228 protein-coding genes, 1 tRNA gene and 2 pseudogenes are annotated in these 223,055 nt (G+C 33.0%); 97 read left to right on the top strand and 134 right to left on the bottom strand.

Features of this window, described 5'->3' with window-relative positions; translation table 11 throughout:
• Nucleotides 1-161 precede the first annotated feature (161 nt).
• Nucleotides 162-683: an SOUL family heme-binding protein gene (locus C4S29_RS10245; protein ID WP_103913997.1), complete on the bottom strand. Its 522-nt coding sequence runs from the start codon at nucleotides 681-683 to the stop codon at nucleotides 162-164.
• A gap of 265 nt (nucleotides 684-948) precedes the next feature.
• Between C4S29_RS10245 and C4S29_RS10250 the strand changes: the two genes are divergently transcribed.
• Nucleotides 949-1,500: a hypothetical protein gene (locus C4S29_RS10250; RefSeq protein ID WP_103913998.1), complete on the top strand. Its 552-nt coding sequence runs from the start codon at nucleotides 949-951 to the stop codon at nucleotides 1,498-1,500.
• Nucleotides 1,501-1,511: 11 nt separating this feature from the next.
• Here C4S29_RS10250 and C4S29_RS10255 read toward each other — a convergent pair whose 3' ends face one another.
• From C4S29_RS10255 to C4S29_RS10335, 17 genes are all read right to left on the bottom strand, one after another.
• The gene (locus C4S29_RS10255; RefSeq protein ID WP_146063306.1) at nucleotides 1,512-1,976 is read right to left on the bottom strand and encodes a hypothetical protein; all 465 of its coding nucleotides are present in this window, start codon (nucleotides 1,974-1,976) and stop codon (nucleotides 1,512-1,514) included.
• Between the two features lie 84 nt (nucleotides 1,977-2,060).
• Nucleotides 2,061-3,383 (bottom strand): formylglycine-generating enzyme family protein, encoded by a 1,323-nt coding sequence (locus tag C4S29_RS10260; protein WP_103914000.1) that lies wholly within the window; start codon nucleotides 3,381-3,383, stop codon nucleotides 2,061-2,063.
• A gap of 38 nt (nucleotides 3,384-3,421) precedes the next feature.
• Nucleotides 3,422-4,405, bottom strand: coding sequence for a hypothetical protein (locus C4S29_RS10265; protein WP_146063307.1), 984 nt, complete (start codon nucleotides 4,403-4,405; stop codon nucleotides 3,422-3,424).
• 147 nt (nucleotides 4,406-4,552) lie between these two features.
• The gene (locus tag C4S29_RS10270; RefSeq protein WP_103914002.1) at nucleotides 4,553-4,987 is read right to left on the bottom strand and encodes an NADPH-dependent FMN reductase family protein; all 435 of its coding nucleotides are present in this window, start codon (nucleotides 4,985-4,987) and stop codon (nucleotides 4,553-4,555) included.
• 16 nt (nucleotides 4,988-5,003) lie between these two features.
• Entirely contained in the window at nucleotides 5,004-5,687 is a 684-nt protein-coding gene (locus C4S29_RS10275; RefSeq protein ID WP_103914003.1) for a metalloprotease, read from the bottom strand.
• A 31-nt stretch (nucleotides 5,688-5,718) separates the two neighbouring features.
• Nucleotides 5,719-6,618: a hypothetical protein gene (locus C4S29_RS10280; protein WP_146063308.1), complete on the bottom strand. Its 900-nt coding sequence runs from the start codon at nucleotides 6,616-6,618 to the stop codon at nucleotides 5,719-5,721.
• Nucleotides 6,619-6,829: 211 nt separating this feature from the next.
• Entirely contained in the window at nucleotides 6,830-8,683 is a 1,854-nt protein-coding gene (locus tag C4S29_RS10285; RefSeq protein WP_103914005.1) for a tetratricopeptide repeat protein, read from the bottom strand.
• 307 nt (nucleotides 8,684-8,990) lie between these two features.
• The gene (locus C4S29_RS10290; protein ID WP_103914006.1) at nucleotides 8,991-11,513 is read right to left on the bottom strand and encodes a cation-translocating P-type ATPase; all 2,523 of its coding nucleotides are present in this window, start codon (nucleotides 11,511-11,513) and stop codon (nucleotides 8,991-8,993) included.
• A 26-nt stretch (nucleotides 11,514-11,539) separates the two neighbouring features.
• A complete protein-coding gene (locus tag C4S29_RS10295) occupies nucleotides 11,540-12,373 on the bottom strand; it encodes a universal stress protein (RefSeq protein ID WP_103914007.1) in 834 nt (277 codons plus the stop codon).
• A 104-nt stretch (nucleotides 12,374-12,477) separates the two neighbouring features.
• Nucleotides 12,478-12,816 carry a cupin domain-containing protein gene (locus tag C4S29_RS10300; RefSeq protein ID WP_103914008.1) on the bottom strand — a complete coding sequence of 113 codons (339 nt, stop codon included), beginning with the start codon at nucleotides 12,814-12,816 and terminating at the stop codon, nucleotides 12,478-12,480.
• Nucleotides 12,817-12,891: 75 nt separating this feature from the next.
• Nucleotides 12,892-13,452 carry a helix-turn-helix domain-containing protein gene (locus tag C4S29_RS10305; protein ID WP_221405532.1) on the bottom strand — a complete coding sequence of 187 codons (561 nt, stop codon included), beginning with the start codon at nucleotides 13,450-13,452 and terminating at the stop codon, nucleotides 12,892-12,894.
• Nucleotides 13,453-13,757: 305 nt separating this feature from the next.
• Nucleotides 13,758-14,072: an HPF/RaiA family ribosome-associated protein gene (locus C4S29_RS10310; RefSeq protein ID WP_103914010.1), complete on the bottom strand. Its 315-nt coding sequence runs from the start codon at nucleotides 14,070-14,072 to the stop codon at nucleotides 13,758-13,760.
• An 87-nt stretch (nucleotides 14,073-14,159) separates the two neighbouring features.
• On the bottom strand, nucleotides 14,160-14,378 hold the full coding sequence (locus tag C4S29_RS10315; protein ID WP_103914011.1) for a hypothetical protein: 219 nt from the start codon (nucleotides 14,376-14,378) through the stop codon (nucleotides 14,160-14,162).
• Nucleotides 14,379-14,890: 512 nt separating this feature from the next.
• Nucleotides 14,891-15,268 (bottom strand): hypothetical protein, encoded by a 378-nt coding sequence (locus tag C4S29_RS10320; protein ID WP_103914012.1) that lies wholly within the window; start codon nucleotides 15,266-15,268, stop codon nucleotides 14,891-14,893.
• 30 nt (nucleotides 15,269-15,298) lie between these two features.
• Nucleotides 15,299-16,282 (bottom strand): DUF389 domain-containing protein, encoded by a 984-nt coding sequence (locus C4S29_RS10325; protein WP_103914013.1) that lies wholly within the window; start codon nucleotides 16,280-16,282, stop codon nucleotides 15,299-15,301.
• A gap of 519 nt (nucleotides 16,283-16,801) precedes the next feature.
• On the bottom strand, nucleotides 16,802-18,118 hold the full coding sequence (locus C4S29_RS10330; protein WP_103914014.1) for a sensor histidine kinase: 1,317 nt from the start codon (nucleotides 18,116-18,118) through the stop codon (nucleotides 16,802-16,804).
• Entirely contained in the window at nucleotides 18,119-19,462 is a 1,344-nt protein-coding gene (locus C4S29_RS10335; protein ID WP_103914015.1) for a sigma-54-dependent transcriptional regulator, read from the bottom strand.
• Nucleotides 19,463-19,709: 247 nt separating this feature from the next.
• Here C4S29_RS10335 and C4S29_RS10340 point away from each other — a divergent pair, with 247 nt between their 5' ends.
• The 4 genes from C4S29_RS10340 to C4S29_RS10355 all read left to right on the top strand — a co-directional run bounded on the left by C4S29_RS10340 (nucleotide 19,710) and on the right by C4S29_RS10355 (nucleotide 25,603).
• Nucleotides 19,710-20,951 (top strand): efflux RND transporter periplasmic adaptor subunit, encoded by a 1,242-nt coding sequence (locus C4S29_RS10340; RefSeq protein ID WP_103914016.1) that lies wholly within the window; start codon nucleotides 19,710-19,712, stop codon nucleotides 20,949-20,951.
• Nucleotides 20,952-20,986: 35 nt separating this feature from the next.
• Nucleotides 20,987-21,709: an ABC transporter ATP-binding protein gene (locus C4S29_RS10345; protein ID WP_103914017.1), complete on the top strand. Its 723-nt coding sequence runs from the start codon at nucleotides 20,987-20,989 to the stop codon at nucleotides 21,707-21,709.
• A gap of 111 nt (nucleotides 21,710-21,820) precedes the next feature.
• A complete protein-coding gene (locus tag C4S29_RS10350; protein ID WP_103914018.1) occupies nucleotides 21,821-24,235 on the top strand; it encodes an ABC transporter permease in 2,415 nt (804 codons plus the stop codon).
• A 72-nt stretch (nucleotides 24,236-24,307) separates the two neighbouring features.
• Nucleotides 24,308-25,603, top strand: a complete 1,296-nt coding sequence (locus tag C4S29_RS10355; protein ID WP_103914019.1) for a TolC family protein — start codon at nucleotides 24,308-24,310, stop codon at nucleotides 25,601-25,603.
• A 330-nt stretch (nucleotides 25,604-25,933) separates the two neighbouring features.
• Here the strand turns inward: C4S29_RS10355 and C4S29_RS10360 are convergent, their stop codons facing one another.
• Entirely contained in the window at nucleotides 25,934-26,890 is a 957-nt protein-coding gene (locus C4S29_RS10360; RefSeq protein ID WP_103914020.1) for a Fic family protein, read from the bottom strand.
• Nucleotides 26,891-27,452: 562 nt separating this feature from the next.
• On the opposite strand from C4S29_RS10360, the pseudogene C4S29_RS10365 reads away from it, so the two are divergent.
• Nucleotides 27,453-27,761, top strand: a pseudogene (locus C4S29_RS10365) (transposase); the annotation flags it as partial.
• A gap of 255 nt (nucleotides 27,762-28,016) precedes the next feature.
• Here C4S29_RS10365 and C4S29_RS10370 read toward each other — a convergent pair.
• Genes C4S29_RS10370 through C4S29_RS10380 form a run of 3 tightly spaced genes read right to left on the bottom strand, consistent with a single transcriptional unit; the run spans nucleotide 28,017 to nucleotide 36,170 of the window.
• A complete protein-coding gene (locus tag C4S29_RS10370; protein WP_103914022.1) occupies nucleotides 28,017-31,307 on the bottom strand; it encodes a DUF6443 domain-containing protein in 3,291 nt (1,096 codons plus the stop codon).
• A 4-nt stretch (nucleotides 31,308-31,311) separates the two neighbouring features.
• Nucleotides 31,312-34,551 carry an RHS repeat domain-containing protein gene (locus tag C4S29_RS10375; protein ID WP_103914023.1) on the bottom strand — a complete coding sequence of 1,080 codons (3,240 nt, stop codon included), beginning with the start codon at nucleotides 34,549-34,551 and terminating at the stop codon, nucleotides 31,312-31,314.
• 2 nt (nucleotides 34,552-34,553) lie between these two features.
• Complete coding sequence (locus C4S29_RS10380) at nucleotides 34,554-36,170, bottom strand: T9SS type A sorting domain-containing protein (protein WP_103914220.1); 1,617 nt, start codon at nucleotides 36,168-36,170, stop codon at nucleotides 34,554-34,556.
• Between the two features lie 1,382 nt (nucleotides 36,171-37,552).
• Here C4S29_RS10380 and C4S29_RS10385 point away from each other — a divergent pair.
• Together C4S29_RS10385 and C4S29_RS10390 are read left to right on the top strand one after the other, a co-directional pair.
• Nucleotides 37,553-37,924 (top strand): annotated as a pseudogene (locus C4S29_RS10385) (ATP-binding protein); the annotation flags it as partial.
• A 256-nt stretch (nucleotides 37,925-38,180) separates the two neighbouring features.
• Nucleotides 38,181-38,498 (top strand): helix-turn-helix domain-containing protein, encoded by a 318-nt coding sequence (locus tag C4S29_RS10390; protein ID WP_103914025.1) that lies wholly within the window; start codon nucleotides 38,181-38,183, stop codon nucleotides 38,496-38,498.
• 686 nt (nucleotides 38,499-39,184) lie between these two features.
• Here C4S29_RS10390 and C4S29_RS10400 read toward each other — a convergent pair.
• Nucleotides 39,185-39,859: an XRE family transcriptional regulator gene (locus C4S29_RS10400; RefSeq protein ID WP_103914027.1), complete on the bottom strand. Its 675-nt coding sequence runs from the start codon at nucleotides 39,857-39,859 to the stop codon at nucleotides 39,185-39,187.
• 453 nt (nucleotides 39,860-40,312) lie between these two features.
• On the opposite strand from C4S29_RS10400, the gene C4S29_RS10410 reads away from it, so the two are divergent.
• The 23 genes from C4S29_RS10410 (at nucleotide 40,313) to C4S29_RS10510 (ending at nucleotide 52,002) form a co-directional block, all read left to right on the top strand.
• Nucleotides 40,313-42,382 carry a hypothetical protein gene (locus C4S29_RS10410; RefSeq protein WP_103914029.1) on the top strand — a complete coding sequence of 690 codons (2,070 nt, stop codon included), beginning with the start codon at nucleotides 40,313-40,315 and terminating at the stop codon, nucleotides 42,380-42,382.
• Between the two features lie 18 nt (nucleotides 42,383-42,400).
• A complete protein-coding gene (locus C4S29_RS10415) occupies nucleotides 42,401-42,604 on the top strand; it encodes a hypothetical protein (RefSeq protein ID WP_103914030.1) in 204 nt (67 codons plus the stop codon).
• A gap of 17 nt (nucleotides 42,605-42,621) precedes the next feature.
• Nucleotides 42,622-43,500 carry an ATP-binding protein gene (locus C4S29_RS10420; protein ID WP_103914031.1) on the top strand — a complete coding sequence of 293 codons (879 nt, stop codon included), beginning with the start codon at nucleotides 42,622-42,624 and terminating at the stop codon, nucleotides 43,498-43,500.
• 39 nt (nucleotides 43,501-43,539) lie between these two features.
• Nucleotides 43,540-44,130 carry an AAA family ATPase gene (locus C4S29_RS10425; RefSeq protein WP_146063309.1) on the top strand — a complete coding sequence of 197 codons (591 nt, stop codon included), beginning with the start codon at nucleotides 43,540-43,542 and terminating at the stop codon, nucleotides 44,128-44,130.
• 23 nt (nucleotides 44,131-44,153) lie between these two features.
• Nucleotides 44,154-44,546 (top strand): hypothetical protein, encoded by a 393-nt coding sequence (locus C4S29_RS10430; protein WP_103914033.1) that lies wholly within the window; start codon nucleotides 44,154-44,156, stop codon nucleotides 44,544-44,546.
• 6 nt (nucleotides 44,547-44,552) lie between these two features.
• Entirely contained in the window at nucleotides 44,553-44,792 is a 240-nt protein-coding gene (locus C4S29_RS10435) for a hypothetical protein (RefSeq protein ID WP_103914034.1), read from the top strand.
• A complete protein-coding gene (locus C4S29_RS14750; protein WP_159969845.1) occupies nucleotides 44,785-44,958 on the top strand; it encodes a hypothetical protein in 174 nt (57 codons plus the stop codon). The genes C4S29_RS10435 and C4S29_RS14750 overlap by 8 nt, the downstream gene beginning before the upstream one ends.
• Nucleotides 44,959-44,963: 5 nt before the next feature.
• Complete coding sequence (locus tag C4S29_RS10440) at nucleotides 44,964-45,263, top strand: hypothetical protein (protein WP_103914035.1); 300 nt, start codon at nucleotides 44,964-44,966, stop codon at nucleotides 45,261-45,263.
• Nucleotides 45,264-45,294: 31 nt separating this feature from the next.
• Nucleotides 45,295-45,555 (top strand): hypothetical protein, encoded by a 261-nt coding sequence (locus C4S29_RS10445; RefSeq protein WP_221405533.1) that lies wholly within the window; start codon nucleotides 45,295-45,297, stop codon nucleotides 45,553-45,555.
• A gap of 11 nt (nucleotides 45,556-45,566) precedes the next feature.
• Nucleotides 45,567-46,268 carry a DUF3164 family protein gene (locus tag C4S29_RS10450; RefSeq protein WP_103914037.1) on the top strand — a complete coding sequence of 234 codons (702 nt, stop codon included), beginning with the start codon at nucleotides 45,567-45,569 and terminating at the stop codon, nucleotides 46,266-46,268.
• A gap of 50 nt (nucleotides 46,269-46,318) precedes the next feature.
• The gene (locus C4S29_RS10455) at nucleotides 46,319-46,795 is read left to right on the top strand and encodes a hypothetical protein (protein ID WP_103914038.1); all 477 of its coding nucleotides are present in this window, start codon (nucleotides 46,319-46,321) and stop codon (nucleotides 46,793-46,795) included.
• An 11-nt stretch (nucleotides 46,796-46,806) separates the two neighbouring features.
• Nucleotides 46,807-47,010 (top strand): hypothetical protein, encoded by a 204-nt coding sequence (locus tag C4S29_RS10460; RefSeq protein WP_103914039.1) that lies wholly within the window; start codon nucleotides 46,807-46,809, stop codon nucleotides 47,008-47,010.
• A gap of 67 nt (nucleotides 47,011-47,077) precedes the next feature.
• On the top strand, nucleotides 47,078-47,506 hold the full coding sequence (locus C4S29_RS10465) for a hypothetical protein (RefSeq protein ID WP_103914040.1): 429 nt from the start codon (nucleotides 47,078-47,080) through the stop codon (nucleotides 47,504-47,506).
• 2 nt (nucleotides 47,507-47,508) lie between these two features.
• Nucleotides 47,509-48,087: a hypothetical protein gene (locus C4S29_RS10470; protein WP_103914041.1), complete on the top strand. Its 579-nt coding sequence runs from the start codon at nucleotides 47,509-47,511 to the stop codon at nucleotides 48,085-48,087.
• A 176-nt stretch (nucleotides 48,088-48,263) separates the two neighbouring features.
• On the top strand, nucleotides 48,264-48,455 hold the full coding sequence (locus tag C4S29_RS14685) for a hypothetical protein (RefSeq protein WP_146063310.1): 192 nt from the start codon (nucleotides 48,264-48,266) through the stop codon (nucleotides 48,453-48,455).
• The gene (locus C4S29_RS10475) at nucleotides 48,427-48,744 is read left to right on the top strand and encodes a hypothetical protein (protein WP_146063311.1); all 318 of its coding nucleotides are present in this window, start codon (nucleotides 48,427-48,429) and stop codon (nucleotides 48,742-48,744) included. Before C4S29_RS14685 ends, C4S29_RS10475 begins: the two co-directional genes overlap by 29 nt.
• A complete protein-coding gene (locus C4S29_RS10480; RefSeq protein ID WP_103914043.1) occupies nucleotides 48,741-49,157 on the top strand; it encodes a hypothetical protein in 417 nt (138 codons plus the stop codon). The genes C4S29_RS10475 and C4S29_RS10480 overlap by 4 nt, the downstream gene beginning before the upstream one ends.
• A complete protein-coding gene (locus C4S29_RS14850) occupies nucleotides 49,157-49,321 on the top strand; it encodes a hypothetical protein (protein WP_221405534.1) in 165 nt (54 codons plus the stop codon). Before C4S29_RS10480 ends, C4S29_RS14850 begins: the two co-directional genes overlap by 1 nt.
• The gene (locus C4S29_RS10485; protein WP_103914044.1) at nucleotides 49,311-49,559 is read left to right on the top strand and encodes a hypothetical protein; all 249 of its coding nucleotides are present in this window, start codon (nucleotides 49,311-49,313) and stop codon (nucleotides 49,557-49,559) included. The genes C4S29_RS14850 and C4S29_RS10485 overlap by 11 nt, the downstream gene beginning before the upstream one ends.
• 37 nt (nucleotides 49,560-49,596) lie before the next feature.
• Nucleotides 49,597-50,529, top strand: coding sequence for a hypothetical protein (locus C4S29_RS10490; RefSeq protein ID WP_103914045.1), 933 nt, complete (start codon nucleotides 49,597-49,599; stop codon nucleotides 50,527-50,529).
• A 519-nt stretch (nucleotides 50,530-51,048) separates the two neighbouring features.
• Entirely contained in the window at nucleotides 51,049-51,291 is a 243-nt protein-coding gene (locus C4S29_RS10500) for a hypothetical protein (RefSeq protein ID WP_103914047.1), read from the top strand.
• Nucleotides 51,292-51,726 (top strand): hypothetical protein, encoded by a 435-nt coding sequence (locus C4S29_RS10505; protein ID WP_103914048.1) that lies wholly within the window; start codon nucleotides 51,292-51,294, stop codon nucleotides 51,724-51,726. It abuts the gene before it with no gap.
• A gap of 48 nt (nucleotides 51,727-51,774) precedes the next feature.
• Nucleotides 51,775-52,002, top strand: a complete 228-nt coding sequence (locus C4S29_RS10510) for a hypothetical protein (RefSeq protein WP_103914049.1) — start codon at nucleotides 51,775-51,777, stop codon at nucleotides 52,000-52,002.
• Here the strand turns inward: C4S29_RS10510 and C4S29_RS10515 are convergent.
• Both C4S29_RS10515 and C4S29_RS10520 read right to left on the bottom strand, forming a co-directional pair.
• Nucleotides 51,971-52,426 (bottom strand): hypothetical protein, encoded by a 456-nt coding sequence (locus C4S29_RS10515; protein ID WP_103914050.1) that lies wholly within the window; start codon nucleotides 52,424-52,426, stop codon nucleotides 51,971-51,973. The two genes, C4S29_RS10510 and C4S29_RS10515, sit on opposite strands and share 32 nt — an antisense overlap.
• Nucleotides 52,426-52,980: a phage virion morphogenesis protein gene (locus tag C4S29_RS10520; protein WP_103914221.1), complete on the bottom strand. Its 555-nt coding sequence runs from the start codon at nucleotides 52,978-52,980 to the stop codon at nucleotides 52,426-52,428. Before C4S29_RS10520 ends, C4S29_RS10515 begins: the two co-directional genes overlap by 1 nt.
• 32 nt (nucleotides 52,981-53,012) lie before the next feature.
• Here C4S29_RS10520 and C4S29_RS10525 point away from each other — a divergent pair, with 32 nt between their 5' ends.
• Nucleotides 53,013-53,246, top strand: a complete 234-nt coding sequence (locus tag C4S29_RS10525) for a hypothetical protein (RefSeq protein ID WP_103914051.1) — start codon at nucleotides 53,013-53,015, stop codon at nucleotides 53,244-53,246.
• Here the strand turns inward: C4S29_RS10525 and C4S29_RS10530 are convergent.
• The 5 genes from C4S29_RS10530 to C4S29_RS10550 are packed head-to-tail and all read right to left on the bottom strand — an operon-like array spanning nucleotide 53,226 to nucleotide 58,661.
• On the bottom strand, nucleotides 53,226-54,767 hold the full coding sequence (locus C4S29_RS10530) for a phage head morphogenesis protein (RefSeq protein ID WP_103914052.1): 1,542 nt from the start codon (nucleotides 54,765-54,767) through the stop codon (nucleotides 53,226-53,228). The two genes, C4S29_RS10525 and C4S29_RS10530, sit on opposite strands and share 21 nt — an antisense overlap.
• 53 nt (nucleotides 54,768-54,820) lie before the next feature.
• Nucleotides 54,821-56,071: a phage portal protein family protein gene (locus tag C4S29_RS10535; RefSeq protein ID WP_103914053.1), complete on the bottom strand. Its 1,251-nt coding sequence runs from the start codon at nucleotides 56,069-56,071 to the stop codon at nucleotides 54,821-54,823.
• Between the two features lie 38 nt (nucleotides 56,072-56,109).
• Nucleotides 56,110-56,553 (bottom strand): phage protein Gp36 family protein, encoded by a 444-nt coding sequence (locus tag C4S29_RS10540; RefSeq protein WP_103914054.1) that lies wholly within the window; start codon nucleotides 56,551-56,553, stop codon nucleotides 56,110-56,112.
• A gap of 15 nt (nucleotides 56,554-56,568) precedes the next feature.
• Nucleotides 56,569-58,104 carry a hypothetical protein gene (locus C4S29_RS10545; protein WP_103914055.1) on the bottom strand — a complete coding sequence of 512 codons (1,536 nt, stop codon included), beginning with the start codon at nucleotides 58,102-58,104 and terminating at the stop codon, nucleotides 56,569-56,571.
• Nucleotides 58,104-58,661 (bottom strand): hypothetical protein, encoded by a 558-nt coding sequence (locus C4S29_RS10550; RefSeq protein WP_103914056.1) that lies wholly within the window; start codon nucleotides 58,659-58,661, stop codon nucleotides 58,104-58,106. The genes C4S29_RS10545 and C4S29_RS10550 overlap by 1 nt, the downstream gene beginning before the upstream one ends.
• Nucleotides 58,662-58,828: 167 nt before the next feature.
• On the opposite strand from C4S29_RS10550, the gene C4S29_RS10555 reads away from it, so the two are divergent.
• The 26 genes from C4S29_RS10555 (at nucleotide 58,829) to C4S29_RS10670 (ending at nucleotide 75,489) form a co-directional block, all read left to right on the top strand.
• Nucleotides 58,829-59,779: an HK97 family phage prohead protease gene (locus C4S29_RS10555; protein WP_103914057.1), complete on the top strand. Its 951-nt coding sequence runs from the start codon at nucleotides 58,829-58,831 to the stop codon at nucleotides 59,777-59,779.
• Nucleotides 59,780-59,874: 95 nt separating this feature from the next.
• Entirely contained in the window at nucleotides 59,875-60,789 is a 915-nt protein-coding gene (locus tag C4S29_RS10560; protein ID WP_103914058.1) for a hypothetical protein, read from the top strand.
• 58 nt (nucleotides 60,790-60,847) lie between these two features.
• Entirely contained in the window at nucleotides 60,848-61,132 is a 285-nt protein-coding gene (locus C4S29_RS10565; RefSeq protein ID WP_233740536.1) for a hypothetical protein, read from the top strand.
• 2 nt (nucleotides 61,133-61,134) lie between these two features.
• Nucleotides 61,135-61,446, top strand: coding sequence for a hypothetical protein (locus tag C4S29_RS10570; protein WP_103914060.1), 312 nt, complete (start codon nucleotides 61,135-61,137; stop codon nucleotides 61,444-61,446).
• A gap of 6 nt (nucleotides 61,447-61,452) precedes the next feature.
• Nucleotides 61,453-62,655 carry a DUF2586 family protein gene (locus tag C4S29_RS10575; protein WP_103914061.1) on the top strand — a complete coding sequence of 401 codons (1,203 nt, stop codon included), beginning with the start codon at nucleotides 61,453-61,455 and terminating at the stop codon, nucleotides 62,653-62,655.
• A gap of 8 nt (nucleotides 62,656-62,663) precedes the next feature.
• Nucleotides 62,664-63,080: a hypothetical protein gene (locus tag C4S29_RS10580; RefSeq protein ID WP_103914062.1), complete on the top strand. Its 417-nt coding sequence runs from the start codon at nucleotides 62,664-62,666 to the stop codon at nucleotides 63,078-63,080.
• 47 nt (nucleotides 63,081-63,127) lie between these two features.
• Entirely contained in the window at nucleotides 63,128-63,424 is a 297-nt protein-coding gene (locus C4S29_RS10585; RefSeq protein ID WP_103914063.1) for a hypothetical protein, read from the top strand.
• An 11-nt stretch (nucleotides 63,425-63,435) separates the two neighbouring features.
• Nucleotides 63,436-63,585 carry a hypothetical protein gene (locus tag C4S29_RS14835; protein WP_185116962.1) on the top strand — a complete coding sequence of 50 codons (150 nt, stop codon included), beginning with the start codon at nucleotides 63,436-63,438 and terminating at the stop codon, nucleotides 63,583-63,585.
• Entirely contained in the window at nucleotides 63,585-65,534 is a 1,950-nt protein-coding gene (locus tag C4S29_RS10590; protein WP_103914064.1) for a phage tail tape measure protein, read from the top strand. The genes C4S29_RS14835 and C4S29_RS10590 overlap by 1 nt, the downstream gene beginning before the upstream one ends.
• A complete protein-coding gene (locus C4S29_RS10595) occupies nucleotides 65,531-66,250 on the top strand; it encodes a DUF6046 domain-containing protein (protein ID WP_103914065.1) in 720 nt (239 codons plus the stop codon). The genes C4S29_RS10590 and C4S29_RS10595 overlap by 4 nt, the downstream gene beginning before the upstream one ends.
• Nucleotides 66,251-66,253: 3 nt before the next feature.
• Nucleotides 66,254-67,225, top strand: coding sequence for a hypothetical protein (locus C4S29_RS10600; protein ID WP_103914066.1), 972 nt, complete (start codon nucleotides 66,254-66,256; stop codon nucleotides 67,223-67,225).
• Nucleotides 67,222-67,725, top strand: coding sequence for a hypothetical protein (locus C4S29_RS10605; protein ID WP_103914067.1), 504 nt, complete (start codon nucleotides 67,222-67,224; stop codon nucleotides 67,723-67,725). The genes C4S29_RS10600 and C4S29_RS10605 overlap by 4 nt, the downstream gene beginning before the upstream one ends.
• Nucleotides 67,722-67,937 carry a hypothetical protein gene (locus C4S29_RS10610; RefSeq protein ID WP_103914068.1) on the top strand — a complete coding sequence of 72 codons (216 nt, stop codon included), beginning with the start codon at nucleotides 67,722-67,724 and terminating at the stop codon, nucleotides 67,935-67,937. The genes C4S29_RS10605 and C4S29_RS10610 overlap by 4 nt, the downstream gene beginning before the upstream one ends.
• On the top strand, nucleotides 67,934-68,275 hold the full coding sequence (locus C4S29_RS10615) for a hypothetical protein (RefSeq protein ID WP_103914069.1): 342 nt from the start codon (nucleotides 67,934-67,936) through the stop codon (nucleotides 68,273-68,275). Before C4S29_RS10610 ends, C4S29_RS10615 begins: the two co-directional genes overlap by 4 nt.
• Entirely contained in the window at nucleotides 68,259-68,552 is a 294-nt protein-coding gene (locus C4S29_RS10620) for a hypothetical protein (protein WP_103914070.1), read from the top strand. Before C4S29_RS10615 ends, C4S29_RS10620 begins: the two co-directional genes overlap by 17 nt.
• Entirely contained in the window at nucleotides 68,552-69,436 is an 885-nt protein-coding gene (locus C4S29_RS10625) for a nucleotidyltransferase (RefSeq protein WP_103914071.1), read from the top strand. Before C4S29_RS10620 ends, C4S29_RS10625 begins: the two co-directional genes overlap by 1 nt.
• A gap of 2 nt (nucleotides 69,437-69,438) precedes the next feature.
• Nucleotides 69,439-69,900: a hypothetical protein gene (locus tag C4S29_RS10630; RefSeq protein WP_103914072.1), complete on the top strand. Its 462-nt coding sequence runs from the start codon at nucleotides 69,439-69,441 to the stop codon at nucleotides 69,898-69,900.
• On the top strand, nucleotides 69,900-70,700 hold the full coding sequence (locus C4S29_RS10635) for a hypothetical protein (RefSeq protein ID WP_103914073.1): 801 nt from the start codon (nucleotides 69,900-69,902) through the stop codon (nucleotides 70,698-70,700). The genes C4S29_RS10630 and C4S29_RS10635 overlap by 1 nt, the downstream gene beginning before the upstream one ends.
• Nucleotides 70,701-70,874: 174 nt before the next feature.
• On the top strand, nucleotides 70,875-71,792 hold the full coding sequence (locus tag C4S29_RS10640) for a hypothetical protein (protein ID WP_146063312.1): 918 nt from the start codon (nucleotides 70,875-70,877) through the stop codon (nucleotides 71,790-71,792).
• Nucleotides 71,789-72,664 carry a hypothetical protein gene (locus C4S29_RS10645; RefSeq protein WP_103914075.1) on the top strand — a complete coding sequence of 292 codons (876 nt, stop codon included), beginning with the start codon at nucleotides 71,789-71,791 and terminating at the stop codon, nucleotides 72,662-72,664. Before C4S29_RS10640 ends, C4S29_RS10645 begins: the two co-directional genes overlap by 4 nt.
• Nucleotides 72,665-72,668: 4 nt before the next feature.
• Nucleotides 72,669-73,088, top strand: a complete 420-nt coding sequence (locus C4S29_RS10650; RefSeq protein ID WP_103914076.1) for a hypothetical protein — start codon at nucleotides 72,669-72,671, stop codon at nucleotides 73,086-73,088.
• A gap of 1 nt (nucleotide 73,089) precedes the next feature.
• Nucleotides 73,090-73,533: a hypothetical protein gene (locus C4S29_RS10655; RefSeq protein WP_103914077.1), complete on the top strand. Its 444-nt coding sequence runs from the start codon at nucleotides 73,090-73,092 to the stop codon at nucleotides 73,531-73,533.
• Nucleotide 73,534: 1 nt separating this feature from the next.
• On the top strand, nucleotides 73,535-73,813 hold the full coding sequence (locus C4S29_RS10660; RefSeq protein ID WP_103914078.1) for a hypothetical protein: 279 nt from the start codon (nucleotides 73,535-73,537) through the stop codon (nucleotides 73,811-73,813).
• Between the two features lie 179 nt (nucleotides 73,814-73,992).
• Entirely contained in the window at nucleotides 73,993-74,145 is a 153-nt protein-coding gene (locus tag C4S29_RS14755) for a hypothetical protein (RefSeq protein WP_159969847.1), read from the top strand.
• A gap of 1 nt (nucleotide 74,146) precedes the next feature.
• Nucleotides 74,147-74,692, top strand: a complete 546-nt coding sequence (locus tag C4S29_RS10665) for a C40 family peptidase (protein WP_103914079.1) — start codon at nucleotides 74,147-74,149, stop codon at nucleotides 74,690-74,692.
• Nucleotides 74,693-74,850: 158 nt separating this feature from the next.
• On the top strand, nucleotides 74,851-75,489 hold the full coding sequence (locus C4S29_RS10670; RefSeq protein ID WP_103914222.1) for a thymidylate synthase: 639 nt from the start codon (nucleotides 74,851-74,853) through the stop codon (nucleotides 75,487-75,489).
• Nucleotides 75,490-75,695: 206 nt separating this feature from the next.
• Here the strand turns inward: C4S29_RS10670 and C4S29_RS10675 are convergent, their stop codons facing one another.
• Both C4S29_RS10675 and mnmE read right to left on the bottom strand, forming a co-directional pair.
• The gene (locus C4S29_RS10675) at nucleotides 75,696-75,878 is read right to left on the bottom strand and encodes a hypothetical protein (protein WP_103914080.1); all 183 of its coding nucleotides are present in this window, start codon (nucleotides 75,876-75,878) and stop codon (nucleotides 75,696-75,698) included.
• A gap of 393 nt (nucleotides 75,879-76,271) precedes the next feature.
• Nucleotides 76,272-77,762, bottom strand: a complete 1,491-nt coding sequence (mnmE, locus tag C4S29_RS10680) for a tRNA uridine-5-carboxymethylaminomethyl(34) synthesis GTPase MnmE (RefSeq protein WP_103914081.1) — start codon at nucleotides 77,760-77,762, stop codon at nucleotides 76,272-76,274.
• A 216-nt stretch (nucleotides 77,763-77,978) separates the two neighbouring features.
• Here mnmE and C4S29_RS10685 point away from each other — a divergent pair, with 216 nt between their 5' ends.
• From C4S29_RS10685 to C4S29_RS10695, 4 genes are all read left to right on the top strand, one after another.
• Nucleotides 77,979-79,205 carry an AbiH family protein gene (locus tag C4S29_RS10685; RefSeq protein ID WP_103914082.1) on the top strand — a complete coding sequence of 409 codons (1,227 nt, stop codon included), beginning with the start codon at nucleotides 77,979-77,981 and terminating at the stop codon, nucleotides 79,203-79,205.
• A gap of 8 nt (nucleotides 79,206-79,213) precedes the next feature.
• Nucleotides 79,214-79,456 (top strand): alcohol dehydrogenase catalytic domain-containing protein, encoded by a 243-nt coding sequence (locus tag C4S29_RS14935; RefSeq protein ID WP_233740538.1) that lies wholly within the window; start codon nucleotides 79,214-79,216, stop codon nucleotides 79,454-79,456.
• Nucleotides 79,457-79,483: 27 nt separating this feature from the next.
• Nucleotides 79,484-80,188: an NAD(P)H-quinone oxidoreductase gene (locus tag C4S29_RS10690; protein WP_233740540.1), complete on the top strand. Its 705-nt coding sequence runs from the start codon at nucleotides 79,484-79,486 to the stop codon at nucleotides 80,186-80,188.
• Between the two features lie 365 nt (nucleotides 80,189-80,553).
• The gene (locus C4S29_RS10695) at nucleotides 80,554-81,153 is read left to right on the top strand and encodes a DUF4142 domain-containing protein (RefSeq protein ID WP_103914083.1); all 600 of its coding nucleotides are present in this window, start codon (nucleotides 80,554-80,556) and stop codon (nucleotides 81,151-81,153) included.
• A 68-nt stretch (nucleotides 81,154-81,221) separates the two neighbouring features.
• On the opposite strand, the gene C4S29_RS10700 is transcribed toward C4S29_RS10695, so the two are convergent.
• Genes C4S29_RS10700 through C4S29_RS10710 form a run of 3 tightly spaced genes read right to left on the bottom strand, consistent with a single transcriptional unit; the run spans nucleotide 81,222 to nucleotide 85,605 of the window.
• Complete coding sequence (locus C4S29_RS10700) at nucleotides 81,222-83,450, bottom strand: B12-binding domain-containing radical SAM protein (RefSeq protein WP_103914084.1); 2,229 nt, start codon at nucleotides 83,448-83,450, stop codon at nucleotides 81,222-81,224.
• Nucleotides 83,451-83,468: 18 nt separating this feature from the next.
• The gene (locus C4S29_RS10705) at nucleotides 83,469-84,323 is read right to left on the bottom strand and encodes a GLPGLI family protein (RefSeq protein WP_103914085.1); all 855 of its coding nucleotides are present in this window, start codon (nucleotides 84,321-84,323) and stop codon (nucleotides 83,469-83,471) included.
• A gap of 31 nt (nucleotides 84,324-84,354) precedes the next feature.
• On the bottom strand, nucleotides 84,355-85,605 hold the full coding sequence (locus tag C4S29_RS10710) for a dicarboxylate/amino acid:cation symporter (RefSeq protein ID WP_103914086.1): 1,251 nt from the start codon (nucleotides 85,603-85,605) through the stop codon (nucleotides 84,355-84,357).
• Between the two features lie 176 nt (nucleotides 85,606-85,781).
• Here C4S29_RS10710 and C4S29_RS10715 point away from each other — a divergent pair, with 176 nt between their 5' ends.
• Together C4S29_RS10715 and C4S29_RS10720 are read left to right on the top strand one after the other, a co-directional pair.
• The gene (locus tag C4S29_RS10715) at nucleotides 85,782-86,252 is read left to right on the top strand and encodes a BON domain-containing protein (protein ID WP_103914087.1); all 471 of its coding nucleotides are present in this window, start codon (nucleotides 85,782-85,784) and stop codon (nucleotides 86,250-86,252) included.
• A 6-nt stretch (nucleotides 86,253-86,258) separates the two neighbouring features.
• Nucleotides 86,259-86,678: an SH3 domain-containing protein gene (locus C4S29_RS10720; RefSeq protein ID WP_103914088.1), complete on the top strand. Its 420-nt coding sequence runs from the start codon at nucleotides 86,259-86,261 to the stop codon at nucleotides 86,676-86,678.
• Between the two features lie 76 nt (nucleotides 86,679-86,754).
• Here C4S29_RS10720 and C4S29_RS10725 read toward each other — a convergent pair whose 3' ends face one another.
• Both C4S29_RS10725 and C4S29_RS10730 read right to left on the bottom strand, forming a co-directional pair.
• Nucleotides 86,755-87,204 carry a GAF domain-containing protein gene (locus C4S29_RS10725; protein WP_103914089.1) on the bottom strand — a complete coding sequence of 150 codons (450 nt, stop codon included), beginning with the start codon at nucleotides 87,202-87,204 and terminating at the stop codon, nucleotides 86,755-86,757.
• Nucleotides 87,205-87,214: 10 nt separating this feature from the next.
• Nucleotides 87,215-88,642 (bottom strand): nicotinate-nucleotide adenylyltransferase, encoded by a 1,428-nt coding sequence (locus tag C4S29_RS10730; RefSeq protein ID WP_103914090.1) that lies wholly within the window; start codon nucleotides 88,640-88,642, stop codon nucleotides 87,215-87,217.
• A gap of 54 nt (nucleotides 88,643-88,696) precedes the next feature.
• On the opposite strand from C4S29_RS10730, the gene C4S29_RS10735 reads away from it, so the two are divergent.
• Entirely contained in the window at nucleotides 88,697-89,464 is a 768-nt protein-coding gene (locus tag C4S29_RS10735) for an MBL fold metallo-hydrolase (RefSeq protein WP_103914091.1), read from the top strand.
• 194 nt (nucleotides 89,465-89,658) lie between these two features.
• A tRNA-Leu gene (locus tag C4S29_RS10740) sits at nucleotides 89,659-89,740 on the top strand.
• 67 nt (nucleotides 89,741-89,807) lie between these two features.
• Here the strand turns inward: C4S29_RS10740 and C4S29_RS10745 are convergent.
• From C4S29_RS10745 to queG, 3 genes are read right to left on the bottom strand one after another with little or no spacing between them, the layout of a single operon-like run.
• Nucleotides 89,808-90,749, bottom strand: coding sequence for a hypothetical protein (locus C4S29_RS10745; RefSeq protein WP_103914092.1), 942 nt, complete (start codon nucleotides 90,747-90,749; stop codon nucleotides 89,808-89,810).
• Between the two features lie 43 nt (nucleotides 90,750-90,792).
• A complete protein-coding gene (locus tag C4S29_RS10750; protein WP_103914223.1) occupies nucleotides 90,793-91,470 on the bottom strand; it encodes a TIGR02117 family protein in 678 nt (225 codons plus the stop codon).
• Nucleotides 91,471-91,483: 13 nt separating this feature from the next.
• The gene (gene queG, locus C4S29_RS10755) at nucleotides 91,484-92,413 is read right to left on the bottom strand and encodes a tRNA epoxyqueuosine(34) reductase QueG (RefSeq protein WP_103914093.1); all 930 of its coding nucleotides are present in this window, start codon (nucleotides 92,411-92,413) and stop codon (nucleotides 91,484-91,486) included.
• A 78-nt stretch (nucleotides 92,414-92,491) separates the two neighbouring features.
• Here queG and C4S29_RS10760 point away from each other — a divergent pair, with 78 nt between their 5' ends.
• On the top strand, nucleotides 92,492-92,773 hold the full coding sequence (locus tag C4S29_RS10760) for a rhodanese-like domain-containing protein (RefSeq protein ID WP_103914094.1): 282 nt from the start codon (nucleotides 92,492-92,494) through the stop codon (nucleotides 92,771-92,773).
• Nucleotides 92,774-92,776: 3 nt separating this feature from the next.
• Here C4S29_RS10760 and C4S29_RS10765 read toward each other — a convergent pair whose 3' ends face one another.
• The 6 genes from C4S29_RS10765 to mutY all read right to left on the bottom strand — a co-directional run bounded on the left by C4S29_RS10765 (nucleotide 92,777) and on the right by mutY (nucleotide 99,992).
• Entirely contained in the window at nucleotides 92,777-93,724 is a 948-nt protein-coding gene (locus C4S29_RS10765; RefSeq protein WP_103914095.1) for an NAD(P)H-dependent flavin oxidoreductase, read from the bottom strand.
• 196 nt (nucleotides 93,725-93,920) lie between these two features.
• Entirely contained in the window at nucleotides 93,921-95,282 is a 1,362-nt protein-coding gene (locus C4S29_RS10775; protein WP_103914097.1) for a peptidylprolyl isomerase, read from the bottom strand.
• 66 nt (nucleotides 95,283-95,348) lie between these two features.
• On the bottom strand, nucleotides 95,349-97,178 hold the full coding sequence (locus C4S29_RS10780) for a peptidylprolyl isomerase (RefSeq protein WP_103914098.1): 1,830 nt from the start codon (nucleotides 97,176-97,178) through the stop codon (nucleotides 95,349-95,351).
• A gap of 13 nt (nucleotides 97,179-97,191) precedes the next feature.
• Nucleotides 97,192-98,112 (bottom strand): PfkB family carbohydrate kinase, encoded by a 921-nt coding sequence (locus C4S29_RS10785; RefSeq protein WP_103914099.1) that lies wholly within the window; start codon nucleotides 98,110-98,112, stop codon nucleotides 97,192-97,194.
• A gap of 90 nt (nucleotides 98,113-98,202) precedes the next feature.
• Nucleotides 98,203-98,760 carry a gliding motility lipoprotein GldD gene (gene gldD / locus C4S29_RS10790; protein ID WP_103914224.1) on the bottom strand — a complete coding sequence of 186 codons (558 nt, stop codon included), beginning with the start codon at nucleotides 98,758-98,760 and terminating at the stop codon, nucleotides 98,203-98,205.
• A 167-nt stretch (nucleotides 98,761-98,927) separates the two neighbouring features.
• Nucleotides 98,928-99,992 carry an A/G-specific adenine glycosylase gene (mutY, locus tag C4S29_RS10795; protein WP_103914100.1) on the bottom strand — a complete coding sequence of 355 codons (1,065 nt, stop codon included), beginning with the start codon at nucleotides 99,990-99,992 and terminating at the stop codon, nucleotides 98,928-98,930.
• 45 nt (nucleotides 99,993-100,037) lie between these two features.
• Here mutY and C4S29_RS10800 point away from each other — a divergent pair, with 45 nt between their 5' ends.
• The 3 genes from C4S29_RS10800 (at nucleotide 100,038) to C4S29_RS10810 (ending at nucleotide 102,754) form a co-directional block, all read left to right on the top strand.
• Nucleotides 100,038-100,328 carry an HU family DNA-binding protein gene (locus tag C4S29_RS10800; RefSeq protein ID WP_103914101.1) on the top strand — a complete coding sequence of 97 codons (291 nt, stop codon included), beginning with the start codon at nucleotides 100,038-100,040 and terminating at the stop codon, nucleotides 100,326-100,328.
• Between the two features lie 234 nt (nucleotides 100,329-100,562).
• Nucleotides 100,563-102,122 carry an Rne/Rng family ribonuclease gene (locus C4S29_RS10805; protein WP_103914102.1) on the top strand — a complete coding sequence of 520 codons (1,560 nt, stop codon included), beginning with the start codon at nucleotides 100,563-100,565 and terminating at the stop codon, nucleotides 102,120-102,122.
• A 191-nt stretch (nucleotides 102,123-102,313) separates the two neighbouring features.
• On the top strand, nucleotides 102,314-102,754 hold the full coding sequence (locus C4S29_RS10810) for a DinB family protein (RefSeq protein WP_103914103.1): 441 nt from the start codon (nucleotides 102,314-102,316) through the stop codon (nucleotides 102,752-102,754).
• 48 nt (nucleotides 102,755-102,802) lie between these two features.
• Here C4S29_RS10810 and clcA read toward each other — a convergent pair whose 3' ends face one another.
• The 5 genes from clcA to C4S29_RS10835 all read right to left on the bottom strand — a co-directional run bounded on the left by clcA (nucleotide 102,803) and on the right by C4S29_RS10835 (nucleotide 107,725).
• Nucleotides 102,803-104,212, bottom strand: a complete 1,410-nt coding sequence (gene clcA / locus C4S29_RS10815; RefSeq protein WP_103914104.1) for a H(+)/Cl(-) exchange transporter ClcA — start codon at nucleotides 104,210-104,212, stop codon at nucleotides 102,803-102,805.
• Nucleotides 104,213-104,394: 182 nt separating this feature from the next.
• Entirely contained in the window at nucleotides 104,395-106,167 is a 1,773-nt protein-coding gene (locus C4S29_RS10820; RefSeq protein ID WP_103914105.1) for an aminopeptidase P family protein, read from the bottom strand.
• A gap of 229 nt (nucleotides 106,168-106,396) precedes the next feature.
• Nucleotides 106,397-106,891, bottom strand: a complete 495-nt coding sequence (locus C4S29_RS10825) for an SRPBCC family protein (protein WP_103914106.1) — start codon at nucleotides 106,889-106,891, stop codon at nucleotides 106,397-106,399.
• A gap of 3 nt (nucleotides 106,892-106,894) precedes the next feature.
• Nucleotides 106,895-107,206, bottom strand: coding sequence for an ArsR/SmtB family transcription factor (locus tag C4S29_RS10830; RefSeq protein WP_103914225.1), 312 nt, complete (start codon nucleotides 107,204-107,206; stop codon nucleotides 106,895-106,897).
• A 204-nt stretch (nucleotides 107,207-107,410) separates the two neighbouring features.
• Entirely contained in the window at nucleotides 107,411-107,725 is a 315-nt protein-coding gene (locus tag C4S29_RS10835; protein WP_103914107.1) for an HPF/RaiA family ribosome-associated protein, read from the bottom strand.
• Nucleotides 107,726-108,005: 280 nt separating this feature from the next.
• On the opposite strand from C4S29_RS10835, the gene pruA reads away from it, so the two are divergent.
• Nucleotides 108,006-109,631 (top strand): L-glutamate gamma-semialdehyde dehydrogenase, encoded by a 1,626-nt coding sequence (gene pruA / locus C4S29_RS10840; RefSeq protein WP_103914108.1) that lies wholly within the window; start codon nucleotides 108,006-108,008, stop codon nucleotides 109,629-109,631.
• A 248-nt stretch (nucleotides 109,632-109,879) separates the two neighbouring features.
• Nucleotides 109,880-110,122 carry a YtxH domain-containing protein gene (locus tag C4S29_RS10845; protein ID WP_103914109.1) on the top strand — a complete coding sequence of 81 codons (243 nt, stop codon included), beginning with the start codon at nucleotides 109,880-109,882 and terminating at the stop codon, nucleotides 110,120-110,122.
• Nucleotides 110,123-110,518: 396 nt separating this feature from the next.
• Here C4S29_RS10845 and C4S29_RS10850 read toward each other — a convergent pair whose 3' ends face one another.
• The 5 genes from C4S29_RS10850 to C4S29_RS10870 all read right to left on the bottom strand — a co-directional run bounded on the left by C4S29_RS10850 (nucleotide 110,519) and on the right by C4S29_RS10870 (nucleotide 113,933).
• Nucleotides 110,519-110,935, bottom strand: a complete 417-nt coding sequence (locus tag C4S29_RS10850) for an EamA family transporter (RefSeq protein WP_103914110.1) — start codon at nucleotides 110,933-110,935, stop codon at nucleotides 110,519-110,521.
• A gap of 5 nt (nucleotides 110,936-110,940) precedes the next feature.
• Complete coding sequence (gene hisS, locus C4S29_RS10855; protein ID WP_103914111.1) at nucleotides 110,941-112,299, bottom strand: histidine--tRNA ligase; 1,359 nt, start codon at nucleotides 112,297-112,299, stop codon at nucleotides 110,941-110,943.
• A gap of 111 nt (nucleotides 112,300-112,410) precedes the next feature.
• The gene (locus C4S29_RS10860) at nucleotides 112,411-112,893 is read right to left on the bottom strand and encodes a GNAT family N-acetyltransferase (protein ID WP_103914112.1); all 483 of its coding nucleotides are present in this window, start codon (nucleotides 112,891-112,893) and stop codon (nucleotides 112,411-112,413) included.
• A gap of 113 nt (nucleotides 112,894-113,006) precedes the next feature.
• Nucleotides 113,007-113,495 carry an HRDC domain-containing protein gene (locus C4S29_RS10865; protein ID WP_103914113.1) on the bottom strand — a complete coding sequence of 163 codons (489 nt, stop codon included), beginning with the start codon at nucleotides 113,493-113,495 and terminating at the stop codon, nucleotides 113,007-113,009.
• Nucleotides 113,496-113,603: 108 nt separating this feature from the next.
• The gene (locus tag C4S29_RS10870; RefSeq protein ID WP_103914114.1) at nucleotides 113,604-113,933 is read right to left on the bottom strand and encodes a single-stranded DNA-binding protein; all 330 of its coding nucleotides are present in this window, start codon (nucleotides 113,931-113,933) and stop codon (nucleotides 113,604-113,606) included.
• Between the two features lie 325 nt (nucleotides 113,934-114,258).
• Between C4S29_RS10870 and C4S29_RS10875 the strand changes: the two genes are divergently transcribed.
• From C4S29_RS10875 to C4S29_RS10890, 4 genes are all read left to right on the top strand, one after another.
• Complete coding sequence (locus C4S29_RS10875; protein WP_103914115.1) at nucleotides 114,259-114,441, top strand: CPXCG motif-containing cysteine-rich protein; 183 nt, start codon at nucleotides 114,259-114,261, stop codon at nucleotides 114,439-114,441.
• A 95-nt stretch (nucleotides 114,442-114,536) separates the two neighbouring features.
• A complete protein-coding gene (locus C4S29_RS10880; protein ID WP_103914116.1) occupies nucleotides 114,537-114,878 on the top strand; it encodes a hypothetical protein in 342 nt (113 codons plus the stop codon).
• A gap of 178 nt (nucleotides 114,879-115,056) precedes the next feature.
• Nucleotides 115,057-115,893 (top strand): formyltetrahydrofolate deformylase, encoded by an 837-nt coding sequence (gene purU, locus C4S29_RS10885; protein ID WP_103914117.1) that lies wholly within the window; start codon nucleotides 115,057-115,059, stop codon nucleotides 115,891-115,893.
• Between the two features lie 156 nt (nucleotides 115,894-116,049).
• Nucleotides 116,050-119,892, top strand: coding sequence for a DUF7948 domain-containing protein (locus C4S29_RS10890; protein WP_103914118.1), 3,843 nt, complete (start codon nucleotides 116,050-116,052; stop codon nucleotides 119,890-119,892).
• A 266-nt stretch (nucleotides 119,893-120,158) separates the two neighbouring features.
• Here C4S29_RS10890 and C4S29_RS10895 read toward each other — a convergent pair whose 3' ends face one another.
• The 12 genes from C4S29_RS10895 to recQ all read right to left on the bottom strand — a co-directional run bounded on the left by C4S29_RS10895 (nucleotide 120,159) and on the right by recQ (nucleotide 131,972).
• Nucleotides 120,159-120,995 (bottom strand): CvfB family protein, encoded by an 837-nt coding sequence (locus C4S29_RS10895; protein WP_103914119.1) that lies wholly within the window; start codon nucleotides 120,993-120,995, stop codon nucleotides 120,159-120,161.
• A 269-nt stretch (nucleotides 120,996-121,264) separates the two neighbouring features.
• A complete protein-coding gene (htpG, locus tag C4S29_RS10900; protein ID WP_103914120.1) occupies nucleotides 121,265-123,160 on the bottom strand; it encodes a molecular chaperone HtpG in 1,896 nt (631 codons plus the stop codon).
• Nucleotides 123,161-123,537: 377 nt separating this feature from the next.
• Complete coding sequence (locus C4S29_RS10910; protein WP_103914122.1) at nucleotides 123,538-124,014, bottom strand: hypothetical protein; 477 nt, start codon at nucleotides 124,012-124,014, stop codon at nucleotides 123,538-123,540.
• Nucleotides 124,015-124,106: 92 nt separating this feature from the next.
• Nucleotides 124,107-124,358: a DUF2442 domain-containing protein gene (locus C4S29_RS10915; RefSeq protein ID WP_221405535.1), complete on the bottom strand. Its 252-nt coding sequence runs from the start codon at nucleotides 124,356-124,358 to the stop codon at nucleotides 124,107-124,109.
• Nucleotides 124,359-124,468: 110 nt separating this feature from the next.
• Nucleotides 124,469-124,594, bottom strand: coding sequence for a DUF4160 domain-containing protein (locus tag C4S29_RS14855; protein WP_317045077.1), 126 nt, complete (start codon nucleotides 124,592-124,594; stop codon nucleotides 124,469-124,471).
• Nucleotides 124,595-124,738: 144 nt separating this feature from the next.
• Nucleotides 124,739-125,728 (bottom strand): T9SS type A sorting domain-containing protein, encoded by a 990-nt coding sequence (locus tag C4S29_RS10925; protein ID WP_103914124.1) that lies wholly within the window; start codon nucleotides 125,726-125,728, stop codon nucleotides 124,739-124,741.
• Between the two features lie 202 nt (nucleotides 125,729-125,930).
• The gene (gene lpdA, locus C4S29_RS10930) at nucleotides 125,931-127,334 is read right to left on the bottom strand and encodes a dihydrolipoyl dehydrogenase (RefSeq protein WP_103914125.1); all 1,404 of its coding nucleotides are present in this window, start codon (nucleotides 127,332-127,334) and stop codon (nucleotides 125,931-125,933) included.
• Between the two features lie 94 nt (nucleotides 127,335-127,428).
• Nucleotides 127,429-128,055, bottom strand: a complete 627-nt coding sequence (locus C4S29_RS10935; RefSeq protein WP_103914126.1) for a hypothetical protein — start codon at nucleotides 128,053-128,055, stop codon at nucleotides 127,429-127,431.
• Entirely contained in the window at nucleotides 128,052-129,134 is a 1,083-nt protein-coding gene (locus tag C4S29_RS10940; protein ID WP_103914127.1) for a glycosyltransferase, read from the bottom strand. Before C4S29_RS10940 ends, C4S29_RS10935 begins: the two co-directional genes overlap by 4 nt.
• Before the next feature lie 68 nt (nucleotides 129,135-129,202).
• Complete coding sequence (locus C4S29_RS10945; protein WP_103914128.1) at nucleotides 129,203-129,526, bottom strand: hypothetical protein; 324 nt, start codon at nucleotides 129,524-129,526, stop codon at nucleotides 129,203-129,205.
• The gene (locus C4S29_RS10950; RefSeq protein ID WP_103914129.1) at nucleotides 129,511-129,756 is read right to left on the bottom strand and encodes a hypothetical protein; all 246 of its coding nucleotides are present in this window, start codon (nucleotides 129,754-129,756) and stop codon (nucleotides 129,511-129,513) included. The genes C4S29_RS10945 and C4S29_RS10950 overlap by 16 nt, the downstream gene beginning before the upstream one ends.
• Before the next feature lie 11 nt (nucleotides 129,757-129,767).
• Entirely contained in the window at nucleotides 129,768-131,972 is a 2,205-nt protein-coding gene (recQ, locus tag C4S29_RS10955; RefSeq protein WP_103914130.1) for a DNA helicase RecQ, read from the bottom strand.
• Nucleotides 131,973-132,067: 95 nt separating this feature from the next.
• On the opposite strand from recQ, the gene C4S29_RS10960 reads away from it, so the two are divergent.
• The 4 genes from C4S29_RS10960 to C4S29_RS10975 all read left to right on the top strand — a co-directional run bounded on the left by C4S29_RS10960 (nucleotide 132,068) and on the right by C4S29_RS10975 (nucleotide 136,213).
• Entirely contained in the window at nucleotides 132,068-133,027 is a 960-nt protein-coding gene (locus tag C4S29_RS10960) for a KpsF/GutQ family sugar-phosphate isomerase (protein WP_103914131.1), read from the top strand.
• A 128-nt stretch (nucleotides 133,028-133,155) separates the two neighbouring features.
• Nucleotides 133,156-133,992, top strand: coding sequence for a twin-arginine translocase subunit TatC (tatC, locus tag C4S29_RS10965; protein ID WP_394338668.1), 837 nt, complete (start codon nucleotides 133,156-133,158; stop codon nucleotides 133,990-133,992).
• An 11-nt stretch (nucleotides 133,993-134,003) separates the two neighbouring features.
• Nucleotides 134,004-135,620: a M1 family metallopeptidase gene (locus C4S29_RS10970; RefSeq protein ID WP_103914132.1), complete on the top strand. Its 1,617-nt coding sequence runs from the start codon at nucleotides 134,004-134,006 to the stop codon at nucleotides 135,618-135,620.
• Nucleotides 135,620-136,213, top strand: a complete 594-nt coding sequence (locus C4S29_RS10975; protein WP_103914133.1) for a sugar O-acetyltransferase — start codon at nucleotides 135,620-135,622, stop codon at nucleotides 136,211-136,213. Before C4S29_RS10970 ends, C4S29_RS10975 begins: the two co-directional genes overlap by 1 nt.
• A 46-nt stretch (nucleotides 136,214-136,259) precedes the next feature.
• On the opposite strand, the gene rpoN is transcribed toward C4S29_RS10975, so the two are convergent.
• The 11 genes from rpoN to C4S29_RS11030 all read right to left on the bottom strand — a co-directional run bounded on the left by rpoN (nucleotide 136,260) and on the right by C4S29_RS11030 (nucleotide 145,018).
• Nucleotides 136,260-137,732, bottom strand: coding sequence for an RNA polymerase factor sigma-54 (rpoN, locus tag C4S29_RS10980; RefSeq protein WP_103914134.1), 1,473 nt, complete (start codon nucleotides 137,730-137,732; stop codon nucleotides 136,260-136,262).
• Between the two features lie 36 nt (nucleotides 137,733-137,768).
• A complete protein-coding gene (locus C4S29_RS10985) occupies nucleotides 137,769-138,068 on the bottom strand; it encodes a type II toxin-antitoxin system RelE/ParE family toxin (RefSeq protein WP_103914135.1) in 300 nt (99 codons plus the stop codon).
• Nucleotides 138,056-138,280: a hypothetical protein gene (locus C4S29_RS10990; RefSeq protein WP_103914136.1), complete on the bottom strand. Its 225-nt coding sequence runs from the start codon at nucleotides 138,278-138,280 to the stop codon at nucleotides 138,056-138,058. The genes C4S29_RS10985 and C4S29_RS10990 overlap by 13 nt, the downstream gene beginning before the upstream one ends.
• Nucleotides 138,281-138,314: 34 nt before the next feature.
• Nucleotides 138,315-139,763, bottom strand: coding sequence for an asparagine--tRNA ligase (gene asnS / locus C4S29_RS10995; RefSeq protein ID WP_103914137.1), 1,449 nt, complete (start codon nucleotides 139,761-139,763; stop codon nucleotides 138,315-138,317).
• 183 nt (nucleotides 139,764-139,946) lie between these two features.
• Nucleotides 139,947-140,498, bottom strand: coding sequence for a hypothetical protein (locus tag C4S29_RS11000; protein ID WP_103914138.1), 552 nt, complete (start codon nucleotides 140,496-140,498; stop codon nucleotides 139,947-139,949).
• Between the two features lie 43 nt (nucleotides 140,499-140,541).
• Nucleotides 140,542-141,084: a ribosome maturation factor RimM gene (gene rimM, locus C4S29_RS11005; RefSeq protein WP_103914139.1), complete on the bottom strand. Its 543-nt coding sequence runs from the start codon at nucleotides 141,082-141,084 to the stop codon at nucleotides 140,542-140,544.
• 10 nt (nucleotides 141,085-141,094) lie between these two features.
• Nucleotides 141,095-141,715, bottom strand: a complete 621-nt coding sequence (locus C4S29_RS11010) for a 30S ribosomal protein S16 (RefSeq protein ID WP_103914140.1) — start codon at nucleotides 141,713-141,715, stop codon at nucleotides 141,095-141,097.
• 216 nt (nucleotides 141,716-141,931) lie between these two features.
• Nucleotides 141,932-143,068, bottom strand: coding sequence for an acyltransferase family protein (locus C4S29_RS11015; protein WP_103914141.1), 1,137 nt, complete (start codon nucleotides 143,066-143,068; stop codon nucleotides 141,932-141,934).
• 81 nt (nucleotides 143,069-143,149) lie between these two features.
• Entirely contained in the window at nucleotides 143,150-143,668 is a 519-nt protein-coding gene (locus tag C4S29_RS11020) for a nitroreductase family protein (protein WP_103914142.1), read from the bottom strand.
• 71 nt (nucleotides 143,669-143,739) lie between these two features.
• Complete coding sequence (locus C4S29_RS11025) at nucleotides 143,740-144,477, bottom strand: MIP family channel protein (RefSeq protein WP_103914143.1); 738 nt, start codon at nucleotides 144,475-144,477, stop codon at nucleotides 143,740-143,742.
• Between the two features lie 91 nt (nucleotides 144,478-144,568).
• Nucleotides 144,569-145,018 carry a hypothetical protein gene (locus tag C4S29_RS11030; RefSeq protein WP_103914144.1) on the bottom strand — a complete coding sequence of 150 codons (450 nt, stop codon included), beginning with the start codon at nucleotides 145,016-145,018 and terminating at the stop codon, nucleotides 144,569-144,571.
• 521 nt (nucleotides 145,019-145,539) lie between these two features.
• Between C4S29_RS11030 and C4S29_RS11035 the strand changes: the two genes are divergently transcribed.
• Entirely contained in the window at nucleotides 145,540-148,392 is a 2,853-nt protein-coding gene (locus C4S29_RS11035; protein ID WP_103914145.1) for an alpha-amylase family glycosyl hydrolase, read from the top strand.
• A gap of 72 nt (nucleotides 148,393-148,464) precedes the next feature.
• On the opposite strand, the gene ribB is transcribed toward C4S29_RS11035, so the two are convergent.
• The 3 genes from ribB to C4S29_RS11050 all read right to left on the bottom strand — a co-directional run bounded on the left by ribB (nucleotide 148,465) and on the right by C4S29_RS11050 (nucleotide 150,829).
• Entirely contained in the window at nucleotides 148,465-149,586 is a 1,122-nt protein-coding gene (gene ribB, locus C4S29_RS11040; protein WP_103914146.1) for a 3,4-dihydroxy-2-butanone-4-phosphate synthase, read from the bottom strand.
• 341 nt (nucleotides 149,587-149,927) lie between these two features.
• Nucleotides 149,928-150,335, bottom strand: coding sequence for a thiol-disulfide oxidoreductase DCC family protein (locus C4S29_RS11045; RefSeq protein WP_103914147.1), 408 nt, complete (start codon nucleotides 150,333-150,335; stop codon nucleotides 149,928-149,930).
• A gap of 5 nt (nucleotides 150,336-150,340) precedes the next feature.
• Nucleotides 150,341-150,829 carry a heme-binding domain-containing protein gene (locus tag C4S29_RS11050; protein ID WP_103914148.1) on the bottom strand — a complete coding sequence of 163 codons (489 nt, stop codon included), beginning with the start codon at nucleotides 150,827-150,829 and terminating at the stop codon, nucleotides 150,341-150,343.
• Between the two features lie 166 nt (nucleotides 150,830-150,995).
• Between C4S29_RS11050 and der the strand changes: the two genes are divergently transcribed.
• Together der and upp are read left to right on the top strand one after the other, a co-directional pair.
• Nucleotides 150,996-152,306: a ribosome biogenesis GTPase Der gene (gene der / locus C4S29_RS11055; protein WP_103914149.1), complete on the top strand. Its 1,311-nt coding sequence runs from the start codon at nucleotides 150,996-150,998 to the stop codon at nucleotides 152,304-152,306.
• Nucleotides 152,307-152,660: 354 nt separating this feature from the next.
• On the top strand, nucleotides 152,661-153,311 hold the full coding sequence (gene upp / locus C4S29_RS11060) for a uracil phosphoribosyltransferase (RefSeq protein ID WP_103914150.1): 651 nt from the start codon (nucleotides 152,661-152,663) through the stop codon (nucleotides 153,309-153,311).
• Nucleotides 153,312-153,477: 166 nt separating this feature from the next.
• Here upp and C4S29_RS11065 read toward each other — a convergent pair whose 3' ends face one another.
• Together C4S29_RS11065 and C4S29_RS11070 are read right to left on the bottom strand one after the other, a co-directional pair.
• Nucleotides 153,478-155,604 carry a helix-turn-helix domain-containing protein gene (locus C4S29_RS11065; protein WP_103914151.1) on the bottom strand — a complete coding sequence of 709 codons (2,127 nt, stop codon included), beginning with the start codon at nucleotides 155,602-155,604 and terminating at the stop codon, nucleotides 153,478-153,480.
• A gap of 129 nt (nucleotides 155,605-155,733) precedes the next feature.
• A complete protein-coding gene (locus C4S29_RS11070) occupies nucleotides 155,734-156,246 on the bottom strand; it encodes a gamma carbonic anhydrase family protein (RefSeq protein ID WP_103914152.1) in 513 nt (170 codons plus the stop codon).
• A 130-nt stretch (nucleotides 156,247-156,376) separates the two neighbouring features.
• Between C4S29_RS11070 and C4S29_RS11075 the strand changes: the two genes are divergently transcribed.
• The 4 genes from C4S29_RS11075 to C4S29_RS11090 all read left to right on the top strand — a co-directional run bounded on the left by C4S29_RS11075 (nucleotide 156,377) and on the right by C4S29_RS11090 (nucleotide 158,943).
• A complete protein-coding gene (locus C4S29_RS11075; RefSeq protein ID WP_103914153.1) occupies nucleotides 156,377-157,255 on the top strand; it encodes a NifU family protein in 879 nt (292 codons plus the stop codon).
• A gap of 34 nt (nucleotides 157,256-157,289) precedes the next feature.
• The gene (gene hemH / locus C4S29_RS11080; protein ID WP_103914154.1) at nucleotides 157,290-158,318 is read left to right on the top strand and encodes a ferrochelatase; all 1,029 of its coding nucleotides are present in this window, start codon (nucleotides 157,290-157,292) and stop codon (nucleotides 158,316-158,318) included.
• Nucleotides 158,319-158,434: 116 nt separating this feature from the next.
• Entirely contained in the window at nucleotides 158,435-158,656 is a 222-nt protein-coding gene (locus C4S29_RS11085; RefSeq protein ID WP_103914155.1) for a hypothetical protein, read from the top strand.
• 5 nt (nucleotides 158,657-158,661) lie between these two features.
• Nucleotides 158,662-158,943, top strand: coding sequence for a hypothetical protein (locus C4S29_RS11090; RefSeq protein ID WP_146063313.1), 282 nt, complete (start codon nucleotides 158,662-158,664; stop codon nucleotides 158,941-158,943).
• Between the two features lie 100 nt (nucleotides 158,944-159,043).
• Here the strand turns inward: C4S29_RS11090 and C4S29_RS11095 are convergent, their stop codons facing one another.
• Complete coding sequence (locus C4S29_RS11095; protein ID WP_103914157.1) at nucleotides 159,044-160,255, bottom strand: type IX secretion system plug protein; 1,212 nt, start codon at nucleotides 160,253-160,255, stop codon at nucleotides 159,044-159,046.
• A gap of 86 nt (nucleotides 160,256-160,341) precedes the next feature.
• On the opposite strand from C4S29_RS11095, the gene C4S29_RS11100 reads away from it, so the two are divergent.
• Nucleotides 160,342-160,980 carry an MBL fold metallo-hydrolase gene (locus C4S29_RS11100; protein WP_103914227.1) on the top strand — a complete coding sequence of 213 codons (639 nt, stop codon included), beginning with the start codon at nucleotides 160,342-160,344 and terminating at the stop codon, nucleotides 160,978-160,980.
• Between the two features lie 92 nt (nucleotides 160,981-161,072).
• Here C4S29_RS11100 and C4S29_RS11105 read toward each other — a convergent pair whose 3' ends face one another.
• On the bottom strand, nucleotides 161,073-161,633 hold the full coding sequence (locus C4S29_RS11105) for a thioredoxin family protein (RefSeq protein WP_103914158.1): 561 nt from the start codon (nucleotides 161,631-161,633) through the stop codon (nucleotides 161,073-161,075).
• Nucleotides 161,634-161,688: 55 nt separating this feature from the next.
• Complete coding sequence (gene miaA, locus C4S29_RS11110; RefSeq protein WP_103914159.1) at nucleotides 161,689-162,594, bottom strand: tRNA (adenosine(37)-N6)-dimethylallyltransferase MiaA; 906 nt, start codon at nucleotides 162,592-162,594, stop codon at nucleotides 161,689-161,691.
• Nucleotides 162,595-162,815: 221 nt separating this feature from the next.
• On the opposite strand from miaA, the gene C4S29_RS11115 reads away from it, so the two are divergent.
• From C4S29_RS11115 to C4S29_RS11145, 6 genes are all read left to right on the top strand, one after another.
• Nucleotides 162,816-164,444 carry an acyl-CoA carboxylase subunit beta gene (locus C4S29_RS11115; RefSeq protein WP_103914160.1) on the top strand — a complete coding sequence of 543 codons (1,629 nt, stop codon included), beginning with the start codon at nucleotides 162,816-162,818 and terminating at the stop codon, nucleotides 164,442-164,444.
• Between the two features lie 282 nt (nucleotides 164,445-164,726).
• Complete coding sequence (gene proC, locus C4S29_RS11120; RefSeq protein ID WP_103914161.1) at nucleotides 164,727-165,524, top strand: pyrroline-5-carboxylate reductase; 798 nt, start codon at nucleotides 164,727-164,729, stop codon at nucleotides 165,522-165,524.
• Nucleotides 165,525-165,708: 184 nt separating this feature from the next.
• The gene (locus tag C4S29_RS11125; RefSeq protein ID WP_146063314.1) at nucleotides 165,709-166,332 is read left to right on the top strand and encodes a hypothetical protein; all 624 of its coding nucleotides are present in this window, start codon (nucleotides 165,709-165,711) and stop codon (nucleotides 166,330-166,332) included.
• Between the two features lie 180 nt (nucleotides 166,333-166,512).
• Complete coding sequence (locus C4S29_RS11130; RefSeq protein WP_146063315.1) at nucleotides 166,513-166,896, top strand: hypothetical protein; 384 nt, start codon at nucleotides 166,513-166,515, stop codon at nucleotides 166,894-166,896.
• 191 nt (nucleotides 166,897-167,087) lie between these two features.
• Nucleotides 167,088-167,555 (top strand): hypothetical protein, encoded by a 468-nt coding sequence (locus tag C4S29_RS11140; protein WP_103914165.1) that lies wholly within the window; start codon nucleotides 167,088-167,090, stop codon nucleotides 167,553-167,555.
• Nucleotides 167,556-167,694: 139 nt separating this feature from the next.
• The gene (locus C4S29_RS11145; protein WP_103914166.1) at nucleotides 167,695-168,324 is read left to right on the top strand and encodes an NUDIX hydrolase; all 630 of its coding nucleotides are present in this window, start codon (nucleotides 167,695-167,697) and stop codon (nucleotides 168,322-168,324) included.
• 78 nt (nucleotides 168,325-168,402) lie between these two features.
• Here C4S29_RS11145 and C4S29_RS11150 read toward each other — a convergent pair whose 3' ends face one another.
• The 40 genes from C4S29_RS11150 to C4S29_RS11345 all read right to left on the bottom strand — a co-directional run bounded on the left by C4S29_RS11150 (nucleotide 168,403) and on the right by C4S29_RS11345 (nucleotide 212,740).
• Nucleotides 168,403-168,783, bottom strand: coding sequence for a septal ring lytic transglycosylase RlpA family protein (locus tag C4S29_RS11150; RefSeq protein WP_103914167.1), 381 nt, complete (start codon nucleotides 168,781-168,783; stop codon nucleotides 168,403-168,405).
• A gap of 309 nt (nucleotides 168,784-169,092) precedes the next feature.
• Complete coding sequence (gene rimO / locus C4S29_RS11155) at nucleotides 169,093-170,394, bottom strand: 30S ribosomal protein S12 methylthiotransferase RimO (RefSeq protein WP_103914168.1); 1,302 nt, start codon at nucleotides 170,392-170,394, stop codon at nucleotides 169,093-169,095.
• Nucleotides 170,395-170,536: 142 nt separating this feature from the next.
• Nucleotides 170,537-171,745, bottom strand: coding sequence for a cation:proton antiporter (locus C4S29_RS11160; RefSeq protein ID WP_103914169.1), 1,209 nt, complete (start codon nucleotides 171,743-171,745; stop codon nucleotides 170,537-170,539).
• 46 nt (nucleotides 171,746-171,791) lie between these two features.
• The gene (gene rfbC / locus C4S29_RS11165) at nucleotides 171,792-172,337 is read right to left on the bottom strand and encodes a dTDP-4-dehydrorhamnose 3,5-epimerase (RefSeq protein WP_103914170.1); all 546 of its coding nucleotides are present in this window, start codon (nucleotides 172,335-172,337) and stop codon (nucleotides 171,792-171,794) included.
• A gap of 49 nt (nucleotides 172,338-172,386) precedes the next feature.
• The gene (locus C4S29_RS11170) at nucleotides 172,387-173,538 is read right to left on the bottom strand and encodes an aminotransferase class I/II-fold pyridoxal phosphate-dependent enzyme (RefSeq protein ID WP_103914171.1); all 1,152 of its coding nucleotides are present in this window, start codon (nucleotides 173,536-173,538) and stop codon (nucleotides 172,387-172,389) included.
• A gap of 135 nt (nucleotides 173,539-173,673) precedes the next feature.
• Nucleotides 173,674-174,222, bottom strand: coding sequence for a sugar transferase (locus C4S29_RS11175; RefSeq protein ID WP_103914172.1), 549 nt, complete (start codon nucleotides 174,220-174,222; stop codon nucleotides 173,674-173,676).
• Complete coding sequence (locus tag C4S29_RS11180; RefSeq protein WP_103914173.1) at nucleotides 174,212-174,811, bottom strand: acetyltransferase; 600 nt, start codon at nucleotides 174,809-174,811, stop codon at nucleotides 174,212-174,214. Before C4S29_RS11180 ends, C4S29_RS11175 begins: the two co-directional genes overlap by 11 nt.
• A complete protein-coding gene (locus tag C4S29_RS11185) occupies nucleotides 174,808-175,416 on the bottom strand; it encodes a sugar transferase (RefSeq protein ID WP_103914174.1) in 609 nt (202 codons plus the stop codon). Before C4S29_RS11185 ends, C4S29_RS11180 begins: the two co-directional genes overlap by 4 nt.
• An 11-nt stretch (nucleotides 175,417-175,427) precedes the next feature.
• Entirely contained in the window at nucleotides 175,428-176,408 is a 981-nt protein-coding gene (locus C4S29_RS11190; protein WP_103914175.1) for an MraY family glycosyltransferase, read from the bottom strand.
• Nucleotides 176,405-177,298 carry an NAD-dependent epimerase/dehydratase family protein gene (locus C4S29_RS11195; RefSeq protein ID WP_103914176.1) on the bottom strand — a complete coding sequence of 298 codons (894 nt, stop codon included), beginning with the start codon at nucleotides 177,296-177,298 and terminating at the stop codon, nucleotides 176,405-176,407. Before C4S29_RS11195 ends, C4S29_RS11190 begins: the two co-directional genes overlap by 4 nt.
• A 6-nt stretch (nucleotides 177,299-177,304) precedes the next feature.
• Nucleotides 177,305-178,507 (bottom strand): glycosyltransferase family 4 protein, encoded by a 1,203-nt coding sequence (locus tag C4S29_RS11200; RefSeq protein ID WP_103914177.1) that lies wholly within the window; start codon nucleotides 178,505-178,507, stop codon nucleotides 177,305-177,307.
• Nucleotides 178,507-179,361 (bottom strand): dTDP-4-dehydrorhamnose reductase family protein, encoded by an 855-nt coding sequence (locus C4S29_RS11205; RefSeq protein ID WP_103914178.1) that lies wholly within the window; start codon nucleotides 179,359-179,361, stop codon nucleotides 178,507-178,509. The genes C4S29_RS11200 and C4S29_RS11205 overlap by 1 nt, the downstream gene beginning before the upstream one ends.
• Entirely contained in the window at nucleotides 179,361-180,482 is a 1,122-nt protein-coding gene (wecB, locus tag C4S29_RS11210) for a non-hydrolyzing UDP-N-acetylglucosamine 2-epimerase (protein WP_103914179.1), read from the bottom strand. Before wecB ends, C4S29_RS11205 begins: the two co-directional genes overlap by 1 nt.
• 139 nt (nucleotides 180,483-180,621) lie before the next feature.
• Nucleotides 180,622-181,656 (bottom strand): polysaccharide biosynthesis protein, encoded by a 1,035-nt coding sequence (locus tag C4S29_RS11215; RefSeq protein WP_103914180.1) that lies wholly within the window; start codon nucleotides 181,654-181,656, stop codon nucleotides 180,622-180,624.
• Nucleotides 181,657-181,840: 184 nt separating this feature from the next.
• Complete coding sequence (locus C4S29_RS11220) at nucleotides 181,841-182,845, bottom strand: glycosyltransferase (protein ID WP_103914181.1); 1,005 nt, start codon at nucleotides 182,843-182,845, stop codon at nucleotides 181,841-181,843.
• Nucleotides 182,846-182,909: 64 nt separating this feature from the next.
• Entirely contained in the window at nucleotides 182,910-185,114 is a 2,205-nt protein-coding gene (locus tag C4S29_RS11225) for a DUF4838 domain-containing protein (RefSeq protein ID WP_103914182.1), read from the bottom strand.
• 124 nt (nucleotides 185,115-185,238) lie between these two features.
• A complete protein-coding gene (locus tag C4S29_RS11230; RefSeq protein WP_103914183.1) occupies nucleotides 185,239-186,315 on the bottom strand; it encodes a hypothetical protein in 1,077 nt (358 codons plus the stop codon).
• A 6-nt stretch (nucleotides 186,316-186,321) separates the two neighbouring features.
• A complete protein-coding gene (locus tag C4S29_RS11235) occupies nucleotides 186,322-187,344 on the bottom strand; it encodes an EpsG family protein (RefSeq protein ID WP_159969849.1) in 1,023 nt (340 codons plus the stop codon).
• A 99-nt stretch (nucleotides 187,345-187,443) separates the two neighbouring features.
• Nucleotides 187,444-188,688 carry an MATE family efflux transporter gene (locus tag C4S29_RS11240; protein ID WP_103914185.1) on the bottom strand — a complete coding sequence of 415 codons (1,245 nt, stop codon included), beginning with the start codon at nucleotides 188,686-188,688 and terminating at the stop codon, nucleotides 187,444-187,446.
• Nucleotides 188,689-188,767: 79 nt separating this feature from the next.
• Nucleotides 188,768-189,901: a glycosyltransferase gene (locus C4S29_RS11245; protein ID WP_103914186.1), complete on the bottom strand. Its 1,134-nt coding sequence runs from the start codon at nucleotides 189,899-189,901 to the stop codon at nucleotides 188,768-188,770.
• A 51-nt stretch (nucleotides 189,902-189,952) separates the two neighbouring features.
• Nucleotides 189,953-190,969 carry a hypothetical protein gene (locus C4S29_RS11250; RefSeq protein WP_103914187.1) on the bottom strand — a complete coding sequence of 339 codons (1,017 nt, stop codon included), beginning with the start codon at nucleotides 190,967-190,969 and terminating at the stop codon, nucleotides 189,953-189,955.
• A complete protein-coding gene (locus C4S29_RS14995) occupies nucleotides 190,966-191,463 on the bottom strand; it encodes an acyltransferase (protein WP_103914188.1) in 498 nt (165 codons plus the stop codon). Before C4S29_RS14995 ends, C4S29_RS11250 begins: the two co-directional genes overlap by 4 nt.
• Nucleotides 191,460-192,743, bottom strand: a complete 1,284-nt coding sequence (locus tag C4S29_RS11260; RefSeq protein WP_103914189.1) for a lipopolysaccharide biosynthesis protein — start codon at nucleotides 192,741-192,743, stop codon at nucleotides 191,460-191,462. The genes C4S29_RS14995 and C4S29_RS11260 overlap by 4 nt, the downstream gene beginning before the upstream one ends.
• Nucleotides 192,743-194,053 carry an O-antigen ligase family protein gene (locus C4S29_RS11265; protein ID WP_103914190.1) on the bottom strand — a complete coding sequence of 437 codons (1,311 nt, stop codon included), beginning with the start codon at nucleotides 194,051-194,053 and terminating at the stop codon, nucleotides 192,743-192,745. Before C4S29_RS11265 ends, C4S29_RS11260 begins: the two co-directional genes overlap by 1 nt.
• 83 nt (nucleotides 194,054-194,136) lie before the next feature.
• Nucleotides 194,137-195,402, bottom strand: coding sequence for a sialidase family protein (locus C4S29_RS11270; RefSeq protein ID WP_159969851.1), 1,266 nt, complete (start codon nucleotides 195,400-195,402; stop codon nucleotides 194,137-194,139).
• A gap of 4 nt (nucleotides 195,403-195,406) precedes the next feature.
• The gene (locus C4S29_RS11275; protein ID WP_103914192.1) at nucleotides 195,407-195,832 is read right to left on the bottom strand and encodes a YhcH/YjgK/YiaL family protein; all 426 of its coding nucleotides are present in this window, start codon (nucleotides 195,830-195,832) and stop codon (nucleotides 195,407-195,409) included.
• Nucleotides 195,829-196,629: a cytidylyltransferase domain-containing protein gene (locus C4S29_RS11280; RefSeq protein WP_103914193.1), complete on the bottom strand. Its 801-nt coding sequence runs from the start codon at nucleotides 196,627-196,629 to the stop codon at nucleotides 195,829-195,831. Before C4S29_RS11280 ends, C4S29_RS11275 begins: the two co-directional genes overlap by 4 nt.
• Nucleotides 196,630-196,713: 84 nt before the next feature.
• Nucleotides 196,714-197,781: an N-acetylneuraminate synthase family protein gene (locus C4S29_RS11285; protein WP_103914194.1), complete on the bottom strand. Its 1,068-nt coding sequence runs from the start codon at nucleotides 197,779-197,781 to the stop codon at nucleotides 196,714-196,716.
• 3 nt (nucleotides 197,782-197,784) lie between these two features.
• A complete protein-coding gene (locus C4S29_RS11290; protein ID WP_103914195.1) occupies nucleotides 197,785-198,831 on the bottom strand; it encodes a nucleotidyltransferase family protein in 1,047 nt (348 codons plus the stop codon).
• The gene (gene neuC / locus C4S29_RS11295; protein WP_103914196.1) at nucleotides 198,828-199,928 is read right to left on the bottom strand and encodes a UDP-N-acetylglucosamine 2-epimerase; all 1,101 of its coding nucleotides are present in this window, start codon (nucleotides 199,926-199,928) and stop codon (nucleotides 198,828-198,830) included. The genes C4S29_RS11290 and neuC overlap by 4 nt, the downstream gene beginning before the upstream one ends.
• Nucleotides 199,925-200,950: an N-acetylneuraminate synthase gene (gene neuB, locus C4S29_RS11300; RefSeq protein ID WP_103914197.1), complete on the bottom strand. Its 1,026-nt coding sequence runs from the start codon at nucleotides 200,948-200,950 to the stop codon at nucleotides 199,925-199,927. Before neuB ends, neuC begins: the two co-directional genes overlap by 4 nt.
• Nucleotides 200,947-201,564, bottom strand: a complete 618-nt coding sequence (locus tag C4S29_RS11305; protein WP_103914198.1) for an acetyltransferase — start codon at nucleotides 201,562-201,564, stop codon at nucleotides 200,947-200,949. Before C4S29_RS11305 ends, neuB begins: the two co-directional genes overlap by 4 nt.
• Nucleotides 201,565-201,654: 90 nt before the next feature.
• A complete protein-coding gene (locus tag C4S29_RS11310; RefSeq protein WP_103914199.1) occupies nucleotides 201,655-202,800 on the bottom strand; it encodes a LegC family aminotransferase in 1,146 nt (381 codons plus the stop codon).
• Between the two features lie 2 nt (nucleotides 202,801-202,802).
• On the bottom strand, nucleotides 202,803-203,990 hold the full coding sequence (locus C4S29_RS11315; protein ID WP_185116963.1) for a UDP-N-acetylglucosamine 4,6-dehydratase: 1,188 nt from the start codon (nucleotides 203,988-203,990) through the stop codon (nucleotides 202,803-202,805).
• A 60-nt stretch (nucleotides 203,991-204,050) separates the two neighbouring features.
• Entirely contained in the window at nucleotides 204,051-205,217 is a 1,167-nt protein-coding gene (locus tag C4S29_RS11320) for a nucleotide sugar dehydrogenase (RefSeq protein WP_103914201.1), read from the bottom strand.
• A 67-nt stretch (nucleotides 205,218-205,284) separates the two neighbouring features.
• Entirely contained in the window at nucleotides 205,285-206,565 is a 1,281-nt protein-coding gene (locus C4S29_RS11325) for a nucleotide sugar dehydrogenase (protein ID WP_103914202.1), read from the bottom strand.
• A gap of 5 nt (nucleotides 206,566-206,570) precedes the next feature.
• The gene (locus C4S29_RS11330) at nucleotides 206,571-207,560 is read right to left on the bottom strand and encodes an SDR family oxidoreductase (RefSeq protein WP_103914203.1); all 990 of its coding nucleotides are present in this window, start codon (nucleotides 207,558-207,560) and stop codon (nucleotides 206,571-206,573) included.
• Nucleotides 207,561-207,566: 6 nt separating this feature from the next.
• Complete coding sequence (locus C4S29_RS11335) at nucleotides 207,567-209,930, bottom strand: GumC family protein (RefSeq protein WP_103914204.1); 2,364 nt, start codon at nucleotides 209,928-209,930, stop codon at nucleotides 207,567-207,569.
• Between the two features lie 24 nt (nucleotides 209,931-209,954).
• Entirely contained in the window at nucleotides 209,955-210,767 is an 813-nt protein-coding gene (locus C4S29_RS11340) for a polysaccharide biosynthesis/export family protein (protein ID WP_233740539.1), read from the bottom strand.
• Between the two features lie 44 nt (nucleotides 210,768-210,811).
• The gene (locus C4S29_RS11345) at nucleotides 210,812-212,740 is read right to left on the bottom strand and encodes a polysaccharide biosynthesis protein (RefSeq protein WP_103914205.1); all 1,929 of its coding nucleotides are present in this window, start codon (nucleotides 212,738-212,740) and stop codon (nucleotides 210,812-210,814) included.
• A gap of 333 nt (nucleotides 212,741-213,073) precedes the next feature.
• Here C4S29_RS11345 and secG point away from each other — a divergent pair, with 333 nt between their 5' ends.
• A complete protein-coding gene (secG, locus tag C4S29_RS11350; protein ID WP_103914206.1) occupies nucleotides 213,074-213,415 on the top strand; it encodes a preprotein translocase subunit SecG in 342 nt (113 codons plus the stop codon).
• 49 nt (nucleotides 213,416-213,464) lie between these two features.
• Here the strand turns inward: secG and C4S29_RS11355 are convergent, their stop codons facing one another.
• From C4S29_RS11355 to C4S29_RS11375, 5 genes are all read right to left on the bottom strand, one after another.
• Nucleotides 213,465-214,304 carry a glycosyltransferase family 2 protein gene (locus tag C4S29_RS11355; RefSeq protein WP_103914207.1) on the bottom strand — a complete coding sequence of 280 codons (840 nt, stop codon included), beginning with the start codon at nucleotides 214,302-214,304 and terminating at the stop codon, nucleotides 213,465-213,467.
• Entirely contained in the window at nucleotides 214,300-214,911 is a 612-nt protein-coding gene (gene recR / locus C4S29_RS11360; protein ID WP_103914208.1) for a recombination mediator RecR, read from the bottom strand. Before recR ends, C4S29_RS11355 begins: the two co-directional genes overlap by 5 nt.
• A gap of 139 nt (nucleotides 214,912-215,050) precedes the next feature.
• A complete protein-coding gene (locus C4S29_RS11365) occupies nucleotides 215,051-215,371 on the bottom strand; it encodes a hypothetical protein (RefSeq protein WP_146063316.1) in 321 nt (106 codons plus the stop codon).
• A gap of 23 nt (nucleotides 215,372-215,394) precedes the next feature.
• Nucleotides 215,395-217,254, bottom strand: coding sequence for a hypothetical protein (locus tag C4S29_RS11370; protein WP_103914210.1), 1,860 nt, complete (start codon nucleotides 217,252-217,254; stop codon nucleotides 215,395-215,397).
• 5 nt (nucleotides 217,255-217,259) lie between these two features.
• Nucleotides 217,260-217,748 (bottom strand): T9SS type A sorting domain-containing protein, encoded by a 489-nt coding sequence (locus C4S29_RS11375; RefSeq protein ID WP_103914211.1) that lies wholly within the window; start codon nucleotides 217,746-217,748, stop codon nucleotides 217,260-217,262.
• Between the two features lie 163 nt (nucleotides 217,749-217,911).
• On the opposite strand from C4S29_RS11375, the gene C4S29_RS11380 reads away from it, so the two are divergent.
• Both C4S29_RS11380 and C4S29_RS11385 read left to right on the top strand, forming a co-directional pair.
• Nucleotides 217,912-218,613, top strand: a complete 702-nt coding sequence (locus C4S29_RS11380) for a LytR/AlgR family response regulator transcription factor (RefSeq protein WP_103914212.1) — start codon at nucleotides 217,912-217,914, stop codon at nucleotides 218,611-218,613.
• Nucleotides 218,610-220,595: a tetratricopeptide repeat-containing sensor histidine kinase gene (locus C4S29_RS11385; protein ID WP_103914213.1), complete on the top strand. Its 1,986-nt coding sequence runs from the start codon at nucleotides 218,610-218,612 to the stop codon at nucleotides 220,593-220,595. The genes C4S29_RS11380 and C4S29_RS11385 overlap by 4 nt, the downstream gene beginning before the upstream one ends.
• Nucleotides 220,596-220,681: 86 nt before the next feature.
• On the opposite strand, the gene C4S29_RS11390 is transcribed toward C4S29_RS11385, so the two are convergent.
• Both C4S29_RS11390 and C4S29_RS11395 read right to left on the bottom strand, forming a co-directional pair.
• Complete coding sequence (locus C4S29_RS11390) at nucleotides 220,682-222,226, bottom strand: HEAT repeat domain-containing protein (RefSeq protein ID WP_103914214.1); 1,545 nt, start codon at nucleotides 222,224-222,226, stop codon at nucleotides 220,682-220,684.
• Nucleotides 222,227-222,286: 60 nt separating this feature from the next.
• A complete protein-coding gene (locus C4S29_RS11395; RefSeq protein ID WP_103914215.1) occupies nucleotides 222,287-222,793 on the bottom strand; it encodes a DUF4920 domain-containing protein in 507 nt (168 codons plus the stop codon).
• Between the last annotated feature and the right edge of the window lie 262 nt (nucleotides 222,794-223,055).

Genomic DNA, 223,055 nt, shown 5'->3' on the forward strand with positions numbered 1-223,055 from the left:
CTTTAATATTTCATTCTGAAGCAATTTTTTTAGTTAAAATTAGCAAAAACTGAGTTTATATTTTGGCTAAAGCACACACAGGATTTCAAAAAAAAATGGGCTAAAGCCCATTCCTATTGATATCTAAAATTGTTAAACAATCGAATTTAAACTTATAAAAATCATTGTTCCCAACGGACACTTACAATAATTTCATTTTTTCTATTCAAAAACTGATACGGTGCATTGTATGCCAAAAACCGAAAATTACCATAATATTCGATGTTATTTTGTTTTAAGGCATTTTCTAATTTCGTTGAATATTTTTTAATTTGAGCATCATTTGCGTAGCCACTAAACTGTATCGCTGCGACGAATTCTTCAGGGCTAGACTCAATTTTTATGTCTTTATTATTTGGCTTTGGCAGATTATCTTTGGAATATTCAGAAGGCATCACAAAACTCATTGAGGATTGGGAATTGTTGATATCCATGTGAACGGGCGTCGTCATTGCTATTTTTTTTTCTGACTGGTTTCCTCCAAATATAAACGAGGCCAATTTTCTAAAACCTGGCGAAGATAATTCTTTGTAAGATTTTGCATCCATAACAATTGTAGCCATCATTGCTGGCGGATAATGCCGAATTTCAAAATCTTTTTCTTTTTTAATGACTTTATAGTTTTGTGTTTCCGTTTTTGCCATGATAAAATAAATTTGAAAAATTAATATGATAACAATTATTAGTGAGATTGATATAAAAGCGATTTTCATTTGATAGGAATTTACAGGTAAATATGTTGGCAACTAACTTGCCAAACTTCTAAATTTGTAAAAAGCAATGAAAAGCGCAGAAATTTAAGTTTTTATATAGACAAACTCTCAATATGATAGAAGAATTTATTTATTTATTTGAAGTTTATAAATTAGAATTAAATGTAAATTGCAGTATAATTAATTATTTATTGTGATGAAACTATTAAAAATCAGTCTTGCACTTTTTATTGGCTTTTTGTTGACTTCTTGCATCGTTTCTACTGCGACAAAAATTGTCACGACGACTGCAAAAATTGGCTATTCAGCTGTGAAAGGAACTGTGAAAGGCGTCGGTTGGGCAGTGAAAAAAGCCGATGGCAAAATCAATGAAGACCGAATTGACGGAACTTGGAAAGTGGTGGGAGTTTATAATGGTACTTATGCACAATTTTCACAAGATTCTAATCCTGAAAATAACTTTAAAAGCAGTTGCAGCGAAGGTTTTGAAGTGATAGAATTCAAATCTAACCGTGAGAAATTTAAACCCATCCATTGCCAATCAGAAGATGAAGATTGGGTGAAATACAAATATAATTTTGGCAAAAACCCTTTAACAAAAGAGAAGGAAAATTACCTTAAAATCAATACCAGCAATTATATTTCCATTATTGATGTTACGAATAAAACCATGGTTTTAGAAGGAAATCTGATGCAATCTTATGCTTTTTCTGGCGGCAAACTCTATCTTTTTGAGAAAGTAGATTAAATTTTATTTAATTAAAAATAATTTCTGATTTTTTCAATTTTATCTTCCATAGACTTTTCAGGAAAACTGTAGGTCTTTTTTTTGATTATAAAATCTAAAAAAACTTCTTCTGCGCCATCTGGATGCGGTGTGTTATCACTATTATTTTTGTCGGGTGAGAAGGTTCGAATATTTTCCCAAAAATCTTTATCCATTTTTTTGCGAGTTGTTACCTCAGGATTTTCCCCTTTTTGATTTTTAAAAATTGCTTCGTTTGCTGTCAGTATATATTCCTGATAATATTGAAAATCTGGCGACAACGAGCCATTCGAAATACTGAGTTTTACGGTATCTGCTTGAAGCATTTTGTTATTCATTGACAGACTAAGCTGATTGGTGGAGGAATTGTTTTCATTGGATTCCCCTTTCTGAAAGTGACAGCTTGTGCTTATAAAAAGCGAAAACAATAAAACTGAAATTGAATGTACATTTTTCATATTAAATTTTTAATTTATCAATTTTTTAAACATAAAACTGTTTACTGGGAAAGTGCCACCCGAAAACCGATATCCTGGCTGTGTTTAGAGGGGTCGAAGCTGCTTCGAAAGGCAACACGGGCAGGCTATATACGAGCTAAACGCGCTGCCGCCACGCACAATACGGCGAACTCCGTTTGTTGCACCTCTAGGGTTGGTTTGTGCAGTGGCGCGATAAGAACCCGACCAATCGTTACACCATTCCCATACGTTGCCACTCATATCGTAAATGCCTAGTTCGTTTGGTTTATTTATTGCTACCGTAATTGTATTGTATCCTCCACTACCATCAATGTCAAACTCGCCGACTTCAACCAAATCATTACTGCCGCTGTATTCATAGCCTTTGCTTTTATTGCCTCCACGAGCTGCAAATTCCCATTCGGCTTCGGTGGGCAATCGGTAGTCGGCATCCATTTTTTCGGATAGCCAGTTGCAATAGGCTACAGCATCTTGCCAAGATACGTTTACAATCGGGTGGCTGTCATCCCAGCCCCAAGATGGTTCTTCGGGCATGCTGCGGCCTGTGGCGTTGCAAAACACTTTCCATTGGGCTACCGTGGTTTCGGTTTTGGCTATTTTAAAGGTTTTTAGCGTTACTTGGTGGGTGGGTTTCTCATGTTCGTCGCTATATTCGTCGCCATCTCCGTGTTCATCGCCCATAGTAAATGTGCCACCTTCTACGGTTACCATTTCGGGATAAGTGGCTTGTTGCAAATTGTTTTCTGCAACCGCTTCTTTTATTTGATAGCCTTCTACACGCATATTATCAAAAGCAGCCCGTTGACCTTTGCCCGAATACAAAGCAATTTGTTCACCTGTAATTGGTTCTGGAAGGGTTACTGTATTTACCAATTGATAATTGATGTAGAGAAAAGCTTTCTTGTTTTGTATCTTTATTTTTAATTTATTATCTACATTATTGCCTTTTAAAATATTTTTTGAAGCTGTGAATGGAATAATATATTTTACTGCATTATCTTTAAAATAGCCAAAAGCATAAGTGCCATCGGGTTGTATCACAAAACGATAAGAAATACCATCGGTTGCAAAATTTCCCAGTACGAAGCCAACGCCAATACCAGGACTATTTCCTTCTAACACATTTACGGTAAGTTCTACATTTAAATCATACCACTGGATTTTTTTGAAAGTTCTTATAACTGCCCATCCTCCTTTGCCTTGTTTATATTCAATAATATAGCGGCCGCTTTCTTTGTAGTAAAGCTCGTTTCCTGTGGGTACATTGGCCCATTTTATTTTGCTGCCATCAGAAAAATCATCGTAGAAATCTATTTTTGTTGTTTGTGCTTTTAAATTTAAACTAAAAGCAAAAAAGCAGAAGATAAATGTGATAAAATTTTTCATGTTGATTTGTTTTAAATTTTTACAGTATTTAATCTGTATTAATTAGGATACCAAGCTAGCATTTCGATTTTATAGCCTGCATCTTTTAAAAGTTCTACTAATTTTTTACCAAAGGCTTTATTGTCATTTAAGGAAATAAAAGTTGCAAATTCTGATGATAAATAGGGTTCACTTTTTTCCAGCAAGGTACCATCATTGCTAAAGTCTGTAGTTGTAGATGTGACATCGTCCTCACCAAAAGTATAGAAATGAACAGAATAGTCTTTACCGATTGACTTCAAATTTTTTAGTGCAACTTCTTGTTTTTGAATTGAATAAATGCCTTTCACTTTACAATCTGAATTTGAAGGATAACAATTATTTGGATATAATTCTTTTATCGCAAAACTTAAAATACCATTCTCATCTATTTTAAATTTTTGTGCTACACTTCTTTCTTTTTTCTTATCAGAAGCAATTTGCTTCTCTAATTCCGCATTTAAAAGATCTTCTATATCTTTATTTTTTTTCTTTTTATTTGCTTGATCTGCTATATAATCAAAAAGCGAATTGTCCCCCGTATCTTCAAAACCACCTTGCATTGTTGCAATAAAAGCATCACTATTTTTTAATTCATTAAGCCATTTTAAAATCTCTTTAGCATCTGTTTCATTTTTGAATGCACTAAATGCCAAGACTTTTTTTCCATTCTCATTTTGTTTGCTAATGCAAATAATTTGGTAATCTGTGGGAGATTGCTTAATGTAATCCCAGCTGTAAAAACCAACTAGTGATTTTGGATTGGTATCACTTTTAATCTTTTTTCTTAAATCTATTTTCAGGTTCGAACCTCCAATTTGCTTTAATATACCTTGATCGGATACCGATATTTTTGACGTCATATTTTTGCTACAACAAGCTATTTTTTTGTTGATTAAGTTTACTGTTTCTTTTAAGCCATTGTTACTTACATTTGTTTTTTGAGCAAATGACATTAGCAAACAAAGGTTGATAAAAACTAAGGTGGAATATATTTTTTTCATAAAAAGCTTGTTTTTTAGTTAATATTTTTTAGTTTATTTGAAAGGATATTGTTTTAGATTTTTTATAAATAATTTATAGTTTTTCTACTTTAAATTGATAATTCAAATATAATTAAGAATTATTTTGACCATAACTTAATTTCTTTATTATTCGAAGTCTTCATCTTTTAAAACTACTTTAATTAAGGTGTAGGGTTTGATATTTTTAATCATTAAATCATATACTTTTTTAATAGATTCATAGTCATTTGAAAGTTTTGTACCATTAAAAGTATTATATCCTGAGTTATCTGGAATTATGACATTAATGGTTTGTAACTCGGGGTTTTTTGCTTTTATGGCATCAATAAACAATTGCATTTTAGGGTTGTCTGGTAGCATTTTTTTGCCATCTGAGTTACACCAAAAAATGTCTCCTTTTATAATATTACTCACCACAACAGTTTTATGAAATGAATCAGTACCTGTGATATAGAAATAACCTTTATCTGTACAAGGTAATTGTGCTTTTGTTGTATTAAAATTCAAGCAAAAGATTATTAAAAATAAGACACTTGCTAGTTTTGTTATTTTTGTTTTCATGGGCTTTTATTTGTATTTAAAATTGTCTCACATATTGCACCGCAGCATTCATCAAAATAGGTAAAGACAAATTTTGACCACTAATATTATATTGTTGTGCTAATAAATAGCCTGCATTTAAGCAAGAAAACCGCTGTTGCGGTGTTCCATGGAAGTTCGGATTGTTAAAATCATAACTTCCTTTATTGAAAAAAGAGTTTGCAACTTCTTGTATATTTATACTCCCAATTGTATTGGCTCTGTGATATAAATAAGAACCTGCAATATAATCTGCAAACAATTCTTTATACTTCCCAGTAAGTCCTGTATGGTATTTAAAATCAATAATATGCCCAAATTCATGCGCCAAAATTATTGGTACCGAACTACAAGTTCCGGAAGGAGAGTTTAAACATTCATTTTGAACTAGAGAAAAACCAAGCATCACCGTTCCATCCGGAAAGTTTGGATTTGAAATTTCTGAAGTGGCATAAGCATTCGGCGCACCTTGATCCAACAAATAGAAAAAATTAGGATGTATATTAAAAATATTAACTAAAAGTTGATATTCTCGTTGGTTGATGGCATCAAATTGTTGATTTCCAGAACTGCTTCTAAGATTGATTGTTGGCAAAGTAGAATTACCAAAATAGCATCCTTGCGCTGAAACTTTAGTTGAGAAAATTAAACTTGCAACTAAAATAAAAAGTGTTTTTTTCATAATTAATATTTTTTAGGTTGGTCTAACTAATCTATTGTATTGGTGTAATTTTCTTTGTTTTAAAATTGTATTGTTCTGTTGGCTGGCTTTGACCTCTTTTTTGCAACTCATAAATACCTTTACCTTTATAGGTAACATTTTCTATCGTTTTATCATTGAGCAGATTCTCGCCTTCCAATGTCATAATATCAGCCCAAGGCTTCCCATTATTGCTTAAAGGTCCATAGTCATTCCCTGGAGAATTCCAAGTAAAACGCAGGCAAAAATTTCCATTCTCATCTATTTCATTTCCATAATTAAATCCCACAGCACTCATATCTTTAAGTTTTATATCTTTTAAAACTACAACCTGTCCATTTTCAGAATAAAAAACACGACCTGTTGGCTCTTTTACGGGAATTGTCTCATAATTTTTACCATTAAAAAATAGACCATCGCCTCTCCCATTATAATCTCTAAGCCCATCTATTTTCACCTTATGGTTTTTCGCCAATTCCAAAATTTCTTGATTTTGGGCTGATAATTTTATAGAATGGTTTTCATTGGCAGAAACTTTCGACTTAGGTGCCACCAAAACCACTTCATTTTCTTTTTTCTTTTTTAAATACTTTTCTTTAGCCTGTAAAGCTTCCTGTTGCTTTTGTTTAGCGCTTGCTTGTCTAGTTTTTTCACCAGCTTTCCAGGCAGTAATTTTTTGCTGGTCTTGTTTTTCTTTTTTATCTCGCTCTTCATTTTGTTTTTTAGCACAAATCGGACATGAGCGATCGATACAAGAAACAGAACCTTTTGGCCGGGTTTTACCTGTAATTTTCCAATATTCACAGTTTGGCGCACAAGTAACATGAGCGCCTTGTGCTTTTGCAGTGTTAAAACTTAGGCAAGTCATTATTAAAAATAAGACAGTTGATAATTGTGTGATTTTTGTTTTCATTGTATTTTATTTTTTAAGTGTGATGATGAAGTTTGATTAGATTCTTCATTTTAATTTTTCTAAAGAATCCAACAACAATTTCATAGCTATTTTAAACTGTTATCTCAAATTTCAAATATTTTTTCAAGACAGAAAAAAAAATGTCGTGAATGACATAAAATGTAACGTGAATGGTAAAAGATTTTTTTCAACCACCAGTATTGAAGGGCGTTTATTCGTTTTTGTAGCTTCTAGATTTTGGGACAATCGCATTGTTCGTCATAATAAATTCTTTCAAATTGCTTTGTTTTATAAAGTTTTTATTGACGATGTAAGACTTGTGGCAGCGCACAAAATTCGGCGGCAATTGTTCTGCAATTTCTTTGAGGCTTGTGCGCACTTGTTCCACTTTTTGGCTTCTCACAAGTTCTACATAATGATCATCTGAACGCATGTATAAAAGATCTTGCAAATAAACCTTGGTTTTATTTTTCAACTCAATATGCGCTAGGCTTGCTTTTTTCTTTACTTCTTCTAGTGTTTCACTTATTTCATCGTGTTTCGCTTCAATGCTTTGTTTTTCGAGTTGAAGTTGTTTTTTCTTTTGATCGACTTTTTTCCATCTTATAAAAGAATACATGGCAATGATAAAGACGATGAATAAAGCAATGGCAAAGAAAATTCTATTGTGGTTGTATTTAGATTTAAAACTTTCTGCGGCATTTATTTGCGAATCCTTTTTCTTCATTTCATAGTCGTGCGCGGTATTCATCACTTTGACGATTTCACTGCTTTGCAACAAAGAGTCTTGCAAAGCCACTTCGGCTTCTTTTTCTTCCAAAGCATTTTTAAGATCCCCTTTTAGTTTGTAGTGTTCTGATAATGCGTTGAGTAAGAATTTATTATTTTCCGTTTTTTCGTTTTCTGTGTTCTTTTTGGCTTTCAATAGATAATCTTCGGCTAAAGCATAGTTTTTTTCTTTATCGGCCAAAATCCCTAAATTGGTTTGTGTAGAAGCAATATCTAATTTGTTCTTTAATTTTAAACGTTTCTCTAAAGCGATTGTTAAATACTTTTTAGCCTCAACAAAATTATTTTGTAGCAAATAAAACTCTCCCAAATTATGATAAGTTCTGGCAATATTATTTTCATCTTTTATGGCTTCAAAGAGTTTAATAGTTCCTTTTCTGTACCAAACTATCGAATCTTTTTTTGCCGTTAAATCATACAAAGTTGCCAAATTATCATAAGCAATGCCCATGCTATATTTGTTGTTATATCGCGACGCGAGCGCCAAAGACTTTTTAGCATAAGTAATGGCTTTGTCATACTGATTTGCTTTTTTAAACAAGACACTTAAATTGTTGTAAGACTGCAAAATACCTTTGGTATTGTTCAGCGATTCATTAATTTTTAAACCAGCAAAATAACTCTTTGCTGCATCTTCTAAACGTACAAGTTCACTCAAGGTATTGCCTTTGTTCATGTGGATGAGCGCTTCTAGGTTTTTATTTTTACCCACTTGGCCTAGTGCTTCATCTAAAACTTCTAATGATTTGCTAAACTGCCCGTTTACGCGGTACAAAATCCCAAGCGCATTATTCACGTTGGCTAATTCTTGTGGAAAATGCTCGTTGACGGCGATTTTTTTTGCTAAAATTGTTTTTTGTATCGCCTCTTCTACTCTGCCCATCGTCTTTAAGTTTCGCCCCATATTTTTATAAGTGCGAATTTTGCCCAAAGCATAATTATTTTTGATGGACAAAGCCAAGGCTTTTTCGTCTAATTTGTTGGCTTCTTCATACTGATTGTCTCTGGAATATATGCCGGAAAGTTGATTTAATATATCAACTTGCAACTGGCTATCATTGGCTTTTTCGGCAAAAGCAAGCGCATCTAAAGCATCTTTTTTAGGCGCATTGATTTCTATGGCGGGGTAAGACTTGCTTCTTTTTACCAGAAGTTTTGCTTTTTCTAAAGGCGTAGTCGCATTTTCAAAAACTTTAGTAAGGCTATCGGTTGCCTGCTTTTGTGAGAAAACAGTGGCAGTTTGAATTAAAAAAAACAGCAGTAGAATTTTTTTCATCTTAAAGATTTGAACTGCTTAAAAATAACTAAAAAAGTTTAATAATTATTTATTTAATAAAAAAATAACAAATAATTAAAACTATCCATACTTTAGAACGTATTTTGGGATAAAAAAGCGAAAATATTTTTTTTAAAATTATTAAAAATTATAGATAAATACCAGTTTTTAAGCCACGTTGATTGTGCTTTTTTAGAACGATTGAATCTGCCGACTTTTGCCTTAAAAATCTTGGGGTTTTATTGATTTTAAATTATTTTTTATTAACGAGATTATTGCATTTTGCAGTGCTGATTTCTGAAATCAATCACAATAAATTCGAATATTTTTTATGATTTTTTGCCCGTTTAATCCACTTTACAAATTCAAACCAAACCACGGATACAAAACCAGTGAAAACCGCAATAATTAATTGGGAAAACGCTAAAGTTTCAAACCCAAAAAATACTGTTATTGGTTTTACAAAAAGCATCAATGCGACAATGAAAACGGTAATTAAAATAATAAGCAAAACTAGATTATTTTTATATTTCAACGTTGTAAAAATTGAATAATAAAATGAACGATTAATTAGCGTGAGGAAAATATTAGCGGTGATTAAAACCGTAAAAACCATCGTTCTGGTAAGTGCTTCATCATAGTCATTTTGCACAGCATATTGGTAGATTAGTAATGTTCCGGCAGTAATAAGCAAACCTTGCAGAATACTTGTAGATAATTCCTTCCAGTTAAAAAAAGTACTGGACAACGCCTTTGGTTTCTGCTGCATCGTGTTTTTTTCCATCGGTTCATTTTCATAAATAATAGAGCAGGTTGGCCCCATAATGATTTCTAAAAAAATAATATGAATGGGCGAAAATATATTAGGATAAACCCAACCCAAAGCCAAAGGAATAAAAACCGTAAGAATAATAGGAATATGAATGGAAATAATATACTGAATGGCTTTCTTCAGATTGGTGTAAATTTTTCTGCCCATTGCGACTGCATCTACCATTTTAGACAAATCATCTTCTAGCAAAATTAATGATGCGGCTTGTTTGGCGATTTCAGTTCCTTTTTTACCCATTGCAATACCGATATGTGCGGCTTTGAGAGCAGGGCCATCATTTACGCCATCGCCAGTCATCGCAACGATTTGATTGTTGGCTTTTAAAGCATTGATGATTTTTAGTTTGGCTTCAGGAAACATTCTTGTAAAAATAGTATTTTTCATTACACTAATTTTCAAGTCGTTATCGTTAAGTTTCATTAACTCATCGCCAGTAATTGAGTTTTCGTAGTCTTTAAAATGTATTTGTCTGGCAATGGCTTCTGTGGTTTCAGAATTGTCTCCAGTAATGATTTTTACGGCAATACCTGCATCGTAAAAATCTTGCAAAACATTTTGGATATTCTTTTTCGGAGGATCGTAAAATGCCACAATCCCTTTAAAATGAAACGAAAATTCTTGCTGTTTTTCAGGGAAATTATTGCCTTCAAAATCTGAAATCCCCACAGCCAAGACGCGAAAACCGTCTTTTGCCAAAAGATTTATCGCTTTAGCAATTTGCAGTTTTTCAGTTTCTGTGAGTTTAGAAACAGTAATCAAAGCTTCTGGTGCGCCTTTGGCAGCAATCACTCTTTTTCCCAAATTATTTTCAAAAATATGCGTCATCATCGGTGGCTTTCCACCTAAAGGATATTCGTGAACAAGTTGGTAATTTGGTCGATCGTCTTTTGCAACACTATTTTGATAAGTTTGATGCAAAGCTATTTCCATTGGATCAAAAGGAATGGGTTCGCTTGCCCACATTGCCGCGGTGAGAAAGTCTTTTTCATCATCTGAAGATACTTCGGCAACATCAAATATTTTATTGGAAGACAGTAAAAACAGTTTTGCCACAGTCATTTTATTTTCTGTGAGCGTTCCAGTTTTGTCTGTGCAAATTACGGTGGCGCTTCCCAAGGTTTCAACGGTTTTCATTTGTTTCACCACGATCCCAAGTTTCATTAATCGCCACGCTCCCAGAGCCATAAATGTGGTAAATGCAACAGGAATTTCCTCTGGCAAAATACTCATTGCTAATGTAAGCGACTGCAAAAGGCTTTGCAATATTTCTTTAGAATTCCAATAATTAATGCCCCAAACAATGATAAAAACTACGGCACCAGTAATTGCCATTTTCTTCACAAAATTGGCAATCTGGTTTTCTAAAGGCGTTTTTTCTTCCTGAATACTTTCTAAACTGCTCCCGATTTTCCCCAATTTGGTTTCGTTGCCGATGGCAGTAATTGTAGCGACTGCCAAACCACTGGCAACCGTGGTACCGCTGTAAATAAAATGGTCTTCTTTAGTTTTATCTTTAAATAAAGAAAACGATTCACCCGTTAAAATAGATTCATTGACGGAAAAATCATTAGAATGGATGATGCTTCCGTCTGCCGTAATTAGTGTTCCCTCTTCCACCATCAGACTATCGCCAAGCACTAATTCTTCACTTTTAATTTCTATTACTTTACCATTTCGGATCACTTTGCACGTGGGCTGTGAAAGATTTTTTAGTTTTTCTAGCGCATTTCTGCTTCGGGAATATTGATAGAGAGAAATGGAAGTTTGGAAAACAATGGCAAAAGATAAAAAAATACCATCTCCTGTATTTCCGCTAATAAAATAAATAGAAGCCGCTACCAATAGCAAAATAAGCATCGGATCTTTTAAAATACGAATAACAGTATCAAAGAAAGAATTTTCTTTTTTGTAATTTAATTGATTTTTTCCAAACTTTTCCCTTGCCTTAATGACCTCATCATTTGATAAACCCTGGATGTCGAAATTTTGAATGGGCATTGTGGTATTCTTGTAAAAGTTTTCTTTTATGATTTTCTGAAAACCACCAAGGGAACTTTGGTATGAAATGAATATTCAGCAGCATTGCCCGCATAAAAAATATTTTCAAACCAATTTCTGTTTTGTTGCGTAAACATTACCAATATTGAGGGTTTTGCTTTTTTAACCGCTAATCTTATTGCTTCAATCAAATTATGATCTTGTTTTCTCTCACCAACATGCAGAGTTAAAGGGTAATCTGTTGTGTTCTGGATTTTCGTTTCTAATTTTTTTACGTCTTCTTGATTCAATTCTAGAGACGTAAAATTTAGCAATTCTATAGAAGCTTGTAATGGTTTTGCAAATGCGACAACTTTACCGATTTCATTTTCATAATCTTCGAGATCTGAAGCATATAAAATACTGCTTATTTCAGTTGCTTGATAATCGTGTGGCACTACAATAACGGGAACTTTAGATTGATTGATAAGGTTAGAAGTGATGGTGCCTAAAATTTTATTTAAAATGCCCGCTCCTCTTGCGCTGATGCAGATATAATTAAAGTTGTGGTTCTCTGCAAATTCTAAGACGCTGGATTCTGGCAAGGGACTTAATTCTACCGCGTACTGAACGTGTTTGGGTTTCAGATGAATAGCCTCATATATGTTTTCAACAAATTGTATCAATTTGGCATGCACTATTCTTTTTTGCTCATCTTGATATTCATTTTCGCTTAAAACATCCCATGCGGAGGGAATTTGCAGATGGTGAACGTTAAGAAAAGTCAATAAATAGTCATTTTGGGCAGCGAGTTGAATCGCAAACCGCAATCCGGATTTTGAATGATCCGAAAAATCTGTGGTAACGAGAATTTTTTCCATTTTATTAGAATTTGTATTGATTAATTGTGATATTTTCCAGAATTAAATAAAGGATAAATCATCTGTTTCTTATTATGGAAGTTTATCAAATCTAAAATTTAATATTAATCATAACCACTTTTTATAACGGTTAATATCATTTTGAATCTCTCATTGGCTTTTATAATGTTGGGCTTATGAGCAGGAATAATAATCGATTCACCAGTTTTTAAAACAAAAGTTGTTCCATCAATCACAAGTTCTGCTTTTCCTTCTATAATTTGCGCAAAAGTATCAAAAGGGGAAATCTTTTCGGTAAGTCCTTCCCCACTATCAAAAGAAATTACGCTAATATTGCCGGTAGATTTTTTTAAAATAGTTTTAATCACTACAGAATTGGGAATATATTCTATAATTTCTACGCTGATGTAGGTTTTTGCTTTTTCAAGTTCTGTAGTACTCATAATTGTTTAAGTGAAATAAAATTAAAAGATGTTTACTTCTAATTTTAATTTGATGGCGTGAAGAGTCATTTAAAATTAAATATCTTCAAGATTTTGTTTTCTTTTTTTTCCCAGTTGTTTATAGAAAGAAGGGCAAAGACCAGTTACTTTTTTAAATTGATTAGACAAATGCGCCACACTACTATAATTCAGTTTATAGGCGATTTGTGTAAGATTTAGTTCATCATAAAGCAGTAATTCTTTAGCCTTTTCTATTTTATGATTAATGATAAAATGTTGAATAGTAATGCCTTGCACTTCGGAAAATGTATTGGCGAGATAGGTATAATCATAGGCCAATTTTTCACTGATGTAATCGGAGTAGTTTTGTTTCGGGAGTTCATCTAAATAATGCACCATTTCTATGATGACATTTTTTATCTTTTCAATTAAGATGCTTTTTTTATCATCTAGCAACTGTAATCCTGATTTTAATAAAATTTCTGATAGCTGTATGCGTTGCTGCTCATTGATTTCTTCTAGCGTTTCTACCTGTCCTAATTCTATGCTCAAATATTTTATATTTAAACTATCCAAAGCGTCTTTTACTACCATTTTGCAACGCAGACTTACCATATATTTGATGTATAATTTCATAATTTCTATTAGATATTTGCATCATTTGATGGGTATTTAGAATCGTAAACGACTAACAAGGTAGTATTTTCTTGAGCGAAAATTAGAATAATAATTTCCTCATTACTCTCAAAGGTAGGTGTTTTTTAATGATATCTTGCACGATTCAGGTTTCTTTGTCTATTTTTATGTAATACCTTAATAATAAGACAAATAGAAGATAATAAATCCTTCTAAAACCTCCCTTTTTGAAACTTCTTTTTTATCAATAATAATTTGAAAAAAATTTTCGAAGCATTTTTAAACCAAAACTTTTCTCCTAAAGTTTAATGGCTACTGAGTTTACCCAAAATAGTTTGCAAAGCATTTTTCAGTTTCGCAATCGCTCCAGAAACCGCCTCCTCCAGTGTATCTGCTTGGTTGGAAACGGCAATTGGCTGCATCCCTTCTAGCCGTGCTTCTAAAAGACATTTGTGATCGTTAGAACCATCTTTTTTTCCATTTTCGTCAGAAATATGAACTTCTATTCTGGTAATTTGAGATTGAAACCGTTCTAATCCTTTTCTAATTTGGTCAGAAAAAAATTCTGCATTTCTTTCATTTCCATCAATGGTTTTATCGGTGTTGTATTGAATTTTCATTTTTTTATATTTTTAATGTTATACTTTAGCTTTTAAGTCACTTTCCTATGGTAGTAAAAATCAACTTTTACCTCCAGTTACGATTTCTCAAGCATTTTCGGCACTGTGTGTTTTGGAATATTCTTTTAAGATTTCAACTAAAGAATCATGGTATTCTTTCAAATTTTTTTTATTGATTGTTTTTTTATCAGTTCTTGAGAAATTTTCGGGCATTTCAGAAATATATTTTGATAATTCTGGAAATTGTTTCTGAATTTTCATAGTAACCTTCATTATTTCTTCTTCCCATTCATCCGTTGTTTTCATATTGATTGTATTTTAAATCTATAAAAATTAAAAGAAAATATTTTTAATATGTTTTTGTAAATCAGAATCTTATAATTAAAATTAACTTATTTCACCATTATAAATTTACAATCATTTTCTGGCATATATTTACAAATAGAAAAGATAGACTTACACCAATCACACCTATGCAATAATTGAACCCTTTAACGAAGCCAAAAGTTAAAAATGTGTGATATATGTAACATTTGTTTAGAAAAAAGTAACAGAAATAAACTAGAAATCGCAATCTTTGTAACATAAAGTATAAAAAAATACTGATTGTCGAATTTTACGAAAACGTAACGAAAATGTTTATGATCAACACAAATGATGAGAAAAAACCATGAACTTACTTCGCATTCAGTATAAAATCTCTAGAAAATAGCAAAATTATTTTCGAAAGATTTTAAAAAAATAGGTTACATCTGTAGCCTATTTTTATTTAATATAAAGAGTTTTTAGTATTGAAATTTATTGCTGTTTTATATAGATTATTTTTCAAAATGACCTCTTACAAAGGCTACCTGTTGGTTCTCTGTCATTTTATCTCCCGCTTCGATGTCAATTTTTATATCTTTAAAATGTAAATCTTCATTTAGAAAATTATGCAGTTCTGTTTTTGCATTTGTAGGCCCAAATAAAAGCACGTGATTGTATTCTAAAATCTCATCAGCAATTTTTTTATAAAATTCTTCGTGCATTTGCTGCCTTTTGTTGTGCATTGTTTTTTCACTATCTACCAAAGCGACTTCTTTGGTTTCAAAAGTGAATTCTGAATTTATAGAATGACTTTTTTTCTTAGCATTTAAGTCGATCAAATTGGCAATAGAATGATCCATCCAGATGCCTAAGTTTTTTGTTGTTTCCATTTTTTTTATTTTAAAATTTTAATTTCTGTTTTATCTTTCATCGAAAGATTTTTTAATAAAGACCTGAAAACCTGTCTCGGCCTCAAGTTTTTTAATGAATATGTGCTTTCTGTTGTCTTTTGGGAAAGGAACTACCGTGATAATGATGCCTTTGCCTTCTATCATAATTTCTTTAATTATTGGCGCATCTTTTTCCTGATTAAAAACTGATTTTGCTTTTTGATACATTAAACTTTGAAATTGATTACCATAATTAAACTTTTTATAATTTAAAGCCAGTGGAAGGATGATTCCGGAACCAACAATCACAATAATCAAAGTTCCCACATAAAAAAATTTTGTATTTTTTTTGTGATTTATACCCATAATAAAAAATACCAAAAGCGCTGAAAAAGTAATCCCAAAAAAATTGGTAGTAAAAAGCAAAAAACTTCCTGCTGCCAATATGTAGTAGCCTTGCTCAAGCATCATTCCGCAAGTACAAATCGGCGGAACTAAAGCCACAGCAATTGCAACACCAGACAAAACCGTAGAAAACTCACTGCGGTAATAGCCATACGCACCTGCTGCGCCAGCCAAAACAGAAATGCCAAGATCGCGAAAATCTGGCGATGTTCTAATGAGCATTTGCTGACTCGGCAGCATATCTGGAAGCGTTAAACCAATGATGTAGGAAATGAGCAAAGAGCCAAATGTTCCCAAAATAATAATGCCCAACATTCTGAAAGACTGTATTCTCCAGTTTAATGCAATTGCACCACCAAAAGCAATAATTGGTTGTCCTAAAGGTGCAATAATCATCGCGCCAATAATGGTTGCAGAGGAATCTTCAGATAGCCCTAAACACCCAATACTTACGCTTAAAAATAGCATCAAAGCGAATGAAACCTGCCAATTCTTTTTATAATGAAAAAAAAGACTGTTAAAAACAGAAGTTCTATCACTAACCGGAATATCTTGTGAAAAGAAATTCTTTTCTATATAAACATCTTTTTCGTTAGGATCGGTTTGCACAATAACTTATTTAATGATTTTACTCGTATCTAAAATAACTTCCTCTAACGTTCGAAAGATTTCCGCATTTAGCAAGCTTTAAAGCGTTTTTAAATTCTACTTTTAAGTAAATATGCATATATTTTCTTGATCGTTTCCTTTTTCGATTTTCTTCTGTAATTATGATTATAATTTAATAGAATTATTGCAGAGAAGGGAATTTGGAGAATTTTTTGAAGATCTATATTATTTCATTTGTAAGGAATTTAAACGAAGTTGAATTGCCACAATATTGTAAAGTTACATCTAATTGTATTTCAATTACTTACAAATAAATCTCAAAAACTTACACCTATCACACCTATATATTTTTTATAGAAAGAAAAACGATTTCTCAATTAATTATTAATACAATTCCTAGTGTTTGCAAATTTGAAGAAAGAAAGAACTTCAAAAAAGAGTTTAAAATTCAAAATTTTTAAATTTTAAAATGAGATTAAAACTGTTGTTGTTTTAAGATAATTATTGAAAATAACATTTTTACTTCATAAACCACATTTCAAAACGGCTTCCATTTTCTAGAGGTTTGTAATTAAGATAGCCTTTATGCGCTTCCATAATACTTTTACTTAGCGTTAATCCAATTCCGGAACCACTGATTCTTGTGGTAAAAAAGGGAAGAAAAATCTTATCTTTAATCTCCTTTTGAACGCCAATTCCACTATCTTCAATACTTAAAACAATGCGGTTATTTAGATTTTTCACTTCTGTTTTAAGGATTTTTTCTTGGGTATCGGCTACTGCATAAATTGCATTCAAATATAAATTGATAATACACCGTTCAATCATCTTTTTATCAGCAAAAACGGTATGATCTTCTGCGGAAAAAGTAACGGTAATTCCATTTTTCTCAAATTCCTGTTTTAGGAAATTAATCGCAGATTCAACGATGTTTTTTAATGAAATCGTTTCAAAAACTGGCTTTGGCAATTCCGCAACTTGCCGATAATCATCCACAAAATTAAGTAATTGCTTTGATTTTGAATTTATAATCATCAAACTTTCCTTCATTTCCTGCTGGTCTTCGCTGCTCACAACTTCCTGATTGGCAATATATTCTAAATTTTGAATCAAACTATTTACTGGTGTTAAAGTATTTAGAAGTTCGTGAGAAATTACTTTCATCAAATTATTCCAGGCAAGTTTTTCTTTTTGCTCAATGATTTTTTGCACAGATTCTAAACTGATAATGCAAAAGCGATTTTTAATATTCTCTACCTTTTTTGTCCTTAAAGAAAAAGATTGCTTTGCATTTTCATTGATTGAAATATCAAAAAAATCTTGTGAATTTTCATAATTCGTTTGCTGAATAATTTTAAAGAAATCTGGCGTTTTAGTTTCATATAAATTCCAAGAATTATATTTCGGAATTTGAAGGGTTTCCAAAAAATTTGGATTCACGTAAAAAACTTTCCAGTCCTTATTTTTTTTGATTAAAATCATCATTCCAATTTCCAGTTCATTGAGGATTTCTTCATACAGTAATTTGTAGGAAGACAATGAAAGATGCTCTTCTTTGCTTTGATAATAGAGTTTAACTGCATTATCAATTAAACTATTTTGTTCGGTTTTGGGGAAAAGGGAAAAGTCTTTTTTCTGAATGGAAAGTAATATTTTATCGCTTTTCTGTAGCGCTGAAATTGCAGAAAAATGAGCAGAAAAGATGCAAAAAATTCCTAATAAAGAAAACAAACCGAAATTGATCCATTTGCCTTCAGAAAAAAATCCAAAGGCCAAAATCCCGCAAAAAATTGCAAGAAGAATAAATAGGAACCAAATATAATTTCCAATTTTCATTTACAATTCAAATTTTTCCAATCTTCTGTAAAGTGCTGCTCTAGATAAACCCAGTTCTTCTGCCGCGAGAGAAATATTGCCTTTGTGTTTTTTCAATGCTTTTTTAACGAAAACCTCTTCCATTTTTTCAATATTTAGACTCATGTTTTGTTGGTCTATCTCTTCATCGTGAGGCATCAATAATTTCAACTGGTTTTCACTGGCAAGAATCACGCTTCTTTCTATGCAATGATCGAGTTCCCGAATATTTCCTGGCCAAGAATAAGAAATCAGTTGTTGGCTGAGGTTTTCATTAAGTTCCAATTCTGGTTTATGGTATTTTTGGGTGTATTTGGCTAAAAAATATTTGGCTAAAGTTGGAATATCTTCTACGCGGTTTCTTAAATTTGGAATTTCAATTTCCACCGTATTAATTCTATAATAAAGGTCTTTGCGAAATCTATTTTCTTCAACTGCTTTCTGAAGGTTTTCATTGGTAGCGAAAATAAATCTTACATCTAATAATCGTTCTTTGGTTTCCCCAAGGCGGGATAATTTTCGATTTTGAATTAAACTCAATAACTTAGTCTGAAGATGAAGTGGAAGATTCCCAATTTCATCTAAAAATACAGTTCCATTTTCGGCATTTTCAATTTTTCCGGCGTAATCTTGTTGTGCATCTGTAAAAGCGCCTTTTTTGTATCCAAACAATTCTGCCTCAAATAAATTCTCCGAAAGACTTCCCAAATCAATATGGACAAACGGTTGATTTTTTCTTTCCGACAATTCATGAATATATTCTGCCAAAACAAATTTTCCCGTGCCATTTTCCCCTAATAATAAAACATTGGCATCAGTTGGCGCCACTTTTTTTATTAAATTCATCACTTCTTTCATTGCTGGCGATTGGGTTTCTAACTGGTACTGATTTTTTTTAGCCGTAATATTTTCCCACTGTTTCAGTTTTTTGTTTTTCCGGGAAATATCCACCGCAAGATTTACAGACGCATACAATTTTTCATTATCCCAAGGTTTCAGAATAAAATCTGAGGCACCATTTTTCAATGCTTCAACAGCCAGTTCTACTTCGCCGTAAGCAGTCATCAAGATAATCGGAAGTTGTGGTTCAAGGATTTTGATTTCATTCATCCAATAGATTCCGTCTTGTCCGCTTTCAAAACCTTTTCGGAAATTCATATCTAAGAGAATTGCGTCAACTTGATTTTCTGCTAAAAACTTTAGAATATTTTTTGGCTGATTGAGACAACTCACTTGCGAAAAAAACTTTTTAAGCCAAACTCTCGCTGAAAACAAAATATCTTCATCATCATCTACAATTAAAACGTGGGCTTCTTTTTTTCTCATTTTTAATATTTAAAATTTTATCTCCCAAAATTGAAAGTCATTTAGTCTTTTTGAATGACGAAAATAATCGTTTTTGATATTTCTGGATTTCTCAAATTGTTCGATTTCGTACAAAAACTGTCCGAAAATGAACAATTTTAAATTTTATAAATTTATTTTTACGCACGTTTTCAAACAGTTACAAAGGTATAAATTCGTGGCACTTGTATTGTGTATTGTTCTGTAATTAAATTAGTTATCGTAAAATATGGATACGAAAATAGTAAAAAAGAAATCGAAATTCAAATTAGTTTTAATAGTTGTTATTTCAGTATTTGCAGCAGTAACTTTTGGTTGGTATTTCCTTAATCAAAAAAAGACTTACAATGTAAAATTAGAAGACATAAGCATTGATCAAGTGACGAAAGGAACATTTGAAGATATGTTGATGGTGACGGCGCAAACACAATCTCTAAATTCTTCTATGGTAAATGTTGTGGAAGGCGGCGCGGTAAAAGAAATTTTTGCAGAAGACGGACAAATGGTTCAAAAAGGTCAACCTATTGCGAGAGTTTATAATCCTAATACTGAATTTAATTATCTGAATCAGGAAACCGGAATTATGCAGCAAATCAGCCAAATGAGAAATTCACTTTTAGAATTAAAGAATCAGGAATTTAATCAGGATAAAGAATTATTACAGGCTCAAAATGATTATAACACGGCTTTGCAGGCTTTTAATCTTCAGAAAAGATTATACGAAGCAGAAATCGGAAAAAAAACAGATTATGATATGAGTTTGCAAAATCTCAATTATCAAAAACAAAGAAAACAAATTGTAGAAAAAGGTGCAAAAAGCGAGAAGGCATCTAGAGATTCCCAATTTTCTGCCATTAATACTTCTATTAAGCAAATGGAGAAAAGTTTGAGTATTTTACGTTCCAATAAAAATAATTTTCTCATTATGGCACCAGTTTCTGGGAGATTATCATCTTTCAACATTTCCTTAGGACAAAATCTCACAAGCGGAGAAAGTATCGGGAAAGTAGATTTAATGGACGGTTATAAACTAATTGCAAAAGTAGATGAATATTATATCAACAAACTGCAGGTTGGCATAAAAGGCAGTTTGGAAAGTAATTCTAAACAATTTGAAGTCATTATTTCAAAAATATTACCAGAAGTAAAAGAGGGACAATTTTCTATAGAATTAACTTTCACCGATGCAAAACCAGAGAATTTAAAAATCGGAATGACTTTCGGAGTGAAATTAAAACTTTCTGCCGACACGCAAAGCATGATGATTCCTAAAGGCAATTTCTACAAAGACACGAACGGAAAATGGATTTTTGTAGTAAAAGGTAATAAGGCAGAAAAACGAGACATCACACTAGGAAGAGAAAATCCATTGTTTTACGAAGTTGTTTCTGGTTTGAAACAAGGCGAAAAAATTATTACTTCTGATTATTCAGAAATCAAGAAATATGAAATTCTTGATATTAAAAAATAAACATTAACAAATATTGCATATCTAAAAAAACAAAAATGATAACAATCACAAATCTCTCAAAAGTTTATAAAACAGAAGACGTACAAACCAATGCGCTCAATGAAGTAAGCTTAAACATCAAAAAAGGCGACTTTGTCGCAATAATGGGACCTTCAGGCTGTGGAAAATCTACTTTTCTTAATATTTTAGGATTATTAGACAGCGCCACTTCAGGTTCATACAAGTTCGAAGAAACGGAAACAATAGGTCTTAATGAAAGAAAAAAATCAGACATCAGAAAGAAAAATATTGGCTTTATTTTCCAGAACTTTAACCTAATTGATGAGCTGACAGTTTTTGAAAACATAGAATTACCATTGATTTATAACGGTATTGCATCTTCCGAAAGAAAGCAAAGAGTTGAAGAAATTATGGAGAAAATTAACATTGCACATCGCGCAAAGCATTATCCACAGCAACTTTCTGGCGGGCAGCAACAAAGAGCAGCTGTTGCGAGAGCCTTGGTTACAAGACCAAAATTAATCCTTGCCGATGAACCTACGGGAAATCTTGACAGCACCAACGGAAATGAAGTAATGAATCTTTTGGCAGAACTTCACCGCGAAGGTTCCACAATTGTAATGGTTACGCACTCTTCTTATGACGCCGGCTACGCATCTAAAATTGTAACAATGAAAGATGGGGAAATATTTTCGGAAACGCATTCTGAGCAAAGAAAAGACATTTTCGAAAAAGCAGATTCTAAGAATTTTGAATAATTAAATTCAGTAAAAGAACATTCATTCAGTTATTTTATTTGTTCTCAGAGATTTGGATGATTTCTTTTCTCTGAGGTTTTTAAATCATTGATCAATCATAAATTAATTATTATGTTAAAAAATTGGCTAAAAATCGCCTTTATTAATTATAAGAAAAACTGGCTTTCAACCTTTATTAATCTTTTTGGATTAACCATAGGACTAACCGGTTTTATGCTCATTCTTATGCATTGGAATGACGAAGAATCCTATGAAAAATGGAATCCGAAGAAAGATAATATTTACGCTTTCCAGACCCAGAACAAAGCGGAAAATACTTATGGAAACAATATTTCTTACCCGATGGCGGAACGTGCTGCAAAGGTAATTCCAGAAATTAAAGATTATGTTTTGTTCAACGGTTATGGATTAGGTTTCAAAATGACCACGAAAAACAAAACTTTTTATCAACAAAAAGGGATGTCTGCTTCAGAAAGCTTTTTCAACTTCTTTCCTTTCAAGTTAGTTTCTGGAAGTTATAAAAACGCATTGAAGGGTGAAAAGGTAATTGCTCTTTCTACAAACGCTGCCATAAATCTTTTCGGAAAAACCAATGTAGCCGGTGAAAGCATCAAAATTGACGACAAAGATTTTATTGTAACAGCAGTTTATGAATTGCCAAAAGAAAACAGCCAGATAAAACCCGAATTTGTTATCACACCTTTTGAACAGATGAAAAATGATAAGGAGCAATGGGGAAATTTTAATTACGGATGCTTTTTTATGCTAAAACCAGGAACAGATCTTTCGACTTTGCAGCAAAAATTTTATAATGATATTTTTCTTTACAGAGCAAAAAAAGAAGCACATGGAAGTGGTGTAACTCCACAAAAATATTTGGAATTGTACGGCCCAACTGGCAGTTTATTTACCCCAATTGATCAAATAAAACTTCACGCCAAGGCATCTTGGTTCGGCGTTGGAGATTTTAAAACGATAATGATTCTTTTCGCACTTTCAGTTTTGATTGTTATTTTGTCTGCCATTAATTTTATTAATCTAAAAACAGCACAATCTTCCCAGCGTGCGAAAGAAATTGGGGTAAGAAAAGCGATTGGAAGCAAAAAATCAAATCTTGTACTTCAGTTTTTATTAGAAACTTTTGTGATTTGTTTTGCATCATATCTACTTTCTTTGGCTTTGACCGAACTTCTTTTGCCTAGTTTTAATAAATTCTTTGGAAAGGAAATACAAATGAATGACTGGCATATTTACTTTTATTCATTTTCGATGGTAATAATGGTAACCTTAATCTCAGGATTGATTCCCGCAACGTATCTATCCAACTTCAAAGCGATAGAAACTTTGAAGGGAAATTTCGCCAGAAGCAAACATGGAATCTGGCTTAGAAACGGGATTCTAACCTTACAATTGATCATTTCTTCCTTCTTTATAATCGGTGGACTAATCGTTAATCAGCAAGTAAAATATATGATGAACAAAGACCTCGGCTACAATGGAAAACAAGTTTTACTAATTAATTTCAGTGAAAATAGTAAAAAGCCTTGGTTAAAATATGAACGACTCAAAAATGAGATAAGAAAAATACAAGGTGTTGCAGATGTTTCCTACGGAGAAGCGGTGCCTGGAAGCGGCAGATACAGCAATTCTAATATGGATTTTATGGACAAAAGTATCTTCGCTCAACACGGCTCTATGGATTATAATTACCTTCAATTTATGGATGTTAAGTTGAAAAAAGGACGGTGGCTAAACCCAAATCTTGCTTCAGACACAATCAATAATGTATTGGTAAACGAGGCTTTTGTGAATAAATTTGGATGGACTGATGATCAAGCTTTTAAAAACGATTTCCGACCGGGATTTGACAATAAACCCTATCATATTGTAGGTATCGTAAAAAATTTCAATATTTTAAATCCACGTGATGCAGTAGAACCTATTGTGTTTTTTCACTACAGAGAAACCGATTGGAAACGCTTTAATGTATATAATATTCAAATAAAAATAAAACCCGATGATATAGACGGAACGGTGAAAAGACTGAAAACTTACTGGCAGAATAATGTAGAACCAGGTTATCCTTTTGATTATTATTTTATTGATAAAAAATTTGCAGAAAGTTTTGTTAAATATCAAAAACAGCAGACCTTATTTACAATCCTGAATGCCATGGTTTTAATTGTAGCGTTGCTCGGACTTTTTGCCCTGTCTTCTTTAATGATTGAGCAGAAACTGAAAGATGTTGCCATCAGAAAAACTTTGGGCGCATCAGACAAAACATTGATTTTTGGCTTGACGAAACAATTTCTCTGGATTACCTTAATCGCAGTTGTTATCAGTATTCCTATCAGTTATTATCTGATGAATGAATGGCTGAAGGATTTTGCATACAGAATAGATATGCCGGTTTGGCCTTTTGTATTAAGCCTTTTCAGTTTACTTCTTTTAACATTTTTAGTGGTAAGCATTAAAGCCTTTCAAGCCACAAAAGTAAATATGGTAAAATATCTAAAATATGAATAATTCTGTTTTTCGCAATTGTTTATAATCTGATAAAAAATTAATTAAGCCAAAAATAGCCAATTACAACTAACTATGAAAAATCTATTTTTTATATTGTTTATCAACCTTCTTTCGGCGCAGCAAAGTTGGACACTGAAGCAATGTTTGGATTATGCCTCTACTCATCATCCATTAATAATGCAAGCGACGGTAAATATTCAGAAAAACGACCGTCAGATTTCTGCGGCAAAAGGAATGCTTTTGCCGTCTGTGGAAGCTGGCGTGAATCATAATTATAGTTTCGGATCTTCCATTGACCAAACCACCAATCAAAGAGGCGCTCTTAATACCCAATTTGATCAGGTTTATGCGCAAGCCAATTGGGAAATTGTGAACTGGCGGAATTTCCTCAATATTTCCTTGTCTAAAATAAATAAGGAAAGTTCAACTTTTAAATTAAAACAGGCACAAAATGAAGTTAAATTAAAGGTAATTGAGACTTTTTTTAATTATCAAAATAGCAAGAGTTGGCTAGATGTTTTGCAAACGCAACTCTCTGGGATTGAAAATCAAATTAAACAAACTGAAAAAGAAGTTGAAATAGGAAATCGGCCAAAAAGCGATGTTTATGACATCAAAGCCAATCTTGGGACTTTGCAAGAACAATGGGTTTCTGCAAAAAATGCGCGCGACATTTCTAAAATAAATCTGCTAAATGCTATAGCCATTACAAAAGACACTTTAGAATTTCAAATGCCTGAGGAAAATCTCGCAGATTCAGATTTTAATAATCCGGAATTTATAAAGAATCTTATTGAAAAAAATCCGGCATACAAAACAAGTTTAGCAGAATTAAAAGCAAATGAAAAAAATATCAGTATCGCCAAATCTGCCTATTTACCAACACTTTTTGGTTCCTACACCATTTCAAGTTTCTACAGCAAAACTTTAGGCAAACCAGCAGATCAATTTTCTGAACAGTTCAAAAGAAACAAAAGCCAGCAAGTTGGTTTTGGTTTAAACATTCCCATTTTTAATAAATTTCAGGTTAAAAATAATGTGGAAATTGCCAAACTAAACGTCATTAATTCTAATTATGAGCAGCAAATTATCGTCAATGATTTAACGAAAACTTTCAATTCTATCAAAACGCAGTATCAAAATGCCGAAGAAAAATACAATTTACTGCAAGGGAATTTTGAAAATCAGAAATTATCTTTTGAAAAGTCTGAAGAAAAATACAAGGAAGGATTGATGGATGCCTACACTTTTTTTGTGGTCAGAAATAATTTTCTGCAAGCCAATTATAATTTAATTTTAAGTAAAAACGATGTGATGCTGCAAAATGAATTATTAAAAATTTTAAATACTGATTTAGAGCCTGTTTAAATTTATAATTTATTTTTACCATTAAGGAATTAAGCCATTTTCGCTTAAAAAACTTAATAAAAATCAATTTATTGATTGCTTAATCAGAATAAACTTAACTCACTGAAATTCTTAATGTTAAATTTAAGAATAAACAGAGTTTATTTTAATTTAGAAAATTAAGAAAAGGCTATAAAAAATTTATTGAATGAAATTTAAACAGGCTCTAAATCTTTCTCTTTTTGACGGAAAAGTAGGCTAAATTAGAAATAAATGAATACTGGAAAAATTGGTGCCAGTTCATATTTCGAGCAAATTTAAAGTGTGCAAAATTGTTGCAAAAAATGAAATTTATTTAAATAGATATTCTGTTAATCTTAAATTTCCAAATTTGGTTAAAAAGTCTTGTTCAACCGCCCATTTTAAATCTCTACTTGCTGTTGGTGCAGATATATTTTTAAAACTTTGCAAATAATCTTTTCTACTAAATTTATTCTTGCCTATTTTGGCTGCAAATAAGCGTATTCTATCTTCTGTATGAAGTGTTACTGATTGCGATTGTAAATGTTCGTCCAATGACGCTGAAATGATTTCCAACATAAACTCAATAAAAGGTGTTGAGTTTCCTTTTTTGTCGGACTCGGATAACTTATTGTAATAATCGCTTTGTTTTTTCTTTATTAATGATTCAACAGGTAAATATTCAAAAACGGGATATTGTTGCATTAGAATTAATGTTTGCCACAACCTGCCCATTCTTCCATTTCCGTCTAAAAATGGGTGGATAAATTCAAATTCATAATGAAACACACAACTTTTGATTAGGATTAAATCTTTGTCTTTTTTTAGATACTCAAAAAGTTCTTTCATTAATCCGTTTACCATTGTTCCGCTTGGTGAAATGTGTTCTACTTTTGAACCTTTTACAATTCCAACATTGGTAGTCCTTAATTTTCCTGCGTTGTCAATCAATCCATTCATCAAAATTGCGTGTGCTTTTTCTAAATCCTTTAATTGGAAAGGATTGAATGTATTAAGTTGTTCATATACTTTTATAGCATTTTGAACTTCTAGAATATCTTTTTGAGGTGCTAAAACTCTTTTGTTTTCTAATAAAGCCGTGATTTGTTCTTCGGTCAATGTATTGCCCTCAATTTCTAAAGAGGATTGAATGGTTTTGATTCGGTTTTTCTTCCGTAATTCGGTAGCGGGTTTATATAAATGAGTAGCGTTAATTTCTCCTATCTTTTCTGAAATAGAAGCAACTAATGCTACAATTTTTTCTGTAATGATATAAGGTGGTTTCACTTATGATAGTATCATTTGATATTATCAAAGGTATGAAAAAATTTCACTTCCCGATACAGAATCTAAAGAAGCTTCTATTAATAGTGGTTTACGATAATCAAGGTGTACAAAAGTGGTACAGATATTTAATATTTTTATATTCGAATAAATTCTGTTTTTATTTTTTTAATGAATGTATATTTATCTTAAAATAATTTATACGTCGAATGAAGTTTAGGAAAATCCTGAATTAAAAAAGATACCAAACTTTTCTTTGACAAAATAAACCAGCATCGAATACAGAATAACCAAAATTATTCTTGTGGAAAAGCGTGTGTTTAAATAAAAAAATAGGAGTTAAAACCCTGACGTTTTTAGATTTCTGAATATTTTGTTTTTATGTAAAATAATTTTCCGAAAAAAATCAAAATTTTTAACCAAAAATAAGCAATTCGAATTTTCGAACTGCTTTTCAAAGAAATTATAGTTATTTGTAATGCCTATTAATATTGCGTTTAATGAAAAATTAGAAAAGAATTTTAAAATTATTGGCTATTAGACGGAGCCAGGCTTTAGTGCTTTTAGTAACTGGCGAAAATTTGCGTGTTATTCTGGGATTGCGCCTTTTGAATATTCATCGGGTTCTTCCATAAGAGGAAAAACAAAAGTGAGCCATTTTGCGGATAAAAAAATGAAATCTCTTTTGCATTTAGTGGTGCTGAATGCTATAAAATACGATGCTGAAATAAAAGACTACTACAACAGAAAAAAAGCGGAAGGAAAGCATACGCTTTTGGTATTCAACAACATAAAATGCAAAATTGTAAGTCGCGCATTTGCTGTAATCAATAGAAATACGCCGTTTGTGAATACCTACAAATTTGCATCCTAAATTTTAACAGTTTTTATTTGTTTTTTGTCATAGAATGCGAGGTCGATATCCGAGACATCGGAGTTTATTTCAATAATTCTCTTACAATTAATACAATACCAAGAATTATAAATCCTATTGCTGATCCGTAACCCTTAAACAGGACGTTACTGCGATAAGACGATTTAGTTAATTCCATTTTTGAAGTAGACCAAATAAAATATATTCCTATTAAAATTGCCCCAATCCCATACAATATATTTAACATAGTTTTAATTATCTAGGTTCAATTTCTTTTTTTTTATTTTCAACTTTTTCCGCTCCTTTATCAACAACACGATTAGCCACTTCCTTTGTGACCATTTTACTAACATCACTAATTTTTTTTATTTTATCAATCTTATTTCCAATTTTACCTTGAACTTGCTCTTTTGCTAATTCTACTGCCGCATCTTTCACTTTTCCTTTCGTGATTAGAGATGCTGATTTTGCATAAGTTGCAGTGGTACTCATCTTATCTCCATAATTATACAGTTCGACACTCTCACTAACTAACGGCGGGTCTTCGGTTACCACTCCCACAGCACCACCTAAAATAGCAGCACCTTTAACATAAGTACTAGTATCTGATAAAAAATCAGCAACTTTTCCTGCCGCTTTACCCACACTTTTTATTGCGCTTTTAGCAGATGCTTTTAAATAAGGAACGAAACTATTAGCATAACTATTAAGTGATACCGGATAAGTGTAACTAAGTTCCAAACCTTCCAACTCTCTACCCAGTCCCATTTTATTTTCTTGGAAAGCATAAGTGGAATTATAAGGATATTTCTCTGCCAAAGGATCTACATTAAAAAAACGCCCGACATCCGGCATATAGTTACGCCACTTAAAACTGTAGAAGCCAGTCTCTTGTAACTCCTGTCCTTGGTACTTGTAGTTGTAAGCTGCATTTGCAGTTGTTGTGCTGGAACTTGCTTGTTTTAATCCAAACGGATAATAGTCACTTCTGTCTAAAATATCTGGAACGCCTGTGCTAGAGTTTTTGGTATAACTCAATCTTACATTTCCTAAATGATCTACATAATTGTAAATATAAGCATTTTTTGTAAAATCATAATAACCCTCAGCAGTAGGGATAAATTGTAAGACAGCCGCTGCTGTTCCATTCGTTACATACTGGAATCCGTCCAGATAATCTGTCGTTGTTGAGTAATATATTTTCTTAACTTTTGTTCCATCTGCTCTGTAAGTATAATACATTGGTGGACCATACCGAGATACAATATTCGGTAGATTTAAGAAATTATAAGCAATTCCTGAAACTTGTGAATTTATACTTGAAGTTAAATTTCCATTAGCATCGTATTTTAAATTTGCGCCATAATAAGAACCACCACTATATCCTAGGTAATTACCCGTACCATCAATAATTGAAGTGGCTTGGTTTCCGGCATAAGTATAAGAAAGCTGGTCTATGTGTTGTGCAGTTGTACTTCCTTGTGCAGGTAGAGAAAAACGATCCAGCGACATAATATTTCCATTTTTATCATAAGTAAGGCTTTCATTAAAATAATTTTTCTCAGGTACAACTGTATTTGGCTCCAAGTATTTACCAGATAATAATCTGTTAAGTTTATCGTAGTCATAATTGTATCTTTTAAGTGTCCCTTCAGAACTAGTTATCCAATCTATTTGTGAGATATTTCCATTATATTTTGCCGTGGGCTTTATTGGATTAGTAGAGGATATTGGTAGCGGATTTTGATAATTAATTCTGTAAGCAAATAAGTCACTGCCGAGATTACTAGGATCATTAATCCCTGTCATCCAGCCGCGGATATTGTAGGAATAGTCTTCCTTTTGCAATGGACTTCCCAATACATTTCCCACATTTTTATAGGCGAGTTGACCTAGTTCATTATAATGATTGTCAGTAAGAAGTTCTTCAGGTTGCGTATTTACCTGGTGATAATGTTTTTCTAAAACGTTATTAAAAGCATTGTACACAAAGCGCTCTCTAATCTGAACTTCTGCACTTGAAGAGAGTCTTTTTTGAAAAGTATAGGTTTTCTGAGCGATGCCCGCAAAATCTAGTAATGATTCTGTTTTAGTATATCCACCTAAATGGTTGATACTATAGGTTGCAAATGCTCTACCTTTGGTATCATAAAAACTATAATTTTTTGTCCAATCATCATCTTCTATATCTTTCACAAAACTGGCAAGCGGCAAAGATTTTGTGCTTCTGCCGTCTGTTGTGTAGGTGGCAGTGAGAAGTTGAGGAGAAGTTTGTGCTAAAATATTATCAAAAGTTGGTGTTCCTGCGGGATAAGTGTCATAATAATTAACTGAAAGCACTTTACTTAAATTAGTAGGATAATTAACATTGGTATAATTAACTGTAAGACCATTCATAACAAATCCAGTTGGACTTAGGGTTTCATTATTTTTTGATAATGTTGCATCTGTTTGATTATCAAAAATACTTTGAATGTAACTTCTAGTAATCGGCATATAAGTGGTTATTCCTGTGTAAACCACTCTTCCAAACTGGTCATATTTTGTAACCAGCCACTGAGCGCCAACACCCATATTTGAATCCTGGGTCATTACCAAACGATCCTGCTTGTCATAAACCATTCGCTCCCAACCTTTGCCTGGAAGTTTTTTTTCTACCAGGCGATTTTTGCCATCATAGTGATATTGATAACAAAGCGAATCTAAATATGCGTTGGGATTTGCGACTGCCATTGGTGGAATAACAAATGCCAACTGATTAAATTCATTATAAACATAATAAGTATCTACTGGACTTGGGTTTATACCATCATACTTTCTTACTAAAAGTGTTTGTCCCTCGCCATTTTTAAATTCTATGGAAATATTTCCATCTTCATCAGCTACAGTATTTTTGTATAGCGTGGCAGCAGCGTAAAAGCCCGCGTTTACTAAGGTAGAACTGGTAGCGCCTGAATTCCAGGTTGTAGTGGTAGTAAATTTTATAACATCAGTTGCAGAATTTGCTTCGTATAAAAAACTTACGGGTTTCGTTTGCCAAGCACTTCCCGGATCGATTTGCTGTTGGATCCTGTCTAAAGGTGAGGCTTCTAACACTTTATGCGAAAATGGATTTGTATCCGAGTAGGCAGTTGCGGCTGCACCTTCTACACCAGTTTGGATGCCACCACTTTTAGAACTCATCGGTGCAGGAAAGTAAGAATCGACTTGTCTACCAAAACTATCATAAGGAATAGTGGTCACAAAATCTTGACCCGTGGCAGTTGCTTTTATGCCAATACTTTGTTTTGGACGACCTAAGCCATCAAAATAACCCACACTTTGTACCTGTTTTGTACTTGTGTTACTGGTTTTCGTAGAGTCTAAATAGGTTCTACTATAAACGTAGTTTTCTGTACTTGAAATCCCCGAGGGTGGTGCGGTGGTATTTTGCGCCGAAAAACTTACAAACGCAACAAAGCCTAATAAAATTAAAATCCTCACCCCAGCCCTCTCCAAAGGAGAGGGAGTTTGAGCCGTATTTTTTTTGAAATTTAGTTTTTTCATTTCGTTAGGGTTTGTAATTGTATTTGTATTCTTTTAAAATATTGCCGTTTACATCTTTTACAGATTGCAATCTATTGGCAGCGTCATATTTATAGATCTCTCTAATACCAGAAGGCGGGGTAATACTCGTTACGCCAATTAAGGGATCATAAGTATAGGTGGAAATCTGGTAATTCGCCATTGCAGAATTTTTTCGGAAATTGTCTAAGGCAGAAATTAAATCAGATTCCTTTGTCGGATCTGCCGCATCTAAATCCGAAGCGGTTATTAATTGTGTTGCCAAACTGGAAACCTGAGCATAAGTCGCACCTTCTATTTTTGCAATGGGTTGGGTTTGGTTGTAACCCCAAATAATTGCTACAGGTATGCCTGCTTTGGTGGTGTATTGCAGGAGGTTGCCCTTGGCGTCGTATTGGTCATAGGTGACTTCGGTGGTGGGAGTGCTGCTACTTCCAGGTATTTGTAGGCTATAAGAAATTGCAGACATCGGTAAAGGCAAACCATTAGTTTTGGTACTGGCTTCTGTTTGAGAGATTGGGTATTTGGTTTCTACACTCGAGACTCCTACATTATTTTTAGTTACTGTTGTTTGCAAAGGTATCCCTACCATATTTTTACCGATTAAATACTGATTGCCTTTCTCTTGGGCGTATTGGTAATCTGATTGTAAAATTGTACCGTCTGGGAAAGTTCTTTTTTGTGACGTTTGTTGATAATGTGCTAGATTATTGTAAAAATATTCTGTTGTAGTAATTAAGGGGCTTCCATTTAAGTAGTCTGTAGTGGTCTCGCGTTGAAGAAATTTATTGAATGAATTAATATTATATTGCATTACTTCTACATTGTACAATGGATCATAAGAACCTACACCGTTTACCACCATGTGAGTAGGATCTAAACCACCTGTAAGACGAGCATAGTAATCATGGGCAACAATTGAATAAAAAGGCTTTTCTAATGTACTTCTTTCTGAATAGTCGTATTCAATTCGTTTTAAAACACTTTTATTTTGATCGATGATTTCAGTTTTAGATTCTTGGCCGTTTAAATCGGAATCGTAAGAATAAATTTTATAGTCATTCGCTTGAAACCCTGATATGATGGAGTTCGGATGATCCGCTTGCTGTCTAAAATAATGAACTTCACCACCTTTTTGATAGTTTGCACCACCTTCACTTATTGATACTTTATCAAATACAAAACTGTTTTGAGGATTGATTAAAATTTTCTGTTCCCCTGAATTAATGTTCATTGAAGTTCCTACAAATTTAAAACCATAGCCATACCCGTCAGGACCCATTAATTCTGCCTTATATGAAATAAAATCTAAGGGATATAAATAGTTAAAACCTTCATAATAATAATACTGTTCGCCTAGAAGCGCACCTCCAAAATCGTATTTTTTAGAAGATAAAAGTCGCGAGCCCACACTTCCTGTTTTCGTTTGTGTCGTAGAGTATTGTATATTAAATTTATCGGGAACTAAATATCCAAATGCAACACTTGTATTAACACAAAACAAGCCAGGTGAAGGTTCTAATGAAAATGTATAATTACCAGCTGATAAATTTACCTTGATTGGGCTGTCATTATCAGGTAATACTATTACCTGATTGTATGTCCCATCTTCTTTTGTAATCCTTACCTTTGTTCGATAATGATCTGGAAATCCTCCACCACAAGAGGATAAACTTGATTTATTATATAAATTAAACACAATATCAGAAGAAAAAGTTTTAGAAAAGGGACCATTTATGATTGTTTGCACGCCCTCAGAATCGGTAATAGCGTCAAGGTCTTCATCCCAATATAAAATATGCTGAGGATCATAATTAATACTTGAGATAACTGCCGAAGTATTTTCGTTATTACCTTCATATTCTAACAAACTATATCCTTTTGTAGGGTAAATTATTTTATTTAATAGTCCAATTTTGTTAAAATTTACATCAGAACTTCTATCTGCTAAAGAATTTATCAACAATCCAGTTGTAGGGTAAAGTAATGCAACAGATCTTGGAATTAAATTAGAATTAGAAACACCATTAAAGTAACCATATAAGTCTTGAGAATTGGAAAGTCTCAACGGGAAAGCCTCCGGATTTATGTAAGAAAAGGTATAATTTTGGTTTTTAGTAGTATTATTAATTTTAGTCAAAAAAGTTCTATTGTTTGCAGTGGTGAGATATTCAGTCGAATAATTATCAAGAATGGAGTTGCCTTGTTTTTTTACGATACTTTTAAGCCTTTTTGGACTATTTGCAATTGTGTCATAAGTGAATTTTAAAGAGATTCCATCGGGTATCGTGATTTCACTTATCGCTTTTCCATGAATATATAATCTATTTTCAAATGGTTCAGATAAATATGGATTTGGAGGGTAATTACTTATTCCCGAAGTGAATCCATGAATCAACAGCAAATCATAGGGCAAGTTTAAATTTTGTGATATGCTTGCTGTATATTCATAATCATTATTTTCATAGGTAAAATTAATTGGTTTCCCCGCTGTGGGAATAATTTCGGATAAATACCACGCGGAAGTATTTGTTGAGGGCGTTGATCCACCTGTGCTTTTTAAAAATAACGAGGTTTCGACATCTTTAAACAAATATATATTTCCCTGTTCATCGGTTATTTTGAAACAAACACCAATTCCTGGCTCATCTAATCGCTCTATTTTTAAATTAGTTTGTGAAAACTCGTGAATGTTTTTATTATTATCAAAAATAAATTTACCTGATCTCCCATTAAAACTAAAATTGTAAATATCTGGCTCACTATCAACACCAGAATCAGTGATATCTTGAAGATATTGAAAAGCATTGACATTCCCTTGATCTAATTCTGCTTTTATATTCATTTCGGGAAAGTGTGAGGTAGTTGTTTCCTCATCTGGCAAATCTTTAACAGTTCTTGTAATTACACCACCACCAATCAGTTGCCATCCTAATCCAAGCGCCCCACCTAATTCATCAACTTGCAAACCGTTAGAAGAATAACTCGCACTATATTGAACACTAACTCCATTTGATGAAATACCAGATAAAGGAATACTTACGTTTGGAGCCCCGGTGGAAAGCCCCAGTGGAACTTCACCATATGTACCTAAATTGTATGCCTCTTGTGATGGGGGGCTTGTTATCTGTGAGATTTTATCGTAAGTGTAACTTGTAGTTTGTCCAAATATTGTAAATAACCCAAATATAGTTGTGGTTAACGAAAGAAAGTGTTTATTTCTCATTTCTATTTCTTAATCAATTTATCGTTCACGGTTTTAGTTTCAGTTTTGGCGGTAACCACGTAAATGCCCTGTGGTAGATTAGACGTATTTATTTTTGTTACCGTGTTTTTGGTTTTTAATGATTGCACCATTCTACCAGATGTATCGTACAATGCTATTTCGGCTTCTTTAAAATCTAAACCAATTTCTACATAGCAGTATTCACTCACTGGATTTGGGTAGATTTTTATGTCCTGTTTTTCAACCAGATCTTCAATCTGTTTGTCGCCCAGTTTCACAATTTTCCAGTTTTCTTGTCCCAATTCCTCAGCACTTGTTCCAGCTAAAACGTAAGTGCCGTCTCTGTTTAGTAAAGCATCCACCAAACGCTCTTCTTTTTGCTTGGATTTACCTTCAATGTATTTGCGCCAAACTTCATTCCCGTCCAAATCACAGTAAAGCATCCAAAAAGTTTCATCGTTTTTCTCTACTTTTTCTTCCGCTTGCGTGTAACCGCCAATTAAAAAGCCTTTGGTTTTATTTCCTGTTCCATCAGAGATACCGTTCATACTCATTAGGATATCCCGGTTTTTAAAGTTGTAAGATTTTTGCCAAAGTTCATCGCCATTTTCCCTTAGGGCGATCATCCATAAATCGGTACCTTCTTTTAAACCCGCTGTTTTATTTCCAGAACTTTTAGAACGGCTTTCACCACCAATGATATAACCCGTGCTCGTATTAATTAATGTTTTAATGTGGTCATCTTCTGTGCCCCCATAATTCTTTTCCCATTGCACATTTCCATTTTTATCTAATTTTACAATCCAGTAATCGCCCTGTCCGTAATTATCAGTCTGTTTGGCTATTCTTTTTAGTGGTGTTGTAATTGCTTTTGCATTTTCACTTTTAGGTACATCAATTGGTTTTTCAGTAAGTCCACTTCTGCTGTAAATACCGATTAAACAACCACCATCTTTAGTGGGAATCATTTTCTGTACTTCATCTAAACCTTTACCACCAAGAATAATTTCATTTGTAAGTTTCCCGCTTTGGTCCATCTTAATAATTAAAGCGTCTTTAGACCCGAATCCGTCTTTAGAATTGCTTACATTTCCTGCTACGAAATAACCCAAATCTGTAGTTTGCACAGCAGAAACGGCTTCTTCATTGTATGGGGTACCGATGGTTTTTTGCCATTCTTGCGTTCCGTTTTCGTCCACCTTAATCAACCAAATATCCGAACCGCCAAAAGAGTCTTCTGTTTTATCTAAACCTTTTGATGACCAAGATGTTCCAGCCAGAAGAAAACCACCTTCTTGTGTGGAAACACTTGCACTCAGGTAATCGTGTTTATTTCCAGCGAAGTATTTTTCCCAAAGAGGTTGTCCCTGTTGGTTTAGTTTTATCAAGTGGTAATCATAGCCGTTGTTTTGTGAAGCGCCACCAGCAGAACCTACAGAAGATAGTTTGGAAGCCTGTATTGAGCTTCCTGAGACTAAATATTGACCATCAATAGTGAGGGAAATGGGCGCGAGAAAATCTTGCGTAGAAGATTTGATGTTTTTCTGCCACAGCACATCTTGTGCTTGCAAGCCTAAAGTACCGATGAAAATAAAAAGGCAGTAGTAAAGTTTTTGCATAAGCAGATTTTTGTTTATTAATGGGATGAAATATTCTTTAAATAACACATGCGGAAAATATTCAAATTGAAAAAACTAATCGTTATTTTAACCATTTTTGGAACTTTTAAAAATAGCTTAAGGTTACTAAAGCACGTTAAATTATTAAAATTATAGCATGCCTCATTGCCTAAATCTATATCTCCATTCTTTTCTCATTCACTTTTACGGCATCCCTGAACGCTTGAGCTATTGTCTAGTACAATTTGTATCTGCTTTTCAGCAAAAATAAATCAATCCATCTAAGCAACACTGACTGTTGTGAAGATGTACAAGTATCGCATACACCATCACCTCTAATAGGATTTAAACCTCCTTCTAAACCATTACCTCCTCCATTAATAGTTTTCAATTCACTTCCATACTTTTTTTTAAATTTTTCAAAATAAAAATAAATGTATGTCCATTTTCAATCATAATGCTAATTATGAACGCAAAGATTTTTTTTTCGCTGCCTAAATCGAATTTTTAAGTCCGCAAAGGCGTTTCAATTAGCAAAAGTCGCAAACCAAAAAAAACTTATGATATTACCGACATACATATAAAAATAATAAATATTTCCTACTCTTAGCTTTTCGTAAACCGCTATTGTTAAAACAAATTTGAGGTAAATACCATTTAAATCAAAAGAAAGTATGTCGAAATTGATAAATCTTGGAATATTAAAAATTTTAAACGCGTGGTAATCTATCTGACTACGATTTAGAGCATACTATCATAATAAAGTCTCAATTTTTTTTAAATTACCTGACTAATTTTTATGGAAAAATTTATTTAAAATTGTTCCGTTTAATAATTTATTTTGATAATTTCATTCTCATTTGAAAGTTTTTATTCTTGTGTATATATTAATAATTTGTAATGAGCGCAACTGATTAATTTCCTAAAACTCAATTTTGCATTGTTGCTTTGGGAATATATAGTTTCCAAAATATATTCTTAGTTTAAAGTTATTAATATAAAATAATTTCACGCAGCTATAGTGCAATCCAATTCTTGCTTATGGGAAAAACTGAGATCACACATAAAATAATAACCAGGAAACCAATTAACGGTAATTTTTTATTCACGAGTATATTGCCTGCCATTGACTCAGGAAGATGTATGATTTCAGGTAAAATTTAATCTGAAGCAAGTAGTTAGTTCATCTTTTAGACTTAAATCTTATATACCCGATGGCGCGGATTTGCAATCCGTGATAAGTTCTAAACATTCTACTTGGCTTTAAAAATTATTGATTTCAAGTTTCATATTTTTTAGATTGTATTCATTATTTAAAAATAAGAAAAACATTCAAACTTCTTACAAGTTTTACGAGCACGGATTGCAAATCCGCGCTATCGGGTTTTAAGGTAAGCTATTTTAATACTTCGAAACTTTTTGCGAAGCTAAAAATGGCAAAAGCGGATGGTTCTTATCTTCGAGAACTGGCGAAATTACAACGGCAAGATGTGATTATTTTGGACGATTTTGGGCTTCAAGCATTGGATAGTACGAATAGAATTACGCTTTTGGAACTCATAGAAGACCGTCATAACAATGGTTCCATCATCGTCACTTCTCAAATCCCCGTTCAGGGTTGGTATGATATTATTGGCGAAAAAACCATTGCTGATGCTATTTTAGACCGCCTTATCCATCAATCTCATCGTTTTGAACTCAGTGGTGAATCGATGCGAAAAAAAAGACCAACAACCAAAGCAGAAATTGTATAAATTTGAATATTAATTAACACATGAAAAACATCGTTTTTTATCCCAAAAATTAGGTGGTCAATTTGCTCCGAAATTGGGTGGTCAATTTAAACCGAAACTAGGTGCTCAATTTAAATCGAAATTGGGTGGTCAATATGACCGAAGTTTGCAGCTTATTTAAGAAATGATAGTTATTTGTAACGCCTATTAATATTGCGTTTAATGAAAAATTAGAAAAGAATTTTAAAATTATTGGCTATTAGACGGAGCCGACAGATTGGCTTTTGCTCGTAAGCAGAAAAAAATAAAACAAAGTGATCTCGGAAAGACCATTGGAGCTTCCGGTGATATTATTGGTAAGTATGAACGTGGGGAAAATGTACCGTCGATCGACGTGGCCACTAAAATTGCGGATGCTCTTGGCGTAACCCTGGATTATCTCGTAAAAGACGGACAATACGAGCAAATCGACAACAATACTCTGAAAAAATTAAAAGCAATACAGGAACTCGACAATGAGACCAAGAACCACATTTTTGCAACCATAGACGCTTTTATTAAAGCCAGCAAACTTAAAAATATTGCAGCACTTTAAAACACAAAAAACCAACTCCTTAAAGTTGGTTTTTTCTTTATCCTTTACAATTTTTTACATTAGAAAATATTAGAAGATATATAATAATACTTATTATGAAACTGTAAGTTTCATATTTACCTTTTTCAAATTCTTTAAATTTATGCCCCCCTAAACTAAATGTTAAAGAAAGAATATAAACAAAAAAGCCAAAAAAGCCAATGTTTATAGTACTTTCAGACGTTTTTACATCATCAGAGAGGGTAAACCGAAATGTAAATATATCACCGTTTTGTACCATTATCTTACAATTTTTAAAGCCGGTTTAAACTGTTATTAAAGCATTTTTAAAATAACAGCTTATATGAGGCTATATTTGACACTATAAAGTCCTGAAACGCCTGTTTTGGGACTTTTTTCGTTTAAAAATATTGCTTTTTATTTTGATTATTATTTTCATTTGTCAAAAAAGTAAAAGGAAGTAAATTCCTATTGGATTAACACTTGGATTAACACTTGGATTAACAAAGTGTAGTAAAATTTTAGGCTTAATTCAATACTATTTGTTAAAATCACACCGAAAACAGCATAAAAAGCAGTTTAAATACGCCTTAATTACAATTAAAATTTTAAATAAATAATAGTTAAATTATTATATTTCAATGTTTTAGACATTAATTAATTATTTTATATAAATAAAAGATGTGTTACTCTAATCTAACTGAGCCTACAACTAATGCAATATTGCGTATATCCGACATAGGAACCTCGAAATCATCATATTCTGAATTGTCTGATTTGCAAATGACATTTTCTTTGATGTTTGATTTTTTAAGTCTTTTCATGATGACGCCCTGACTAATAGTGTCTAAAACATATATTTTATTCCACTGCACAAAAAGTAAATCATCTACCATGCGACAAGCGACCACATCACCACTACTGTATTTTGGGTACATGGATGATCCCCGGACATTGATCATGAAATCAACCTTAATATTGTAGAAAAGTGGTACATCGTATCGCTCTTCGATCTGCGCAAAATCAACACCATCAACATTGCTTCCTCCTGCACCTGCAAAAGCATCTAAAGGCAACAGAGGTATGCTTTTAGTTCCATAACTAGATATACTTTCAGCCACTATACCGGGATTATCTACTTTTTCGTCATACGATTCGCTGTAGAATTTGTTATGTATTAAAGAATCTACAGAAATATTGAAAATAGATGATATTTCCATGGTTTGATTCAAAGTAGGCATTACTTTACCACGTTCAATTTTTGAATATTGGCTTGGATCCATACTTATCTTTTCCGCCAGTTCCTTCTGGCTAATATTGCGCGCTTCACGCACTTCTCGAATTCGACGTCCTATTTCCATGACACAGGTATTTTTTAAATAAAAGGAAAATATTTCCTTTATTATTTTTTTAAATGGAATTATATTCCTTTCTTTGCTTCATAATTGAAACAAAAAAGACAATGGACAAACCTACAAAAAAAAGACAATCCTACAATACGGAAATACTTACTGCGGTTTCTGAGGAGTATGGAGTCACTACACAGTTTGTGCGACAATGTATCAGAAAAGAGAAACATAGTTTAACCGCTGATACGATCAGAGCAAAATATCATGAATTGTGTGGACCTTCAAAGAAAGCTTTAGAACAATATAAAATTAAACCAGTATGAGATTCTTTTATTCATTCAAAAAATCAAATTTTATCCCTTTATACGGGAATAATATTGAAATCAGAACTTATCATCAAATTTTGTCGGGACTTATAAAATGGACTAGTACAAAAAATGTTTCATCTGAAATAACAGTTTAATTATGCCGCATTTCTGGAATAATACAAATTCTGTGGCGGTATTTCCTCACGAACTGATTCCTGACTACTGGAAAAATCAGGCTTGTTTGTCTGTTGAATTAAGCAGAAATAAAAACAATTCTTTTGGAGTTAAGCCACTGCAGCGAGGTGGCGGTAAAAGAAAAAAATTAATTATTGATTTTGACACTTTACCAACTCATATTCAGGAAGATCTTGGAGATCCACGCAAACTAGATCATAACCTTTTGTATTTCTACAAAACGGATTCTGTTGCGGTAAGTTTCTATACAAAATTTACACGCCCGGATGGATCACATCTTAATCCAGATGAACAACAGCGTTACGTTACCAATGCAAGCGTTTTGATCAGTATTTTGAAACTTCGCGCAAAGCACCAGGCGGAACGCATTAAAATGGGAATGACTTTGAAAGGTCTTAATAATTTCCTTTGTGATGAAAGCAATTCCTTTAATCCGGTTCTGCTTAAAAAGTTTTCTTATTCTCACAATTTACCGACGCATCCAACCCGATTTAAAGAAGCTTTAAACCAGTTTGAAACTGAGTTTAAATACAATGATCAGGATTGGCCATTTAATTTTCTATCCGTTGTAAAAGATGTTGAAGGTAAAAGAAAACAAAATGCCAGAATAGTGGATGACCTCACAGAATGTATTTTAAACAGTCTTTTTGCCAATATACCACACAAACCTACAGCAACTGAAATTTACCGCGCTTACGAAGCCTTTTTAAACGGTTATTCTGAGGTTTACAATGAAGGAACCGGCGAAGTTTACAATCCAAAAGATTTTCCAAAACTTTCGGAAAGCACCGTTTCACTTTATTTGGCGAAATGGGAAAACAAAGCAGCCACGCACAAACTACGTTCCGGTGACCGTCAGAAATATATGGGACAGTACAAACCATTCCACCAGTTAGAACGTCCAAAATTTGCGGGATCTCTCATTTCAATTGATGACAGAAACCCACCTTTCAAAGATTTAGACGGAAATCGTGTGTGGTTCTACAACTGTTTAGATGTTGCTTCCGGGTGTATTACTGCATTTGTTTACGGCAAAACCAAGGATGGAATCATTACTGATTTTTACCGCCAACTGATTAGAAATTACACACAATGGGGCATTAATTTACCTGACGGTTTGGAAGCGGAAAGTTCACTTAATAGCAGTTTTGTCAATACTTTTTTACAGGAAGGCTATATGTTCCAGAATGTTAGGATTGAAGCCAATAATGCACGTGGAAAAAGAATTGAACGTGACAATGGAATTTTGAGATATAACATTGAAAAAAAGCGCACCGGATGGTTAGCCAGACCTCATGCCAAATCAGAATCAAACCAATCCGGAAATTCTAAAGTTCCAATGATCCCTTTTGAAAATATTGTAGAAGGTGCCATTGAAGATATTTTCGAGTTAAACAATTCCCAGCACATGAGTGACAACACAAAAACGCGGTGGGAATACTTTTTAGAAATGCAACACCCGGAATTAAAACCAACCAATTGGCAGGCAATTTTGCCACATCTTGGTTACCCTCAAAAATCATCCTGCAACACCGGTTATATAAAACTGCAGGGAAAAGCCAGAGCCATTGCGCAAAACGGCAAAATCTGCTTAGGTGAAAAATTGATCAACGTAATGAAAGCCATAGAAGGAAAAGAAATCGACATCTTTTGGCTGGATGATAACGAAGGAAATGTGCTTAAAGCACTCGCTTATTACCAAGGCAGATTTATTTGTGAAGTCCAGGAAATGCCACGGTATAACAGAGCAGTTATTGAGCGCACCGATGCTGATGAAGCCGCACGGGAATTACAAAGCAGTTACGTTGCAACCGTGGACGGATTTATCAGAAGTCAGGAAAAATCATTAATGAAAATCAATGTATTCCAGCATCCAAAACCGGCACCGGAAAACGGATTTTTTATTCCGGGAATGAAGCGAAATAAATTCACACCAACGGATCCCGAAACCGTGGAAACCATAGATACAGATGATGAAGAAAAAATGGCATCAGTTCCCTCAGTAAGTTGGCAAAATGCCTTTATGAAATAACAATTTAAAAATTTAAAAATGCAAGAAAAAGAAGTGATTACTCTATTACAAGAACTACTTGAAGTAAGTAAAAATTTTGAATATAAGACGAGAAATGCTTTTCAAAAATTAGATAGTGTTCCAAAATCAGAACTAAAAAAAATGAAAGATAACAATCCTAAAATCAGTCAAATATTAGATGAATTTGAACTTGTCTACAGTAGGATTCAAAAGGAAATTTAAAAATTAAAATAACAACAATGGAATTATCATTAGAATATAAGCAGCAAGTAAAACAGGTCCTTTTAGAACGCCGCCCCAATTTTGGCGGTACAGATGCGCAATTTGCAAAGATATATGGCATCAACGGTTCTGTATTTAGCAGATTAAACAAAGGCGAAATTGAAGGTCTTATTTCACCCTCACAATGGTTACAGATCGGTCGCGAACTGGATATTAACCCCAAGAAAAGCAACTGGAAAGTAGTTCGTACAAAAGTGTACACGGAAATTGAAAGCAGTATTGTTTTCTGCCAAAATTTCAGCCGGTCAATGGTTTTAGTTGATGCTTGCGGGATCGGGAAATCTTTTTCTGCTAAAAATATTGTGAAGTCAATGAAAAACGCCTTTTACATTGACTGCTCACAGGCTAAATCTAAACAGTTATTCATTAGATATTTTGCTAAAACTTTGGGAATTGACAACAAAGGAAAATATGTTGATGTAAAGGAAAATTTAAAGTATTACATCAATCAGCTTGACAGTCCTGTGTTTGTACTGGATGAAGTTGGTGACTTGGAATATACCGGATTTTTAGAGTTAAAAGAATTGTGGAATTCGGCAGACGGTACCTGCGGTTGGTTAATGATGGGTGCGGACGGCTTAAGAAGTAAGATCCAAAAAGGCATTAATAATAAAAAAGTTGGTTTTGCTGAGATATTCAGCCGCTTTTCAGATGAATTTATTCAGTTGACACCAAACGGTGTAGATGATAAAAAGGCTTTTTACAACGAACTTTTAACTCAGGTTGCAACGGCAAACCATACCGGATCAAAACCTGTGAATGAATTAGTAAAAATCTGCCTTAGTAAAGAAGCTACTTTGCGCCATTTGGAAACCTTGATCAAAATTTCAGCATAAATGAGGACCTACACAGTCAGCAATATTCTGAACCGCAAAATGAAGATCCTGGAACTTACCGGCATTTGGTTACAAGTTTTCGGAGAGCCTGAACGGACTGGAAAAGTTTGGATTATTTACGGCGAAGAAAAGCAGGGTAAAACGTGGTTTGCCATGTTGCTTGCACAATTTCTTAGTACAATGGAAGCGGTGCTTTATATCTCAGCTGAGGAAGGTTTAGGATTGACATTTCAGGATGTAATTAAGAGAGCGAAGTTCGATCCAAAAAATAAAAAATTTAAGGCTTACGGCTATGTACCACTCGCAGAACTGAAAGCCACATTAAAAAAAAGATACGCACCGAAACTGGTGATCATTGATAACGTCACTTTTTATTCAGATGAACTAAAAAACGGCGGACTGCAGGAATTATTAAAAGAAAACCCCGATAAACTTTTCATTTTCCTGGCGCATGAAGAACGTGGCGAACCTTACACAGCCACAGCAAAGATGATCAAACGATTAGCGGACAGAATTGTAAGAGTGCAGGGATTAGTTGCAACAGTTGGAGGCAGAACCACCGGCGGACAGTTCCTGATCGATGAAGCAAAAGCGATGATCCTTCACGGATCTGATATAAAAAATAATTAAAACAATTTAAAAATTCACAACAAATGGAAATATTACACGACAACCCACGAAACCCAAACCGCCTGCTGATAATGCGCGCACTGGTTTACAATGATTGGGGCTATGATAACCTTATCCATCAATTTTTTGTTACCTGGTGCGAAGCAATGGCGCTCAAATTCTACCATAAAGACCGCGATCTGATCGCCAATGAAATGCTTTTTAACTATTACCAAAAGCAATGGCAGATCCTGGTAGAAAAAAGAATGATGAATGAGTATGGCGGTTATTTAAAACAAAATATTACTCAGGCAGAAAATACCTATTACAAAATTCTGCATGAGTACGCGATGGAATTGGAAAATTATTATCCGGCTTCACTGATCACAAAAGTACCGGCAAAAGCAAAACCTAAATATCAATTTAACCTCAATTAAAATCTTATGAAAGAAGAATTAATCGAAGAAATGAAACAATTTCTTAAAAAAATGAGTGACGCAAAAATCGCAGCAATATTTTTAGCCGCAAATGGTGAAAATTATATCACCTGCCATAATTGTAGTGTCGAAGGACAGGCGCAATTACTGGTCAATCATATTGACAGCACTCCAGAAATGCAAGAAGCATTTACAAATGAGTTGGAACTCGTTACGAAGCGTGAACAAATGCAGGAAAATGGATAACGAAATGTTTCCACCCACAGAAAATGAACTGGATGAAATGATCATTACAGTTCAGCAGAAAATGGAAACTGCAGCAACGCAGTTAGAGTACGATCAGCTTTATGACGAACTGCATGAACTGAGAGAGAAAAGAAGACAATTAATTATTAAAAATAATACAATTTAAAAATTATGAACACTAAAAAAGTCCTTAAAAAATTAAACAAAATCGGATGTTTTAAAAAAATAGAAATCGTGGTTGATCAAGAAATAAGTGCCACTTTTAAGTATGAAATAAATGATATTATCATTCGAAAAATTAGCGAAAAATTTCCTTCCAGTAAATATAATTATTCGATTAAAAAAAATGAAAATGATCTGATATTAAATATTAAAGACATACTTGGACCATTTTCACCTTTACGCGCTTGGTTTCATGATCCATTATTTATTTCAGGCCATTTTAGTTCCAGAGCAGGAAGAAAATTTTAAAAATAAATCAAACTTTATAACAATGAAAAAAATGGGAGTAATAGGCGCAATGGCGTCAATGTTAATTACAAATGCATTTGTTGCCGGTGGAAGTGTTGTGACCGGTGCACCATCTACAAAACCAAATAAACCAAATGCAAAAAACAAACCCTCAAAAGCCAGATGGCGAACCGCAGAACCATCCAGATATTTTGGCAGACGCAGTAAAATAGTTACTGCAGAAACGCCAAAAGGTCCGCAAAAAATGAAGCTGAAAAATGCTTTAAAAAAAGATTTTGAATTCACTTTTTAATTAAAATAACAATGTCAGAAACAATTTCACTATCAGATTTAACACCGGCGCAAAGAGCGCAATTGGTACAGGAAGAAAAAGAACGCGTAAAAAACGAAAAGGACAAACGAGCTAAAGATCTAATTGCCCTGGATGAATTGGCCGCGGAAACATTGCCGGGATCTATGGCAATCCTTCGTGAAGCATCAGAAAATTTGGAAAAAGCAAAAGCGCAGGTTTTCAATCATTTTGAAAGTTACCTAAAAATGAAAATCGCCACGATTGGCGTGAAAAGCAACCAACAGACCCACACCATCACAGTTGGGACTGAAAGCATAAAATTAGGTTACAGGATAACTGATGGCTACGGTGAAAACGCTTCTTACGGAATTGCAATGGTTCATAAATTTTTATCAACCTTGGGAAAAGATGAAAATTCTAAAAAGTTGCTTGGTTCCCTTATGAGACTTTTACAGCGAAACGGCAAAGGTGATCTTGACAGTAAAAAAGTTTTGGAATTACGCCAGATCGCAGACAAAGATTATCCGGGAACGGACTTCCAGAAAGGTGTAGAAATCATTCAGGAAGAATACAAACCGAAACTATCAAAATGGTTTATTGAGGCTTACTACACCGATAAAACAGGCGTAGAACAAAGTTTACCGCTATCAATGACCAGTGTAGATCTGCCGAAAGATATAGACCTTACTTTTTTACTTCCAAACGAAGATTAATCATTATTGGTAACGACATCTGCGTCGTTACCATCTTTAAAAAATTTGAAATGAGCACAATCACAGCACCGCAAACCGAAGGTTCGGCGATTCCGTCAAAAACATCAATATCAAAGAGCCAAATTCAGCAACTACAAACCATCTGCAGCGGAAAATTCAGAAGCAGGGAGGAACGTTTAGAAGCGCTTTCAGAAATGACAGGCGTGGAACTTACTTCCATCAAAGAATTAAACCGTTTACAGGCCGATGAACTGATCTATTTCTTTAACACAGGTAAAATTATAGATCATTCAGCGTGGGCGCTTTTTGACCGCAATAACACGCAGCACAAAACAATCTTATCACTTTGCCATCAACTTGGATGGGTGCAGGAAGAAAAACCACAGTTTGTAGATCTGCACCGTTTGGGTGGTTGGCTTAAATCAGACAAAAGCCCTGTTAAAATGCCGTTGAAAGAAATGGAACGGCCGCAATTATCAAAAATTATTTCTGCACTGCAGATCATCATTAAAAAAAGTTACAAATAAAAATCAAAATTATGTCAAACACTTCAAGCACAAGTTCCGGAATCGGATTTTTCGGACTTCTTACAATCGTTTTTATCGTTTTAAAACTCACAAAATTTATTGCCTGGTCTTGGTATTATGTTTTAATGCCGGTTTGGATACCCTTTGCAATTGGGATTGGTTTCCTTTTTATCGCCGGTTTACTCGGTCTATTTCAACATTTCAGAAAAAAATAATTATCCTAAACGGTTTTTTGGAGCGGTTCGATTCTGCTCCTGGGAACAAAAAAATTAAATCAAAAGTATGAGAATTTACGTAGCAAGTTCGTGGAGAAACGAACGCCAACCTCAAGTTGTACAGTTTTTAAGAGAAAATGGACATGAAGTCTATGATTTTAAAAATCCAGAACCCTATACAGGTTTTTCGTGGTCGGAAATAGATCCGAACTGGCAAAATTGGACAAATCAAGAATATTTTGACGCCTTAAATCATCCAAGAGCAGTTGAAGGTTTTAACAGTGACTTCAATGCAATGAAATGGGCGAATGCATGTGTTTTGGTAATGCCGTGTGGTAGATCAGCCCACACTGAAGCAGGATGGATGCAGGGACAATTCAAACAGACAATCGTTTTAATTGAACAAACAGCAGAACCGGAATTAATGTATAAAATATTTGAATTGGTTACTGATAGTTTAGAGCAGGTTCAAGAATATTTATCTATGACAGAATAAAAATGAAATTCACAGCCGAACAATTAACTTTCATAAAGGCAAAATTTAACTCTTTGACTTCCAGAGAAATGTTTGATCATTTATTGGTGAATTTCTCTTTTGATAAATGCTATACAAGTTTTAGAACCGAATGCTACGCAAATGGATTCTATAAATGCGAAATGCGCAGATGGTCTGCAGAAGAAAAGAAATTTCTCCTGGATAATTACCAGACTATGGGCAATGTCGCAATTGCTGAAAAACTTACTAAAAAAGGTAGGATTTTCACTAAAAAGCAGGTCCAAAAACAAGTCAGACTTTTAAAATTAAAGCGTTCACCGGAAAACCTGCAGTTTATTTTGGATCAGAATAAATTAAGCGGAATTTATTCTAAAGCAAATTACAAAAGATGGGAACGAATGAAAAACCCGGCTTCGATTATCAATGAAATTGCAGTCGAAGATCCTGCAAAAGAAATTTTGATCACAGTGATCATAAATGATAAAATCAGACTTAAAGTAAAACCCGGAACTGATGTGGAAAAATTGAAATCAGAATATATTTCGGCCATAGAAAATAATTGGGAAGCGGGTCTTCAATAATCATTAAAAATTTAAAAATGGAAATCTACACAATCGTTTATAACGTCCTAATGGGCCTCATTTTAATTGTTGCTGCAGTCTTTATGGTCAAATGCCTTCGGTGGAAGTTTTATGACATTTTCACTGCGTTTGCAATCACATTTGTAGCGGTTTTACTCGCTTTAATATACCTGTAGATGACCGACGAAGTTTTCATACTGCATATAAAGGCACTGTATAAGAACTACTACCAAAATGGGCGTTCTGTCGGTATGCAAGTGCGCCGCCTGGTGCGGCAGTTCCGGCAGGATGTGCAGCAGGAAAACTTTAACCCAAAACGAAAAAAAAGAAAAATTATCAATGAAAATCTCAATAAAGATAGATCCTGAAACGCTGTTTCTGCTGCACAAAATCTCAAATGAGCAATGCCAAATCATTGCCAATAATATCGGCAGAAAAAGCGCTAAAAGCATGAGAATAGAACTTTTTACGCTGCTTACGCAAAGGTGTTTTTCCTACCAATTAAACCCGAACGGTAAAAAACTGCAGGTCACTTTAAAATATCATTTGGCGGCTTTGCTTTATGATCTCGCAACAGAAAACAATCAATTTTCTGGAATTTATGAGAAAAATAAAATAGAGATTTTCAAAAACGAGTTACACCAAAAATTACAATGAGAAAATTTATTGCAAAACATCAAATTACCGGTCTTAAAATCACGTTTCAATTTGATTTAAACGAGGTTTTAAGAATTATGGAAGTGGACGGCGACTGGACGCCGGAACAGGTGAAAAAGATACTCGCAAAAGTACCCACAGGAACCACTGAAATGCTGGAAGCCATAAAGTACCAGAAAAAAGAAAGCGCGTGGATCTTCTCTGAAATATCAGACATCAGTTTTGCAGCATTTCACAAGCGATACCCAAGAAAAGTGGGTTTAAAGGAAATTACTGAAAAGGCCTACAACAAACTTTCAGAAGCGGATAAAATGGAAGCGATCCTTTACATCGCAGAACTAATAAAACTAAAAAACGACGGGACGGCTTTTCCTTATCCCGCGACTTATTTAAACAAAAAATACTGGAAATAATGAGAATAAAATTATTTAGCGGCTTAAATATTACCGCTATCGAAGATTGTGTAAATACTTGGATCAGCGAGAACGAGGATGGTTTTAAAATCTTGGAAATTGATTTTAAAACGAGTGGACAACAGGTTGTTGTGATGATAAAATATTTAGAGAATGATAATTAATGGCCACGAATACACCAAAGAAGAAATATTTGAAGCCCTGAAAATGAAAGGCTTTACTTTATTACCGTTTATTTATCAGGATCAGGAAGCGGCATTTATGGGTGGTGTAGATTTTTTTGAAGTTACCACCAAATGCGCCGTGAAAGGATATGATCTACCTGCATTAAAAAATACTTGGGACAAAGTTGCCTTGAAAGAATTTGAAAAAACAAATACAACAAAACCGCCACTAATTTAGTGAGCGGTTTTTTTATTATATTTGAAAAAAAAATTATATGTCAAAACTTTACAAATTAAGAGCATTTAAAATCACATGTAATAGTATTACCGATTCTGAGCCGGTTATAGTTGACGACTTTATTTCAGTGATGCAGAATAGTATAGCCCAAGATAGAAGAATGCCACTTAATTCTACAGACGAAAACGGAGAAGAAGATTTAATGTGTGAGTTTAATATAATTCAAGAGAGGCAAATTAATGGTTCTATGATGAGAATTGCACCAAGTGATAATTCTGTTAATTTGCCAGATGAAGTTTTTGAACACGAGAAAATACTTATAAAAGATTTGGAGAAATTAAATGTAAATACAAACAATATATATAAAAGTCATTTTTATCTAGCATTTAATAATAACTATTTAGTGACAACATTAAACCTCACAACTAATATCAAACGTTTGCAGACCTACTTAAATTGGTTGTTGAGAAATGTACGTGGAGCCAAATTATATGAACTTACACCAATGATAAGTGCAGAAAAAGACTTGAAAGGATATGAAATTAAAAAAATTAAAATAGCCGACACGGTAATAAATCCATATTCGGGAGAGGAGCATCAGGAAGAAACAAATTTTTTGAGAAGAGTTAAAAATATTCCACAACAGTTAGTTGAAAGTTTATTTAAAGATACAAGCACGCTACATGAAGCTTTTGATGAAAATATGATTTCTGCCGAACTATTAATAAAATTTTCTAAACCAAGAAAAATGAAAAGAGATGATTATCAGAGAATTTTGGGAGCTACAATGAAACCAATATCGGATTTTGATAGTCTTGTTGTTTATCCAGAAAATGGAGCACCTATTAAAGGAGAAGATATATTTAACATTAAGCAGGTAAATGTTGAAACTATAGAAAATGGTAAAATTTCGGAAGAAAACCTATACCAAGAAATGGAAAAGTTTTTGATAGAGTTACAAAATGATTAAAAAATATAGAGATATTTTTTTGCTAATTATTGTGTTCGCAATTGCGATCACAATAAACGTCAATATTAGTGCGGTTTTTATTAATACAGTATATACGGTCGTGGGCATCATGTTTTCGATTGGACTTGGCGTTATTGTTACATTTAATTTACAAGGGGTAAGAAATAAGAATATTATTGTATTTTTCAGAAATAATCTTTTAAAGCTTAGAAATTCGTACATAAAGTATTTCGTGATAACAACAGTTTTATTTTTAGTTGATAACTTTTTTCGAGAAAGTAAAAATAATATTAAAGAAATACAATTTAAAAACATTAGTTTAAACTTTGATATTTCAGTTTTTGTAAGTTTAATTATGTTTTTTTGTATTTTATATTTTATATATAATTTTATTCTATTACAGAAATTGAATGATGATATTTATGACGAATTAAATAAATAATTGCTCTAAACCAAATTTTACAAAACTGTTACTACTTAAATGAACTATTTTCTGTTACATTTGATAAAAATAAAAAAATGATAGATGTTATTTTCCAAGTTCCACAATTGAATTATTCTACTGATGGTATACCAATGCCTTTTGTCCCTTCCATTGGAGATCAAATATTTTTCCCCGACTTTATTAATGAAGAAGTTCAAGAATCTTTATTCCTTACCGATAATCAGATTGATCTTGACACTCTTACAGTCGCGGGCGTTGCTTGGATGAGAACAATAGAAGCAACTGTTTACGTAATGGTAACTCTAACAAACGAATAAATGAGAAAACTATTACTTATTTTCCTGCTGATCTCAGGACTTGTTTTCGGACAGCAAAAAACGCTTTATAAAGCGATTTCTTACAATAACCTTGTTGAACTGTATAATCAGAAACTAAAGGTTGAAAATGAAGATTTAAACGGCAATATTGACCGCTGTAAGTTTATCATTGCTGATGCAAAAACCAAAAAAGACTATAATACTGAAATGGTGTTTGATCAGTTTTTAATCGGTCTGCAGGAAGCCAATGCAGCTGCAGATAAAAATGCCAATTTTTTAACGGTTTACAAAGATCCAACTTCCTACAATTTTTATGATTCCAAAAATAATTTTGTTGGCCGGATCTACAAAGAAAAATTAGATGAACAGATCGCTATAAATGGCGATAAAACAGAAACTTACGTAAGTAATTATTTTTATTTATCCCAGCAATAATTTGGCAGAATGGAATATACTTCCATATATTTGTGATTACTAATCACTATGGCCAAACTTTTACAGAGAAATACTTTATTGCGTTATAGACTGATCCGGGACATTTATGTCGTAAACAAGACAGATGATATTCCGGACACGAAGGTTTTGAAAAACTACATTTATCCTAAATATCCCATTTCTCGCGGCACATTAAATACTATTCTTTCCACACCAATTGACAGGCTTTTAGCGGAAATGGAAACTAACAATTGTGAAGACCAAAAGAATAAATAACGCGTATTTCCTGCACGCCGTCATCACGACGCACAGAACTTAAAGCTGTTCTGATCATTTTACCACTTCCCAATATTGGACTGAATCCCTGTAAATTTTCATGTGATTTTTTAATAATTTTCCAAATACTTCTTGATTTTTGCTTTTGAAGTATCGGTGCATTAAAACTACTGTTTGTGAGTTTTAGATCTGCAAAAGTTATTTCAAAAGCCATCGCGGCTTCTTGTCTGTTTATTGGTTTAGCCATAACGTCAGTTCCTAAATTACTGAAAGCTCCTGAACTTATCATAATTAAAGCACACGGCCATTGAACCGGACATTCATTCCCAAAGAGATCCAATTGACCCCAATTTTCGTCTACGTGTTTTAAGTCATTTACTTTTGTAGCTAATTCATTTTGTATAGCATCTATAATTTCGTCCATTATTTTTGTTTTAATTGATTTAGAATAATATCATTTAGATCTTTCAGATGGTTGTTAACAACGCCTGAGATCACCTCAGTAACGCGCGGATGTTTACCGATCACACGCCTGGAAGGAATTTTAATTTTTTTGCCGATCGGCATTAAAGCCAGCGCTTTAAATTGTTGCGCTTCTAAACTTAATGCTACATTTTTTTTAGTTTTGGCGGCGGCTTTTGTTTTGATGCTGTAAGAAATACCGCCGGTTGCCTGATAATACATCGCCCAAAAATAACGCTTCATTTTTGCTGTTACTGTGATTTCACCACCTTCATTGTGAATCGAAGCATAAGGCATTGAATTGGTAAAAGCGATTTTTTCACCAATAATTTTTGCATCATAACCGCGGCGCAAATTGTTGGTGCGCGCCATCATGGATCCTTTCCGATTTATGAGTGATGTTTTTGGCCACGCTTGGTCAAAAAACGCCTTTCGCTCAAAGTTTCTGTCAAACTCATCTTTGAGCTCAGTTTTTACATCTTTTATGATGTTTTGATGAAATTGTTGTAAATTCATTGTCAATTTAATAAAATTCGTACATTTGTTAAATGGAAAATAGTTCCACATATCAAGATTTGGATCTGCAAAAAGTCTCTATGTATGACATAGCCGAAGTTTTGGCAGATAAACCTGCTCTTTTAATTAGTCCGGATGAAGACCTTTCAGACGAACAGATTAGAATTTTAGGACTTTTTTCGTATGCAGAATATTACCAAATTAAAGAACTGCAGGAAAAAATTGCAGAACTTTACAAAAAAGAATTACTTTCGATCCAGTCGTAATTTCTCATTTGCCTTCAGTAATTCAGCAAAAGTTTCATTATCATATTTTTTGGCATAATTTATTAAAGCCTCTACATTTTTGCCTTTAATATCATATTTGCTATTTTCTGTTACTGCAGAAACTAATCCTTTCATCTGCTCACTATATTTATCTTCTACTAAAGTCGTTTTTACAGATTTTAAGACCTTTTTAGGGTCCGCTTCTGACCATTTTATTAAGAGGTCATAGTTTACAACCATTTTGTTATAACCGGTGTTATCGCGGGAATTCGTGAGTTCGGTATTTTCTAATTTGCCACCTAATTTTTTCATGAATTCCGGAAGTGTTTTCCTGGCCACAAATTCATTTGCCAGTTCCATTGTTTTGGTCTGGTCTTTTGTGGAAAACAAATTGCCCGGTTTATTTGCATTATGCCATAATTCGTGATGAAGTGTTGAAAGTGCGCGTTCCTGCTCAAACGTGGTTTCTTTTCCGGCTTTAATATTATTGATTCCTAAAATTGAAAGTTCTGATATTTCAGGTTTTAAAGCAATCATTCCATTCATATCAGTAAAACCGTTAACACTTTTCGCCCGGGTAATTTTAATTTCTTTAAATCCTCGCGCAAAAAATTCTGGATTTTCAGATGCAAAATTTTCAAAGTGGCTGCTTAGATCTTTAACGTTTGCCAAAGGTTTGCCTTCAATAATGTTTTTAACATCATCTGCACCCTTCAATTTATTGTACGGATGTTTTGGCGGAAAAACTTTTTGTTCAGCACCAGGATTAAATCTAAAAATTGCGGATCTATTTTTTCCGTCGGGTCCTAATTTTGTTGTAGCACGGTCACCGGCTTCATTGGCTTTTATGGAATCAGAAAGTTCGTATTTTGTCTTTAAAACTTCAACTGCTAAACATCTGCAGCGCCATCCATTTGGCGGATAATAAGACAGCCAAAAAGAATCGTTAATGTCAAGTGTAATATTTTGCAGCGCGGCATGATCTGCACGCACCCGGTCATCATTGGCAGTTCTATATTGCAGGTTATATCTTCCTTCCGGATCTATTGCCGCCCAATTTCCTGCACTTTGAGAACTAGAAACGGCAAATTGATATTCCGCTTCCAGATAATTCTGATTATAATTTTTATTTATTTTGTTGAAATCATTTGCAAAAGCATCAAAACCACGAATTTTGCCATCTTCCATTAAAAAAGTGGACGCTTCCAGAAGTTGAGCATGCGTTTTTAAACCGGAAAAAATGAAGGTATCATTTTGTAGTTTTGCCAGCATTTCCGGTGGGATTTCATTGTCTGTGATCGCAGAACTTAAAATCTTATTAGTTTCTGAAATTAGTTTTTTATATGGTTTATCGTTAAGATCTTCCGGGCTATAACTTCCTTTTTCGTGAAGATGTTTAAATGCGTTTTCAGCGGCTTTTAAAACTCCTTTAAATTCCGGTTGTTTGGATGATGCGGAAAGATTTATTTTTTCAGATCTGCAGTTTTCACAGTCGCATTCATAAAGAGAATTTAACCGCAAATGCAGTCCGCCGAAATACAGTTTCGGGCTGACTGGTGTTTTTCCATCAGCCCCTAGACGAAAAAATAATCTGCAGCATTTAATTTTGTTCCAGGAACTGGTGAAGTGTTTTGTTTTACACCGGTTACTTCAATTCCAAATTTTTCTTTTACCCATTCAGGATCTACTTCAAAATAATCTAATGCTTTCGCGGTTCGGTCCCAAAGTGTCTGAAGATCTTCTGAAATTTCAAAGCTGAAAACGTAATCTGGTGGTACAATTCCAATTCTGGCTAATGCAGGCATAACCTTAGAATTCATGTACATTTCTACCATTGCCATATCTGCCAAAACCAATTTTGAAAGTAATTTTTGTGACGTGACTTCTTTGCCGTTACTGCCGTTTTTGGTGTCCTGTCCTACAACTGCACCGGAAATTAGCAAAGTGTTTTGATTATCACAAAAACTCATTAAATTGTTATAAACATCACCGTTGGTATTTACACCTTTTGCCCACTCAAATTCTTCTGTGGTATCAATGATGAACCACGCGGCGGAACCCATATCCTGCATCATTTTTTTTCCACGTGCAACCGCGGCTGGATCCTGTGCATCCGTTTTGTAAACACGCGGCGGAATGCCATAGATTTCACATAATTCAGAATAGCATGATTGAGCAAACTTTTTGAATAAAGCGTGTGGAATGGCTTTATTTAAAAGTCCTTTTTCGCCGGGTTTTCCAAACTCTAAAATCCATGTTCCATATTCCGGAAGTTCGCGAAAATTAACGCCTTTATCTTCGTTATAATCAAAAAGCATCACTCCTTTTTTCGCTAAAACATTTTGGCGCGGAATCAGATCTACTTTTAATTGTGGTTCGTTCAATCCGTCCTGTTTCCAATCAATTTCAACTAAAGAATGACCGTAAAATCTTGAATTAATTATCTGTGTGATCAGATCATTAAAAAGTTCAGAATTTTGTAAACTATCCGTCAATTCCTCATCAATATCGCCTCCTTTTTTCCGTAAATTAAAAGAAGCTCCAAGTGAATCTTGAATTCTATTTTCCAATTGTGAACTGATCAGTGCATCATCAAGAATAGTATCAATTAAATTATAAAGTAGATAAACTGTGGGACTGTCTGCATTGTTAAAACCATTTCTCGCAGTGACCATTTTTGCAATATCCTGACGGGTCTGCGTTACGGTTTTTTCTACTAATTGAGGGTAAAGTTTAGATCCTACACTTGACGTTGCAGATTTAGCCGGTGTTTTGGCGGCTAACTGTGATCTGTTGTTTTTTGCTTTATTGGTTAATCTGGACATAGTTTATTTTTTGACGGTAAAGAATATTTTTTTCATAATTATTCGTGGTTAAATTTTTCACGGCTTCCATAAATAAATGGATCAGTTCCTGTCGATGCATCTGTGTCTGCTGTTTCCGGAAGTGTGCTTAATTTTATATCACCGCGTGCAAATTGCTTTAACCAGGTGATTGCCCGGTCATATCTTTCTTTTGCGGTTTCGTAGATAATATCCGCATTACATAACTCTATAATGTAGAATTTTGCGAGCGTCACAGCCATGCGAACTAATAAGGCATTTCGGTTTGTTCCGGTGTCGGTCAAAATTAATTCGACGTCATATTTTGTACGTCCGTCGCTCCATTCCGGTGCTGTGATATAACTTCTTAATTCCTCCTCAGCGGCTGCCATTGCCTGTGCTGTGATGTCATCATTTCCTTCTGTGATCTGATCAATTTGATAATTGTAGATTGTGCTACCTAAATCTTTCTTGCTTAAAAACATAGTTTGTATTTTTTATTAATATCTGCGACTTTCGATCTGTCCGGTTGCATAGCCTAAATCTTCTTTCACAACTCTTGTATCAATCATCATTTTACCCCCTTCCACGGCATCAGGTCCATCCATTTCTTTAGAATCTTTAGAAACTCCAAGCCACTGATCTTCCATTTCTACCATGTGCGGATTTTCTTTTTCCTCTTCATTGAAAATGATATTTCCGTCGTTGTTATCATCAGCCATGTTTTCCAATCTCTCGAATTTGTCCGCTTTTTTACGTTTATCTTCACGAAGTGGAAGTTTTATTCCGTGTTCTTTTCTGTACTTTTCTAAAAGTGGTTTTACTACCTGTTGAAAATGTGGATCCTGAAGACTATTATTTTCGATGAACATTTTTTTTGCATCGATTCCATTTTTATCCAGGTAATTGTAAGCCTGTCCAATCCAGTTTACCATTTCTGAATTTGTGGCTTTTGCCAACCAGACTTTATAAATAAAATACCGTCCCTGGTATAAACCGATAATGATCACAGATTTTGAGGAACTGTTTTTGTCTTTATTATTTGATGGTGAAGGGTCTACATAGACTACAATTTTTTCACATTTTTTAATTGGCGGACATTTCCCATAATTAAAGATTGTGAAAGTGTCACCTTCTGCAACCGGATTATTGTAATATTCTTTTTGCTGTGCTTTTTTAGAAACTTTCCGCTGACCTTTGGAATTGTAAAACATTGCATAGATCATCGCCTTGGTATTTTTTAACCAGGTTGGATTTCCTTTTTTATCCGTGAGATTAATAATATCCCAGAAATCTGCTAAAGCACCTAAAATCGTAATCGTGCAATATTTGTGGATAATGTTTCCGTTCACCATTACCAGTAACGGGACTGAAACCGACCGCGTTGGAATTACAGCCTCCTGAATCCAGTCGGTGTCTGCTTTTACGCGGTCTTTATTTCGGCATTTTTCGTCTGTATCAAAATCATCGATAATAATTCCGTCCGGACGTGCTGCATCATTCCGTGTTCCACGCGGTGACTGTCCTGCACCCAAAGCGCGAAATGAAAAGCCAAATTTTGTAGTGAATTCGTGATCTTCCCATTTACCAACCTGACGCTGCACGCCATAATCATTGATGATCCGGTTGTTAGATTCCAGAATATTTTTATACGGTAATAGCAGACGTTTCGCATTGTCTTCTGTATTTGAGATCATTAACCAAACTTTCTTTTTTTTGGTAAATGATAAATACAGCGCTTCCATCATAGTTCTGGCAGATTTTGCCAGTTCACGGGACCAGGAACGAACTTCCAACCATTCCGGATTATTGATAATGCGTTTTGTTGCTGCAATATGAAAAGGTGCAGGCTTCGCGGTGTAATAAGAAGGAAAATAATAAGCAAACCATTTTTCAGGATCCGCCTCTAAAGCCTCAATTCTTTTTCGCTTTGCGATTTGGCTTTCGTGCAGATCCACAGGTGTACTTTTCGCAATGTTGGTGCGAAAGGATTCCCAGTTTTCCAGGTGCTTTTTATCCGTTGTCTTTTTCGCCATTATTGAAGTTGTTGGCGGATGAACATGTCAAAATACTCAGCAATTTTTTGGGCAAATGGAAAATCAATATCACTTACATATTCACAGAATTCCATTCCTACATTTACAGAATCACCGATACTGGTTTCACCTTCTAATTTATTTATAGAACTGGTTATACCTTGGATTGTAGCGGAATCTTTGGTGTTTGCAAAATTTCCAATCTTAATAGGGAAATCTTCTTTGTCATATTTTATAAACTCAACTGATTCGGAACCATCAGCATTCTTTACTTTGATTGGCTTTAAATAATGCGCCGGAATATCATAAACAACCGGTCTATTTTTTATCTCATCATTTGTCCGCTCTAAAATTTCATACAGGTTATTTATCTGGGCAGATTTAGTGGTCATTAAAGATTTCTTTAATTTTTTCCATTCACCATCATTTTCACCAATCCATTTGATCAATGTTTTTTCTGTGACACCGACTTTTTCTGCAATTTCTTTTTGAGTGGAATTTTTCTCTGTAAAGAGAAATTTTGCATACTCTTTTTGCTCCGTTTTTTTAAGGCACATGCTGTTAGTTTATAGCAAAATTGCCATAATGTGAGGCTCATAAAAAAAAAGTGTTTAGTTTCTGAACATAGTTGTACAGGTTCTTTACACAGTTGTTCAAGTTCTGCACAACTATTTTATTCTGTGAAAATTCCTGCTGATGTTTGTGCTTTAAATCGGCAAAACAGATGTCAAAACATAAATTTATACTTAACGATGAAACAAAAGTTAACCAGTTCGGATTCCGGGTTTTAAACCTTGGGTTGGATTTGACGCGTTTCCGTGCTAATCCGGTTATATTAGATTATCACATGGAAGGTAATTGGGCGGTAATTGGTCGTTGGGAAAATATACAGATTGAAGGACATTTATTAACCGCTGATGCAGTTTTTGACATTGAAGACGATAATGGAAAATTTATAGCAGGAAAAGTAGAGCGCGGATTTTTACGCGGCTGTAGCTTAGGTCTTAATCCTTTTTCGATGAATAATTTTCAAATCGCGCCGGATGATGTTTACGACCTCGTAAAGTCGGAAGTTCTTGAAGCTTCTATAGTTCCTATTCCAAACAATGCAAACGCTGTAAAACTTTATGCTGCAACAGATGATAGCATAAAAGAATTGCAGGAAAGTGAAATTTCACAAATTCTTTTGACCGCTTCAGACATTTCAAATTTTAATTTAAATAACTCCATGAAAAAAATTACACTCAATTTATCCGCAGTTGCCGCACTTGGTTTGCCGGGTAACACTTTAGAACATGATGAGAATCTTGTAAATGAGAAAATCATTAATCTAAAATCAGAATTAGATGCATCAAATCTGAAAATCAAAGGTTTTGAAGATCTTGAAAAAGATAAAAAAGCCAAACTATCTGCAGATACTGTAAAAGCGGACATCGCCGCCGGTAAAATTGATGCCACGAAAGAAGCTGATTACATTAAGCTTCACGCAGAATTCCCAAGTCTTTACAAAACAACTGTGACGGATGCTCCCGCAAAAGTGAATTTAGCGGCAAGAGTGAACGCGCCTGCACTTACTGATGTTAAAAACCTGGATGATTTCCAAAAACTGGATTTGTCCGCTCAATTAGAATTTAAAAACGGAAATCCGGATTTATACCAAGCTCTTTTCAAATAACATTTTTTACTCTTTTTAAATTTTTCCAACCTTCTTTTTTGTGAAGGAGGTTGGTTTTTCAGAAAACAACTAATAACCATAAAAACCACAAAATAATGCCAGCAAATTTTCCAGAAGTATGGAGTTCACGCGTAATTCAACTATTGACCACACAGGATGTGGCGCCTTGGTTGGATGGAATTCCTGAACTTGACGTAGAAGTCACAGTTATGGGCGATGGATCCGCCAGTGAAGCGAATTTAATTCACTTACCAATCGAAACTTTTCAGCCAGAAGTGTTGTTAAATAACACCACTTATCCCATTGCTGTACAGGATTTCACAGATACTGAAGTGATCATAAAACTGGATAAGTACCAGACTTTGGCCACATCATTAACTGATGATCAAATCATCGGTGCATCTTATGCCAGGATTGATTCCGCAACGAGAGGACACCGTGTACAGATCAATTCTTTAAAGTATAAAAAAGCAATTCACGCACAGGCTCCTGCCGGTGATGATGCGAAAACACCAGTTATCAAAATGGTCTTCACTGGTGATGAAACCGGAAGCGAAAAAGCAAACATTCTCTTTGAAGCAATGGTTGCTTTAAAAGGTAGATATGATGACATGGAAGCACCTGTAGAAGGTAGAAGATTAGTGTTATCTACAGATCACGAAAATATTTTGTTATTAGACAGAAACCGTTTCGGAAACCTTTTGGCTAATATCAATACTGGTACGGTGGCACCTAAAATCGCAGGATTTGAGATCTTTTCTAATGTAGCAAATCCAAAGTATTCAGCTACAGGGGTTAAAAATGCATTTGGAGCGATTGGCGTTCCCGGAACTGATTTGGTTGCTTCCGTCGCTTTTCACAAAGATAATGTGGCGAAGAAAACCGGAATGACTAAACAGTATTTTTCCAAAGCGTCAGACGCTCCAACTACACAAACTAACCTTTTAAATTACCGTCATTATTTCATCGCAATGCCAGCGAAAAATGAAATGATCGGCGCAATCATATAATTCATGTGTTGTGAATTTTGAGGTAATACTAACGGCTTGTGTAGGTGTCTTCACATCATTGTTTACTTGGTTTGCGGCCAGACGGAAAAACCTCGCAGACGTACAAGGCGGTGAACTCGATAACGTTGAAAAAGCCGTGAAGTTTTACCGCGAACAACTTGAAGATATAGCAATTAGATGGAAAGCTGCAACTGATGAAGCCAATACAATGAACGGATTGTACAGGCAGGCCATCAAGGATCTTAATTCTATGGAAATAAAATTTAATCAGTTAGCAGACGAAAACCGTGCTCTCATTGAAGAGTTAAAAAAATATAAACAATTAAACGGAAAAATTAATTAATAATGGACAATACTTTTAAAGCACACCCTGACTTATCAGAATATTTTGAAACTTCTGACGGTGAAAAATTCTACAAAGAAGATCTGGCCAAAAACCATGTTAGAACTTTTGCATTGAAAGATGCAGCGATCAAAACAGTTTTGAGACCAGAAGAAACTGAGGAAAAACTAACAGCAGCGGAAATAATCGCTTTAGTTACTGAAATGGATTTGGACACAGCAACTAAACACTTGGACACAGAAAACCTGTTGCCTAAACCAAGAAAATCTGTTGTTGAATCTTTAACAGCACGTATTACAGAACTTCAAAACTAGTAACTGATGAAACCAAATATCAAAATAGGATTTAATAATGGCGTGATCGGCGCGGTTACGCCATTAGAAACCGGTTGTTTTGGTTTTGTGGCTTCTGCAGTATCAGTTGTTGACGGTTTCCAATTAGGGACTGCTTATCAGTTGAAATCTATGAAGGACGTCGCAGATCTGAAAATAACTGATACAATCGATAATCACAGATTATTTAAGGCCCTTTCAGAATTTTACAGCGAAGCCGGGGACGGTTCAGAAGTGTGGATTTATGGAATGGCTAAAACCTTAATAGTTTCAGATTGGTTTACGCCAGTTGATGGTTTAGCACCAGTAGAAAATTTACTGAATTCAGCAAAAGGAAAGATCCGCGGTTTATTTACCGTGAATGATTCCAGTGTTGCACCTGTAATTACCGCCGGAATGGACGCCGACGTTTTAATCGCTGCAGGAAAAGCGCAAACACTTTTTGAAAATTACACCGCTAAAAAATACGCGCCGTTTTTTACCATTTTGGAAGGTTATTCTTTCTCAGGTGAAAAGGTAGCATTAACGGATCTGGACACAGTCAATTACAATTCTGTAGGAATCGTTATTGGCGATACGGAAACCACTTCCGGTGTTACTTCCAGTAAGGGTGCCGCAATAGGTGTAATTGCAGGAAGATTGGCGAAATATCCAGCGGTTGTAAATGCAGGAAAAGTAAATAACGGTGCGTTAAAAGCCTCTCAACTATTTATAGGTGACGCGGTTGTCGAAAATTACGATACGGAAGCATTGTATGACAAAGGTTTTATCACTTTCACATCGCACCAGGGACGCGCCGGTTATTTCGTAATGGATGATCCTTTAGCATGTGCAAAAGATGATGATTATCATTATTTAACACATCGTAGAACCATCAATGAGGCTTTCAGATTTTCTTACGATTCTCTTTTAGATTTCCTTTTAGATGAAGTTCCTACCAACGCAGACGGAACCTTGATCGCTACTTATGCGAAAACTGTTGAAAGTGCTGTAGAACGAAAAATAGCAACCAATATGGGTGGTGTTTTAAGCCGTGATCCTGAAAATCCAAATGACACCGGTGTAAAATGTTTTGTAGATCCAACACAGAATATTGTGACAAATTCTAAAATGGAAGTCGCCGTGAAGATCCGACCATTTGGCTACAACCGTTGGATTGATGTTTTACTGGGTTTTGAACTAAATAACTAAAATAAACTATGGCACTTATTAACGATAGAGAATACGAATGGGCGGATTTAACGCTGATTTTAGGCGGAAGAGACATCACCAGATTTAGAGGTTTAAAATACTCTGAAAAAATAGAGAGAGAAGCAATCTACGCAAAAGGCAGAAAGCCAGTATCAATTCAATCAGGAAATATTGGATATGAGGGTGAAATTGTAATGCTACAATCAGAATATGAAGCATTAGTCAAAGCATGTAATGGTTCTGTCTTAGGAGCTTGTCTTGATGGATTGGGATGTTATGGTGATCCTTCTAAGGGTGATGCAATGACAACCGACAGAATAGAATCTTTGCGATTTACAGAGGCTGCAAAAGAATTTAAGCAAGGCGATAAATTCCAAGAAATTACTTTGCCTTTCATCGCACTCGATATTAAAAATCAAATATAAAAATCAAAAAGGCAATTTCGGTTGCCTTTTTTAACAAAATCACAACAATGTCAAAAGAAATTACACAAAAACAAATCGACGCCTGGAAGGCAGAACACGGTGACATATTCATGATCAAAATTGAAGATAAAAAAGCCTATCTAAAAAAACCAAACCGAAAAACTTTGAGTTACGCCGCAATGGCCGGTCAAAAAGATAATATGGCTTTTAATGAGATCATTTTAAAAGATTGTTGGTTAGGCGGTGATGAAGAAATTAAAACTGATGACGGTTTATTTCTTTCTGCATCTGCCAAATTACCCGAACTGATCCAAATTAAAGAAGCGGAACTGGTAAAGCTATAGAACAGGCGGAAGTGGATCCCAAAACGGATTGGTTTCGCGTTCAAAATGCTCAACTAATTTATTACTTCCATATACCAGATCCAAGCCTGTTAAGTGACGAAGAATGGGCAGCAAGAGTTGCCGAACTAAAACACCTAAGAAAGATTGAAAACGGCCAATAATGACTAACGATTTACTTTATAATATAATTGTGCAAATGCAGGGACAAAATAAAGTCCTTGCATCTGTCAATAATATTCAGAAATCAACTACTTCAATGGTTTCGCAGATTAATAAGAAGTTAGGGGCAATTAGACTAAACGCAATTATTGAACAGATTAGCCGTGTGTCTGATGGAATTAGTAGTCTTAATGCGCCGGGCATGTCACTTTCAACATCTATGCATGATCTGCAAGCCATTACCGGTGTTGCAGGTGATAAATTAAAAGAAATTGAAGGTTATGCCCGGACCGCAGCTAAAACATTTGGAGGTTCTGCAGCGCAGGGTGTAGAATCTTACAAACTGATATTAAGCCAACTTTCGCCGGAAATCGCAAAAGTACCAACGGCTTTAAAAAGCATGGGCGACACTGTTAATTATACCTCAAAATTGATGGGCGGAGATACCAACGCAGCAACCGAGGTTTTAACTACCGCAATGAATCAGTACGGTATTTCTTTGCAGGATCCTACAAAAGCATCCCAAATAATGGCGGCCATGATGAACGTGATGGCAGCATCAGCAAAAGAAGGATCTGCAGAATTCCCACAAATAAAATCTGCTTTAGAAAATGCCGGAATGGCAGCAAAAAGCGCAAATGTATCATTTGAGGAAACAAATTCTGCAATTCAGATTTTAGATAAATCCGGAAAAAAAGGTGCTGAGGGTGGCGTTGCTTTAAGAAATGTATTGGCAACCTTGGGACAAGGTAGATTTTTACCTAAAACTGTACAGACAGAGTTTAAAAAACTAGGCATAAATATCAGTGATTTGAATAATCCTGGGAAAACTTTATCACAAAGATTAAGTCTGTTAAAGCCATTATTAAAAGATTCTGCTTTGATGTCCGCCATGTTCGGAAAAGAAAATGCAAATGCCGCCATGGCATTAATTGGGCAAACTGGTGAAATGGACCGTTTGACAACTGCAGTAAAAGGAACAAATAGCGCATACGAGCAGGCGGCAATTGTAATGGAAGGTCCTGCAGAAAAAAATGCTAGGCTTAAAGCGCAATTGGATGACTTTAAAATCTCACTATTCAATGCTACAAATGGCTGGATGGGTTACGCTTCTGTAGTTGCTGATGCGGCAAAGGATATGGCCAATCTTTCACCTCTTTTTGATGTAATAGGTAAAGGTTTCATGTTTATTACCAATACCCAAAAAATGGCCACTTTATGGACTAATATTGTTACCGGTGCTCAATGGCTTTGGAATGAGTCAATGATGGCTTTCCCTGGATTATGGATAGTGGCAGGTATTGCCGCGTTGGTTGCAATTGTCATGGTTTGCTGGAACAAATTTGAGGGCTTCAGAAAAGTCATTTTCAAAGGTTGGGAAGCATTAAAACTATTTGGCAAAGTAATTAAAGATTATGTGATCAACAGATTTACCGAAATGTTATCAGGTATAACCGGAATTGGTTCTGCCTTAGTTTCATTTTTTAAAGGAGATTGGCAAAAAGCGTGGGACACCGGAAAAAAAGCAATGTTTGATTTAAGCGGAATTGGTTCTACAGGTAAAGCAATATCGCAGGTTGGAAACGGATGGAAAGGTGCAATGGCTGCAGGAACAGCGGCTTCTGATGCTTACACAAAAGCGCATGGAAAAACTAAAGATGCAACCAATGTGAATAGTGGAATTGCTACGCCGGTTGGAATTCCAGGTTCCGATGGTGCAGGTTCCGGTGGCGGTGGGAATGCTGCAGAAACTAAAGCAAAAGGTAAAAAAACGACTGAAAGTATTGCAACGGGCGGTACAAAACATAATTACGTGACATTAAATTTTAAAGATCTGATCGGTATTCAAAATTATGCGGGATCCAAAGGATCTGCAATTGATAAAGTTGGATCTGAGATTTTAGATGAAATTTTACGTGCAACCGCATCAGCAGTAACAGCAGGATCATGAAGTTAACAAACGAAAACGCACTGATCGCTTCACTATTGGGAAGTAAAGTTGTTGAACAGATCCCAAGATTTGCAGCGGTGCAAAATGAGATCTCAAAACATGTTTTACCACCTGTGAGATTTTTACCGATTCTTAATCAACCTGTAAATGTTCATTATCCAAGTTATGAGGTTCAAAATAATGAGGATCAGTTGTGGCGAAATGATCAGACGATCTCAGAAGATAATCAGTTTTTCCCATTTTCATTCAGAAGTTCAAAGGATGAAAATTGGTATTTATTGCCTTGGGAACCGATGTTAAATATTGAAGGTGCAAACATTATTGTAAAGAGAAATATTGCAAAAGCAGGAAAAAATCTAATTGGATCCATAAAGGAAAGATGGTCAACAGATGATTACCAAATCACTATTACTGGTGCTTTTTATGGTGATAAAATGCTTGGGAAATCCTCACAAACCTATCCACGCTACGAAATGGAACGTTTGAGAGATTACCTTTTAACTGCAGAAGCAATTGAGGTTCTTTGTGAGCCATTGCAAATTTTAAATATTAATAAAATCGTGATTGAATCGGTTTCGTTTCCTTTCACAAAGGGTGAAAACGTTCAGGCATACGAAATAAAGGCTTTGTCAGATTTCCCATATAATCTGATCTATAAACGAAAAAAGGGAATTTTAGACGTTGGAATACCTATTGGCGGACAACCTGAGAGATAAATTATGTATCAATTAAACTGGGACATCAGCTTTAGAAATAAAGAAGGCATTTATAACCTGGGAATTTTAGCAGAATGCCAGATAGAAAAATCTGTAAAAAACCTCGCAGATTTTGCGACAATTATTTTACCTGAAGCCGATATGAATAAAGTTTTGCGCGTTCAGGATTTTATAAAATCGGGTGATGAAGTTAAAATAAGATTGGGTTATGACAGTGATTTAAGTTTAGAATTTGAGGGTTTCGTAAAAGAAATAATTACAGAAGATAGTTCTTTAAAAATTTCGTGTGAAGATGGCTTATTTCTCTTCCGGAAAGGAATTCCGAATAAAGAATTTAAGCCTGCCACGGTGAAGCAAATTGCGCAGTATGTTGTTCAAAATATTAATCCAGGCTATAAAGTAGTTACAGATTACGATTTAGTTTATGACAAATTCACAATTTACCAGGCTACTGGTTTTGATGTTTTGGCAAAACTGCAGGAAGAAACAGGTGCAGATATTTATTTTGATATGAAAAATAAAGCATTGCACATCCATCCCGCTTATTTAAGAAAATCGGGTGAAGCTGATTACAGTTTTCAGCATAACATAGAAACGAGTTCTTTGGAATATAAATCTGCTGAGTTCCGAAAAGTAGAGGTAACAGTTGAAAGTGTTGGATTAGACGGCAAAACAATCAGTAAAACAGTTGGCCAGACCGGTGGTGAAAAAATCACTAAAAAAGTGGGACGGCTATCATCAAATGCAGTTAAAATAATTGCAGACACGGAATATAAAAATAGAATGGCGCCAGGATATGAAGGCACTTTTGATGCCTGGCTAATTCCATACGTCGAACCAAGTTTCACGATCGGGATATACGATGATGATTATCTGTATAAAGACGGAAGATATTACACTGAAAGTGTAGTTACTAATTTTAGTGAAAGTGGCGGAAAACGCACTGTAACACCGGCAATAAAACTGAGTAAATGAAAGATAAGATTGCACAACTGAAAGAAAATATCCGGGGAATTGTGGCGGCCAATCCAAATTTACCGATTGATGGAATAGTGACAAAAATTGAAGGTGATACCTGCAGCGTAAAATTAGCTGATGGTTTTGAAATTTCAGATATAAGATTGAAGGCAACAGCAGATGGCGAAAATAATTTTTTGATAATTCCAAAAATTAATTCGCGCGTTTTAATGCTTAGCGCGGACGGAACCATAGGGAATTTAACAATGATAAAATGTGATGTGGCGGAAAAGATCATTTTTAATGAAAATGGATTAAATGTAGAAATTGATAGTACTGAAGGGAAAATAAAAGTTGAAAACGATGAAACCAGTTTTACTGATTTATTTCAGCAATTGGTAGATCTTCTAAAAACATTAAAAGTCTTCACACCAGTTGGACCAAGTGGTATTCCTTTACCGGATTCCATTTTAAAGATAGAAAAATTTGAAACCGATTTTAAAACAATTTTAAAATGAGTTTAGCCACAAAAAAAGCAGCAGCAAAAACTGCGCTTGTGACAATTTTAGAAGAAATGATGACGCGTGAAGAAACTTCCATAGAAGAATTTTCAGAACGTATAATTGATGTTTTGGAAGTTTGGTTAAAAGAAGCATCAATACAGTATATAAGTGGATTAATAGCACCAAATGGAGCTGTAACCGGAACTTTTGAAGGAAAATTAGAATGAAAAGTAAAGCAACTGGCATACAGTATAAGGACAGTTTAGATGGTAAAAATTACGATCTGAAAATTAATATTGTCAAGGATCAGTATGGAAGAATAATCAGCGGTTTGGTGATCGGCGAAACTTTAGAGCAAAATATGGCTTCTATCCTTATTGCAGAACCGGGCGATTTTAAGTCCAATCTTTTACTGGGTGTTGGATTGCGTTCATCACTATTAGATGAAGATCTTTTAAAGTACAGACATGCTATAAAACAACAATTTGCACTGGATGGCCTAAACGTTAATCATTTGGAATTATATAACCTTCAAAATTTTTCTATCGATGCAGAATACGAATAAAGTACAGCAGGGACAAAGTTTCATCGATATGGTTTGCCAGTTGACCGGAAGTTTTGAAGATATTTTGGCAATGGCCATTTTAAATAACAAAAGTATTACAGAAGTGGTGGCAATTGGTGAAGAAATCGCCGGAACAGGAATCAGAGATATTGACACTGTAACCCAATTTAGCAAAAAGCAACCTGCAACAGCAGACTTGGAAAATATAGAAGATCCGGAAGAAAACCTTGAAGGTATTTCTTATTGGATCATTAATAAAAATTTTATAGTTCAATAATGGCACGACAAATTTCAGAAATAAAAAAAAGCATCACTGACCTATTTATGATCAATGAAAATTTAGTGCAATGGTACGGTTTAGATCAAGCCAGATCTTTTGACGAACAATTTTCCACAGTTTCCTTTGAAAACATTTTAATTGATTTTTTTGCCCGCGTTTTTTATGTTTTTGAACTGCTTTTCGATAATCACAAAGCCGAAGTTTCAGACATTATCCTGCAGCAAAAACCTCATTCTTTAACTTGGTACCGAAATAAGGCGCTGGCTTTTCAGTATGGCTTTGATTTGTACGATGACACTGATGTTTTCATTAATGAAGGTTATACTGACGAACAAATTGCGGCTTCAAAAATTATAAAATATTCTGCAGTAACCGAAGCGGTTAACGAAAGCAGATTGATCATAAAAATTGCAACAGAAGACAGCAATGGTGATCTCGCACCAATTTCAGAGGCCGAAAAAGAAAGTTTTGATGCTTATATTGATGAAGCGCGTGACGCTGGCGTAGTGGTTACAATCATCAATTATCTGCCAGATATTTTAAGATTAACGCTTAAAATTTATTACGATCCTTTGGTTTTAAGTTCTAGCGGTGTTGCGATAACCGGCGCAAATGGTGGTAAAAAACCGGTTGAAATTGCGCTTAAGGAATTTATGCGGGAACTTCCTTTTAACGGTGAATTGATCCTTGCATCTTTAATCGATAAACTTCAAAAAACCGAAGGTGTAAAAATTCCACATTTGATAAATGCCGCGTCATCTTGGATTGATTCCGCTGGAATTACTTACGCCACTTTTGAAAACATTGCCGTAAAAAAAATACCGGTTTCCGGCTATTTCCAAATTGAGAATTTTAACAATATTGAATATATAGCAAATTAATTATGTGGTTTAACGTCAACTGGAAACGGCTTTCAATTTTATTGCTTCCGACTTTTTTAAGATCGGATGTGATGAAAGCGTGGATTGAGCTTTTGGTTTCGCCGGTTGGTGACGTCCACTATTGGTGGTTGCAGTACCGGAAACAAAATATCTACAACCTGGCGCATAACTCGCAAAAATGCTATTTAAGAGGCGCTCTCAATGACCGGTTTGATAATGAATTAAGACGCATCCGGATTGACAATGGAAATTCTTTTAAAAGACAATATATCTACACCGATGCCGAACAAAAAACAAAATTTTTAGGCACGATGTATTTGTACGATGACAGCGATTATGAAGACACAGGTGTCGATTTTATTGTTGTGGTGCCGGTTGGACTTCAATATAGCATTTATGAAATGAAATCCTTGATAGATTTCTACAGATTAGCAAGCAAAAGATACAAAATAACAACAGAATAATGGATAAAATAGATTACAACCAGGCGGGCGGTTTTCCGCTATCTACGCAGATTTTAGACGCCGCACAGCAAGCCTATAAAAATTTTAATACATTCGGTAATCTTGCAGGCGAACTCGCAATTATTGATGGTTGTAACAATGCCAGCGGCGGAACGGTGACCAACGGTTTTGTTTCAATTTACGGCGAACTGCTTCCATTTTTAGGAACAACTATTACAGATAACGTAGTGATTGTAGAAGTTCCGGACGCGCGCGGTTTTGAAAGCGGTGATATTAAAGCCGTGATCTATACACGTTACGCCACATTTGGTGATGCAACGGTATCTTATCCCTGGGAAGATTTCAGACGTCCGTTAACTTTATTTGCCTTGGAAGATCGTTTGATCCAGTTAGAAAAAGCAGTACCGATTGGTTTAGTTGCGGTTTGGGGAAAACCTGCAGAAGAAATTCCAGAAGGTTGGGAAATTCATATTCCATTCCAGGGAACCGTGCCAGTCGGTAGAAAAACCGGTGACACAAATTTTGGTGCTGCGTTGGGAACGCAAATCGGAACGGCGCAGGTGACTTTAACACAAAACCAATTACCGAAAACAGAAGGTACTTTTCAAACTATTGCCGGAAATTCTGATACACCAACCGGAATAACTACCTATACTGATAATTCTTCAGCAACGATTGCTGGCAGTACTTCTGCATTTGGGCATCGCCATGTGAAAATTTCCTTTGGGAATGATCAATCTCACAGCAATATCCAACCATCAACAATAGTAGATTTCATCATTTTCGTAGGATTTGAATAATAAAAAATGCCAATAGTAAATATAAACACGATCAAGGAATGGTTCAGCAACAAAAAAAAACCACCACAGGAGCAATTTTGGGCGTGGCTGGATTCCTTTTATCATAAATGGGAGGGGATTGCTATTTCAGGTATTACAGGGCTTTTAGAAGCATTGCAAAAAAAGGCTGATCTCGTGAACGGCGTGGTCCCGGAAAACCAATTGCCTTTTTCAATTCAGACTTCTGAAATTATTGCGATTGGCGATATTACAAGCACTACGGATTCCGTGAATTTGGCGGTACATATTTCCGGAAGTAATAAGGTAAGGGTTAAAGGGAAAATTTATGAACGCGAATTTCCAAATGTGTTTAATTATACAGCCGTAGTTAATTATATCAAGATTTTAGTTTTGTACGCCTTGCCGGAACCGGCTTTGTTTTTTTTAGCGGAAGGAATTGAAGCGGAAGAGGCTGTAGAGCCGGAACTTCCAGAAGGTGCTGTACCTATCAGAAGAATCATTGTAAACGTAGGTTCTCAGCATATTGAAGATTATTCCGATCTATTCAAATCTATAGATGATAGGCTTAATGATCTTAAGGTCAATTTAGACAACGAAGAAACTGAAAGGCTTGACCAAATGGCGCAGGAGATTGAGAATCGCGAAGCGTCGGAAAGTAATTTATTATATCAAATTAATACGGAGATAGTAAACCGTGCAATGCAGGACAGCGTTTTGTCTGCATTGAAACTTGATAAACCCACCGCACCAAATAATACATCTGATTTCTTGGTTACAGGGAATAATTCCATAGTTGCTAAAAGTAACTTTCAAAGAAACAAACAATTCTTTGTACCACTTCCAGCGACTGTTTTAGAAGATTGGAAAGGTTGTATAGTGATTTTTACAAGTACTGGAATTTTGACTGTACCGACTGGATTAACTTCTGACTTTACTTGCAACGGTAAGGTAGATGAAGGCGTAACTGTAACTCCAGCAATTACGAGTCCAATGGCGTGGTTTGGAAGTACTCCTACTGCATTTACTGGCAAGGCGATATTCTTATTATCAAGGCGTGATGGAAGTAATTATTTTGAAATTGATGGGTTATGATAAGAACTATATATGGAAGGATTAAAGAAAAAAAAATTGCTTTAATTCCTATTACAAACACATCATCTATGAATATGCAGATTTCCACAAGAAATGGAGATTCTGTAATTGATAAAGGAGATGGTAGCACTCCTTTTGGATTTACAAACCCTAAGTATTTCGATTATACAATTACTAGTAGCGGCGCTATGAATTTTTCTTATTCTGGTGTTTTTACAGGAAATATCAGCATTAAATTTTTAAAAGGTCTCAAAGATGTGTATTCTATTAGTTTTACCTACCCAAGAACCGCCGCCAATACCAATTTATTTAATATTGCTGACGTTTCTATCTTTTTAAAGCAGTTTCCTAATTTGTATTCTTTTCGTATAGAAAACTATTCGTATGGTGCCAACTTTCCTACAATTAATGGAAATGTATTAGATATGCCCGATTCTGTTGAAGTAATCTATGGATATGATTTTCAGATTGCAGGAACTGTCAATTTTAATATGAGCGGAATTTCGTCAACTTCAAAACTAAGAATATTAAACATACAAGGTAATAACTCAGTCGGTGCAAAAAAACTACTTGGAAATTTAGCAAAAATGCCTACTTCTTTAACCTTTTTGAGTTTGAAATTTGCGACTTCTGGATCTGCAATTTCTTATAGCGGTGGGAAAACTTGGGCAAGCGCCTTTGACACTTTGCTTTTACCAATTGCTTTAACGAACGCTGAAAATAATACTTTATTAAACGATATGGCAAACACTATAACATCTGCTATTGGCGGCAAATTAATTAATTTAAAAGGAAATAGAACATCCGCGTCAGATGCCGCTGTGACATACCTACAAAGTTTAGGTTTCACGATAACCATTAATAGAATTTAACATTATGATACGAAGTACAAAAAAGGGCAAAATAGGCAAAGGCAGAAGTTCCTATTATGAGATTGTTCAAATAGAAATTGGCAGATTAATTTTTATTCCCAATAATAAAAGTTATGTGATTGAGGTGTCTGATTACGCAGTTACAACCAACACAGATGGCAGTATAGTTAAAATCCCTATAGGTACTATGCGTGAAATCCCATACCCAAAAGAAAAAATAAATGCGTTGTTTAAATATCTAAACAACCCGATAGAAGTTACAGAGGAATTTTCAGATGATTTTTATGACCTTCTATGTGGTGCGCTACTCTACGTTACTCAGACTGAACTTGATGAAGTACAGGACGAAAACGGCGGGACGGGAGTATTTGTTACTAATTATGAACTGCAGCCCAACGAATGGTTTATAATACAAGAAAATTAATATGAATTTACTTTTATTTTTTGTGGCCTGGCTTTTAATACCAATTCTCACATTGGTAAATTTTAGAACTGTAAAAAAACAAAATGGAACGTCAAATGGCTATTTTCTTTCCACAGCCAAAAGCATAGACATCTGGGCAAAAATGGAATTTAGAACATTATGGCGCACTTATATTTTTCAGCAAGACTGGGATTATTTAAAAAATTATGATTGGTATTGCCAGGAAACTTTATCATCTCTTTTGGGAAAATGTGAAGCCGATAAAAAACTTACAACCAAGGGAAAGGGTTTACTTTCAAGGTGGTTCTACGGTGAAAGTTTAGTAAGGCTTTTAAACAGATTAGATAAAAACCATTGTGAAAATTCCATTAACCAGGAAGTGGGAAATTGGATTGATCCACGCACAAAAAGTAATGGAATATTGAAATATTTAAAACTAAAATAACATGAAAAAACTACTATTATTCATTATGCTCACGGCAATATTGTCCTGCAGTATTTTTAAAAATAAAACCAAAGAAAAAAAATTTCTTAAAACAGATGATAAACTGAATTTGACGGTTAAATCTAACGAAAAGGATAAAGGTGTAGAAATTATCACAAAGTCAGATTCTGCAGCTTTAAAATCGCATTCAACAGCAAATAAATTTTTTTTACTAACTCACAGAATTTTAATCTGCAAAATAATGGCAAATGTGCAGATCCTGGAGCAACTCGATTTGTAAAACTGACGGACGCAACCGGCAATACTACTGAGATTCCTGTTAATGACAATACGGAACTTAAATATGGCAATGAAACCAAACTTGAAAATGACATTTCAGATCTTAAAATAGAAATAACAGATTTAAAAAAACAAAAAGATTCTATTGCTAAAAATTACGAAAAATCAAATAACGTAAACTTGAAGCTCACGAAAGAATTAGCAACTAAAAACACTCAATTAGATCTGAAGACGAAATCTTCACCGCTTTCAGCCTTCATTTGGTTTGGAATCATACTGATAGCGGTTTGGGAACTTGGGAAATATTTTATAAAACTAAAACTAAAACCATAATATGAGAATTTCTAACGATTACGCGTGGCTTGGAGATGTTCCGGACGCGCCTTTAATGATTAAAGAAGCGGTGAGAATAGGTAAATTAAATACCTACGAAATCCCCGGTCCTAAATCAAACCCTGAAATAATGAAACTTGCAGAAATTGCGGGCGTTCGTGACATCTACAAAAACGATGATACAGCATGGTGCGCCGTTGCAATGTGTGCAATCTGCATCTTAACTTACAAAACGCTGCTATTTTCAGGATTTGACCGCCTGAGAGCGAAATCCTTCCTGCAGTTTGGGGTAAAGGCACCGGTTCCAATGTTTGGTGATATTTTGGTGTTTACCAGAACTGGTGGCGGACATGTAGGAATGTATGTTGGTGAAGATGCTGTGTGTTATCATGTGGTTGGAGGCAATCAAAGCAATCAGTATAACGTCACACGTGTAGCAAAAAACCGCTTAACGGAAGCCAGAAGACCAAAATATATCATTCAGCCAAAAAGTGTAAAAAGGGTGTTTTTAAACTCAAATGGTGTTGTCAGCACTAACGAATCTTAAAATGAATCTATGAGGACAAAAAATGTCCTCCGCTTTAAAAAACTCTCACATCTTTTAAACATAAGCACGAAGCTACGGAGGACACAAGTCTTCTGTACTTCGTGCTTTTTTTATGTTAAGATGTGAGAGCCACAAATATAAAAACTAAAACCAATACAATGAACAAATACCACAAAATTTTAAACAAAATCCTTGAAAAAGGCAAATTACAGGAAAATAAAAAGGGTAATATTAATTATTTACTCAATGAACATTTATCGTTGAAACCCGCTGATCTATTGGAAATATTTGAAGGTCATGGAATAGCCCGGAATAAACTCAAAACAGAATTGGACTTGTTCCAGTCAGGTGAACGATTAACTGAGCGATATAGAGAAGCTGGCATACCTTGGTGGGATTACTGTGGACCAATCCTGGTTAATAGTTACCCAACCTATTTTGAACAACTTCCGGATTTGATCAAAAAAATAAATAGAGAGAAGCGAAATAGTAAAAATTATGTGTTGTTTTTAGGTAAGAATGATACAGAGAGCAATCAGCAACCCTGTCTGTCATTAATACAGTTTCAAATCGATCAGGGAAAATTGGCTGTATCTGCGTATCAAAGAAGTTCGGACGCGAATTTAGGTTTGCCGGCGGATATTTACCATTTGTATCTTATCAGCAGGCAAATTGATGTACCTTTAAAAAGTATTTCTTTGTTTTTAGGGAATGTTCATGTGTACGAAAACAACAAAGAATCAACAGTTAAGTTATTAGCCGGTGAATCAGTTAAGTTTGCTTTAAACGTCAATTAAAACCAATTTAAAAGGGCTTTCATTTGAAAGCCCTATATTTGTTTTCGCTAAACGATTTGTGTTTTTTCTTTACATTTTGTTTTGAAAATTTTTACTTTTCGATTTGGCGATTATAAATTCAATTTTATTATTAAATATTTTAAACAAAAAAAATAATAAAATTGCTCCAGGATAGAGCAAGAATGCAATATATATATTCATAATTTCTATTTCTTATTTTTTTCTGCATTCTCAACTGCATTTTTAGCACTATTCATATTTATGGGGTCAGATAGCCATTTAACAATTATATTTACGTCTTTTTTATTGTTATTTATAGTTTTGTAAAACGCTCCTCTTAATGCCGGCCCGATGGCGCGGATTTGCAATCCGTGACAATTTCTAAACATTCTACTTGACTTTAAAAATTATTGATTTCAATTGCCCGATGGCGCGGATTTGCAATCCGTGATAAGTTCTAAACATTCTACTTGGCTTTAAAAATTATTGATTTCAAGTTTCATATTTTTTAGATTGTATTCATTATTTAAAAATAAGAAAAAACATTCAAACACCCGATGGCGCGGATTTGCAATCCGTGATAAGTTCCAAACATTCTACTTGACTTTAAAAATTATTGATTTCAATTGTCATACTTTTTAGATTTGTATTCATTATTTAAAAATAAGAAAAAACATTCAAACTTCTTATAAGTTTTACCAGCACGGTTTGCAAATCCGCGCTATCGGGCTAACTGATATACAGTGCTTTTTATTTCTTATTCTATCCGATGTTTTCGATAGTTATTTTCCGATACAGAACTTTGAAAAAATATTCCCCAAAACTTCATCATTGGTAAATTCGCCAGAAATCTCTCCGAGGTTTTCTAAAGCATTGCGCAATTCGTAGGCGAGAAGTTCGGTGGAAATTTTTGCTGAAATCGCTTCTTTCACGGCATCTATGGCGAGAAGAGAATTTTTTAGGGCTTCATAATGCCGCTGGTTGGTTACCACAACATTAGATTCTGATTCTCTTAAATCTTCAATATAACTTGCCAATTCGGTTTTGATGCTTTCCACACTTTCTGGGTCTTTTGCAGAAATTCCTAAAATCGTGTTTGTCACATCTGGAAATAATTCGGTTTTTATTTTGGTGTCAAAATCATTCTCAAAATAACCGCCTTTAAGGTCGATTTTATTGTGTAGTAAAATGATTTTCAAATCTTTACGCTGAAATTCTTTTATAAAACTAATGACTTCCCGCGGCGTAGAATCAAATTCATCATAAAGATAAAGCAGAATTTTTGCGGAAGCAATTTTCTCCTTCGCTTTTTGCACGCCGATTTTTTCAATTTCGTCCGTCGTTTCTCGCAATCCTGCGGTATCAATGAATCTGAATGCGTTTCCTTTAATGTGCAACACTTCCTCTATCGTATCGCGCGTCGTTCCTGCAATAGAACTTACAATGGCGCGTTCTTCTTTTAATAACGCATTCAAAAGTGTAGATTTCCCGGCGTTTGGCTTCCCGATAATCGCTACTTCTACTCCATTTTTGACAGCATTTCCATATTTGAAACTTTCAATGAGTGAATTAAGTTTATTTTCTATTTTAATTAATAAATTACTCAAAGCCGTTCTATCAGCAAACTCCACGTCTTCTTCGGCAAAATCCAATTCCAATTCTACGAAAGACACAAAATTTAAAAGTTCAGTTCGCAATAAAGAAATTTCTTTAGTAATGCCGCCTTTTAATTGATTTAAAGCCAATTTTCGCGAAGCCTCATTTTCGGAAGCAATTAAATCTGCAATAGATTCGGCTTGGGATAAATCTATTCTGCCGTTCATAAAAGCGCGCATCGTAAACTCACCTGCTTTCGCCAATCTTGCTCCATTTTTCACCAAAACTTCCAATATTTTTTTCGCAATATGTGGCGAACCGTGGAAGGAAATTTCCACCACATTTTCTGCCGTAAAAGTCTTCGGCGCCAGAAACACGGAAACCATTACTTCGTCGATCAGTTCTTGGTTGTCGGTTGTCGGTTGCTGGTTGCCGGATTCAGAAACTTGCTTCTCGTTTCCCGTTTCAGGTCTAATATCTAATATCTCAGTTCTATTTTCCACCACAAATCCATAATGAACCGAGTGCGATTTCGCGGTTAATAAATTACTTCCCTTAAAACATTTCTGCGCAATTTCCACCGCATCTTTCCCGGAAAGCCGGATGATTCCGAGCGCGCCCATTCCGTTTGCCGTCGCCAAAGCACAAATTGTATCCTGATTTAAATTGCCGTTCATGCTGCAAAATTACGGAAATAATCCTGTTTTTTTTAGGAGCAAGACGGTTTCGCTTTTTCCAAAGATGAGTCCCGCTGTCCACTCTATCCCGCCGCGGCGGGGATGCCGTTTCCATCGGGGCTAGGTTGACGGGGATTTTTTCTTTTGGAGGTTTTAAAATATTTTTAATTTAAATTATTCATTTTGTATATTTGGTAATAACTTAAATAGAATATAATGCCCAAAATACTCATTACCGGAAATGGATTTGACTTAAATTTCAATTTACCAACATCATATTCTGATTTAATGGCAGTTTTAAGTTTCATCGAAAAAAATATCATTTTCAATTTCGAATCTATTTATTCTAACTCTGCGAATTTTAATAACATAGAAAAATATTTTGACAATAAAATAAATTTTGATATCGATGGAATCAATTCTTTAAAAGATGATCTCAAACAAAATCTATGGTTTCAATTTTTTAAAAATGAATTATCTATCGAAACTTGGATTAACTTTGAAAATAAAATCAACTATGTTATAAATTCACTACTTTCTTCAATATCAATTATCAACGAAAAATTTTTCTCCCAAAAACCTGTAGGTTTAAATCTACAATTTTACAAACCAAGTACACTTAATAACAATATTGAAATTATAAATATTTTATCATTTTTTAAAATAATTTTAAAAAGTGCTGATAATTATAATTGGACTTTTAATAAGGAATATCTTATAAAAAAATATAACTATTTCATCTCATTAGACACTCAAAAAATCGTAAATTTTCTAAACCAACAATTAATTGAATTTAAAAACATTTTCAACAATTATTTTTCATTATTCATAATACCTCTGTATGATAATAATGAGATAAAATTTGACAAAAAAATTCTAAGAGCTATTAATTATTATTTTACATTTAATTATACTCCAACATTTGAAAAATTTTTTCCTTCAAATATAAAATCAAATTATTTGCATGGACGAATTAATTCTGCGAAAAATTCCATTGTTTTAGGTATAAATGATGTTCCAAATAACATTGATAATAAAATTTATTTTCTTCCATTCACAAAATATTATCAAAAATTAAATAATAGTACAGACTATTTTTTTTTAGACGAAATAAAAGATTTAAATAAAAATTCATCCACAACCAATTATGAATTTTATTTTTGGGGTCATTCTTTAGATCGCTCAGATGAAGACTACATCAATGAAATCTTTGATTTTACTAAAATCAATTCAAATATGAAAAAAATAATTGTAATTTACCACGATGATGTTTCCAGATCAAAATTACTTTTAAATTTACTTGATATTAGAGGTAAAAGAGATATACTAAGCAAAATGCGGAAAAAAGAATTAATTTTTCATAAGGCAAATTCAATTGAATTAATCGATGCTTTAAACAAAGATATTCATGTAAAAATTTATTCAACTCCTACAATTCATTAATACAAAAAATGCAAGCCATCCACATCACAAAATCCGGCGGGCCGGAAGTTTTACAATTACAGGAAACCCCAAAACCAAAACCCGAAAAAAACCAGGTCTTAATTAAAGTAAAAGCCGCAGGTGTCAATCGCAGCGATGTGATCACGCGCCAAAACACCAATACTTACGGCAAAAATTCACCCGAAACTTTAATTCCCGGCTTAGAAGTTTCCGGCGAAATAACAGAACTCGGCGAGAATGTAACAGATTAAAAGTTCGGCGATAAAGTTTGTGCTTTAATTCCCGGCGGCGGTTACGCGGAATTTGTCGCGGTAGAAAGTTCGCATTGTCTTCCCATTCCTGAAGGCATAAGTTTAGAAGACGCCGCCGCAATTCCCGAAACTGTTTTCACCGTTTGGTTTGATGTCTTTCATTTGGGGAAACTTCAAGCGGGAGAAAAATTATTAATTCACGGCGGCACAAGCGGCATCGGAACCATGGGTTTGCAGATGGCAAAAGCGTGGGGTTGCGAAACCTACTCCACGGCGGGAACAGATGAAAAGGTGGATTTCCTCAAAAATTTGGGCGTTGATCACGTCATCAATTACAAAAAAGAAAACTTCGAGGAGGTTTGGAAAGATGAGAAAATTGATGTGATTTTAGATATGGTCGGCGGAGATTACACCCAAAAAAATCTGGAAATCCTCAATAAAAAAGGCAGATTGGCGTACATTAATGGCATGAAAAGTTCTAACGTTAATATAAATTTGCGAACGATCATGGCAAAAAATTTACTTTTAACAGGTAGTTTTCTAAAGCCACAAACGGACGACATAAAAACACAAATTGCAGAAGACATCGCCAAAAACATCTGGCCAATGTTTGAATCAAAGAAAATAAAACCAATTATTTACAAAACCTTTCCGCTCGCAGATGCCGCAGAAGCGCATAAATTAATGGAAAGCAGCGAACATATCGGTAAGATTTTATTGACAATGGATTGATTTTATTTTTTACTGGTTAAGATTCCTCACTCTACTTTTTTGCACTTTGATTGACAAACTTTGGGAAAAAACCCATCATAAATTCAAGAAATTTTACAATTAAAATCTGATTTTTAGATGAGTTTCTAATCTTGATTTTCAAAATTTTTTATTAACGCTTCCGTCCCTTAAATGGAAACTCCACTATAAATAATTGCAAGTTCATAAAATGAAATATTCAAAATTTTATGCTAAAATAATTTAATATTATATTAAAAAGCAAAATTAAATAAAGAATAATCAATTTATGGCAATAAAATTGTAACCAATTAGCCGAATAAAAATTATTCGTAATTATATTTAATTTAATCATCAAGAAAATTATTATGAAAAATTCAATTTTAACCTTGCTTGCAATAGCATCTCTAACGGCTTGCAAAAAAAAAGAAACCACTACGGTTGACAATACAATGGACAGCACCAAAATGGCTTCACCAAAGGATTCTACAATGATGACAACAGATTCTACTGCGATGAAAGAAGCAACAACAATGTTAAGTGAACAAGATAAAACCTTTGCAGATGCAGCCGCAAAAGGTGGCATGATGGAAGTGATACTCGGAAATATTGCTGCAACAAACGGTTCTAACCAAAAAGTTAAAGATTTTGGAATCATGATGGTTGACGACCACACTAAAGCAAATAATGAATTAAAAACCTGGGCAATGACTGCCAATTATAAATTACCAACCAATTTGGATGCGGATCAACAAAAAACTGTTGATAACCTAAAAATGAAAATGGGCGCTGATTTTGATAAGGCTTATATCAATTTAATGGTGCCAGATCATAAAGCTGTAATTGAAGCCTTCAAAAAAGAATCTATGGCCGGAACGGGCGACCTAAAAGCATTTGCGACGAAAACAATACCAACTTTAGAAACACATTTAAAGAAAGCGGAAGATGCGATGAAAATGATAAAATAAATTTTCATGGTTTTTAGCAATTACAAAATCCTGCCGAAAAGCGGGATTTTTTATGTTTTTTTTAAGATTTACAAACTCAAAATCACTCCATTCTCCTTTAATTTTTCCAAAGGTTTTGAAAACCAAAACAATTCAAAATTATCAAAATTTTCTTCAAACTTATTTTTTAATTGATTTAAAGTGATTGATTTTGAATTTTTGATGGAATGTTCTTCTAATATTTTCATTAACCAAATTGCCTTTTCAGTTTCTAGATCAATTTTTAAATGATTGGTTTTAAGATGAAAAGTAAGGCTTGTCATTTCCTGAGAATTTCCTTTTTTTGTTTTAATAAAATTTTCAAAAAAAGCGATTTCAATTAAAAAAATAAGTTTAGAATTTCCTTTAAATAAAAATTGCTCTTCCTCTAAAAGGCAATCGTGGATGTAGTTTGGATCAATTGTAGTTTTCGGAATTTTAAAATCAAACCAATTTTTTAGTGGCAAATCAAAATTGATTCCGTGCATATAATTGTAAAGCGATTTTTTTAAACCAAAGGCAAATTTGCTGTGATTGATGCCCGTTTCGTCTGTAAAATCAATATCATTATTGGCAAATTTTATGTCTTGAAGAATCGGCGTTACACCAAATTTTTCAGGATTTTTACCAACTGGCGAATGCGCCGTCATCGCAAATTGATGCCAAAAACCACTTTGCAAAACGCCCATTTCAAATAATTGGCGCACCATTTCTAAAGAATCTACCGTTTCTTGAACGGTTTGCGTGGGATAACCGTACATCAAATACGCATGAACCATTATTCCTGCTTCGGTGAAATTGCGCGTCACTTGTGCAACTTGCGACACTGAAACGCCTTTGTCTATTAATTTTAAAAGTCGATCACTCGCCACTTCTAAACCGCCAGAAACTGCGACGCAACCGGAAATTTTTAATAAAAAACACAAATCTCGACTAAAACTTTTTTCAAACCGAATATTCGTCCACCAAGTAAAGACTAAATTTCGGCGAATAATTTCTAGCGCCACTTCTCGCATCAAAGCCGGTGGCGCGGCTTCATCTACAAAATGAAAACCAGATTCGCCAGTTTGCGCCATTAATTCTTGCATCCTATCTACCAAAATTTTTGCAGAAATGGGTTCGTAAATTTTAATATAATCTAAAGAAATATCGCAAAAAGTACATTTTCCCCAATAGCAACCGTGCGCCATGGTGAGTTTATTCCAACGGCCATCGCTCCATAAACTGTGCATTGGATTTGCAATTTCTATGACGGAAATATATTGGTTTAAAAGCAAATCTGAATAATCTGGGGTGCCGACAAATGCTTGTTTGTAATCTGGTTTTGAGGCATTGTTTTTATATGCAACTTTTCCGTTTTCTAATAGAAATGTTCTTTTGAATTCTACCACCACCCCGTCAAAATTCTTTGAATTTTGCCACCCCTCCAAAGGAGGGGAATTTAGCACGGCATTACATATTAATTCTAGTGGCAATTCGCCATCATCTAAAGTGATAAAATCAAAAAAGTCAAAAACGCGTGCATCTTTCAAATCCCGCAATTCTGTATTTGGAAAACCGCCGCCCATCGCGGTTTTAATGAAAGGAGAATTTTCTTTAATAAATTTTGCTGCACGAAAAGCCGCATATAAATTCCCTGGAAATGGAACGGAAAAACAGACCAATTTTGGCTGAATGGTTTCAATTTTTTCTTTTAAAATATTTAAAGAAATTTCATCGACAAAAGATTTTTCAGTGTTTAATTTTAAATAAAGTTCATCGAAGGAATTGGCGCTTTGTCCGATTTTTTCGGCATATCTGCTGAAACCGAAATCGGCATCAATATTTTCAATAATAAAATCTGAAATATCTTCTAAATATAAGGTGGCGAGATGTTTCGCTTTGTCTTGCAAACCCATCATTCCGAAGGCATATTCTACATCATCTAACTGATTAAAACGTGAGGCTTCTGGCAAAAAATTCATGCTGCAAATCTGCCGTGCTAAAGTTGGATTTTGATTTTGCAGAAAAAGCACGACTTGATTGATGGTTTTGATATACTCTTCTTTTAAAGCAAAAATCCGTTGAGAATTTTCGGAAGAATTTTTAATATTTTCAATTTCGGCGAAAATTTTCTTTAAACCATTTTCAGAAAATAATTCTAAAATCACTTCCAATCCCAAATCCATCTGGAAAGATGAAATATTTTTGGTGTTCAAAAAACCTTTGATGTAAGCCGTTGCAGGATACGGCGTGTTGAGTTGCGTGAAAGGCGGGGTGATGAGAAGTAGGTCTTGCAAAAGAATTTTTTTTAAAGTTTATTTAATTAAATCTAATTCTAACAAATTATTATCTTTTTTAAAACCTTCTTTCATACTTTTTTCTTGATCAATCAGGGCTTTTTTTATATCTAAAACTTTTCCATTTTTGTCTGTCATTTCAACTTTTACACCGCTTTGATTCATCATTTGACGAATTCCAGCAACGGGATCTGCGCGATATCTTTGATAAATTTTTTTGAATATATCTTGTTTTATGAGAATAGATTTCAAATAACCTGTTTCTTCGCTATTACTTTTCCATTCTTCAGCATCAGAAAGATTTTTCACGGCTTTTAATTCAAATATATGGGTTTGGTTCTGGTCTGCGATTTTAACAATTAAACCAGGTAAGCCAGAAAATTTATAAGGTCCATCTTGAAATGGAAATGAATTGGCAAACCAAGCCGTCCATGTTCTGCCATACATTTTCGTAGTTGCTTTTTGAACTTCCCATTCACCGATTTTTTCTTTATCGGGGGAGATTTTCCAGTTTATTTTTCGGTCATCTTCTATTTTGTATGTATCCGTTCCTAGGGTTTGAAACAAATAAGTAGTAAAATCTGGGTACATTTTCTCCACCACATCCTTTACTTTTCCTAATTTAATTCCAGAAAAATCTGTTGGACGAGAATTCTGCGCACTTTTTGCACTAAAAATTGAATCAGCAATTTGCTGTGCACGACTGTAAAATTTGGAACCTTTTTTAGAAATATCCAAATTATTCATAATTTCAGTTTCTACCTTAGATAAATTTGTAGAATCTGGTATAAATTTATATTCATACATGAACCGCTGGTTTTGTGCGGATATTGTGATACTTATAAAAAAGCAAAACAAAAAAAAATTTTTCATAATTAAATTTAAGTAAATTTAAAACAGAAATCTACAAATCCCCGCCATGACTTTCCAATTGTCCTTCCCATTTAGAAACGGCAGAAGTTGCAAGTGCATTTCCTAAAACATTAGTCATACTTCTTCCCATATCGCAAAAATGATCGATTGGCAAAATTAAAGCGATGCCTTCTGGTGGAATACCAAACATGGTGCAAGTTGCGACGATAATTACCAAACTTGCGCGCGGAACTCCCGCAATTCCTTTTGAAGTGAGCATCAAAACTAAAAGCATGGTAATTTGTTGACCAAGAGTCATATCAATTCCGTAAATCTGGGCAATAAAAATAGAAGCAAAAGTCATATACATCATACTTCCATCTAGATTAAAAGAATATCCGAGCGGTAAAATGAAACTTACAATTCTATTATTACACCCAAAACGTTCCAATTCTTCCACCAATTTTGGGAAAACGGCTTCTGAACTTGTGGTGGAAAAGGCAATTAACAAAGGTTCTTTAATTCTGCGAAGTAAATCAAATAAACGATTTCCTAAAATCATATAACCAACTATACATAAAACCAACCATAAAATACCGAGTGCAAAGAAGAAATCTCGCAAATAAATGGCATAAACTTTAAAAATTTCAAAACCATTTGTGGCAACAACCGCAGCGATAGCACCCAACACACCAAGCGGCGCAAACCACATAATGTAACCTACCATTTTCAAAATCGCGTGTGCACAAATATCTAAGGCTTTAACTATTGGCTTAGCATATTCTTCGCCCATATTTGCTAAAGCAATCCCAAACATTACTGAGAAAACAACAATTTGAAGGACTTCATTGGTGGCAAAAGCTTCAAACAAACTTTTAGGAATAATGTGATGTACAAAATCTTCCATGGAAAATCCTTTGCTGGATTTTACCAATTCTTGAGCGCCAGAAACGTCTTGCACCGCTAATTGGGTTACGTGTCCTGGTTCTAACCAATTCACTAAAATTAAACCAATAAAAAGTGATACCAACGATGCGGAAATAAACCAAAGCATTGCTTTTGTGCCTACTCTTCCAATCATTTTCACGTCACTCATCTTTGCAATCCCAACTACCAAAGTTGTGAAAACTAGAGGCGCAATAATCATCTGAACCAATCGGATAAAAATTGTTCCCAACAATTTGATATTTTTAGAAAAGCCTTCAGAACTTTCTGGATATTGCAAATGAACGATTCCGCCCATTATTACACCAATAATTAACGCTATGATTATTGCAAAAAATAATTTGTTTTGACCCTTCATATTGATTTTTTTTAATACAGTTTTCACAAAGATATTTTTTTTAATTAAATAAAAGCATTATTTTAACTCTTAAAATGGACTGATTTTGCATTATTTTAAGAAAATTTTATAATAAATTAATTTTTTTACCAGTTTTTTTAAATTAAATTTGAGAATAATTTTAAATAAATTCAACTATGAAAAAAATGATTGCTATGGCTGCTTTAGCCTTAACTGTTTCATTTGCAAGCACTTCTTGTAAGAAAAAAGTAAGTGATGCAGATTTACAAACACAAGCGACAACTGTGGTAACTTCTAACCCGAACGCCACTGTAGAGGTAAAAGATGGAACTGCACATTTGAGCGGAACTTTCGCTGACCAAGCTGCAAAAGACCAAATGGTAGCCTCTCTAAAAGCAATTCCTGGTATAAAAGATGTGATGGATATGTCCACAATTGCGCCCGCTGTAGAGGTTGCAACGGTAGATCCTGCCGTAATGCAAAAAGTAACAGATGCTTTAAAAGATTTCCCAAGTGTGAAAGCTGAAGTTGTAAACGGTGAATTAACACTTACAGGAAACGTTTCTTCGTCGCAAGCCATGAAAATTAAGCAATCTGTGGATGCTTTAAAGATTGGAAAATACAACAATAACCTAACAGTTAAATAATTAAAAATGAGCGAATTACAAGACAAATATGCAAGTGTAATTTCTGCGGCACAAACTGCAGGCGTTTCAGATTTGAAAGTGAATGAGCAAGACGGAATTCTTTACGTTTCTGGCACTACCACAAGCAGTTCTGCAAAAGATGCCGTTTGGTCTGCTTTGGGAGCGATAGATTCTACTTTTACGGCTTCAGACATAAATATTGACGTGCAAGTTGCTGGTTTGCAACCTGGTGCATCTCTAACTATTGCAACTGAAAGTTCTAATTTAAACATTAGACAAGAAGCCTCTACGGAAGCCGCCATCGTTGGAAAAGCCGCAAAAGGCGAAACAGTAACTTTAGTAGAGCAAACCTCTGATGATTGGTGGAAAATAAAAACTGCTGATGGCGAAGAGGGATACGCATACTCAAGATATCTAAAAGCCTAATTATTTTAATACTATTAAATAATGAAACTCCTGAATTTTTTCAGGAGTTTTTAGTTTTTAAGATAAAATAAAAAAATTACAAAATCTTCCCAAGTTCTTCGCAAAGCCAGTTTAGCATTTCTTTATCTTCATGAGTAAACGGATTAATGGTGTGAGAATCGATATCAATTTGGCCGATATTTTCACCATTTTTAAATATAGGAACTACAATTTCCGCTTTTGTATCGATGGAGCACGACAGATAATTATCTTGCTCGTGCACATCAGGAACTTCAAAAGTTTCATTTGAAACTGCGACTTGTCCGCAAATGCCTTTACCATAAGGAATGATAATATGGTCTGTAGCAGCGCCAACATAAGGCCCTAATTTCAGTTCGTTTTTATCACCATTTTTAAAATAAAATCCCGTCCAGTTAAAATGTGGTACTTCGCTATCTAATAACTGGCAAATTTTCTGCAATTTTTCATCAGTGCTTTGTTTTGGGCTTTCTATAATAGAAGATAACCTTTTTTTTAAATCAGACATTTTATTTTTTTTACTTAAATTCTTCGTAAGTTACTTCTTCTTTGTAGCCGAACATACTTCGCTCTTTTATCATTTCTGCAACACCTTCTGGCAATTTATCTTCCCATCCAGATTCATTATTTGCAATTTTCTTTAAAATTTCACGAGAATAAATTTCAGAATATGCAGGATTATAATTTTCAATATCTACAATTCTATTATTGATTTTAAAATATTTGTATAACTCTTTCAAGTTGGTATTGACTTTCAAATTGTTAGAATCTAATAATTCTCCCGTTGTTTGGTCTTTATATGGATAGAGATAAACACGCATATCTTTTCGGAAAAATTTACCAAAAGCCTCCAAAATTCCACCTGAAAGATTTTTATAATATTCCTCATCAAATACATCTAGAAGATTATTCACACCCATTGCAACGCCAATAAATTTATTGGTAAATGTGGCAAAATAATCTACCATTCTATAATATTCTGAGAAGTTTGAAATTAGAATATTGTAGCCCAATTTCGCTAAAATATCAACTCTATCTAAGAAATCACGTTCATCAATATCACCAAAAGCGCGGAGATTGGCAATCGTAATTTCGAATAAAACTTCGGTTTCTTCTTTAGCGCAGTTGGCATCTTTGGTAAATAATTCCAAACCGTTTTCAAACATATCAATATTCACCAGCGTTACTGGGCGAAAACTTCCACGAACGGCAAAAATATTTTTCTTGTAAAGTACATTTGCAGGCAACATATTATTACCTTCAGAATTAAAAATCACCGCTTCGGTCATCCCTAACTTCACCAATTGCAAACTCATCAAACGGTTTTCTACATAGCGAAATGTAGGGCCGCTGAAATCTATCATATCTATTTCTAATTTATCCAAAGCGATATCATCATACAAAGACTCTATCAATTTCCTAGGATTATCGGCATAGTGATAGGCGCCGTAGATAAGGTTTACGCCCAAATAGCCTAAAGTTTCTTGCTGCAATGTGGCATCATTTTCAACAAATTTCACGTGAAGCACAATTTCGTTGTATTCTTCTTTTTGGTGGCTCTGAAAACGAATCCCAACCCAACCGTGTCCTTTAGAAGTTTTATCAAAATTAATGGTCGTTACTGTATTGGCATAAGAAAAAAAGCGTTTGCCAGGATTGGTTTCTCTTTCTAAACGTTCTTCTATTAAAGATACTTCATAGCGCAACATTTTGCGCAAACGTGTTTGTGTAACGTATCTATTTTTAACCTCTTTGCCGTAGATAGCATCGCTAAAATCTTTATCGTACGCAGACATCGCTTTTGCGATTGTTTGTGAGGCTCCACCAGCACGAAAAAAATGACGTACTGTTTCTTGCCCAGCACCAATTTCTGCAAACGTACCGTAAATAGAGGAGTCTAAATTGATTACTAAAGCCTTCTGTTTCGGTGTTAATTTTTGCGTCATCACTTACGTTTAAATTTTTGTAAATTTACCAAAATAAAACCAACCTCAAAAACAATGAAGTTGAAATTTTTAGGAACAGGAACTTCGCAAGGCGTTCCTGTAATAGGCTGTAAATGCAAAGTTTGCACTTCCACAAATTTTAAAGACAAACGGTTTCGAACTTCTGCTTTAGTCACTTCAGATTTTGGCAAGAAAATCTTGATTGATTGCGGCCCAGATTTTCGCCAACAAATGCTTGATAATGATGAAGCGCATGTTGATGTTGTTCTAATTACCCATGAACACACCGATCATGTTATTGGTTTAGATGATTTGCGCCCGATTATTTTTCGAAATAAAAAAGACATGCCGATTTACACATTACCAAGAGTCGCAAAGCAAATAAAAGATAAATTTCATTACGCTTTCGCTGAAATAAAATATCCCGGCGCGCCTTCATTTGAAATGCATGAAATAAATATTGAAAAATTCAAAGTAGAAAATATAGAAGTAACGCCCATACACTTTCTGCATTATAAACTTCCTGTTTTGGGTTTTAAAATTAAAAATTTGTGCTATATCACAGATGCCAGTTTTTTCCCCGAAGAAACATTAGAAATGCTAAAAAACTTGGATGTTTTAATTATCAATTGTTTACGAAAATTACCATCGCATATTTCCCATTTTGTATTGCCAGAAATTTTAGAATTAAATAAAATTTTAAACCCCAAAAAAATGTATTTACTTCACATCAGTCACGAATTTGGTTTGCATGATGAAGTTCAAAAAGAATTACCAAAAAATATGTTTTTGGCTTACGATAGTTTAGAAATAGAGTTTTAACCTAAGATTCGCAAATAATTATTTGTAAAAAATTGGGAAATAAACAACTTTTAAGTACCAAATAAAAGAAATGGAAAACCTTGGTCTTCACGCAATTATTTATGCAAAATAAAACAGTAAAATATTTTCAAAAATATTATTTTAAAATCTTTAAAAAATAAATAATATTGCTATATTTGCAAACCAATTTTGATGCCCAGTTGGCGGAATTGGTAGACGCGCTAGACTCAAACTCTAGTATCGAAAGATGTGCCGGTTCGATTCCGGCACTGGGTACAAAAAACCTCTACAATCTTAGATTAGTAGAGGTTTTTTTTATCTTTGAGCAACATTTAATTTAAGCCTATTTTTCAAAATAAGTGAAACTAAATGAATTTTCTTTTCCCTGTGATTTTACAAAAGCGTAAGAAAATACTTTTTTTCCTGAAACTGTAGAATGCGCCATCAATTCAGAAAAATCTGCAATTTTAAAATTAATTCTCTTTGGAATTCCTTCTAATACCATAAAATTTTCTTTCATCATTAATGGCGATAAATTTATTTCTCTAGCAATAAAATCGAGGTATAATTTGAAGTTTGGAAGCAATCTATTTTCTGAATCTAATATTTCAAAGAAACCGCCATCGGGTTTTTTGCAGTAGAAGGGTTTTGCTAATAAAAGTGTTTCTACTTCTTTTTTAAGTTCAAATGCGTTGATATCAGAATAAACATAATCAATAAACTTATTAGTAATTTTCCCTTCGCACGAATAATTTTTTAGCCATTCCCACCAATCTTTTGCATTTTCCTTATATTTCTCGACTGAAGTGATAAGTGCATCGTCTGCACGAAGAAAAAAATCTATAGGATTTAAAGTATTTTCAGCGCTAAACAATTTTATTTTCTCTAAATCTAGCCCATTTTTTTCTAGTTCCGCAATGATGAAATGCACGGTTCCAAACGGATATTTTTTAATATAAGAAGATGTAGATGAGAAAAAACGACCTCTAATTAAATTTGGATTTATCTTGTTGCCATGCGATTTTAGCAAAAAACTATGCTGCTCATCATAAGAAATAATATGTTGATCAATGCAGGTTATATCTTTATTTACCACAAACATATCTATAAAAGTAAATTGTTTGTAATGGCTTTTTTCTTCTTCAATGAGCCACAATTTATTGTCGCTATTGCAAAAACCCACAATTTCGCAACCCAAAAATTCTTGTAAAATTAAACCAGACAAAACACCATCAAGATCAGTATTGATGATTAATTTCTTATTTAATTTTAATGCTTCAATCATTTAAACAAAAATTAAAATTTGCCTTTTCAAAGAAGAACTGCCACTATTTATAATGCTGAAAAATACCAAAATCTGTAGGTGTCCAAAAAGCGGCTTTTTGCCCGGCAACTTTTAAACCGTCATTCGTCCAAGTGTTGCAAGTGTTTATAAAACTATAGCTTCCTTGCGCTTCATAAAAGGCATCGTTCTCGCCATAGACGGCGTTTGTGGGAATTAAAATATTATTTCCAGTCGAATTTTTATCAAATTTTGAATCTATAAATTTTATTAAATCTGTATATTGATTTTCGGTAAGCATTATTTTTTTAGCATCTTTTCCCTCTTTAATTTCATGATAATAAGTGCAATGCATTGCAGATTCGCCAAGCCAAAACGCTGCGTAAAATGCCGTAGAAAATTTTAGTTGAGACCAAGTTGGTGTATCGAGATAAAAGCCTTTGTCGCCCCAACCAATTCCCAGATATTTAAAATTTTCTTGCTTTGACTTTGTATTTTGATAAGGAATTTTTTGGCTCCAATCGATTTGCGCCGTTTTTACTGGAACAACTAAATCTGTATGAACGCCATTTGTGTAAATATAAATTGGGATATTTGCCTTTTCAGTTGTTGCCTTTTTTGGGATTTCAATGTAAGGTAAAGTCAAAGCCAAAATCACGTAAAGCACGATTAACCCTAAAATTACACCAAAAATTTTTAGTGTTAGAATGACCATTTTTTTTATCATTTAAAAATTTTTATTGACTTAAAAACCTAATATTTCGTTGCAAACCTGCAAACTTTGTTCTTTTCACCGGCGATTTTCGGAATATTTCAGAAAACAAATCCTGACTTAACTCTTGCCAATCTTGCTTTCTATAATTTTTTAAAAAAGAATTTGGCTGAAATTTTTCTTGATGACTGGGACGTGCAAAACGGTTCCATGGGCAAACGTCTTGGCAAATATCGCAACCAAACATCCAATCTTCCATTTTATCTTTAAAATGCGTGGGAATTTCATTTTTTAACTCAATCGTTGCGTAAGAAATACATTTGCTTCCATCAATAATTTTATCTGAAATAATGGCATCTGTGGGGCAAGCGTCGATACATTTTCTACAAGTTCCGCAATGATCGGTGGTTTCGTGGTCTGCAATTAATTCTAAATCGCAAATAATCTCTGCTAAAAAATAGAAAGATCCTTTTTCTTTTGTGATTAAATTAGCGTTTTTCCCCACCCAACCAATGCCTGATTTTCTGGCCCAAGCGCGCTCTAAAACTGGCGCAGAATCTACAAAAATTCTAAAATGAAAATCGCCAATTTCGTGCTTTAATTCATTAACTAAATCTTTTAAAATACCTTTAATAATATCGTGATAATCTTCTGCATAAGCGTATTTTGAAATTTTAAAATTATCTAAAGTTTCAATTTTTTCGCTTGGAAAATAGTTGTAGGAAAGCGAAATAACAGATTTTGAACCTTCGACTAACAAAGTTGGATTTAGCCTTTTATCAAAATAATTTTCCATGTAAGCCATTTCACCTTGAAAATTATTTTTCAACCAATTTTCTAAATTTGGCGCATCTTCTTCCAAAAATTCGGCTTTAGAAATACCACAAGATTCAAAGCCATATTTTCGGGCTTTTTCTTTAATTAAATCTGAATATTTTTGCTGATTTTGTGGCATTTATTTTCTTTGCAAATGAAGTTGATTTTAACTAATTTTGTTTTAAATAATTACAAAAATACATTTTAAATAAATATAATGACTTTAGAAGAAATTTTAGAAAACGGAAATTACCATTTAATAGACGTTCGCGAAGAAATGGAACTTGAAATGGATGGGCAAATTGAAAAAGCGCAAAATATCCCTTTAGGAGAAATTGAAGAAAGAAAACAAGAAATAATCAATCTTGAAGGTCCGAAAATTTTCTTTTGCAGAAGTGGCGCAAGAAGCGGAAGAGCGACGCAGTTTTTTGAAAACCAAGGCTTGACGGACGTTTACAACGGTGGCGGTTTTGAAGATGTGAAAGCGATGCTTGCTTAAAATCTAAAATTTAGAGAAATCTGCAGCATTAAATTCTGCTAAAAGATTTTCAAAAACTTTTTCTACGGGTAAGATTTCCTTTATTAGAGAGGAAACTTGCCCTATTTCTAATTCGCCTTCTTCTAAATCACCTTCAAACATGCCGCGTTTTGCGCGCGCTCTTCCAAGTTTTTCTTTTAAAGCATCTTTGTCTCTTCCTGATTCATAAAGGTTTTCTAAATCGTTGTAAAATTTATTTTTCACCATACGAACTGGTGCTAATTCTTTTAAAGTCAAATTTGTATCGCCTTCGTTTAATTCTGTAATTTTCTTTTTCCAAATTTCATGCGAACTTGCTTCTTCTGTGGCGGCAAAACGCGAGCCGATTTGCACGCCATCTGCGCCCAAAATCATAGCTGCTTTCATTTGCGAGCCAAGCGCAATTCCACCCGCTGCAATCAAGGGTTTTGAAATATTTTCTCGCACATTTGGTATCAAACAAAAAGTGGTGGTTTCATCTCTTCCGTTGTGTCCGCCGGCTTCGAAACCTTCGGCTACAACTGCATCTACGTTGGCTTCTTCACATTTTATGGCAAATTTTGTAGATGAAACAACGTGCGCTACTTTTATACCTTCTTTTTGCAAAAATTCGGTGTAAGTTTTCGGATTTCCGGCGGATGTAAAAACTATTTTAATATTTTCTTCTAAAATAATTTTAAATATTTCTTCCAAATTTGGGTACAACATTGGGACATTTACGCCAAACGGTTTGTTGGTTGCTTTTTTGCATTTCTGAATATTTTCTCGTAAAATATCGGGATACATACTTCCGGCTCCAATTAAGCCTAAACCACCGCAATTAGACACGGCAGAAGCCAATCTCCAACCAGAATGCCAAATCATTCCACCTTGAATGATGGGATATTTTATCTGAAATAAATTGGTGATTTTATTTTTTTGCAGTTCGTTCATCTTTTTGGCTTTGGTTGCGGGTTGTAAAGTTTAATTAAATTCAAAAATAGGAAATTGATAGAAACTTTGACTATTTTTCTTTAATTCTTTTCTAACTAGGAATTGACTAAAAAAAGCTAAACAATGGAAATAAGATGAAGCGGAAATTTTTTTTATGACAAAAAAAATCTCTGAAAATATTTTCAGAGATTTTGTATTAATTTTCGCTTGTTTTCTTCTTAAAATTATTCTTAAAATTACAATCGTCATAGCGTTTATTTATAGAAATAAATGTTTTGGGGATTTCTTCATCAATCCATTTTTCAACCATTTCATTTTTCTTTTTATTCAAGGCCAAATCTTTTATACGGTCGTAATCTGTGGCAAGATCCAACTGGTGCGCTCCAATTACATCTTCTACTTTTAATAATGACACAACTTTTCTACCATTTAGTTCATCTTCGAAAACATCAGAAAGATCTCCTTTATTGATACCTGCGATCTGAAAGGCTAAATTTGCGGGCAAACTGGCTTTTTCTATTTTATCTGTCCCGTCTTGGGAAGTTACGATTCCGCCGCTAAATTTTGTATTTTTATTATCAGAGAATTTAAAGGCCGCATCTTTAAAACTAATTTTTCCTTCAGTAATTAAAGTTTTAATACTGTCTAATATCTTTTTAGCGCTAGCAATTTCTTGGGCATTTGGCTCTGCTTTTAGCAAAATGTGGCGCGCATCATATTGTTTTCCATTTTTTTTCACCAACTGAATAATATGATAGCCAAATTCCGTTTCTACAGGATCAGAAATTTCACCTTCTTGCAAATTTAAAGCGGTTGCTTCAAAAGCTTTCACCATTTTACCACGAGAAATATTTGTGTAAAGGCCGCCTTTCTGCGCAGAGCCGGGATCTTCAGAATAAATTCTAGCCTCGTTTGCAAAAGACTCGCCGTTTAGAATATCTTGCTTTATTTTTTTTAATTTATCTATTAAAACTTGCTTATGCGCATCCGTTAAGCGCGGATATAAACTGATTTCGGCTATAGTAACCTCATCTTTTACTTCAGGTAATTGTTCTTTGTATAAGTTATAAAAATCTGTTACTTCATTTGGCGTTACGTCTGCTTTATCGGTAATTCTGGCAAATTTTTGTTGACCGTAATATTGATCGGTATCAATTTTTTCTATCGCTTTTTTCATTTCGTATGCCGTCCGAAATTTATAGGCGGCAAGCATTGTTTTCTCATCTGGAAATTGCGACAAAATTTGAGAATATTTTGTATCTGTATTCTCTTTTATACGTGATGCTGGATTTTCAATTAAAGTATCTTTTTTAGCATGATAAATTAAAAGTTTATTCCCAATAATTTTCTCTAAAAATTTACACTTATCAGAAACATCAGTTCCTTGCTGTTGTGCGTAAGTCGCTTGTTCTTGGATGTCGGATTCTAAAACAATTTCATCACCTACAACCGCAGAAATACCATCAACAAGTTGGCCAGGTTTTAATTGCGCTTTGGTTTGCGACAATCCAATAATTAGAAATAATAAGAAAAATATATGCTTTATAGACTTTGTCATTCTCTGGTTTTAAATAAGTTGCAAATTTAGGATTCTAAATGAATTATGCTTTATAAATTATTATAATTATTTCTTAAAATTTTTCTCCAAATCTTTTAGAAATTCAGGTTGCACCACAATTTTTGTTTTAGCGCGCTGATCTGCAAGAATTTTGGATAACTGCTCTTCAGTTACGGCATCTTTAAGATATTCTTCGGCTTCTTTTTCCGTCATTTGCGAAGGAGGCAAAATCCCATCAATTGCAATAACTAAAGTTTTTGTACCCATTTTGGTGGTAAAAACACCTTTTTTGAAAGGCACTTTGTATTTCGTGAAAACCTCCGCAGTTTCAGACATATCGCCACTTTGGAAATTTACAACATCTTGTTTTTTGGCATCTTTTTTAGCTTCATATTTTTTCTGTAGTGCATCCCAATTTTTCGAATCTGCAATTTCGGCCATAATTTTTGGCGCTAAAGTTTCATCATCAAAAATCGCAACTCTCCCTTCTGCTCTGCTTTCCCACATATATTTATCTTTGTGTGCGTTGTAGTAAGCAGTAAGTTTTTCTGGATGATTTTTCACATCGTTTTTCAGCCAATTAGAAAAAATAAATTCTGAATACAAATTCCTTTTTTCAGCATCTAATTCTGGTTTTACATCTTTTCTTGAGTAGAAATCTTGTGCGTACGAATTATAAACAAATTGAGAATTGATGATGTTTAATAAATTCTTCCATTCTTCGGGAGTTAATTTTTCTACATCTTTCACCTTATCAGCAATTAATTTTTTTAAATCATCAACGCTCATTTTATGATTATTGTAAGAAAACAAACTTTCTAAACCTTTTTTATCTGCTAAAAGTGTCGCATAAGATTTTTGAATATTTTTAAATTCAGGGGTTTCTTTATAATTGGGCTGCTTTTTTAAATAATCTATTAATTCTTTTTGTACCAACTCTCCGTATTGAGATTTCATCATTTCAGATTTAAAGAACTCTTTATTTTTAGCATCCAACTCATAGGGTGTGAGCGCATAAATATTAAAAACAAAAAATTGATCGCCCACTAAAATGGGGTCAGAATATTCACCTTCTTTTTTGTTTTTCAAAGCATCATAAACTGCATCTGGCAATGTGGGAGAGCCTACTACCAGACCACTATTATTTTTTTCAGCATCAGACGAGCCATAAAGTTTTGCAACTTCCGCGAATTTTTTTCCACTTTTTAAAGCATCATAAATTTCGGCCTTCTTTTTTGAAGCATTTGCATCATTTGGGTAAGAAATAGTTCCGAAAATTATATAGCCCAAACTTGGTCTATTGTCTAAGAGTTGGGCAAAAGCCACAATTTGTGGTGTTTTATATAATTTAGTAAAACCATTTTTGGGTAAAGTTTTAATTTCAGCATACATGTCATTATCCATGCTTCCCGGTTTAACGTAGAATGCTTTGCCAGTTTTATCCATGTATTTTTTCATGGCATCTTCCATCGTCATTTTGCCACTTTTCACCGAATCATAAACCATTTTGTAATCGGTTTTATCGTCGGGTTTTAACTCTTTTAAAAAAATCAAAACTTTTCTTTCGGTTCTATTATCTGCAACGTATTGGCTTAAAATAGGATCTGTAACTGCTGTTGGCAAAAATAGTTTGCTTCGCAATTCCCCTTCTTTATTTTGCATTGCACTTTTAAAGGCGGCCGTTGTATCTGCTTTTTTCTCTTGGGCAAATTGCTGCAACAAGTAGAAATCTTGCGTTGCTTTCAAAGTTTTTTCAACGCCAATATTTTGTAAACCGTAAAGGTTGTCTTTTTTAAAGTTTGCCAAGGAAATACTGTCTTTCCCCACAATCATAAATTGTGCGAAGCAATAGGTATTTACAAAAATCAACAGTAAAAAAACACTTAATTTTTTCATTAAATTTAATTATTTATAAGGTAACTTCAAATGAAGTTAGATTTTTAAATTCTTCGATTCTATTTTTCAAATCTTGGTTTGTAACTTCTTTCAAACGTTCTGTTCCAAATTTTTCCACCGTAAATGAAGCGAGCGCAGAACCTACAATGATTGCAGATTTCATGTTTTCGAAACTAAAATTTTCTGTTTTTGCAAGATGTGCTCCAAAACCACCTGCAAAAGTATCACCTGCGCCAGTTGGATCAAAAACCACTTCTAGAGGCAATGCAGGAATTGAAAAGATTTTGCCATCGTGAAACAATAATGCGCCGTGCTCTCCTTTTTTTATAATCACAAATTTTGGTCCTAATTCGTGGATTTTTTGGGCGGCTTTTACTAAAGAATATTCACCAGAAAGTTGGCGCGCTTCTTCGTCATTTATGGAAATCACATCGGTTTTAGCAATCATTTCCATCAAAATATCCCAAGCAGTATCCATCCAAAAATTCATGGTATCTAAAATTACCAATTTTGGCTTGTTTTTCATTTTTTCTAAAACAGAAAGTTGCACGCCAGGATGCAAATTCCCTAGCAATAACACTTCTGCATCTTGCATAGAATCTGGAATTTTTGGATCGAAATGTTCCAAAACATTTACTTCTGTTACCAAAGTATCTCTAGAATTCAAATCATTGTGGTATTTGCCGCTCCAGAAAAAAGTTTTTCCGTCTTTTACTATTTCTATGCCTTCTATATTAATGTTTCTGCCAGTAAGCATATCCAAATCTGCTTGTGGGAAATCGCCTCCAACAACGGAGACAATACCAGAATCTACACCCAAAACAGAGGATGCCAAAGTAATATAGGTTGCCGCACCGCCTAAAATTTTATCGGTTTTCCCAAAAGGCGTTTCAATTGCGTCGAACGCTACACTTCCTACTACTAATAATTTCATATTATATTTTATCTAAATTTATTTTAATTTTTAACTAACTATTTTAGTTAAAATTTCACTTTCTTACTTTAACTTTTATGCTTTTTACTGTTACTGCTTCCATTTAAAAGTATCAATAATATGCAACATATCTTTTTTAATGTAATCTACTGCAGGTGCGAGCGAATCGGGTTTTGGTCTCGTGTTAAAATATAAATTCGCCGTTACAAAATGTTTGGTAGAATCTGTAACATAAAACTGAATATTTGAGGCTGTCTCACCTTGCAATTGATAAAAATTTCCATAAACTTTTTTAGCAGGATAACTGAAAGATTGCGTATCTATCGAGCTTGCTTTTATAGTATGCTCATAAACCAATTTCTCCGCTTCTTTTGTATGTGCGTTGAAATCATTTTGAATTGGGAAATAAGTGATGAAAATTTTGGCTTTCATTTTTGGATAATTAATGTAGTACCAACATTTTTTTTTGCCGTCCTGAATTTCTGAAAAATTAGAATAATCAAAAGTAAAAGGGCAATCTGAAGTGAAATTTTGATATTTCGGCGCTGGATATTCCAAGCGTAATTCGCCGCTCGGTTTTGGCAATGGTTTTTTGCCACATGAGGCCAAAATTAAAAATAAACACGCAAAAAAGATGTTTTTAAGCATTCCGCAAAAATAGTGATTTTTTTTGTTTTTAAATAAGGAGACATTTAGCATTAGGAATTTTTAACAAAGAGACCCATATTTTTTCTCAAAACAACTTCTAGTTGATTGTTTTTCATTAAATTATTTCAAGTTCAACTGTTTCAATTTTCTTGGTTTTTTACTAAAAATTAGTTAAATAATTCACCTTGAAAATCTTCTTTTTTTTCAATTTTTGCTAAATAATTTTGCAATGGCTTTGGGAAAGATTTTAGCCTAGATCTTTTAAAATCAACCATTTCAAAATCATTTTCGAGTGCAAATTTTTGAAATAACGCAAAATCAAGAATTTGAACATTGTTGATACTAATTTTTAAATTTTTGTGTGTTAGTTTATGTGAAATTACATTGTGCCCGATTATATATTTTTCAAACTCTGGTGGAATTTCAATCGCAAATTCGTACAATTTTTTCCAGATAAAATCTTCTTTTCTGCGCTTCACTAAAAACTGATCTTCAAAATTTATAAAAAAATAAGTCAAATCTAAATCTGTAACCTTTGTTTTTTTACTTTTAACGGGAAAATTTGAAATTTTTCCAGAATTAAATGCAAGGCAATCTATATTAAATGGACAATGCTCACAGGCTGGGTTTTTAGGTTTACAAATTTCTGCGCCTAGATCCATCATTGCTTCATTGAAATCACCAAAATGATCATCAGGCATCAGCAAAAGGGCTAATTCTGAAAAATATTGAAAGGCAGATGGTTTAGACACATCAAAATCATCAGCAAAAAGACGCGATAAAACACGGTAAAAATTACCATCAATGGCGGGATATTTTAAATTAAAAGCAATACTTGCAATGGCTGCTGCGGTATATTTTCCTACGCCTTTTAAACTTAAAATATCTGCATAATTTTCGGGAAATTTCCCTTTAAAATCATTGCAAATTTGTTTTGAGGCTTTATGCAAATTTAAAGCGCGGGAATAGTAGCCAAGTCCTTTCCAATATAATAAAACTTCGTCTTCATCGGCCGCTGCAAGACTTTCAACATTCGGAAATCTTTCTACAAATTTTAAATAATGGTTCAATCCTTGTTTCACTTGGGTTTGTTGAAGCAGAATTTCACAGATCCAAATTTTATACGGATCATTTGTTTTCCGCCAAGGTAGATTTCGGGCGTTTGTCTCAAACCAATGTAATAATTTTATACCAAGGTGTAGAAAATCAGGCTTTTGTTTTTTAGATTTCAAAATAAGTTTTATATTTGCACACCAAAAATATAAACAAAAAAGGAAATGACAAAGGCAGAATTGGTAAACACCATCTCAAATAAATTAGGCGTAGAGAAGAACGACACGCAGAAAGTAATAGAGGCTTTCATGCAAGAAATTAGAACTTCTATGTATAATGGTGATAATGTGTACCTTAGAGGTTTCGGATCTTTTATCATCAAAACAAGAGCAGCAAAAACAGGACGAAATATTTCTAAAAATACTGCCATAGAAATCCCTGCACACAACATCCCTGCTTTTAAACCTTCTAAAACTTTTGTAGAGAAGATTAAAGTAAAAGTACCAGTAAAATAAATTTAAACTTATAAATAACAGAAAATATGCCAAGCGGAAAAAAAAGAAAAAGACATAAAGTAGCGACTCACAAAAGAAAAAAAAGAAGAAGAGCGAACAGACACAAGAAAAAATAGACTTTTCTTAAACCATATATCAATATAGTTAATGTAAATTTTCTAAAAATTTCATTGGCTATATTTTTGTTTTATCACGAAAACAACCTATCAAAAAAATTTACATCGTATTTTCTAAATGAAGAAAGAACTGATCATATCACATGAAGGAGACCACACTAAAATTGCACTTTTAGAGGAGGGCAGATTGTTGGAACTTCATGAAGAAGAGCAGAAAAGCGAATTCGTTGTTGGCGATCTTTTTTTAGGTAAAGTAAAAAAATTGGCACCCAATCTAAATGCGGCATTTGTAAACATTGGTTATGAAAAAGATGCTTTTCTTCATTACCAAGATCTTGGCCCAGAATATCTCACCTATTCTAGTTTTTTAAAAAATGTAATTAGCAAGAAACAAGATAATCCTAGTTTAAAGAATTTCCCTATTGAAAAAGAAATTTCTAAAAATGGATTAATCGACAAAGTATTGGCTAAAGATGATACTGTTTTACTACAAATTACCAAAGAACCAATTTCTACAAAAGGCCCAAGAATTTCTACTCAAATTTCTCTTACAGGTCGATTTTTAGTTTTGATTCCTTTTGATAATAAAGTTTCGATTTCGAAAAAAATAGAAGATTCTGTAGAGAAGACAAGGCTGAAAACGCTTATTGAAAGTATAAAACCAGAAGGTTTCGGCGTGATTATAAGAACTGTGGCGGAGGGTAAAAAAGTGGCAGAACTTCATAATGACATGAATATGTTGGTGCAAAAGTGGGAAACTACTTTTAAAAACATCCAAAAAGCAAAAATTCCCTTTAAAATTTTAAGTGAGGACGACAAAGCGTCGTCAATTTTACGGGATAACTTCAACGCTGATTTTGTAAGTATTATTTGTGATGATGAGCAAATGGTTTCTGACATGAAAAATTACCTAGAAGTAATTGCGCCCGAACGAAAAAATATCGTTCAATTCTATGATTCTCACATTCCTTTAATGGAATATTATAATGTAGAAAAACAACTAAAGCAAAGTTTTGGCAAGCATGTAAATATCCCAAGTTCTAAAGGCGCCTATCTTGTGATAGAGCATACTGAAGCGCTTCACGTGATAGATGTAAATTCTGGAAACAACATTAATTCTGGTAAATCTGGCAATAAAGAACACGCACTTTATGTCAATAAAATGGCAGCTACAGAAATTGCGCGCCAATTGCGACTTCGTGATATGGGCGGCATAATTGTAGTTGATTTTATAGATATGATTGATGCAGGCCATCGCCGGGAATTATTCGACCATTTGCGTGATGAAATGGAAAAAGACAAAGCGCGCCATAAAATTTTGCCTCCAAGTAAATTTGGCCTAATTCAGATTACAAGACAGAGAACTAGGCCAGAAAAAGTGATAAAAACCAAAGAAGACAATCCTAACGCAGACGGAGAAATCCTAGCACCAATAGTGATTATAGAGCGTATGGAAGAAACCATCCGCAATATTATGCAATCTCAAAAAGGCAAACTTTTTCTACACGTACATCCTTTTGTAGAAGCCTATTTAACCAAAGGTATAATGAGTATTCAAACAAAATGGTACTTAAAATATAAAAAATGGGTTACAATAATCCCAAGAGATTCTTTCAAATATTTAGAATATAAATTACTCAATAGCGACAAAAAAGAATTGGTCAGCTATTCGAACTAAATCTACTGAAACTCCTAAAATTTGGGAGTTTCTTTTATTTTGTGCTTTATTATGGATTCTTTTGTGATAAGACAATTTGTGTTCTAATGAGATTTCTCTACTTTGGAGCAAAGCAATTTTTAAAATTTTATTAAATGGAATTAAATCGTTAAATTTATATTTCTAAAATGTTTTAATTTAACTCAAAAAAGATGCTCACAAAAACTTTACAAAGCCTTTTCAACAGAGATTTGCTCAAATTGAAAGCGGAAATAGAACTCTATAAAAACGAAGCCGATCTTTGGAAAATTTCGGGTGGAGTAAGTAATTCTGCGGGAAATCTTTGTCTGCATTTAACGGGAAATTTGCAGCATTTCATCGGTAAAGAATTGGGCGGAACAGATTTTATGAGAAATCGTGAATTTGAGTTTTCGGCTAAAAATGTATGCCGTGAATCGCTTGTTTCGCATATTGAAAACACCAGAGAAATAGTAAATAAAACACTAGAAAATTTAGACGAAAATAGTTTAGAAAAAGATTTTCCAGTTCTGATTTTTAAAGAAAAAATGAGCACAGAATTCTTCTTAATTCATCTCGCAACCCATCTTGCATATCATTTGGGACAAATAAATTATCACCGCAGAATGATCTAAAATACAGATTATTGATGGATAATTAAATTTAGATTTTTAATTAAAATTCTAAATTTCTACATCAAACATTTTAGTCTCACTTTCAAGTTTTTCTTTGGCAGTTTTCTCTTCTTTTTCGGTCTTTTTCTGTTGAATTACACGTTCTAATAATTCCGTATAAATTGGTCGGTTGCCGAGTAAAGTCGTAAGCACAGAAGCTACTAAAGCAGTTAAAATTAAAGGTAAAATAAGGGCGAAATTGGAGGTCAACTCTATTGCTAAAACTACGCCTGTAATGGGTGCGCGAACGGTAGCGGCAAAAATCCCAGCCATACCCGCAACGGCAAATATCGCGGGATCATCTATAGAAGTAGGGAATAAATCTTTCGCCAAAACGCCAAATATCATCCCACAAATAACGCCTAAACTTAATAGCGGGGCAAAAATACCACCCGGAACACCAGATCCATAACTTATCAAGGTTAAAAGAAAACGCATTAAGAGTAAAAAAAGCATCATTTTTAAAGTAAAAGAATGATTTAATATTTTGTAAATGGTTTCATATCCTGCACCAACGAAATCCATAGAATAAAAACTGAATGCCGTAATTATGGCGCCTAAAAAAAGAGCAATCCAAATAAAATGAAACCGAAAACTATTAAATAAATCTAATACTTTAATCACAAAATGATTAAAAAAGTAACCAACTAAACTCAACAAAATACCTAAAACAGCAAAAAGCCAAATCCAATTTAGATTTTCAAAACTAAAAACATGCATGATGATTGTGCGTTGATTTCCAAGCAATAATCGCACAATGCTATCTGCCGTTCCTGCGCCAATCATAATGGCTGCCACAGAAAAAAAGTTGAATTTAAAATGCTCGTTCATTTCTTCCATCACGAAGATAACGCCCGAAAGTGGCGCATTAAAGGCACTTGCTAATCCAGCGGATGCGCCTGTAGAGATCAGTGCATTATTTTTTTCTTCAGATTCTTCAAACCAATCTTTCACCATTTGCCCCACATGTGCGCCCATCTGCACGGTTGGCCCTTCACGACCTAATAATAAGCCACTGCCTAAAGAAAAAATAGAACTTATGAATTTTAAAGGAATCACAGCCTTCCAACGAAGTTTCCAAATGCGATCTAGTGCGCCTTCTACTTCTTGTATTCCGCTACCAGAGATTTCGGGAGCCCACCTTTTGCTTAAAAAAATAGCCAAATAAATTGCAATAAAAGTGATGAGAAATAACCAAAGCCAAGGCAATGTATCGCCTTTTATATTCAGTACATAACTTACCCTTATTTTTTCTATTTCTATTAAAAGCAATCGGAAAAAAGTACTTACCAATCCTGCCACTGCTCCAACAATTAGTGCGAGCCAAAGGAGTTTGATGCTTTTTTTATCGATACTTTTATAACCGCGTCTAAAGCGAACGCGACTTCTGCTAATTGCTCTTAATTGATTGACTTTCAAGCCGTTTTTTTAATTAAAATTATTCCAATATTTTTACTTTACAACTTTTGTTTTCTTTTAGGAATTTTAAAAGAACATATTTAAAATTATCTTTAGAAAACCTGATGAATTCACTATTTCTTATAGAATGATTTCCTTTTTTAAAATTAGATTCGTCGAAACTTATAACCGGAAAAGAGCACCTATAGTGGTTTCACTTGTTCTAAAAACCACGTTTTCACTTCACCTTCCAAATCGTTTTCTAATTTTTCTTTGCACCAATTGTGGTAATTATTGAGCCAATCTTTTTCAGGGTCGGTCAATAGATTTACATTTAAAACATTTCTATCAAATGGGCATATCGTTAAAGTTTCAAAATCATAAAAAGTACCAAAATCTGTTGTTTCTAATTCGCGAACTGCAATTAAATTTTCGTGGCGAATTCCGTAGTGATAGTCGTAATAAAAACCAGGTTCATTAGACAAAACCATTCCGGGAATTAATTGCTGCATATTCATATCTTTTCTAATGTTTTGCGGGCCTTCATGCACATTCATAAAACTTCCCACGCCATGTCCCGTTCCATGGTTGTAATCTTTTCCCTCTTTCCAAAGCGCCATTCTTGCAAAAGCATCGAGTTGCACGCCGCGCGTCCCTTTCGGAAATTTTACCATAGAAAGTTGAATCATGCCTTTTAGAGCCAAAGTGCAATCGGTTTTAAATTCTTCCGAAGCCGTTCCAAGCGCAATAGTTCGCGTAATATCAGTTGTTCCTTCTAAATATTGGCCGCCAGAATCTACTAAAATCGTGGCTTCATTCGTCACTTCTTTGCTGCCTTCACTTTTTGCAGAATAATGCATAATTGCTGCATTTTCTTTATAACCAACAATACTTCCGAAACTTTCGCCCACGAAATTTTTTCCTTCTGCTCGAAAAGCGCGCAATTTTTCGCCGATAGAAAACTCTGTCATCGCTTCTTTGCCTGCATTTTTTGTGAGCCAAAAAATAAATTTCACCATTGCAACACCATCTCTTTGCATCACTGTGCGAAAGCCTTCAAGTTCTGTTTCGTTTTTAATGGCTTTCATTAAATTGCCAGGAACAGGGGCTTTTATAAAGGAATTCTGTTCTTTTAAAGCTTCGAAAATCATTTGATTACTATTCGGCGAAACGAGAATTTTTTCATTTTTAATGCTTTTTAATTCGGTATAAAAATCTTCGTAAGGCAACATTTTCACGCAAGAATCATCCATTTGTTTTCTCGCATTAACGTCCAATTTTTCTAAATCCACGAAGAGTTTCGCCTCATTTTTAGTTAAAAGAATATAAGCTAAAAATACAGGATTAGATTGCACATCACTTCCCCGTAAATTCAGTGTCCACGCCACATCATCTAAACTAGAAATTACATGAACAGACGCGTTCATTTCTTCCATTTTATTCCGAATATCAAACAATTTTTCATTCACAGATTTACCCGCTCTTTCGATAGGATGTACAAAAACCGGGTTTTTTACTGCATTTTCATTTCTATTCGTCCAGATTTCTTTTAAAAGAGGTAAATCTACCAATTTTCTATTTTTGGCCAATAATTTTTCTGATAATAACTCCCAGTTGGCGTTCGAGGTGGCTATGGCATTCACGGCAACCGTTCCGTCTGAAGGAATTTCAGAAATAATCCAATCAATATAATTCGGAGTTCCCTCCATCCCATCTTTAAATAAATCAATTCCAGAACCTTCCAATTCTTTAGGTGCTTGCACAAAGTAGCGCCCATCTGTCCACAAGCCTGCTTTATCTTTGGTAATCACCACAAAACCTGCAGAACCAGTAAAACCAGAAAGCCACGACCTTTCTTGCCATTCTTTTGGCAAATATTCGCTCATGTGCGGATCTGCGGAATAAACAATAAAGGCATCAATATTATTTTCTGCCATTTTTTCGCGCAAGAGCGCTACTTTTTCTTGGGAAGTCATACTATTTTTTTTTGGTAGGTAAATTTACAAAAAGCTTTTTGAAAATAAGGAGCAAGTCGGTTTTATCTTCTTTCACCTTTTGTCCCGCTTTCCGCTATATCCCGCCGCGGCGGGGATGCCGCTTCAATCGGGGCTAAAAAGAAGTCTATTTCACCTTTCGATGTGAAGAAAATAGCAATTAATCCTAAAAGAGTTTTAAACCCTTTTGGCGTTTTTATAAAAACAAATTCTACTTTTTCAAATTTTCTAAAAGCGTTTCTAAATAATTCAAAGTCATAGTAAAACCACCTTGAAAACCCATTTCAATCATTTTTTCAAAACGTTCTTTAGATTCATTTTTAATTACAATATTCACTGTTGTTACTCCATTTTCTTCCGAAAAAGTAAAATCCCAATCAGAACCTGGCAATTGCGGATTTTCATCTTTGTCCGCAAAAGCATTTACCATTTTAAAATTTGTTTTCGGATTAATTGAAGTGTATTTTTGAAGCGACCAACTTTCCATTCCTTCTGGGCTTACCATGGCATAAAATCTACGGCCACCAACTTCAAAATTCATAACTTTTGTTTTAGATTCCCAAGGTTTTGGCGCCCACCACTGGTCTAAAATTTCTTGTTTTGTAAAGGCGTCCCAAACCAAAGAAAGTTCGGCGGCAAATTCTCTGGTAATTATAACCGTTTTTGCGGCTTTGTCAACATTAAAGCCAAATTGCAAATGATTCATTTTTTATTTTTTTAAGGTTAATAATAAGTCATCAAGTTGATTAAATCGGGTTTCCCAAATGTCACGAAACTCTTTCAGCCAATCATCTATTTCTTTCATTTTATTAATTTCTAAACCATAATAAATCTCCCTTCCCTGCTGATTTTGACTAAGCATTTCGCATTCTGATAATACTTTAAGATGTTTAGAAACAGCCTGTCTGCTGATTTTGAAATTTTCTGCTATGGCATTTGGCGTCATCGCTTGCAATGCAATTAATGAGATAATCGCTCTTCTAGTTGGATCTGCAATGGCTTGAAATATATCTCTTCTCACTTTTATAATTTTATGCAACCAATTGGTTGCAAATATATGCGCAATTTTTCGGTTGCGCAATTATTTTTTAATATTTTTTTATCTAGAAAAGATTTATGTTTATTTTCAACTCCTTAAAACAAAAAAACCTAGCAAAGATTTTTAAAATCATCACAAGGTTTTGAAGATTTCAAACTATAAATATCTGAAAGAATTTATATGTTTTTAATAACTCTTTAAGCGTCCCATTTTAGATTCAAGGGAAGTCTTCATTTTATTGGTAGCAGCGACAAACGCTTTCTCAACTGTTTCGCCATGGCTTGTAACTGCAATTGGTGGCATGCCTTTTATTCTGGCTTCCAAAATGCATCTTTTGTCGTTTACTCCACTTTTATCAGAATTTTCATCGCTAATTTTCACTTCAATTCTTGTAAGATAGTCGCTGAACCTTTCAAAATAATGTGCTACCTCATCTTTATAGTAAGCAATCATTTTTTCTTTACCATCAATATTATGGTCGGTGTTAATTAAAATTTCCATATTTTTTTATTTAATTAAAATGTTTCATTCTGTATTAAAGATAGGCGTTCTATCTAAAAAAAGGCGCTTTTTTTTTAAATTTAACAGCAGATTAACATAAAACAAAATACTATAAAGACTAAAGATACTAAGTGATAAAAATCAAATAAAGTTTACAGAAAATGCTGAATAATTCTGTAACCAAAATCTTAAATTAATCTTAAAAGAAATACTTAGTTCGGTGTTTCAAAATGAAAGCCTTAACTTTGTAATAATCAAGTAAAATTATAAAAATAAAGATATGACGAAAGCAATTTCTGACGTTCCAGTTGTGCTAAACGAACCCGTAAGAACCTATGAACCAGGTTCTTCTGAAGTAAATAATTTGATTTCTACTTATAAAAAAATGTGGAATGAAAAAGTTGAAATTCCAATGATTATCAATGGAAAGCAAGTAAAAACAGATACTAAAGTTCAACTTCAATCTCCACAAGATCACGCACACGATTTTGGTTTTTACTACAAAGGCGATATGAGCCATGTAGACGAAGCCATCAATACAGCTTTGGCAGCGCGCCAAAAATGGGCAGATTTAGCCTGGGAACAAAGGGTTTCAATTTTTCTAAAAGCAGCAGATTTATTTGCAGGACCTTATCGTGACAAAATAAACGCCGCAACTATGATTGGGCAATCTAAAAATGTGCACCAAACAGAAATAGATGCAGCGTGTGAATTTATAGACTTCTTAAGATTCAATGTAGAATTTGTGCGCGAGATGTACGCCGAACAACCTATTTCTGATGAAGGCATGTGGAACCGAGTAGAATATAGACCTTTAGAAGGTTTTACTTTTGCAGTAACGCCTTTCAATTTCACGGCAATTTCAGGAAATTTGCCTTCTTGTATGGCAATGCTTGGGAATGTAGTTTTGTGGAAACCTTCAGACAAACAAATTTTTTCTGCCAACATTATTATGGAAGTTTTCCGAGAAGCAGGCCTTCCAGATGGCGTAATTAATATGGTTTTTACAGACGGAAAAGAAACGGCGGAAAAAGTGTTGCAACATCCAGATTTTGCTGGTTTGCATTTCACAGGTTCTACGAAAGTCTTCCAAAGTATGTGGAAACAAATTGGCGACAATATCCATAAATATAAAACTTACCCAAGAATTGTGGGTGAAACAGGCGGAAAAGATTTCGTGATTGCGCATCCATCTGCTCATCCAGAAGCAGTTGCAACAGGTTTGGTTCGAGGTGCTTTTGAATATCAAGGTCAGAAATGTTCGGCGGCTTCAAGAGCTTACATTCCAAAATCTCTTTGGAATGCTGTGAAATCTTCAATGGAAGCGCAATTAAAAACAATTAAAATAGGTTCACCAGAAGATCCATCAAATTTTGTGAATGCTGTAATCGATAAAAATTCTTTTGAAAAATGCAAAGGTTACATCGAGCGTGCCAAGTCTTCTAAAGATGCAGAAGTTATTTTTGGCGGGAACTGCGACGACAGCAAAGGTTGGTTTGTAGAACCGACGGTTATATTGGCTTCAGATGCACATTATGAAAGTATTTGTGAAGAAATTTTTGGTCCAATATTAAGTATTTACGTTTATGAAGATGAAGATTGGAGCAAAACTTTAAAATTAGTAGATGAAACTTCGCCTTATGCTTTAACTGGCGCGGTTTTCAGCCAAGATCGATATGCGATTGAAGAAGCCTACAAAGCATTAGAAAATGCCGCAGGAAATTTTTATATTAATGATAAACCAACCGGCGCGGTAGTTGGGCAGCAACCATTCGGCGGTGCAAGAGCGTCGGGCACGAATGACAAAGCAGGTTCTAAAATGAACTTAATGCGCTGGGTTTCTGTGCGGACGATTAAGGAAACTTTTAATCCACCAAAAAATTACAAATACCCATATTTAGGATAAAATTTAATCCGGAAGTTTTGCTTCCGGATTTTTTTTGATTTTATTTATTATGAAATACTAATTTCAAAACTAAAAATTTTTAAAATTCGAATACGATACTATACTTTTTTAATAATAAAAAAATTGGTTACAAGTACATGAAAATCTATAATTTATGCTTAAATTAACATTAAATAAAAATATTTGGCACGAATTTTACACTATTAAAAAAGTTATTAAAAACATCATTAACCAAAAAAATAAACATTATGGGAACTAAAGGAAAAGGCCTTTTGGCATTATTAGGATTAGGTGCATTGGCATTTTGGAAGTATAAAAATTCTTCACCTGAAGAACAACAAGCGGTGAAAGATAAAATAAACAACGCAAAAGACAACCTCAACAAATGGGGAAATGACCTGAAATCTAAAGCAAACGAAGTAGTAGATCAAGTAAAAGACAAAGCAGAGCAAGTAAAAACTGATGTTGAAAATTCTGCTTCTAACAATTAATCAAAATTAAATATTTCACAAAAACTCTTTTCTATTTAGAAAGGAGTTTTTTTGCTTTAATTACAACATTGATTATTATTAACCTGAGTTCGATTGTTATTTAAAATATAATTTACTAACATTCAATTTATTATATGTTTATCAATTGCGTCGGGCTTTAGCCCGATGGGAAAATTAGTGAAATAAAAGGCTTTAGCCGAAACTTAAAAGATGTTTTGGCTAAAGCCAATTCTACTTTAATTTTAAAAAATGGGCTAAAGCCCATTCCTATTGATATTATCAAATTGTTTAATAATCGAACTCAGGTTATTAAGTTTTTTTTTGAAGTTAAATAGGTTAAATTCAATTATGGTAAAAAAATGATAAAATTTAAACAGCCTCTTAAAAAATGATTTTCTATTTAAAAATCAAAAGAATTGTACCGATTATTATGAGAAGCGCGCCGAAGCCGGCTTTCCAAGAAACGGTTTCGCCCAAGAAAACGATTGAAAAAATAATGGTTAATGCTAAACTTAATTTATCAACGCCTGCTACTTTAGAAACTTCACCTATTTGCAAGGCTTTAAAATAAAAAATCCAAGATAAACCTGTGCATACGCCAGAAATTGTAAGAAAAAACCAAGTTTTTGAAGTGATTTCGCCAATATTTTTATACTCATTTCTGAAATATACGATGGCAGAAATCATAATTAAAACCACAATAGTACGAATTGCAGTTGCTAAATTTGAGTTTACATTTTCTACACCAATTTTGGCGAATATTGCCGTTAATGCCGCGAAAAAGGCCGCAAGTAAAGCATAAATCCACCACATAATTTTTAATTAATTTGGTTAAAAAATTCTTCTAGCTTCAAAGTTTTTTGATTGGAAGTTTTCAAATTTTTCACGGTAATTGTTCCGGCCTTTAATTCTTCATCTCCCAAGAAAACCATATTTTCAATTCCTTTCTTTTCGGCATAAGCGAATTGTTTTTTGAGTTTGGTATTTTCAGGATAAAGTTCGGCAGAAATACTATTTTGATGCAGTTTTGAAATAATTTGCATTGCTTGAATACTTTCTTCTACGCCATAATTCACGAAAAGATAATCCGTATTTTCCACAGAACTTTCAGGAAATAATTTTAGTTCTTCCATCACCAAATAAATCCTATCCAAACCGAAAGAAATCCCAATTCCAGGAATATTTTTCACGCCAAAAACTTCCGTGAGATTATTATATCTTCCGCCGCCACCCACGGAACCCATTTCTACGCCTTCTGCTTTTATTTCGAAAATTGCGCCGGTGTAATAATCTAAACCTCTAGCAAGCGTAATATTAAAAACTAAATTTTCATGAGAAATTCCCAAATTTATACAGTTGGTTAAAACAAATTCCAGTTCATTTACGCCTTCCAAACCAATAGGTATAGTCTTAAATTTTTCCTTTAAATCTTGCAAAAGTTGTAATTGATCGGCTTGCGTTTTAAATAAAAAATCCAGTTTCTCGATAGAATCTGAACTGATGTTTTTCGATTCTAATTCTTTCACAACGCCGTCTCTGCCGATTTTATCTAATTTATCTAATGCAACAGTAAAATCAATCAATTGATTTGCAATTCCCGCATATTCTGCTAAGCCGCTCAAAATTTTACGGTTGTTTAAATGCAATTTTACCGGAATTTTTAAATCTAAAAAAGATTTTAAATACAACTGAACCAATTCTACTTCTTGAAGCAAACTTTCGCTCCCTACAACATCGGCATCGCATTGGTAAAATTCTCTGAAACGACCTTTCTGTGGACGATCTGCGCGCCAAACTGGCTGAACTTGGTAGCGTTTAAAAGGAAAAGTCAACTGTCCGTGATTCATTGCAACGTAACGCGCAAAAGGAACGGTAAGATCATAACGGAGTGCCTTTTCGGAAATTTGAGACGTTAATTTTAAAGAATTTTTTGCCGACCAATCTTCAGCATTTACTTTTGAAGCGTAATCTCCGGAATTTAAAATTTTAAAAATCAAACGATCACCTTCTTCACCGTATTTTCCTGTTAAAGTTGAGAGATTTTCAAAACTTGGGGTTTCTAACGGCTGAAAACCGAAAAGGCGGAAATTTTTTTCTAAAATAGAAATAATATATTTTCTGCGGTAAACTTCTTCTGCGGCAAAATCTCGGGTTCCTTTAGCTAAACTAGGCTTCATTATTTTTGGTTGTCTGTTGAAAGTTGTTGGTTTTCAGTTTTGACATCTTTTACATCAAAATTGATCTCACAAAAATAAGGATTTTAAAACATACGGTTTTAAATAAATTTCTTACAAATCTTTCAGCATCCAAAGATTGCAACCGCTGTGCCCAGAATTTCCCAATGGTTTTTCTAAATAATTGAAACCTTGCTTTTCATAAATGGAAACGGCGGTAGAAAATTCTGGCAAACTTTCAATGTAAATGCTTTTATAACCCGTTTCTTTTGCAAAATTGATACTCGCTTCCATTAGTTGCCGCCCAATTCCTTTGCCGCGCGCACTTTTATTTAAATAAAATTTTACCAATTCTGCATAGTTTTCCGGTAAACCTTCTGTGGGGAAAATACCGCAGCAACCAAGTAAAATTCCGTTTTCTTCTGCTACAAAAAGTGCTGATTTTTCAGTTTTAAATAATTCAAATAAATGGTCTGTGGTTGGATCTTCATAAACAGTTCCAGCAGTGCTGACATTAAAATCGTGAAAGCAACTTCTAATAATTGCTGCCAATTCGTAATTATCAGATTTCTGAATTTTTCTAATTTTGATTTTCATGTTTTAAAAATACAGAAAAAATTATGTTTTAAATACTAATATTAAAGAATTAAAAAAATAAAAAGAGCCGTAAATAAATTTGCGGCTCCACCTCTTCATCAAATTGTGTATGATTATATCTCTTCTAAAAGTACGATAATTTCCTCGCCATAGTTTTCTAATTTATGCTTTCCAAAACATTTTATTTCTAATAATTCTTCTTTTTTAATAGGTTTGAATTTTGCAATTGAACATAATTCTTTGTTTGTCGCAATAAAATACGCAGGCAAATTTTGCTCTTTTGCTTTTTCACTGCGCCACAGTTTTAATGAATCTAAAATTTTAATTTCGTCAGCATTTAATTCTTCATTTTCTGCGGAATATTTACTTTGCTTTTGCTCGTTCAAATAGTTGCCATTAATTTTTGCGGCATCTTGTTTCGCATAATTTCCATTAGATATTTGATCTTCATAGTAAATAAAAACCGACCAGTAGTTTTCTTCCGCTACAAATGCGGAAGCCGCTTTGCAAATTTCATTATTTGCTAAAAAATCATCAACCAACTTTTGGTCTTCATAAAGATGATTTTCATCTACACGAACTTTCAATACTTTTACTTTCATGATAATAAAGTTTTGTTGTGAGAAGTGAGATTTTAGGTTTTTTGATATTCATTTAAAACAAACCTTGCCAAAGATTTTCGGCCTTGGCAAAGTGCTTATTTCATTAAATTACTTTGCGCCTAAAAGCACTAATTCATCTACGCGAATTTCTGTAGAATAGCGTTTAATACCTTCTTTATCTTCATAAGTTCGGTATTGAATTTTTCCTTCTACGGCAATCTCTTTTCCTTTCGTAACGTATTTTTCCATAATATCTGCGAGTTTACCATTCACAACTAAATTGTGCCATTGCGTTTCTTCAACTTTCTCACCTAAAGCGTTGGTGTAAAAGTCGCTAGTTGCCAAACTTACTTTAGCTAATTTTCCTTTTTCGAAGTTGATGATTTCTACTTCTTTTCCCGTTCTTCCAATTAAGGAAACTTTGTTTCTTAGTGACATAACATTTAAGTTTTAAAAAATTAATATTAGAAATGAGTCGTTATCTGTCTGTCTCAAATCTCTGGTGCAAAGATTCAACAGCGGGGAAAGTTTATTCGGTATTTATCTATTTATTTTCGTTTGTAGTCATTTGTAAACGAATAATTTGTAATTTAGATTAATGAAATTTTCACGCAATGTCGCAATGAAATGCACGCAATGAACGCAAAGTTTTTTTCTTTGTGGTATAAATTGAAATGAGATCGAAAGTTTTCACGCAATGGCGCAATGAAATGCACGCAATGAACGCAAAGATTAATACTTAGAAATAATTTAAAAATAAAATATGTTTGAGCATTTTTATACCTGTCCATATTGCTGGGAAATGATTTCAGCCCTACTCGATCCTTCTGTGCGAGAGCAAACGTATATTGAAGATTGCGAAGTCTGCTGCAACCCGATTGAACTGCATGTTGTTTTTGAGGAAGAAGAATTAATGGGTTTTGAAGCGTTAAATATTGAGCAATAAAATAAAGCACGAAGGATGTAGGATGAATTTAAAAATTTGAATTGTGGATTTAAAAAAGACTAAAAACTAAAAACCGTCAACTAAAAACTAAAGAAATGGAATGTCTAGAATGTGGTGAAAAAATAGTCGGCAGAGCAGACAAAAAATTCTGTGATGATGCTTGTAGAAATAGTTTTAACAATAAACAAAACAGCGATTCTACCAATTTGATGCGCAACATTAATAACAAACTGCGGAAAAATTTTAGGATTTTAAGATCCATTAACAAAGACGGCAAAATCAAAACCACAAAAACAAAACTCACTTCCAAAGGTTTTGATTTTGATTATCTTACGCAGGTTGTGGTTTACAAAAATGGCGCTGAATACAAGTTTGTTTACAACCAAGGCTATAAATTTCTAGAAGATGACTGGATTTTGCTTGTACGGAAAGAATAGAATTCAAAACATTTTTTAACTACCAAGAAACAAAGATTTTTTCTACAGAAAATTTAGAAAATATTGTTCGTAAAAGAACACTTGGTTTTTTTTGACTTCTTCAAAAATTACTTTTAATTGATTTTACAGGTTCGGGACGAATAATATTTACTTAATTTCGCAAAACAATTAGCATAAAATGTCACAATATACACTTAGAATTGCCTGTTCTGACGAAAAAGGACTGGTGTACAAAGTCACCAAAATTTTGTATCAAAACCAATTAAATATAGAAAAAAATGATGAATTTGTAGATGCAGAAAACAATCATTTTTTTATGAGAACCGTCTTTTCTGGAGATGTTATTTTGCAGAATATTAAAGAAGAACTGCTGAAAATTTTACCCGAAAATTCTCATTTAGAATTAAAAGAACATCACCAAAAAAACGTGGTAATTCTGGCAACCAAAGAGCACCATTGCCTTTCAGATTTATTGGTGCGAAATGAATATAATGACTTAGATTTCAACATTTTGGCGGTAATTGGCAACCATGATTTCTTACGACCTTTGGTAGAAAAATTTGGTATTCCTTTTCACTATATTTCCGCCGAAAATATGAGCCGAGAATCGCATGAAGATTTGGTGAACGAATGTTTGCAACAATACAATTTAGATTATCTTATTCTGGCGAAATATATGAGAATTTTGACGCCAGAATTTATACAAGATTACAACCAAAAAATCATCAACATTCACCACTCATTTTTGCCTGCATTTATTGGCGCAAATCCTTACAAACAAGCCTATAACAGAGGTGTAAAAATTATTGGCGCAACGGCTCATTTTGTTACCAATGATCTGGATGAAGGCCCAATTATTTACCAAGACGTGATACAAGTTTCTCATTCTAAAAACGCCAAAGAAATGGCTTATGCAGGCAAAGATGTAGAAAAAATTGTGCTCGCAAAAGCGCTGAAATTAGTTTTTGAAGAACGCGTTTTCATCTTTAGAAATAAGACGATTATTTTTGAATAAGTGTTTTTTTTTAAGATAAATGATTGTTTTGCAAAGGTTTTAAAAGAAGAAAATTTCCTTCTAGCGAATCTTTCCAAAATTTATCATTGGATTAATTAATAAAATCTGTTGTTCATTTAGTTTTAAATCAATTAAATTTACGGTTTAAATATTTTAATGAAAAAATTCTACGTTCTTTTTCTTTTCTTATACTTTGGTTTTTATTTTAGTCAAAATAAAATTAAAAAAGATTTGCCTTATAATTTCTATGAAAATAAGGGGCAAATTATTGATCAAAATGGAAAGGAAAATTCTGCAGTAAAATATCTGTTCAATTCTGGCGGTCTAAATGTTCAAATTAAAAAAGACGGTTTTTCTTATGATGTTTATGAAGTAAAAAAAACAAAGAATAAGCAATTTGAGAAAAATAAAAATTTGCTTTTACCTAAAGATAAATTTGCGTCAGATTATAATTTTAAATACCAATATCACCGCGTTGACATCGATTTTGTAGGTGCCAATAAAAATCCGGAAATAATTGCTATTGGAAAATCTAATGATTATGACAACTATTACAACGTTCCAAATAAGCCAAAAGGTGTAGAAAAAGTTTACCGTTATCAAAAAATAATTTACAAAAACCTCTATCCGAACGTAGATTTGGCTTTCTTTAAACCAGATGATACTTTAAAGCCGATTGAATATAATTTTATCATTAATCCGGGTGGAAAAATTTCTGATATCAAATTGAAATTTAAAGGGGCAAAAACCAAATTAAAAAACAGAAAACTTTCAATGAATCTACGTTTTGGCGAGATGCAGGAAAATATTCCAAATTCTTGGATAGAAGATTTAAATTCAAAAAAAGATATTAAAATTAATTTTAAAGAAACCGGAAATCAGACTTTTGGTTTTGAAAGTTCACAAGATACTTTTGACAAAACGGTGGTGATTGATCCTGTTCCGACGAGGGTTTGGGGAACATTGTATGGCGGAAGTGGATATGATACTATTGAAAAATTAGAAATAGATGAATTTAACAATCTATATCTTGGTGGAATGACGATGAGTAATGATAATTATATGGCAACTTCTGGTGCTTATATCACTACTTTCACGGGCAATTTGGATGGATTTATTGCAAAATTTGATGAAAATGGAAATCGAATATGGGGAAGTTATCTGGATAACACAATAAGTTATGGGTCTTTGGATGCTTTAGATTTTGATAGAGATAACCTTTTTATTCTTTTAAAAGCAGATGATCAGCAAGTCTTAAAACTTAAAAAAGATGGAACCTACCTTTGGACTCATCATATCAGTTCAGATAAAACTATTTTTGACATCCTCGTTAAAAACGGTTTTTTTTATATCGGAGGTTCAATTAGCCAAAGTAATATTTCCAAACCTTATGTTGAAAAGTTTAATTTAAAAGGAGTTTTACAAAAAAAATACATCATTCAAAATTCAGGCTCCGGAAAATTTTCTTGCATTACCAATTTCTCGGATGACAGTTCTCTTGATATTTTTGCTATCGGACAAACAGAATCTAACGGAATTTTTACGCAAAACCCTTTGCAAAATTCTCTTGGTGGGGACCGGGACTTATTGCTTTTTCATTTTGATTCCGATTTAAATCCAAAACAAGTTTCTTATTATGGTGATGCAAGAGCGGATTTACCAATCGCCTGTAAATTCGAAAATGGAATTTTTAAAGTATTCTATAAAATATGGCCGATTGTTAATAATATTTATGTCGGAAGCGTCCTCAAATATAATGTAAATACAGATGCCATAATTTCAAATAACCAGTTTCTTTTGCCTTATAATCAAGATTTAACTGGCTATTTCGATCCGATAGGAAATCTATTTATAGGCGGAAGTTCTTACCCAAACCAGCCCAATATTGCCACTCCCAATGCTTACCAAACATCAACAGGAATTAACAACAAATCTATAATGATGTTGTATGACAATAACGAAAACAAAGTTTGGGGTACATTTTATGGAGGGAACGGGTCTACTGGAACTGCATTTATTAGGAGAGATTCTAAAAACTACATTTATATGATTGGAAGTGCCATTTATAATACTTCCGGAATGGCAACTCCGGGAGCATTTCAATCGAACAACAATTCTACGGATGGATATATTGCTAAATTTTTTGATTGCACTTCTATTATTACATTATTGTCATCCAACTCCCCAGTCTGCCCAAATTCAGATATAAAACTCCAAGCATCCGGCGGCTCAACTTATTCTTGGAGCGGCCCAAATAATTTCACTTCCACTGACCAAAACCCCACAATTCCTAACGCAACTGCAATAAATTCCGGGACATATTCCTGCGTTATTTCTGGAGCGGGCGATTGTGATGGGACTTTCACTGTTGATGTAAAAGTGGAGGATAAAACCGCGCCAGTTCCAAATATTGCAAATCTTCAAGATATTTCGGGAGATTGTAAAACGATAGTTTCCGTAATTCCAACGGCGACAGATGCGTGCGCAGGAAATATTTTGGCAACTACAAAAAGTCCTTTACAATATTCAATTCCAGGAACTTATGTAATCGTTTGGGATTATGATGACGGCAATGGAAATATTTCTCATCAAAATCAAAATATAACCATTTCTTCGCCCGCATTGCCAACGGCAAATGCAACGCAACAATTTTGTAGCACAGAAAACAGAACAGTTGCAGATTTGCAAATAACGGGGCAAAATGTAAAATGGTATGACGAAACTGGAAGTATTTTAGACCAAAATTTTAAATTAATTGATGGTAATTATTACGCCTCACAAATCATTAATGGCTGCGAAAGCGATAAAATAAAAGTTTCAGTAAAAATAAATGTAACGCCGCTTCCAACAGCAGATGCAAATCAAGATTTTTGTTCTTCGCAAAATGCAAAAATTTCAGATTTAAAAGTGACTGGAACTAATTTAAAATTTTACGATTCCGCAGGAAATTCTTTAGCAAATTCTACACTTTTGCAAGATAATTCGTCCTATTTTGTTACCCAAACTGTTAATTCCTGTGAGTCTGATAAGTTTGAAATTAAAGTGGTGATTTCTCAAAATGCGTTGCCAGCAAATGATTTTAGTTTTTCCATTTGTAACGACACCACTTCAAACACAAAAACAGAAGATTTAACCAAATACCAAGACAATTTAATTGCGAATTCTTCAACTTATATTTTTGAATATTTTGATCATAACCAAAATGCAATTTCTGATTTTAAAAACAGAATACTTTCACTTGGCCAAAATATTTTTAATGTAAAAGTTTCTACAAATCTTGGTTGTTTTAAAATCGTTCAACTCACACTTCAACTAAACGAAAAACCAAAAATTAATTTACCTGAAACTGCTGAATTTTGTGCGGGAAAATCTGTAGAATTGGATGCTGGATTTAATCCAACTTATAGTTATGAATGGAGTTCAGGAGAAAAAACGAATAAAATTAGCATCAACCAAGAAGGAACTTATACCGTAAAAGTAACCAGCAATTTTGGTTGTGAAAATACGGCTTCAACGGTTGTGAAAAAATCTTTAATTGCAGAAATTTTAAAAGTAGAAATTACCAATAACAATGCAAAAGTAATTCTTTCTGCATCTGGCGATTTTGAATATTCTTTGGATAACAAAATTTGGCAAGATTCTAATGAATTTAAAAATTTAGCCAACGGAAATTACACCGTTTATGTCCGCACAAAATTAGGTTGTATTATCGGTGAAAAAGATTTTTCAATTTTTAACATTAGCAACACTTTCACACCAAATGGCGACGGAAAAAATGATACTTGGAAAATTGACGGCTTGGAAAATTATCCCAATTCTGAAGTTTCTGTTTATGACGCGACGGGAAAAAGAGTTTTATTTAAAATTACTTCCGGTGCTTTTGAATGGGACGGAAAACTCAACAGCCGAAATCTACCAACTGCGACTTACTGGTATAACATTAAAGTATCTGATGGTAGAATTTTGAATGGGTATTTGCTTTTGAAAAACCGGAATTAATTTTTTTACCACAAAAGTCACAAAAGTTTTTCTATAAGATTGTCAACAATTGAGATTTTAAAGATTGTTCGTAAAAGAGAACATAAACTTTTTTGACTTCGTCAAAATGCTAGATGAAATAAAACATTTTTACTGATGATTGGTAGAGCGATTTGGTTATTTATTTGCGTCCATTGCGTGCATTCACATTGCGACTTAGCGTGAAAGCATCTGGAATTGATTGAAATTGCAATATTAGTCGAGAAATTATCTAATATCTTAAAAAATTATTCCCCTTCTTCATACAATTTAATTCTATCGTCTAAAATCTCAATTTTATTCCATTTGTAAAGTCCGCCAATGGCTTTTTTGAAATTTTTCTTGCTCATTTGAAGTTCCTGTTTGATGTCTTCCGGTGAAGATTTATCCGATAAATAAAGCATTCCATGGTTTCTTTCTAAAGCGTCAAGAATTATTTTTTGAAATTCATCATTGTTTTCATAACCTTCTGGCTGAAGCGACACATCAATTTTTCCATCTTCGCGGATGCTTTTTATATACCCGATTTCTTCCGACAAAGGATAGAGTTTTTTGTAAACATCTGAAGCGTAAATTAAACCAATAAATTCTTTGTTTATTACCACATTCCAACCCAATTCAGATTCATTCATTAAAATCAAATTCACTTTGTCGCCTTTTTGGAAAGGCAGATTTTCGTATTGTGGATTTCTTTTAAATTTGGTTGTGCCAGTAATTAAATTAGTAAATTCATCTACATAAATTTGGACTAAATATCTTTTGCCTTCAAGGATTTTAGATTTTTGTTGTTTGTAGGGAATAAATAAATCTTTGATAATTCCCCAATCCATAAAAGCGCCGCTCGGCATTGATTCTACGCAAGTTAAAACTGCAAATTCACCAACTTCGGCGATGGGTTTTTCTGTTGTTGCTTTTAATTTATCATCATCTTGGAAAACGAAAACTTCCATTTCATCGCCAATTACGGGATTTTCTGGTGCAAAAACTTTAGATAAAAAGGCACGTTCACCATTTTCATCTTCCAAGAATAATCCTGAATAATTTTGTTCTGAAATTTTTAAAAATTGGGTTTTACCGAGTTGCATAATTGATGAAAGATTAATGATAATTGATAACTGATTGAAATTCTTTGCAAATTTAGTTTAAATAAAATTGCAGAAAAATTTCGAGCACAACTTGTCCCAAATTTTCATAAAAAGTAGCAAAAGTTTTATTTGATACAGTTGAAACTAAAGGCTTCTTTTTAAAAAAAATCTGTAGAAATCTGTGCGCTGATTTTTGCACACAGATTTCACAGCAAAAAAAATCCGAATTATTAATTCGGATTTAAAATCTTGGTTCTTGAATCTTGGTCCTAACTTAAATTCGCATAAGAATTTTCTATAAAAGTCGTTAACTCCTTTCCTTTCAATAAATTTTGCGACAATTTCGCCAAATTTACGGCTTGATTAATCAGTGATTTTTTAGAATCTTCATCTTCAGTTTTCAGGATTTTCTCTGCGAGATTGCTATTAGAATTTACAACTAAATTGTACATTTCTGGCATATTTCCCATTCCGAACATTCCGCCGCCACCGCTGGTTGCTTGCATATCTTTCATACGACGCATAAATTCTGGTTGGGTAATCAGAAATGGCGCATCAGAACTATCCAAATCTTCCACTTGAACGGTATAAGAGTTATTATTCAAATTTTCTTCCACTGTTTTTTTCAAAGCTTCTTTTTCCTCATCTTTTAATTTTGAGATGATGGGCTCGTCTTTTTCAATTAATTTATTCAAATGATCGGCATCTACGCGTGCAAAAGAAATATTGTCTTTAGAAGTTTCTAATTTTTGAATTAAATGTGGCGCAATTGGTGAATCTAAAAGCAAAACTTCATAGCCTTTTTCTTTCGCTTTTTGTATGTAAGAATCTTGGGCATCTGCGTTTGTGGCGTAAAGTAAAACCGTTTTTCCGTTTTTATCGGTTTGGTTTTCTTTAATTTTTTCCATTAATTCATCCCAAAGAAAATAGTTGCCATCCACAGTTGGATAAAGCGCAAATTTATCAGATTTTTCAAAGAATTTTTCTTCCGAAATCATTCCATATTCGATCACGATTTTAATATCGTTCCATTTTTCTTCGTAAGATTTTCGGTCTTCATTTATTAAAGAAGACATTTTATCTGCTACTTTTTTGGTGATATAACTGGAGATTTTTTTCACCGCGCCATCAGCCTGCAAATACGAACGGGAAACATTCAACGGAATATCTGGGGAATCTATCACACCGCGCAAAAGCATCAAAAAATCGGGTACAATTCCTTTCACCTCATCGGTTACAAAAACCTGATTTTGATAGAGTTGAATTTTATCTTTTTCTATATTTAAATTGTTTGCCAATTTCGGAAAATATAAAATTCCCGTTAAATTAAAAGGATAATCTACATTCAAATGAATATTAAACAAAGGCTCCTCAAACTGCATTGGATAGAGTTCGTGGTAGAATTCTTTGTAATCGTTTTCGTTTAATTCTGAAGGATTTTTGGTCCACGCCGGATTTGGATTATTAATGATATTATCCACTTCTACCGTTTCTGGTTTTGCATCTTCTGCTGCATCTTCTGGCAAAGGAAGTGTTTCGGTTTTTGTTCCAAATTTAATTGGAACCGGCATAAATTTGTTGTATTTCGTCAATAATTCTCGGATTCTATATTCTTCCAAAAATTCTGTGGAATCTTCTGCAATGTGCAGAATAATTTCTGTTCCGCGTGTTGTTTTTTCGGGATAATCTTCTAAAGTAAATTCTGGCGAACCATCACAAACCCAACGCACAGCAACGGAATCTTCTTTGTAAGATTTTGTTAAAATTTCTACTTCTTTTGCTACCATAAATGCAGAATAGAAACCTAAACCAAAATGACCAATTATACCAGAATCTTTCGCAGAATCTTTGTATTTCTCTAAAAATTCTTCTGCGCCAGAGAATGCCACTTGGTTGATGTATTTTTCAACTTCTTCGGCTGTCATCCCAACGCCGCGATCGATGATGTGAAGTTTTTTATTTTCTTTATCTATTTTTACTTCAATTTCTATGCTGCCGAGTTCGGTTTTTGCTTCGCCGATATTGCTTAAATGGTTTAGTTTTGAAGTTGCATCTGTGGCGTTAGAAATTAATTCTCGCAAGAAAATTTCGTGGTCGCTGTACAGAAATTTTTTAATTAAAGGAAAAATATTTTCCACCGAAACGTTAATATTGCCTTTAGTCATAACTTTGTTTGTTTTAAATTTTAATTGATGATTTTACGGTCACAAAAAAAATACCATTGAAAAAGAAGTGACAAATTGGCAAACACTTTCACGTAATTATGCAAAGTAAAAACACGCAATGAGCGCAAAGATAAATATTGAAAAAGAACTTCTTTTTATGAAAAAATTGCAGCCCGACTTGATGATGAATTTTAATTTTTTTAAATTGAATCATCAAACCACTGCGCTAGGTTTGAGTGGAAATCCCCGCCGCGGCAGGATTGGGAACGGAAGGTGGAAATGCTGCCATAAAAAAATTATAAATAAGTATTCGACGCAGTCAAATGTCTGCCCAAAAAAGCAAAAAAAAGAGAAGCCGAAACTTCTCTGTAAATATTTTAATTATTTTTCAAATCTTTTTTCAATAGTTTAGATTGATAAATAAAATTTGTGTTAATTTCTGAGTTAGGATTAATGTCTTTAATAATTTTTCCTCCCTGAAAGTAAGTTTTTCTTTTCGAAAATAATTTGGGCTTTTTTAAATAGCCATTTTCATCTATTATAATAAATCTTTTCTCCAAAACAAAAATTAAATTGCCCTTATTGAAATAGTACTGTGTTACAATTTTTTTATTGGACAAACCTATTTCATGGACGATCTTTTTGAGTTTATCATTTTTGTAAAAACCCATTAATTCTTGTCCATTATCAGTTACTTCATTTTTCTTATCTACAAAATAATCATTATCTAAAACTTTGATTTGGTAATTTTTTTCTGAATTTATACTTGATACAGTTTTTCTAATTTGATTGATATTTTGTCCAAATACATTAATTGTGAAACAGAAAAACAGAAAAATAAATTTAATATTCATCAATTTTACTCTTAAGAATACGCATGAAATTGTAATAATATAAACACTTTAAAAAAAATGCCATAGATTTTGAACTTTTTTAAAGTGGTAATTTAATGAACCATTCTACTTTTATTTTTCAAAGAATATAAAAATTCCGGCGAAAAATCTGCTCCATTTTCCCACTCAATTGTCCAAGAATTTATTTTAAAATTTTTAAAATATTCTTTGTTTCTTAACTCTAAAAAAATTCCTTTGTCCAAATACTCTTCCAAATCTATGACCTTGCTTTCATCTGAATTGAAAAAAACTTCAATTTTATAATTCTCAATATATTTCGCTTTTGTAATCCATATTAAACTCATATCCATTTATTTTAGAGGTTCAATTTTAAAAGGTAATTCTCCAATTTGTGCTAATTCCCAATTTTTCAACAATTCATCTTTATGAATTTCCATCCACTCAAAAACTAACTTTATGCTCTTGATGGCATGTTTCCGTTTACAATTCCATCGTTTATTGAAACTACTGCTTTATATTCTCCGTAAGTGACATGAAAGTGAGGTGGATTATGGTCTTTGAAAAACATTAAGATAATTATTCCATAAAACTTGTTATTTCTGGCATAACTTTTATTTAAGCGAAATTAATAAATTTAATTCTATATTTAAAAACTTCAGAATATATATTGTTCAGAAAAAAAGAGAAGCCGAAACTTCTCTTTGGTGGCAAAATAATTAAAAAATTATTTTTTAATAATATTAATGCTTTGTGCTTTTTTATCTTTACCAGATAATTGTAGAATATAATTACCGGCTGGAAGAGCGCTAATATTAATTTTCTCTGCTTCGATATTTTGAGATTTCACTAATCTTCCTTCCATGTTAAAAATTTTAACTTGTGTATAGCCGGCTAAATCTCCACCAAAAAATAATTGATTTTGCACTGGATTCGGGTAAACTTGAATTTTCTTTTTTAGAGCATCATTTCGAGTTCCTAAAAAAACAGTAGATTGCGCAACGGCCAAATTAGAGGTTTGGTTGATAGCTGCAAGTGGAATTACACCTGTTGCAGTAGTTGTTGTGAATAGAGGATATCGGTTAGAATTGTCATAATAACTATAAATAGTACTTGTAAGTGTTCCTATGTTCCCTAAACCTGTGAGAGAAAGTATATAATTTTGTTCCGTTTTCAGGCGGATAATATTAGCAAAAGATTTAGAATCTAATAAAAGTGTTCCCGATGCATCTGCAGTAGTCGTAATAGTCCCACTAAAATTGACTGTTATTCCAGTATAAGTAGCAGTTCCTGATGCTGTATCTGTATAAGATTCAGAAAAAGCAGTTGGGAATTTTATAAATAATGCATTATCAGTGTTAAAATTTAAAACTGCACCGCCCACGGTTGCGCCGGTAATTTGCAAATCTGTGGGAGAAGATTTATAAAAAATATCATTACCATTTCCATCAGAAAACTTAACGGTTGTGCCGGGATAAGTAGTTGTTTCTGCGCTACTTGGCGTAGAAACGGTTCCTGTAATTGCAGTTCCTGCCGTTAGGCTGTTATTATTAAAAGTTACACCGCTTCCTGTTGAAGAATTATCAGGCGTTCCAGTTAGATTATTTTCATTTACAGTATCGCCAGATAAATAATCATTGGCAGATTTTGTAATTGTAGTTTGTGCAAAGGCGATCGAGCAAAACAAGACCGTTGCGAGAGAGTAAATTGTTTTCATAAAATTGTAATTTGCTGAAAGTTACGAACTTATTAACAATTATTACAAATAATTATTCTTTATTTAAAAAAAACACCTAGAAACAGAACATTTTATCAAATTAATAATTTGATAAAAAAAAGAGAAGTCGAAACTTCTCTAATTTTTGGAAATACCTTTTCGCATTCCACTTTTTAGTTTAAACTTTTTACTTATACCTTACTTAAGAATGAATCGATCTTTTTCCAGTTGCGTCTAATGCGGCTTCTTTCACGGCTTCTGCGTATGTTGGATGCGCGTGAGACATTCTTGCGATATCTTCCGCACTCGCACGGAATTCCATGGCTGTAACGGCTTCTGCAATTAAATCCGCTGCTCTTGCGCCAATCATGTGAACGCCCAAAACTTCATCTGTTTTTTCGTCGGCAATAATTTTTATTAAACCGTCCGTATCACCTGAAGCTCGACTTCTACCCAAAGCACGCATCGGGAAACTTCCTACTTTTATGGCTCTTCCTTCCGCTTTTAATTCTTCTTCAGTTTTACCAACGCCTGCAACTTCTGGCCAAGTATAAACAACACCCGGAATTAAATTGTAATCAATGTGCGGTTTTTGTCCTGCCAAAATTTCGGCAACAAAAGTGCCTTCTTCTTCCGCTTTGTGCGCCAACATTGCGCCGGCAACAACATCACCAATTGCGTAAATATTTGAAACATTTGTTTGCAAATGTCCGTTGGTTTTCACTCTTCCTCTTTCATCTAATTCTACGCCGGCTTTTTCTAATCCTAAACCTTCCGTGTAAGGTTTTCTTCCCACAGAAACCAAGCAATAATCGCCTTCAACAGTTACTTCTTCTCCCTTTTTATCTTTTGCAGTTACTTTTACAGAATCGCCGTTTCTTTCAACGCCAGAAACAGCTGTAGAAAGCATAAATTTAATGCCTTGTTTTTTTAATACTTTTTGTAATTCTTTCGATAAAGCACCGTCCATTCCGGCAATAATTTTATCTAAAAACTCTATTACTGTTACTTCTGAGCCCAATCTTTTGTAAACAGAACCTAATTCTAAACCAATGACACCGCCGCCAATCACAACCAAATGTTTAGGGATTTCCTTTAAATTTAATGCTTCTGTGGAAGTAATAATGCGTTCTTTATCTAATTTAATGAAAGGCAAACTAGAAGGTTTTGAACCTGTTGCAATAATGGCGTATTTCGTTTCGATGCTTTCAGAAGTGCCGTCAGATTTTGCTACATTTATTTTAGTAGCAGATTCAAAACTTCCCGTTCCGGTGAAAACTTCTATTTTATTTTTATTCATCAAAAAGTCGATGCCTTTTGTAGTCACATCTACGACTTCATTTTTGCGCGCGATCATTCTCGCAAGATCTGCTTTTGGTTCATCAATGATAATTCCGTGGTCTGCGAAAGAATGTTTGGCGTTGTAGAAATGCTCAGAACTGTCGAGCAAGGCTTTTGAAGGAATACAACCGACATTAAGACAAGTTCCGCCGAGTGTAGAATATTTTTCAATAAGGGCCGTTTTAAATCCCAATTGCGCGCAACGAATGGCTGCAACATATCCTCCAGGTCCAGAACCGATTATGGTAACATCAAATTGACTCATATTATTTTTTTTAGTTTTAATTAAGTGTAGTGCAAATTTACGAAATATTTTCAGCGGTTAAGAGTTGAATTAATTTAAATTATTTTTGCCACGCTTATGGAAAGCAATCATTTGCAAATTTATCAATTCGATTTTTCATTTTTTCATCACAATTTTTGCAATTCAAACTCATTGTTTGAATTAAATCGGTTTGAATTTGTTTTGAATCTTTAAAGTCTTCTTTATCATAAAAACCACTATATAAGATCGCGTTTGTCCAGTCTAAATATTTTTCTCCAGATTTATCAAAATCCATATATTCAAAAAATTCTTTAGGATATTTTTCCGCATATCGTCTTGCAGAAACTCCTGTATATTCTCCTAAAGCACCGTCTTGAATTAAAATAGTCTTATTTAAAATCCATCTGTAAAAAGGTCGCAAACTATCATTATTTGTTGGGGTTAAATTTAATAATCTTTGTGTTTCTGGTTCATCAGTTGGTCGATATTTTCCAAAATAAAATTTTATAGCAGTTGAATCACAATTTTTATTATTCAAATAAAATTCTACAGGTTTTCCCCAAATTGAATCATTTTTTGGATTGTGAGACAGATTAAATCCTTCTTGCCAATCTGTAATTTTTGCGATATTTTCTTTCTTAACAATCCTTTTTTCTTCAACATGTTCTTTTTGATTACAAGAAAGAACAATAATTAGAATTAGAACAAAATATTTCTTCATAAAATTAAAATTTTCTCCAAAACCTCTTCATATTCCTCCAAAATAATCTCCTTCGAAAACCTCGATTTAATAGAATTTTTTATCGCTTCAGAATCGTGATTTTCTTTTAAAATAGATTTTATCTTTTCAGCAAAATTTTTGTGATTTTCTATATCTGAAATCTCGCCGTTTATTTTTGGCTGAATAATTTCCGTAATTCCGCCTTTGCAATTATTGGCTAAAGCGTAAGTTCCGCAAGCGCCGGCTTCCAGCAAAACATTTGGGAAACCTTCGTAGCGGGAAGAAAGGATGAACAAATCAGCAAATTTTAAAAATTGATATGGATTTTTTTGTTGTCCGTGGAAGATGACGTTTTCTAATTTTAAATCTATTTTTAACTGGTTTAAAATTTCTTTATCTCTTCCATCGCCTAAAATATGTAGTTTTATTTTTTCACTTTTTAGAAAACTAAAAACCGTCAAGAGACGGTCAAAACCCTTTCTAGCAGACAGATTTCCGATGGCAACCACATTTTTAAAATCATCAGAAAATAATTCTGGTTTTGTAGCATTTTCTAATTTTTCATTAATAAAATCAAAATCAACTGGATTGTTAATTTTAATTATTTTTTCTTTTTTAATTTTAAAATTATCGACCAAATCCTGTTGCATATCATCACTTTGACAAATAATCTTGTGGTAATTATTATAAAATTTGTAGAAAAATTTAATTTCCTTTCTCGTCACGTGTTGGGAAACTACGTTGGTTTCTCGCGCGATGAATTTAGTTTTCGGGAAAAGTTTAATAAATAAAGCCAAATAAGCATTCACTTCCCCAAAACCGCTGAAAATAATATCGGGTTTTCTTTTGCGAATTTCCTTTAAAATAGGCTTTAAGGAATTGCGAATTCTGGGCGTTTTTAGGTCAATAATGTCAACGTCATCTTTTAAAAATTCTAAATAACCGCCTTCTTTGCGCAAAAGCATAATTTTGGGTTGGAACTTTTCACGATCGAGATGATTGGCAATTGTGGTGACAATACGTTCTGCGCCGCCCATTTCAAGATCTGGAAGAATGAAGATGATAGAGATTTTTTTCATATTTTTTTTCAAAACTTTGTCAAAGTTACTATTGCTGCTCGAACAACTTTGACAAAGTTATCCGAAATTTACATTAATTCTGGAAAATCTTGGGAATGGTTGTTTATTATTAAATTAACGAGAAATTTGTTGTCTTTTTTGTCGAAGAAAATGTACCAGAAAGTTTGATGATTGGCTTTATATTTTATAAATTTTTTGCCATATTTTTGAAACTCTTTTTGTGAATTTTTGGAAATTGGTTTATCAATATTTGAATCAATAAAATCATAAATTTTTTCGATGTATGAATCTACATCTTCAATAAAACTAAAATATTTTTTGAAATACAAGATTTTGGCGAGATCATCTAACTGAGAAATAAAATTATGCGAATAGATTATTTCCCCCACCATTCCCGCACTCTTTTCTTTGATTCTGCAAGAGATTCTTCCATTGTATAACCTTTTGCAAATCTTTCATCAAAATCATCTTTTATGGCATATTCCACTTCTGGTTCAGAAACTTGAGCAGTTGTATTTTCTGCGTTTTTTAAATCTAACAATTCTTGAATAGTTTCAAGTTCATCAAGATTTTTTACCCATTCGATAATTTCCTTTTTTGCTTCTAATATTGGGTTTTGCATGCTTTTAATTTTTAATTCGCGACATCAGAAATAAACTTTATTCGAAGCATTCTCACTTCTTCATCACTTAGATCATCACCAAATTCTGCTAAAAGAACTTTCATAGAATCGCTTTCGGATTCTTTCATAAAATCCATAAACTCATCAACTAAATCTTCATCAAAATTTTCATCTATATAATAATCAATATTTAGTTTAGTTCCTTGGTAAACAATGCTTTCCATCTCTTTCAACAATTCATCCATAGAGAGATTTTTAGCTTTTGCAATGTCTTCTAAATCTATTTTTTTATCACAACTTTGAATGATAAAAACTTTGTGGCTGCTTTTGTTTGCCACTTGTTTCAAAACCATATCTTGCGTGCGCTCGATTTCGTTTTCTTCCACATATTTTTTTATAAAATCTGCAAAATCTTTCCCAAATTTCTTCGCTTTTCCTTCACCTACGCCATAAACTTTGCTGATTTCTTCAATGTTTATGGGGTATTGCACCGTCATATCTTCCAAACTCGGATCCATAAAAACTGTGTACGGCGGAATGCCATGTTTATGTGCTACTTTTTTTCGTAAATCTTTTAGTTGCAAATACAAAGTTTCGTCTAGCCCACCACTGCTTTGCACATCTATTTGGTCGGAATCTGCTTTTGTTTGCGCCAAATCATACTGGCGATCTTCAGAAATAAGGAAAGCCTCTTTATTTTTTTTAGACAAAGTTGCCAAACCTTTTTCTGTTAATTTCAAAACGCCATAAGTTTCAATGTCTTTTTGAAGAAAATTCTGCACAGTTGCTTGCCGGATAATGGTTTTCCAATAGTTTTCGCTTTCTTTTCGGCCTGCGCCAAAATACTTGTTGTTTTCTAATTTATAAGATTTTGTAGTCGGATTTTCAACTCCCATTAACACCGCAATTAAATCTTTGGTGCGGAATTTTTCTTCCAATTCTTTTATAAGTTGTAGTAATTTGATCAATTCTTTGGTCGCATCTTTCAATGCTACAGGATTGGTAGAATTATCGCACATTTTTGCGCCTTCGCCATTTTCAGGATCAAATTGTTCACCGAAATAATTGAGTAAATATTGTCGACGATTCATTGAAGTTTCTGTGTAACCCGTCACTTCATTCAATAATTGCAAACCAATTTCGCGCTCTGAAACTGGTTTTTGGGCAAGAAATTTTTCTAATTTTTCAATATCTTTTGGATCGTAAAAAGCCAAGCAATGGCCTTCTCCGCCGTCTCTTCCCGCTCTTCCCGTTTCTTGGTAATAGCTTTCTAAAGATTTTGGAATATCGTAATGAATCACAAATCGCACATCTGGTTTATCTATTCCCATCCCAAAAGCAATCGTCGCCACAATTACATCCGCTTCTTCCATCAAAAATTTATCTTGGTTGGCGACTCTGGTTTTTTGGTCTAAACCAGCGTGATAGGGCAAAGCATTGATACCGTTTACTTGCAAAAGTTGAGAAAACTCTTCCACTTTTCTGCGGCTGAGGCAGTACACAATCCCAGATTTTCCCTTGTATTTGCTTACAAATTTTACAATTTCACGATCTACATTCACTTTTGGGCGAACTTCGTAAAACAAATTCGGACGGTTAAAACTTTCTTTAAAAACAATTGCATTCGTCATCCCCAAAGTTTTTTGGATGTCGTCTTGCACTTTTGGTGTTGCAGTTGCCGTGAGCGCAATTACTGGTAAATCTGCAATTTTATCAACAATTGTTTTAATATTTCTATACTCTGGGCGAAAATCGTGTCCCCATTCCGAGATGCAATGCGCTTCATCTATCGCAACGAATGAAATTTTTACCGTTTTTAAAAACTCCTGGTATTCTTCTTTTATTAAACTTTCTGGTGCTACATAAAGGAGTTTGGTTTTGCCCGCTCTAATATCTTGCATGACTTGGTTGGTCTGTGCTTTATTTAGGGAAGAATTTAGGACATGAGCAATTCCATTATCTTCAGAAAGGCCGTTTACCGCATCTACCTGATTTTTCATTAAAGCAATTAAAGGCGAAACTACAATTGCTGTTCCTTCCGAAATTAATGCAGGAAGTTGATAGCAAAGTGATTTTCCGCCGCCTGTTGGCATCAGAACAAAGACATCCTTCCCTTCTAATAGCGTTTGAATAACTTCTTTTTGTTGCCCTTTAAAATTAGAAAACCCAAAATGTTTTTTAAGTTCTTGGGATAAATTTATGTTTTTTGTTTTCATCTAATATTGTTTGCTAAATTTGCTCATTCAATCAAAGTTATAAAAAAAAATAGGAACTTCAATTTTTTAACCTCTTAATTATAAAATACTGTAATTTGAAAAATACGAATTTACTCGAATTAGCAAAAAATGCAATTGATATTGAAATCTCCGAATTGAAACATTTAAAATCCCGTTTGGGCGAGGATTTTTTGAAAGCACTTGCAATCATTAACGACGCCAAAGGAAAATTAATTATCGTAGGAATTGGGAAATCTGCGCACATTGCCAATAAAATTGTAGCCACTTTAAATTCTACAGGAACACCTTCACAGTTTTTGCATGCCTCAGAAGCCTTTCATGGTGATTTGGGTGTAATTCAAAAAAATGATGTTGTCTTGTGTATTTCAAATTCTGGAAATTCTTCCGAAATCGTCAATGTTTTACCATATTTAAAACAATACAGTTCCTCATTAATCGCGATGACAGGAAATCTCACATCAAAATTAGCAGAAAGTGCAGATGTTATTTTAAATACTTTTGTTGAAAAAGAAGCGTGCCCTATTAAATTAGCACCCACAAGTTCAACAACCGTTCAAATGGCGCTTGGCGATGCACTTGCAGTTTGTTTGATGGAAATGAAACAATTTAAAGAACGAGATTTCGCAAAATTTCATCCAGGTGGAAGTTTAGGAAAAAATTTAACGGCAAGAGTGGAGCAATTTGTGTCTCAAAACAAACCTTTTGTTGGCAAAAACTCTAATATAAGAGAAATTATTATTTCTATTTCAAGTTCAAAACACGGCATTACCGTGGTGATTGATGGCGAGGAAATTTTAGGTGTTATTACTGATGGAGATTTGCGAAGAATGCTTTTAAATAATGATTCTTTAGAAAAAATAACAGCCGAAAAAATTATGTCTAAAAACCCAAAAAGTATTTCTAAAAATGCTTTAGCTAAAGAAGCAATGGCAATTTTAAAGGATAAAAATATTGGGCAATTAATCGTGACTGAAGACGAAAAATATTTTGGCATCATAGATTTGCATAAACTTTTGGATGAGGGAATTATTTGAATTTAATAATAAGAACTTTCCTTATTTATTATCTTACAATTTATTTAAAAATTGAAATAATTTAGTAGATAATTCAGTAATTTCGCAGGGATAAAATAATAAGACGAGATTGCTTTGCAAGGCTCGCAATGACAAAAATGGCAGAAAAAGAAATGTCTTTTTTAGGACACATCGGGGAATTACGAGGGCATCTTATAAGATCGATTATTGCAATAATTGTATTCGCAATCGTAGTTGGTTTTAATATCAACTGGATTATGGATCATATTTTCTTCGGCCCAACCAAAAACAGTTTTGTAACCTTTGAATTCATCAACCACTATTCTATGGCTTGGTTTGGCGAAAAAGGGATGGTTTTACCAGATCATTTCAAAGTGCAACAAAAACAAATGATGCAGCAATTTAATGTAATGATGTCGGTTTCTATTTTTGGCGGAATGATTTTAGCATTTCCTTATATTATATGGGAATTGTGGCGGTTCATAAGTCCTGCGCTTCATCCACGTGAAAGAAAAAATTCCAGGTTTATTATTAATTTTATTTGGATTCTTTTTATGTGCGGCGTGGTTACAGGTTATTTCTTAATTCTCCCGCTTGTCATTAATTTTGGCTTAATGTTCAGCATTTCAGATTCTATTGAGCAATTATTTGATTTGACGGATTATACCGCATTATTCCTGCAAGTCGTTATCGGAATGGGACTCGTTTTTCTCTTTCCGGTAATCGTTTATTTCCTCACAAATTTAGGGATTTTAACACCTAAATTTATGAAAAAATACCGACGACATGCTGCAGTTTTAATAATGGTAGTTGCAGCAATTATAACACCTGCTGATGTTTTAAGTATGTTAGCGGCGGCAGTGCCATTGTTTTTATTATATGAATTCAGTGTTTTTGTTTGTGCATTCGTTTTTAAAAGAATGGAAAAAGATAAAATGACAACTGATATTGTAAAATCTAATTAATTTTAATTAAAATGAAGAAAAAAGCGATACTACTACTTTTGGCAATTTCTAGTTTTGCATATGCGCAAAGTTTCACAAAAGCAGACACATTAAAGGGCTCTAATACCGAATATAGAAATTTTTGGGACGTGAAGAAATACGAAGTTTTTGTGGCGCCAAAATCTTCTGATAAATCAATTTCAGGTACAAATAAAATCACTTTTGAAATCACAAAAGATATTGAAAATCCAACATTTCAAATCGATCTTCAACAGCCCATGAAATATGAAATTTTAGCCTCTGATATCAAATTTAAAAGTGAGAAAAGAGACGGCGATTTTATTTTCCTTGGCACGAATCAAAAATTTAAAAAAGGACAAAAATTTAGCATCACATTTAAGTTTTACGGCCATCCAATTATTGCAAAAAATGCACCTTGGGACGGCGGATGGGTTTTTACACAAGATAAAAATAAAAATCCGTGGATTTCTGTAGCAGATGAAGGAATTGGCGCTTCAGTTTGGTTGCCTACAAAAGATATTTGGAGTGATGAGCCAGATGATGGTTTAATTTTAAAGATAAAAACCCCGAAAGATTTAGTAGGCGTTGGAAATGGAAGGTTAATTTCCAAAAAACCTGATGGCGATGGAATTGTTTATACTTGGCAAGTAAAAAATCCAATTAATGATTATTCTATCATTCCAAATGTGGGGAAATATGTTGAATTTAAAGATACTTTTAACGGCGAAAAAGGAAAATTAGATTTAGATTATTGGGTTTTAGATTATAATTTAGATAAAGCCAAAAAACAATTTAAGCAAGTAAAACCGATGCTAAAAGCCTTTGAATATTGGTTTGGCCCCTATCCTTTTTATGAAGATTCTTATAAATTAGTTGAAAGTCCGTATCTCGGGATGGAACACCAAAGTTCTGTGGCCTATGGAAATCATTACCAAAATGGATATTTAGGAAGAGATTTAAGCGGAACTGGCGTTGGTTTAAATTGGGATTTCATCATCGTTCACGAAAGTGGCCACGAATGGTTTGCCAATAATATCACCGCAAAAGACCAAGCAGATATGTGGGTTCATGAAGGTTTTACCTGTTATTCTGAAACGCTTTTCACAGATTATACGATGGGAAAAGAAGCCGCGCAAAAATACATCATCGGACTCAGAAAAAACATTAGAAATGATGAGCCAATTGTAGGGAAATTTGGTGTGAGAAACGAAGGCAGCGGTGATATGTATTACAAAGGCGCCAACATGCTTCACACGATTAGAACTGTAATTAATAACGATGAAAAATTTCGTCAAATTTTACGCGGATTAAATAAAGATTTTTACCACCAAACCGTGACTGGAAAGCAGGTTGAAGATTATATTAACCAAAAATCTGGGATTGATTTTAGCAGCGTTTTTCACCAATATTTAGAGACAACTAAAATTCCAAAATTAGTTTATTCCCAAAACGGAAATACTTTAAAATATAAATGGGAAGATGCTGTTGATAATTTACTACTTCCAATGCGTTTAAATGGCGGTTCGCAAACAATTACACCAACTGATAACTGGCAAAGTTTAACTTTAAATTCTTCCACAGACGTTAGTTTTGATCCCAATTATTATATTCTTTACCAGAAAAATTAATGAAATCTGAAAAGGAAAAAATGCTTTCCGGCGAGCCTTACAAAGCGTTTGGGAAAGAATTATTTTTAGAAAGACAAAAGGCCAAAGAAATTCTTTTTGAATTTAATAATTTACCACCTTCAAAAATTAAAGAAAGACATCAATTAATTAAACCATTATTTGGTAAAACAAAAGGCACTTTTTATTTGGAACCGCCCTTCAGATGCGATTACGGCTACAATATTGAATTTGGAAAAAATTTTTATGCCAATTATAATTTCACAGTTTTAGATTCAGGAAAAGTTAAAATTGGCGACCACGTTTTGATTGGGCCAAACGTTTCATTAATTACCGTAAATCATCCAATTGATAAAGATTTTCGAGCAAAAGGTTTCGAAATTTCTAAAGAAATTATTATTGAAAAAAATGTTTGGATTGGCGCGAATGTGACCATAAATCCTGGCGTCAAAATCAGTGAAAATTCAATTATCGGATCAGGAAGTGTGGTGACAAAAAATATTCCTGAAAACGTGATTGCCGTGGGAAATCCTTGTAAAATTTTAAGAAATATTACTGAAAAAGATAAAATGAATTTTGAAGAATTATTAAAATAATCCGAACCAAAAATCAGCGAATCTGCTTCACAAAATTTTTGTTTTTTTACAACTCTTTCCGCAATCTTGCCACAGGAATATTCAGTTGTTCGCGGTATTTCGCAATCGTTCTACGTGCAATATTGTAGCCTTTTTCCTTTAATAATTTCACCAAAGCATCATCTGTGTGCGGTTTTCTCTTGCTTTCTTTATCGATGATATCCATTAGATGCGTTTTTATTTCTTTGGTAGAAACTTCTTCGCCGTCATCGTTTGTTAAACTATCTGAAAACAAATTTTTTAAATATAAAATTCCATTTGGTGTATCTGCATATTTGCTTTTCACAACACGCGAAATAGTTGAAATATCAAAACCAGTAATATCTGCAACATCCTTTAAAATCATAGGTTTTAATGATTTATCATCGCCCGTTAAAAAATAATCTTTTTGCAGGCTGATAATTGCATTAATGGTTTGCATCAAAGTATTTTGGCGCTGATTGATGGCATCGATATACCATTTTGCCGCATCTAATTTTTGCTTAATAAAAAGTGCTGCTTGCTTATGTTCTTTAGAATTTTTATCTTGTGAATAAGTACTTAAAATATCTTTATATTCGCTTGAAACTCGCAAATTTGGAGCATTTTTACTATTTAAAGTCGCCAAAACATCTGCCCCATTTTTTCCTTTTTCAATAATTTGAATTAAGAAATCTGGAATAATTTCTTGGTTGATCGTTACTGTTTGCGATTCAAAATTACCACCCACGCGTGGGGAAAGTTTTTCAATTTCTGTTAAAGCCGCCTTCAAATCTTCTTCAGAAATACCAAATTTCTGCATAATTTTTTGGTAATGCTTATTCGTCAAAGCATCAAATTGTGTTTTCAAAATATCGGCTGCCAAATGCACATTTTTATCGCCGGTGACACGTTTTTCAATTTGTAAAAGCAAACATTCTTGCAAATTTCGCGCGCCAACTCCAGCAGGTTCTAGTTTTTGTACATAGTTTTCTAAAATATCTTTTACTTTCTCTTGCGAGGTGTAAAGCCCTTGTGAAAAGGCCAAATCATCTACAATTGATTTTATTTCTCTGCGCAAATAGCCATCATTATCTAGATTGCCGATAAGATATTCTGCAATTTTTAAATCTTCTTCTTCTACAGAACTTAAGTGGATTTGTTCTAAAAGAGAACTATAAAGCGATTGTCCTTCTGTTAAAAGTGCCTGGCTATCGTATTCTTCATCATCCGCTGAATAATTATTGGCCGTGGTTTTATATGCAGGTTCGTCATCAAAAATATATTCGTTTACATCAAAATCGGTGTCGATACTTTCATTTCCTTCCTCGCTAAAATCTTCTTTTTCATGAAATTCTTCTTTATTGTCTTCTATCGCTTTTTCTAAAGCCGGGTTTTCTTCTAATTCACGTTCCAATTCTTCCTCAAACTCCATAGTGTGAAGCTGAATGAGTTTCATTAACTGAATCTGTTGAGGCGCTAATTTTTGCCCTAATTTTAATTGAAAATTTTGTTTTAACATATTTTGTTTTCACTTTTGAAGTGAATTATTTCTGAATTACTTGTCTATTTCTAAATTATTAGGATTTCTTCGGTTATCTCTAAATGCAACAATTAATATCAAATTATTTAAAATTTTATAATACATAGAAAAATTTTTAAGAATTAAAACCCTTCTAACTTCATAAAAATCAGTAATCTGCCCTAAAAATGGATTTTTAACAAGTAATTTTTCGAATCTTAATGATTCTTTGAAAATCTTCTTCGAATAAGTTTGCGACTTATTATGTTCAATCCAAAATTCCAAAGCAATTGCTCTCTGTTTAGAAGCCGTAACCGACCATTCTATTTGAAACATTCTTCCGCCTCTTTTCTCGCTTCTTCACTTGAAATCACGTGTCCTGCGGCAATATCATCCAATCCTTTTTGAATTAATTCTTTCTCAAAAGAAGTTAATTTTAATACTTCATCCTTTTTTGAAATTTCAAATTTAATCTTCAACTCTTTCAACAAATTTTCAATTAAATTTAATTGATTTTCAGATTCATTGTGTAAAATAATTGTGCTCATCTTTTAAAATTTTTCTAAAGTTAAAAAACTATTTCTAAAATTCGGCGTTTTTCGGTGTTCTCGGGAAAGGAATTACATCTCTGATGTTCGTCATTCCTGTCACAAAAAGCACCAATCTTTCTAATCCTAAACCAAATCCAGCATGCGGCACAGAACCAAATTTCCGAGTATCGAGATACCACCAAAGTTCTTTTTCGTCCACGTGCATTTCTTTCATTTTTGCTTTTAAGATGTTTAATCTTTCTTCTCTTTGCGAACCTCCAATTATTTCGCCAATTCCAGGGAATAAAACATCCATCGCCGCTACTGTTTTTCCGTCGTCATTTTGGCGCATATAAAAGGCTTTGATGTCTTTTGGATAATCAAATAAAACTACCGGGCTTTCAAAATGTTTTTCCACAAGAAATCTTTCGTGTTCCGACTGTAAATCTGTGCCCCAATTTTCTACTGGAAACTGAAATTTTCCTTTTTTATTTTCTTTAGAATTCATTAAAATCTCAATTGCTTCTGTATAACTTACACGTTTGAAACGTTTTGCGATTACATTTTCTAACTTTTCTATTAAGCCTTCTTTGGCTCGGTCTTTCTCTGGTTTTTGTTTTTGCTCTTCGCTAAATCTTTTATCTAAAAACTCTAAATCATCTTTACAATTATCCAAAACATATTGAATCACATATTTTAAAAAATCTTCAGCCAGATCGATATTATCTTCTAAATCATTAAACGCTACTTCGGGTTCTACCATCCAAAATTCCGCTAAATGGCGTGTGGTATTAGAATTCTCTGCCCTGAAAGTTGGGCCAAAAGTATAAATCCTGCCCAATCCCATTGAAGCAGTTTCACCTTCAAGCTGACCAGAAACCGTTAAATTTGTTTTTCTGCCAAAGAAATCTTGTTCGAAATCTACTTCTCCTTCTTCGTTTTTTGGCAAATTATTTAAATCGAAATTGCTTACGCCAAACATTTCGCCCGCTCCTTCAGCATCTGCACCCGTGATAATTGGCGTGTTTAAATAAAAGAATTGGTTTTGGTTAAAATACTGGTGAATCGCAAAACTCACAGAATGACGAATTCTAAAAATAGCACCAAAAAGATTGGTTCGAAAACGCAAATGCGCTTGCTCGCGTAGTTTTTCTAAACTATGTTTTTTGGGTTGAAGAATAGTCGTTTGCATTTCTTCAAAAAAATTATCGCCAAGAATTTCTATTTTTTTTGCTAAAATCTCAATGCTTTGTCCGGCGCCTTGGCTCTCCACCAACTCGCCAGTTATTTTTAAAGAACTTGCGGTATTTATATTTTTAATTAAATCTTCACTGAATTCTTCGAAATTAACAACGATTTGCAAATTATTAATTGTAGAACCGTCGTTCAGCGCAATAAATCGATTAGAACGAAATGCACGAACCCAACCAAAAACGGTAATATCATGGTGAATTAATTTTTTATAATCTCCTAAAAGTTCTTTTATTGTTGTTTTTTCCATTAGTTTTAAAAATATTTTAGATCTTCAATTAAGGTGATTTTTGCCTTAAATGAAGAGTTACAAATATAACAAAAAATGGCGTAATTATTGATGAAGGGGGATTTTTTGAAGAAAATTAAACTTTCTCGGATTTTTGAAAATTACTATTTAATTTCTAGAAAGTTAAGAAATTAAATCAATCACTTATTCAATTTGTGACCAATTAATATCTGGAAATTTTTCTTCAAACCTAGGAATATCTCTTTGTTGCAAAAAATTTTGAACAACTTTTTTATTTCTATAGTCTAAATAAATTTCGCCAACGTAAGTTATTTTTCCAGGCTGAACTGTAAATGGAAAATTAATTTCTAATCCTCCGCTTGATGTGTAAAAACCACCATTTTCAAAAAGTGAAACCAAATTAAAAAAATAATTTCCGGGAGGCTTTTTAAAGGCAAAATAATAAACACCTTTTTCTCCATCAAAAAAATCTGGTTTCAATTTCATAGAAACCATCTGCTCTGGAACAATCCAAACTCTATTTTTTATTGTAAGTTTTTCATTACCATCTACTGATTTATGCCATAAACCGTAACCGTTAAAAATAGGTTTTTCATTCTTGATTGAAAAGGCTCCAATTACCATTCCTTCTTCGCTAGAAAAATTAAAATTTTCGGCAATTTTTGAAGAAGGTAAATTTGCGCAATTGAAAAGTAAAATGAGAATTGGAAGTAAAATATAAATTTTTAATTTCATAATTTTATTTCAAATGTAATAAAAATTATGTTACTAAAAATCTTTACTCGTCCTTTTTAGAATTAATCAAATACACATCCAAAAGTCCTTCTGGAACTTGCATTTTGATGAATTTTTCTTCGCGGTTGACATCTAAAATCCAATCTTTTATAACAGGAATAATGACTTCTTTACCGTTGAGATTTAAAATAAAATAATGCTGCGTGATGGAATCGTTGATTTCTTTTATGATGCCGCAATTTTGGTCGTTTTCGTCTTTAATTTCAAAACCAATTACTTCGTGGTAATAGAATTTTTTGCCAGAGAGTGGCGGCAAAGTTTCCATTGGGAGGAACACGTTTCTGCCAATACTTTGATCAACCAAAGCCTCTGTAGAGTTTTTAAAAGAAAGATTGAGCGTATCTCTTTTTGAGTAGCCCAATTTATCAATAAAAAAAGGAACCAATAATCCGTTGATTTCAACGAATATTGATTCCAAATTTCTATAAAATTCCGGTTGGTCAGTGTCCATTTTCAGGATCACATTTCCGACCAGACCGTGTCTGCGGGTAATTTTGCCTAAAAAATAGCAATCTTCTTTCCGCATCTTGGTATTGTTATGCTTTTGCGTCTTCTGCTCCTTCTTCAGTTGGAGTTTCTTCTACTTTTGCTTCTGCAACAACTTCTTCAACAGGAGCGTTTGCTGCCTCTTCTTCAGCGGCTTTTGCGTCTGCTGCTGCTTTTTCTTCAGCGGCTTTTGCATCTGCTTCTGCTTTTGCATCTGCTTCAACTTTCGCTGCAGCATCCAATCTATTTTGATTTACTTTTGCTTCTGCTTCTAATGCTGCTTTTTTAGCATCTGCTTTAGATTGAGATAAGTTAGATTTTTTACCTTCAACTTGTTTGGCTTTTTCTTCTAACCAAGTGTTAAATTTTTTGTCTGCTTCGGCTTCATCAAAAGCACCTTTTGCAACGCCTCCAAGAAGGTGTTTTTTGTACATCGCACCTTTGTAAGAAAGAATTGCTCTTGCTGTGTCGGTTGGTTGTGCGCCGTTATTCAACCATTTTACGGCTGCATCTACGTCTAATTCAATAGTTGCAGGATTGGTAACTGGATTATAAGTCCCGATTTTTTCAATCAATCTACCATCTCTTCTTGCTCTTGCATCTGCAACAACGATGTGGAAAAAAGGTTTGCCTTTTTTACCGTGTCTTTGTAATCTAATTTTTACTGACATATTAAGTTTAGTTTGTGGGAACTCGTCCCGTTATTTATTAAGTGCGCAAAGATAAGAAAAAATTGCGTTTTACAAACATTAAATTACAAGAATTTTTTAACCACAAAAGATTCAAAAATATTTTCCATCAAAGTTTTAAAAGATGTGATTTAAAGTAAAAAAATTGCTCGAAATTTATAAGTCTTTTAGTTCTTTTTAAAATCAAAGGTATAAAGTTTACAAAACTTTTTTTCTATCTCGTAAATTGGTCATTGGAAGTTCAAAATATTTGTATAAAAGTAGAGAAAATAGAAAGGTTAGAAACCAGAATAAAATAAATTTAATGGGTAAAATCAAGTTATAATTGTGGTGCAAAGCGGTTGTTAGATCAATCTTTTTAATAATCCAATAATAAATTAAACTAAAATTAAGAAGATACATGGAATATGAAATTAAACTGGTGTAAGTAATTGCTTTAAAAATAACGCCCGAACCTTTTTTCACACTACTCAAATACGGAATTAAAAATAAAGTTGCAGTTGCGAAAACGGAATAAGAAAATACATTTTCATAAATTGGAATTGTCGCAAAATCGATTAAAATTTTATTTAAAAGATGAAGAATTATACCTAAAATAAAAAACTGAATTCTATATTTAAACCAATTTTTTTGATAATAAAAATAAAAAAAAGCACCTAAAACGCCATACATAATATTATCGAAACGGCTGATGATACTCAATTCTAAATTTAAACCAAAATGTACGAAGCGGTAATATCTTATAATTGTACCCAAAAACATAATTAGAACGGCAATGGCCAAAATTGAGTTTTTCGTTTTAAATTTAAACAGTTGAACAAAAATAAAAAGCAAAATTGGAACAAATGCATAAAACCATTCCTCTATCGTAATACTCCAAGATTCTGAAAAAAAATCGGGCGGATTTGTTAAAATATTTTGGGAGAAGATTAAATATTTTGGGAAAACTAAAATCTTAAAATTAGGATTAGAAAAAAGGGCAAGAATTAAATTTAAAAAAAGTACTAAATAGTAAGCGGGCAAGGTTCTGAACCATCTTCGTTTCCAAAACCCAAATAATAATTTATGGTTGAAACCTTTATTATGAATGATTTTTATAAGAATACCACCGATTAGAAAACCACTTAAAACAAAAAATATCCCGACGCCATCAAAATAGATTAAATTAATAAAATGCGTGATTTTTATAGGCAAAATATATTTGCTGTGTTGAACTAATACAAATAAAATAGCAATTGCGCGCAAAATATCTAAACCATAAACTCTATTATGCTGAAGATCTAATTTTAAAAAACCTTTAATTTTTTGGCCAATATTTGGTAAAGATTTATTCATCAATTGTATTTTTGATATAAAACTGTTGACAATTTTTGCAGAGCAGTTTACTTCTTTTAAGACAATAATTTTATTTTAATTTTAGTAAACAGCAATTTTCCCTACATAAAATAAGCCGATGCATTTTTGGTTTTCTTCTAATTCTAGAAATTTTCCTAATTCGTCTTTCACAGCGGGCGTACTCCAATAGCAACCGATTTGCAGTGCCGTGCAAGTGAGATACATATTTTGCACCGCCATTGCTGTTGCCGCGATTTCTTCCCATTCGGGCAAAAGACCACTGAAATTAACAGATATGGCAATTACTGCTGCAGATTTTTTTACTTTCTCTTGAATTTCTAAATATTTTTTTTCTAAAAAATTTTCCTTTGTTGTTCCGTTTTTGTAGAGTTCGGCCATTTCTTCTCCTAAAACATCTTTATCTAGATTTTGAAAAATCTTAAAACGCCAAGGTTTGGTTTTTTTGTGATTAGGCGCAAATTGTGCCGAATACAGAATCTGATCTATTATCTCTTCATCTATCTCTTCTTGTAAAAAATCTTTTGGATAATAACTTTTTCTATTTTCTATTATCTTTTTTAATATTTCAATTTCTTCCATAACTAATATAAGTACACAAAAATAGGCAAAAGAAAACTTCTGCCTATTTTTAAAATACTATTTTTTAAAATTTAATCTTGAAAAGATTTTTTATTTTCGATAAGAGAACCGTGTACTAAAGCAGCAAAAATACCACCCAAAACTGGAGCAAGCAAAAACAACCAAAGCTGAGAAAGCGCTGCGCCACCCGCAAAAATTGCTGGCCCAATGCTTCTCGCAGGATTCACAGAAACACCTGTGATTTTTATGCCTACAATATGTATTAAAGTTAAAGATAAACCAATCGCAATACCTGCAAAACCACCATGAATATTTTTGGTAGAAGTAGAACCTAAAATCACCAAAAGGAAAATGAAAGTAAAAATAAATTCTGCAATAAACGCTGCAGTGGTATTAAATTCCCCCAAATAGCCAGTTCCCCAGCCGTTTGCACCTAAAGCCCAAGGTCCCAATTCGTAACCGCCAATTTTGTTGGTAACAATTAAATATAAAATGCCCGAACCTACGATTGCGCCTGCTATTTGTGCCACGACATAAAGAGCCGCTTCTTTGGCTTTCATCCTACCAGCGACTACCATTGCGATTGATATGGCAGGATTTATATGGCATCCTGAAATATGACCGATCGCGTAAACCATTGCAAGAACACTTAAGCCAAAAGCGAAAGAAATCCCTAAAAGTCCTACGCCGCTTACATCTGTGAGCCCTGAATTTGAGGCCGCAACAACAGCGCTTCCGCAACCCATAAGAACAAGAACCATCGTGCCCAATAATTCTGCTGATAATTTTGAAGTTAATGATACATTCATGTTTTCTAATGTTTTTTAATTAAATTATTAAACAAAAATACTTTTTTTGGGGAATAATTTAAAAATTATAGATATTTATCTACAAATTTTATTAGAAAATCATTTCAATAGTTTGGCTAATATTATTTAAGACGAAAGAATCACCGGCATTTTTACCTTTCATTATCTGCGCCATCGGACTTATTTCTGAAATCGCATAAAAGCGATCGCCTTCAAAGAAAAACTCACCCAATCCGACTGAAATATAAAATCTGGCCTTATTGGTAATAACGATTGCGCCAAGCTTTACAATATTCGTAGAATTATTTATCACTTTGGCCATATCTCTTCGCAATCCGTTTAAGAACGCCTGTTGCTTTTGCAATTGGTAAATTTCTGCTTGCATTTCTTCTCGAATAGAATCATATTTTGCCGTTTTTTTTACTTCGCGGCTGGCTTCTAAAGTGAATTCAAGGAAGCGGCTTTGCCTTTCAGTTTTTTCTTTAATAATACTAAGCACAAAGTCTCTAACTTCATTTTTTATAATCGTTTTCTGCTGCATAATTGAAATTCGTTTAGAAATTCGTTCATTTAAAAAAAAATTACAAACCTGCGAAAATTTGCGCCCCAGCCTGAATGGAGCTCTTTTTTATAATTTTTTTTAAAGCGTAAATATATTTAAAAAAATTATAAAAAAAGCGGGAATGGAGGATGGAAAAAGGCGCCCAAAATATTCTAACTAAAAATACCATTGGCTTCTGCAACAAATTTAAAATCATTCTTACGGTTTTGGCTGTATTTCTAATTTTAATATTGGGTTTTGTGATTTTCCAAGCGTTAAATGCTAAAGATTTTTATAATTGTGATGTAAAAAAAAATAATTGATGAAAGTGGCGAAAAAAATCATTTACTGCAAGATGCTGTTTACCAAAAGAGAACGCTACTTGCGGAAGTTTGAAATGGAAATAACGGGGCGATATAAAATCGTACTTTAATTTCTCAAAAGGAGCTATTAGTTAAAATATATTTTTGGTTTAATTGTTCAAATTTTTATATATATATTTACGACCTAAAACTATATTTATGATAAGAAAATTATATGCTTTGGCATTTGTATTTTTGATACAAATTTTTGCCTTTGCCCAGCAACAGACCGTTACTTACTCTATTTCTCCTGCAACCTTTAATGAGGATCAGAGTATTACAATCACCATTGATGGTAGTAGTGTGAATGAAGCAACTTGGGGAGTTACGAACAATGCTCTTTATCTTTGGGCCTGGTCTTATGACACAGCAACCAATACACAGATGGATTGCCCAACTAATGGTACTTGGACTGCCTCAAACGCGGCCAATAAGTTAACCTATAACGCAGGTTCAGACAAATATACTATTACTTTTGTGCCTAATGTGTTTTTTAACAGAACAGGAATTAATAGAATGGGCTTTTTAGTTAAAGCCATTGATGGAACTGGTGATAAAAAGTCTCAAGATAATTTAGTAAATATTGGTGCCTTCCAATTTACTTCACAGAATCCTAAAAAAGGGAGCACTACTTTTGTAACGCCTGGTGGAAGTTATCCTATACAATATAAAACTTCTGTTGCAGCGAATTGGGTTTTAAAAGCGAATGGAAACATTGTAGATACTAAAACTGCAACTACTTCATATAATAATTTTGGTTTTGCGATAAACGGTGATAATAACATGGAACTTACTGCTACAAACCCTTCCGATGGGTCTGTTTTGAGTTCTACTTTTACTTTGGCCAATACGCCAGTTGTAGTTTCTGCGCCAATCCCATCTTATATAAAACAGGGTATTAATTATGACCCTTCAGATAATACCAAGGTTGGCTTGGCACTATACGCACCGTTTAAATCTTATGTGCACGTACTCGGAAGTTTTAATAATTGGAGTGTGAGCAGTAATTATTTAATGAAAAAAGATACTGCAAACCCAGATCTTTACTGGATAGAAATCACAGGGCTTACACCAATGCAAGTATATACTTTTCAATATAGAACGAATGATGGTGTGAAAGTGGCAGACCCTTATTCACCACTTGTTTTATCACCAGATGACGACCCTTATATTTCAGCGGCAACTTATCCTAACAAACCTGTTTATCCTGCAGGGCAAGAATTTGATGTTTCTGTAATACAAACCGGTAAACCTGCGTATAATTGGCAAGTGAGCAACTTCGTAAAACCCGCTAAAGAAAACTTGGTGGTTTATGAAGCTTTGGTAAGAGATTTTACTACACAAAGAACTTGGCAATCTATGATTGATAAAATTCCTTATTTAAAAGGTTTGAATATAAATGCAATAGAATTAATGCCAATAATGGAATTTGATGGAAATAATTCTTGGGGTTATAATCCAGGTTTTCATTATGCTTTAGATAAAGCCTACGGAACTCCAGAAAAATTTAAAGAATTTGTGGATACTTGTCACCAAAATGGTATTGCCATTATTCTCGACATTGCTCTAAACCACGCGACGGGAAGATCACCGCTAGAAAGATTGTGGATGGATGATCCTGATGGAAATGGCTATGGAGATGTTGCTGCAAATAATCCTTATTTTAACCAAACCGCAAAACATACTTATAGTGTTTTTTATGATTTTAACCATTCTAAACCAGAGACAAAATATTATGTAAAACGCGTTTTAGCACAATGGATAAACGAATATAAAATAGACGGCTTCCGATGGGATCTTACAAAAGGTTTCACCCAAGCTTGTTCATCTTCAGATGAAACCTGCACAAATTCATACCAGCAAGATCGTGTAGATATTTTAAAAACCTACGCAGATTATGAATGGGCCGACGATCCTACATCTTACATTATTTTTGAACATTTAGGACAAGATAATGAAGAACAACAGTGGGCAAATTATAGAATAAATGAAGGAAAAGGCGTAATGATGTGGAATAAAATGACAGACCAATTTGGCCAAAATACAATGGGATACGCAAGTAGCAGCGATCTTTCTCGTGCCAATTATACCAATCATGGTTTTACTGGCGAAAGAACAATGACTTATGGTGAAAGCCACGATGAAGAAAGATTAATGTATAAAAACATTTCTTATGGCGCCACAAATGGCTCTTATAACGTAAAAGATCTTGCAACAGCATTGCAAAGACAAAAAGCATACGGCGCAATATTCCTAACGCTTCCTGGGCCAAAAATGATTTGGCAATTTGGCGAATTAGGTTATGATTTTAGTATTAACACCTGCTCCAATGGCTCCATTAGCAATAACTGCCGTTTAGATGAAAAACCAGTCGCATTTGCACTTGGATATGACCAAGATCCTGTGAGAAAAGCAGTTTATGATACTTGGGCGAAAATTTTAGAAATAAGATTAAAAAATAAAGTTTTTGAAACCAAAACATTTGCTATAAACTCTGGCGATTTAATGCCAAAACTATACATCTACGACGATACATTACCACCTACAAGTTTGAAAAATGTTGTAATACTCGCTAATTTGACGCTTACAGCACAAAACATTGTTCCAAACTTACCTTATGCCGGAAATTGGTATAATTTGATGGATAATTCTGTAAGAAATTTTGCTGCCACTACAACGCCTGTAACTTTACAGCCGGGAGATTTTATTATTTTAGGAAACCAACCTTCCGCAGCACTTGCAACGGTTGAAACAAACGCCGCAGATAATGCAGTAAAAATTCAATTGGCTCAAAACCCAGTTGCAAACGGGCTTGCAAACGTAAAATTGACAAATGCAAAAAACGGAACAATCTCAGTTTACGATTTAAGCGGGAAATTAGTTCAATCATTTATGGTTACTTCTGATAATGGAATACAGAGTTTAAGATTAAACAACGTAAAATCTGGCATGTATCTCCTTCAATTAAAAACCGAAAACGGAAATGCAGTTACCAAAATGATTGTGAAATAGTCAATCAGAACATTTAACAAAAAAAGCAGGAAAATCTTTCCTGCTTTTTTTATGTCTAAAACTTTTTTAAATTTATAGTTGAACCATTTCCGTTACTTCTACATCATAACCTGCAACAATTGGTTTCATATTTGGATTTTGTGTAATGACACGAAATTTATTCACACCCAGATTTTTCAGAATTTGAGTACCAATACCATAATCGTGAAAATTAGAAGCCAAAGTTGGGCGCGCTTCTCTCCCATTTTGAAAATCTAAAAACTGCTGCAATTTTCGCAATGTATTTTCTGAAGTTGAAACATTATTAATGAAAATAATAACACCTTTTCCTTCGTCGTTGATTTTTTTTGTTACTTTTTCCAGCAAAGGTTGTTCTCCTGTATTTAATCTGCTCAAAACATCAAAATAAGAATTTGAGGACTGCACCCGAACTAAAACAGGCTCATTTTGCACCCAACTTCCTTTCGTTAAAGCAAAGTGAATTTGGTCTGTACTTGTTTCTTTAAAGGCAAAAAATTTATAATCACCGTAGAACGTTTTCACATCTTTTTCTTCAATTCTCTCTATTAAATCTCCCTTTTTTAATTGATAATGAATTAAATCTTCAATAGAAATTATTTTTAAATCGTGCTTTTTCGCTAATGCATAAAGTTCTGGTAATCTTGCCATTGTACCATCATCGTTCATTATTTCGCAAATTACACCGCCTTCCTGCAAGCCTGCTAATTTGGTTAAATCAATCGCCGCTTCTGTATGGCCGGCTCTTTTAAGAACGCCACCTTTTTTTGCCCGAAGAGGAAAAATATGACCAGGACGCATAAAATCTTTCGGTTTAGTATTTTTATCCATTAATGCCATAATGGTTTTAGCACGGTCGCTCGCAGAAATTCCCGTAGAAACGCCTTCGCCTAATAAATCTACCGAAACTGTAAAAGCCGTTTCTTTTGGATCAGAACTTCTGGTAACCATAATATCTAAACCCAACTCATCACAGCGTTTTTCTGGCAATGGCGTACAAATTAAGCCACGACCATAAATCGTCATAAAATTGATTATTTCTGGAGTAGTAAGTTCCGCGGCAGAAAGAAAATCGCCTTCATTTTCCCGATTTTCATCATCTACAACGATGATTATTTTGCCATTTTTTAAATCTTCAATGGCTTCGGGAATGGTATTTAAAATAATATCAGACATTACAATAATTAAATTTCTGCAAAGATACTTACATTTAAAGCGGTAAGCAATTTTAAAAAAATATTTACCTTTTTTACTTTAAAAGAATTCCAAAAAAAATAATCTGCAAGTCCGCAATTCATTATAAATGTTTTTTATTGTTTACGAACTTTGCTAAGTGAAATCAAAGATTCGACGAAGTCAAACGCCTTTGTCAATGTTTTTATAATAGTTTTAAAGGAATTGATGAATCTTCGATATGCGACCTTAAAAACATCATTTAGACAGAGAATCAATAAAAATCTTTGCGTTTTTCGCGTTAAAAATTAGCATTATGATTGAAAGCGGACATCCAAAAAAAATTAATTATCAATAAATTTCTTCCTTTCTTGCGCAGTCGGTAAATAGCATTTTGCAGAAGCAATTTTCTGGCGGTTGGTAGAAATTAAATCATAAACTTTATCCCGAAAAAAACGTGGTATAATTTTAAAAAAACTGAATAATGAAAATACGCCACCCAAAAGCGAAGCGATTTTTAAAACTGCAGAAGATTTGGATAAATAAAAATGTTGCGGCGCGTAAAGATAAAGCGTATCGAAAGTTTTATTTTCTAAACCTCTTTCCGTTAAAAAATTTTGCCCGAATTCTGATTGCAATGCAGAAAATAAAAACAAATCATTTTTGTCATTTTTAAGAATCCAAGCGACCCAAAAATTACAAAAACCGCACTCTCCGTCATACAAAACATAATATTTCCCTGAATCTTTCAACTTTTTTACTTTTTAACTTTCACTTCTTCAACTGGTAAATTATAACCCACGCGCGTATCATTTTCAATTTTTTTAAAATAATTAATGAGGGTTACTTTTTGCTCTGCAGACAAATTAGCATTGGTATGAATTAAAACATAAGAATCTAAAGGCATTTCACCTTGCTCTATTTCTTCGGCTGCTTCAGATAATTTTCTTGCTTGTCTTTTCGGCTCATAAGTGGCGAATGTAGAAAAGTTTAAATGTTTTCTACCATCCTCAATATGGTTTTGCAAAAACCAAGCAACAGGCTGAATATTGGTGTACCAAGGATATTTCGTTTCATTAGAATGACAATCGTAGCATGAAGTTTTTATTAATTGAGCCACATTTTCGGGCGTATTTTTAATGCTTAAAAAATCGGTTCCTTTATTTACCGGCGGATTGGTTTTATCAATTCTAAAAAATTGAATAATAACGAATGCTACAAGAAGAACAATTAATACTTTTTTCATAATCTATTTTATAGGGTAAAATTACAAAATAATTTAAAGGAAATAGAATATAATCAAAATCTTAATTTCACTACTAATTTTCATTATTTAAACTTACCTTTGCAAAAATTTTTGGGCTTCAATACTTGAAGTAACCCATTAATAATTAATTTATTAAACAAAATTTATGTCAAACATTGTAGCCATTGTTGGCCGCCCAAACGTGGGGAAATCCACCCTATTCAACAGACTTTTAGAACGAAGAGAAGCAATCGTAGATTCCGAAGCAGGCGTTACGAGAGACCGCCATTATGGGAAATCTGACTGGAACGGCGTAGATTTCACCGTAATTGATACCGGCGGATACGACATCGGAACTGATGACGTTTTTGAAGTTGAAATTCGCAAACAAGTTCAACTTGCTGTGGATGAAGCCACTTCTATTATTTTCATGGTCAACGTTCATGAAGGATTGAACGATACCGATCAAGAAATTTTTGAATTACTTCGAAAAGCCAACAAACCCGTCTATTTAGTTGTAAATAAAGTTGATACAGCAAAAGAAGAACTCGCCGCAACAGAATTTTACCAGTTGGGCGTAGAATCTTATTTCACTTTATCTTCCGCAACTGGCTCTGGAACGGGCGAATTGCTAGATCAAGTGGTAAAAGATTTCCCAACCACAGAATACAAAGATCCATTTGAAGGCTTACCGAAAATTACCATTGCAGGCCGACCAAATGTGGGAAAATCTACTTTAACCAACGCACTTTTAGACGATAACAGAAATATTGTAACCGATATTGCCGGAACGACGCGCGACAGTATTCAAACTTTATACAATAAATTCGGCCACGAATTTGTGCTTGTCGATACTGCCGGAATGCGCCGAAAAGCCAAAGTAAAAGAAGATTTAGAATTTTATTCTGTAATGCGCGCCGTGCGATCCATAGAATTTTCTGATGTTGTAATTATAATGATAGACGCCACACAAGGTTGGGAAAGTCAGGATATGAATATTTTCGGTCTAGCCCAAAAAAACCGAAAAGGCATCGTGATTTTAGTTAATAAATGGGATTTGGTGGAAGATAAAACCACCAATTCTATGAAAGAATTTGAAGAAAAAATAAAATTTCGCATCGGTCAATTTACAGATATTCCCATTTTATTCGTTTCTGCTTTAACGAAACAAAGAATTCTAAAAGCGGTAGAAGTAGCAATGCAAGTTTATGAAGATCGCAAAAAACGCATCAAAACTTCAAAATTAAACGAAGTGATGTTGCCCATTTTCGAGCGCACGCCGCCGCCAGCAAATAAAGGAAAATACATTAAAATTAAATATTGTGTTCAACTTCCAACGCCGTCGCCGCAATTTGTATTTTTCTGCAATTTGCCACAATATGTGAAAGAAGCCTACAAAAGATTTACCGAAAATCAACTCCGAAACGAGTTTGGTTTCACGGGCGTTCCGATTGAGATTTACTTTCGACAGAAATAATTCCCCTTCTTTGAAGGGGTGGATTTTGCAAAGCAAAAGACGGGGTAGTTTTTAGGAGCAAGAAGGTTTTTTTACAAAATAACATTGGTCCCGCTTTTCATTCCAATCTGTCATTGCGAGCGGAGCGAAGCAATCCGTTGAAAAGAAGATTTTTACCGCTCGCAATAACAGGATTTTCCCTTCAATCGGGGCTATTTTCGAAGTTAATATTTCTGTTTCAAAAGAAGCATTGTAATCTTTAACTCAAACCTCATAGGTTTTTAAAAACCTATGAGGTTTTAAATAAGCAACAAGGTGTAATTAGAATTTTTAATCTATTATTTTTTTCCGAAATTAGCAACTCAAAACAAACTTATGCTTACTGAACTTTCAAACCAATTTTCTCTGGTAAATTCTTGGATCAACGATTTACGAAACGTAGAAATCCAGCAAGACAGAATGAAATTCCGAAGAAATATGGAACGTATCGGAGAAATTGCTGCCTTTGAAATCAGTAAAACTTTAGAGCAAAAAACCATAGAAATCACCACTCCTTTAGATAAAATTATTTCACAAGAAATTGCTGTTCAACCAGTTATTACTACAATTTTACGAGCAGGCGTTCCTTTATTTCAGGGACTTTTAAATTATTTTGATAAAGCAGATTGCGGTTTTGTTGCTGCTTACAGAAAACACGATGCGAATGATTATTTCAGCATCAAACAAGATTATCTCACTTGTCCAGATTTAAACGGAAGGCCTTTAATAGTCGCCGATCCAATGCTTGCAACGGGCGCAAGTTTAATAGAAGCCATAAAAGATTTATTGAACCACGGCAAACCAACTGAACTTCACATTGTTGCTGCAATTGCAAGCCGACAAGGTGTAGAAACCATTCAAAATGAATATCCAAATGCGAAACTTTGGGTGGGAATGATTGATGAAAAATTGACTTCAAAAGGCTACATCACGCCAGGCTTGGGCGATGCAGGCGATTTGAGTTATGGCGAAAAATTGCAGCGGTAGGAAGACTCTCGCAGATTTTCCAGATTAAAGATTAAAATTCCAATAAAATCTACGTCATTTGCTAAATCTGCAAGAAAAGATTTTTACAATTTTTGCGCTTGAATCACGCCTTGCGCCTTAAAATAAAAAGAATGCAAAGAATCTTGTGCCTTTGCGTTTAACCAAATCAAGCGTTTTCTTTCGCCTTCAAATAATTATAATGATTCAAAAGCAAACGAATTTCATTAAATTCAAAATCATTTGGCAGCGCGCTTTTCCAATCATTTAAAGATTCAAAAGAGTTTTTATTAAAAATTTCTTCAAAGGTTTTTAGTTTTTCTGTGGCAAAAATACGTTTCACATCCAGCACGCCTTGCTCTGCAAAGCGGGCCAAATGGCCATAAATGGTTTCTTTTACAAAGCCACGTTCCTTTGCAATTTCAGGAATGGTTTTGCCTTCCTCAAATAATTTAAAACTTAAAATATGCGTTGGGACTTTCACTATTTTAGTAGAAATTGGGACTTCATTTTTAGCATTAAATAATCTTTTTTCTAATAAATATACCCATTTTAAGCCTTTCAGATAATCTTCCAAATCGTCTAAAAATGTTCGCAAATCGTCGTTGTATGCTTTCAAACCTTTTACGCCTTTGGTTTCAGCATAAAATTCTTTCAGTTCGCTGAAAATCTTTTCGTTGGTATTATTAAAAAAGAAATTCACCGCGCCGACAGATTTATCTTCAATTTCTTGCCATTCTATTTTTCCTTGTGAAAATTGATAGGATTTTAAAACCAATATTTTTTCAAACTTCTCGTAAACTTGAACCAAAGAATCGGTATCAATTTTTAATTTTAAATACAGTTCATTGGCCCTTTTTTTATCTAAAAATCGGCTTTCTTGGGCAGAAGTATTCCATGCAGAAAGTGAATCTTTAAACCATTTGCAATCTGTATAGCGCAATACTTTCTGAATGCTGTAATCGAATTTTTCTGCATTCAAAATACTTTCGATTTGATTATTGGCTTTTGTTTCGCTTTGAAATGTAGAAATTCTTTTATCGCTAAAAATCACGTCGGGCGTAATTTTAGATTTCAAAACAATGCCTTCTAAAGTTCTGCATCGTGATAAAGCCACATAAACTTGCCCCGATGCAAAACTTTTTCCTGCATCAATAATCAGTCTATCAAAAGTTAAACCTTGAGATTTATGGATTGTAACGGCCCAAGCCAAGCGTATTGGGTATTGCTCAAAACTACCGAGAACTTCTTCTTGAATGTTTTTTTGCCCGTCTAGGCTGTATCTTTTTTGTTCCCAAACTTCCTTTTTTAATTTAATTTCTGTGTCGCTATCATCCAACAAAACGGTGACTTCATCATCATCCAAATAAGTTACTTCGGCTAATTTGCCATTAAAATAGCGCTTTTCTGTGGCATCGTTTCTAATAAACATCACTTGTGCCCCAACTTTTAACTCTAAAACATCTTCATTCGGATACTGGTTTTCTTTAAAATCCCCAACAATTTTGGCTTGATATTTAAAGAGTTTTGTCTTTAAATCTTTTATTTTTTTATGGTTGATTTCATCCGCCATCCTGTTGTGCGACGTAAGATAAACGTAGGCTTCTTCTTTCGGTTCAAAATCTGGAATATAGCGAGAATTTAGTTTTTCAAAATCTATTTCATCACAATTGCCATCACGAATTGAATTTAAAATCGATAAAAAATATTCATCGGTTTGTCTGTAAACTTTTTCTAATTCTATAGTAATAAATGGCAATTCTTTGATGGCTAAACTTTCAAAAAAGAAAGGTGATGCGTAGCATTTTCTTAATATATGCTCATCCCGAACAACGGGCGGAAGTTGGTATAAATCTCCTATAAAAAGCATTTGCACGCCGCCAAATTTCTGCTGATTTCTTCGGATTAATCTTAAAGAAAAATCCATCATATCCAAAACATCTGCCCGAAGCATTGAAACTTCGTCGATGATGACTATTTCTACTTCGCGCAACAGTTTTAATTTGTCTTTTCTGTATCGAAAGTGCGGCATTAAATCTGAAATATTCATTGCAGAATTAGTATCTACTCTTTCTAAAGTGGGTAAAAAAGTGCGAAGTGGAAGTCCGAACATAGAGTGAATGGTGACGCCTCCCGCATTGATAGCGGCAATGCCAGTTGGTGCAACCACAATGTGTTTTTTCTGGGTTTTTGCCACAAATTCATTTAGAAATGTGGTTTTGCCCGTTCCTGCTTTTCCTGTGAGGAAAATGCTGCGATTGGTGAATTCTAATAAATCAAATAAAGAATCGTTCATTCTTACAAAAATAGGAATTTGAAGTTTAAAAAATTACTTTTTTAATGAAGGAAATTTGTTCAGTTTTCTTTAAATCTAGATTCCAACCAATATAATTAAAAAGGCTAATAAACTCTTTTGTGTATCATTCTATTTATACCAACTAGAATATTTCACATAGTTATTCGCAATTCTCTCAATTTCGCCTTCCAAAAGTTCTGGGGAAGTATCTTTAATTTTTCTTGCAGGTGTTCCTGCCCAAACTTCACCAGATTTCACTTTCGTGCCTTGCGTTACTACGGAACCTGCACCAATTATTGAATTTTCTTCTATTAAACAATTATCCATCACAATGGCGCCCATCCCGATTAAAACATTGTCTTGAACTGTGCAACCGTGAACAATTGCGTTATGCCCGATCGACACATTATCACCAATTATCAAAGGAAATTTTTCAAAAGTGCAATGCAACATTACATTATCCTGAACGTTCACTTTGTCACCCAATTTTATAAAATTTACATCGCCTCTGATTACCGCATTATACCAAACGCTGCAATCTTTTCCCATTTCTACATCTCCGATGATTGTTGCTGTTTCCGCTAAAAAAGTATGTTCGCCGATGATTGGTTTTTTCCCTAACAGTTCTTTTATAAAAGCCATTTTAACGTATTTTTTTTAATTGAAATTAATACCACAATTTAAGCAATATAAATCATTTAAAAAATCTACTGCTATCACTTTTGTTCTGATTTTGAAAACGTATTTTTGCATAGTAAAATTAAATACCAAAATGCCACAGATAATATTAGAACCTACAGAAAACAAAAAAGTAATGAAATTCGTTACGGATTATACTTTAATCCCCGGTTCTGTAGAGTTGGATAGAGATTCAGACCTAAAAGAAATTCCTTTGGCGAAGGCACTTTTTAAATTTCCAGTTGTAGAAAAAATATTTATAACGGCTAATTTTATTGCAATCGCAAAAAGCGACGCCATTGAATGGGAAAATGTTGTAGAAGGTTTAAAGGACATTATTGAAGCTGAACTTTTAGAAAACCCAAGAATTTATGCTCAAGAAAAAAAAGATGAATATCAGGTTTTTTCTGAAATGACACCAAACCCGAATGTGATGAAATTTGTTTCCAACAAGGTTTTATTGCAAGGTTTTGTGGAAGTAAAAACAAAAGAAAGTGCGGCAATTGTTCCTTTAGCAGAAGCGCTTTATAATGAATTTAATTTCGTGAAAGAGGTTTTTATTTCAGATAATTTCGTAGCCATTACCAAAGACGAATCTGTGCAATGGCACGAAGTAATGGTTGCGGTTCAAACTTTTATTTATGATTTCTTGCAAGCAGGCAAAACAATTTCTGACGCACTACCACAATCTCACGAAAAACCAGTTGAAAAATTAATCGACAGAGAATACACAGAAACAGAACAAAAAATTTCTGATGTCTTAAAAGAATATGTTGCGCCTGCAGTAGAAGGCGATGGCGGGAAAATTTCTTTAATAGAATATGTAGAAGAAAGTAAAACTGCAAAAATGCTTTTGCAAGGCGCTTGCTCTGGTTGCCCAAGTTCCACGGCGACGTTAAAAGGCGGTATAGAAAACCTTTTAAAACAATTTTTACCAGAATTGGTGGAAAATGTGGAAGCCGTAAATGGATAAAAAATAATTAAAAAAAGATAATTACTAATTACTTATCGATATGAAAGGAATATTACTCGTCAATCTCGGTTCGCCAAAATCCACAAAAGTAAAAGATGTAAAAACCTATCTTGATGAATTCTTGATGGATGAAAAAGTGATCGATTATCCGTGGTTTTTCCGGTCGCTTTTGGTGCAGGGAATTATCTTAAATTTTCGGCCAAAAAAATCTGCGGCGGCTTACAAAACTGTTTGGACGGATGAAGGTTCACCTTTGATTGTTTACACCGAAAAAATTCAGAAAAAATTACAAAAGTTAGTTGACGTTCCTGTAGAAATCGGGATGAGATATGCACAACCGAGCATAGAAAACGGCATTAGAAAACTAAAAGAAAAAGGTGTTTCAGAAATCGTTTTGCTTCCGCTTTATCCGCAATATGCGATGAGCACAACGGAAACTGTAATTGAAAAAGCAGAAGAAGTTCGCAAAAAATACTTCCCGGAAATCAAAATTAATTACATTCAACCGTTTTATAATCGAGAAATTTACATCAATTGTTTAGCAGAAAGCATTCGCGAAAAATTACCAGAAAATTTTGATGCTTTGCAATTTTCTTATCACGGCGTTCCAGAGCGACATATATATAAAACAGATCCTACAAACACTTGTAATTTAACCGACTGTTGCTCGCGAGATAAAAACCCAAGCCACCAATTTTGCTATAGACATCAATGTTTCAAAGTAACGGAAGAAGTCATTAAAAAAATAGGTTTACCGAAAGAAAAAGTTTTGGTTACCTTCCAATCTCGTTTGGGAAAAGACAAATGGATGGAACCTTACACAGACGAAACGCTTGAAAATTTACCAAAAAAAGGCATTAAAAATCTTGCAATTGTTTGTCCGGCCTTTGTTTCAGATTGTTTAGAAACTTTAGAAGAAATTTCTGTAGAAGGCAAAGAAATTTTCGAGCATGCAGGTGGCGAAACATTTAATTATATTCCTTGCTTAAATGATGAAGACCGCTGGATCGAAGTGGTGAAAACCTTGTGCAAAGAGAAATTAAACGAATTCTATATTATTTAATTAAAAACTATTTTTTTTAATTTACCCCCTATTTTTTAGGGGTAAACTTTTTTATTTCGATATTTTGGTTTACTTTTGATAAATATTAGAGGGGTTGATTATAAATTTAGATAATTATGAAAACTAAAATAGATTTACTTACAGAAAGAATTACCAATTATTCACCAGATTTAATTGATGATTTACTGAGAATTATGGATGAATTGAAATTCCCAAAAATTAGTTTTATTCCACAATTTCAAATTGATGAGGTTTTGGATCGCTTGCGTTTTCATTCTACCAACCCAAATACAAAACTTGATCTATTTGAAAGTTTTGCTGAACTAGAAAAGTGTTAATTTCTGTGCCCACAAAACTCTATATTTCTTCGATTGCAAAAAATGACATTCGGCTCATTAAACGGCGACTTACGGCAGAAAATAAAGATAAAGGAAATTATTTCGTGAATGAAATAAAACATATCATTCTTAAAATAGCCGAAAACCCGAAAATTGCAGACATCGAATACGAAGATATTCGGGTATTCAATGTGAGTGAATTTAACATCAACATTCATTACCAATATAAAAAAAACGGAGAAGAACTACTTATTACTGCAATTTTTCAAAATAATAAAGAAGAATAAACTGCGATAATTTTGCATAAAAATTCTGTATTGTCAGAAATAATTTTGCAAACTTTTCGTGGCCAAAAATTGTGGGATTGAAAGAATATTTAAAGAAATTTTACCGCACCGCCCTCCTAGTTTCGCCATAACCAATCAAACCATCATAGTTTCTACCAAAAGGTTTGTAATACAAAAATGCTTGATATAAATTTTCGGTCTGCCAAAAATTACCATTAATTTCACCTAAATTTAAGACACCAGAAGCATCTTTTGTTGCCAAAATATAATTATAAAATCCCTGTTTTAAATAAATTTTTGCAGTATATCTTTTGTGTTCAGCATCATAAAACATTTGGCTATTTTTATCGGCCACGTAATCATTAAACTGTCCTAACACGTAAATTTCTTTATCTATTTTATCGGATTCAAGATTAAAGTAAACCCAAGAATAATCGGCTTCTTTATCGGCATCTCTTTCCGTTCCCAAGTCGCTTCGGCGGAAATAAAACGCGCCATTTACGTCGCCTTGGTTTTGATAATTTAGTGGATACGCCCAAACCGGATACAAATAAGTTTGATTTTTTCCATCAATAAAATCTGTTCCTGAAACCATATCAAAAGCCTGATTGATGACTTTGTTATCAAAATAATAAAACTCATTATTGCCCGCAAAAGCCAAATTTAATTGTTGAAATAAAACCTTGCTACCCAAACTTGAACTCGGTTTTTGGTTGAAAACACCATTTTCCCAATTGTTATTTTGAATGACATTTAAACTAATAGAATTCAAATTTGAAGACAAATCCGCACCGTTTGAAATGGCTTGAACTTCAACCCTTTGATTTAATTTTGGATTGGATAAATCTTGAAACCGCGTGATATTTAAGGCCAAATTTACACCATTTTCCACCACACAAAATCTTTTGGTAAATAGTGGATTGGATGGCGAATCTTTGTAAACAACCAATTCAAAATTACCTGAAATTTTGGGCCGAATTTTATCATTTGGAAAAGTCAAAGTGTAATTGGTATAAGCTTGCGTGGTGTTAAAAGAATACTGAAATTGGTCGATTAAGCCATTCAAACTTCCTGTCGCAAATTCTGTAAAAAACAAATTATCGTCTTCCCAATTTCTGTCAAAATGTTTGAATGTATATCTGTAAACTTGGCTGGAATTAGACAAATCATCGAACTTCAAAATCAGTTGATCATTAAAACCAATTACCGGCGTTTCATCGTTGGTTTTTGGGTTAAACAATTGAATGCTGTGAATATCTTGCGAAAAAAATAATGCCGCAAAAAAGAATAAAATAATTTGTAAAAACTTCATAAAACGAAGATAAGGAAAATTGATATGATGATGTGTCAATTTGAAAATTTACTAATTTGAAACTTCTTAAATTTGTAACAAAAAAAATGCTCACAATAAAATCTTTCACTTTCAATCCTTTTTCAGAAAACACTTACGTTGTTTACAACGAATTCAACAACGCATATATTATTGACCCTGGAAATTTTTCGCCGGCAGAAAATTTAACTTTAAAACAATTCGTCGCAGATAAGGAATTAAAAATTGTAAATATTTTATTAACTCATGCGCACATCGATCACGTTTTAGGTTTGCAATGGGCTTTTGATGAATATAAAGTGCCAGTAATGTTGCACGAAATCGAAAAAGAAATTTTAGACAGAAACCCGATTGATGCGATGCGTTTTGGCTTTCAATTTAAGGCTTTTGTGGGCGAAATTCTCTATTTAAAAGAAGGTGATATTTTAAAATTAGATGAAGATGAGTTAAAAATTTTGCATCTTCCTGGACATTCGCCAGGACATATTGCTTTTTCTAATGAAGCGCAAAAACTCATCATTTCTGGCGATGTTTTATTTGAAGGAAGCATTGGCAGAACTGATTTATACAAAGGCGACCACGCGCAACTTTTAGAAAGTATTCGGATGAAAATGTTTAATCTTCACGCCGAAACGCAAGTTTACAACGGCCACGGAAATCCTACAAATATTGGGTTTGAAAGAGATTATAATCCGTTTTTTAAATAAAAAGATGTGAGATATGAGATGTGAGATGTGAGATGTGAGATGTGAGATTGTAATTGTCTCATATCTCAATTCTAAAATCTCACATCTAAAGTCTAATTTTTCCACTTAATATTACAACCCAAACTTGGTTTTTGTAGTTCTTCCTGTTTTTCACCTGCCAAAAGATTTTCGAAAGCGATAATTAAATCTTCTCCCGTTACTTCTTTGTGATTTCCCGGACGCGAATCGTCCATTTGTCCGCGGTAAATTAAATCTAATTTATCATCAAAAAAATAAAAATCTGGCGTGCAAGCCGCATCATACGCTTTTGCGACACTTTGGCTTTCATCATATAAATAAGGAAATTTAAAACCTTCAGAATCCCGAAATTCTACCATATTTTCAGGGGAATCTTGTGGATATTTTTCAACATCATTAGAACTTATGCCAATAAATTCTATTCCTTTTGCGCCATAATCTTCATACAATTCCGCTAACTGATCGATGACGTGCAAAACAAACGGACAATGGTTGCACATGAAAATTACCAAAGTTCCTTTTTCACCTTTTAAATCTTCTAGAGATTGAAGCGCATTATTTTCACTCGGATTTGGCAGTTCGAAATATGGCGCTTTTGTACCGAGTTCAAGCATATTTGATTTTGTATCAGACATAATTTTAATTTGAAAATGAGTTAATATGAAAATTTTAAACTTTGAATTTTAAACTCTAAAATTTTAAAATATTGAGCAAAGATAAGACTTCTTCCCAAGAATAATCATAATTCAAAAGATGTACATTTTCTAATTTTTTATTCCAAGTGATTTGGCGTTTCGCATATCGGCGGCTGTTTTTTTTAATTTCTTCGATGGCAAAATCTAATTCCCAACTTCCTTCTAAATATTTGAAAAGTTCTGTATAACCAACGGTATGAAGTGGAACGAGATTTTTAAATGGTATTAAACTTTCTACTTCTTGCAGCAAGCCATTTTCTATCATTAAATCTACACGTCGGTTTATTTTTTGATAGATTATTTCGCGCGGCGCTTCCAAATTTATTCTAAATACTTCAAAATCACGCTTAGATTTTTGCTCACTAATATTTTCAGTATAAGTTTTCCCAGTTTGCCAGATGATATCAATCGCCCGCAAAAGCCTTCTTGGATTGTCTTTATCTACCAATTTAAAATAATCTGGATCTAAATTCTGCAATAAATTTTGTACATCTTCAAGCCCATTTTCTTGCCAAATTTTCAATAATTTTTCTTGATTTTCGGCGTTGGCTTCCGGCAAATCGTTCAATCCTTCTGCGACAGCTTTTTCATACATTCCGCTTCCGCCAACTAAAATTACCACATTTTTTTTACGAAAAATTTCATCTATTTTTTTTAAAGCATCTATTTCATATTGACCGATAGAATAATAATCTTCTACCGATAAATTACCAATAAAATGGTGTTTCACTTCCTTCAATTCTTCATCTGACGGAACAGCCGTACCGATTTTCATCTCTTTGAAAAACTGACGAGAATCACAAGAAATAATTTCGGTTTCGAAATATTTTGCCAATTTAATCGCCAACGAAGTTTTGCCAATTCCCGTAGAACCGATGATGGAGATTATTTTTTTAGCCAAAATATTTTTTTTTCAAAATTAATTAATTTAAACAAAAAAATCCCGAAAATTATTAGATTCTCGGGATTCTCAACTATTAATAAAATAAACTATTGATAAAAACTACTGTCCAAATACAAAACGACAAAATAAAATAAATATTGTCTCAAAAAACCAAATCGATAAAATTTCTTCATTTATTTTTTTAATTAAATCCTTATCTTTAAGACTTAAATAATTATATGGATCTAAAATTTAATAAACGCGAAGATATCAACAAACAAAAACTAGCAGAAATCAACTATTTGCTAAAGGAAATAAAAAAAGGCGGCGGTGAAAAACGCCTTCAAAAACAGCGCGATGAAGGAAAAATGACAGCAAGAGAGCGCATAGATTACCTTTTAGATGAAGGAAAAAATGCCATAGAAATTGCCGAATTTGCAGGATTTGAAATGTATGAAGAAGAAGGCGGTTGCCCTGCAGGCGGCGTAATCGTAAAAATGGGTTACGTTTCGGGTCGGCAATGTTTGGTTGTTGCAAATGATGCAACTGTAAAAGCCGGCGCTTGGTTTCCCATTACAGGTAAAAAAAATCTACGAGCACAAGAAATAGCAATGGAAAACCGCTTGCCAATTATTTATTTGGTGGATTCTGCAGGTGTTTTTTTACCCATGCAAGATGAAATTTTCCCCGATAAAGAACATTTTGGTAGAATTTTTAGAAATAATGCCAAAATGAGCGCGATGGGAATCGTCCAAATTTCTGCCGTGATGGGAAGTTGCGTTGCAGGTGGCGCGTACCTCCCAATTATGAGTGATGAAGCGATGATTGTAGATAAAACGGGTTCTATTTTCTTGGCAGGAAGTTATTTGGTAAAAGCTGCAATTGGCGAAACGATTGATAATGAAACTTTAGGAGGCGCAACAACGCACTGCGAAATTTCTGGCGTGACTGACTACAAAGCCAAAGATGATGCCGATGCATTGGACAGGATTAAAAATATTATGAAATCTTTAGGCGATTATGAAAAAGCAGGGTTTGATAGAATTGAAAGCCAAGAACCAAAGGAAAATCCCGATAATATTTTCGGAATTATGCCTATTTTACGCAACGAGCAATACGATACTTTAGAAATTATAAAATGCTTAACCGATAATTCTGAATTTGAAGAATACAAAGCAGATTACGGCAAAACCATTATTTGCGCCACAGCACGAATTGACGGTTGGAGCGTGGGAATTGTTGCCAACCAAAGAACTTTAGTAAAAAATGGAAAAGGAGAAATGCAATTTGGCGGCGTTATTTATTCCGATTCTGCGGACAAAGCGACGCGATTTATTGCCAACTGTAACCAACGAAAAATTCCTTTAATTTTCTTGCAAGATGTAACCGGTTTTATGGTCGGCTCCAAATCTGAACAAGGCGGAATTATAAAAGATGGTGCAAAAATGGTAAATGCCGTTGCAAATTCTGTAGTTCCAAAATTCACCATTATTACAGGAAATTCTTATGGCGCAGGAAATTACGCCATGTGCGGAAAAGCCTATGATCCAAGGTTGATTGTAGCGTGGCCTTGGGCAGATTTAGCCGTGATGGGCGGAAGCCAAGCCGCAAAAGTTTTGGCGCAAATACAAGAATCTACTTTAAAAAAGACAGGAAAAGTTTTGACTGACGAAGATCGCAAAATATTATTAGACGAAATTTCTGCGCGTTATAAAAAACAAACCGAAGCCACTTACGCTGCTGCAAGAATTTGGACGGACGCTATTATCAATCCGATTGATACCAGAAAATGGATTTCAATGGGCATTGAAGCGGCCAATCATTCGCCGATAACGGAAAAATTTAATTTGGGTGTGATTCAGGTGTAATTGAGTTTTTGAGTTTTTGAGTTGTAAAGTCGTTTAGTTGTGAAAAATCGGTGGTTTTTTCACTAAAATTTTATTGCGGTCTTTACAAAAAACGTTGGCTCGTCATTAGCCGAGATGAAATCTTTGCATGAAAAATTGAATTACTATTGCGAGCAGACCAACATAAAATTTTCAAATAGTTTTTTGATTTTTTCATTAAAATCGAAATATTATTAATTTAAAGTTTCTTATTAAAAAATATTTTAAAGCAAAAACCTTATTTTTGATTCAAATAAACCACAAATGAATAGCGAAAAAGTAGCCATTATTGGTGCCGGAAATCTTGGAAAATCTATTATTCAAGGCTTAATAGACACGAAAACTTATCCTTTAGAAAATATTACGGCAACAAAACGAAACTTAAAAAATCTAGAGCACTTTGAGAAATTAGGCGTAAAAATTACTTCTGATAATTCGGCGGCGATAAAAGATGCAGAATTGATTATTGTTGCCTTAAAACCGCACAATATTCTGGGTGTTTTAGCAGAATTGGCACCCCATATTAATCCGGAAAAACATATTTTAGTTTCGTTAGCGACAGGTATTTCTATTAAACAAATTAGAGAAAGTATTGGTAAAAATTTGCCAATTTACCGCGCCATGCCAAATACTGCGGCAGATGTGCAAGAATCTGTAACTTGCATTTGCAGTGAAGATTATAACATGGAAAGAAATGAAAAAGTAAAATCCTTTTTTAACGCGATTGGTTCTACCATACAGATTAATGAAGATTTAATGGAAGCCGCGACTGTAATTGGTGCGTGCGGAATTGCGTATGTTTTGCGATTTATTCGTGCGATGATCCAAGGTGGAATTGAGATTGGTTTTGATGCAAACACGGCCTCAAAAATCGTCACTCAAACGGTGAAAGGTGCTTCGGAATTATTAATCCAGCGGGAGCAACATCCGGAATATGAAATCGATAAAGTAACCACGCCAAAAGGTTGCACCATTGCAGGCCTAAATGAAATGGAACACAACGGTTTCAGTTCGGCATTAATAAAGGGAATTGTGACGTCTTATAAGAAAATTGAGAAATAATTTTAACTTGCGTAAAAAAAATTTTTGGTTGAGCATTTCTATTATTTCAAAGTTACCAAAATTGTAATCAATTGAATAATAAATTATTATGAAATTTTAAATTTGCAAAACTTGCATATATTTGAGAGTTAGCACCAATTTTATGAAACGACAACTAATAATCAACATAGGAATAATATTGACAGTGACAAGCTGTGCCGTATTCAATGCTGATTTACGATATAAACCGAACTCAATAGACGAATATTATTTTCCATTATTAAGTGCGGAATTTACTAAACGACAGAATGACTGTATAGAGAAAAAGGAATTTCCTTGTAATTTTCCTGAACCAAATGACACTTTAAGTGACTTTGTAAACCAGTGGTATTCCAAGCATTTAAAAAGTATGAAAGAACCTGTGCTCTACAAACTGCGAAATGAACACAAAAAAATAATTAGGTTTACACTTTTAGGAACTTGGTCAAATCCTATTTCATACAGAATAGAAAATAATAATGGACAAATTAAGGTGACATATAGTAAAACTAAAGGACTCGGTGGTTATGACGCTGGACGGACAATTAAACGCGAGCAGAAAATAATAAAATTAGAAACTTGGGAGAAAGTAATAGCGAAAATTGATAGTGTAAATTTTTGGAATATTGAAACTCACGACCCAAATATGATACTTGACGGGGAAGAATGGATTTTAGAAGTGTTAATTAATGAAAAATATCACTTTGTAACACGAAATAGTCCAGAAAATTATGGTGGAAAAGAGTATGCCGAACTCTGTAAATTTGTGACAAATGCAATTAAAGAATAAAAAACTGGTGCTAACAGCCGTTTGGCAAGATTGCTAATTTTGTAGTAAATGCACGTTTACATTTCGCAAGAAATTTTATCTTTAACAGAAAGTAATTCGTTCTGAACTTCGTAACTGACGAGAAGCGGCGGAACTTTAGCTGCCATGCTTAACCAACGACCAGACACAACATATTTCAAAATGGACGAAAGGACAAAAGAGATTGTAAAACGCTTTAGCGACTCATGGACTGAGACAGAAAAGTTTTATGACGACCTTATTGCCAACTATCCAGGGTTTGAACGACTCAAACGCATTAGACAATTCATAGCGACTTTAAAACAAAATGGCGATGACAAACATTTTCGACTTGGAACATCAGTTCACATGTTACTTATTTCTCGTTCTGTCAACCACGGACTTCGTTTAGACCAAAAACATATAAAAATTGACGCTTTTGACAATAAGTATGAAGTAACCATGCGTGACGGTGACAAGGTTTATAGACAATATATAGTTGACAATTTAGACGACATTAGAGTAACAAAACTTTTACGAACACTTAAAGACATACTCATTGACTAAGACAGAAGAACAGACAGCTAACAAAGGGTTTGCAAAAGCCGGGGTTTCGTGCCTCTATGACAGTGAAGTGATAAATTCAAGTTTTGTGCATCTAATGAAGTTTAGTGTTGAAAAAACCCGCCTTCGCAAAGCGGCAAAACGTTATCTGCTATCTTATAAAAATCTCGTGTAAATAATTGAATATTAAATAAATGAAGAAAAATTTATTAATCTTGACTTTAACATTTGCAAACATAATTTACAGTCAAACAAACTATAAAAAAATTGAAACCGAAAAATTGAATCCCGAAAAAGTTCAATTATCACAAGAATTCATTCAAACATTTATAAATAAATGTGAAAATAAAGATTATACGGAATTTTCAGAATTTAATCTACCTTCGGAATTTAAAAAGTTTCTAAATTTAAAATTAGAAGAAGTTTGCTCGAATAATGAAAATAAACTTGGAAAAATTAGCCTTCAAAACTTGAATTCTGCATATAAAGACAAATCTTCTTTGATTGGTGGAGAGGAACTTTACATTTTTGATGCAAATACTGAAAAAAATAAAGAAACTAAATATTTAAGTGTTTGGATTTCAAAAGAAAATCAAATTAATGGAATTGTTTTAACCTCGCACAAACCATTAAAAATAAAACAAAAAAAAGACAGCAGATAATAAAAGTTATTAAAAATAAAAAACTATTTAAATCGCTTGAAACTTGTGCCCCTTCATATTTTGTAATCAAATCAAAAGATGAACATTATTTAACTTTACCTTTTCAAATTCTTAAAACAAAATGCCGTAATTTTACATTATGCAAACTTTTGGGAGAGATTTATTAGACAAGATTAGAAATGCTAAATTAGAGGGCGAAAATGCACACGCCCTTTACTCGCCGCCGTACAGAGCGGTTTTGACGGAGGAAGAGATTTTAAAAAATAAGCCGAAATTGGCGGCCGTAAATATTTTATTATATTTAAAAAACAACAGATGGTATTTTCCATTAATTATCAGAAGCAAAAACGAACGCGATAAACACAGCGGACAAATCTCTTTTCCAGGTGGTAAAAAAGAAGATTCAGATCATAATTTTGCACATACTGCAAAACGCGAAACCTCTGAAGAAGTGGGGATTGATGCGCATTACATTAGAATAATTCGTGAAATTTCACCCATTTATATTCCGCCAAGTAATTTTTATGTGCACGCCTTTGTTACATACACTAAAAAAAATCCAGTATTTCAATTGCAAGAATCTGAAGCCGTAGATTTAATAGAATTTCCTGTAGAATCTTTATTAAATTTAACAATGAAACCCGAAACGAAAATCCTAAATTCTTCGCGTGGTGTGGAAGTTCCGGTGATTAATTTTAATGGTTATGAGATTTGGGGCGCTACTTCCATGATTTTGAGCGAGTTCAGTTTGGTGTTGAAAAACATGTAATTTTGAAATACTTTTAAATTAAAGCACAAAAAAAAGAGTCTGCAATTGCAAACTCTTTTTTGTTTTATAAAATGTGAACTAGTTTTCTTTTACAACTTCATATTCTATCGGCATTACACCGCGATCAAGGTTTCCGATTTCATCAAACGCCGCTTTAGATAAATCCATTGCTCGCGATGTGTGATAAGGTCCTCTATCGTTAATTCTTACAACTACACTTTTGTGGGTTCTGAGATTAGTAACTTTTACTAATGTCCCGAATGGAAGTTTCTTATTGGCCGCTGTTAATTTTTTATTACTAAAAATTTCGCCGCTTGCTGTTCTTCTACCATTAAATTTATCGTGATAATAAGATGCATAACTTGTTTTTACACCTTCCTCTGAAGCACCATTCTTAAATGAATAAATACCGAGAGTTGAAACGATCATTATGATTACGAGAATTACTCTTTTCACCATTTTGAATATTTTTTTTGGTTTTACTTCTGCAAAGATATTTCGTTTTTGAGGTATGCAATAATTTCAAGCCTCTACTCTGTTAAAGTTTTGTTAAAAAACCAGGTTACCATCGTGTTTTCCCTTTGATAAAGGCTTTTGCGAAAGGTTGTTAAAATATGTTAAAAACAAGGGTGAAAAGTTAATAGAATTAACTAAAAATAGCAAATTCTTTATGAGACAATAAGTTAACCAATTGAAATACAATTGTTTAACTGAAAAAATCTCCCCCGATTTCGAAGAGATTTTTTTCTGTGTTTTATTTAAAAAATTTTAGACCAATTCGCCAATTAAATCAAACTCTTCGGCAGAAGTGATTTTTACTTCGGCAAAATCGCCAACAGAAATATAGATATTTTCGGCAGGAACGAGCACTGTATTATCAACGTCTGGCGAATCAAATTCTGTTCTACCAACGAAGTAATTTCCTTCTTTGCGATCAAACAAACATCTAAAAGTTTTTCCCACTTTCTCTTGGTTTTTCTCCCAAGAAATCTGAGATTGCACTTCCATTATTTCTTCTACACGTGCATCTTTCACATCTTGTGGCACATCATCATCCAAAACAAAAGCAGTGGTATTTTCTTCGTGCGAATAAGTGAAACAGCCCAATCTATCAAAACGTTGCGCTTTTACCCAAGCTTTCATTTCCTGAAAATTCTCTTCTGTTTCACCAGGAAAACCAACAATAAGCGTTGTTCTAATCGCCATATTTGGTACTTTTTCGCGAAATTTATCCAAGAGTGCGTTGGTTTTTTCGTGTGAAGTTCCGCGTTTCATATCTTTTAAAACCTTAGAATTGATATGTTGCAAAGGAATATCGATATAGTTACAAATTTTAGGTTCTTCTCTGATAATATCTAAAACATCCTCTGGAAATCCTGTCGGAAAGGCATAATGCAAACGAATCCATTCTATTCCGTCCACTTTTACTAATTCTTTTAGCAAATCGCCAAGCGCACGTTTTTTGTAAATATCTAAACCATAAAACGTAAGATCTTGTGCAATTAAAATAAGTTCTTTTACGCCTTTTGCGGCTAATTTTTGGGCTTCTAAAACCAAATTTTCAATAGGCGTTGAAATATGTTTTCCCCGGATCAAAGGGATTGCACAGAAGGAACAAGGTCTGTCGCAACCTTCAGAAATTTTTAGATAAGCGTAATGTTTTGGTGTGCTCACCATTCTTTCGCCCACCAACTCGTGTTTATAATCTGCGCCCAAATGTTTTAACAACAAAGGTAAATCGCGTGTTCCAAAATATTGATCTACATCAGGAATTTCGCGCACTAAATCTGGTTTATAACGCTCTGAAAGACAACCAGTCACAAATACTTTTTCTACCTCGCCGCGGTTTTTAGCCTCCACATAATCTAAAATAGTATTGATGCTTTCTTCTTTTGCATTGTCTATAAATCCACAAGTATTAATCACCACAATATCGCCCCGATCTTCGTGCACCACGTCTTTTCCGTTGGCTTGCAATTGCCCCATTAGAACTTCAGAATCGTAAACATTTTTGGAGCAGCCAAGAGTGACGATATTTATTTTTTTTTGGCCGGTGGATTTTGTGCGCATAATTTTGAGATAATAGACTGATAGATTTTAGACTAATAAAATAAACAAATTGGCTGATTTATTCAACGACAAGTTGCTGTTTTTCAGGATGCGAATTTACGTATAAAATAGAATGAAAAAAAATGAAGCGAGAATTAAAAAATTAAACCGTAACTTCTTCAACGGAATCTACTAATTTTTCTTTTTCATCTTTTTTGTTGCTAAGCATCACGCCAATCATCATAATAATAGTGGTCATCAAAATAACTTGAATGATAATGGATTGGTTTAAAAATGGAATTTTGTCTGCAGGAATAATGGCTAGAAAAAGCAAGATAGTAATTAAGCCTCGTGGCGCAATAAAAACCAAAGGTTGCACTTCCATTTTGGTTATTTTTAACAAGAAAAACCGAACTACAAATATTAAAACTACGATGCTAACCGACCATTCTAATGAACTTACATTTATAATATCGTCTGTCTCCAAAACAAATCCCAATACCAAAAAGAAGAGCGATCTTACAACGAATGTGGCTTCTATCACAACATCTTTAAACAAACTTACCTCTCGAGTTAACCTCGTGAAACGCACATTTTTTAAGAATTTTACGCCTCGCAATTCATCAATATTACCTAGAACCAAACCAAAAAATAAGATAAAAATTAAAGCAGGAAGATGGTAAATTTTAGAAATTTCATATATTAAAATAATGGAAATAATGATGGGCCCATATTTAATATGATGGTCTATTTTTCCTAATAAAATAGCGAGAATTAAAGACGCTACTATCGAAATTACAATCATTAATAAAAACTGCCCTATGAAATGAAAACCACCAGAAAGCGTAATTGCAGTACCAAAAGTGGCGAAATTAAAAAATATAACGCCAACGATATCCGACAAACTGCTCTCGTAGATGATGAATTCTCGTTTTGCGCCAGATAAATTCACAGCACTTGGGATGGCAATAGAACTACTAATAATACAAAATGGAATCACATTTATTAATCCTTCACGAATAGGAATATCCCATTCATAATAAAGCCACGCTGTAGATAAAGCACTCATTATGAGCACAGAAGACGTAGAAATTAATAAGGTTCTTGCGACTAAACTTTTTTTAGAGTGGTTTAATTCTAATTCTAAAGAGCCCTCTAAAACGATTAATATTAAACCTAAAGTTCCCAAAATAGGCAAGATTACATTTAGATCTGGAATTACAAAACCAGAAAGCCCACTGATTTGATTGATGACCCAACCAATCGCCAAAAGTAAAATTACAGATGGAATTTTTGTGAATTTCGTAGTAATATCAAAAAAATAAGATATTAATAGAAGAACGCAAATAGAGATGATAACGGTTTCTGCCATAGCGCAAATATAAACAAAAAGGCTTTAAGAAAATGAAGCCAAAACTCTAAAAGTTTTCTTTTGAAAATGGAAGTTGTATTTTATCTTTTTCGGATAAAATAATATCGGTTTCTGGTAATTTCCAGTCTATTTTTAAGCCTTCATCATTATAAAGAACGCCACCTTCGGATTCTTTATTATAAAAATTATCGCATTTATAGCTGAAAATTGCCGTTTCACTCAATACCGAAAAACCGTGCCCAAAACCACGTGGAACGTATAACTGTAATTTATTTTCTGCAGAAAGTTCTACGCCAAACCATTGCCCGAACGTAGGTGACATTTTACGCAAATCTACTGCAACATCCCAAACTTTCCCTTCTAAACAAGAGACCAACTTTGCCTGTGCATGTTTTCCTTTTTGCAAATGCACACCACGTAGAACGCCATAGCTAGATTTTGAAATATTGTCTTGCACGAAATGACCGTTTAATCCTGTGGCTTTTTCAAAAGTAGATTCATTATATTTTTCGAAAAAATAGCCGCGCTCGTCTTCAAAAATTGTAGGTTCTAAAATATAGCAGTCTTTTAAAGGTGTTTCTTTGATTTTCATTAATGTAAATTTGGCTTGGCTTTTTAAAATAGTATTTAAAAATATAAAATTATTTAGATTTTTCTAATTGAAAGCAGCTTTCAATAACCTTTTTTATTCTATTTCGATTTTCATCTGTAAGATTAGAGCCTGATGGCAAACAGAGCCCTTTTTTGAAAAGGTTTTCTGCTATATTACCACCATAATATGGGGCGTCCGCAAAAACAGGTTGCAAATGCATGGGCTTCCAAAGTGGTCTTGATTCTATATTACTTTCGTGAAATTTAGTGCACAAATCTTCACTAGAAAAACCTGTGATTTTTTCATCGATGGTAATTGCAGAAAGCCAGTGGTTAGAGTAGAAATCTGATGTAGGTTCAACTAGCATTGTAATTCCTGGTTTGTTATTAAATAAATCAAAATAAAACTTGAAATTTTTACGCCGCTGCAATATTCTTTCTTCTAAAACTTCCATTTGTCCGCAGCCAATACTAGCAGAAATATTGCTTAGTCTATAATTAAACCCAATTTCAGAATGTTGATAATGTGGCGCAGAATCACGCGCTTGAGTGGCTAAAAATAAGGCTTTAGATTGTTGTTCTTTTGTAGTACAAACAAGTGCACCACCTCCAGAAGTTGTAATAATTTTATTGCCATTAAAACTCAAAACCCCCAAAACTCCAAACGTGCCACATTTTTGGTTTTTATAAGAACTTCCCAAAGATTCTGCGGCATCTTCTATTAGTGGGATTTCATATTTATTTGCAATTTTGAGTATTTCTTCAATTTTTGCGGGCATGCCGTAAAGATGAACCACAATAATTGCTTTTGGTTTTATTCCTAGAGCAATTCTGTCTTTAATGGCATCTTCTAAAATTTGTGGTGACATGTTCCAAGTGTCTGATTCACTATCTACAAAAATGGGTTTTGCGCCCAAATAAACGATAGGGTTTGCAGAGGCTGAAAAAGTCATGGTTTGGCAAATTACCTCATCTCCGGCTTTTACGCCAAGTACATTTAGTGCCAAATGTACCGCAGCAGTTCCTGTGGAAAGAGCCGTAATATATTTATTTTCTTCTAAATATTCTTCTAGTTTTTTTTCGAAAAGATTAACATTTGACCCCATTGGTGCTACCCAATTTTCATCAAAAGCGCTCTGAATATATTTCAATTCATTTCCGCCCATATGTGGTGAGGAAAGCCAAATTTTAGCATTAGACATTTATTGTTACAAATTACGTTAGAATTACAAATTATGTTAGAATTACAAATGTAATAAAAATCTAATTCGAATTTAGTTTTACTGGATGATTTATTAAGACTAGAAATATATTTTGAAATATGGTTTAGTTTTGATTTATTTAAAAATTGTTTTCCAAATTATAATTAAATCTAAAAACAAATTTCTTTTGTAGTAATATTCTAAATTTAATTTAATTTTATCGGGAAAAATAATGCAATCATTATATTGCAGCGGGTTTATTTGTTTTTCTAAAAGCTGTTCTTCATCGGCATATTTTAAGGAGGCTTCTGAAGTAAGGCCAGGTTTTAATTCTAAAACTTTTAGATTTTCGCCTTCTAATTTATCATAATAACCTTCAATATCTGGGCGTGGCCCCACAACACTCATTTCTCCTTTTAATATATTTATTAATTGTGGAAGTTCATCTAATTTCGACTTACGAAGAAAGTTGCCCCATTTAGAAATTTTTTCTGTTTTTGGGTTTACTGTTTTAATTTTATAAATGGTGAATAGTTTTGCAAACTGCCCCACTCTTTTTTGAAAAAAAAGCCCAAAAGATTTCGTGTCTATTGTAGAAATAAGAATCAATAGAACGATTAATGGTAATAAAAAAATTAATCCAAAGAAAGAAAATATAATGTCGAAAATACGTTTAATGACCATTATTTAGATTAAGAATTCTTCCAGGATTTCCAACCACTACACTATTATCTAAAACATCTTCTAAAATAACCGCTCCTGCGCCAATGACGCACCATTTCCCAATAGAAATACCTTGTTTTAAACAGGCCCCAATACCAATTTGGCTGCCTTCACCAATTTTAACATTTCCGGCAACAGCTGCATTTGGGCAAATGTGCACAAAGTCTGAAATTTCGCAATCGTGCTCTATGATGGCATTTGTATTGATTATGCAGTGATTTCCAATTGTTACATCTGGGTTTATGCTGCAATTTGCCATTGCAACTGTTCCAAATCCAATGTTCGAAAATTTAGAAATTGTAGCTTTTGGGTGAAATGCAGAGATGTATTCTAAATTATAAAGTGTGGCAATTTTTTTTCGACTTACATTGTTTCCGATAGAGATTATGGCCTTTTGCATCTCAATTTTACCATCGTTTAAAAATACAGGAATATTGTAGAGTTCTTGTACCAAAGGCTTATCATCTAAAATCTTGTCAATCTTATAATTGTTGAGTAGTAATATGTCAATAATTACTTTGCAATGTCCGCTTGCGCCGAATAATATCATAATTTTTCACCTTTAAAAACTTGTACTACTGCTTCGCCTTCTTGATAAATACCATGCGAAAGTATTACTTTTTTCAAAGTTATAAAAAGAATCTTCAAATCAATAAAAAAAGATTGGTGCTCCACATACCAAACATCTAACGCAAATTTTTTCTCCCAAGAAATGGCATTTCTACCATTTACTTGCGCCCAACCAGTCAAACCAGGTTTCACAGAATGTCTTTTTTTCTGCGTTGAATTATAAAGTGGTAAATATTCTGGCAGCAAAGGACGTGGCCCAACTAAACTCATCTCGCCTTTTATAACGTTTAATAATTGCGGTATTTCATCTAAAGAAGTTTTGCGAACTATTTTTCCAAATTTAGTTAAACGTACCTCATCCGACAGAAGAACGCCTGAAGAATCTTTAAAATCCGTCATGGTTTTAAATTTAATAATCGAAAATATTTTCTCATTTTTCCCCGGTCGAAGTTGCAAAAAAAAGGGATTTCCTCGGTTTACAATTGTGAGAATTATACTTACGACCAAAAAGATCGGAAATAGAACTATGAATGCAAGAAGCGCAAAAATGAAATCAAATAAAGGTTTAAAGAGGCATCTGTACATTAATTTAAAAATTATCCTAAAATTATTTTCTGGCGGATTCTAATTTTCAAAAGTAGGTAAAAAATAAAAAGCGGAAGAATAATAATTGGAAATATCCAAACGCCCAGAAAATCAAATTTAATGACGATAATATTGACGCTTGCCTGCAAAAATGCATAAACTAGACTAATTATTCTGTGATCGCCCTTTTTTTCGTTTGCAAAAAGTTGATACAAATGACGGCGGTGCGCCTCGAAAATATTTTCTTTTAATTTTAATCTTTCTAAAATAGTGGTGATAACATCTATGCCATAAATCACTAGAAAAAGGATGTATTTTAAATCATTGGTTTTAATAATTAGTAAACCCAGAAGTGCTAAAATCAAAAAAGCAATTGCCATACTCCCAACATCTCCCATAAAACATTTGGCTTTCTTTCGGAAATTAAAAAACAAAAAAACGCCACTTGCCAACATTGGGAAAACGATGAAATTAAGATCTGTAAAATTGAAAATATATTGATTCACATAGAGCAAAGCGCCTAAAACCACCAAACTATAGCAACCTGTGATGCCATTAATGCCGTCCATAAAATTAAACGCATTAAGGATTCCTATGATTAAAATAAATAAAATTGGAATGACCCAAAACGGTAGCAATTGAAATGCGTTGATAAAATAAAGCAAAAGCGACACCGAAATAAAATGAAATAATATCCTTATTTTACTAGATAAATCCATTAAATCATCAATAAAACTAATGCTGCAAATAATTAATAAACCCAAACCAAATTGCCAATAGTTTTCTAAAAAACCTTGATTATTTTTAGATAAAAATTCATAAATCATTAGTAAAATAAAAGCAATTGGATAGATAATCCCACCACCACGCAAAGTGATTTCTGAGTGTGAACTGCGCTCGTTCGGTTTGTCTATAATATTATATTTATTTGCAATTTTGAAATAAATTAAAATAGAGATGAATAAAATAACGACAATTAAAACGTAAATCATTTTTTAAAACTTTTGATGGTTTTCGTTAAGCCTTCTTCTGCGGAGATTGGTAGATTTTCTAAACCTAAAGCCTTCTTAATTTTAGTATTTGAAACAACGTAACTTTCTGTTAATTTTTTCAATCTTTCAGAATTTAGCGGAAATTTTAAAAGATCTCCTGCTCGTGCAATTGCGACAATAAATCTTTCGCTAATTTTCCACAATTGCGGTTTTTTACCTGAAGCAGTAGAAATAATTTTAACCAAATCATTGGTTGACAGAGATTTATCATCTGCAAAATTATAAATTCCTGAATTTATATTTTTGTTTTCTAAAATATTTTTAATTAAAAAATTAAGATTATCAATACTCAAAAAAGAACGCTGATTTTCAAAAGCCGCCAAAGGCCACGGAATTCCTTTTTCCACCACTTTATAAAGTAAATTGAGGTTTCCTTTGTTTCCAGGCCCGTGTATCATACACGGACGAATGATGAAAAGTCTTTTGCCTTCCGCTAAATTTTGTTTCAATAAATATTGTTCTGCTTCTAATTTAGATTTCCCGTAAGGTGTTTTCGGGTTAGGCTCAAAGTTTTCTTTTAAACTTCCTTCCACCGTATCTGCAACTGCCTTCACACTGCTGAAATAAAAAAAATCCTTAATATCAGATTCTAAAAGCTCGTTAAATAATTTTTTTGTGAGTTCTGTATTAATTTCAAAATAGTCTGCTTCAGCCGACGTATTTGCGGTATCATGCGCTTTACCCGCCAAATGAATTACTGCATCTGCGGTTTTATCTAAAGCCCAAGCACCTCTAAGTGACAATCCAACGACTGCATTTCCATGTTCGATTAAATATTTTGAAAGATTTTGGCCTACAAATCCAGATGCGCCTGTGATGGTGATTTTCATTTAAAATTATTTGAAATTCAAAATTTGTTCTAATTTTTCCAATAGCGTCTTTCTGTCAAAATTATTTTTAAAATAATCTATTGCATTTTCTCCCATTTTTTGGCGTTCATCTGGCGATAAACGATAGAGTTTTTCTACATTTTCTGCCAAAACATTTGCGTCTTCAGCAGGTGAAGAAAAACCCGAATTTGATTGATTAACAATCTTCGCACCTTCGCCATTAAGAGATGCAAGTATGGGTTTTCCACAGGCTAAATAAGATTGTAATTTTGAAGGTATCGTTAATGCAAAAATTTTATCGCTTTTCAAACTTAAAATTAAAGCATCAGCCGATGCAAAAAAATGTGGCATTTCTGTGGCTGGGAAAGAACCTAAAAGAAAAACGTTTTTTTCTAAATTTTTCTCTTTAATTAAATTTTGCAAAAATTCTCGGTTTCTACCATCTCCCAAAAATATCCATTTTAAATCAATACTTTTTTTATTTAAAATTTCTGCGGCTTCTATAAGGGTATTTAAACTTTGGGCTTCTCCAAGGTTACCCGCAAACATTATTTTAAAACCAGTTGGTAAAAGACTTTCGATTTTTGATATTTTTTCTTCTTTTTTATAAAAATCTTCAGTTGTATTTGGGTAGAAAATAATTTTTTCAGCAGAAATGCCCTGTTTCAAAATATACTCTTTAAAACCTTCAGATTGCACCAAAACTTTTTCGGATTTTTTATAAATCAGTTTGGTTATTTTATCAAAAACGGAAAGTACAAATTTATTATTGATACCTCCCGCAGATTGCAAACTCTCTGGCCAAAGATCTTGCACCCAAAAATAATAAGGCGCATTAAATTTTCGAGAGGCATTAATTGCGGGAATTCCGACAGTAACCGGTGATGGCTCGTAAACCAAAATACGATCAAACTTTTCTTTGATTCTATAAATTTTCAGCCACGCAAAAAAAACAAATGAAAAGTAATTTAAAAACAAACTGATGCCTCCTTTGCCTCTGGGCAAAAGTTTGGCTCGGTAAATTTTCATTCCGTTCCACATCTCATCTTTACTTCCAAAATTATAACCCTCAAAAAATTCTCCTTTTGGATAATTCGGGATGCCTGTGAGAATGCTTACATCATGACCTTTTTCTTGAAGACCTAAACAAATGTCATTAATTTTAAAACTTTCTGGCCAAAAATATTGGGAAATAATTAGAATTTTCATCAATAAGAATAAATATTTTCAGCATTGATCCAATTTTTCATTTCAATTAACATCTCGCTGTAAGTAGGAACTTTATATTTGAAATCTTCTCTGATGCTTACTAAACTTTTATCTACTTTATAAGCATCATCAGGCAGAATTTTTATGTTATTATTTCTAAAAATTTCATTAAATAGATTTAATAAAGAATACTTATCAATTTTATTTTTTGGTGCGACTTGTAAAAGACCTGAAATATTATTTTCAATTACATATTCAATTACATTTGCTAATTCAATTGTGGTTAAACCTGACCAAAACGCTTGTGAAAAACCTTTTATGGTAGTGTTTTCTGGCACGGACATAAACCAATGGAAAAGTCCAATTCCATTTTTATTAATTTCTGGTCCTATGATAGAAGTCCTGATTGTTAAATCTTTCTCATTTTCTAATTCCCCCAATGCTTTTGATTGCGCATAAAAGCCAACCCCATCTTTGGTATCTTTCTCGGTGTAATTTCCTTTTTTACCATTAAAAACGCAGTCTGTACTGATATGAATTACTTTAGAATTGTGATTTTTTGTGATTTTTTCTAAAAAGTGCGGAAAATAACTATTGAACCAAACTGCTTTCTCTGGATGATCTTCAGCGTCTTTATTTAAAATCCCGATGGCATTAATGATAACATCAAAATTATTTTCTGAAATAATTTTTGTGAGTTCATCTGTTTTACTTACATCAAGATCAAAGGTATTTTCTGTAATTTTAATATTGCGCGCCAAGCCAAAGACTTTATAAGTAGAATTTTCTTGTAACTTTTTAAAAATGACATGTCCTGCCATTCCTTTAATACCTATGACTAAAATTTTTTTCATTACTTATCCCAGATTACTTTATTTACAATTGGCGTATAACTTTGGATCGCCCTAACCACTCTTGCTGCAGTATTATTAATGGTATATTCCATTGGCAGTTGGCTTTCGTTATCTAATGCTAGACCTCTGGCGATTTCAATGGAATTTATCATGCTTTCTTTTGAAATTCCACCTAAAACAATTGTTCCCCAATCGATGGCTTCTGGTCTTTCCGTACTTGTTCTAATACTTACTGCTGGGAATTGCATCATTGCTGATTCTTCACTAATTGTTCCGCTATCCGAAAGTACAACATAAGCATTTTTTTGAAGTTTTACATAATCGAAAAAGCCAAGCGGCGGCACATTTTTAATTAAGGGATGAAATTCTATTTTGTTTGCTTCAATTCTATTTTTAGTTCTTGGATGTGTAGAAAAAATAATGGGCATTTGATATTTTTCGGCGACTGCATTTAAAGACTCAGCGAGAATCTCAAAATGATTTTTAATATCTATATTTTCTTCGCGATGAGCACTTACCACAATATATTTTTGATTTTCGAGTTTTAGTCGTTCTACAACATCAGAATTAGAAATTTTATTTTTATACTTCTCCAGAACTTCAAAAAGCGGTGAACCAGTCACAAATACATGGTCTTTTCGGAAACCTTCACTCAATAAATATCTTCTACTATTTTCGGTATAAGTAAGGTTTATATCTGAAATATGATCTGATATTTTTCTATTAATTTCTTCTGGTACATTTTGATCAAAGCAGCGATTTCCTGCTTCCATGTGAAAGATTGGTATTTTCAGTCTTTTGGCAGCAATGGTGCATAAAACACTGTTAGTATCTCCTAAAACGAGTAAGGCATCGGGCATTTCAGCAGAAAAAACTTCGAATGATTTTGAAATAACATTGCCTATTGTTTCACCAAGATGTTTACCTGCAACGTTCAAAAAAATATCTGGCTTTCTTAAATTGAGATCTTCAAAAAATATTTCGTTTAACTCATAATCATAGTTTTGGCCAGTATGAATTAAAATATGATCAAAAAATTGATCACAAAGTTTGATACATTCGGCAAGTCTTATAATTTCTGGACGTGTTCCTAAAACGGTTGCCACTTTTAGTTTTTTCATATTTCTTTTGGTTCGGGGTGGTAATAAAGCAAAATCTTGTTAAAATAAAAATTTGCAGAAGACGAGTATTTGTTAAAATAATTATGAATAAATTAATTTGAATTCTATCATGGACAAAATTTATTAAAAAATTCTAAATTTAACTAGGATATTGCACAATATCTTCTCCTAAGGCTTCTTTTCTAATGATACGAAGTTTAAGAAAAATTTCTTTCATACCCTCCAAATCTTGTCTCTTGGTATTGTGTGAATTATAATCTTCAATGTCTGTAAAATCATCAATACCCTCAGAAAAATATTTTGCATAATTAAGGTCTCTGTTATCAGCGGGAATTCTGTAGAAATCTCCCATGTCTTCTGCTGTCATCATTTCTTCGCGTGTACAAAGCGTTTCGTATAACTTTTCACCGTGTCGTGTGCCGATAATTCTGATTTCATTATCTGCATTAAAGATTTCTTTTAAAGCTTGGGCAAGATCACCAATAGTCCCGGCGGGTGCTTTATTTACGAAAAGATCACCAGGATTTCCGTGTTCAAAAGCAAATAAAACTAAATCTACTGCTTCATCTAAAGACATTAAGAAGCGCGTCATGTTCGGATCTGTAATAGTTATTGGCCCACCACTTTTTATTTGATCTATAAATAACGGAATTACTGAACCACGAGATGCCATCACATTTCCATATCTGGTGAGGCAAACAACTGTTTCACCAGCATTTCTAGAGGCAGCAACGGCAACTTTTTCCATCATGGCTTTGGAAATACCCATTGCATTGATTGGATATGCGGCCTTGTCTGTGCTTAAGCAAATTACTTTTTTTACATTATTTTTTATTGCGGCATTTATAACGTTTTCCGTTCCTTCTACATTTGTTTTTACAGCTTGCATTGGGAAAAACTCGCAAGAAGGCACTTGTTTGAGAGCTGCAGCATGAAAAACATAATCTACATTTCTCATTGCATTTTCTACACTGTTATAATCTCTGACATCACCAATATAAAACTTTAATTTATCATTATTAAACAATTTGCGCATATCATCTTGTTTTTTTTCATCCCGAGAAAAAACGCGGATTTCTTTAAAATGATCGGTATCTATAAATTTGCTTAAAACGGCAGTTCCAAAAGAACCAGTACCACCAGTAATTAGAAGTGTTTTATTTGTGATTTTCATTTGTAATAATATATTGCAATTTAACTTGGCATAAAAAAATATAATTTTTAAAATGCATTAATAATTAGCGCAAAAATACGGTTTTATAAAACATTTTTTGCAATTTTACCCTACTTTAATGGAAATTAAAATAATACAGAACTGAAAAGCAACATATCAAAAGTTTGAAAAGTAGGAATAATGACTAAAGAAGATCAATGATTTTTTCGATCTGATTTTTTACTTTGGATGTACTTTTAGGGATATTATTTTGCATCGATAGTGTTAAAGCATCTAAAATAGAATTAACCTCAAAAGGATTAAAAGCGATTGAAGGCTCACATACTTCGTAGGTGTATGGTAAATCTGCGCCTATAATATCACAGCCATTTTCTATCGCTTCTACTAAACCCAAACCAAAACTTTCTGATATAGAAGGAAAAATATGATAATGCGATTCCGAATAATATTGTTGTAATTTTTCCCGTTGTACAAAACCAATATTTTCTATTGGATAGTTTAATTTTACTTTTTCTTTTATGACTTCTACTAAAGGTAAAAACTCTTCTGATACAGTTAATACAAGGCGTCCAATATTAAACTTATCATAGAAGGCGCAGAAGGCTTCAATTAGCAATAAATGATTCTTATGAGGTGGCGCATCACTTACATAAATATACTGGTGCCTATTTCTCTCGAATTTCTCGTGGGATAAAAATGAAGGATAAAAAGGTAAAATTTTTATTTTAGACTTATTAATCGCATATTTTTTAGAAAGAGAATTTTGCACCAATTCATTTTGCACTATCCAGAAATCTGTATTAGGCTTAAAGTAGCGTACTACTAATGTTTTGAGTTTGTAAATTCCTTTTTTTACAAAATTCATATCATCTGGCAAATCCAAATAAAGCGATTGGTGAAAATAAGTGTAAACCTTTGCTTTCGTGCGAATATTTGGAGGCAAGTTCCCGAAACACAAAATAGATGAAAAAGTGCTTTTATTTTTCTTATAAAAATTACTTCTCTTTTTAAGATCGGCTTCCATAAAAATAAATGTATTTTTCTCTGAAAAATAATTCCTTTTATTTTTAATTCTTTCGTCTAAAAGAAAGGTGATTTCTTTATCGGTTTTCTCAAGTTCAAATATTAAATAATCTAATAGTACTTTTCCGCCACCTCCGTTTATGTATAAAGCGTCTATTAGTATCATCCTCTAAATTTCTTTAATTGGTATAATTTTTTTCTCAAAAGTAAATTTTTAATTTGTGTTTTCATCATTTGTTTTTTGGTTTTAGCTCTATATAATCTACGAGGAGTTGATCGATACAATTGCAATTACCATCTACATAAAACCAAAGTTCATCTTTCTCTGAAAGTTTCATGGCTGGCAAAGTTAAGAATTGATATTCATTATTTACAAATTTTTCTATCGGCACTCTTTTTACAAGTTTGTTTGTTCCAGTTTCGAAATTGTAAACCCCTACGTTTAGTAAAATATTTTCTTTTTTCACCTTTATTTTAAGTCGGATTTTAGCATTTATTTCCCATTTTTCATCTTTTAGTACCGAAACATAATTTTTAAAATATACAATGATGCCCCACAGTAAATTATTTCCATTTAGGTAGGCCACATTTTTTCCATTATCTTCTTCAATTCCCGCGATGCTTTTGTCTGGATAGAGTTGAAATTCATTTTCTTGTATTATAATGGATTTGCTACCACTTTTAATTGCTTCGTTTGCAAAATCTGGAACTACTAAATCCGAAACTATTTTTGAAACTTTTGCTACGGTTTCTGGTTTTAAATCTATTTTTTGTAAATCTGCTAAGAAAGTGTTTCTTTGTGATGAAAAACTTTGAACATCATTGCTTGTTTTACCTGCAAATCTTTTCTGCAAGTTTAATTGCTTAAATAGATAAAGTTCAGCAAAATCAAAAAACAATTTTTGTCGGTCTATTTTTTTGGTTAAAACCAAATCGCCAGCTACTTTCTTATAAGAATCAGAAAACAAGTTTTTGCATTTTTCAATTAGTACTTCGTCGATAAAATTATAATTTTCGTGGTAAGTTTCTAAAGGATATTTCTCCGACGCATCTTCAACTGCATTGTAAATTTGATACATATTTTCGCCTGCTGCTCCGTAATTATTTTTAAAATAAAATTGTATTAAACGATCTTCATTTTGGCTTGGATCCCAAATTAATCTGGATAAAACCCAAGATTTCATTTCACCGAAATAAGCCAACTCATTATTGCCTAAATAACTTTGAACAAAATAACCTTTTAAACCAATTTTCTTAAAATACTGCAAATCGCTGCCAAGTCTCCTAAAACCAGGCTGTGGCAACAAAAAACCCGATACATAAGAGTTTAGAGCATAATCCCAATAGAATAAATTTTTGGTAAAACTTGCCCAAGAATTGATTAAATCTAGTTTTTTAGCATTCATTGGGTTTTGTAAAGTGTGCCCAATTTCATTATTAATCAAAGCCAGCCGCAATATTACGTTTCTTTCTGGTTTAATGCTGGGCAAATCTATCGCATCTGCATAAAAAAGGGTTTCTATAAATACATTTGGATATTTTTTTGCTATTTCTTTCGCAACTTTATTTACAAATCTCAGTAATTGCGTGGATTTGTTTTCTGAATTTATTCTGCAATCTTTACACTCATAAAATTCACCACCATCGTTCATAGAAACAGAAAATACTTTTTCGGCAGGATTATTTTCTATTATTTCTGATAAATTTTTTATGACTTCAGCAAAAGCAGCTTCGCTTGTAAAATTTATTTGAACTTCTTGATCGGTGAAATCGGGTTTTAGTTTTTTAATTTGGTCAGTATTTAAAAACCAATCTGGATGCGATTTAAAATATTTGCTGGCCGGTAAAATATTTGCAAACGTATGCACAAAACCCACGATATTATACGGTTTACCAAAAACAGAATCGGCAGGGAAATCGCTGTCTTCTCTTAAAACAGAATTAAATTCTTTGGAAAAATTAGATTCGTAAGAAAAATCTCTTCTGTAAATAAAAGGCGGAGAATAATGGTAATTAGTTTTTTTTGTTTTTTGGCTTACCAAAGTTTTATACGTTGGTGTAAATTGATAAATACCAAGAAATTTCTCTAAAAAAGTGTAAGTAGAATATAACAAATCTCTATTTTCTTTTCCGAAAATATAGACGTTAGAATTTTTAAATTCTATGTTCACATTATCAGTAATAATATCTAAATCTTTGCTAAAATTTCCTACACAGATTGAATTGGAAACAGGATTATTTTTATGAAAAATCTTTAAATCTTTATGATAAAATTTCTGCACATCTTTTTGAATAAGTTGCGCAGCAAACACTTCCTGCGCAGATGGATTTTCTGGCAAAGCAATCTGTGCATAATTATTTATAGTAAACAATTTGTTTTGTGAACTATATAATGCTGGCAAAATCACCAAAAGTAAAAAGTTTAATACTTTCAAATGTGGTTTTTTATTTTTTTAAAAGTCGAATTTTATTGTGTCAATTTTCATTGGAATTGTTGGTATTTCAATTGTATGTAAAATTTATTAGTGTTAATTCATTAAACAACATTAAATTTGGTTTTTAAAATCCATTTTTTGCAATAATTTTTAAAAAATTTTCTTCCCAAATTTTTTGATTTTTTTCTAAAACTTCCGATAGATTTTGGTTCAAAATAAAACGGGATAACTCTTCTTGATTTTCAAAAAGAATACCTACATCGCCAAAATTCTGAAAATAATACTTGAAATAACTGTTTTTAATGGCAAAAATAGGTAGTCTATATTTCACAGCATCTAAAAATGCGGCACTTGCAGTGTATTCATATTCTGCCTCGTTTAAAAAGAAAACGGCAATATCTGCTTTAGATAAAAGCAAATTATAGGTTTCGCTATCTAATAATTTTTTATCGTGTGTAATAATATCGTCATGTAATAAAACTTCCAAATTAGGATCAGTTAAAGCACCTACAATTTCAAATAAAAGTTTGGGATTTTTATTTTTCTTTGCTAAATCTATAAAATAATGCGAGCCTTTGCTAATTGATGACGTGCCGATACTTACTAATTTCAAAAATTCTGGATTGTTTTGTTTCGGAATTGCATCGCTAAAATTATAAGGATGTTGGATGCAAATTATTTCTGCGGGCAGAAGCCACTTGTTCTTTAAAATTACCTTTTCGATATTTTCGCCCAAAACAATATATTTTAGGTTAGAAACTTTATACAATAAAGCCGATTTTAGAAATTTCCCAATAATTTTTAAAAGTGAATTAGTGTATGCATTTATTTGTTTAAGTTCCCCGTGAAGCACAATATACTTTTCTGCTTTTGAAATAAAAAAGAATGGTTTCACGAGTCTATGTGTTATAGGAAACAAACTGGTAAAAACTACTTTATCTATTGATTTTGAGTAAATTAATTGGTTTAAAATGATAAAAAAATGATAGATTACCATAAATGGAATTTGCCATTTTTTAACGTGTTCTTGCACTTTTATAGGTTGGCTATTTTTAATATTAAATCTTTTATTTAATAATTCAATTTGAGATTGATCGCCCACAAATAGAAAATCAGTATTTTCAGCAAAACGTTTCAGCATTGCTAAATTGATTACTAAATGAGCGTTTCCACTCATTTGGGTTTCTATAATTCTTACCATATCTATTTAATAAGTGATTCTTGGAATATATTTATCAAAAATCCAATAATACGGATCAAATAAATCTCTATACGTATTTATTGAAACTATTAATCTAATGGCGAGATAGATTGCGAAGAAAATTAACAGCAGTACTTTTATCCTTTTATCTTTCTGGCTGCGCAATACTATTGCAATCATTAATATTTCAGCAAGTGCAAAATAAGAGGTAAAGCGAACAAAAACAATTGATACTTTAGAAAGCAAGAAAAAAATGATATTGCTAAAAACAAAAAGATTGATGTAGCCATTAAAAACAGTACTTTTTATATCTTTTCTTAAATATAAAACAATTGGTAAAATAATTAATCTTCTTGCCGCACTGATTAAAAAAGCGACATTACTACTGATATTAGAAGAATAACTATCTGTGGTGTAAGATTGTAGCTTATCTGTAATACGTTCCGATAAAAACCCGCCACCCAAGTTAAACAGACCTTTTAATTCACGTAAAGCGCTAGTTAAAACATCCGAAAGACCAATTAATAAAGAGGTCGCAATTAAAATCAGAATTAATTTATTGCTCATCTTCATATAAAAAATAGGATATGCCGCTAATAAAATAATAGCAGAATTATGAAAGAATGTAGCAACAATAACAGAAATAACAAAGGCCAGTTTTTGCCTTTTGATGATAAAATAAAAACTTAATAATGCTATAGAAATCGCAATATTTTGCCGCACCGGAAAAAGATCGCCCATGTAAATGGCATAAAAGGCAAAAAGACAAACCAGAAAATATGGTTCTAATTTCCTAAACATGATGGCTTTAAAACCAATAATAAAAATAGAAGTAACGAGTAAAAAGACCGAATAAGAATTGGTGAGGCTCTTTATAATATACGCATAGGAAGAATAGAGAAACTCAAACTGACCATTATTAAATTCATCAAAACTTTTGTAAGTAGTAAAATAATAAAAATACATATCCCAATCTGTACCAGTCTTCCAGCGCAAACCACTTAACACAATAAGGAGCAGGATGCTCAATATATAAAACCTTGTTTTTACTGAAGTTTTTACATTTTCTATATCTAAAAAAGATAGCAGAAAAAACAATAAAAATAAGGCGAAATAAAATATCATTTTCTAAACATGTAACGTATAAATGAAGCGCAAATATAAAAACTTTACCAAAGCAGCCGATGATAATGCAATTGCGGCTACAAATAAACCAAATTTTGGCATAAAAATAAAATTTATGCCTAGCATAATTAATGCGGAAATAATATTAGCATATAGTATAACCTTAGTTTTATTGTCTGCATAAAAAATCATTTCTAAAAAATAGCCTGCCGTTATCAAGCCATAAGACACACAACTCCAAAAAATAAGATAAAAGCCCTGCTCATAATTTGCCGATAAAAAAAGATGACCGATAAAATTTTTAAAAATAAAAATAAATAAACCCGCAGAAATAATAAGAATAAAATAAAATTTCAAATAAAGGTCTATTTTCTTTTTGCGATCTGATAATTGAATAGAACTGTTGAAAACTACAGGTGTTAATAATGTTAAGAAAAGAGGATTAATCATTAAAAAAACTTTGGAACCTAAGCCCACATTGGCGTTATAAATTCCGACTTTTTGTAGTCCTAAATAATTTTCGATTATAAAACGATCACTAAAACTATTGATCCAATTCCAGAAAGCGAGTAAAACCAAAGGAGCGGTATATTTTAAAATATCAACCAAAATGGATTTGTAATTCTTATCATTAGACTTCAAAAGACGAAAAGGAAACCACCTTAAAAAATAATACAATGTAGTAACCAAACCAACAATCTGGGCAATCCATAAAATCTTATAGCCATCTTGTACCACAAAACCACTACTGAAAAACACCAAGAGTAAAAATAAGATAGGAAAAAGGTTCTTAAACAGATTGAGAAGTGATAAATCTACAAATTTTGCTTTGATGGAAAAAAAATCGTTCATCAACATAAAAATCGAATTTAAGACCAAAGTGACAACGACGAAGGAAATAATCCAAAAGTTTTCTTGAAAATAGAATTTAAATATAAAAATTATTAACGAGATGCTTAAACTAAGGAACATTAAATAAAAAGTAACAAATTGCTTGATGGCAGAAGTTTTCAGAATATCAAAAAAATTGGCTTTTATGTATTGCAAAAACGGCTGCAAAAGCAGGGAAAAGACGAAGAAATAGGCGGCATTTTCAATATTAAATTTTCCAAAAGACTCTGGCTCGATATGCAAAGCGACTAATTTCCCAAAAACGACAGACAAAATGCCATTTATCACTTGGAAAGAAATTAAAAAATTTCTTCCTTTATTATTGAGTAGTTTTCGAGTAGTTTGTAGAATTTTCAAAATAAAAGCAGGAAATTTTAAAAATATTAAAGGTTTTTATATAAACTAAATTAATTTTTCTGAATCAAAAAAAGACCTATTATAAACTGAATAATTGTCTGTAGGAATTTATTAATTCTTGCGCATCAATGCTTTGTTTGGCATAATTAAATGCTTTATTGCTTTCAATTTCATATTCTTCATTATCAAGTTGATGAACATTTTCTATAATTTTCACAAAAGCCTCTGGCTGCGCTAAATCATTAACAAAAATCCCATTATCATTTTGTTTCCAAGGTGTGTTATTGCTTATAATAACAGGAATACCATAACTTAAACATTCATAAATAACGTGCCCATAATTTTCTGCTAATGTGGGGAAAAAGAGGAAATGGCTCTTTTGCAAAGTCTCTTCTATTTCGGTATGATTAAGCGGCCCTATAATGTTACAAATTATATTTTGAGGCAGTTTTAAAATTTCAGCTTCACATTTTTTCCAATATTGTATATCTTCAAATGGGCCGATTATATCAAAATTTATGATGCCCTCTACTTTGGTTTGTGCAAAACATTGTAATGCATAGAGCAGATTTTTTTTAGGAGAAATTCTAGAAATGAAGACAAAATTTGATTTTAAAGTTTCTTTTATTTTTGGTAATTTTTGTGATACTAATTTCGGGATATTATTTGCGACTTGAATCTTAAAGTTTTTATTTTGTGCCAGAATTTCTAATTTCTCTAATTCTGTTGTGGCGTGAAAGGTTACTTTTGATGAAAAAAGAAAAGAAAAAACTTTAATGTAAGCCTTTTTTTTAAAAGATTTTAAATTTAGTGCGCCAGAGTCTAATTCACCACGCGGAGCGATTATTATTTTGCTCTTATTAATAATTGAATAAATTAAACTTGGTAAAATATTCGTCATTGTACTGATTGAAAATAAACTATTGAAATATATAACCTCCGGTTTTATCTCATATAACTGTTTAGTTGCTCTGAAATAGTAGGTAAAATGGTTTACATATTTCACTTTAGAATGATTTTCTTGATCAATCCAAATTCCCGTATCAATCTTATATTTTATTTCTCTCTTTTTAAAATCATAATTTTGAGTATATATGTAGATTTCGAAGTGTTCGCCCATAAGCGTAGCGAGATTGAAAACACTCTGAATAGGGCCACCAGCTAGGTATCCAGGTTTATAGAAATTTGAAAATATAAAAACTTTTTTATTCATTTTATAATAACTGAAAGTTCAAAAGTACTTTTAATTTATAAAGTAGTAAAATTATAACTCATTATTAAGTCTGTAAAAATCAACAATATTAATGTTTGAATCTTTCTCGTATTCATCATAAATTTTACTAATAATATCATTATTAAAATTTATTTCTCTGTCTTCTAATTTAATAATCATCTTCTTCGGCGTATTTTTATAGAGTTTGCTTAAATTTGGAAGAATTGGCGAATAAAAAGAATATAATATGACTGGAATTATTTCTAATTTACCAAATAGATTTTCAAAAGGTTCTTTATTTTTTACAACTTCAAAACCAAGTTTTTCTATCTCTTCTAATTTTAAAGCGTTTTCTTTTCTATGCGAAAAATATATCAATTTCTCTTTTTTGTGCTGGCTTATAATTTTATTTAAAATGCCAAAATAATAATTTTCTGAAACTAAATTTAACTCTGAAACACTAGAACCCAGCAAGAAAATTAGATTTGCATCTACTTCACATTTATTATCAATTTTAGTGAATTTATATTTTATACTTTTGTCTGTTTTTGTATTTGGCAAATGTAAATCATATTGGGTGAAGTAAGTTAAACCTGTAGGATATTTTAAAGTCTTACCATAAATTAAACTTTTAAATATTAATTTTCTTTTTACATTTCTATTAATATTCTTTGATCTTTCCGAAGCAATTTTTATACTTGCTGTACCTTCATCCATTAGAATTACATTTTTCGGATTAAGTATTTTTATTGCTAACAAAGACGAGTCATTTTTATATTGGCTAAAAAACAAATTTTCAACAGCATTTTTCTTTAATTTTTCTAGCAAATTTATGTAACTTATTGGTCGATCTCTCTTCAAAAAAACATCTTTAAACACCCAATTATCGAGTAAATGAAAGTTTCTTATGTTATACTGATTTATTTTTTGATCCGTCCAAATGGTATCATTTTCTTTACTAAAAAATAGCACAATGTAATCTTCGGATTTAAACTGAAAATAATTAATAGCTTCTTTTACCTGAAGCATCTGATGTTCTGTACCGATAATAAAAACTGACTTTATCATTGATGAAATTTCTTTTCCATTTTTAATCTTTCAAAATGTTCCGCATCTCTTTGCATGAAAGTAATTGCAGGATTTCCGCCTGCTATACCATATTTTGGAACATCTTTCGTAACAACAGCACCTGCCTGAATAATGGCACCTTCACCAATAGTTACGCCACCTAAAATTATGACTTTGCTGCCCAACCAAACAAAATCGCCAATAGAAATACTTTTATTTATATGTGTTTTATCATACGGAATCGCGTCTCCCTTATAATTGTGGTTACTTGTAATAAAAAGAATATCTGTACCAGAATGAAAATAATTCCCAATTTCTACCTTACCAGAACCAACAATTTGCAAACCATTAAAACTACAATAATCGCCAATTGAAGTTTCATTAGTAACTGTAGTATAACCATTTACGATCAAATTCTTACGAGACCCTTTCGCTCTTTTCATTACTCTTGCTTTGTAAAATTTACGAAGCAGCCTGATAATTAATTTTTTCATTTTTTTCGTTTTTTCAAAAGATTATAAACATTAAAAAGTGTGATTAAAAAAATCAGAAGCCAAGATAAAAAATTAACTGTGGCAGCAAAACTAACACCGAATTTTTTTACAAATAATAAATTTAAAGTTAAACTTAAAACAAGTGCCGAAACTGAACCAATTACCAACAACCAGTTCTTCTTATAAAACTGAATGATTGGCGTTAACAACCAATAGCATCCTTGTAGAATGTTTGAGCCAATAAACCAATGTATAAAATTTTTGCCACTATCATATTTATGACCGATAATTTTGGTAAGAAAAAAATATAAAAAAATCCAATAAGAGATGCCAATTACGATATAAAGTGCAGCAATTAAAAATTGTATTTTAAAAATTTTCTTAAACGATTCTTGTTTACTGAGAACCCCAAAAACATAAGGAAGCCAAGCAGCATTAAGCGAAACGGCAAGAATCTGCGTTACTGAAGTAACTTGAAATGAAGCAGCATAAATGGCAACTTGTGATAAATTTAGCTGATGGTTGATAATAAACCTATCCGAAAGTGCAAATGTATATGCTAGCAAACTGTTAATAAGTAAGGGCACGCTGTAATGAAAAATATCTTTTAAATATTTTTTACTCAAAAGAAATTTGAGTTTAAATTTATAATTAAGATAATAAATGGAAATACTGCCAAATATTAAAAAAACCGCCGCTTCACCATAAATAGCATATTGAAGGTTAAAAAATTTTAAAAAATAGGCAAGAGTAATGATAAGAAAATATAATACTGATTGTCCTAAAACTTGTATTGCAAAACTTCTATTATTATTTTCACATCTTAATAGACCGCGTTGGGATGCGTTTACTGAAGAAAAGAAGCCAAAAAGTACCACTAAATATAAAACATATTTGGGCAGACCAAAAAGGTCTGGAAATATTGTTCCGCTAAAAAATATTATAAAAATATAAACAAATGCCGTTGTAATATTCATTAGGAGAACATTCCCGATGTACATTCCGAAATCTAGTTTGTCTTTTTCGTAATAATTTCTAATAATTGCTTCAGACATAGAAAGCCCAACCAGCGGAATGAAAAAATTAGAAGTGGCTCTATAAAGTGCAAAAGTACCATAATCTGAAAGTGAAAGCGCTCTCGTGAAAAGTGGCAGCAGAATAAAAGGAAAAGCCTTATTTATGAAGTTAATAATAATAAATACTACGGAAGACTTCACCAAAGTAGAGGTAAACAATACTTTTTTTAAATTTTTTATCTGGGCTAAAGCGTTGGTTTGCATTAATGGCTTTCTTCGTTTAATTTAATGTCTTTGGTAATATTTTGAGCAGAATGAATTTGAAATGCCAAGAAAAAGAGTAAAATATAAGTACCCCATCCATTTATAAAACCACTAGAGATAAATAAATCATTTCCTGTCATACCAATTGCAAAATATGCTAAAAAACCAAAAAGAAAAAGTCTGAAAATTTCGTTTTTAGACTTGTCAAAAGTTCTAATTTTTGAATTAAGATTTATGTAGTAAATCATAAAATTAAGAAGTAAAATAAATCCGAGTACACCTCTTTCAACCAAAATATTAAGAAAAATATTATGAGAATTAGTGTAGCCTCGTTCATTTATTAAATTAAAATTACCAATACCTACTCCTAAAAATGGATGCTGTGAAATGCTATTGATACTTTGTTTATAAACTGTAAATCTTTCATCTTGTGAAATAGTTTCAATTGCACCACCATCCATAAAGAAGCGCGCTGCAAAGGAATCAAATACATTGATATTAAATATAAAATTCAACATTAAAAGTAAGATTGACACAACAATTGATATATAAAAAATATTTCTAAAAGTGTTGTTACTTTTGCCAATAATTAATAGTAGTAATAATGAGTAAACCACAAGCGCTGTTCTACTCATTGATACTACCAAAAGTATTGCAATAAGAATTATAGCAAGCGGTCTTAAAAATTTTTTATATTTAAAATTTTGCTTGAAAAATATAAATGGAAAAAATGGAACTACAATTTGTGTAGTAACGTTTGACATCCAGATTAGTCCACCAGATCTTTGAAATTCGCCGTCTACAGCAATAGATTTATTATTAAAATACATACCTAATCCCAAAAGCAATAGTATGCAAATAAAGCAGTGAATAATAAAAACAATATTTCCTTTATTTTCAAAAAACTCAGAAGGTATTTTTAAAATAAGTACAAAAAATATTAATGGTCCTAAAATGCTTACCGCTGAAATAATTACTGATGTTTGAACGTTTATACTTAAAATAGAATTTAGAATATGAAAAAATAATAAAAATATAGAAAAAAGAAATATTTTTTTGAAATCAATAATTTTATGAAATTTTGAAAATAAATTGGCAAAAACCAAAAATACAATCATTATTAAATTTGTCTGAACTCTTGCAAACCCATATACGTCAAAGGTTTTACCAAAGAAAGTAGGGTCAAGTATTTTCTGGAAAAATGGTTCAATGAAGATACATGCAAAAAATGAAATAAAAAATAATGTATATCTTCTTCTAAAAAATAGAATCAGCCAAATGAAATTAATTAAAATAAAAAGATATAGCATTAGCTTGTTTTTGTAACTTTCGCAGTTCTACGTAGAAATGCAATTAAAATCTGTAAAATTAGTATTATTTTTAATAGAAAGAATTATACTTTTAGTCTAATTGTAACCCAATCTTTTTGTTTTTGCTTCGAGTATATTCTTTGGTATGAAACTACGATTTCTTTACTCACTCGATCTTCATAAATTGTGGTGTGCCCTAAATCTAAATTTCCTTTGGCTTTTTCATCTGGCTTTTGTGTGTCTAGAGTAATTATGCTTGATTTTATTAAAGTCATAGTTTTTTGATCTACTTCTCCCATTACCAAAGGAAATCTAGGCAAGTTACCTTTTGGGTTGCTTTCACTTATATTTCCTACCCAATAACATCTTCCGTTAGAATGTGTAAATAAAATAGACATTGATGATGGTGAGTAAAAAGGATTGCCATCATCGTATGTCCAAGGTTTCGGCTTAGACCATGTTTGTCCATCGTCTTCAGAAATGGAAGCCCATTTGTAACCCAATAATTTAAAAGTTGGGTCTTTAATTCCACCATTACTGCCACGCATTACGCATAACAAATTTCCATTTTCCAATTTTGCAATCGTTGGTTCTATTAAGCCACGCGTGGTTAATTTAGGATCTCCTTCAATTTTGTTATTCATTTTCCAAACCAATTGGTTGTTTTCCCATTTGCCTCGTAGTATCATTACATCAGTATAGGAAGTTGTGCCCCATGGATTGTATAAGTTATTTCTATTCAAATTATTATTTTGATTTGGTAATATTGTTGCTTGAACTGGCAAAATTATTTCTCCTATATTATTAATAATGGGTTTGCTCCCAAAATCTCCAATGTAGTAGGCGTTTTTTCCCGTCCAAATTCCTGGAAACGGATTTTTTTGGCTAAAATTACCTTCGCTTACTAAAGGAGAATCAAAGAGCCAAGAAACACCGTTGTCATTTGAAACACGATATCTAAGATAATAATCTTTCTGCGCTTCAATTGGTTCTACTGAATATTTTGCAATTTGAGGATTGTCTAAAGAATTAAAAAAAGAAACTAAAATGTTTTTTTCTGGGATATATATTGAGGTTGTAATGTTTCTTTGTGAAGAATTTGGTACTTTTCCCAAATTTTTAATACTTGTGGGTTCTATGGCCCACGTTTTACCATTATCATTTGATACGCGAAATCTTGCTCGCAAAATATTCTCCGTATTTGAAACATATAGTGCATTATAAAATCCTGGCTGAACGGTAGATGTCTCGTAAGACAATACTTTTATGGAAGTTTGCGAAAAAAAAGTAGTTGCACAAAATAGGGTAAATAAAAGTATAAATCTCCACTTTAATTTTGCAAGTTTCATAAAATTACAATAATAGTTTATAAACATTTTTCTTCACATTTACTGTACGCTCTACATTTACTCCTGTTTTATGTATTTCATTAGGAAATAAAATTAAAAAATAGCCTTTAGATAAAATAACACTCTGCTGTTTTTCTCCTTGAAATAAATGGTAATCCATTTCATATGGTTTTGTAAGTGTCATTTGATTGATATCTGCAATTTCTACAATCTCTTCTCCTTCTAAAATAACGTGTATATCTAGATAAACTTTATGACCTTCCCATAAACCAGTTGTTCCGTCTGTAGTTTCATACTGCAAACCTATCCCAAATTTTTCTTCACCTGCAATTTCAAATCTTCCTGCTCTAAATTCATTTTGTAAGTCTTCGGAAACAAAAGCCAAATCCAAAGAATATCTATTAATATTTTCTAATTTATCTAAAATCATTGTTTGTAAATTTTGTGTTTAATTTCTTTTATTTTTTCATCATTTTCAATAAAAAATGTATTTATTCTTTCAATTGTTTCTGGGCTAAGTGCGGCTTGCACTTTTTCCGAATTAATCTTTAAAACTTCAGGATTTTCATCTAAAAAATTGAGTGCATTTAATAGAGAAGGAGTAGATTGATAAGGAAAATGATTAAATATTTTATTCATCATTTGAAAATCTTCGGGATAATCATTTGTTAATCTCAAATTTGGTCTTACAAAAAAATTATCTACTTTAATTTTTGCAACTTTAAATAATTCTGGTCTGTTTATTAGTGGCCCCCAAATTTCGGTATCTACTTCTTTTTTAAACGCACAAACTGTCTTTAGTGCTTTTACACTTAAACCATAAACACCGCATCCAATTGGCAAGCCTTCAGCAACTACAAAATCATCCGCATCTTTTTTTAATTTACTTACAATTTGATTGGCATAGTCAATAGAAAATAATGGGTTTTCTCCTGTGATACTTAAAATATAATCGAAGGAGAAAAAATCTGACGCATCTGCGAGTCTTTGAAGTACATCATCTTCAGAACCAAGATAGTAGTGTATTTTATTTTTTAAAGCTACGTCTGCTAACGGTTTATCTTGAGGATTGGTTGAAGTACACAAAATAACGCCTTCTACATTGTCTATTTTTTTGCTTCTGTTTATAACGTGTTCTATGATTGTAAACCCATTTAAATCTTTTAATAATTTAAAGGGTAATCTTGAAGATTTAAGGCGTGCTGTTATTAGTAGTCCTATTTTCATTTTGCGTTTATTTTATTTTTAAGATCATTTGCAATTACTATAATTCCTTTTACCAAATAGTGTATGGTGATTTTGTAATTAATTTTAATTTTCCGAAACAAAAAATTGATCAAAATTTTCTTTTTGGAATAAATATTCTACATTATTAAAACTTATAATTTCATCTTTCGCAATATCTTTACTTGCTTCTGCGCCCAGAATTTTCACTATATCTTTCTGCAATAGCGAGCTTGAAGTTTCAGTTCTTTTGAAAGCCACGTTTGAAAGCGTAATTTTTTGTCCTTTTTTTATGTTTTCTCTTGCAACAATTGCTTTTTTCATCGGACCTGTGTTTCCATAATTTTTTTCCGCTTCCGAAAACACTACACTTTCTTTTCCTATCGTTTTAAAAACAGTATTCGCATCTTCTATTATTTCAGCCATTTGCTCAATAGAAACAGCCGCTTGCGCATCTATCCTTTTTTCGCCCAAAACATTTGTCACATGTTTTTCAAGAATATTGAAGCCCATGGCTTGCGGAAGAACGCTAATTAATCTATTTTTTTTATCAGTAGGATCCGTGTGGTCTGCATATCCAATTGGAAGTGAAAATGCTTCTCTCAAAAATTGCATCCTTTTGAAATTAATATCTTCATAATTTGTAGGATAATTTTGAAAACCGTGCATCAATAATATATCATTTTTACCATTTTTCTTTAAAAAATCTACCGCATAAAAAATCTCATCAATTGTTGAACCCCCTACTCCCAAAATAATTGTTTTTTCAAAATTAAGACATTCTTTAAGTAAAAAAATATCATTCAATCCTGTAGAATGAAGTTCTATTGCTTCTACATTGTATTCATTTTGAACGGAATTTACCCATTTTAAACTTTCAAGATCATTTGTTAATAAAACTAAATCTCGATTTTTGCTATTCACTAAATTGAAAATTTCTTTCCAATCTTCTTTTTTAATTGAAATATTTTTTAAAACATCAACCGCAGGGTGGTTTTCTATAATATAATCTTCTAAATCAAAAAGCAGGTGAAACTTTATAGCATTAATATCTAAATTGCAAAAATCATCTATCAATTTTAGAAGAAAATTTTTATCTCCTTCATGATGAAATGCTGTTTCGGCGATAAAATAAGGTTTAATTTGAGGTAACATTTTTTAGAATTTTATATGTTTAATATCTTTCTGCGCTTTTTCAAAATCTTCATGTTTGCCTACATCCAGCCAATAGCCAGAAAGTGGGTACGAAACTACTTTAAGTTTTTCTGCAATTAATTTTTCCATTAAATCTGTAGCGTTAAAAAAATCGCCTTTAGGCAGAAATTTTAAGACTGATTTCTTCATTAAATAGATACCTCCATTAGAGTAGTAGGTATAAGTTGGTTTTTCTTTAAAACTTTTTATATGGCTGCCTTCAGTTTCTAAAACGGCGTACGGAACGCTAATTTGGTAGGGAATTGTAACCACGGCAAAATCTGCTTCTTCATTAATAAAATCCAAATAGAAATGTTCGTAATCTAAATTGGTAAGCACATCAGAATTTGTGATTAAAATATAATCATGAATAAAATTATCAATTTTTGAAACGGCACCTATAGTTCCTAAGGGGGTATCTTCCCAAACATAATCTATATTTAAATTTCGCTCTTTGCCATCTCCAAAATAATTTTCAATTTGCTCACCTAAGTATTTTACGGAAAACCAAAAATCATCTATACCATACAAAGCAAGGCGATCTACATTGTGTTCCATAATTGCTTTGTCTCCTACTTTTAGTAGTGGTTTGGGAACAGAATCTGTTAAAGGTTTTAATCGCTGTCCTCTTCCACCAGCCATTATCACGGCATCTACGGGTAAATAAGATCTGATCTCGCGAAAGTTTATCACATTTACCACTTTATGCTCTGCATCTAAAACGGGAAGTATTCTAAAATTTCCCTCACGATAATCTATAATTTTCTGAATATCTCGCGCTCCCTTTTCTATAAATTTGGGGTTTTCTTGGATAATTCCATTTACTTCATCCTCAATTGAAACTCCTTTCAAAAGTCCTCTCCGCACATCGCCATCCGTGAGTGAGCCCACTAAAATATCTTGGTGATCTACCACAAAAAGAATGGCGTCTTTCGCAAGAATATCTAGCTGAACCAAAGCTTGCTTTATGCTGCTTCCAGAAAAGATTAAATGCTCTCTAAAGTTTCTCATAATTCTTTTATAGTTTTAATGATTTTATCTGCTGCACCTTCTCTATAATAAATATTTTCACAAGAAAAATTGCCTTTTTTAAGCATTATTTTTGTTTTTTCTATAATGTCGTCCGCATTGAAAATAGCATTTAAAACATTTCTACTTTGGGCTCTTCCTTCTTGTCTTTTCCCAACATTTATAACGTATTTACCAAAAGACGCGGCTTCTATAATTCCGCTGGATGTATTCCCAATCAAAATTTTAGCATAATACATGGCAGAAAAATAATTTATTTTTCCGAAATTTTCTAGAAGCAGTATTTTATCTGGTTTTTCAGATTTTAATTCTTCTAATTTCTTTCTGTATTCCGTGCCTTGGGTATCTGCATTTGGCATCGTAATAATTAAATTTATTTCTTTTGAAATTTCTTCTAAAGCAATTTTCATTTCTTCTGCATAAAGACAATTTTCTTTTATAGCAATAGTTTCAGGATGAAAAGTAATAAGTGCAAAATCATCTTCTTTTATAGAAAATTTATTGTAAAAAGTATCTTTATCAATAGGAATAAAATTACGCATCTCATCGAGGCTTAGAGCACCAACTGTAAAAATATTTTTATCTGAACCCGTAAGTGCTTTTATTTTATCTGAATAAATAGTGGATGAGCTAAAATGAAGTTTTGATGCGATTGATATTTGATGCCGATATATATTATCTATAGCGCCTAAAGTGGTTTCTCCTCCGTGAATATGTGCAAATTTTACCCCAAAAGGAATTCCGGCCTGAACTGCAGCACTCATCTCAAAACGGTCTCCCAAGCAAAACACAATATCATATTGATTCTTATCCCAAAAATCAGCAAATTTCATTGCAGTTAAGGCATAAGAAGTTGCAATTGCTTGTTCATCATCATTAGAAATCAATGTGCTAATTGTATGAATTTTAGGATAATTATCATTTTCTATTTCATTTAATGTGTAACCATTAAATTTCGAAAGATGTGTCCCAAATGCAATAATTTCAAGATCAAAAAAGGCATCGTTTTTTAATTTATCAAGTAATGGTAAGTAGATGCCATAATCGGCACGTGAACTTGTTAAAACTCCAATTTTCATATTAAATCACTCCAAATTAATTTATCAAAAGCACTTGCATCGCTTCTAAGCTTTCTACCAATAACTTCGTTCCATCTGATTGATGAAATACCATCTCCAGGCCGAAGCGAAATAATATCGTCTTCAGAAATAATACTTCCTGCTTCTAAATCTTTTTTTAAATGGATGCTTTTTCTTGCAATATTTATATTTTTTATTTCACTTTGGCTAGGTTCTTTTCTACCAGAGCCACTAATGGCCAATTCTATATTTCTAATTGCCGAAACCATTGCTTTTAATTCTTCAGGATTTAAAGAAGCTTTATGATCTGGGCCAGGAAGATTTCTGTCTAGAGTAAAATGCTTTTCAATAATTGTTGCACCGAGAGCCACTGCAGCAGTAGGAACTTCAATTCCTAAAGTGTGATCTGAATATCCGATATTTACACCAAAAGCTTCACCAATTGTGAGCATTGCTTTTAAATTAACGTCTCCCATTGGTGTTGGATACTCTGTATTGCAATGCAAAACTGTAATTTCGTTTCTTTCTATTCCATACTTTATTAAAATATTTAATGCTTCTTCAATTTCACCTAAAGTTGACATTCCAGTAGAAAGTATGACTGGCATTTTTTTCTGTGCAATCGCTCGCAAATAGGGGAAATTAGTAATTTCACCACTTGGAATTTTAAATAAATCTAGCCCCAAAGACTCTAAATAATTAACGCCTTCTACATCAAAAGCGGTCGAGAAAAATTTAATGTTTTTAAGTTTACAATATTCTATTAATTTTAAATGATTTTCGTGGCTTAACTCTAATTTTTTTAGCATATTGAATTGAGAGTCATCGTCGTTACCTATATTTTTTGCTTGATAGTCTGCTTTTTTTGCAGTAGGACTTACAATAGTTTCTGCTTTAAAAGTTTGAAATTTTACATAATCTACACCCGCTTCAGCCGCTGCATCTACTAACTGAAAAGCCTTTTTAATATCGCCGTTATGATTTACACCTGCTTCCGCGATTATAATTACTTCATTTTTCATATTTCTCTTGTTGGGTTTCCAACTATTTTTTTTCCATCAGGAATATTTTTTATTACAACTGAACCTGCGCCAATAATAACATCTTTTCCTATTTTAATACCTTGCTTTACAACAACATTTGCGCCAATAAAGGTGCGTTCGCCAACCGAAACATTTCCTGCTAGAACAGCACCTGGAGCAACGTGCACTGCTTCTCCTAAAATGCATTCGTGCTCTACGATGCATCCGGTATTTAGAATGCAAAAATTTCCTATTATTGCCAATGGATTAACTGAAACGTTTTTTGATACAAAACTACCCTCTCCAATATTTACATTTTTTGAAATTGATGCAGTAGGGTGGATAACCGTTTTCAATAATTTGTTCTTATTTACAATTTGTTTTCCAATCTTTTGTCTTAATTTATTATCTCCAATTCCTAATATGAACTCATAATCATCTGCCCAGCCTTCAAAATCTTTATTTCCCTCGAAACCAATATAATTTAGATTAAAAGGATTAGTATTTACCTTACTAACTTCAGAATAATAGTGAAGTTTCAATCCCATACAAATTGCCGCATCTGCTACTACAAAAGCGTGGCCAGAATATCCAACTAATATCATTTTTTTCATATGTAGATATTTATTGTTTTAAGTGGTCATTTGCAATCACTTTTATCTTAATTTGTGTTGGTTTGCAAAATTGTTAATGGCGATTTCGTATTAAATTCTAAAGCTACTCGGTATATTAACAATTCTTTCTTCTAAAAACAAGGCATTTTTTTGTGCATCTTTTTGGCAATTTTCATACATCGGCAAGCGAAACATAAGTTGCCAAATTGGCCTTGTCATTACATTATTTTCATTTGTGTATTTTAGAAATATGTCCCGCTCGGTTTTGTTTTCAAGTTCTACACACATCAACCAATAGTTTGCTTTTGTGTTTGGTGCTTCAGTCCGGAAATTAATGCCTTTAGAATCAAAAAACGTTTTATAGAAACCGGCAAGTTCCCTCTTATTTTCTAGAAATTTATCTAACTGCTCTAATTGTGCGCAAGCTAAAGCGGCATTCAAATTAGGCATCCTAAAATTGTAACCAATTTCATCATGAAAAAATTCATAAGGATGTGGTTTTTTTGCTGTTGTTGTAAGGTATTTCCCTTTTATTCCTAATTCTAGATTATTGGTTACAATTGCACCACCACCACCAGAAGTCACTATTTTATTTCCATTAAAAGAAAAAACGCCTAAATTACCTATACTTCCAGTTGGTTTCCCTTTATAATAACTGCCTAAAGATTCTGCTGCATCTTCAATAACTGGTATTTTCCACTTGGCACAAACTTCTATAAGTTCATCCAAATGAACTGGAAAGCCGAAAGTATGCATTGGGACACAGGCTGCGATTTTCTGTCCTGTTTTTTTATTGTAACAAGCATCTTCTCGCAAATCCCCATATTCATTTAGAAAATCTTCAACGGCTTTTGGAGATAAACCCATTGTATCTAAATCTACATCTAAAAAAATAGGATTTGCACTGTTGTAAATTATTGCATTTACGGTTGCCACAAAAGTTAAAGCTTGTGTTATGACCTCATCATTTGCTTGCACGCCAACAAGTTTCAACGCCACTTGAATGCCTGCGGTTCCATTTACAACTGCTACTGCTTTTTGAGTGTTTGTTATTTTGCACATTTTATCTTCGAAAGTATCAACGAAAGCACCTACGGAAGATACAAATGTAGTATCGATGGTTTCTAATAGATATTTCTTTTCATTCCCACCAAAATGTGGCGCATGTAAGGGAATAAAATCTTTAGAATAGAATTTTGATTTTATAAAATCTATTGATTCTTTATAATTGCTCATACCTACATTTTTGAATCTAAATATTTCCCTGTTTCTTTGTGTCCAAAATCTGGAATCATTTTATGAAATAATTCAACCAATTGTTTTTTATTCCAAAAACCATCTTTTTTTAAATCTAATATAGAATTTGTAAAAAATTCTAATTTAGTATTGTCAAAATCTAATTTGTTTTTTATAACACCTAAATTTTCAAACCTATTCATATCTAAAGTTTCCAAATCTGTGAAAAATTCTTCAAAATCTTTTTCGCCAGTTGTGTCGCTTTCCGTGAATAAACATGGCCATTTGCCTTCTGCTGGTAAAGTTTCCATCAATTTTCTCGCTTCATTTTCATCTTTACAAAGAAAAGGTTCATACCCCAAATTTTTTAGAAATTTTTTCGCTATTTCTGCAAAGGTAATAAGATGTAAACTTTCACTTAATTTTGGGAAGAAAATATCTCTATTTTCACCAAAAATACAAGACATTAAGCATAACTCCCCTGATTCTTGAGGAATAACGAAATATCTTTTAATATCATTTGGTGCAACAATGGGTTGTCTTTTTTGAATTCTTTGGTTAAATCCATGCAAAAGTGATCCATCTGAAAATGCCACATTTGCAAAACGCGCTGTTGAAATTTCAATATCCTTACTTTTTCGCATGAGATACATTTCCATAATACGTTTAGAAGCGCCCATCATATTTACAGGATTAGCTGCTTTGTCTGTGGAAACGCAGAAATATTTTTTTACTCCTTTTGCGATAGATTGGTTTATTGTTTTCTCTGTATTAAAAATATTTACTTGTATCATTCGCATTAGAGTAAAAGGGTCTTTCTCGGAACGGACGTGTTTTAATGCGGATAAGTTTAAAACATAATCATATTCACCATCAGATTTTATAAATGCATCATATTCTTCCGAACCTATATCTAACGCAAAAGTTTGGAAATCCCCGTCAATATATCCAAAGGAACTTCTTATATCTCTTACAAGTTCCACCATATTATTTTCTGAAATATCTACAACATGCAATTTTAAAGGATTTCTTTTAAAAATTTCTTTAGTAACTGCTTGTCCAATAGAACCTGCGCCACCAATCACTAGAAATTTGGAATTAGAAACAATTTCTTGTAGTTCTAATTCATTTTTTCTGATGTCATTTGTGAATAGTAATTTATTTCTACCTATTAAATTGAGAGTTTCCATAATTATTAGATTTTTCTAGCTATAAATATAAAATATAAGAAAATTAGATTGCTTGTTGATTTAATCACTCCCAAATAAATCCCGTGTGTAAACTTTTTCTTTCACATCTTCTAATTCTGAAGATTGGCGGTTAGAAATAATAACATCACATTCATTTTTAAAGGCAGGTAAATCGCGCATTACTTTAGAACCGAAAAAAAATTCTTCTTCTAAAGCAGGTTCAAAAACCACGACTTCTATACCTTTGGCTTTTATACGTTTCATAACACCTTGTATGGCGGAAGCTCTAAAATTATCTGAACCGGATTTCATAATCAATCTGAAAACACCAACTTTTTTGGGATTTTTTGCGATAATAGAATCTGCAATGAAATCTTTACGGGTTCTATTCGCATCGACTATTGCGCGGATTATATTATTAGGAACAGCATCATAATTTGCCAATAATTGTTTGGTGTCTTTCGGGAGACAATAGCCGCCATAGCCAAAAGATGGATTATTATAATGAGAACCGATTCTTGGGTCTAAACTCACACCTTCTATAATTTGCTTGCTATCTAATTCATGAATTTGTGCGTAACTATCTAATTCATTAAAATAAGCTACTCGCATTGCTAAATAGGTATTAGAAAAAAGTTTTATGGCTTCTGCTTCGGTTGCGTTGGTGAAGAGAATAGAAATATCTTCTTTTACAGCACCTTGCTTTAGGAGGTCAGCGAAAATTTCTGCGCGTTTACTTTGCTCACCAATAATGATTCTTGACGGATAGAGATTGTCGTACAACGCTTTCCCTTCTCTTAAAAATTCTGGAGAGAAAATAATATTCTGAAAATTTAATTTTTCCTTCAAAGATTCGGTAAAACCTACAGGAACTGTAGATTTTATAATGACCACAGCGTTCGGGTTTGTGGCTTTTACAGATTCTACAACAGACTCTACACTTTTGGTATTGAAATAGTTGGTTTTCGAATCATAGTCTGTGGGCGTTGCCACTAATACATAATCTGCATTTTCGAAAGCATCATTTTTATCTAAAGTCGCTCTGAAGTTCAAATTTTTATTGGCTAAAAATTCGGAGATTTCTTTATCTTCAATTGGTGACTTTTTGTTATTAAGCATGTCAATTTTCTCTGACACAATATCCAAAGCCACAACTTCATTGTACTGAGACAATAATACTGCATTAGAAAGACCAACATAACCAGTTCCAACTATCGCTATTTTCATATGTGTATTTTTATATTTTTCTAAAAATAATTAAGTAATGAACTTAAATATTTAAAATTAATTTTAATTACAATCTGGCATCAAAATTATTTATCACGCCTTTTACATCATAAATAATAGAATTTTCTTTCTTATATTGAAGCAAATCAAGGTTTAAAAATTCTTTGTGCGCAACACCAAGAATAATGGCATCAAATTTTTCATTTGGATTTTCATTCGTGCTTTTTACACCATATTCTTTTAATACTTCTTCTGGGTTTGCCCAAGGATCATAAGTTGTGACTGTCGTTCCATAATCTTCTAAAGCAGAAATAACATCTACAATTTTTGTATTTCTCACATCTGGACAATTTTCTTTAAAGGTAATGCCTAACATTAATATTTTAGCATTATTTATCGAAATATTTTTTTTAATTATTGTTTTAATAACCTGCGAGGCAATATATTCTCCCATAGAATCATTCAAGCGGCGTCCTGCTAAAATAATTTCTGGATGGTAACCATATTCTTGGGCTTTTTGTGCTAAATAATAGGGATCCACACCAATACAATGCCCACCAACAAGACCTGGTTTAAAAGGCAAAAAATTCCATTTTGTTCCCGCTGCTTCTAGAACATCATGGGTATTAATATCCATTAAATTAAATATTTTTGCCAATTCATTTACAAAAGCAATATTAATATCGCGCTGAGCATTTTCTATCACTTTTGCGGCTTCTGCTACTTTAATTGTTGGTGCTAAATGTGTTCCAGCGGTAATTACAGATTTGTAAATATCATTTATAATCACTCCAATTTCTGGTGTAGAACCAGAAGTTACTTTTAATATTTTTTCTACCGTATGTTCTTTATCACCTGGATTAATTCGTTCTGGTGAATAACCAGCGAAGAAATCTTCATTAAATTTTAAACCTGATATTTTTTCAATTACAGGAATACAATCTTCTTCTGTTGCTCCGGGATAAACGGTAGATTCGTAAACTACAATATCTCCCTTTTTGATTACTTTTCCTACAGTTTCACTTGCTTTAAGCAGCGGTGTGAGAACAGGACAATTATTTTTATCAACTGGCGTTGGAACTGTAATAATATAAATATTAGAATCTTCAATATCTTTTAAATCATAGGAACAATATAAACCAATCTCAGATTTTGCAGGATTTTGAGTAACAAGTGATGATTGCAACAGTGCATCTGAAACTTCCAAAGTATCATCATACCCAGTTTTTAATTGACTAACACGGGATTTATTGATGTCAAAACCTACAACAGGAAATTTAGTTGAAAAAAGTCTTGCCAAAGGTAATCCAACATATCCTAATCCTACAACAGTTATTTTATGTAGCATATGGTTTATTTAAGATTATTCCAATACCAACTAACCGCCTCTCTTAAACCCTTTTTCATAGAAAATTGTGGATCATAATTCAGTAATTTTTTAGCTTTATCAATGCTTGCTAAAGAATGTGGCACATCACCTTTTCGATAATCGCCATATTTCACCTCTACTTCCGCTATTTTTGGATCAAATTCTGATAAATATTCTTTTAAATATTCTACCAAATCATTTAAGGTTGTTCTTTCCCCAAAAGCCGTATTGTAAATTTGATTTTGGGCATCATTATTTTCTGAAGTTAAAGCCAAGAGATTCATTAAAACGACGTTATCAATATAAGTAAAATCCCTAGAATATTCGCCACCACCATTTATTATTGGAGATTCGTAATTCATAAACTGCATTACAAACTTTGGAATTACGGCTGCATACGCGCCTTTTGGGTCTTGTCTGCGTCCAAAAACGTTAAAATATCTTAAGCCAATAGTATCAAAATTGTATGTTCTTTTAAACACTTGGGCATATAGTTCATCTACATATTTGGTTATAGCATACGGAGATAAAGGTTTGCCGATTATATCTTCTACTTTTGGCAGCGATTCAGAATCGCCATAAGTGGAGGAACTTGCAGCATAAACAAATCTCTTCACACCAGAATCTTTAGCCGCTACGAGCATATTTAAAAAACCTCCAACATTGACATCATTGCTGGTAATTGGATCATTTATAGAACGTGGAACTGAACCTAAAGCGGCTTCGTGAAGAACAAATTCCTGATTTGCGCATGCTTTCTTGCAGGTTTCTAAATCGCGAATATCACCTTCTATTAACGTAAAATTTTCATTTTTCAGAAATGGCTCTATGTTTACACGTTTTCCTGTAGAAAAATTATCCAAACAAGTTACGACACAACTATTATCTAACAAAGCCTCACACAAGTTAGAGCCTATAAAACCTGCTCCTCCGGTTACAAGAATTTTTTTATTTTTTAATTCAATAAAAATCATATTTAATTAAAATCTATCTTTAATCTCGTCCCAGAAACTTTTTTGGACCACACCGTAGCCATAGCCATATTTGTTACCGTAGCCGAAATTACTTTTTTCCACATCGTTAAGCACAAATCCAACATTTTGGATCTTTTTTGCAGCGGCACTTTTATTAGCAAAATCGATGAGGGATTTTTCTGTGTAATTAGAACGCGTGATGTATAGAGTTGCTTCTGCCAATTCAGAAATTAGGAAAGTATCTGTTACCAACATTAATGGTGCAGTATCTAAAATAATAAAATCATAGATTGATTTTAATTCTGTCATTAATTCTGTAAGACGTCCATTTGTTAGCAATTCTGTAGGATTTGGAGGAATACTTCCAGAATAAATCACATCTAAATGCGGATTAAACGTGGACTTATGCAATACATCTGAAAGTTTTAATGTAGAATCGTGTAAATATTCAGTAATTCCAGAAACGCCTTTTCGGGATTCATTATAACGTTGCAATTGTGGATTTCTAATATCAGCCCCAATAATTATGACTTTTTTAGAAGGTGAAGCTAAAGTTAAAGAGAGATTAACCGATGTAAAAGTTTTACCTTCTCCTTTCACTGTGGAGGTTACCATTATTACTTTTGATCCTTTCGTTTTCGGCAGCATAAAATTCATGTTGGTAATCAGAATCCTAAATGCTTCGGCCATCGGCGATAAATCATTAAGTCCCACAATTTCACTTTGTCCTTTTTCTAACTGTGGCAATTCTGCTAAAACTGGGATGGTACTAAGACGCTCAATATCGTGTTTTGTTTTAATTTTATTATTAAATAAATCTGCAAGATAAATTAAAGCAAAAGGAATGAGCAAACCGACTAATAATGCCGCCAATAAGACAATCATTTTCTTTGGCGCTACTGGCTGATCTGAAGCATAAGCATAATCTACAATTCTCGCTTTTGGCGCTGTAATTGCTAGAGAAATTGCCGTTTCTTCTCGCTTTTGAAGTAACAACAAATAAAGGTTTTCTTTTATTTGCTGTTGTCTTTCGATACCGCGGAATACTTTCTCTAAAGAAGGTATTTTTGAGATTTTTCCACTAATTTTATTTTGCTCCGCTTCATAACTTTGCTTTTCAATTTCTAAACCTGCTTTGTTTTTCTGCAAACTTTCTAGAACTGAAGCCCGTAAAGCATTTATCTGATTGGACAGTTCCACCACCGATGGATTTTTAACTGTTCCGGATTGCAATAGTCTGTCACGATTTAACACTAACTGATTATAAGTAGAAATCCCAGAAGTCGCCGTAGGATCTAGCAAACCAATGTTCGAAGGTAAGACATCGTATTTGCCTTGCTTCTGAACGTAATTTATAATGGTATTGGTTAATTCTAATTGGGCGTCTGTTTCAATTTGTTTTGCATGCGCATCAGAAGATGTTTCTAAATTTATTTTCGCTTCAGTTTCTAAATCCGTAATTTGATTGGCGGATTTAAAACGTTCCTTTTGTTCCTCTACTTGGCCTAATTCTTTGGAAATTAATTTAATCCGTTCATCTATAAAATCTTTGGTCTTTTGCGATTCAGAATTTTTATCTTTTATTGCATCCTCATTGTAAGCGTCTACCAAATTATTTAAAATTGTTTTAGCTTTATCTTTTTCCGGATAATTCATACTAAGACCAATTACCGTTGCATCTTTATTTACAAGATTGACGTTCAAAAGATTTTGAAGTGATGTTACACGGTCGTCTATTTTCGAAATTTGAAGTATTAAATTATTTGTATTACTTAAAGTATCTGGGACATAAGACTTATTTTTTTGAATAATAATATTCGCAAATGGCAAGTTTATGATTTTGCCATACGTCGTTTTAATATTTTGCTTTAATTTTTCTGATTTTAATAATAACTGATCACCTCTTATTTCCAGGTCTAGTGGAAATGTTTTTTCTTCTTTTTCATTTACTACAATTACGCTTATAGGTGATGTTTTATCGTAAAGTTCAGAATCTTTAATATTTCCTTGTGTTTTTATAACAGTTTGTAAATCGTTATCTTTTACAACGGCATTCATGAGTTTTTTAGATTTAAAAATCTCAATCTCATTATCTACACTATTAGTACCCATGCTGCCTAATCCAGATAGATCTTGCAGCAATGCATTATCACCACCGCCAAATGAATTATTTTTGGCATCTTTAATTAAAACAGTGGCGTTAATATTATAAATCGGCGTGGCATATCTCAAATAGAGAAATGCTAGAAATAGTGTGATGAAAACTGATATTAAAAACCAAAGCCAATTGCGAACATAAGGTTTTACAATTTCCTGAATATTTATTTCAGATATTTCGTTATCTATAGTAGGTTTCGAGTTAGACTCCATAGGTGTACGGTTGTTGAGAGGTATCTATTTTCTGACAATTAAAGCGATGATTGTAATGGCAATCGATGCAATGGATATGTATAAACCCGTATTTGGGTCTAATCGTGACGTTTTCTCCTTCGTTGAATTTGGAGTTACATAAATCACATCTCCTTGTTTTAAATAATAATAAGGAGAATTAATAAATTTTGCGTCATTTAGATCAATTCTGGTGTTTGTGGTTTTTCCATCTACATTTCTAACCAATAAGACATTATCTCTTTTACCATAAATTGTAAGGTCTCCGGCTAAACCAAGTGCATTTAAAAAAGTAGCATTGGCATCTGGCACAATATATTGCCCGGGCCGATTCACTTCACCTAAAATCGTAATTTTATAATTGGTGTTCTTTACACTTACAACAGGATTTGTAATATATTCCTTTAAGGCTTGTCTTAAATCCTCTTTAAATTCTTCAATCGTCTTACCCGTTGTGTTTCGCTCTCCTAAAACAGGAAAATCTATATTTCCTTTGGAATCTACAATGTAAGTTGGCCCCGAATCTGCAGTAGGATTTTCTCTTAAATTTCCTCCCGCAATGGCATTTTGAACCATTTGCCCTGAAGAAAAGTTTTGATTAAAAGGTTTTGCTACATCCAAATCTTTAGCAGAAACATATATCATAAGTTCATCGCCAGGCTGTATTGTTGTTATTCGCTGGTCTACAGCCGCTTGTGTTGCAATACTATCTATATTTTGCATGTAATTCAGATTTTTTTTATCTGAGGATACATTCTTAAAGACACCACAAGATGTCATTAGTAATAGTAGTAAAAGAGGTACAAAATTTTTCATCATTTTTAAAAACATTGGGTGCAAATATACAAATATTTTATAGTCAACTAAAGGTCTAAAGTTTGGTATATCGAATTTTCACTTTTAAACTCTGGAACAATCTCTTTTAGAAGTTTTACAATATCATCATTCTCGCATTTTAGCGCGGCAATTGTAATCTGCTGTGTGTATCTTTTTATCACAGAAAACTCTACAGTAGAATCTTTTGAAATTAAAATACTTGAATGAGGTGTTGGAAGTGTTTTGGCTCCATCACTCAACAATTCTTCGTACAATTTTTCACCTGGGCGAAGCCCTGTGAAAATAATCTTGATATCTTCATCTGGTCTGAAGCCCGAAAGTTTAATCATTCGGCGTGCTAAATTCACGATTTTTACCGGTTCGCCCATATCAAATACAAAAATTTCGCCGCCTTTGCCCATTGTTCCTGCTTGTAAAACTAGTTCACAGGCTTCTGGTATGGTCATAAAATACCTTACAATATCTTTATGTGTAACTGTAATAGGGCCTCCTGCTTCGATTTGCTTTTTAAAATGTGGAATAACAGATCCATTAGATCCTAAAACATTACCAAATCTTGTTGTAATAAATTTAGTTTGATTCCCTTCCAAATTTTGCAGAGATTGCACAAAAAGTTCCGCCATACGTTTGGAAGCGCCCATTACATTTGTAGGGTTTACCGCCTTATCTGTAGAAATCATCACAAAACGATTCACTTTATATTTACTTGAGAACATTGATAAATTTTTGGTGCCTAACACATTTACCAAAATAGCCTCTCGCGGATTTTTCTCAATTAAAGGAACGTGCTTATATGCTGCGGCATGATAAACCATTGAAAACTGAAATTTCTTAAATACAGGCTCAATACGACGTTCATTGGATATATCTGCAAGTATAAACTCGAAATGTATGTGCGGAAACTCTTGTTTCATTTCAAGTTCTATTTGATATAGCGGTGTTTCAGCCTGATCTAAAACTACAATTGTTTTTGGATTAAATTTGGCGACTTGCCGCACAATTTCAGCACCAATAGAACCTGCGCCACCAGTCACCAAAATAATTTTATCTTCATGACGAGGGCTAATAGCATCGTTATCTATCTTAATCGGTTTTCGGTTTAATAAATCTTCAATCTGCATTTCTTTAATCGAATTCGCAAGATCACCCGGTCTAAATTTTTGGAGTGTTGGAGATTTAAAAATTTTAATGTCTTTTTCGAGCAAAATATTTACCCAACTGTTTAATTCATCACGTGTGAGAAGTTCTTTGATTATTAAAACACCGTCAACATTTAATTCTGCTTTAGATTTAGCCTTAAGTTTATCTTTGGAGATAATTTCTTTACCAAGTAATCTCGCACTTTCAGAGTCCTTTCTATCCGTCAAAAAACCTATTAAATCATAGGGTAGATTAAGGTTATCCAAAATGGCCCGTGCTATGGCTACAGAACTTTCCGATATACCAAGAACCAATATCCGGTTGCTATCTCCTCGCGCTTTTAATTGGCGCAAAACGTGAAAAAACTCTTTTACAACAAGCCTAAAAGCAAAAAGCAAGGTAAAGGAAACCATGGCGTATATAAAAAAGAGTGGTGTTAAAAATAATTTGCTACCACCTATATACAAGTACAAATAATTAAATATTGACAAAGTTACTAGAGTGCACAAGCACGCTAAAAATAATTTGAATAAATCTACAAAAGTGGAATGCCGAATAATTCCAGAAAAAGTGCGAAAAACATACATAAACAGGCCGTTCACCATTAATACAAACAGGAATTTAATACCCAAAGGCCATTCTGTAGGTGGTCTTACGTTTAATTTATCTAAAATAAAGTAAGAGAAAAAAAGTGAGAAAAAAAGAATAATCGCATCAATCAGCATTACAATCCATCTAGGCAAATACCTCACGTCAGAAAGCGAAAGTATATTGTCGCCTTCATACATTTTATTGCTTAAGTTTTTAATGCCCATTTTTTAACTTTATTTTCAATTTATAAGTCTGTGCAAAAGTAATAAATTTTACATTTAGATATAAAAAAAAGTAATATTCGCTACAGATTACAAATATTTCAAGTACGCTAAAGATATAAAATAAAAACTGATTTTGGAAGGTTTATTATTTAGTTAAGGATAAAAATTGTGAGCCCAAAATATGCTATGTCTTTTCATTTGGTAAAATATATTTTCTTTACTTTTATTTCAAAATAATATTAAAAGTGATTTTGTTTTTCTTAAAAAATCGAGCATTTGTTTCCCACTTTAGAATAAAAAACAGTATATTTGCAACCTGAAATTTTAAAAAAAATGGGTACAATTTTTACACTTTTCATGGTAATTATCATGATTGCATGTGTTCTTCTTATTACGATAATCATGGCTCAAAACCCAAAAGGAGGCGGCCTTTCTGGTACTTTTGGTGGTACTTCACCGGCACAATTTGGGGTACAAAGAACCAATGATTTTATGGAAAATGCGACATGGGTTTTAGGCGGCGGCATCATCGTATTGATAATCGTAAGTGTAGTTTTAACAGCAAAACCTAGCCAAAGAGTTGCACCACAAGCGCCGGTAAATCAGTCTGCGCCTGCAACATCTGCCCCAGCGCAAAATTCTACTACAGTGCCACAAGCACCAGTAAAAAAATAAATTTATTTACAAATGATACTAAAAGCGACTTTTTAAAAAGTCGTTTTTTTTATTTTAATTGACGAATGGCAAAATAATGTTTCAATTTTAAACCCATACTTAAAAGTCTAAATTTTAAAGGCGATTTTTTACGGTAATATTTATTGAGAAAAATTTGCATCGCTCCATAAAAACGCTCCAGATAAATCTTATCCTTCACTGTGCTTTCTCCTTTGTAGTGAAGTATTGAAGCCTTTCCATAATAATAATTTTTTAGGCCATTTTGCAATAAAGTATAGCACAAATCTATATCTTCCCCGTACATAAAATAAGTTTCATCTAAACCTCCAAATTTTAGATAATATTCTCTTCTAATTAATAAAAATGCTCCGGTAACCACTTCCACTTCTGCTATTTCATCTTCTAGAATATCGGTTCGATAATAGGATTTTTGGTTGTTTTTTTTTAAATGAATAAAAAGTTTCTCAAAAGAGTTAATCATATTGGGAACAGCGCGCTTGCTCTCTGGCAAAAATTTTCCTTCACTATCATGCATCCGAACACCCAAACACCCGAATTTTTCCTGCTGATCGGCAAAATTTAAAATTTCATTCATGTAAAATCCTTCAAATTCTGTGTCGGGATTTAGCAACAAAACGTATTCACCAACAGCCAATTTTACCGCTAAATTATTCGCTTTCGCAAAACCGCCATTTTCGTCAGAGCCTACAAATCTAACAGTTGGAAAGTCATTTATTAAATTTTTCCAAGAATTATCTGGGCTGTTATTATCTATTACAATTATTTCGTAATCTAAATCTTGAATATATTTTTGCAAAGAATCTAGGCAATTTCTCAATAAAATTGGCACGTTGTAATGAACAATAATGACGCTTAATTTCATATTAATCTTGTTCGTTATATGGCAATCTATTCATTATAGAGCGGCCAAGAGAAACCTCATCTGCATATTCTAACTCATCGCCCACAGAAATACCGCGGGCAATACTTGAAAATTTTACATCAAAATTTTTAAATTTTTTGTAGAGATAATAGGCAGTTGTATCGCCTTCCATGGTGGCGCTCAAAGCGAAAATAATTTCCTTCAAAAAGCCTTCATTTAATTTTTTTTCAATGCTTCCGATATTCAGTTGGCTGGGTCCTACGCCTTCCATGGGTGAAATTTTACCTCCAAGAACTAAATATTTTCCGTTAAATTTTGAAGTATTTTCTATCGCCATCACATCTCGAACATCTTCTACAATGCACAAAATGGCGTTTGATCTTTTCGGACTACTACAAATTTCGCATATTTCTAAATCTGAAAAATTGTGGCAATTTTTGCAATATTTAATGTCGGTAACTAATTTTTTTAAACTTTCACCTAAAAGAATTCCTTGCGATTCGGGCTGCTTTAAAAGATGCAATGCCAAACGCAAGGCCGATTTTTTGCCGATCCCGGGCAAACCAGAAATTTCTTCAACTGCTTTTGCCAAAACTTTACTTGGATAATCCATTGCACAAAAATAGATATTTTTTAAAAAAACTGGCTGTGTTAGTTCAAAAGTTTAAATTAAAATTCACACTGTTTCAATTAAGATAAAAATCCGCTGCAATTTATTTTACAGCGGATTTTTTTAATAGTTTGTAATACCATTATTTTGAATCGTTTGATTTTGCCTCAATTTTTTGATTGCTAATTTGTTCTTGTTTTTCATTTGGCGTTTCAGGCATTTTTAATTTGGAAAATTTCTCTAGCTCTATTTTTTGCTTTGCCTTCTCTTGTGCTTGCGCTTCTGCTTTTTTTTGCATTTCCTGTTGAACTTGAATTTTATATTGGTTGTAAGGAATTCCGTTTACCAAAGGATTGTGTGGGTCTTCATTGCTTACAATTTGTGTTTTTGCAGGATTACTTTTTTGAGCAAATATTAAAGTGCTTCCAAATAATAATGCAAAAGTTATAATAAGTTTTTTCATAATATTTTTATTTAAAATTAATTTTATTTGTGTAATAAGTCGATTGAAAATGTTGATCCATCTGGCCATAAATTATTAGTAGCGTTTCCATATTGATAAACACCAAAAGAAACTTTTTGTCCAGCAGTTAATTTTTTTACCAATTTTACTTCCGGATCGCTATAATATTGTAAAGCAACTGCATTGTTGCTATATCCTTTTTTTACCGAAGAACCATCGATACGAATCACTAAAATTGCTTGATCGCCATTATTAGTGTTTAAATCGGTAAAACTGATGTGTGCATAAATGGAATAATATCCTGTAACAGGAATAATATATTCTCCCGTAGTAGCGTCATAATTTGCTCCTCCGGTTTCTTCAAGATTAGTCCAGGAATTAATAATATTTAGTCCCGAATTATCTATTGCCTGTGCACTTCCACCTAAACTACTAATATGTATAAAAGGTGTAATAACATCTTGCCAAGTTGCATTTCCGTATGAATCGCTTGTTAATACTTTGCCATCATCTTCGTTAATATTGGTGAATTTTAATGGGCCATTAGAATATATTGCCAAACTTACTGCAGGTGCTATAAAAACCCCTGCTGAACCCAAACCTGTCGATTTAAAATATCCAGCAATACCGTAACCACTTGAAGATCCACTTATACCAAAACCACTAACTGTTTTTCCATAAACACCGATTGCGGAATTAGCATAGCCATAGACACCCGCTCCGTAAGGATTGGGCCCAGTTACCTCCCCGCTAACTCCAATTGATAGTTGGTTACTTGAATTTGAATTCGCTAAACCTTTAACTCCAATCCCAATATTTTCGGTAGAATTATTTACGCCCATCAGTGCAGGCGCAATATTGTTAATATTGATGTTTTCAAAATATCCTGCTTGATTGGGGTTTGTACTAGTATTTGATATTTTAAATTTAATTGCGTCAGCAGTAGATGAGCCATCATAAGGTAAAGTTAATCCAGCAGCAGGCGTTTGCCAAGTAGCATTTCCATTTGAATCATAGGTTAACACTTTTCCTACTCCTTCATTAACTCCAAGAAATTTTATTGGCCCATAAGTTACCAAAGCATAACTATTACTAGAATTCGCTTGGAAAGAACCTGCCGTTCCAGTTCCAAGTGCATCGCCCCTTACAGCACTTCCATTTGTTGTAAGTCCATAGACGCCATACGCATTTTGTGAAACGCCATAAACTCCAGCCCCGCCGGTTTCTGCTCCAGATAAATAACCATAAACGCCTGAAGATAGATTTCCATTCGAAGTTGCTTTTGCTATACCTTGAACTCCAACACCAAATCGATCAACAGAATTATTTTTCCCTGAAATAGCAGGTGCTGAATTTAAAACATCCGTATTTTCAAAATAAGCCGCTTGACTTAGACTTGCACTGCTGTTCGTGATTTTAAAAGGAATAACATTGTCGGTAGAAGAATTACCTGAATATGGCAAACTAAAAGAAGAAGCACCACTTCCTGAAGATTTAGAATACATTGCATAAGGAACACTTAATAATTGGCTCGTTCCAGAAATGCTGTAGTTGCTTCCGCCTGTAGGATCGGTTTCTGTTTTTATGTAATAAGAGTCTGAAGACCAATCAATTGAAGCAATACTTCCACTCAAAACTGTTCCCGCACCAATTTGAATTGAAATTAACCCATTTGCATTAGTATTTGCATTTTGTGTCTCTGCATAAACAACTGCTCCTGCAGGAGAATTTTTTAAAATGCTAATTTTCACGCCAACGGCAGAATTTGCTACTAATGCGTTTGAAGCATTTCTAATAACGGCTTGATAAGAAAATTTTTCTGGCGCTTGCGCATTTATTAAGCAAATAAAAAGCAAAGCCAAGATTTGTAATGATTTTTTCATAATTATTAATTTTTAATGATTTTAAAAGTTTTCATAGTTTTTCCTTCACTTGAAATGGAAAGAATATACATTCCAACACGGATAGCAGAAGTATTAATGTCGTTTTTTAAGGCTTTCAATTCGCCTTGGTTGATTAATTTACCAGAAGCATCAAATAGCTGATAGCGAGCATTTTTTAATTTTTCAGCATTAAAATCAACAATCAAAAAATCTTTTACGGGATTTGGATAAACAGTAATGTTCTTTTGCATTGCGTTTTCATTTGTGCTTAAAACAAAAATTTCATAAGGTTGATGAACGCCTTGGCTTACTTTTCCAGAAGCAGATTCGATGCTTTGGTAAGTCATTTGCCCAACCGAATAAGAAACTGAACCCGCAGCAGATTGTGCATCAGTTCCAGATGAAAAGGCATTTTGAGCTGCTAAAATTTCTGAAAAACCCAAAAAGAGCAGAAATAAAAAACATTTAAAAGTGAAATGATTATTTTTTTTCATAATAATTGATTTTTGCGGTTACTATTTTTTTAATTTGATAAGACAAATTTTCAATGTTTTAACTATTCAAAAAATAGCAAATAGACGAACTACATTTTAAATAGACGAATGACTTTTTTCCAACGTTTTTTATTACATTTGATATAAACATTTACATAAAAATTTGAAACTCAATAGTATAATTATCGACGACGATGAAATTGATCGTTTAACGGTTTTATCTTACGCCAAAAGATTCCCAATTCTTAATGTTTTGGGCACTTACGCATCCGCAGAAGACGCAGAAGAAATAATGCGCAGAAATGAAATTGATGTTTTATTTTTAGATATCGATCTTCCTGGTGAATCTGGTGTAGAATTTAGAAAAAAAGCAAGCCAAATTCCAGCCTGTATTTTTATTACTTCTCACCCGGAATTTGCCGTAGAAAGTTTCGAACTCGATACTTTAGATTTTATCGTAAAACCTATTAAAATGAACCGTTTTGAAAGCGCGATGAAACGTTTAGAAGAGTTTATGGAAATTCGCCAAAAAGCCAATTTGTTTGAAAGCAGCATTGGTGGCGACGTGATTTACATTAAAGAAGGCCACGAACAAACCAAAGTGAAACTTCACGATATTTTGTACATCGAAGCGTTGAAAGACTATTCTTTAATCATCACTTCCCAAAAAAGGCATTGCGTTTTGGCAAGCATCGGGAACTTATTAAAAGAGATTCATTTTCAATCTTTTATACGTGTTCATCGCAGTTTTGCCGTACAGAAACAATTTATTACAAAAATTAATACCAACGAAATTGTGCTGAATAGCCAAATGATAATTCCTGTGGGACGAAGTTTTAAAGACAACCTAAATCTTTTGATATGAAGAAATTTCTACCTCTTTTTCTTTTTATATTTAGTTATTCGCCCTGTCAAATTCCCAAGTCATTAGACTCGCTTAAAACTTACATTGACACAAAACCAAAAGACACCAACTACGTTTCAGCGCTAAATGAGTATGCTTTTATCATTATCAAAAACGGAAAATATGAGGAAGGAAAAAAAATAATTACACAAATGGAACTGCTTTCTAAACAACTAAACTATGGGTCTGGTTTTTACAAATCTACCAATATGAAAGGCGTTATGGAATTTGTAAAACAAAATCCAGAGAAAGCAATGGAATATTTTAAAAATGCCAATGAAATTATTTTAAAATACAAATTACCCAATAAAATTTACCAAAATTCTTTAAACAATATTGGTATCATTTACAACCAAATGGGTGATAGAGAAAACGCTACAAAATACGCCATTAAACTCATTGATTTTCAAGAAAAAAAGAAACTAAATCCATTAAAATCTAGTCCTTACACACAAGTTGGTGATAATTTAAAATTTTATAAAAAATACAACGAAGCATTACAATATTATCAAAAAGCGTTGCAGATAGAAACAGACCTTAAAGATCATGTTGGAATAGCCATCGGAAACAATAGAATTGGTAATCTTTATGAAGATTTAAAAAACAATAAAGCCGCATTAAACTATTTTAAAAAAGGTTTATTTTTCGCTGAAAAAGCAGATTATAAATTATTGAAATGCGAATTACTCACCAATTTGGGTAGGATTTACCAAAAGGAAAATGATTTTGTAAAAGCCGAAGATTATCTTAAAAAAGCCGAAGTTCAAAGCCGAGAATTAGAAGCAACCCAAACTTTGAAAGTGGTTTGTTCTAATTTGGGCGATTTATATTTTTCGCAAAAAAAATACCAATTAAGCAAAAAATATTATCTTGAAGCATTGCAAATTGCGAAAGAAATAAAAGACCCAGAATTTTCGTATTCCGCAAACCAAGCTTTGGCAGATTTGTTTGAAAAAGAAGGAGATTATAAAAAAGCCTTCACATACAAAGTAGATGCAGAAATTGCTAAAGATTCTATTTTTAAAATTAAAACTTTAGAAAACACAGAAAACCTCCTCCGCAAATACCAAACCGAGAAAAAAGAGCAAGAAATAAAAACACTTTCTACGCAAAATAAACTAAAAAACTTACAAATAGATATAGCAAATAGAAAAATTTATTATGCATTCGCTGGCCTTTTTCTTTTGAGTTGCATCGGGTTTCTTTTTTATAAACAAAGCGAAAACCGAAAAAGAAACAATCTCAAATTATCTTTTCTAAACCAAGAACTAGAAAAAGCCAATAAAACTAAAACCCAACTTTTTGGCATTCTGAATCACGATTTACGAAGTCCTTTGGCTGGATTAATTCATTTTTTACAATTGCAAAAAGATTCGCCCGAAATTTTGGACGAAGCCACCAAACAGCGTTTACAAAACAAAACTTTCGGTGCGGCTGAAAATCTTTTGGTGCAGATGGAAGACTTACTGTTGTGGAGCAAAGGCCAAATGGAACATTTTGAACCAAAAAAAACGCAGGTTCCTGTAAGTCAAATTTTTCAAGATATTGCCGATAATTTTTCTTTCGGAAACAAGGTGAAAATTTCTTTTGAAAACCCAGAAAACCTTCAAGTTTTTACCGACAACGATTATCTAAAAACCATTACCCGAAACTTAACTAACAACGCCATAAAAATTTTAGATAAAATAGAAAACCCAACAATTGTGTGGAAAGCAATCAACCATAAAAGTTTTGTAGAATTAATGATAATCGATAATGGCAAAGGTGCAACGCCAGAAAAATTTCGTGCATTATTTGATGAAAACGTATCCATTGGCATCAAAACTGGTTTAGGAATGCATCTAATTCGGGATTTATCCAAAGCGATTGATGCTGAAATTTCCGTAAATTCCGTGGAAAATGTAGGAACGCGTATTTCCTTAATTATTGAAAATAAAAAATAGTTTTATTGAAAAAATCCGCTTTAAAAAATATAAAATATAAAATATTTATCTGGTAAACCAAAAATGTGTAATTCCCAAAAAATCTTTTATTTAAAATAAAAATCAAGATTTTCTAAAGGATTTCTATAGAAATATTTTTTTTCTTTTAATATTTCACAAACGATTTCATGAATTTCTTTGGATTTTTTCAGAAGTGCAGGATCTGGTTCAATAAAATACGAATTTGCTTTTAATTTCCAATTTTCGATATAATTTACGCTTAAATCTCTTAAAGCAGGATTTTCATCAATCAAACCAATCATTAAATCTGAAATCGTGATATATTTACCGATAGAACTAAATAATCGAAGCATACTTTTTCTAGCTTCATAATCGCCGGTTTTGTAAATATATCTCGCTTTTTCTAAAACATCTTCAGTGTAATGTTTGACAAAATATTTGACAAAAAAATTCCTTAAAAATATATTTTTATTTTCAAAATTTTCATAAGCAAAATCGAAAGCAATTTGAGGCTCCAGTTTCTCTATGGACAGAAAGGCAATTTTAACCAGATAAGTTTTTTCGCAAGTTAAAAACGGAAATATATAGTTAACATATTTTTTTCCTTGTACTTCTGAAAGCCCAAAAATTGAACCTTTCAAATTTTTATTATTTTTTATGTTATCAGCATAAATTTCTGCAAAATCTACATTCCTTAAATTTTTCCTTGCTAAATCACGAATTGCCGCAGACTCATCAGCTACGAAATTTAATGCAATTTCAGAAGTTAAATTTTTTCTTTTATCTATTTCAAAAAGCGTTTGCAATCTAATTTTGGAAGATTTGTCTTTTAATAAATTTTCTATTTCGATTTTATTCAAAATGTCAAATTTTTTTAGAGCAAAAATTCGGACTAAATAATTTTTGTCATTTAGAAATTCTTTAAAAAATCGGTCGTTCTCATTTTTTGAATTATATACTTTGCGTGCAAGAATTATTCTATTTTTTTCGGAAAAGTTTTTAATATTATCTAGCAAATAATTTTCTTCCTCAAGAATAAATTGAAAAATGTTTTCATAAACAATAGTTAAATTCGCTCTTTTAGTTTTTATTATCCATTCAAATAAATACAGATTTTCAACTAAACAATTTAAATATTCAATTTTCTTAAAATTAACTAAAGCCTGAACAGCTTTATTTCTAATTATTTCAACCCAATCTGAAAGTCGAAAAATTATAAACTTTATTGCATCGCTATTCTCTGAATTACTTAATTCTTCAACGGCAAACTCCCTTATATAACCATTTCTATTTTGGGAAGCAATTTGAATTAGAGTAAAGTAATCTTTTACAGAAAAGTTATTTTTGAAAAATTTAAAATCCGCTATCTTAACTTCACAATATCTTAAAGTTTCATAAAGATGATTTTTTTTGTCAAGTTTATTAAAAAAATCATCAATAATAAAAAATGTGAATTCTCTAATTTCCTTACTATCAGATTTTAAATATGGAAATAAATTTGGAATCAGGCTTGGGTTTCCAATTTCCCAAATGTTTTGCAGAGCGTTAATTTTATCAGAGACAAAATCCCTATTTGAAGAAAAAATGGATTTATTTTTTTCTAAAATTTTAAAATAATCTATTAACTGCATAATTTAAAAAATCACCATAAAAAATTGCAACGGATTTTTTATTTTAATAATTGCTTATCATTAATCGACCACTTTTATCCCACTTGCCATGAAATTCACCTCTTGTTTTGGTTTTGTAATCATTGCAATTTCCTCCTCAGATTTATTGGCATCTTCAGCATAATGTTTCAATTCTTTTACGGACGTCATTTTCAGTTCTGCGTTGCCAATTAAAACCACATTTTTACCGCGCAATGCCAAAGGAACCAAATAAGCATGGTCTTTTGTTTTCACAAAAAATCGGTTTTTGCTGTCGGTTTTTATCGTGAGCCAGCAACCTTCCATTTCGCAAACTTCTTCCACTTTTCCTTTGATGGCGACGTTTTCTATTTTATTATTTTTCTTTAATTTTTTCTCTAATTTAGATGCTGAAATTGCATTTTTCACAGCAACATCTGAAACATCTGCGCCATAAAGTTCGCCTACAGGTGCATTGCCTTCAGGTCTTATAACTTTTTCAGAACCCATGTCTTGTGCAAATGCCAGGGTTGCAATAAGCATTGCAAAAACTAAAATTATCTTTTTCATTTGTATAAATTTTTGTAAAAATAACTAAAAGTTTTTAGAGCCCAAGAAAATTTAACCAACTAAATTTTCCTAAAATTCATAATTACTTTAATTCTTAAAATTATTCATTACAAATTTTTGAAACATTTTTTTTGCAAATTACAAAAAAATATTACCCTAAAAAATTAAGAGCCTGTTTAAATTTCATTCAATAAATTTTTTATAGCCTTTTCTTAATTTTCTAAATTAAAATAAACTCTGTTTATTCTTAAATTTAACATTA

Origin of the sequence: Halpernia humi (assembly GCF_900108025.1) — a bacterium.
Lineage (GTDB): Bacteria > Bacteroidota > Bacteroidia > Flavobacteriales > Weeksellaceae > Halpernia > Halpernia humi.

Excerpts from the sequence above, each read along its gene's own strand:
- C4S29_RS10455 (WP_103914038.1), top strand. The coding sequence starts at position 46,319 with ATGAGCACAATCACAGCACCGCAAACCGAAGGTTCGGCGATTCCGTCA.
- C4S29_RS10675 (WP_103914080.1), bottom strand. The coding sequence starts at position 75,878 with ATGTTTAGAAATTGTCACGGATTGCAAATCCGCGCCATCGGGCCGGCA.
- C4S29_RS11175 (WP_103914172.1), bottom strand. The coding sequence starts at position 174,222 with ATGGTCATTAAACGTATTTTCGACATTATATTTTCTTTCTTTGGATTA.
- C4S29_RS11330 (WP_103914203.1), bottom strand. The coding sequence starts at position 207,560 with ATGATTTTTATTGAATTAAAAAATAAAAAAATTCTTGTAACCGGAGGA.
- C4S29_RS10820 (WP_103914105.1), bottom strand. The coding sequence starts at position 106,167 with ATGACTTCCCAAGAAAAAGTAGCGCTCTTGCGCGAAAAAATGGCAGAA.
- C4S29_RS11275 (WP_103914192.1), bottom strand. The coding sequence starts at position 195,832 with ATGATTTTAGATAAATTAGAAAATATTAATAGATATTCTTTGGATTTG.
- C4S29_RS11085 (WP_103914155.1), top strand. The coding sequence starts at position 158,435 with ATGAAAACTAAAATAGATTTACTTACAGAAAGAATTACCAATTATTCA.
- C4S29_RS10610 (WP_103914068.1), top strand. The coding sequence starts at position 67,722 with ATGAGTTTAGCCACAAAAAAAGCAGCAGCAAAAACTGCGCTTGTGACA.
- C4S29_RS10435 (WP_103914034.1), top strand. The coding sequence starts at position 44,553 with ATGAAAGAAGAATTAATCGAAGAAATGAAACAATTTCTTAAAAAAATG.
- C4S29_RS10375 (WP_103914023.1), bottom strand. The coding sequence starts at position 34,551 with ATGAGAAATAAACACTTTCTTTCGTTAACCACAACTATATTTGGGTTA.
- C4S29_RS11345 (WP_103914205.1), bottom strand. The coding sequence starts at position 212,740 with ATGGGCATTAAAAACTTAAGCAATAAAATGTATGAAGGCGACAATATA.
- C4S29_RS10890 (WP_103914118.1), top strand. The coding sequence starts at position 116,050 with ATGAAAAAATTCTACGTTCTTTTTCTTTTCTTATACTTTGGTTTTTAT.
- C4S29_RS11230 (WP_103914183.1), bottom strand. The coding sequence starts at position 186,315 with ATGGTAAGAATTATAGAAACCCAAATGAGTGGAAACGCTCATTTAGTA.
- C4S29_RS11285 (WP_103914194.1), bottom strand. The coding sequence starts at position 197,781 with ATGTTACCTCAAATTAAACCTTATTTTATCGCCGAAACAGCATTTCAT.
- C4S29_RS10850 (WP_103914110.1), bottom strand. The coding sequence starts at position 110,935 with ATGTGGTGGATTTATGCTTTACTTGCGGCCTTTTTCGCGGCATTAACG.
- C4S29_RS11320 (WP_103914201.1), bottom strand. The coding sequence starts at position 205,217 with ATGAAAATAGCGATAGTTGGAACTGGTTATGTTGGTCTTTCTAATGCA.
- C4S29_RS10340 (WP_103914016.1), top strand. The coding sequence starts at position 19,710 with ATGGATACGAAAATAGTAAAAAAGAAATCGAAATTCAAATTAGTTTTA.
- recQ (WP_103914130.1), bottom strand. The coding sequence starts at position 131,972 with ATGAAAACAAAAAACATAAATTTATCCCAAGAACTTAAAAAACATTTT.
- C4S29_RS11130 (WP_146063315.1), top strand. The coding sequence starts at position 166,513 with ATGGACGAAAGGACAAAAGAGATTGTAAAACGCTTTAGCGACTCATGG.
- C4S29_RS10550 (WP_103914056.1), bottom strand. The coding sequence starts at position 58,661 with ATGTGCCTTAAAAAAACGGAGCAAAAAGAGTATGCAAAATTTCTCTTT.
- C4S29_RS10800 (WP_103914101.1), top strand. The coding sequence starts at position 100,038 with ATGACAAAGGCAGAATTGGTAAACACCATCTCAAATAAATTAGGCGTA.
- proC (WP_103914161.1), top strand. The coding sequence starts at position 164,727 with ATGAATAGCGAAAAAGTAGCCATTATTGGTGCCGGAAATCTTGGAAAA.
- C4S29_RS11290 (WP_103914195.1), bottom strand. The coding sequence starts at position 198,831 with ATGAGAAACTTTAGAGAGCATTTAATCTTTTCTGGAAGCAGCATAAAG.
- C4S29_RS10945 (WP_103914128.1), bottom strand. The coding sequence starts at position 129,526 with ATGGTGGGGGAAATAATCTATTCGCATAATTTTATTTCTCAGTTAGAT.
- C4S29_RS10485 (WP_103914044.1), top strand. The coding sequence starts at position 49,311 with ATGATAATTAATGGCCACGAATACACCAAAGAAGAAATATTTGAAGCC.
- C4S29_RS10775 (WP_103914097.1), bottom strand. The coding sequence starts at position 95,282 with ATGACAAAGTCTATAAAGCATATATTTTTCTTATTATTTCTAATTATT.
- C4S29_RS10295 (WP_103914007.1), bottom strand. The coding sequence starts at position 12,373 with ATGGAAAAAATTCTCGTTACCACAGATTTTTCGGATCATTCAAAATCC.
- C4S29_RS10705 (WP_103914085.1), bottom strand. The coding sequence starts at position 84,323 with ATGAAAAATTTTTTTTTGTTTTGCTTTTTTATAAGTATCACAATATCC.
- C4S29_RS10330 (WP_103914014.1), bottom strand. The coding sequence starts at position 18,118 with ATGAAAATTGGAAATTATATTTGGTTCCTATTTATTCTTCTTGCAATT.
- C4S29_RS10540 (WP_103914054.1), bottom strand. The coding sequence starts at position 56,553 with ATGTTTTTAAGCAAGAAAGATTTAGGTAGCACAATCTACAATTATCAA.
- C4S29_RS10260 (WP_103914000.1), bottom strand. The coding sequence starts at position 3,383 with ATGAAAAATTTTATCACATTTATCTTCTGCTTTTTTGCTTTTAGTTTA.
- pruA (WP_103914108.1), top strand. The coding sequence starts at position 108,006 with ATGACGAAAGCAATTTCTGACGTTCCAGTTGTGCTAAACGAACCCGTA.
- C4S29_RS11065 (WP_103914151.1), bottom strand. The coding sequence starts at position 155,604 with ATGAACGATTCTTTATTTGATTTATTAGAATTCACCAATCGCAGCATT.
- C4S29_RS10265 (WP_146063307.1), bottom strand. The coding sequence starts at position 4,405 with ATGAAAAAAATATATTCCACCTTAGTTTTTATCAACCTTTGTTTGCTA.
- asnS (WP_103914137.1), bottom strand. The coding sequence starts at position 139,763 with ATGGAAAAAACAACAATAAAAGAACTTTTAGGAGATTATAAAAAATTA.
- C4S29_RS10835 (WP_103914107.1), bottom strand. The coding sequence starts at position 107,725 with ATGGAAATTTTAATTAACACCGACCATAATATTGATGGTAAAGAAAAA.
- C4S29_RS11160 (WP_103914169.1), bottom strand. The coding sequence starts at position 171,745 with ATGGCAGAAACCGTTATCATCTCTATTTGCGTTCTTCTATTAATATCT.
- C4S29_RS10245 (WP_103913997.1), bottom strand. The coding sequence starts at position 683 with ATGGCAAAAACGGAAACACAAAACTATAAAGTCATTAAAAAAGAAAAA.
- C4S29_RS10665 (WP_103914079.1), top strand. The coding sequence starts at position 74,147 with ATGAGAATTTCTAACGATTACGCGTGGCTTGGAGATGTTCCGGACGCG.
- C4S29_RS10685 (WP_103914082.1), top strand. The coding sequence starts at position 77,979 with ATGCCCAAAATACTCATTACCGGAAATGGATTTGACTTAAATTTCAAT.
- C4S29_RS11390 (WP_103914214.1), bottom strand. The coding sequence starts at position 222,226 with ATGCAGTTAATAGATTATTTTAAAATTTTAGAAAAAAATAAATCCATT.
- C4S29_RS11030 (WP_103914144.1), bottom strand. The coding sequence starts at position 145,018 with ATGCAGCAGAAAACGATTATAAAAAATGAAGTTAGAGACTTTGTGCTT.
- rpoN (WP_103914134.1), bottom strand. The coding sequence starts at position 137,732 with ATGTTAAAACAAAATTTTCAATTAAAATTAGGGCAAAAATTAGCGCCT.
- queG (WP_103914093.1), bottom strand. The coding sequence starts at position 92,413 with ATGCCACAAAATCAGCAAAAATATTCAGATTTAATTAAAGAAAAAGCC.
- C4S29_RS10600 (WP_103914066.1), top strand. The coding sequence starts at position 66,254 with ATGTATCAATTAAACTGGGACATCAGCTTTAGAAATAAAGAAGGCATT.
- C4S29_RS10335 (WP_103914015.1), bottom strand. The coding sequence starts at position 19,462 with ATGAGAAAAAAAGAAGCCCACGTTTTAATTGTAGATGATGATGAAGAT.
- C4S29_RS11020 (WP_103914142.1), bottom strand. The coding sequence starts at position 143,668 with ATGGAAGAAATTGAAATATTAAAAAAGATAATAGAAAATAGAAAAAGT.
- C4S29_RS11375 (WP_103914211.1), bottom strand. The coding sequence starts at position 217,748 with ATGAAAAAAAATAATCATTTCACTTTTAAATGTTTTTTATTTCTGCTC.
- C4S29_RS10275 (WP_103914003.1), bottom strand. The coding sequence starts at position 5,687 with ATGAAAAAAACACTTTTTATTTTAGTTGCAAGTTTAATTTTCTCAACT.
- rimM (WP_103914139.1), bottom strand. The coding sequence starts at position 141,084 with ATGCGGAAAGAAGATTGCTATTTTTTAGGCAAAATTACCCGCAGACAC.
- tatC (WP_394338668.1), top strand. The coding sequence starts at position 133,156 with ATGACAAAAATGGCAGAAAAAGAAATGTCTTTTTTAGGACACATCGGG.
- neuC (WP_103914196.1), bottom strand. The coding sequence starts at position 199,928 with ATGAAAATTGGAGTTTTAACAAGTTCACGTGCCGATTATGGCATCTAC.
- C4S29_RS10780 (WP_103914098.1), bottom strand. The coding sequence starts at position 97,178 with ATGAAAAAATTAAGTGTTTTTTTACTGTTGATTTTTGTAAATACCTAT.
- C4S29_RS10990 (WP_103914136.1), bottom strand. The coding sequence starts at position 138,280 with ATGAGCACAATTATTTTACACAATGAATCTGAAAATCAATTAAATTTA.
- C4S29_RS11335 (WP_103914204.1), bottom strand. The coding sequence starts at position 209,930 with ATGGAGTCTAACTCGAAACCTACTATAGATAACGAAATATCTGAAATA.
- C4S29_RS10870 (WP_103914114.1), bottom strand. The coding sequence starts at position 113,933 with ATGTCACTAAGAAACAAAGTTTCCTTAATTGGAAGAACGGGAAAAGAA.
- C4S29_RS11340 (WP_233740539.1), bottom strand. The coding sequence starts at position 210,767 with ATGATGAAAAATTTTGTACCTCTTTTACTACTATTACTAATGACATCT.
- C4S29_RS11395 (WP_103914215.1), bottom strand. The coding sequence starts at position 222,793 with ATGAAAAAGATAATTTTAGTTTTTGCAATGCTTATTGCAACCCTGGCA.
- C4S29_RS10345 (WP_103914017.1), top strand. The coding sequence starts at position 20,987 with ATGATAACAATCACAAATCTCTCAAAAGTTTATAAAACAGAAGACGTA.
- C4S29_RS10915 (WP_221405535.1), bottom strand. The coding sequence starts at position 124,358 with ATGAGTTTAATATGGATTACAAAAGCGAAATATATTGAGAATTATAAA.
- C4S29_RS10470 (WP_103914041.1), top strand. The coding sequence starts at position 47,509 with ATGAAATTCACAGCCGAACAATTAACTTTCATAAAGGCAAAATTTAAC.
- C4S29_RS10645 (WP_103914075.1), top strand. The coding sequence starts at position 71,789 with ATGATAAGAACTATATATGGAAGGATTAAAGAAAAAAAAATTGCTTTA.
- C4S29_RS11270 (WP_159969851.1), bottom strand. The coding sequence starts at position 195,402 with ATGAAACTTGCAAAATTAAAGTGGAGATTTATACTTTTATTTACCCTA.
- C4S29_RS10475 (WP_146063311.1), top strand. The coding sequence starts at position 48,427 with ATGAAAATCTCAATAAAGATAGATCCTGAAACGCTGTTTCTGCTGCAC.
- C4S29_RS14750 (WP_159969845.1), top strand. The coding sequence starts at position 44,785 with ATGGATAACGAAATGTTTCCACCCACAGAAAATGAACTGGATGAAATG.
- C4S29_RS10865 (WP_103914113.1), bottom strand. The coding sequence starts at position 113,495 with ATGAAAGTAAAAGTATTGAAAGTTCGTGTAGATGAAAATCATCTTTAT.
- C4S29_RS10355 (WP_103914019.1), top strand. The coding sequence starts at position 24,308 with ATGAAAAATCTATTTTTTATATTGTTTATCAACCTTCTTTCGGCGCAG.
- C4S29_RS11325 (WP_103914202.1), bottom strand. The coding sequence starts at position 206,565 with ATGCTACATAAAATAACTGTTGTAGGATTAGGATATGTTGGATTACCT.
- C4S29_RS11145 (WP_103914166.1), top strand. The coding sequence starts at position 167,695 with ATGCAAACTTTTGGGAGAGATTTATTAGACAAGATTAGAAATGCTAAA.
- C4S29_RS10270 (WP_103914002.1), bottom strand. The coding sequence starts at position 4,987 with ATGAAAACAAAAATAACAAAACTAGCAAGTGTCTTATTTTTAATAATC.
- wecB (WP_103914179.1), bottom strand. The coding sequence starts at position 180,482 with ATGAAAAAACTAAAAGTGGCAACCGTTTTAGGAACACGTCCAGAAATT.
- C4S29_RS10400 (WP_103914027.1), bottom strand. The coding sequence starts at position 39,859 with ATGGAAATAGGACGTCGAATTCGAGAAGTGCGTGAAGCGCGCAATATT.
- C4S29_RS10430 (WP_103914033.1), top strand. The coding sequence starts at position 44,154 with ATGGAAATATTACACGACAACCCACGAAACCCAAACCGCCTGCTGATA.
- C4S29_RS10315 (WP_103914011.1), bottom strand. The coding sequence starts at position 14,378 with ATGAAAACAACGGATGAATGGGAAGAAGAAATAATGAAGGTTACTATG.
- C4S29_RS10635 (WP_103914073.1), top strand. The coding sequence starts at position 69,900 with ATGGATAAAATAGATTACAACCAGGCGGGCGGTTTTCCGCTATCTACG.
- C4S29_RS11070 (WP_103914152.1), bottom strand. The coding sequence starts at position 156,246 with ATGGCTTTTATAAAAGAACTGTTAGGGAAAAAACCAATCATCGGCGAA.
- C4S29_RS14850 (WP_221405534.1), top strand. The coding sequence starts at position 49,157 with ATGAGAATAAAATTATTTAGCGGCTTAAATATTACCGCTATCGAAGAT.
- C4S29_RS10545 (WP_103914055.1), bottom strand. The coding sequence starts at position 58,104 with ATGGCGAAAAAGACAACGGATAAAAAGCACCTGGAAAACTGGGAATCC.
- C4S29_RS10670 (WP_103914222.1), top strand. The coding sequence starts at position 74,851 with ATGAACAAATACCACAAAATTTTAAACAAAATCCTTGAAAAAGGCAAA.
- C4S29_RS10440 (WP_103914035.1), top strand. The coding sequence starts at position 44,964 with ATGAACACTAAAAAAGTCCTTAAAAAATTAAACAAAATCGGATGTTTT.
- C4S29_RS10695 (WP_103914083.1), top strand. The coding sequence starts at position 80,554 with ATGAAAAATTCAATTTTAACCTTGCTTGCAATAGCATCTCTAACGGCT.
- C4S29_RS10655 (WP_103914077.1), top strand. The coding sequence starts at position 73,090 with ATGAATTTACTTTTATTTTTTGTGGCCTGGCTTTTAATACCAATTCTC.
- C4S29_RS11245 (WP_103914186.1), bottom strand. The coding sequence starts at position 189,901 with ATGAATAAAAAAGTTTTTATATTTTCAAATTTCTATAAACCTGGATAC.
- C4S29_RS10895 (WP_103914119.1), bottom strand. The coding sequence starts at position 120,995 with ATGCAACTCGGTAAAACCCAATTTTTAAAAATTTCAGAACAAAATTAT.
- gldD (WP_103914224.1), bottom strand. The coding sequence starts at position 98,760 with ATGCTTAAAAACATCTTTTTTGCGTGTTTATTTTTAATTTTGGCCTCA.
- C4S29_RS11370 (WP_103914210.1), bottom strand. The coding sequence starts at position 217,254 with ATGAAAAAATCATTACAAATCTTGGCTTTGCTTTTTATTTGCTTAATA.
- C4S29_RS11280 (WP_103914193.1), bottom strand. The coding sequence starts at position 196,629 with ATGAAAATAGGACTACTAATAACAGCACGCCTTAAATCTTCAAGATTA.
- upp (WP_103914150.1), top strand. The coding sequence starts at position 152,661 with ATGCTTACTGAACTTTCAAACCAATTTTCTCTGGTAAATTCTTGGATC.
- C4S29_RS10350 (WP_103914018.1), top strand. The coding sequence starts at position 21,821 with ATGTTAAAAAATTGGCTAAAAATCGCCTTTATTAATTATAAGAAAAAC.
- C4S29_RS10975 (WP_103914133.1), top strand. The coding sequence starts at position 135,620 with ATGAAATCTGAAAAGGAAAAAATGCTTTCCGGCGAGCCTTACAAAGCG.
- C4S29_RS11215 (WP_103914180.1), bottom strand. The coding sequence starts at position 181,656 with ATGAAAATCACAAATAAAACACTTCTAATTACTGGTGGTACTGGTTCT.
- ribB (WP_103914146.1), bottom strand. The coding sequence starts at position 149,586 with ATGTCTGATATTATTTTAAATACCATTCCCGAAGCCATTGAAGATTTA.
- C4S29_RS10875 (WP_103914115.1), top strand. The coding sequence starts at position 114,259 with ATGTTTGAGCATTTTTATACCTGTCCATATTGCTGGGAAATGATTTCA.
- C4S29_RS10860 (WP_103914112.1), bottom strand. The coding sequence starts at position 112,893 with ATGAAAATCAAAATTAGAAAAATTCAGAAATCTGATAATTACGAATTG.
- C4S29_RS10575 (WP_103914061.1), top strand. The coding sequence starts at position 61,453 with ATGAAACCAAATATCAAAATAGGATTTAATAATGGCGTGATCGGCGCG.
- C4S29_RS10460 (WP_103914039.1), top strand. The coding sequence starts at position 46,807 with ATGTCAAACACTTCAAGCACAAGTTCCGGAATCGGATTTTTCGGACTT.
- neuB (WP_103914197.1), bottom strand. The coding sequence starts at position 200,950 with ATGAAAAATGAAGTAATTATAATCGCGGAAGCAGGTGTAAATCATAAC.
- C4S29_RS10615 (WP_103914069.1), top strand. The coding sequence starts at position 67,934 with ATGAAAAGTAAAGCAACTGGCATACAGTATAAGGACAGTTTAGATGGT.
- C4S29_RS10725 (WP_103914089.1), bottom strand. The coding sequence starts at position 87,204 with ATGTCTGATTTAAAAAAAAGGTTATCTTCTATTATAGAAAGCCCAAAA.
- C4S29_RS10595 (WP_103914065.1), top strand. The coding sequence starts at position 65,531 with ATGAAGTTAACAAACGAAAACGCACTGATCGCTTCACTATTGGGAAGT.
- C4S29_RS11115 (WP_103914160.1), top strand. The coding sequence starts at position 162,816 with ATGGATCTAAAATTTAATAAACGCGAAGATATCAACAAACAAAAACTA.
- C4S29_RS11200 (WP_103914177.1), bottom strand. The coding sequence starts at position 178,507 with ATGAAAATTCTAATTATTTCCCAATATTTTTGGCCAGAAAGTTTTAAA.
- C4S29_RS11025 (WP_103914143.1), bottom strand. The coding sequence starts at position 144,477 with ATGAATGTATCATTAACTTCAAAATTATCAGCAGAATTATTGGGCACG.
- C4S29_RS10630 (WP_103914072.1), top strand. The coding sequence starts at position 69,439 with ATGTGGTTTAACGTCAACTGGAAACGGCTTTCAATTTTATTGCTTCCG.
- C4S29_RS10415 (WP_103914030.1), top strand. The coding sequence starts at position 42,401 with ATGCAAGAAAAAGAAGTGATTACTCTATTACAAGAACTACTTGAAGTA.
- htpG (WP_103914120.1), bottom strand. The coding sequence starts at position 123,160 with ATGACTAAAGGCAATATTAACGTTTCGGTGGAAAATATTTTTCCTTTA.
- C4S29_RS10970 (WP_103914132.1), top strand. The coding sequence starts at position 134,004 with ATGAAGAAAAAAGCGATACTACTACTTTTGGCAATTTCTAGTTTTGCA.
- C4S29_RS11075 (WP_103914153.1), top strand. The coding sequence starts at position 156,377 with ATGCCACAGATAATATTAGAACCTACAGAAAACAAAAAAGTAATGAAA.
- C4S29_RS10730 (WP_103914090.1), bottom strand. The coding sequence starts at position 88,642 with ATGACGCAAAAATTAACACCGAAACAGAAGGCTTTAGTAATCAATTTA.
- C4S29_RS10300 (WP_103914008.1), bottom strand. The coding sequence starts at position 12,816 with ATGAGTACTACAGAACTTGAAAAAGCAAAAACCTACATCAGCGTAGAA.
- C4S29_RS10310 (WP_103914010.1), bottom strand. The coding sequence starts at position 14,072 with ATGAAAATTCAATACAACACCGATAAAACCATTGATGGAAATGAAAGA.
- C4S29_RS14685 (WP_146063310.1), top strand. The coding sequence starts at position 48,264 with ATGACCGACGAAGTTTTCATACTGCATATAAAGGCACTGTATAAGAAC.
- purU (WP_103914117.1), top strand. The coding sequence starts at position 115,057 with ATGTCACAATATACACTTAGAATTGCCTGTTCTGACGAAAAAGGACTG.
- C4S29_RS10585 (WP_103914063.1), top strand. The coding sequence starts at position 63,128 with ATGTCAAAAGAAATTACACAAAAACAAATCGACGCCTGGAAGGCAGAA.
- secG (WP_103914206.1), top strand. The coding sequence starts at position 213,074 with ATGGGTACAATTTTTACACTTTTCATGGTAATTATCATGATTGCATGT.
- mnmE (WP_103914081.1), bottom strand. The coding sequence starts at position 77,762 with ATGAACGGCAATTTAAATCAGGATACAATTTGTGCTTTGGCGACGGCA.
- C4S29_RS10290 (WP_103914006.1), bottom strand. The coding sequence starts at position 11,513 with ATGCCCATTCAAAATTTCGACATCCAGGGTTTATCAAATGATGAGGTC.
- rfbC (WP_103914170.1), bottom strand. The coding sequence starts at position 172,337 with ATGAAAATCAAAGAAACACCTTTAAAAGACTGCTATATTTTAGAACCT.
- C4S29_RS11260 (WP_103914189.1), bottom strand. The coding sequence starts at position 192,743 with ATGCAAACCAACGCTTTAGCCCAGATAAAAAATTTAAAAAAAGTATTG.
- C4S29_RS10745 (WP_103914092.1), bottom strand. The coding sequence starts at position 90,749 with ATGATTGAAGCATTAAAATTAAATAAGAAATTAATCATCAATACTGAT.
- C4S29_RS11305 (WP_103914198.1), bottom strand. The coding sequence starts at position 201,564 with ATGAAAAAAATGATATTAGTTGGATATTCTGGCCACGCTTTTGTAGTA.
- C4S29_RS10810 (WP_103914103.1), top strand. The coding sequence starts at position 102,314 with ATGCTCACAAAAACTTTACAAAGCCTTTTCAACAGAGATTTGCTCAAA.
- C4S29_RS10925 (WP_103914124.1), bottom strand. The coding sequence starts at position 125,728 with ATGAAAACAATTTACTCTCTCGCAACGGTCTTGTTTTGCTCGATCGCC.
- C4S29_RS11180 (WP_103914173.1), bottom strand. The coding sequence starts at position 174,811 with ATGATATTATTCGGCGCAAGCGGACATTGCAAAGTAATTATTGACATA.
- C4S29_RS11050 (WP_103914148.1), bottom strand. The coding sequence starts at position 150,829 with ATGAAAAAAGTATTAATTGTTCTTCTTGTAGCATTCGTTATTATTCAA.
- C4S29_RS10510 (WP_103914049.1), top strand. The coding sequence starts at position 51,775 with ATGGCCAAACTTTTACAGAGAAATACTTTATTGCGTTATAGACTGATC.
- C4S29_RS11315 (WP_185116963.1), bottom strand. The coding sequence starts at position 203,990 with ATGGAAACTCTCAATTTAATAGGTAGAAATAAATTACTATTCACAAAT.
- C4S29_RS11265 (WP_103914190.1), bottom strand. The coding sequence starts at position 194,053 with ATGCTATATCTTTTTATTTTAATTAATTTCATTTGGCTGATTCTATTT.
- C4S29_RS11365 (WP_146063316.1), bottom strand. The coding sequence starts at position 215,371 with ATGAAAAAACTTATTATAACTTTTGCATTATTATTTGGAAGCACTTTA.
- C4S29_RS10735 (WP_103914091.1), top strand. The coding sequence starts at position 88,697 with ATGAAGTTGAAATTTTTAGGAACAGGAACTTCGCAAGGCGTTCCTGTA.
- C4S29_RS11100 (WP_103914227.1), top strand. The coding sequence starts at position 160,342 with ATGCTCACAATAAAATCTTTCACTTTCAATCCTTTTTCAGAAAACACT.
- C4S29_RS11185 (WP_103914174.1), bottom strand. The coding sequence starts at position 175,416 with ATGTACAGATGCCTCTTTAAACCTTTATTTGATTTCATTTTTGCGCTT.
- C4S29_RS10305 (WP_221405532.1), bottom strand. The coding sequence starts at position 13,452 with ATGAAATTATACATCAAATATATGGTAAGTCTGCGTTGCAAAATGGTA.
- C4S29_RS10505 (WP_103914048.1), top strand. The coding sequence starts at position 51,292 with ATGAGAAAACTATTACTTATTTTCCTGCTGATCTCAGGACTTGTTTTC.
- C4S29_RS10720 (WP_103914088.1), top strand. The coding sequence starts at position 86,259 with ATGAGCGAATTACAAGACAAATATGCAAGTGTAATTTCTGCGGCACAA.
- C4S29_RS10985 (WP_103914135.1), bottom strand. The coding sequence starts at position 138,068 with ATGTTTCAAATAGAATGGTCGGTTACGGCTTCTAAACAGAGAGCAATT.
- C4S29_RS10410 (WP_103914029.1), top strand. The coding sequence starts at position 40,313 with ATGCCGCATTTCTGGAATAATACAAATTCTGTGGCGGTATTTCCTCAC.
- C4S29_RS11170 (WP_103914171.1), bottom strand. The coding sequence starts at position 173,538 with ATGTCTAATGCTAAAATTTGGCTTTCCTCACCACATATGGGCGGAAAT.
- C4S29_RS11385 (WP_103914213.1), top strand. The coding sequence starts at position 218,610 with ATGAAGAAATTTCTACCTCTTTTTCTTTTTATATTTAGTTATTCGCCC.
- C4S29_RS11105 (WP_103914158.1), bottom strand. The coding sequence starts at position 161,633 with ATGTCTGATACAAAATCAAATATGCTTGAACTCGGTACAAAAGCGCCA.
- C4S29_RS14935 (WP_233740538.1), top strand. The coding sequence starts at position 79,214 with ATGCAAGCCATCCACATCACAAAATCCGGCGGGCCGGAAGTTTTACAA.
- C4S29_RS10785 (WP_103914099.1), bottom strand. The coding sequence starts at position 98,112 with ATGAAATTATTAGTAGTAGGAAGTGTAGCGTTCGACGCAATTGAAACG.
- rimO (WP_103914168.1), bottom strand. The coding sequence starts at position 170,394 with ATGCGCACAAAATCCACCGGCCAAAAAAAAATAAATATCGTCACTCTT.
- C4S29_RS10580 (WP_103914062.1), top strand. The coding sequence starts at position 62,664 with ATGGCACTTATTAACGATAGAGAATACGAATGGGCGGATTTAACGCTG.
- recR (WP_103914208.1), bottom strand. The coding sequence starts at position 214,911 with ATGGATTATCCAAGTAAAGTTTTGGCAAAAGCAGTTGAAGAAATTTCT.
- C4S29_RS11205 (WP_103914178.1), bottom strand. The coding sequence starts at position 179,361 with ATGAAAAAAATTTTAGTCATAGGTATTAAAGGAATGGCAGGACATGTC.
- C4S29_RS10935 (WP_103914126.1), bottom strand. The coding sequence starts at position 128,055 with ATGAAGAAATATTTTGTTCTAATTCTAATTATTGTTCTTTCTTGTAAT.
- C4S29_RS11150 (WP_103914167.1), bottom strand. The coding sequence starts at position 168,783 with ATGGTGAAAAGAGTAATTCTCGTAATCATAATGATCGTTTCAACTCTC.
- C4S29_RS10660 (WP_103914078.1), top strand. The coding sequence starts at position 73,535 with ATGAAAAAACTACTATTATTCATTATGCTCACGGCAATATTGTCCTGC.
- C4S29_RS10450 (WP_103914037.1), top strand. The coding sequence starts at position 45,567 with ATGTCAGAAACAATTTCACTATCAGATTTAACACCGGCGCAAAGAGCG.
- hisS (WP_103914111.1), bottom strand. The coding sequence starts at position 112,299 with ATGAAGCCTAGTTTAGCTAAAGGAACCCGAGATTTTGCCGCAGAAGAA.
- der (WP_103914149.1), top strand. The coding sequence starts at position 150,996 with ATGTCAAACATTGTAGCCATTGTTGGCCGCCCAAACGTGGGGAAATCC.
- C4S29_RS10805 (WP_103914102.1), top strand. The coding sequence starts at position 100,563 with ATGAAGAAAGAACTGATCATATCACATGAAGGAGACCACACTAAAATT.
- C4S29_RS11310 (WP_103914199.1), bottom strand. The coding sequence starts at position 202,800 with ATGAGCAATTATAAAGAATCAATAGATTTTATAAAATCAAAATTCTAT.
- C4S29_RS10760 (WP_103914094.1), top strand. The coding sequence starts at position 92,492 with ATGACTTTAGAAGAAATTTTAGAAAACGGAAATTACCATTTAATAGAC.
- C4S29_RS10845 (WP_103914109.1), top strand. The coding sequence starts at position 109,880 with ATGGGAACTAAAGGAAAAGGCCTTTTGGCATTATTAGGATTAGGTGCA.
- C4S29_RS11220 (WP_103914181.1), bottom strand. The coding sequence starts at position 182,845 with ATGATACTAATAGACGCTTTATACATAAACGGAGGTGGCGGAAAAGTA.
- C4S29_RS10425 (WP_146063309.1), top strand. The coding sequence starts at position 43,540 with ATGAAGATCCTGGAACTTACCGGCATTTGGTTACAAGTTTTCGGAGAG.
- C4S29_RS10880 (WP_103914116.1), top strand. The coding sequence starts at position 114,537 with ATGGAATGTCTAGAATGTGGTGAAAAAATAGTCGGCAGAGCAGACAAA.
- C4S29_RS10480 (WP_103914043.1), top strand. The coding sequence starts at position 48,741 with ATGAGAAAATTTATTGCAAAACATCAAATTACCGGTCTTAAAATCACG.
- C4S29_RS10710 (WP_103914086.1), bottom strand. The coding sequence starts at position 85,605 with ATGAAGGGTCAAAACAAATTATTTTTTGCAATAATCATAGCGTTAATT.
- C4S29_RS10465 (WP_103914040.1), top strand. The coding sequence starts at position 47,078 with ATGAGAATTTACGTAGCAAGTTCGTGGAGAAACGAACGCCAACCTCAA.
- C4S29_RS10650 (WP_103914076.1), top strand. The coding sequence starts at position 72,669 with ATGATACGAAGTACAAAAAAGGGCAAAATAGGCAAAGGCAGAAGTTCC.
- C4S29_RS10620 (WP_103914070.1), top strand. The coding sequence starts at position 68,259 with ATGCAGAATACGAATAAAGTACAGCAGGGACAAAGTTTCATCGATATG.
- C4S29_RS11195 (WP_103914176.1), bottom strand. The coding sequence starts at position 177,298 with ATGAAAATCACCATCACAGGCGCATCTGGATTTGTAGGCCAAAATCTT.
- C4S29_RS10625 (WP_103914071.1), top strand. The coding sequence starts at position 68,552 with ATGGCACGACAAATTTCAGAAATAAAAAAAAGCATCACTGACCTATTT.
- C4S29_RS11140 (WP_103914165.1), top strand. The coding sequence starts at position 167,088 with ATGAAGAAAAATTTATTAATCTTGACTTTAACATTTGCAAACATAATT.
- C4S29_RS10590 (WP_103914064.1), top strand. The coding sequence starts at position 63,585 with ATGACTAACGATTTACTTTATAATATAATTGTGCAAATGCAGGGACAA.
- C4S29_RS10520 (WP_103914221.1), bottom strand. The coding sequence starts at position 52,980 with ATGAATTTACAACAATTTCATCAAAACATCATAAAAGATGTAAAAACT.
- C4S29_RS10535 (WP_103914053.1), bottom strand. The coding sequence starts at position 56,071 with ATGTCCAGATTAACCAATAAAGCAAAAAACAACAGATCACAGTTAGCC.
- C4S29_RS11190 (WP_103914175.1), bottom strand. The coding sequence starts at position 176,408 with ATGATTTACGTTTTAATTGTCGTTATTTTATTCATCTCTATTTTAATT.
- C4S29_RS10940 (WP_103914127.1), bottom strand. The coding sequence starts at position 129,134 with ATGAAAAAAATCTCTATCATCTTCATTCTTCCAGATCTTGAAATGGGC.
- C4S29_RS10285 (WP_103914005.1), bottom strand. The coding sequence starts at position 8,683 with ATGAAAAAAATTCTACTGCTGTTTTTTTTAATTCAAACTGCCACTGTT.
- C4S29_RS11015 (WP_103914141.1), bottom strand. The coding sequence starts at position 143,068 with ATGAATAAATCTTTACCAAATATTGGCCAAAAAATTAAAGGTTTTTTA.
- C4S29_RS10255 (WP_146063306.1), bottom strand. The coding sequence starts at position 1,976 with ATGAAAAATGTACATTCAATTTCAGTTTTATTGTTTTCGCTTTTTATA.
- C4S29_RS11095 (WP_103914157.1), bottom strand. The coding sequence starts at position 160,255 with ATGAAGTTTTTACAAATTATTTTATTCTTTTTTGCGGCATTATTTTTT.
- C4S29_RS10555 (WP_103914057.1), top strand. The coding sequence starts at position 58,829 with ATGTCAAAACATAAATTTATACTTAACGATGAAACAAAAGTTAACCAG.
- C4S29_RS10560 (WP_103914058.1), top strand. The coding sequence starts at position 59,875 with ATGCCAGCAAATTTTCCAGAAGTATGGAGTTCACGCGTAATTCAACTA.
- C4S29_RS14995 (WP_103914188.1), bottom strand. The coding sequence starts at position 191,463 with ATGAAAAAATTAATTATCAGGCTGCTTCGTAAATTTTACAAAGCAAGA.
- C4S29_RS10380 (WP_103914220.1), bottom strand. The coding sequence starts at position 36,170 with ATGCAAAAACTTTACTACTGCCTTTTTATTTTCATCGGTACTTTAGGC.
- C4S29_RS10715 (WP_103914087.1), top strand. The coding sequence starts at position 85,782 with ATGAAAAAAATGATTGCTATGGCTGCTTTAGCCTTAACTGTTTCATTT.
- C4S29_RS10490 (WP_103914045.1), top strand. The coding sequence starts at position 49,597 with ATGTCAAAACTTTACAAATTAAGAGCATTTAAAATCACATGTAATAGT.
- C4S29_RS10445 (WP_221405533.1), top strand. The coding sequence starts at position 45,295 with ATGGGAGTAATAGGCGCAATGGCGTCAATGTTAATTACAAATGCATTT.
- C4S29_RS10765 (WP_103914095.1), bottom strand. The coding sequence starts at position 93,724 with ATGAACGAACTGCAAAAAAATAAAATCACCAATTTATTTCAGATAAAA.
- C4S29_RS10605 (WP_103914067.1), top strand. The coding sequence starts at position 67,222 with ATGAAAGATAAGATTGCACAACTGAAAGAAAATATCCGGGGAATTGTG.
- C4S29_RS10370 (WP_103914022.1), bottom strand. The coding sequence starts at position 31,307 with ATGAAAAAACTAAATTTCAAAAAAAATACGGCTCAAACTCCCTCTCCT.
- C4S29_RS10420 (WP_103914031.1), top strand. The coding sequence starts at position 42,622 with ATGGAATTATCATTAGAATATAAGCAGCAAGTAAAACAGGTCCTTTTA.
- C4S29_RS11000 (WP_103914138.1), bottom strand. The coding sequence starts at position 140,498 with ATGAAATTAAAAATTTATATTTTACTTCCAATTCTCATTTTACTTTTC.
- C4S29_RS10950 (WP_103914129.1), bottom strand. The coding sequence starts at position 129,756 with ATGCAAAACCCAATATTAGAAGCAAAAAAGGAAATTATCGAATGGGTA.
- C4S29_RS11250 (WP_103914187.1), bottom strand. The coding sequence starts at position 190,969 with ATGATAAAGTCAGTTTTTATTATCGGTACAGAACATCAGATGCTTCAG.
- C4S29_RS11035 (WP_103914145.1), top strand. The coding sequence starts at position 145,540 with ATGATAAGAAAATTATATGCTTTGGCATTTGTATTTTTGATACAAATT.
- C4S29_RS10320 (WP_103914012.1), bottom strand. The coding sequence starts at position 15,268 with ATGGAAACAACAAAAAACTTAGGCATCTGGATGGATCATTCTATTGCC.
- C4S29_RS10825 (WP_103914106.1), bottom strand. The coding sequence starts at position 106,891 with ATGAATCATTTGCAATTTGGCTTTAATGTTGACAAAGCCGCAAAAACG.
- C4S29_RS10280 (WP_146063308.1), bottom strand. The coding sequence starts at position 6,618 with ATGAAAACAAAAATCACACAATTATCAACTGTCTTATTTTTAATAATG.
- C4S29_RS11010 (WP_103914140.1), bottom strand. The coding sequence starts at position 141,715 with ATGTCAGTAAAAATTAGATTACAAAGACACGGTAAAAAAGGCAAACCT.
- C4S29_RS10525 (WP_103914051.1), top strand. The coding sequence starts at position 53,013 with ATGGAAAATAGTTCCACATATCAAGATTTGGATCTGCAAAAAGTCTCT.
- C4S29_RS10250 (WP_103913998.1), top strand. The coding sequence starts at position 949 with ATGAAACTATTAAAAATCAGTCTTGCACTTTTTATTGGCTTTTTGTTG.
- lpdA (WP_103914125.1), bottom strand. The coding sequence starts at position 127,334 with ATGAGTCAATTTGATGTTACCATAATCGGTTCTGGACCTGGAGGATAT.
- C4S29_RS10910 (WP_103914122.1), bottom strand. The coding sequence starts at position 124,014 with ATGAATATTAAATTTATTTTTCTGTTTTTCTGTTTCACAATTAATGTA.
- C4S29_RS10570 (WP_103914060.1), top strand. The coding sequence starts at position 61,135 with ATGGACAATACTTTTAAAGCACACCCTGACTTATCAGAATATTTTGAA.
- C4S29_RS10500 (WP_103914047.1), top strand. The coding sequence starts at position 51,049 with ATGATAGATGTTATTTTCCAAGTTCCACAATTGAATTATTCTACTGAT.
- C4S29_RS10515 (WP_103914050.1), bottom strand. The coding sequence starts at position 52,426 with ATGGACGAAATTATAGATGCTATACAAAATGAATTAGCTACAAAAGTA.